213 protein-coding genes, 1 tRNA gene, 1 pseudogene and 1 riboswitch (2 of these 216 only partly in view) are annotated in these 228,626 nt (G+C 69.6%); of the genes and pseudogenes, 96 read left to right on the forward strand and 119 right to left on the reverse strand.

Annotation, left to right across the window (positions count from 1 at the left end; genetic code table 11):
• The 3 genes in view from OG568_RS18185 to OG568_RS18195 are tightly spaced (at most 1 nt apart) and all read left to right on the forward strand, a layout consistent with a single transcriptional unit that may run on beyond the window.
• Positions 1-799, forward strand: partial view of an extracellular solute-binding protein gene (locus OG568_RS18185; RefSeq protein ID WP_329532341.1) — the 3' portion only. 572 nt of this gene lie to the left of the window's left edge; only the last 799 of its 1,371 coding nucleotides appear in the window; its start codon lies beyond the left edge, outside the window; the stop codon is at positions 797-799.
• The gene (locus OG568_RS18190) at positions 796-1,659 is read left to right on the forward strand and encodes a carbohydrate ABC transporter permease (protein WP_329532342.1); all 864 of its coding nucleotides are present in this window, start codon (positions 796-798) and stop codon (positions 1,657-1,659) included. Before OG568_RS18185 ends, OG568_RS18190 begins: the two co-directional genes overlap by 4 nt.
• Before the next feature lies 1 nt (position 1,660).
• Complete coding sequence (locus OG568_RS18195) at positions 1,661-2,500, forward strand: carbohydrate ABC transporter permease (RefSeq protein ID WP_266585882.1); 840 nt, start codon at positions 1,661-1,663, stop codon at positions 2,498-2,500.
• A 67-nt stretch (positions 2,501-2,567) separates the two neighbouring features.
• On the opposite strand, the gene OG568_RS18200 is transcribed toward OG568_RS18195, so the two are convergent.
• Positions 2,568-3,050, reverse strand: coding sequence for a GNAT family N-acetyltransferase (locus OG568_RS18200; protein ID WP_329532343.1), 483 nt, complete (start codon positions 3,048-3,050; stop codon positions 2,568-2,570).
• A 253-nt stretch (positions 3,051-3,303) separates the two neighbouring features.
• Here OG568_RS18200 and OG568_RS18205 point away from each other — a divergent pair, with 253 nt between their 5' ends.
• A complete protein-coding gene (locus OG568_RS18205) occupies positions 3,304-3,933 on the forward strand; it encodes an XRE family transcriptional regulator (RefSeq protein ID WP_443077870.1) in 630 nt (209 codons plus the stop codon).
• Positions 3,934-3,959: 26 nt separating this feature from the next.
• Here OG568_RS18205 and OG568_RS18210 read toward each other — a convergent pair whose 3' ends face one another.
• Positions 3,960-4,985 (reverse strand): ATP-dependent 6-phosphofructokinase, encoded by a 1,026-nt coding sequence (locus tag OG568_RS18210; protein ID WP_266431298.1) that lies wholly within the window; start codon positions 4,983-4,985, stop codon positions 3,960-3,962.
• Positions 4,986-5,203: 218 nt separating this feature from the next.
• Here OG568_RS18210 and pta point away from each other — a divergent pair, with 218 nt between their 5' ends.
• From pta to pyk, 3 genes are all read left to right on the forward strand, one after another.
• On the forward strand, positions 5,204-7,282 hold the full coding sequence (pta, locus tag OG568_RS18215) for a phosphate acetyltransferase (RefSeq protein WP_329532344.1): 2,079 nt from the start codon (positions 5,204-5,206) through the stop codon (positions 7,280-7,282).
• Between the two features lie 35 nt (positions 7,283-7,317).
• Positions 7,318-8,535: an acetate kinase gene (locus OG568_RS18220; protein WP_329536378.1), complete on the forward strand. Its 1,218-nt coding sequence runs from the start codon at positions 7,318-7,320 to the stop codon at positions 8,533-8,535.
• 121 nt (positions 8,536-8,656) lie between these two features.
• The gene (gene pyk, locus OG568_RS18225; protein WP_329532345.1) at positions 8,657-10,090 is read left to right on the forward strand and encodes a pyruvate kinase; all 1,434 of its coding nucleotides are present in this window, start codon (positions 8,657-8,659) and stop codon (positions 10,088-10,090) included.
• Between the two features lie 171 nt (positions 10,091-10,261).
• Here pyk and OG568_RS18230 read toward each other — a convergent pair whose 3' ends face one another.
• The 4 genes from OG568_RS18230 to OG568_RS18245 form a co-directional block, all read right to left on the reverse strand.
• The gene (locus OG568_RS18230; protein ID WP_329532346.1) at positions 10,262-11,569 is read right to left on the reverse strand and encodes a hypothetical protein; all 1,308 of its coding nucleotides are present in this window, start codon (positions 11,567-11,569) and stop codon (positions 10,262-10,264) included.
• Positions 11,559-12,182, reverse strand: a complete 624-nt coding sequence (locus OG568_RS18235) for a DUF6114 domain-containing protein (protein WP_329532347.1) — start codon at positions 12,180-12,182, stop codon at positions 11,559-11,561. The genes OG568_RS18230 and OG568_RS18235 overlap by 11 nt, the downstream gene beginning before the upstream one ends.
• Before the next feature lie 120 nt (positions 12,183-12,302).
• Entirely contained in the window at positions 12,303-12,932 is a 630-nt protein-coding gene (locus OG568_RS18240) for a DUF6230 family protein (RefSeq protein ID WP_329532348.1), read from the reverse strand.
• Positions 12,933-13,591: 659 nt separating this feature from the next.
• Positions 13,592-14,569 (reverse strand): tetratricopeptide repeat protein, encoded by a 978-nt coding sequence (locus OG568_RS18245; protein ID WP_329532349.1) that lies wholly within the window; start codon positions 14,567-14,569, stop codon positions 13,592-13,594.
• A gap of 278 nt (positions 14,570-14,847) precedes the next feature.
• Here OG568_RS18245 and OG568_RS18250 point away from each other — a divergent pair, with 278 nt between their 5' ends.
• A complete protein-coding gene (locus OG568_RS18250) occupies positions 14,848-15,474 on the forward strand; it encodes a TetR/AcrR family transcriptional regulator (protein WP_329532350.1) in 627 nt (208 codons plus the stop codon).
• 124 nt (positions 15,475-15,598) lie between these two features.
• On the opposite strand, the gene OG568_RS18255 is transcribed toward OG568_RS18250, so the two are convergent.
• The 4 genes from OG568_RS18255 to OG568_RS18270 all read right to left on the reverse strand — a co-directional run bounded on the left by OG568_RS18255 (position 15,599) and on the right by OG568_RS18270 (position 19,666).
• Positions 15,599-17,299: an acyl-CoA mutase large subunit family protein gene (locus tag OG568_RS18255; RefSeq protein WP_266431321.1), complete on the reverse strand. Its 1,701-nt coding sequence runs from the start codon at positions 17,297-17,299 to the stop codon at positions 15,599-15,601.
• A 74-nt stretch (positions 17,300-17,373) separates the two neighbouring features.
• Positions 17,374-17,712 carry a DUF3817 domain-containing protein gene (locus OG568_RS18260; RefSeq protein WP_266431323.1) on the reverse strand — a complete coding sequence of 113 codons (339 nt, stop codon included), beginning with the start codon at positions 17,710-17,712 and terminating at the stop codon, positions 17,374-17,376.
• Between the two features lie 89 nt (positions 17,713-17,801).
• A complete protein-coding gene (locus OG568_RS18265; RefSeq protein WP_266431326.1) occupies positions 17,802-18,311 on the reverse strand; it encodes a MarR family winged helix-turn-helix transcriptional regulator in 510 nt (169 codons plus the stop codon).
• Between the two features lie 11 nt (positions 18,312-18,322).
• Complete coding sequence (locus tag OG568_RS18270; protein ID WP_329532351.1) at positions 18,323-19,666, reverse strand: MFS transporter; 1,344 nt, start codon at positions 19,664-19,666, stop codon at positions 18,323-18,325.
• 84 nt (positions 19,667-19,750) lie between these two features.
• Between OG568_RS18270 and OG568_RS18275 the strand changes: the two genes are divergently transcribed.
• Positions 19,751-20,737: an ArsR/SmtB family transcription factor gene (locus OG568_RS18275; protein WP_329532352.1), complete on the forward strand. Its 987-nt coding sequence runs from the start codon at positions 19,751-19,753 to the stop codon at positions 20,735-20,737.
• 20 nt (positions 20,738-20,757) lie between these two features.
• Here OG568_RS18275 and OG568_RS18280 read toward each other — a convergent pair whose 3' ends face one another.
• From OG568_RS18280 to OG568_RS18300, 5 genes are all read right to left on the reverse strand, one after another.
• On the reverse strand, positions 20,758-21,390 hold the full coding sequence (locus tag OG568_RS18280) for a TetR/AcrR family transcriptional regulator (RefSeq protein WP_329532353.1): 633 nt from the start codon (positions 21,388-21,390) through the stop codon (positions 20,758-20,760).
• The gene (locus OG568_RS18285) at positions 21,387-22,043 is read right to left on the reverse strand and encodes a DUF4166 domain-containing protein (RefSeq protein WP_329536379.1); all 657 of its coding nucleotides are present in this window, start codon (positions 22,041-22,043) and stop codon (positions 21,387-21,389) included. The genes OG568_RS18280 and OG568_RS18285 overlap by 4 nt, the downstream gene beginning before the upstream one ends.
• A gap of 23 nt (positions 22,044-22,066) precedes the next feature.
• Positions 22,067-22,816 carry a hypothetical protein gene (locus OG568_RS18290; protein WP_329532354.1) on the reverse strand — a complete coding sequence of 250 codons (750 nt, stop codon included), beginning with the start codon at positions 22,814-22,816 and terminating at the stop codon, positions 22,067-22,069.
• Between the two features lie 149 nt (positions 22,817-22,965).
• Positions 22,966-23,259 (reverse strand): MTH1187 family thiamine-binding protein, encoded by a 294-nt coding sequence (locus OG568_RS18295; protein WP_014176340.1) that lies wholly within the window; start codon positions 23,257-23,259, stop codon positions 22,966-22,968.
• Complete coding sequence (locus tag OG568_RS18300; protein ID WP_266585855.1) at positions 23,256-23,603, reverse strand: DUF3817 domain-containing protein; 348 nt, start codon at positions 23,601-23,603, stop codon at positions 23,256-23,258. Before OG568_RS18300 ends, OG568_RS18295 begins: the two co-directional genes overlap by 4 nt.
• A gap of 213 nt (positions 23,604-23,816) precedes the next feature.
• On the opposite strand from OG568_RS18300, the gene OG568_RS18305 reads away from it, so the two are divergent.
• The 4 genes from OG568_RS18305 to OG568_RS18320 all read left to right on the forward strand — a co-directional run bounded on the left by OG568_RS18305 (position 23,817) and on the right by OG568_RS18320 (position 26,476).
• Entirely contained in the window at positions 23,817-24,449 is a 633-nt protein-coding gene (locus OG568_RS18305) for an AIM24 family protein (protein ID WP_329532355.1), read from the forward strand.
• 1 nt (position 24,450) lies between these two features.
• Positions 24,451-25,101, forward strand: a complete 651-nt coding sequence (locus tag OG568_RS18310; RefSeq protein WP_329532356.1) for an AIM24 family protein — start codon at positions 24,451-24,453, stop codon at positions 25,099-25,101.
• Positions 25,098-25,907 carry an AIM24 family protein gene (locus tag OG568_RS18315; protein WP_443077688.1) on the forward strand — a complete coding sequence of 270 codons (810 nt, stop codon included), beginning with the start codon at positions 25,098-25,100 and terminating at the stop codon, positions 25,905-25,907. Before OG568_RS18310 ends, OG568_RS18315 begins: the two co-directional genes overlap by 4 nt.
• Positions 25,908-25,999: 92 nt before the next feature.
• Positions 26,000-26,476 (forward strand): MarR family winged helix-turn-helix transcriptional regulator, encoded by a 477-nt coding sequence (locus OG568_RS18320; RefSeq protein ID WP_054233196.1) that lies wholly within the window; start codon positions 26,000-26,002, stop codon positions 26,474-26,476.
• Here OG568_RS18320 and OG568_RS18325 read toward each other — a convergent pair.
• From OG568_RS18325 to OG568_RS18335, 3 genes are all read right to left on the reverse strand, one after another.
• Entirely contained in the window at positions 26,382-27,707 is a 1,326-nt protein-coding gene (locus tag OG568_RS18325; RefSeq protein WP_329532357.1) for an MFS transporter, read from the reverse strand. The two genes, OG568_RS18320 and OG568_RS18325, sit on opposite strands and share 95 nt — an antisense overlap.
• Before the next feature lie 369 nt (positions 27,708-28,076).
• Positions 28,077-29,033 carry a methylmalonyl Co-A mutase-associated GTPase MeaB gene (gene meaB, locus OG568_RS18330; RefSeq protein WP_329532358.1) on the reverse strand — a complete coding sequence of 319 codons (957 nt, stop codon included), beginning with the start codon at positions 29,031-29,033 and terminating at the stop codon, positions 28,077-28,079.
• Between the two features lie 65 nt (positions 29,034-29,098).
• Positions 29,099-30,301 (reverse strand): acetyl-CoA C-acetyltransferase, encoded by a 1,203-nt coding sequence (locus OG568_RS18335; protein WP_329532359.1) that lies wholly within the window; start codon positions 30,299-30,301, stop codon positions 29,099-29,101.
• A gap of 146 nt (positions 30,302-30,447) precedes the next feature.
• On the opposite strand from OG568_RS18335, the gene mce reads away from it, so the two are divergent.
• From mce to OG568_RS18365, 6 genes are all read left to right on the forward strand, one after another.
• Entirely contained in the window at positions 30,448-30,888 is a 441-nt protein-coding gene (gene mce, locus OG568_RS18340; RefSeq protein ID WP_054233200.1) for a methylmalonyl-CoA epimerase, read from the forward strand.
• 265 nt (positions 30,889-31,153) lie between these two features.
• A complete protein-coding gene (scy, locus tag OG568_RS18345; RefSeq protein WP_329532360.1) occupies positions 31,154-35,005 on the forward strand; it encodes a polarized growth protein Scy in 3,852 nt (1,283 codons plus the stop codon).
• 183 nt (positions 35,006-35,188) lie between these two features.
• Positions 35,189-36,124 carry a cellulose-binding protein gene (locus tag OG568_RS18350; RefSeq protein ID WP_099920630.1) on the forward strand — a complete coding sequence of 312 codons (936 nt, stop codon included), beginning with the start codon at positions 35,189-35,191 and terminating at the stop codon, positions 36,122-36,124.
• 218 nt (positions 36,125-36,342) lie between these two features.
• Positions 36,343-37,293, forward strand: a complete 951-nt coding sequence (locus OG568_RS18355; RefSeq protein ID WP_266431362.1) for an ABC transporter ATP-binding protein — start codon at positions 36,343-36,345, stop codon at positions 37,291-37,293.
• A gap of 2 nt (positions 37,294-37,295) precedes the next feature.
• A complete protein-coding gene (locus OG568_RS18360; protein WP_329532361.1) occupies positions 37,296-38,066 on the forward strand; it encodes an ABC transporter permease in 771 nt (256 codons plus the stop codon).
• 64 nt (positions 38,067-38,130) lie between these two features.
• Complete coding sequence (locus OG568_RS18365) at positions 38,131-39,024, forward strand: IS982 family transposase (protein ID WP_329530528.1); 894 nt, start codon at positions 38,131-38,133, stop codon at positions 39,022-39,024.
• A gap of 67 nt (positions 39,025-39,091) precedes the next feature.
• Here the strand turns inward: OG568_RS18365 and OG568_RS18370 are convergent, their stop codons facing one another.
• On the reverse strand, positions 39,092-39,964 hold the full coding sequence (locus tag OG568_RS18370; RefSeq protein ID WP_329364270.1) for a hypothetical protein: 873 nt from the start codon (positions 39,962-39,964) through the stop codon (positions 39,092-39,094).
• A 294-nt stretch (positions 39,965-40,258) separates the two neighbouring features.
• Here OG568_RS18370 and OG568_RS18375 point away from each other — a divergent pair, with 294 nt between their 5' ends.
• The 3 genes from OG568_RS18375 (at position 40,259) to OG568_RS18385 (ending at position 43,440) form a co-directional block, all read left to right on the forward strand.
• Positions 40,259-41,149 (forward strand): hypothetical protein, encoded by an 891-nt coding sequence (locus tag OG568_RS18375; RefSeq protein ID WP_329532362.1) that lies wholly within the window; start codon positions 40,259-40,261, stop codon positions 41,147-41,149.
• Positions 41,150-41,362: 213 nt separating this feature from the next.
• Entirely contained in the window at positions 41,363-42,598 is a 1,236-nt protein-coding gene (locus tag OG568_RS18380; protein WP_329532363.1) for an ABC transporter ATP-binding protein, read from the forward strand.
• Positions 42,595-43,440, forward strand: a complete 846-nt coding sequence (locus tag OG568_RS18385; protein WP_329532364.1) for an ABC transporter permease — start codon at positions 42,595-42,597, stop codon at positions 43,438-43,440. Before OG568_RS18380 ends, OG568_RS18385 begins: the two co-directional genes overlap by 4 nt.
• A gap of 22 nt (positions 43,441-43,462) precedes the next feature.
• Here the strand turns inward: OG568_RS18385 and OG568_RS18390 are convergent, their stop codons facing one another.
• The gene (locus OG568_RS18390; protein WP_266431374.1) at positions 43,463-43,795 is read right to left on the reverse strand and encodes an ATP/GTP-binding protein; all 333 of its coding nucleotides are present in this window, start codon (positions 43,793-43,795) and stop codon (positions 43,463-43,465) included.
• Positions 43,796-44,015: 220 nt separating this feature from the next.
• Here OG568_RS18390 and OG568_RS18395 point away from each other — a divergent pair, with 220 nt between their 5' ends.
• Positions 44,016-45,044, forward strand: a complete 1,029-nt coding sequence (locus OG568_RS18395) for an LLM class flavin-dependent oxidoreductase (RefSeq protein ID WP_329532365.1) — start codon at positions 44,016-44,018, stop codon at positions 45,042-45,044.
• 278 nt (positions 45,045-45,322) lie between these two features.
• Here the strand turns inward: OG568_RS18395 and OG568_RS18400 are convergent, their stop codons facing one another.
• Positions 45,323-45,715: an SCO5389 family protein gene (locus OG568_RS18400; protein WP_101400700.1), complete on the reverse strand. Its 393-nt coding sequence runs from the start codon at positions 45,713-45,715 to the stop codon at positions 45,323-45,325.
• A 244-nt stretch (positions 45,716-45,959) separates the two neighbouring features.
• On the opposite strand from OG568_RS18400, the gene nucS reads away from it, so the two are divergent.
• Positions 45,960-46,631, forward strand: coding sequence for an endonuclease NucS (gene nucS / locus OG568_RS18405; RefSeq protein WP_329532366.1), 672 nt, complete (start codon positions 45,960-45,962; stop codon positions 46,629-46,631).
• A 96-nt stretch (positions 46,632-46,727) separates the two neighbouring features.
• Here nucS and OG568_RS18410 read toward each other — a convergent pair whose 3' ends face one another.
• The 3 genes from OG568_RS18410 to OG568_RS18420 all read right to left on the reverse strand — a co-directional run bounded on the left by OG568_RS18410 (position 46,728) and on the right by OG568_RS18420 (position 50,926).
• On the reverse strand, positions 46,728-49,292 hold the full coding sequence (locus OG568_RS18410; RefSeq protein WP_329532367.1) for an ATP-binding protein: 2,565 nt from the start codon (positions 49,290-49,292) through the stop codon (positions 46,728-46,730).
• 268 nt (positions 49,293-49,560) lie between these two features.
• Complete coding sequence (locus OG568_RS18415; protein WP_261707178.1) at positions 49,561-49,884, reverse strand: STAS domain-containing protein; 324 nt, start codon at positions 49,882-49,884, stop codon at positions 49,561-49,563.
• 193 nt (positions 49,885-50,077) lie between these two features.
• Positions 50,078-50,926, reverse strand: coding sequence for a 3-hydroxyacyl-CoA dehydrogenase family protein (locus OG568_RS18420; RefSeq protein WP_329532368.1), 849 nt, complete (start codon positions 50,924-50,926; stop codon positions 50,078-50,080).
• Positions 50,927-51,780: 854 nt separating this feature from the next.
• Here OG568_RS18420 and OG568_RS18425 point away from each other — a divergent pair.
• From OG568_RS18425 to OG568_RS18435, 3 genes are all read left to right on the forward strand, one after another.
• On the forward strand, positions 51,781-52,353 hold the full coding sequence (locus OG568_RS18425) for a cob(I)yrinic acid a,c-diamide adenosyltransferase (RefSeq protein WP_329532369.1): 573 nt from the start codon (positions 51,781-51,783) through the stop codon (positions 52,351-52,353).
• A 249-nt stretch (positions 52,354-52,602) separates the two neighbouring features.
• Positions 52,603-53,187 (forward strand): LuxR C-terminal-related transcriptional regulator, encoded by a 585-nt coding sequence (locus tag OG568_RS18430; protein ID WP_443077871.1) that lies wholly within the window; start codon positions 52,603-52,605, stop codon positions 53,185-53,187.
• Between the two features lie 109 nt (positions 53,188-53,296).
• Positions 53,297-55,135: a glycoside hydrolase family 18 chitinase gene (locus OG568_RS18435; protein WP_329532370.1), complete on the forward strand. Its 1,839-nt coding sequence runs from the start codon at positions 53,297-53,299 to the stop codon at positions 55,133-55,135.
• Positions 55,136-55,206: 71 nt separating this feature from the next.
• Here OG568_RS18435 and OG568_RS18440 read toward each other — a convergent pair whose 3' ends face one another.
• The 25 genes from OG568_RS18440 to OG568_RS18560 form a co-directional block, all read right to left on the reverse strand.
• A complete protein-coding gene (locus OG568_RS18440) occupies positions 55,207-55,653 on the reverse strand; it encodes a DUF2550 domain-containing protein (RefSeq protein WP_054233219.1) in 447 nt (148 codons plus the stop codon).
• A 129-nt stretch (positions 55,654-55,782) separates the two neighbouring features.
• Entirely contained in the window at positions 55,783-56,157 is a 375-nt protein-coding gene (locus tag OG568_RS18445; protein ID WP_266431395.1) for a F0F1 ATP synthase subunit epsilon, read from the reverse strand.
• A 163-nt stretch (positions 56,158-56,320) separates the two neighbouring features.
• Entirely contained in the window at positions 56,321-57,757 is a 1,437-nt protein-coding gene (gene atpD / locus OG568_RS18450) for a F0F1 ATP synthase subunit beta (RefSeq protein ID WP_266585823.1), read from the reverse strand.
• Positions 57,757-58,671 (reverse strand): F0F1 ATP synthase subunit gamma, encoded by a 915-nt coding sequence (locus OG568_RS18455; protein ID WP_329532371.1) that lies wholly within the window; start codon positions 58,669-58,671, stop codon positions 57,757-57,759. Before OG568_RS18455 ends, atpD begins: the two co-directional genes overlap by 1 nt.
• Positions 58,672-58,692: 21 nt before the next feature.
• Positions 58,693-60,282 carry a F0F1 ATP synthase subunit alpha gene (gene atpA / locus OG568_RS18460; RefSeq protein WP_329532372.1) on the reverse strand — a complete coding sequence of 530 codons (1,590 nt, stop codon included), beginning with the start codon at positions 60,280-60,282 and terminating at the stop codon, positions 58,693-58,695.
• A gap of 124 nt (positions 60,283-60,406) precedes the next feature.
• Entirely contained in the window at positions 60,407-61,231 is an 825-nt protein-coding gene (locus tag OG568_RS18465; RefSeq protein ID WP_329532373.1) for a F0F1 ATP synthase subunit delta, read from the reverse strand.
• The gene (locus OG568_RS18470) at positions 61,228-61,776 is read right to left on the reverse strand and encodes a F0F1 ATP synthase subunit B (RefSeq protein ID WP_329532374.1); all 549 of its coding nucleotides are present in this window, start codon (positions 61,774-61,776) and stop codon (positions 61,228-61,230) included. The genes OG568_RS18465 and OG568_RS18470 overlap by 4 nt, the downstream gene beginning before the upstream one ends.
• 38 nt (positions 61,777-61,814) lie before the next feature.
• Entirely contained in the window at positions 61,815-62,051 is a 237-nt protein-coding gene (locus OG568_RS18475) for a hypothetical protein (RefSeq protein WP_015657805.1), read from the reverse strand.
• 76 nt (positions 62,052-62,127) lie between these two features.
• Positions 62,128-62,898: a F0F1 ATP synthase subunit A gene (gene atpB / locus OG568_RS18480; RefSeq protein WP_329536382.1), complete on the reverse strand. Its 771-nt coding sequence runs from the start codon at positions 62,896-62,898 to the stop codon at positions 62,128-62,130.
• Between the two features lie 273 nt (positions 62,899-63,171).
• A complete protein-coding gene (locus OG568_RS18485; protein ID WP_329532375.1) occupies positions 63,172-63,609 on the reverse strand; it encodes a hypothetical protein in 438 nt (145 codons plus the stop codon).
• A 284-nt stretch (positions 63,610-63,893) separates the two neighbouring features.
• Positions 63,894-65,276, reverse strand: a complete 1,383-nt coding sequence (locus OG568_RS18490; protein WP_329532376.1) for an MraY family glycosyltransferase — start codon at positions 65,274-65,276, stop codon at positions 63,894-63,896.
• A gap of 126 nt (positions 65,277-65,402) precedes the next feature.
• Positions 65,403-66,644, reverse strand: coding sequence for a serine hydroxymethyltransferase (gene glyA, locus OG568_RS18495; protein WP_329532377.1), 1,242 nt, complete (start codon positions 66,642-66,644; stop codon positions 65,403-65,405).
• A 111-nt stretch (positions 66,645-66,755) separates the two neighbouring features.
• Positions 66,756-67,421 carry an arsenate reductase/protein-tyrosine-phosphatase family protein gene (locus OG568_RS18500; RefSeq protein ID WP_266431415.1) on the reverse strand — a complete coding sequence of 222 codons (666 nt, stop codon included), beginning with the start codon at positions 67,419-67,421 and terminating at the stop codon, positions 66,756-66,758.
• Positions 67,418-68,065 (reverse strand): L-threonylcarbamoyladenylate synthase, encoded by a 648-nt coding sequence (locus OG568_RS18505; protein WP_054233231.1) that lies wholly within the window; start codon positions 68,063-68,065, stop codon positions 67,418-67,420. Before OG568_RS18505 ends, OG568_RS18500 begins: the two co-directional genes overlap by 4 nt.
• A 53-nt stretch (positions 68,066-68,118) precedes the next feature.
• Positions 68,119-68,964: a peptide chain release factor N(5)-glutamine methyltransferase gene (gene prmC / locus OG568_RS18510; RefSeq protein ID WP_266431418.1), complete on the reverse strand. Its 846-nt coding sequence runs from the start codon at positions 68,962-68,964 to the stop codon at positions 68,119-68,121.
• 142 nt (positions 68,965-69,106) lie between these two features.
• A complete protein-coding gene (prfA, locus tag OG568_RS18515) occupies positions 69,107-70,183 on the reverse strand; it encodes a peptide chain release factor 1 (protein WP_054233261.1) in 1,077 nt (358 codons plus the stop codon).
• A 135-nt stretch (positions 70,184-70,318) separates the two neighbouring features.
• Positions 70,319-70,540, reverse strand: a complete 222-nt coding sequence (rpmE, locus tag OG568_RS18520) for a 50S ribosomal protein L31 (RefSeq protein ID WP_033323852.1) — start codon at positions 70,538-70,540, stop codon at positions 70,319-70,321.
• A 225-nt stretch (positions 70,541-70,765) separates the two neighbouring features.
• On the reverse strand, positions 70,766-71,905 hold the full coding sequence (locus OG568_RS18525; protein WP_329532378.1) for an LCP family protein: 1,140 nt from the start codon (positions 71,903-71,905) through the stop codon (positions 70,766-70,768).
• A 485-nt stretch (positions 71,906-72,390) separates the two neighbouring features.
• The gene (gene rho / locus OG568_RS18530) at positions 72,391-74,433 is read right to left on the reverse strand and encodes a transcription termination factor Rho (RefSeq protein WP_329532379.1); all 2,043 of its coding nucleotides are present in this window, start codon (positions 74,431-74,433) and stop codon (positions 72,391-72,393) included.
• A 388-nt stretch (positions 74,434-74,821) separates the two neighbouring features.
• Complete coding sequence (gene thrB / locus OG568_RS18535) at positions 74,822-75,751, reverse strand: homoserine kinase (RefSeq protein WP_329532380.1); 930 nt, start codon at positions 75,749-75,751, stop codon at positions 74,822-74,824.
• Between the two features lie 453 nt (positions 75,752-76,204).
• Positions 76,205-77,263 (reverse strand): threonine synthase, encoded by a 1,059-nt coding sequence (gene thrC / locus OG568_RS18540; protein ID WP_217567841.1) that lies wholly within the window; start codon positions 77,261-77,263, stop codon positions 76,205-76,207.
• A gap of 6 nt (positions 77,264-77,269) precedes the next feature.
• Positions 77,270-78,568, reverse strand: a complete 1,299-nt coding sequence (locus tag OG568_RS18545; RefSeq protein ID WP_266591420.1) for a homoserine dehydrogenase — start codon at positions 78,566-78,568, stop codon at positions 77,270-77,272.
• A 238-nt stretch (positions 78,569-78,806) separates the two neighbouring features.
• Entirely contained in the window at positions 78,807-80,198 is a 1,392-nt protein-coding gene (gene lysA / locus OG568_RS18550; RefSeq protein ID WP_329532381.1) for a diaminopimelate decarboxylase, read from the reverse strand.
• Positions 80,199-80,215: 17 nt separating this feature from the next.
• Positions 80,216-81,316, reverse strand: coding sequence for an ArgS-related anticodon-binding protein NrtL (gene nrtL / locus OG568_RS18555; protein ID WP_329532382.1), 1,101 nt, complete (start codon positions 81,314-81,316; stop codon positions 80,216-80,218).
• 514 nt (positions 81,317-81,830) lie between these two features.
• Positions 81,831-82,226, reverse strand: coding sequence for a response regulator (locus OG568_RS18560; protein ID WP_443077690.1), 396 nt, complete (start codon positions 82,224-82,226; stop codon positions 81,831-81,833).
• A gap of 242 nt (positions 82,227-82,468) precedes the next feature.
• On the opposite strand from OG568_RS18560, the gene OG568_RS18565 reads away from it, so the two are divergent.
• Both OG568_RS18565 and OG568_RS18570 read left to right on the forward strand, forming a co-directional pair.
• Positions 82,469-82,540 (forward strand) — tRNA-Arg (locus OG568_RS18565).
• A 190-nt stretch (positions 82,541-82,730) separates the two neighbouring features.
• Positions 82,731-83,390 carry a DUF4145 domain-containing protein gene (locus OG568_RS18570; protein ID WP_329532384.1) on the forward strand — a complete coding sequence of 220 codons (660 nt, stop codon included), beginning with the start codon at positions 82,731-82,733 and terminating at the stop codon, positions 83,388-83,390.
• Positions 83,391-83,444: 54 nt separating this feature from the next.
• On the opposite strand, the gene OG568_RS18575 is transcribed toward OG568_RS18570, so the two are convergent.
• The 17 genes from OG568_RS18575 to OG568_RS18655 form a co-directional block, all read right to left on the reverse strand.
• Positions 83,445-84,887, reverse strand: a complete 1,443-nt coding sequence (locus OG568_RS18575) for a tyrosine-type recombinase/integrase (protein WP_329532385.1) — start codon at positions 84,885-84,887, stop codon at positions 83,445-83,447.
• The gene (locus OG568_RS18580; RefSeq protein ID WP_101400676.1) at positions 84,884-85,075 is read right to left on the reverse strand and encodes a helix-turn-helix transcriptional regulator; all 192 of its coding nucleotides are present in this window, start codon (positions 85,073-85,075) and stop codon (positions 84,884-84,886) included. Before OG568_RS18580 ends, OG568_RS18575 begins: the two co-directional genes overlap by 4 nt.
• A 314-nt stretch (positions 85,076-85,389) precedes the next feature.
• Positions 85,390-86,934 (reverse strand): YfjI family protein, encoded by a 1,545-nt coding sequence (locus tag OG568_RS18585; protein WP_329532386.1) that lies wholly within the window; start codon positions 86,932-86,934, stop codon positions 85,390-85,392.
• Positions 86,931-87,266, reverse strand: coding sequence for a hypothetical protein (locus OG568_RS18590; RefSeq protein WP_329532387.1), 336 nt, complete (start codon positions 87,264-87,266; stop codon positions 86,931-86,933). The genes OG568_RS18585 and OG568_RS18590 overlap by 4 nt, the downstream gene beginning before the upstream one ends.
• Positions 87,263-88,177: a DNA primase gene (locus OG568_RS18595; protein WP_443077691.1), complete on the reverse strand. Its 915-nt coding sequence runs from the start codon at positions 88,175-88,177 to the stop codon at positions 87,263-87,265. The genes OG568_RS18590 and OG568_RS18595 overlap by 4 nt, the downstream gene beginning before the upstream one ends.
• An 84-nt stretch (positions 88,178-88,261) precedes the next feature.
• Positions 88,262-88,633, reverse strand: coding sequence for a hypothetical protein (locus OG568_RS18600; protein ID WP_329532388.1), 372 nt, complete (start codon positions 88,631-88,633; stop codon positions 88,262-88,264).
• 2 nt (positions 88,634-88,635) lie between these two features.
• Entirely contained in the window at positions 88,636-89,241 is a 606-nt protein-coding gene (locus tag OG568_RS18605; protein WP_329532389.1) for a hypothetical protein, read from the reverse strand.
• Positions 89,242-89,251: 10 nt separating this feature from the next.
• A complete protein-coding gene (locus tag OG568_RS18610) occupies positions 89,252-89,440 on the reverse strand; it encodes a hypothetical protein (RefSeq protein ID WP_329532390.1) in 189 nt (62 codons plus the stop codon).
• Positions 89,441-89,476: 36 nt separating this feature from the next.
• Positions 89,477-90,088, reverse strand: a complete 612-nt coding sequence (locus OG568_RS18615; RefSeq protein WP_329532391.1) for an XF1762 family protein — start codon at positions 90,086-90,088, stop codon at positions 89,477-89,479.
• 38 nt (positions 90,089-90,126) lie between these two features.
• Positions 90,127-90,378, reverse strand: a complete 252-nt coding sequence (locus OG568_RS18620; protein WP_329532392.1) for a hypothetical protein — start codon at positions 90,376-90,378, stop codon at positions 90,127-90,129.
• Positions 90,379-90,518: 140 nt separating this feature from the next.
• On the reverse strand, positions 90,519-92,759 hold the full coding sequence (locus OG568_RS18625) for a cell division protein FtsK (protein WP_329532393.1): 2,241 nt from the start codon (positions 92,757-92,759) through the stop codon (positions 90,519-90,521).
• Between the two features lie 93 nt (positions 92,760-92,852).
• Positions 92,853-93,059, reverse strand: coding sequence for a hypothetical protein (locus tag OG568_RS18630; protein ID WP_329532394.1), 207 nt, complete (start codon positions 93,057-93,059; stop codon positions 92,853-92,855).
• A 29-nt stretch (positions 93,060-93,088) separates the two neighbouring features.
• Entirely contained in the window at positions 93,089-93,472 is a 384-nt protein-coding gene (locus OG568_RS18635; protein WP_267062470.1) for an RRQRL motif-containing zinc-binding protein, read from the reverse strand.
• Complete coding sequence (locus tag OG568_RS18640) at positions 93,472-94,437, reverse strand: DUF2637 domain-containing protein (RefSeq protein WP_329532395.1); 966 nt, start codon at positions 94,435-94,437, stop codon at positions 93,472-93,474. Before OG568_RS18640 ends, OG568_RS18635 begins: the two co-directional genes overlap by 1 nt.
• The gene (locus OG568_RS18645) at positions 94,434-95,087 is read right to left on the reverse strand and encodes a GGDEF domain-containing protein (RefSeq protein WP_329532396.1); all 654 of its coding nucleotides are present in this window, start codon (positions 95,085-95,087) and stop codon (positions 94,434-94,436) included. Before OG568_RS18645 ends, OG568_RS18640 begins: the two co-directional genes overlap by 4 nt.
• Positions 95,084-95,374: a hypothetical protein gene (locus OG568_RS18650; protein WP_329532397.1), complete on the reverse strand. Its 291-nt coding sequence runs from the start codon at positions 95,372-95,374 to the stop codon at positions 95,084-95,086. Before OG568_RS18650 ends, OG568_RS18645 begins: the two co-directional genes overlap by 4 nt.
• 168 nt (positions 95,375-95,542) lie before the next feature.
• Complete coding sequence (locus tag OG568_RS18655; protein WP_329532398.1) at positions 95,543-95,707, reverse strand: hypothetical protein; 165 nt, start codon at positions 95,705-95,707, stop codon at positions 95,543-95,545.
• 463 nt (positions 95,708-96,170) lie between these two features.
• On the opposite strand from OG568_RS18655, the gene OG568_RS18660 reads away from it, so the two are divergent.
• Positions 96,171-96,938, forward strand: coding sequence for a helix-turn-helix domain-containing protein (locus tag OG568_RS18660; protein ID WP_329536384.1), 768 nt, complete (start codon positions 96,171-96,173; stop codon positions 96,936-96,938).
• Positions 96,938-97,411 carry an NUDIX domain-containing protein gene (locus OG568_RS18665; RefSeq protein ID WP_329532399.1) on the forward strand — a complete coding sequence of 158 codons (474 nt, stop codon included), beginning with the start codon at positions 96,938-96,940 and terminating at the stop codon, positions 97,409-97,411. The genes OG568_RS18660 and OG568_RS18665 overlap by 1 nt, the downstream gene beginning before the upstream one ends.
• Here OG568_RS18665 and OG568_RS18670 read toward each other — a convergent pair.
• Positions 97,399-97,968 (reverse strand): HD domain-containing protein, encoded by a 570-nt coding sequence (locus OG568_RS18670; RefSeq protein WP_329532400.1) that lies wholly within the window; start codon positions 97,966-97,968, stop codon positions 97,399-97,401. The two genes, OG568_RS18665 and OG568_RS18670, sit on opposite strands and share 13 nt — an antisense overlap.
• Before the next feature lie 11 nt (positions 97,969-97,979).
• Entirely contained in the window at positions 97,980-98,426 is a 447-nt protein-coding gene (locus tag OG568_RS18675) for a GntR family transcriptional regulator (protein ID WP_329532401.1), read from the reverse strand.
• Positions 98,427-98,614: 188 nt separating this feature from the next.
• Here OG568_RS18675 and OG568_RS18680 point away from each other — a divergent pair, with 188 nt between their 5' ends.
• Positions 98,615-99,364 carry a hypothetical protein gene (locus OG568_RS18680; RefSeq protein ID WP_329532402.1) on the forward strand — a complete coding sequence of 250 codons (750 nt, stop codon included), beginning with the start codon at positions 98,615-98,617 and terminating at the stop codon, positions 99,362-99,364.
• Positions 99,361-100,965 (forward strand): ORC-CDC6 family AAA ATPase, encoded by a 1,605-nt coding sequence (locus OG568_RS18685; RefSeq protein ID WP_329532403.1) that lies wholly within the window; start codon positions 99,361-99,363, stop codon positions 100,963-100,965. The genes OG568_RS18680 and OG568_RS18685 overlap by 4 nt, the downstream gene beginning before the upstream one ends.
• 126 nt (positions 100,966-101,091) lie before the next feature.
• Here OG568_RS18685 and OG568_RS18690 read toward each other — a convergent pair whose 3' ends face one another.
• A complete protein-coding gene (locus OG568_RS18690) occupies positions 101,092-102,762 on the reverse strand; it encodes an HNH endonuclease signature motif containing protein (RefSeq protein WP_329532404.1) in 1,671 nt (556 codons plus the stop codon).
• A 436-nt stretch (positions 102,763-103,198) separates the two neighbouring features.
• Between OG568_RS18690 and OG568_RS18695 the strand changes: the two genes are divergently transcribed.
• Complete coding sequence (locus OG568_RS18695; protein WP_329532405.1) at positions 103,199-104,209, forward strand: DUF6215 domain-containing protein; 1,011 nt, start codon at positions 103,199-103,201, stop codon at positions 104,207-104,209.
• Between the two features lie 616 nt (positions 104,210-104,825).
• Here OG568_RS18695 and OG568_RS18700 read toward each other — a convergent pair.
• The gene (locus OG568_RS18700) at positions 104,826-106,028 is read right to left on the reverse strand and encodes an MFS transporter (RefSeq protein ID WP_329532406.1); all 1,203 of its coding nucleotides are present in this window, start codon (positions 106,026-106,028) and stop codon (positions 104,826-104,828) included.
• A 38-nt stretch (positions 106,029-106,066) separates the two neighbouring features.
• On the opposite strand from OG568_RS18700, the gene OG568_RS18705 reads away from it, so the two are divergent.
• Together OG568_RS18705 and OG568_RS18710 are read left to right on the forward strand one after the other, a co-directional pair.
• Positions 106,067-106,663 carry a CGNR zinc finger domain-containing protein gene (locus tag OG568_RS18705; protein WP_329532407.1) on the forward strand — a complete coding sequence of 199 codons (597 nt, stop codon included), beginning with the start codon at positions 106,067-106,069 and terminating at the stop codon, positions 106,661-106,663.
• A 382-nt stretch (positions 106,664-107,045) separates the two neighbouring features.
• Positions 107,046-107,879, forward strand: coding sequence for a hypothetical protein (locus OG568_RS18710; protein WP_329532408.1), 834 nt, complete (start codon positions 107,046-107,048; stop codon positions 107,877-107,879).
• A 71-nt stretch (positions 107,880-107,950) separates the two neighbouring features.
• Here the strand turns inward: OG568_RS18710 and OG568_RS18715 are convergent, their stop codons facing one another.
• From OG568_RS18715 to OG568_RS18725, 4 genes are all read right to left on the reverse strand, one after another.
• A complete protein-coding gene (locus OG568_RS18715) occupies positions 107,951-108,748 on the reverse strand; it encodes a bestrophin-like domain (protein ID WP_329532409.1) in 798 nt (265 codons plus the stop codon).
• Positions 108,749-109,186: 438 nt separating this feature from the next.
• On the reverse strand, positions 109,187-109,633 hold the full coding sequence (locus OG568_RS18720; protein ID WP_329532410.1) for a hypothetical protein: 447 nt from the start codon (positions 109,631-109,633) through the stop codon (positions 109,187-109,189).
• A 78-nt stretch (positions 109,634-109,711) separates the two neighbouring features.
• Positions 109,712-109,930, reverse strand: coding sequence for a hypothetical protein (locus OG568_RS61470; RefSeq protein WP_443077872.1), 219 nt, complete (start codon positions 109,928-109,930; stop codon positions 109,712-109,714).
• Between the two features lie 276 nt (positions 109,931-110,206).
• The gene (locus OG568_RS18725) at positions 110,207-111,046 is read right to left on the reverse strand and encodes a patatin-like phospholipase family protein (protein ID WP_329532411.1); all 840 of its coding nucleotides are present in this window, start codon (positions 111,044-111,046) and stop codon (positions 110,207-110,209) included.
• A gap of 192 nt (positions 111,047-111,238) precedes the next feature.
• On the opposite strand from OG568_RS18725, the gene OG568_RS18730 reads away from it, so the two are divergent.
• The 7 genes from OG568_RS18730 to sbnA all read left to right on the forward strand — a co-directional run bounded on the left by OG568_RS18730 (position 111,239) and on the right by sbnA (position 125,271).
• The gene (locus tag OG568_RS18730) at positions 111,239-112,873 is read left to right on the forward strand and encodes a M1 family metallopeptidase (protein ID WP_329532412.1); all 1,635 of its coding nucleotides are present in this window, start codon (positions 111,239-111,241) and stop codon (positions 112,871-112,873) included.
• 398 nt (positions 112,874-113,271) lie between these two features.
• The gene (locus OG568_RS18735) at positions 113,272-115,236 is read left to right on the forward strand and encodes an N-acetylmuramoyl-L-alanine amidase (RefSeq protein WP_329532413.1); all 1,965 of its coding nucleotides are present in this window, start codon (positions 113,272-113,274) and stop codon (positions 115,234-115,236) included.
• A gap of 677 nt (positions 115,237-115,913) precedes the next feature.
• On the forward strand, positions 115,914-118,574 hold the full coding sequence (locus OG568_RS18740; RefSeq protein WP_443077696.1) for a Pls/PosA family non-ribosomal peptide synthetase: 2,661 nt from the start codon (positions 115,914-115,916) through the stop codon (positions 118,572-118,574).
• Positions 118,575-118,591: 17 nt separating this feature from the next.
• Complete coding sequence (locus tag OG568_RS18745) at positions 118,592-121,840, forward strand: non-ribosomal peptide synthetase (protein ID WP_329532414.1); 3,249 nt, start codon at positions 118,592-118,594, stop codon at positions 121,838-121,840.
• Between the two features lie 119 nt (positions 121,841-121,959).
• Positions 121,960-122,964, forward strand: a complete 1,005-nt coding sequence (locus OG568_RS18750) for a TauD/TfdA family dioxygenase (RefSeq protein WP_266585778.1) — start codon at positions 121,960-121,962, stop codon at positions 122,962-122,964.
• Entirely contained in the window at positions 122,961-124,031 is a 1,071-nt protein-coding gene (gene sbnB / locus OG568_RS18755; protein WP_329532415.1) for a 2,3-diaminopropionate biosynthesis protein SbnB, read from the forward strand. The genes OG568_RS18750 and sbnB overlap by 4 nt, the downstream gene beginning before the upstream one ends.
• A 157-nt stretch (positions 124,032-124,188) precedes the next feature.
• On the forward strand, positions 124,189-125,271 hold the full coding sequence (gene sbnA, locus OG568_RS18760; RefSeq protein WP_329532416.1) for a 2,3-diaminopropionate biosynthesis protein SbnA: 1,083 nt from the start codon (positions 124,189-124,191) through the stop codon (positions 125,269-125,271).
• A gap of 205 nt (positions 125,272-125,476) precedes the next feature.
• Here sbnA and ku read toward each other — a convergent pair whose 3' ends face one another.
• Positions 125,477-126,574 (reverse strand): non-homologous end joining protein Ku, encoded by a 1,098-nt coding sequence (gene ku, locus OG568_RS18765; RefSeq protein ID WP_443077697.1) that lies wholly within the window; start codon positions 126,572-126,574, stop codon positions 125,477-125,479.
• A gap of 174 nt (positions 126,575-126,748) precedes the next feature.
• Here ku and ligD point away from each other — a divergent pair, with 174 nt between their 5' ends.
• Positions 126,749-127,630, forward strand: a complete 882-nt coding sequence (ligD, locus tag OG568_RS18770) for a non-homologous end-joining DNA ligase (protein ID WP_329532418.1) — start codon at positions 126,749-126,751, stop codon at positions 127,628-127,630.
• A 534-nt stretch (positions 127,631-128,164) separates the two neighbouring features.
• Here the strand turns inward: ligD and OG568_RS18775 are convergent.
• Positions 128,165-128,968 (reverse strand): nuclease-related domain-containing protein, encoded by an 804-nt coding sequence (locus OG568_RS18775; protein WP_329532419.1) that lies wholly within the window; start codon positions 128,966-128,968, stop codon positions 128,165-128,167.
• Positions 128,969-129,065: 97 nt separating this feature from the next.
• Between OG568_RS18775 and OG568_RS18780 the strand changes: the two genes are divergently transcribed.
• The 8 genes from OG568_RS18780 (at position 129,066) to OG568_RS18815 (ending at position 137,605) form a co-directional block, all read left to right on the forward strand.
• Positions 129,066-129,572 (forward strand): protein-tyrosine phosphatase family protein, encoded by a 507-nt coding sequence (locus tag OG568_RS18780; protein WP_329532420.1) that lies wholly within the window; start codon positions 129,066-129,068, stop codon positions 129,570-129,572.
• A 257-nt stretch (positions 129,573-129,829) separates the two neighbouring features.
• Positions 129,830-130,642, forward strand: a complete 813-nt coding sequence (locus OG568_RS18785) for a hypothetical protein (protein ID WP_329532421.1) — start codon at positions 129,830-129,832, stop codon at positions 130,640-130,642.
• On the forward strand, positions 130,639-131,973 hold the full coding sequence (locus OG568_RS18790; protein ID WP_329532422.1) for a HAMP domain-containing sensor histidine kinase: 1,335 nt from the start codon (positions 130,639-130,641) through the stop codon (positions 131,971-131,973). Before OG568_RS18785 ends, OG568_RS18790 begins: the two co-directional genes overlap by 4 nt.
• A 101-nt stretch (positions 131,974-132,074) precedes the next feature.
• Positions 132,075-132,593, forward strand: a complete 519-nt coding sequence (locus OG568_RS18795) for an SH3 domain-containing protein (protein ID WP_329532423.1) — start codon at positions 132,075-132,077, stop codon at positions 132,591-132,593.
• A gap of 79 nt (positions 132,594-132,672) precedes the next feature.
• Positions 132,673-134,067 carry an FtsW/RodA/SpoVE family cell cycle protein gene (locus OG568_RS18800; RefSeq protein WP_329532424.1) on the forward strand — a complete coding sequence of 465 codons (1,395 nt, stop codon included), beginning with the start codon at positions 132,673-132,675 and terminating at the stop codon, positions 134,065-134,067.
• Positions 134,064-135,665: a peptidoglycan D,D-transpeptidase FtsI family protein gene (locus OG568_RS18805; protein ID WP_329532425.1), complete on the forward strand. Its 1,602-nt coding sequence runs from the start codon at positions 134,064-134,066 to the stop codon at positions 135,663-135,665. Before OG568_RS18800 ends, OG568_RS18805 begins: the two co-directional genes overlap by 4 nt.
• Positions 135,666-135,782: 117 nt before the next feature.
• Positions 135,783-136,823: a permease gene (locus tag OG568_RS18810; protein ID WP_329532426.1), complete on the forward strand. Its 1,041-nt coding sequence runs from the start codon at positions 135,783-135,785 to the stop codon at positions 136,821-136,823.
• Complete coding sequence (locus OG568_RS18815) at positions 136,820-137,605, forward strand: TIGR03943 family putative permease subunit (RefSeq protein WP_329532427.1); 786 nt, start codon at positions 136,820-136,822, stop codon at positions 137,603-137,605. The genes OG568_RS18810 and OG568_RS18815 overlap by 4 nt, the downstream gene beginning before the upstream one ends.
• 237 nt (positions 137,606-137,842) lie before the next feature.
• Here OG568_RS18815 and OG568_RS18820 read toward each other — a convergent pair whose 3' ends face one another.
• Both OG568_RS18820 and OG568_RS18825 read right to left on the reverse strand, forming a co-directional pair.
• Positions 137,843-138,751, reverse strand: coding sequence for an ADP-ribosylglycohydrolase family protein (locus OG568_RS18820; protein ID WP_329532428.1), 909 nt, complete (start codon positions 138,749-138,751; stop codon positions 137,843-137,845).
• Positions 138,752-138,820: 69 nt separating this feature from the next.
• Entirely contained in the window at positions 138,821-139,927 is a 1,107-nt protein-coding gene (locus OG568_RS18825) for a ferritin-like domain-containing protein (RefSeq protein WP_329532429.1), read from the reverse strand.
• Positions 139,928-140,067: 140 nt separating this feature from the next.
• Here OG568_RS18825 and OG568_RS18830 point away from each other — a divergent pair, with 140 nt between their 5' ends.
• The 4 genes from OG568_RS18830 (at position 140,068) to OG568_RS18845 (ending at position 143,458) form a co-directional block, all read left to right on the forward strand.
• Positions 140,068-140,997 carry an AurF N-oxygenase family protein gene (locus OG568_RS18830; RefSeq protein ID WP_329532430.1) on the forward strand — a complete coding sequence of 310 codons (930 nt, stop codon included), beginning with the start codon at positions 140,068-140,070 and terminating at the stop codon, positions 140,995-140,997.
• Between the two features lie 201 nt (positions 140,998-141,198).
• Positions 141,199-141,924, forward strand: a complete 726-nt coding sequence (locus OG568_RS18835) for a TetR/AcrR family transcriptional regulator (protein WP_329532431.1) — start codon at positions 141,199-141,201, stop codon at positions 141,922-141,924.
• A gap of 25 nt (positions 141,925-141,949) precedes the next feature.
• Positions 141,950-142,258, forward strand: coding sequence for a hypothetical protein (locus tag OG568_RS18840; protein ID WP_329532432.1), 309 nt, complete (start codon positions 141,950-141,952; stop codon positions 142,256-142,258).
• Positions 142,259-142,360: 102 nt separating this feature from the next.
• Positions 142,361-143,458, forward strand: coding sequence for a C40 family peptidase (locus tag OG568_RS18845; protein WP_329532433.1), 1,098 nt, complete (start codon positions 142,361-142,363; stop codon positions 143,456-143,458).
• A gap of 208 nt (positions 143,459-143,666) precedes the next feature.
• Here the strand turns inward: OG568_RS18845 and OG568_RS18850 are convergent, their stop codons facing one another.
• The 6 genes from OG568_RS18850 to OG568_RS18875 form a co-directional block, all read right to left on the reverse strand.
• Positions 143,667-144,473 carry a CAP domain-containing protein gene (locus OG568_RS18850; RefSeq protein ID WP_329532434.1) on the reverse strand — a complete coding sequence of 269 codons (807 nt, stop codon included), beginning with the start codon at positions 144,471-144,473 and terminating at the stop codon, positions 143,667-143,669.
• Positions 144,474-144,701: 228 nt separating this feature from the next.
• Entirely contained in the window at positions 144,702-145,955 is a 1,254-nt protein-coding gene (locus OG568_RS18855; protein WP_329532435.1) for a styrene monooxygenase/indole monooxygenase family protein, read from the reverse strand.
• 24 nt (positions 145,956-145,979) lie between these two features.
• Positions 145,980-146,654 carry a GTP-binding protein gene (locus OG568_RS18860; protein WP_434481861.1) on the reverse strand — a complete coding sequence of 225 codons (675 nt, stop codon included), beginning with the start codon at positions 146,652-146,654 and terminating at the stop codon, positions 145,980-145,982.
• Positions 146,635-147,042 carry a DUF742 domain-containing protein gene (locus OG568_RS18865; RefSeq protein WP_054236698.1) on the reverse strand — a complete coding sequence of 136 codons (408 nt, stop codon included), beginning with the start codon at positions 147,040-147,042 and terminating at the stop codon, positions 146,635-146,637. Before OG568_RS18865 ends, OG568_RS18860 begins: the two co-directional genes overlap by 20 nt.
• A complete protein-coding gene (locus OG568_RS18870; protein ID WP_266585757.1) occupies positions 147,039-147,542 on the reverse strand; it encodes a roadblock/LC7 domain-containing protein in 504 nt (167 codons plus the stop codon). The genes OG568_RS18865 and OG568_RS18870 overlap by 4 nt, the downstream gene beginning before the upstream one ends.
• Complete coding sequence (locus OG568_RS18875; protein WP_329532436.1) at positions 147,539-150,427, reverse strand: sensor histidine kinase; 2,889 nt, start codon at positions 150,425-150,427, stop codon at positions 147,539-147,541. The genes OG568_RS18870 and OG568_RS18875 overlap by 4 nt, the downstream gene beginning before the upstream one ends.
• Before the next feature lie 413 nt (positions 150,428-150,840).
• Between OG568_RS18875 and OG568_RS18880 the strand changes: the two genes are divergently transcribed.
• A complete protein-coding gene (locus OG568_RS18880; RefSeq protein WP_266585753.1) occupies positions 150,841-151,629 on the forward strand; it encodes a hypothetical protein in 789 nt (262 codons plus the stop codon).
• Between the two features lie 18 nt (positions 151,630-151,647).
• Here the strand turns inward: OG568_RS18880 and OG568_RS18885 are convergent, their stop codons facing one another.
• The 3 genes from OG568_RS18885 to lon form a co-directional block, all read right to left on the reverse strand.
• The gene (locus tag OG568_RS18885) at positions 151,648-152,079 is read right to left on the reverse strand and encodes a MarR family winged helix-turn-helix transcriptional regulator (RefSeq protein WP_329532437.1); all 432 of its coding nucleotides are present in this window, start codon (positions 152,077-152,079) and stop codon (positions 151,648-151,650) included.
• 30 nt (positions 152,080-152,109) lie between these two features.
• Positions 152,110-152,628 carry a MarR family winged helix-turn-helix transcriptional regulator gene (locus OG568_RS18890; protein WP_329532438.1) on the reverse strand — a complete coding sequence of 173 codons (519 nt, stop codon included), beginning with the start codon at positions 152,626-152,628 and terminating at the stop codon, positions 152,110-152,112.
• A 223-nt stretch (positions 152,629-152,851) separates the two neighbouring features.
• Positions 152,852-155,269, reverse strand: coding sequence for an endopeptidase La (lon, locus tag OG568_RS18895; protein ID WP_329532439.1), 2,418 nt, complete (start codon positions 155,267-155,269; stop codon positions 152,852-152,854).
• 388 nt (positions 155,270-155,657) lie between these two features.
• On the opposite strand from lon, the gene OG568_RS18900 reads away from it, so the two are divergent.
• Entirely contained in the window at positions 155,658-157,172 is a 1,515-nt protein-coding gene (locus tag OG568_RS18900; protein ID WP_329532440.1) for a sulfatase family protein, read from the forward strand.
• Between the two features lie 11 nt (positions 157,173-157,183).
• Here OG568_RS18900 and OG568_RS18905 read toward each other — a convergent pair whose 3' ends face one another.
• On the reverse strand, positions 157,184-158,110 hold the full coding sequence (locus OG568_RS18905; protein ID WP_443077699.1) for a rhomboid-like protein: 927 nt from the start codon (positions 158,108-158,110) through the stop codon (positions 157,184-157,186).
• A gap of 286 nt (positions 158,111-158,396) precedes the next feature.
• Here OG568_RS18905 and OG568_RS18910 point away from each other — a divergent pair, with 286 nt between their 5' ends.
• The 5 genes from OG568_RS18910 (at position 158,397) to OG568_RS18930 (ending at position 165,609) form a co-directional block, all read left to right on the forward strand.
• Positions 158,397-159,074 (forward strand): spermidine synthase, encoded by a 678-nt coding sequence (locus tag OG568_RS18910; protein WP_329536387.1) that lies wholly within the window; start codon positions 158,397-158,399, stop codon positions 159,072-159,074.
• A 113-nt stretch (positions 159,075-159,187) separates the two neighbouring features.
• Positions 159,188-159,925, forward strand: a complete 738-nt coding sequence (locus tag OG568_RS18915; RefSeq protein ID WP_329532441.1) for a response regulator transcription factor — start codon at positions 159,188-159,190, stop codon at positions 159,923-159,925.
• Between the two features lie 47 nt (positions 159,926-159,972).
• Complete coding sequence (locus OG568_RS18920; RefSeq protein WP_443077700.1) at positions 159,973-161,115, forward strand: HAMP domain-containing sensor histidine kinase; 1,143 nt, start codon at positions 159,973-159,975, stop codon at positions 161,113-161,115.
• A 282-nt stretch (positions 161,116-161,397) separates the two neighbouring features.
• Positions 161,398-165,201 (forward strand): multifunctional oxoglutarate decarboxylase/oxoglutarate dehydrogenase thiamine pyrophosphate-binding subunit/dihydrolipoyllysine-residue succinyltransferase subunit, encoded by a 3,804-nt coding sequence (locus OG568_RS18925; protein WP_329532443.1) that lies wholly within the window; start codon positions 161,398-161,400, stop codon positions 165,199-165,201.
• Positions 165,202-165,426: 225 nt separating this feature from the next.
• Positions 165,427-165,609 (forward strand): DUF6104 family protein, encoded by a 183-nt coding sequence (locus OG568_RS18930; protein ID WP_005312030.1) that lies wholly within the window; start codon positions 165,427-165,429, stop codon positions 165,607-165,609.
• 27 nt (positions 165,610-165,636) lie between these two features.
• Here OG568_RS18930 and OG568_RS18935 read toward each other — a convergent pair whose 3' ends face one another.
• Entirely contained in the window at positions 165,637-166,464 is an 828-nt protein-coding gene (locus OG568_RS18935) for a hypothetical protein (RefSeq protein ID WP_329532444.1), read from the reverse strand.
• 233 nt (positions 166,465-166,697) lie between these two features.
• On the opposite strand from OG568_RS18935, the gene OG568_RS18940 reads away from it, so the two are divergent.
• A complete protein-coding gene (locus OG568_RS18940; protein WP_266585746.1) occupies positions 166,698-167,573 on the forward strand; it encodes a DUF4097 family beta strand repeat-containing protein in 876 nt (291 codons plus the stop codon).
• Position 167,574: 1 nt separating this feature from the next.
• A complete protein-coding gene (locus OG568_RS18945; RefSeq protein WP_329532445.1) occupies positions 167,575-168,624 on the forward strand; it encodes a PadR family transcriptional regulator in 1,050 nt (349 codons plus the stop codon).
• A 96-nt stretch (positions 168,625-168,720) separates the two neighbouring features.
• Here the strand turns inward: OG568_RS18945 and OG568_RS18950 are convergent, their stop codons facing one another.
• The 4 genes from OG568_RS18950 to OG568_RS18965 form a co-directional block, all read right to left on the reverse strand.
• Complete coding sequence (locus tag OG568_RS18950) at positions 168,721-169,287, reverse strand: Clp protease N-terminal domain-containing protein (RefSeq protein ID WP_329532446.1); 567 nt, start codon at positions 169,285-169,287, stop codon at positions 168,721-168,723.
• Positions 169,287-169,496, reverse strand: a complete 210-nt coding sequence (locus OG568_RS18955) for a helix-turn-helix domain-containing protein (protein WP_010984411.1) — start codon at positions 169,494-169,496, stop codon at positions 169,287-169,289. The genes OG568_RS18950 and OG568_RS18955 overlap by 1 nt, the downstream gene beginning before the upstream one ends.
• Before the next feature lie 116 nt (positions 169,497-169,612).
• The gene (locus tag OG568_RS18960) at positions 169,613-170,578 is read right to left on the reverse strand and encodes a zinc-binding dehydrogenase (protein ID WP_329532447.1); all 966 of its coding nucleotides are present in this window, start codon (positions 170,576-170,578) and stop codon (positions 169,613-169,615) included.
• Between the two features lie 965 nt (positions 170,579-171,543).
• On the reverse strand, positions 171,544-172,815 hold the full coding sequence (locus OG568_RS18965; protein ID WP_329532448.1) for an NAD(P)-dependent malic enzyme: 1,272 nt from the start codon (positions 172,813-172,815) through the stop codon (positions 171,544-171,546).
• A gap of 540 nt (positions 172,816-173,355) precedes the next feature.
• Here OG568_RS18965 and OG568_RS18970 point away from each other — a divergent pair.
• Genes OG568_RS18970 through OG568_RS18980 form a run of 3 tightly spaced genes read left to right on the forward strand, consistent with a single transcriptional unit; the run spans position 173,356 to position 176,078 of the window.
• On the forward strand, positions 173,356-174,318 hold the full coding sequence (locus tag OG568_RS18970) for an ABC transporter substrate-binding protein (RefSeq protein WP_329532449.1): 963 nt from the start codon (positions 173,356-173,358) through the stop codon (positions 174,316-174,318).
• A gap of 33 nt (positions 174,319-174,351) precedes the next feature.
• Positions 174,352-175,281, forward strand: coding sequence for an amino acid ABC transporter permease (locus OG568_RS18975; RefSeq protein ID WP_266431582.1), 930 nt, complete (start codon positions 174,352-174,354; stop codon positions 175,279-175,281).
• Positions 175,278-176,078 (forward strand): amino acid ABC transporter ATP-binding protein, encoded by an 801-nt coding sequence (locus OG568_RS18980; protein WP_323138168.1) that lies wholly within the window; start codon positions 175,278-175,280, stop codon positions 176,076-176,078. Before OG568_RS18975 ends, OG568_RS18980 begins: the two co-directional genes overlap by 4 nt.
• 83 nt (positions 176,079-176,161) lie before the next feature.
• Here OG568_RS18980 and OG568_RS18985 read toward each other — a convergent pair whose 3' ends face one another.
• The gene (locus OG568_RS18985) at positions 176,162-176,950 is read right to left on the reverse strand and encodes a class I SAM-dependent methyltransferase (RefSeq protein WP_329532450.1); all 789 of its coding nucleotides are present in this window, start codon (positions 176,948-176,950) and stop codon (positions 176,162-176,164) included.
• A 110-nt stretch (positions 176,951-177,060) separates the two neighbouring features.
• Between OG568_RS18985 and OG568_RS18990 the strand changes: the two genes are divergently transcribed.
• The gene (locus OG568_RS18990; RefSeq protein WP_329364468.1) at positions 177,061-177,690 is read left to right on the forward strand and encodes a CGNR zinc finger domain-containing protein; all 630 of its coding nucleotides are present in this window, start codon (positions 177,061-177,063) and stop codon (positions 177,688-177,690) included.
• Here the strand turns inward: OG568_RS18990 and sodX are convergent.
• Positions 177,594-178,028, reverse strand: a complete 435-nt coding sequence (sodX, locus tag OG568_RS18995) for a nickel-type superoxide dismutase maturation protease (protein WP_266431588.1) — start codon at positions 178,026-178,028, stop codon at positions 177,594-177,596. The genes OG568_RS18990 and sodX overlap by 97 nt on opposite strands.
• 144 nt (positions 178,029-178,172) lie before the next feature.
• On the opposite strand from sodX, the gene sodN reads away from it, so the two are divergent.
• From sodN to OG568_RS19020, 5 genes are all read left to right on the forward strand, one after another.
• Positions 178,173-178,568, forward strand: coding sequence for a superoxide dismutase, Ni (gene sodN, locus OG568_RS19000; RefSeq protein WP_037937753.1), 396 nt, complete (start codon positions 178,173-178,175; stop codon positions 178,566-178,568).
• A gap of 180 nt (positions 178,569-178,748) precedes the next feature.
• A complete protein-coding gene (locus OG568_RS19005) occupies positions 178,749-179,174 on the forward strand; it encodes a helix-turn-helix transcriptional regulator (protein ID WP_266431591.1) in 426 nt (141 codons plus the stop codon).
• Positions 179,175-179,183: 9 nt separating this feature from the next.
• On the forward strand, positions 179,184-179,600 hold the full coding sequence (locus tag OG568_RS19010) for a VOC family protein (protein WP_054228118.1): 417 nt from the start codon (positions 179,184-179,186) through the stop codon (positions 179,598-179,600).
• 113 nt (positions 179,601-179,713) lie between these two features.
• Complete coding sequence (locus OG568_RS19015) at positions 179,714-180,568, forward strand: hypothetical protein (RefSeq protein WP_329532451.1); 855 nt, start codon at positions 179,714-179,716, stop codon at positions 180,566-180,568.
• An 18-nt stretch (positions 180,569-180,586) separates the two neighbouring features.
• A complete protein-coding gene (locus OG568_RS19020) occupies positions 180,587-181,345 on the forward strand; it encodes a VOC family protein (RefSeq protein WP_329532452.1) in 759 nt (252 codons plus the stop codon).
• A gap of 31 nt (positions 181,346-181,376) precedes the next feature.
• On the opposite strand, the gene OG568_RS19025 is transcribed toward OG568_RS19020, so the two are convergent.
• The 6 genes from OG568_RS19025 to OG568_RS19050 form a co-directional block, all read right to left on the reverse strand.
• Entirely contained in the window at positions 181,377-181,712 is a 336-nt protein-coding gene (locus OG568_RS19025) for a DUF952 domain-containing protein (RefSeq protein ID WP_266585724.1), read from the reverse strand.
• Between the two features lie 9 nt (positions 181,713-181,721).
• Positions 181,722-181,859 carry a hypothetical protein gene (locus OG568_RS19030; RefSeq protein ID WP_266591814.1) on the reverse strand — a complete coding sequence of 46 codons (138 nt, stop codon included), beginning with the start codon at positions 181,857-181,859 and terminating at the stop codon, positions 181,722-181,724.
• Positions 181,859-182,155, reverse strand: coding sequence for a hypothetical protein (locus OG568_RS19035; protein WP_329532453.1), 297 nt, complete (start codon positions 182,153-182,155; stop codon positions 181,859-181,861). The genes OG568_RS19030 and OG568_RS19035 overlap by 1 nt, the downstream gene beginning before the upstream one ends.
• 77 nt (positions 182,156-182,232) lie before the next feature.
• The gene (locus tag OG568_RS19040; protein ID WP_329532454.1) at positions 182,233-182,835 is read right to left on the reverse strand and encodes a GNAT family N-acetyltransferase; all 603 of its coding nucleotides are present in this window, start codon (positions 182,833-182,835) and stop codon (positions 182,233-182,235) included.
• A gap of 222 nt (positions 182,836-183,057) precedes the next feature.
• Positions 183,058-184,104 carry a family 2 encapsulin nanocompartment cargo protein polyprenyl transferase gene (locus OG568_RS19045; RefSeq protein WP_329536388.1) on the reverse strand — a complete coding sequence of 349 codons (1,047 nt, stop codon included), beginning with the start codon at positions 184,102-184,104 and terminating at the stop codon, positions 183,058-183,060.
• 182 nt (positions 184,105-184,286) lie between these two features.
• Positions 184,287-185,693: a family 2B encapsulin nanocompartment shell protein gene (locus OG568_RS19050; RefSeq protein WP_329532455.1), complete on the reverse strand. Its 1,407-nt coding sequence runs from the start codon at positions 185,691-185,693 to the stop codon at positions 184,287-184,289.
• Positions 185,694-185,935: 242 nt separating this feature from the next.
• Between OG568_RS19050 and OG568_RS19055 the strand changes: the two genes are divergently transcribed.
• The 3 genes from OG568_RS19055 (at position 185,936) to OG568_RS19065 (ending at position 187,945) form a co-directional block, all read left to right on the forward strand.
• On the forward strand, positions 185,936-186,169 hold the full coding sequence (locus OG568_RS19055) for a hypothetical protein (RefSeq protein WP_266431601.1): 234 nt from the start codon (positions 185,936-185,938) through the stop codon (positions 186,167-186,169).
• Positions 186,170-186,339: 170 nt separating this feature from the next.
• Positions 186,340-186,930 (forward strand): N-acetylmuramoyl-L-alanine amidase, encoded by a 591-nt coding sequence (locus OG568_RS19060; RefSeq protein WP_329532456.1) that lies wholly within the window; start codon positions 186,340-186,342, stop codon positions 186,928-186,930.
• A 133-nt stretch (positions 186,931-187,063) separates the two neighbouring features.
• A complete protein-coding gene (locus tag OG568_RS19065) occupies positions 187,064-187,945 on the forward strand; it encodes a 1-aminocyclopropane-1-carboxylate deaminase/D-cysteine desulfhydrase (protein WP_329536389.1) in 882 nt (293 codons plus the stop codon).
• 6 nt (positions 187,946-187,951) lie between these two features.
• Here OG568_RS19065 and OG568_RS19070 read toward each other — a convergent pair whose 3' ends face one another.
• Positions 187,952-189,547: a Na+/H+ antiporter gene (locus tag OG568_RS19070; RefSeq protein ID WP_329532457.1), complete on the reverse strand. Its 1,596-nt coding sequence runs from the start codon at positions 189,545-189,547 to the stop codon at positions 187,952-187,954.
• 62 nt (positions 189,548-189,609) lie between these two features.
• Between OG568_RS19070 and OG568_RS19075 the strand changes: the two genes are divergently transcribed.
• The 3 genes from OG568_RS19075 to OG568_RS19085 all read left to right on the forward strand — a co-directional run bounded on the left by OG568_RS19075 (position 189,610) and on the right by OG568_RS19085 (position 191,634).
• Positions 189,610-189,870, forward strand: coding sequence for a UBP-type zinc finger domain-containing protein (locus tag OG568_RS19075; RefSeq protein ID WP_266431604.1), 261 nt, complete (start codon positions 189,610-189,612; stop codon positions 189,868-189,870).
• 259 nt (positions 189,871-190,129) lie between these two features.
• Positions 190,130-190,543 (forward strand): anti-sigma regulatory factor, encoded by a 414-nt coding sequence (locus OG568_RS19080; RefSeq protein WP_054228129.1) that lies wholly within the window; start codon positions 190,130-190,132, stop codon positions 190,541-190,543.
• Positions 190,540-191,634 carry an RNA polymerase sigma factor SigF gene (locus OG568_RS19085; RefSeq protein WP_329532458.1) on the forward strand — a complete coding sequence of 365 codons (1,095 nt, stop codon included), beginning with the start codon at positions 190,540-190,542 and terminating at the stop codon, positions 191,632-191,634. Before OG568_RS19080 ends, OG568_RS19085 begins: the two co-directional genes overlap by 4 nt.
• 42 nt (positions 191,635-191,676) lie before the next feature.
• Here OG568_RS19085 and OG568_RS19090 read toward each other — a convergent pair whose 3' ends face one another.
• Entirely contained in the window at positions 191,677-192,126 is a 450-nt protein-coding gene (locus tag OG568_RS19090) for a hypothetical protein (protein WP_329532459.1), read from the reverse strand.
• Between the two features lie 159 nt (positions 192,127-192,285).
• Between OG568_RS19090 and OG568_RS19095 the strand changes: the two genes are divergently transcribed.
• Complete coding sequence (locus tag OG568_RS19095) at positions 192,286-193,254, forward strand: diacylglycerol/lipid kinase family protein (RefSeq protein WP_266431607.1); 969 nt, start codon at positions 192,286-192,288, stop codon at positions 193,252-193,254.
• Between the two features lie 319 nt (positions 193,255-193,573).
• Positions 193,574-193,831 (forward strand): WhiB family transcriptional regulator, encoded by a 258-nt coding sequence (locus OG568_RS19100; RefSeq protein WP_006380970.1) that lies wholly within the window; start codon positions 193,574-193,576, stop codon positions 193,829-193,831.
• A gap of 269 nt (positions 193,832-194,100) precedes the next feature.
• Here the strand turns inward: OG568_RS19100 and OG568_RS19105 are convergent, their stop codons facing one another.
• Together OG568_RS19105 and OG568_RS19110 are read right to left on the reverse strand one after the other, a co-directional pair.
• Positions 194,101-195,567: a sensor histidine kinase gene (locus tag OG568_RS19105; RefSeq protein WP_266431924.1), complete on the reverse strand. Its 1,467-nt coding sequence runs from the start codon at positions 195,565-195,567 to the stop codon at positions 194,101-194,103.
• Between the two features lie 435 nt (positions 195,568-196,002).
• Positions 196,003-197,079: an SIS domain-containing protein gene (locus OG568_RS19110; RefSeq protein WP_329532460.1), complete on the reverse strand. Its 1,077-nt coding sequence runs from the start codon at positions 197,077-197,079 to the stop codon at positions 196,003-196,005.
• A gap of 333 nt (positions 197,080-197,412) precedes the next feature.
• On the opposite strand from OG568_RS19110, the gene nagB reads away from it, so the two are divergent.
• Entirely contained in the window at positions 197,413-198,198 is a 786-nt protein-coding gene (gene nagB / locus OG568_RS19115) for a glucosamine-6-phosphate deaminase (protein WP_329532461.1), read from the forward strand.
• 105 nt (positions 198,199-198,303) lie between these two features.
• Here nagB and OG568_RS19120 read toward each other — a convergent pair whose 3' ends face one another.
• The 4 genes from OG568_RS19120 to OG568_RS19135 form a co-directional block, all read right to left on the reverse strand.
• Positions 198,304-199,815, reverse strand: coding sequence for a glycoside hydrolase family 3 protein (locus tag OG568_RS19120; protein WP_329532462.1), 1,512 nt, complete (start codon positions 199,813-199,815; stop codon positions 198,304-198,306).
• Between the two features lie 9 nt (positions 199,816-199,824).
• On the reverse strand, positions 199,825-200,673 hold the full coding sequence (locus tag OG568_RS19125; RefSeq protein WP_329532463.1) for a carbohydrate ABC transporter permease: 849 nt from the start codon (positions 200,671-200,673) through the stop codon (positions 199,825-199,827).
• Entirely contained in the window at positions 200,670-201,656 is a 987-nt protein-coding gene (locus OG568_RS19130) for a carbohydrate ABC transporter permease (RefSeq protein ID WP_329532464.1), read from the reverse strand. The genes OG568_RS19125 and OG568_RS19130 overlap by 4 nt, the downstream gene beginning before the upstream one ends.
• 558 nt (positions 201,657-202,214) lie before the next feature.
• Entirely contained in the window at positions 202,215-203,501 is a 1,287-nt protein-coding gene (locus OG568_RS19135) for an extracellular solute-binding protein (protein ID WP_329532465.1), read from the reverse strand.
• A 425-nt stretch (positions 203,502-203,926) separates the two neighbouring features.
• Here OG568_RS19135 and OG568_RS19140 point away from each other — a divergent pair, with 425 nt between their 5' ends.
• The 9 genes and pseudogenes from OG568_RS19140 to OG568_RS19180 all read left to right on the forward strand — a co-directional run.
• Complete coding sequence (locus OG568_RS19140) at positions 203,927-204,691, forward strand: GntR family transcriptional regulator (protein WP_054228140.1); 765 nt, start codon at positions 203,927-203,929, stop codon at positions 204,689-204,691.
• Between the two features lie 208 nt (positions 204,692-204,899).
• The gene (locus OG568_RS19145; RefSeq protein ID WP_443075189.1) at positions 204,900-205,172 is read left to right on the forward strand and encodes a DUF3311 domain-containing protein; all 273 of its coding nucleotides are present in this window, start codon (positions 204,900-204,902) and stop codon (positions 205,170-205,172) included.
• A complete protein-coding gene (gene mctP / locus OG568_RS19150; RefSeq protein WP_266628454.1) occupies positions 205,169-206,779 on the forward strand; it encodes a monocarboxylate uptake permease MctP in 1,611 nt (536 codons plus the stop codon). Before OG568_RS19145 ends, mctP begins: the two co-directional genes overlap by 4 nt.
• Before the next feature lie 249 nt (positions 206,780-207,028).
• Positions 207,029-207,535, forward strand: a complete 507-nt coding sequence (locus OG568_RS19155) for a GNAT family N-acetyltransferase (RefSeq protein ID WP_329532466.1) — start codon at positions 207,029-207,031, stop codon at positions 207,533-207,535.
• A gap of 52 nt (positions 207,536-207,587) precedes the next feature.
• A riboswitch (cobalamin riboswitch) is annotated at positions 207,588-207,726 on the forward strand.
• Between the two features lie 120 nt (positions 207,727-207,846).
• Positions 207,847-210,264: a ribonucleoside-diphosphate reductase subunit alpha gene (locus OG568_RS19160; RefSeq protein ID WP_329532467.1), complete on the forward strand. Its 2,418-nt coding sequence runs from the start codon at positions 207,847-207,849 to the stop codon at positions 210,262-210,264.
• Positions 210,264-211,277: a ribonucleotide-diphosphate reductase subunit beta gene (locus OG568_RS19165; RefSeq protein WP_266585693.1), complete on the forward strand. Its 1,014-nt coding sequence runs from the start codon at positions 210,264-210,266 to the stop codon at positions 211,275-211,277. The genes OG568_RS19160 and OG568_RS19165 overlap by 1 nt, the downstream gene beginning before the upstream one ends.
• Positions 211,278-211,728: 451 nt before the next feature.
• On the forward strand, positions 211,729-213,810 hold the full coding sequence (locus tag OG568_RS19170) for a putative Ig domain-containing protein (protein ID WP_329532468.1): 2,082 nt from the start codon (positions 211,729-211,731) through the stop codon (positions 213,808-213,810).
• Between the two features lie 99 nt (positions 213,811-213,909).
• Positions 213,910-214,368: a hypothetical protein gene (locus OG568_RS19175; RefSeq protein WP_329532469.1), complete on the forward strand. Its 459-nt coding sequence runs from the start codon at positions 213,910-213,912 to the stop codon at positions 214,366-214,368.
• 18 nt (positions 214,369-214,386) lie between these two features.
• Positions 214,387-214,650: pseudogene (locus tag OG568_RS19180) on the forward strand (helix-turn-helix domain-containing protein); the annotation flags it as partial.
• 47 nt (positions 214,651-214,697) lie between these two features.
• Here OG568_RS19180 and OG568_RS19185 read toward each other — a convergent pair.
• From OG568_RS19185 to OG568_RS19230, 10 genes are all read right to left on the reverse strand, one after another.
• Complete coding sequence (locus OG568_RS19185) at positions 214,698-216,068, reverse strand: bifunctional albaflavenone monooxygenase/terpene synthase (RefSeq protein ID WP_329532470.1); 1,371 nt, start codon at positions 216,066-216,068, stop codon at positions 214,698-214,700.
• A complete protein-coding gene (gene cyc1 / locus OG568_RS19190; protein ID WP_329532471.1) occupies positions 216,065-217,150 on the reverse strand; it encodes an epi-isozizaene synthase in 1,086 nt (361 codons plus the stop codon). The genes OG568_RS19185 and cyc1 overlap by 4 nt, the downstream gene beginning before the upstream one ends.
• Before the next feature lie 334 nt (positions 217,151-217,484).
• Positions 217,485-218,138, reverse strand: coding sequence for a peptide deformylase (def, locus tag OG568_RS19195; protein WP_266431624.1), 654 nt, complete (start codon positions 218,136-218,138; stop codon positions 217,485-217,487).
• A 146-nt stretch (positions 218,139-218,284) separates the two neighbouring features.
• Positions 218,285-219,265 (reverse strand): tetratricopeptide repeat protein, encoded by a 981-nt coding sequence (locus tag OG568_RS19200; RefSeq protein WP_266628437.1) that lies wholly within the window; start codon positions 219,263-219,265, stop codon positions 218,285-218,287.
• Positions 219,266-219,418: 153 nt separating this feature from the next.
• Positions 219,419-220,699, reverse strand: a complete 1,281-nt coding sequence (locus OG568_RS19205; protein ID WP_329532472.1) for an HD-GYP domain-containing protein — start codon at positions 220,697-220,699, stop codon at positions 219,419-219,421.
• Positions 220,696-222,213, reverse strand: coding sequence for an HD-GYP domain-containing protein (locus OG568_RS19210; RefSeq protein WP_329532473.1), 1,518 nt, complete (start codon positions 222,211-222,213; stop codon positions 220,696-220,698). Before OG568_RS19210 ends, OG568_RS19205 begins: the two co-directional genes overlap by 4 nt.
• A 155-nt stretch (positions 222,214-222,368) precedes the next feature.
• On the reverse strand, positions 222,369-222,671 hold the full coding sequence (gene rsrA / locus OG568_RS19215) for a mycothiol system anti-sigma-R factor (protein WP_266431628.1): 303 nt from the start codon (positions 222,669-222,671) through the stop codon (positions 222,369-222,371).
• Positions 222,668-223,351: an RNA polymerase sigma factor SigR gene (sigR, locus tag OG568_RS19220; RefSeq protein WP_261685564.1), complete on the reverse strand. Its 684-nt coding sequence runs from the start codon at positions 223,349-223,351 to the stop codon at positions 222,668-222,670. The genes rsrA and sigR overlap by 4 nt, the downstream gene beginning before the upstream one ends.
• A 255-nt stretch (positions 223,352-223,606) precedes the next feature.
• Positions 223,607-224,248, reverse strand: a complete 642-nt coding sequence (locus tag OG568_RS19225; RefSeq protein ID WP_329532474.1) for an alpha/beta hydrolase family protein — start codon at positions 224,246-224,248, stop codon at positions 223,607-223,609.
• Between the two features lie 138 nt (positions 224,249-224,386).
• The gene (locus OG568_RS19230; RefSeq protein WP_329532475.1) at positions 224,387-225,202 is read right to left on the reverse strand and encodes an SOS response-associated peptidase; all 816 of its coding nucleotides are present in this window, start codon (positions 225,200-225,202) and stop codon (positions 224,387-224,389) included.
• 50 nt (positions 225,203-225,252) lie between these two features.
• Between OG568_RS19230 and OG568_RS19235 the strand changes: the two genes are divergently transcribed.
• The 4 genes from OG568_RS19235 to OG568_RS19250 form a co-directional block, all read left to right on the forward strand.
• Complete coding sequence (locus OG568_RS19235) at positions 225,253-225,975, forward strand: M50 family metallopeptidase (RefSeq protein WP_329532476.1); 723 nt, start codon at positions 225,253-225,255, stop codon at positions 225,973-225,975.
• A gap of 79 nt (positions 225,976-226,054) precedes the next feature.
• A complete protein-coding gene (gene aroA, locus OG568_RS19240) occupies positions 226,055-227,395 on the forward strand; it encodes a 3-phosphoshikimate 1-carboxyvinyltransferase (RefSeq protein WP_329532477.1) in 1,341 nt (446 codons plus the stop codon).
• A 16-nt stretch (positions 227,396-227,411) separates the two neighbouring features.
• On the forward strand, positions 227,412-228,422 hold the full coding sequence (rsgA, locus tag OG568_RS19245; protein WP_329532478.1) for a ribosome small subunit-dependent GTPase A: 1,011 nt from the start codon (positions 227,412-227,414) through the stop codon (positions 228,420-228,422).
• A 145-nt stretch (positions 228,423-228,567) separates the two neighbouring features.
• Positions 228,568-228,626, forward strand: the start of a protein-coding gene (locus tag OG568_RS19250; RefSeq protein WP_266431638.1) for a DMT family transporter. The gene runs 265 nt beyond the window's last position; 59 of the gene's 324 nt are visible here — the first part of the coding sequence; its start codon is at positions 228,568-228,570; the stop codon falls past the right edge of the window.

A 228,626-nucleotide genomic window follows, 5' to 3' on the forward strand; every position in this document is an offset into this window, starting at 1 on the left:
GGCGAAGGTCCCCGGCGTCACCCCGCTCAACGTCTACACGGGCAAGCCGGCGGGCGAGGCGGCCACCATGCAGGGCTTCGAGATGCTGCTGTACGGGACGGGCGACGGAACGTCGGACCCCCTGTACGACACGGCGTCGAAGAAGTGGATCGCGGGCAGCCAGGCCTTCAAGGACGCGCTCACCTTCGTGCACACGGTCTACAAGGAGAAGCTGGGCCCCGACGTCTCGGACGCCCTCGACCCGAACTTCCCCACGACCGTCCGAGGCGAGCTGATGCCCGAGGGCAAGCTCGGCATCAACCTGGACGGCAGCTGGCTGCCGCAGGACTGGCTGAAGGGCGCGGGACACGAGTGGCCCGAGTGGTCGCAGAAACTCGGCCTCGCGTACATGCCGACGCAATCCGGCCAGGCCCCCGGCAAGGTGAGCATGTCCGGCGGCTGGACCTGGTCGATCCCCGCCAAGGCGTCCAACCCCGACCTCGCCTTCAAGTTCATCGAGACGATGCAGACCAAGGCGAACGCGCAGAAGTGGTACATCGCCAACTCCGGCATCGCGGTACGCAAGGACGTGGCCTCCGACCCCGGGTACGTGAAGGCGCAGCCCGGCATCAAGTTCTTCACGGACCTGGTCGCCAGCACGCACTACCGCCCCGCCTACCCGGCCTATCCCAAGGTCTCGACGGCCATCCAGGAGGCGATGGAGGGCGTGACGACGGGTGACAGCTCGGTGGACAAAGCGGCCGGCGGCTATGACGAGGAGCTGAAGACGGTCACCGACAACCAGGTGATCAGGAAGTGAGACTGCGCCGCACCCTGGTCCGCGCCCTCCCCGTCACCCCCGCCGTGGCCCTCCTGCTCCTGTTCCTGGCGGGCCCGATCGCATACTGCGCGTACATCGCCTTCACCGACCTCCAGCTCACCGGCCAGGCCCACTCGTCGTTCGTCGGCTTCGAGAACTTCCGGGCGGCGTTCAAGGACGACGCGTTCCTGAACGCGGTCTGGCTGACGCTGGTGTTCACGGTCCTGTCGTCACTCGTCGGCCAGAACACACTCGGCCTGGCGCTGGCCGCACTGATGCAGCGGGCGTCGAAGCCGGTGCGGACGGTCGTGGGCGGGATCGTGATCACGGCGTGGGTGCTGCCGGAGGTGGTGGCGGGGTTCCTGCTGTACGCGTTCTTCCGGCGGGAGGGCACCCTGAACGCGATCCTGGAACAGCTCCACCTCCCCACCCAGAACTGGCTGTTCACGCTGCCGATCCTGGCGGTGTCGTTCGCGAACGTCTGGCGGGGGACGGCCTTCTCCATGCTGGTGTACTCGGCGGCCCTGAACGAGATACCGAAGGAGATCACCGAGGCGGCGGAGGTGGACGGAGCGGGTGGCTGGCGCCGCATGTGGCACATCACGCTGCCGATGATCCGCCGCTCGATCGGCACGAACCTGATGCTCAACACCCTGCAGACACTGTCGGTGTTCGGGCTGATCTGGGTGATGACGAGGGGCGGCCCGGGAAACAGGAGCCAGACGCTCCCGCTCTTCATGTACGAGCAGGCCTTCCAGAAGAGCATGATCGGATACGGCACGGCGGTGGCGCTGCTCCTGCTGGTGGTCGGCTCGCTGTTCTCGTTGGTGTACATGCGGCTGCTGCGGACGGAGGTCTGAGATGCCACGCACGCTCGGCTCCCGCCGCACCGCCCACCGCCTCGCCGCCGACGCGGGCCTGCTGGTGGTGGCCGCCGCCTTCGCCCTCCCCCTGGCCTGGGTGGTCCTGTCGGCCCTCGACCCGCACGCGGGCCTCAAGGTGAAGGTCCCGGACGGCCTCACGCTGGACAACTTCGACGCGGTCCTGACACCGGACATCACCTACACACCGCTGCTCAACAGCCTGATCCTGTGCGGGGGCGGCACACTGCTCACGGTGGTGTGCGCGGCGCTGGCCGCGTATCCGCTGTCGCGGTTCCGCTCGCGACTGAACCGCCCCTTCCTGCTGACGATCCTCTTCGCGACGTGCCTGCCGATCACGGCGATCATGGTCCCGGTGTACGCGTTGTTCGTACGCGTGAACCTCATCGACACCACGCAGGGCACGATCTTCTTCTTCGCCGCGTCCCAACTCCCCTTCGCCATCTGGCTGATGAAGAACTTCATGGACGGCGTACCGAAGGAACTGGAGGAGGCGGCGTGGACGGACGGGGCGTCGTCGCTCCAGTCCCTGCTACGGATCGTGCTGCCCCTGATGGGGCCGGGGGTGGCGGTGGTGACGGTCTTCTCGTTCGTGATGATGTGGGGGAACTTCTTCGTCCCGTTCATGCTGCTGCTGACACCGGACCAGATGCCGGCGTCCGTGAGCATCAACGACTTCTTCGGAAACCGGGGAACGGTGGTCTACGGGCAGCTGGCGGCGTTCTCGGTCATCTACTCGACGCCGGTGATCCTGCTGTACGTGCTGGTGGCCAGGCGGCTGGGCGGGGGGTTCGCGCTGGGCGGGGCGGTCAAGGGGTGAGAGCCGGGCGGGCGCTCAACGGGTGGGGGCCGGGCCCGGACGTCGCACCAACGCCTGGACCCGGACGTCACACCAACGCCTGGACGAGCTCCAACACCCCTACCGTCTGTCCCCCGCTCGTCTCTCCGGTCAGCTTGAATCCCAGCCCGAGGTAGAAGCCCTCCGGGCCGGTCTCGCCGGGGTGCCAGGTGACCGTGAGACGGGTGCCGCCCCGGCGCCGGATCTCGGCGGCCACCGACTCGACCGCGAAGCGGCCGTATCCCCTGCCCTGTTCCCCGGCCGCGATGTTCAGACGCCACAGGCCGGAGCGGCGGTCGGTGCCCGTCTCGGTTCCGTCCCAGCTGATGTCGAAGAAGGCCATGAGGAAGCCGACGGTCCGGTCACCGTCGACGATGAGGCGGGGCCAGGCGACGCCGGGATGCAGATACGCCTCGGCCAGCGACTTCACGACCGGCGCGACCAAGTGCTCCTGATCGGCGCGGACCTTCAGTCCGATCGCGGTGTCGAAGTTGCCGGGGGTGATCTTCTCGAGGCGTGGCGTGATCGTCATACCTTCACCCTAGGAGACCGGATCAAGCGATTTTCGACGCGCCGCACCCCGCCCCGGAACCCTGGGAGGCTCCGACGGGAAGGGGCGGCGAGGGCAGAACCGTATGTTCGTACGATCCGTAATTGTGGCCGAACAGACCGTAGTCACCATCGCCCCGGCCCCATATTTTGTGCGCGTGCAGCGACCGCAGCCCCATCAGCCCACCCCGCCCTTCAACGCTCCGGCCGCCCGCAGACTGCGGGCTGCCCTCGACATGGGGCCCGAGCACGTCGCCTACGGAATGAGGGTCTCGTACGGGCTGCCGTACGTCACTCCCGACCTCGTCGTCGCCTGGGAGAGAGGGACGACCACCCCCAATGGACCCGAACTCACGGCACTCGCGAGTGTGTTGTGGTGTTCACCGGATGAACTCATCGGCGCGCCGCGGACGTTGCGCGAGCACCGCGTGTCACGCGGGCTGGCCCAGGAGGACATCGCACGGGCCGTCGGCCTCGAACTCCTCGCCTACCAGCGGATGGAGGAGGCCGACGAGTGGCGCGGCAACGAGCGCCAGTCGGTCGTCCTCGCCGACACCCTCGAACTGTCGTTGCGGGACTTCGTCACCGTCACCGGACGCGACGACAAACTCGCCGAGCTGCTGCGCAGCGCGGTGACGACGCGCTGGCAGGCGTACGTCCGTCCGCTCGGGAAGATGATCCCGCTGGACCGGCGCCTCCTGGAGGACGCCCTCCAGGAGATGCACACGGAGTACCAGGGGCGGATGGTCGCCACGCTCAGCTGGGGCGACGGATCGGCCGCCGCCGACGCCGACGACTCCGGCCGCGACTTCCTCGACCGGATCGTCGATCAGTTCTGGGCCATGCTCCAGAGAAGTACGTACTGAGCCCGTACCCACCGGGTCCATGCGACCTAGAACACCGACTCCGCCTCGTCCATACGGTCCTTCGGCACCGTCTTCAGCTCCGTGACCGCCTCCGCCAGCGGCACCATCAGCACGTCCGTGCCCCGCAGCGCCGTCATGCGCCCGAAGTCGCCGCGGTGCGCCGCCTCCACCGCGTGCCAGCCGAAGCGGGTGGCGAGCACCCGGTCGTACGCGGTCGGAGTGCCGCCCCTCTGCACATGGCCGAGAATGACCGGCTTGGCCTCCTTGCCGAGGCGCCGCTCCAGCTCGTACGCCAGCGCCGTGCCGATGCCCTGGAAGCGCTCGTGGCCGAACTGGTCGATGGCTCCGTGCCCGTAGTCCATGGTGCCCTCGACGGGGTGGGCCCCCTCGGCGACACAGATGACCGCGAACTTCTTGCCGCGGGCGAAACGCTCCTCGACCATCGCCATCACGTCGGACGGGTCGAAGGGGCGCTCGGGCAGGCAGATGCCGTGGGCGCCGGCCGCCATGCCGGACTCCAGGGCGATCCAGCCCGCGTGCCGGCCCATGACCTCGACGACCATCACGCGCTGGTGCGACTCGGCCGTGGTCTTCAGGCGGTCCATGGCCTCCGTGGCCACGCCCACCGCCGTGTCGAAACCGAAGGTCCGGTCCGTCGACGAGATGTCGTTGTCGATCGTCTTCGGGACGCCGACCACCGGCAGCCCCGCGTCCGACAGCATACGGGCGGCCGTCAGCGTGCCCTCGCCGCCGATCGGGATCAGCACGTCGATGCCGAACTCGCGGGCCATGTCCTGCGCGTTGTCGCAGGCCTCGCGGAGCCGGTCGCGCTGCAGTCGCGAGGAGCCGAGAATCGTGCCGCCGAGGGCGAGGATGCCGCTGACCGCGTTGAGGTCGAGGGTGCGGTAGCGGCCGTCGAGCAAGCCCGCGTAGCCGTCCTCGAAGCCGATGACCTCGTCCCCGAAATTGGTGACCGCTCGGTGCACGACCGACCGGATCACGGCGTTCAGGCCCGGGCAGTCGCCGCCTGCGGTGAGAACTCCGATACGCATCGTGCTGTGTCTCCTGCTCGCTGCTGGTACGTGTGAGCCGGTTCGATTGTTTCATGAGCCGGAGGGCACCGACGATTCCCTCCTCCCCACCAGGACGTTTGTCCTGGCGGGCGCCCTAGCTACCCTCAGAGGTATTGTCAAGAGGGTTCCGCTCACCCCAGTGGGCCATTTTTCCGAGCCCCGAAACCACCCAGCGCCACAACGGATGGAGAGCACGCGTGACCCGCAGCGTCTACGTGACCGGGATCGACCGCGGCGACGGCCGCCAGGTCGTCGAGCTGGGGGTCATGGAACTCCTGACTCGCCAGGTCGACCGGGTGGGCGTCTTCCGTCCGCTCGTCCACGACGGCCCGGACCGGCTCTTCGAGCTGTTGCGCGCCCGCTACCGGCTGGCCCAGGACCCGGCGAGCGTGTACGGCATGGACTACCACGAGGCGTCCACGCTCCAGGCCGAGCAGGGCGCGGACGAGCTGGTCTCCACCCTCGTCGACCGGTTCCACCGCGTCGCCCGCGACTACGACGTCGTCCTCGTCCTCGGCACCGACTTCGCCGACACCCAGTTCCCGGACGAGCTGTCGCTGAACGCCCGGCTCGCGAACGAGTTCGGCGCCTCCGTGATCCCCGTCGTCGGCGGCCGCGGGCAGACCGCCGAGTCCGTGCGCGCCGAGGCCCGCAACGCCTACCGGGCGTACGACGGTCTCGGCTGCGACGTCCTGGCCATGGTCGTGAACCGGGTGGCCCCGGCCGACCGCGCCGCGATCAGCGAGCGGATCGACCACCGTCTACCCGTCCCCTGCTACGTCCTGCCCGACGAACCCGCCCTCTCCGCGCCCACCGTCGCGCAGATCACCCAGGCCCTCGGCGGCACGGTGCTCCTCGGCGACGACGCGGGCCTCGCCCGGGACGCGCTCGACTTCGTCTTCGGCGGCGCGATGCTGCCCAACTTCCTGAACGCCCTGACCCCGGGATGTCTCGTGGTCACCCCGGGCGACCGCGCCGACCTGGTCGTCGGCGCGCTCGCCGCGCACAGCGCGGGCACCCCGCCCATAGCCGGCCTGGTGCTCACCCTGAACGAGCGACCCAGCGACGAGGTCCTCACCCTCGCCGCGCGCCTCGCCCCCGGCACCCCGGTGATCTCGGTGGCCGGGACCTCCTTCCCCACCGCGGCCGAACTCTTCTCCCTGGAGGGGAAGTTGAACGCCGCCACCCCCCGCAAGGCGGAGACCGCCCTCGGCCTCTTCGAACGCCACGTCGACACCAACGACCTCCTCAGGCGCGTCTCCGCGCCGAGCACCGACCGCCTCACCCCGATGATGTTCGAGCACAAGCTCCTCGAACAGGCCCGCTCCGACAAGCGCCGCGTCGTGCTCCCGGAGGGCACCGAGGCGCGCGTCCTGCACGCCGCGGAGGTGCTGCTGCGCCGGGGTGTGTGCGACCTGACGCTCCTCGGCCCGGTCGACCAGATCCGCAAGAAGGCCGCCGACCTCGGCATCGACCTGGGCGGCTGCCAGTTGATCGACCCGGCCACCTCGGAGCTGCGCGAACGCTTCGCCGAGAAGTACGCCGTCCTGCGCGCCCACAAGGGCGTCACCGTCGAGCTGGCGTACGACGTCGTCGCCGACGTGAACTACTTCGGGACGCTGATGGTGCAGGAGGGACTCGCCGACGGCATGGTCTCCGGCTCCGTGCACTCCACCGCCGCGACCATCCGGCCCGCCTTCGAGATCATCAAGACCAAGCCGGACACCAAGATCGTCTCGTCCGTCTTCTTCATGTGCCTCGCCGACAAGGTCCTGGTGTACGGCGACTGCGCCGTGAACCCCGACCCGAACGCCGAGCAGCTCTGCGACATCGCCATCCAGTCGGCCGCCACCGCCGAACAGTTCGGCGTCGAGCCCCGGATCGCGATGCTGTCGTACTCGACGGGTACGTCAGGGTCCGGCGCCGACGTCGACAAGGTGCGCGAGGCCACCGACCTGGTGCGGCTGCGCCGCGACGACCTGAAGATCGAGGGGCCGATCCAGTACGACGCCGCGGTCGAGCCGACCGTCGCGGCGACCAAGCTGCCGGACTCCGAGGTCGCCGGGCAGGCCTCCGTGCTGATCTTCCCCGACCTCAACACCGGCAACAACACCTACAAGGCCGTACAGCGCTCGGCCGGCGCGATCGCCGTCGGGCCGGTCCTGCAGGGCCTGCGCAAGCCCGTCAACGACCTGTCCCGCGGGGCGCTGGTACAGGACATTGTCAACACGGTCGCGATCACGGCGATCCAGGCCCAGACTCCGAGCAGGGCATGACCACCACCATCCGCTACCCAGAAGGCACCCCCGCAGTGACCGCCACCCGCGTCCTCGTCCTCAACTCCGGCTCCTCGTCGGTGAAGTACCAGCTGCTCGACATGCGCGACAGCAGCCGCCTCGCCATGGGCCTCGTCGAGCGCATCGGCGAGGGCACCTCCCGGCTGAAGCACACGGCGCTCACCACGGGCGAGACCCGCGAGACGATCGGTCCCGTCGCCGACCACTCCGCCGCCCTGAAGGCCGTCGCCGAGGAACTGTCCAAGGACGGCCTCGGCCTGGACTCCCCCGAACTGGCCGCGATCGGCCACCGGGTGGTGCACGGCGGACAGCACTTCACCGAGCCCACGGTCGTCGACGAGACCGTGCTCACCGAGATCGAGCGGCTGATCCCGGTCGCCCCCCTGCACAACCCGGCGAACCTGGCCGGTATCCGCACCGCCCAGGCACTGCGCCCCGACCTCCCCCAGGTCGCCGTCTTCGACACCGCATTCCACACGACGATGCCGGAGTCGGCGGCGCGCTACGCGATCGACGTGAAGACCGCCGACGAGCACCGCATCCGGCGGTACGGGTTCCACGGCACCTCGCACGCGTTTGTGTCCCGGGCGACGGCGAAGCTCCTGGGCAAGGCGCCGCAGGACGTGAACGTCATCGTGCTGCACCTCGGCAACGGCGCCTCCGCCTCCGCCGTACGGGGCGGCCGCTGTGTGGACACCTCCATGGGGCTCACGCCCCTGGAGGGACTGGTCATGGGCACGCGGTCGGGCGACGTGGATCCCGCGGTCATCTTCCATTTGACGCGTGTTGGCGGGATGTCCACGGACGAGATCGACACTTTGCTCAACAAGAAGAGCGGCCTGATCGGCCTGTGCGGCGACAACGACATGCGGGAGATCCGTCGCCGTGTCGACGAGGGTGACGAGCAGGCGCGGCTCGCCTTCGACATCTACATCCACCGCCTGAAGAAGTACATCGGCGCCTACTACGCGGTACTGGGCCGGGTGGACGCGATCGCCTTCACCGCCGGAGTCGGCGAGAACGCCGCCCCGGTGCGCGAGGCCGCGGTGGCCGGCCTGGAGGAACTCGGCCTGGCGGTCGACGCCGACCTGAACGCGGCTCGAGGGGACGGGCCCCGACTCGTCTCCCCCGAGGGCGCACGGGTCGCGGTCGCCGTGGTGCCGACCGACGAGGAACTGGAGATCGCCACGCAGACCTACGCACTCGTGGGCGCGTCCCACGACCTCATCTGAGCGGCACCACGCCACCTCGAACGGGCGGCATCGTGCCATCTCACCTGAGCGGCAGCGCGCCCCTTTGTATCTTCCGCCAGACGGAATATTCCGTAGCGAAACAAACCGATAGGATCGCCCTATGCGCCGTTCGAAAATCGTCTGTACTCTCGGCCCCGCGGTCGACTCCCACGAGCAGCTCGTCGCGCTGATCGAAGCCGGCATGAACGTGGCCCGCTTCAACTTCAGCCACGGCACGCAGGCCGAGCACCAGGGCCGCTACGACCGGGTCCGGGCCGCCGCGGCCGAGACCGGCAAGGCCGTCGGTGTCCTCGCCGACCTGCAGGGCCCGAAGATCCGTCTGGAGACCTTCGCCGAGGGACCCGTCGAGCTGGTGCGCGGTGACGAGTTCACCATCACCGTCGAGGACGTCCCCGGCGACAAGCACATCTGCGGCACGACCTACAAGGGCCTGCCCGGTGACGTCTCCAAGGGCGACCCGATCCTCATCAACGACGGCAACGTCGAGCTGAAGGTCGTCGAGGTCGACGGTGCCCGGGTCAAGACGGTCGTCATCGAGGGCGGTGTGATCTCGGACCACAAGGGCATCAACCTGCCCGGCACGGCGGTGAACGTGCCGGCGCTGTCCGAGAAGGACGTCGAGGACCTGCGCTTCGCCCTGCGGATGGGCTGCGACATGGTCGCCCTGTCCTTCGTGCGGGACGCCCACGACGTGAACGACGTGCACAAGGTGATGGACGAGGAGGGCCGCCGGGTCCCCGTCATCGCCAAGGTGGAGAAGCCGCAGGCGGTCGAGAACATGGAGGCTGTCGTCGCGGCGTTCGACGCCGTCATGGTGGCCCGCGGTGACCTGGCCGTCGAGTACCCGCTCGAGAAGGTCCCGATGGTGCAGAAGCGCCTCGTGGAACTGTGCCGCCGCAACGCCAAGCCGGTGATCGTCGCGACCCAGATGATGGAGTCGATGATCACCAACTCCCGTCCGACCCGCGCCGAGGCGTCCGACGTCGCCAACGCGATCCTCGACGGCGCCGACGCGGTCATGCTCTCCGCCGAGTCGAGCGTGGGCGCGTACCCGATCGAGACGGTCAAGACGATGTCGAAGATCGTCGTGGCGGCGGAGGAGGAGCTCCTCTCCAAGGGGCTGCAGCCGCTGGTCCCCGGCAAGAAGCCGCGCACGCAGGGTGGTTCGGTCGCCCGCGCCGCCTGCGAGATCGCCGACTTCCTCGGCGGCAAGGGCCTGGTCGCCTTCACCAAGTCCGGTGACACCGCCCGCCGGCTCTCCCGCTACCGCGCGGCCCAGCCGATCCTGGCCTTCACCACGGACGAGGGCACCCGCAACCAGCTCGCGCTGAGCTGGGGCGTCGAGTCGCACGTCGTGCCGTTCGTGAAGAGCACCGACGAGATGGTCGACCTCGTCGACCACGAGCTCCAGAAGCTCCGGCGCTTCGACGACGGCGACATCGTCGTGATGACCGCCGGCTCGCCCCCCGGCGTCCCCGGCACCACCAACATGGTCCGGATCCACCACCTGGGCGAGAGCGGCCGCACCGCCTGACCCGCGGTTCCCGTACGCCACTGAGGGCGCCCCTGCCTGGCAGGGACGCCCTCAGTGTGTAAAGGGTCTTGTACGGCACTGAGGGCGCCCCCTGTGGCCAGAGGGCGCCCTCAGCGTGTGCGGCTCCCGGAGCGGTCTGTGCGCGGGCCTGCGAGGGCCCGCGGGCGACGGTCAGCTGATGTACTGGTGCAGCCCGGGTATGGTCAGCGTGCCGCCGAACTGGCCGGCCTGCACGACCTTCACCTTGGTGAAGTAGATCAGCGGTATGTTCAGCGGCGGCGGGTTGTCCGGGCTGAACGTGATCGGGATCAGGCCGAGCAGGTTGCCGGAGATGCTCTCCGTGTACATCACCGTCTTGCCGTCACGGATGGTGGACGTCGTGCCGCTGCCGGCCTGCACGTGGTACGTCTTGCCGGACTGTTCGTCGTTCACCGTCTGGTGCAGGTCGCCGATGTCGGTCCCGTCGGAGATGACGTACTTCAGGACCTTCTTGACGGTGCCGTTGGCGGTCTTCACCTTCACGATGCCCTGGTAGTCCGCGCCCTTGAGGAGCAGCGAACTGGCGTTCAGGTACCAGGGGTCGTCCGGCAGCGCCATCGTGTTGTCGATGCCGCCCTCGTCGTCCGTGGCGATCGGGCAGTCCGACGTGTCCGTGGTGGAACTCGCCGAAGGGCTCGGGGACGAGGTGGCCGCGTCTTTGACCGCCTTGGTGGTGTCCTCGGCCGCCTTGGTCGCGGTGGAGGTCGTGTCCTTCACGGTGTCCTTGACCGTGTCGGTGACCTTGTCGGTGGTGTCCTTGACCGTGCCCGCGACCGTGCCGGACGTGCTCTTGTCGCCGGTGTCCTTGGTCGCGCTCGCCGAGGCGGAGGCCGACGGCGTGGGGCTGGCGGTGGCACTCGCGGTGGAGTCGCTGCCGCCGGTGAAGACGCCCGTGATCGCGTCGCCGATGGCGCCCAGCAGGTCGCCCCCGCTGCTCGCGGACGCCGACGGGGTCGCCGTCGCCGTGCTGCCACCGCCGCCGCTCTGCGCCGACTTGCTCGCGGACGGCGTCGGCGTGGACCCGCCCTTGTCGTCGGAACCTGAATCCGACGAAGAGGTCTTGTCCGGCGACGAGGACGCACTGGCCGAGGGGGTCGACTCCGGCTTGTCGGCGGACGCGGAGGCGCTCGCCGAGGAGGAGGCGGACGCGGAGGGGGTCGGGCTGGCCGACGTGTCCTTGTCGGCCAGGGCTTCGACGCACTTCTTGTACTCGTCGGCCGTCAGGCTCTTGGCGGACGAGTGGTCGTCGGCCTGCGCGAGTGTCGGCGTGAACCCCATCCCCATGAGAACCGCGGTCGGCATCGCCGCGAGGGCGACGGCCTTGCCCGCGGGCACGTGGAACCTGGTGAACAGCGGCTTCCTCGGGGCCGCGTGGCGCGGCCCGGTTCTCACCCGGGACTCGTCCACCTCGGTCCCGCGGATCACCTCGTCAGCCGGCACTGTGCCTCCCGTTCGCCCCGTAGGCGGAGCTCATTCCTGACAGGTCCTTCGGCTCGCCCGGCCCGTCGCCGACCGCGGGACCCGCGCTGTCCGCACCGTGCTGGGTGCCCGTGAACTCCGGGCCCTGGGGCAGGTGCGGGGTGTTCGGGGTGGTGTCGGGGGCGCCCGGGGCGCCACCTTCGCTCTTGTGCGCCGTCTTGCCCTGCTCCTCGCCGGGCTCGCCCGGGACCCAGGCGACCGCCATCGCGCCGCCGATCATGGCGAGCAGGAAGCCGACGAGGAAGCCGCCGAGGTTGGCCACCGGAACGGACACCAGCCCCAGCAGGATCGCCGCGACTCCGGCGAAGGTCCGTACATGCTTCTGGAACCAGAGGCTGAAGCCCAGCACGAAGAGCAGTACGCCGATGATCAGGGAACCGGCGCCGCCAGGGGTGCCCATGGCCATCGTCAGATGGCCGATCTGAAGGTGCGCGTACGGGAAGTACACGATGGGGAAACCCGCGAGCAGGACGTACAGGCCCGCCCAGAACGGGCGATCGCCCCTCCAGGAGCGGAAGTTCCGCCGGAAGACTTGGAGATAGTGCTCGCTCTGCCCGGGTGACTCGGCGCTCATGGAAACGGCTCCCTGGAACGGCTTTACTGTGAGACGTACGCGCTTGAGAAGTTCACGTACTGCGGGAAAAGGTGGGGCGGGCGGGACAGCTGCCGGCTCCCCCGCCCGCCCCCGGAGTGCCTAGTAGCACTCCTTGACGCCCGTGGACAGCGACATCTTCAGGCCGCTGAGCTTGAACGTACCGGCGGTGGTCGCCCACGCCGTCTGCTTCACGCCGGTCAGCGTGGCCTTGTCGGCGTCCTGTCCGAACCCGAACGGGTTCGCGGCGTCGCCGCTCTTGATACCGGCACCCTTGAGGTCCTTGCCGGCCACACCGATCCGGATGCCCTCGAACACCGCGTCGGCGCTGAGGTCCTCGACATCGATGTAGAGGTTGTCGGCCTGGACCGGCGTACCCTCGCCACCCGCCTTCAGCGTCAGACTCACCGAGCCGAGCAGCGGGATGTTCGGGGTGACCACGGACTGGCACATGTTCGTGATCTCGGCGCTGCTGAACGCCGACACCGCGACCGGGTGAGCCGTCTTCTTGCCGTCGAGGGTGTACCCCGAGTCAATGGCCCCGTACTGCGAGAAGCCCGTACCCACGAGCTTGTCGGCCGTGACCTTGAACGACTGGCCGGACACACTGAACGACGCGGCGAGAGCGCCCTGCGCGAGGGCGACACCTATCGCTGCCGTGGCGGCCACGCTGGGCACCATCACGACCGCGAACCGCTTCCATCTGGTCCCGCCACGCACCTGGGACTCCATATTTCCTCCTTCTCGGACGTACATCTCCTGGCCCTGACTGACCCATGTCGGCGGCTCAGCCGGGCAGGGATGGGAGAAGTGCTACGTCCTCGGGAAGGAGAGCGCCCGTACTCATCGAGCGCCAACCGCGCCCGAAATCACCGGCGATCACCCCCGAGCGACAACCACTGGTCGCGCCTGACACACATCACGCACAACCTGCTGGACAGGCTCCGCCGAACGGCAAAGACCCCCCTGCCCAAGGGCCGGCGCCACTGCCGCCGCCCCTACCCGGTGGGGACCCAGAAAACCCCTTGACCCGATTGGCTGTCGGAGTAGGGGGGAATGGACCGAGCGTCGCCGATCGTGGTGCATTCTGGCCGCCCGCACAAGGGGGTTCGTTACTGGCTAGTAACGGCCGGATAACCGAACAACGACCCGCCGGTATCGGTCGACAACTCTGGGTGGTGTCGAGGGTGACACCAAAACAGTTGATCCACGGACAGAAACCGACAGATCAACGCCTCTGACTTACTCCCAGTAACAGCGGCCGCGTTTACCAAGATTTGATAAAGCGCGGCCACCTGCCGCTCTCTCGGCAAATCTTTCACCTGGGCATCACACGCCCCGGCGTTTAGGAACAGGTCAGCACACCGGTCGGGACCCGGTCCGGGAGCCGATCAGAACAGCGCCCTGGCGAGCGCCCGGCGCGCCCCGATCACCCGCGGATCGTCGGCTCCCACGACCTCGAAGAGCTCCAACAGCCGCAGCCGTACGGCATCGCGGTCGTCGCCCGCCGTGCGCTGCACCGTGTCGATGAGCCGCCCCAACGCGTCCTCGACGTGCCCGCCCACCAGGTCGAGGTCCGCGGCCGCGATCTGCGCCTGTACGTCCTTGGGCTTCTCGGCGGCGTCCTTGCGCACCTGGAGCGGGTCGGCACCCTGCACGCGCTGCAGCAACTCGGCCTGGGCGAGGCCGAGCTTGGCCTCCGTGTTGCCCGGGTCGTCGCTCAGCACGTTCTTGTACGCCTGCACGGCACCGCCCAAGTCACCGGCGTCCAGGGCCTGTACAGCGGCCTCCAGGAGCACGTCGTAGGGCCCCGCCGGCATCTCGTGCGCCACGGGGGCGCTGTCGGGCTGGGCGTCGGGGTCGACGGTCACGCCGGTCAGGCCGAAGCGCTGCTCGGCGACCTCGACGAGCTGGTCGAGGGTCCCGCGGATCTGCGCCTCCGGGGCCGCCCCCTGGAAGAGCGGCAGCGCCTGCCCCGCCACGACGGCGAACACGGCCGGGATCCCCTGGATCCCGAACTGCTGCATCAACATCTGGTTGGCATCGACGTCGATCTTGGCAAGGACGAACCGTCCGTTGTACTCGACGGCCAGCCGTTCGAGCACCGGGCTCAGTTGCTTGCAGGGCTCGCACCACTCGGCCCAGAAGTCGATGACGACCGGAACCTCGGTGGACCGCTGCAGGACATCGCTCTCGAATCCCGCCTCGTCGACATCGATGACGAGACTGGCGGGAGACACGGCCCCGCCTCCGCCGCCCTGCCTGGCCGCTTCGGCGCGCGCCTGCTCCGCCTTCGCCTTGGCCTCCTGGGCCGCCTTCACCGCGGCGAGGTCGACGACTCCGCTCATGGACATGTTCCGTGGCTGCATGAGTACATCCTCCCCCTTCCTCGCGCACGTGTGAAAAGCGCTGTGAAAGCCCGGCCGCTTTACGACGCGACCCGACTCGATCCGCACTGCCGGGCGCCGGGTCCCCACCCGGCGCCAGTGGTTGTCGCCCGTCCACGAGTCACCATGTACGAGCTTTCGCTACGACTCGTAGCGTAACTGTCCCGGGGCTCCCCTGTCCGCAACCCCCCGGTGATCTCCCTCACGGCTTCACACAACCGCCTGATTTGCTCGCCGGGAGCGGCGGATAGGGTCCTGACATGCAGAGTCGCACTACCGCTCCCCGTACGGGGCGCCCGCGCAGCGCTGCCGCGGATGCCGCGATCCTGGAGGCGACGCGGGCGGCGCTGGTCGAACTGGGCTGGTCCAAGCTGACGTTGGGGGACGTGGCGACCCGGGCCGGGGTCGCCAAGACGACCCTCTACCGGCGCTGGGCGGGCAAGAGCGAGCTCGTGGTCGACGCGGTGGCCGTCCTCTTCGACGAACTGGAACTCCCCGACCGCGGCAGCCTCGCCGCCGACATCGAGGGCGTGGTGCTCCAGTTCGCGGCGCTCCTGAACCGTCCCGAGACCGCGACGGCCCTGATGGCGGTGGTGGCCGAGTCGACCCGTGACGAGCCGCTGCGCGAACGCATCCGCACGTCCATCGTCGACCGCCAGAAGCGGCTCGTCGTGGAGGGCCGGGCCCGGGCCACCGCCCGCGGCGAGCTCCCTCCGGAGTCCGACCCCGAAGTCGCCGCGCGCACCGCGGATCTCATCTTCGACGTGGTCGCGGGGGCGGTGGTGCACCGCACTCTCGTCAGTGCGGAGCCGGCCGACGAGGAGTGGGTGCGCGCGTTCACCCAGCTGCTCCTCCTGGGCCTGACCGGCGCGACACCCACCACCTGACCCGGCCCTCCTCCAACACCGGACGGGCTGAGGCTTTCAGGGGCGCGGGGAACTGCGCGACCAGCCCCCACCGGCCCGCGGTCGAAAAAGACGACACGGGGGCCGGGGCGGAGCCCCAGGGGGGTCAGAAGCCCGCCGGCTCCGTGTACACACCCCACTCGTCCCGGAGCACGTCACAGATCTCGCCGAGCGTGGCCTCGGCCCGCACCGCGTCCAGCATGGGCGCGATCATGTTCGACCCGTCCCGCGCGGCGGCGAGCATCGCGTCCAGACAGGCCCGTACGCGCGCGTCGTCGCGCCCGCCCCGCCGCACGCCCAGCTCCCGTACCTGCTCCCGCTCCACCTCGTGGCTGACCCGCAGGATCTCCAGATCCCCGGTCACGGACCCGTGATGGACGTTCACGCCCACCACCCGCTTGTCGCCCTTCTCCAACGCCCGCTGGTACTGGAACGCCGACTCGGCGATCTCCCCGGTGAACCAGCCGTCCTCGATGCCCCGGAGGATGCCCGAGGTGATGGGACCGATGGGGTGCTGTCCGTCGGGATGCGCCCGCAGGCCCCGCTCCTTGATCTGCTCGAAGATCTTCTCCGCGTCGGCCTCGATCCGGTCGGTGAGCTGCTCGACGTACCAGGAACCGCCCAGCGGGTCGGCGACGTTGGCGACGCCGGTCTCCTCCATCAGCACCTGCTGCGTCCGCAGGGCGATCTCGGCGGCCTGCTCGGACGGCAGCGCGAGCGTCTCGTCCAGCGCGTTGGTGTGGAGCGAGTTCGTGCCGCCCAGAACGGCCGCGAGCGCCTCCACCGCCGTACGCACGACGTTGTTGTACGGCTGCTGCGCCGTCAGCGAGACACCCGCGGTCTGGGTGTGGAAGCGCAGCCACTGCGCCTTCTCCGACTTCGCCCCGTACACGTCCCGCATCCACCGCGCCCAGATCCGCCGCGCCGCCCGGAACTTGGCGATCTCCTCGAAGAAGTCGAGGTGCGCGTCGAAGAAGAAGGAGAGACCGGGGGCGAAGACATCCACGTCCAGGCCGCGCGAGAGCCCCAGTTCGACGTAGCCGAATCCGTCCGCCAGCGTGTACGCCAGCTCCTGCGCGGCCGTGGAGCCGGCCTCCCGGATGTGGTATCCGGAGACGGACAGCGGCTTGTACGCGGGGATCTTCGCGGCGCAGTGCTCCATCAGGTCGCCGATGAGGCGCAGGTGCGGCTCGGGCTGGAAGAGCCACTCCTTCTGGGCGATGTACTCCTTGAAGATGTCGGTCTGGAGGGTGCCGTTCAGGACCGACGGGTCGATGCCCTGCCGTTCCGCCGCGACCAGGTACATGCAGAAGACGGGTACGGCCGGTCCGCTGATCGTCATCGACGTCGTGACGTCGCCCAGCGGGATGTCCTTGAACAGGACCTCCATGTCGGCCGCCGAGTCGATCGCGACCCCGCAGTGCCCGACCTCGCCGAGGGAGCGCGGGTCGTCGGAGTCGCGCCCCATGAGCGTCGGCATGTCGAAGGCGACCGACAGTCCGCCGCCGCCCGCGGCGAGGATCATCTTGTAGCGCTCGTTCGTCTGCTCCGCGTTCCCGAACCCGGCGAACTGGCGGATCGTCCACGTACGCCCTCGGTAGCCGGTCGGGTACAGCCCGCGGGTGAAGGGGTACTCACCGGGCCAGCCGATCCGCTCGAAGCCGTCGTACCTGTCCCCCGGCCGCGGCCCGTACACCGGCTCCACCGGATCACCGGAGAGCGTGGTGAAGTCGGCCTCACGCTTGCGCGAGGTGTCGTACCGGGCCTGCCAGCGGCGGCGGCCCTCTTCGATGGCGTCAGCGTCCATGCTTCGAATTTACTAGGACGTCCTAGTAAATGTCGATGGCGAACCGCCACGGACCACTCCCGTGGCGGTAGGGGTTACGCCTTGACGACCGCGGGAGAGTCCTCCGCGACCTTCGAGTCCAGCTCCTGGGTGACCTTGCGCTCCACGAAGAACGCGGCCGTCGGAATGGTCCCCGCGAGCAGCACCCACAGCTGCTTGCCCACCGGCCACTTCGCCTTGGCGCCCAGGTCGAAGGCGAAGACCAGGTAGACGACGTACAGCCAGCCGTGCGCGATGGCGACGACGCGGGTGAAGTCCACGGCACCGTCCATCTGGAACACGTACTTGGCGATCACACCGAGGGTCAGCAGGACCAGCAGCACACCGGTGACGTAGGCCATCACGCGGTAGCGGGTCAGCACGCTCTTCTTCATGGGGATGAGCGTAACGACCCCATTTGCGCGATCTACGTGCACCCCCGCTCCGACGCGCCTCTTTTCTCTGTTCCTCGTCTATTGCTCGTCTATTGCTCGTCGAAGTCGCTCGCGGCGATGCGCAGGGGCCGCAGCATCGCGAAGATCTCCGCGCACTCCTCGGAGTCGTAGGCCCCGAGCCCGAAGTCCATCGCCATCAGGTCGCGGGTCGCCGCGTCGCAGACCTCGCGGCCCTTCTCGGTGATGGAGGCGAGCGTGCCGCGCCCGTCGTTGGGGTTGGGCCGCTTGTCGACGAGCCCCGACTTCACCAGCCGGTCCACGGTGTTCGTGACGGAGGTCGGGTGCACCATGAGGCGCTCGCCGATCTTGGACATCGGGAGCTCGCCGGCCTTGGAGAAGGTGAGCAGGACCAGTGCCTCATAGCGCGCGAAGGTCAGTCCGTACGGCTTGACGACCGCGTCGACCTCGGCGAGCAGGATCTGGTGCGCGCGCATGATCGAGGTGATCGCGGCCATGGACGGCACGGACCCCCAGCGCTGCTTCCAGAGTTCGTCGGCGCGGGCGATGGGATCGAAGGCAAGACTGAGCGGCTTCGGCACGGCATAAGACCTTACCCGCCGGTCATATGCTGGTCAGCCCCGTCTCGCCTTTCGGTCCCGGCCCCCTGGACGGCGGGGGTCGCGGCCCCCTCCGTACGCCGCGCCTCCACCGCCAGCAGGACACAGCAGACGGTGCCGAGCACCCCCGCGCCCGCGACCGTCGCCCGCACCCCGGCGAACTCCGCCACCACCCCCGACAGCGCCATCCCCACCCCCTGGACGGTCATCAGCCCCGCGGTGTTCAGGGTCATCGCGCGCCCTCGCAGTTCCTCGGGCACGGCCCGCACGAACCACTGGTCCAGGCCCAGCGAGTACGCGGATCCGGTGCCCGCGAGCAGCAGCAGGGCCAGCGACCAGCCGAGGTCCGGCCGCAGGACGTAGCCGACGTACGGCAGCAGGGTGACGCAGACGAGCGGGAGGGCGAGGCGGGTGCGGGTCGCGGGCCGCAGCCTCGATCCCGCGTACAGCTCCCCCGCGATCGTGCCGACCGGCAGGGCGCACATCAGCAGGCCGAGCCCGGCCGATCCGACGCCGAGCCCGTCGGCGTAGGGCGCGGCCAGCGCCTCCGGCGCGACGGCGAACATCGGTGGCACCCAGAACAGCAGGAGCAGGGCCCGTACCCGCCGGTCGGCGAGGACGCGGCGGGTACCGCGGAGCGAGTCCTTCACCAGCGCACCACCCTGACGGGCCCGCGCGGGCCGCCGCCGGGTGCCGAACCGCAGCACCGCGGCGGAGGTCAGGAAGGTGCACACCGTGATGAACAGCGCACCCCGCGGTGACACGACGGTGAGCAGCACGCCGCCGAGCCCGAACCCGGCGAGCAGCGCGCCCTGCGAGACGATCCGCAGCAGGGAGCGGCCCAGCACGAACAGATCGCCCTCGCCGAGAACATCGGTCAGCGTCGCCGTCCGCGCCCCCTGGAAGAGCGGTGAGACCACGGCGAGGGCGCAGCGCATGGCCAGCAGTACGGCGATGGGCGCGCCCGGCACCACCATGACGGCCACGCAGCCCGCGCACACCAGGTCGCACACGACGAGAATCCGGCGGGCCGGGAAGCGGTCCGCCGCGCCGGCGAGGAGGGTTCCACCGATGAGGTAGGGGAGGAAGCCGAGCGCGAACGTCAGGGCGCTCATCAGCGGTGAGCCCGTCAGGTCGTAGACCAGGACGGACAGGGCGAGCTCGCTGACGATGAGCCCGACCAGCGAGAACGCGTGGGCGGCGAAGACGGCGCGGAACTCCCGTACGGCGAAGACGGGGCCGTAGCCCGTGGCTTCGGGCGCGTTCGACGGGACTTCCGGTGGGGCGTTCGGTGGATCGGGCAGCGACGTCGTGCCCTTCATCTCTGCTTCCGGCATGGGCAACAGCGTGCTCACCCGTCGGGCCGGGCCGTAGAGTTTCGGCTCCAGCCGAATCTTCAGTTCTTCAGGAGGTGTCCTTCCTTGCCTTCCCTTCTGCACTTCGGGGAGGACGACCTCCTCAACTGCCGTTTCGCGGTGTCACCCCTGTGGGAGACGCAGGAGGCGGTCCGCACGCTCAACCGTCCCGCGCGGCACGGCTACCACGCGCACTGGCTGCGCCGTATCCGCGCGGCGGCCGACGGACTCGACCTCACACCGCTGTGGCTGCTGATGCCGCAGCGCGGCTACTGCCCCGACTGGCTCTGCCCGCCTCCGATCGGTCCTGCCGCCACCTTCGAGGAGGAGATCGCGGCGGTCCGCGCGGCCGACCCCGAGGCGGCCCGCGAGGAGACCGCGAGGTCACTCGCGGACACTCCAGGTGCCCTCGAATCGTTTCGCGGCCGGTCGCTGTTGAAGGACCCGATACGCATGGTCCAGGAGCTGGCCGACCTGATGGAGACGGCCTGGCACGCGCTCGTCGAGCCGGACTGGCCGCGGCTGCGCGCCCTGCTGGAGGCGGACGTCGCGTTCCACTCGCGGCGGCTCGCGGAGGTCGGTCTGGGCGGGCTGCTGCCGGAGATCGACCGTCGGTTCGGCTGGCGCTCCCACACGCTGACCATCGAGTGGAAGGGCCGGCACGAGCGGGACCTCGCGGGCCAGGGCCTGATCCTGGTGCCCAGCGTCTTCATCTGGCCGGAGGTGGTCAGTTCCTTCGATCCTCCCTGGCAGCCCACGCTCGCCTACCCCGCCCGGGGCATCGGCGGTCTGTGGGCCGAACCGACGGACCACACCCCCGACGCCCTCGTACGACTCCTGGGACGGGGCAGGGCCACCGTCCTCACGGCCCTGGACGAACCCACCACCACGACAGCCCTCGCCCACCGCCTCCGCCTCGCCCCGTCGTCCGTCTCCGCCCACCTCACGGTCCTGCGCGCCGGAGGCCTGCTCACCTCACGCCGCTACGGCCACCAGGTGCTGTACGAACGCACCCCGCTGGGGATGGCGCTGGCGTCGGGTCCGGAGCGATAGCCCGCCCCGCGTCGCCCCGGTCAGCCGCGCGTGGTGCGGCGCAGGTGGTGGCGGATGGCCCGTTGGGCGACCGGGCCGAGGGTGTCGAGGGCCGTGACCAGGGCGGCCAGTTGCTCCAGGGCGTCGAGAGCGGCCCGGGAGCCCCCGGGGTCGACCCCCTCGTACAGCTCGATGCCGACGAAGGACGCGGCGACGGCACGGGCCAGCCCGGCCGGATCCGCGAACTCGCCGAGCGGGGTCGGTGCGAGGACCCGGACCAGGACCCGCTCGATCTCCGTGATCCACAGGTCCAGCCCCGCCGAGGTGGCCGGCGCCAGACGTGCGTCCGTCTGCGCCCCCGCGAGGAGTTGCCCGAGGACGGCGACATGCCCCTCGGCCCGCTCCACCTCGTGCATCTCCCGCCCGAACGCGAGGAGTTCGGCCAGTGACCCGACCTCGGCGAGCCGTTCCCGGTAGAGCGCGACCCGCTGCTCGGCCCCGTACCGGACCGCGGCCGACAGCAACTCGTCGACGGACCCGAAGTGGTAGAAGACGAGGGCCTGGTTGACCCCGGCGGTCGCCGCGATCGTACGGGCCGAGGTCTTCGCGATCCCCTGCTCGGTGAGCGTTCTCAGGGCGCCCTCCAGCAGCTTCGTCCGGGTCGCCTCGCTCATGCGCGCGCCTCCTCGCGGACGGGCCGCAGCCCGGGCCGTACCCCGCGGGTACGGACGTCGGTGTACGTCGCCCGGAAGGTGCCCTCGTAGCCGAAGAGCGGGCCGAAGCGCCGGTTTTCGACCCGGACCCGGATGCGGAAGCGGCCGGTGGAGTCGTCGTAGGACTCGCGCACCTCGGCGTCGGCGCCGATGAGTTCGGGGACGCGCACGTCCACCGGGCCCTCCCGGAAGCGGTGTTCGCCGGAGCGGATCAGCAGGGATCCGTCGGGCTCGGCGCTCAGGTGCAGGTCGCTGGCGAGGTGCTGGTGGGTGCCTAGGTAGTCGAGGACGCGGTCACCCTTGGGGCTCAGCACCATCTGGGCGTCGAAGCGGCGAGGGCGGCCGGGCAGGTCGAAGGTGCGCACGAAGCTCACCGTCTCACGGCCGAAGGTGTCGGCGTAGGGCACGTTCTCGATCATGAAGGGGACATTGCGTCCGGCGCGCGGGACGAGGATGTTGCGGGTGCCGCCGAGGGCCAGGAACGGCTTCACGAAGCTCCTCCCGTGCCAGATGCGCTCCATGACGCCGTGGCCGGTGCAGGCCTCCCCGCCGGCCAGGCCCACGGAGAAGCGCCGCCGCAGCTCGGGGTGGAGGCGGTCGAAGTCGGCGCCCATCGCGGTGCGGAAGATGGAGGGTGTCACCGCTGCTCCAGGGTGGCGAGGACGCGCGGGGCACGGGCCTGCGCGATCGGGGTGCGCACGCAGCGGCGGGCGGCCGGGGTGCCGGGCAGCGGGGGCGTGAAGAGGGCCAGGAGGGCGGCGAGGACAGCCACTACGGGGGTCGAGTAGAGGGCGAGCGGCGCCAGCGGGCCCGCCGCGTCCACGAGCGCGCCGTACACCGTGCCCGAGCAGGCGGCCAGGAGGACGAGGCCGCGCACCGCGCACTCGGCGAGCCAGTGGCGCAGCGCTCTCTCCGGCGTGATGCCCCGCTCCAGCCAGATCCGCAGCCGGTCGAAGGACCAGGCCGTGGCCCAGCCGATGAGGGGACGGAAGACGAGCCGGTCGGCCACGGCTCCGAAGCGGCCCCAGCGCGGGCGGTAGTCGTAGCCGGTGAGGAAGCGGACGCCGTCGGCGTCGGGGACGTAGCGCCAGTAGCCGCTGCCCTCGGCGAGGAGGGAGAGCGGGTGCGGGGAGGCGAAGCGCAGGGCGGAGGTGCGGGTGCCGTCCGGGCGCTCCTTCTCCCCGGCGCAGGCGCCCGTCCCGGCGACGGTCAGGAAGGGCAGCAGCCGGGTGGCGTACCGGAAGCCCTGGGGCTCACCCTCGGTGCGCGGGAGGTAGTCGATGGAGGTGAACCTCAGGTCCCAGCGCTGATGCTGCGCGGGGTCCTGCGTCCGTGCCCACAGGTCGTCGAGATCGCCTCGTACATGTGTCTCTACGTAGAGCCCCATTTACCGAACCCCCAGATCAGTGACCACTCTTGAGCGTTCGCTCAATCGATCGCGCCTGAGATTACCGGGGTTTGAGCGATCGCTCAAACGGTCGGACGCGAAAAACCCCGGCCCACAGGACCGGGGTTTCGGGTGTTCTCGGCGAAGGCCTACGCGGACAGGTGCCGCTCCACCGTCTCCACCTTGGAGGTCAGACCGTCCGTCACACCGGGCCGGATGTCCGCCTTCAGGACGACGGAGACGCGCGGCGCCCGTGCCTCGACGGCGGCGACGGCGCGCTTGACCACGTCCATCACCTCGTCCCACTCCCCCTCGATGGAGGTGAACATGGCGTCGGTGCGGTTCGGCAGCCCCGATTCACGGACGACCCGGACGGCGTCGGCGACGTACTCCCCCACGTCCTCGCCGACACCCAGAGGCGTCACGGAGAAAGCGACGATCATGAGGACTCCACGACTCCCTCACGGCGGGCACGGGAGGCGATGACCGCGTCCTCGGTCTCGCGCCGGAGCTTGCGCTCGGCGAAGAAACCGCCGGTGGGCAGCACGGAGAGGACGAAGTAGAGGGCCGCCGTCTTCTTGGCCCACTTGGCACGGCTCCAGGCGTCCGCCCAGAAGATCACGTACAGGATGAAGAGGATCCCGTGGATGGAGCCCATGACGGGCACCCCGTTGAAGTCCGTGGTCCGCTTCAGCACCGAGCAGAGGAGCAGCAGCAGGAAGGAGACGGCCTCGGGGGCCGAGACCAGGCGGAGGCGGCGGAGGGCGGTGGCGGTCTTAATGTCCACGGGTCACCTTCGGTGGGAGATTCGCTTTCGGCGGGGAGCCGCTTTGTGAACGCAAGCACAAGCGTCCACCATTGTGGCATCCGAGCCCGAGTACTCCCGCTCCGGGGTACGGGGCGATGTGTCCGCTTGGCCCCTAAGGGTCCGCTCAGGGGTGAGATCAACCTCTGGGCCCTGTCCGCGCCCCCGCCCTGCCGCTACCTTCACCACGTGGCGATGTTCCGACTTCAAGGCAGCAAGGTGCTGGCCGTCGACATGACCGGGGACGCCGTGAAGGCGAAGAACGGCTCGATGGTCGCGTACGACGGTCAGATGGCGTTCAAGAAGCTGAGCGGCGGTGGGGAGGGGATCCGCGGGATGGTGACCCGGCGCATCACCGGTGAGCAGATGACGGTGATGGAGGTGAAGGGGCACGGGACCTGCTGGTTCGCGGACCGGGCCTCCGAGATCAACCTGGTGAGTCTCCAGGGGGACAAGCTGTACGTCGAGTCGAGCAACCTGCTCGCGACCGACGCGGGTCTGAGGACGGGCACGTCCTTCACGGGCCTCAGGGGCGCCTCCCAGGGCAACGGGCTGTTCACGACCACCGTCGAGGGCCACGGCCAGGCGGCGATCACGTCCGACGGCCCGGCGGTGGTGCTGCGCGTCAGCTCCCAGTACCCGCTGACGGTCGACCCGGGGGCGTACATCGCGCACCAGGGCAATGTGCGGCAGTCCTTCCAGGTCGGCGTGACCTTCCGCACATTCATGGGCGAGGGCGGCGGCGAGGCCTTCCAGATCCGTTTCGAGGGCGACGGACTGGTCTACGTGCAGCCCAGCGAGCGCAACACGATCGCGGGGGACCTGTGACATGCCGTTCCGCGAAGTGAACTCCAAGATGATCGAGGCGACGGTCCTGCCCGGCCAGCGCCTGTTCAGTCAGCGCGGCGCGATGCTCGCCTACAAGGGCGACGTCTCCTTCACGCCCAACGTCCAGGGCGGCCAGGGCGGGGTCATGTCGATGATCGGCCGCCGGGTCGCCAATGAGGCCACCCCGTTGATGACCGTCGAGGGCAGCGGCACGGTCTTCTTCGGGCACGGGGGCCATCACATCCAGGTGATCAACCTGACGGGCGACACCCTGTACGTCGAGGCGGACCGGCTGCTGGCCTTCGACGGCACCCTCCAGCAGGGCACGATGTTCCTCGGCTCGCAGGGCGGGGTCATGGGCATGGTCCGCGGCCAGGTGACGGGCCAGGGGCTCTTCACGACCACTCTCAAGGGGCACGGCGCGGTGGCCGTGATGGCCCACGGGGGCGTGATCGAGGTCCCCATCTCCCCCCAGCGCCCCATCCATGTGGACCCCCAGGCGTACGTAGCGCACCACGGTGACGTACGCAACAAGCTGTCCACGGCGCTCGGCTGGCGCGACATGGTGGGCCGCGGCTCGGGCGAGGCGTTCCAGCTGGAGCTGAGCGGCAGTGGTGCGGTGTACGTCCAGGCCTCGGAGGAGAAGCTGTGAGCGCGTACGGGACCCCGGACGGCCCGGTGATCTACGACCCGATGACCCTGCCGGTCGACGACAACGTCAACAAGTACACCTTCTGCGTGGAGCTCAAGGGGAGCCAGTGGTTCCTGCAGAAGGGCAAGATGATCGCCTACTACGGGTCGATGGACTTCAACGGCATCGGGCACGGCCGGCTGGACCGTCTCGTGCGCACTTCCTTCCATTCGCCTCTGCACGCGAGCGACTGGGTGGTGGCGGAGGGCTCGGGCAAGATGCTCCTCGCCGACCGGGCCTTCGACGTGAATTCGTACGACTTGGACGAGGGCAACCTGACCATTCGCACTGGCAACCTGCTCGCTTTTCAGCCAAGTCTGGCGCTCAAGCAGTCGATCGTGCCGGGCTTTCTGACGCTGATCGGAACCGGCAAGTTCGTGGCGGCCTCTAACGGTCCGGTGGTGTTCATGGAGCCTCCCATCCGGGTGGATCCGCAAGCGCTTGTCGGCTGGGCCGACTGCCCGTCCCCGTGCCATCACTACGACCACGGGTACATGACAGGCCTCATGGGCGGTCTACGTGCACTGACAGGCCTCGGCGGGGCCTCCGGAGAGGAGCATCAGTTCGAGTTCGTAGGGGCCGGCACGGTGCTGCTGCAGTCCACGGAGGTCCTCATGGCCGAGCAGGCCACGGGGGCGGTTCCGCACGAGCCGGGCGTGCCCGGCGGCGGCGGGGCACCCGGCCACCAGGGACAGTACGGTCAGCAAGCCGGCACACCGCGCCTTCCCGGACAGCTCGGAGACCTCCAGCGTCGCTTCGGTCTGTGAGCGGTAGTCTGCGGAGTGTGACGTCGAACGCGTGCGCGTAGTCACACCACCCTCACTAGTTCGCATTTCAACATTTTAGGTAGACTTCACTTATGGAGACCGAGACGGCCACGCGCTGGCTGACCGATGCGGAGCAGTGCGCCTGGCGCACCCACCTGGAGGTCAACAGGCTGTTGACGTACCAGCTCGAAAGGGATCTGCAGCCGTTCGGGCTGACGATGAACGACTACGAGATCCTGGTGAACCTCTCCGAGTCGGAAGGCTTCCGGCTGCGGATGAGCGACCTCGCGGCCGCCACCCTTCAGTCCAAGAGCCGGCTCTCGCACCAGATCACCCGCATGGAGAACGCGGACCTGGTCCGGCGCGAGAACTGCGAGTCCGACCGCCGAGGACTGTTCGCCGTCCTCACCGAGCATGGCATGGAGACGATGAAGAAGGTCGCCCCGCACCACGTGGCGTCCGTACGCAGGCACTTCATGGACCTGCTGTCCCCGGAGGCCCTGGAGGAGCTGCACAAGTCGCTGCGGCCGATCGCGGAGCATCTGCGGGGGCAGCGGGGTAAGCCGTAACGCTCCGCCGGGTTCCCCGCGCCCTTCTGGGGCGCGGGCCCGCCTGGCGCACGGAGAGGAGTCCCGCCGCCACCGCCACCGCCCCCGACAGGGCGAAGCAGAGGCCCAGAGGCAGGTGGCCCACCAGAAGGCCCACTCCCGCGGTGCCGCCCGCGCTTCCGGCGTTCACCGCTGCGTTGACCCAGGCACCGGCCTGGGTACGGCGGCCGGGCGGGGCCGCCTCGTCGGCGATCAGGTAGGACGTGGTGAGAGCCGGGGCGACGAAGAAACCGGCACAGGCCACCGCGACGGTCAGGGTGCCGAGGCCGGGAGCGAGGCCCGCGCCCAGCAGGGCGAGGCCCAGGCCGCCGGCCAGCAGCGGCAGGCGTACCCGTGCGGGTGTGCGCCAGTCCACGGCTCCGTTCAGGACGCCGCCCAGGGCGCTGCCCAGCGACAGTGCGGCGAGCACCCAGGCCACCACGTCGTTCCCGTGATGGCTCTGTGCGGCGAAGGCCATCACCAGAAGTTCGACGGCTCCCACGGACAGGCCGACACCCGCCGCGACGGCGACGGGCTGCAGGAGCGCGCGCCCGCCGCGGAAGCGGTGTCCCGGGCGCGGGGTCGGCTTCGTGACAGCCGGACGTACGCCCGCCACGGCCGGCGACAGGACGAAGGCGAGGGTTCCGGCCCACACCAGCAGGGCGCAGAGCGCGAGCGCGGCGGCCGGCGGTGCGAACCGGACGACCGCGCCCACCAGCAGCGGACCCGAGACGAAGAGGATCTCCTCGGCGATCCCGTCCAGGCTGTACGCCCGCTGCAGGACCCGCTTGTCCTCGATGACCTCGCCCCACAGGGCGCGCACCGTGGGGCCGAGGGGCGGCGTACAGGCGCCCGCGGCGACCGCGAGGGCGCCGAGCGCGGGTACCGGTGTTCCGGGCCGCCAGGCCGCGGTCGCGAGGGCCGCGAGCAGGACGGCGTAGAACGAGGCCATCGGGATGAGGGCGCGGCGGGGGCCATGGCGGTCGATCAGGGCCGCCCTCGCCGGCGACAGGAGCACGCTCGTCGCGCCGAACAGCGCCATGACCGTGCCTGCGGCGGCGTACGAGCCGGTGGCCTCGGTCACGCTGAGCATCATGGCCAGCGAGACCATGCCGTACGAGAGTCTGCCGATGAGGGCGGCGGTGAAGGTGTGGCGGGTGTGGGGAATGCGGAAGAACGCGGCGTACGAGGGCCGCGGCGAGGGCGCAGACATGTTCGGGGTTCCTCAACAACGAGGCGGAAAGGGGTCGCCTGAGTGCCGCGACGACACACCCACCGGTGTTCGTCGCGGGCCTGGGCGGGCCCTATGCCAAGAGGAGGAACATGCGCCTTAACGTAACAGCAGGCACGGGAAGTCGACACCATGCGTGTCCTGCACCCCCGCATCGGCCTGAACGGCCTCGTCCTCACACGCCGGACGGGCTGAAGACCCGGGCCAGGTGGAGGCTTTCAGGGGTGCGAGGAACTGCGCGACCAGCCCCCACCCGCCCGGAGCCGACGAACCCACCCGGGGGTCTGGGGGCGGAGCCCCCAGGTTCGGGATGGGTCGGGTAGGGGCGGCGGGGGCGAGGGAACCCCTGTCTCAGGCCTCTGTCAGGCCCTCGACCAACGAGTCCGCCGCCCGGTAGGGATCCAGCTCCCCCGCCACGATCCGCTCCGCGAGCGCGCTGAGGCGGCGATCACCATGAAGGTCGCCGATACGCTGCCGCAGCGCCGTGACGGCGATCGTCTCGACCTCCTGGGAGGCCCGGGCGAGGCGCCGCTCGGCCAGTACGCCGTGCTCCTCCATCCAGGCGTGGTGCTTCTCCAGGGCCTCGACGACCTCGTCGATGCCCTCACCCCGTGCCGCGACCGTCTTGACGATCGGCGGCCGCCAGTCGCCGGGCCCCCGGGACTCGCCCAGCCCGAGCATGTGGTTCAGCTCGCGCGCGGTCGCGTCGGCACCGTCCCGGTCGGCCTTGTTCACCACGTACACGTCGCCGATCTCCAGGATTCCGGCCTTCGCCGCCTGGATGCCGTCGCCCATGCCGGGGGCCAGCAGGACCACCGAGGTGTCCGCCTGGGAGGCGATCTCCACCTCCGACTGGCCCACGCCGACCGTCTCCACCAGGATCACGTCACAGCCCGCCCCGTCCAGGACGCGGATGGCCTGGGGGGCCGACCAGGCGAGACCGCCCAGGTGGCCCCGGGTGGCCATCGAGCGGATGTAGACGCCGGGGTCGGAGGCGTGCTCGGACATGCGGACGCGGTCGCCGAGCAGCGCGCCTCCGGAGAACGGCGAGGACGGGTCGACGGCCAGGACGCCGACCCGCTTGCCCTGCCGCCGGTACGCCGTCACCAGGGCCGAGGTCGAGGTCGACTTGCCGACCCCCGGGGAGCCGGTGAGCCCGACGACGTACGCGTTGCCGGTCAGCGGGGCCAGCGCCGCCATGACCTCGCGCAACTGCGGGGACGCCCCCTCCACCAGGGAGATCAGCCGGGCCACGGCCCGGGGCCTGCCTTCCCTGGCCTGGGCCACCAGCGAGGAGACGTCCTGCATCACAGCTCCGTTCAGCTCCGTTCAGATCCGTACGCACCGGGGTCGTACGGAAAGGGACAACGGCTTCAGGCCTTGGGTACCCGCACGATCAGCGCGTCACCCTGCCCACCGCCACCGCACAGCGCCGCCGCGCCGACCCCGCCGCCGCGCCGCTTGAGCTCGAGGGCGAGGTGCAGGACGAGGCGGGCGCCGGACATCCCGATCGGGTGACCGAGGGCGATGGCGCCACCGTTGACGTTCACCTTTTCCGTGGATACGCCGAGGTCCTTCATTGACTGCACGGCGACCGCGGCGAACGCCTCGTTGATCTCGATCAGATCGAGGTCGGAGACGTCGAGGCCCTCCTTCTTCAGGGCGTGCAGGATCGCGTTCGAGGGCTGGGACTGGAGGGAGTTGTCCGGACCCGCGACGTTCCCGTGCGCGCCGATCTCGGCGATCCACTGGAGACCGAGCTCCTGCGCCTTGGTCTTGCTCATCACGACCACGGCCGCGGCGCCGTCGGAGATCTGCGAGGAGGTGCCCGCCGTGATCGTGCCGTCCCGGGTGAAGGCGGGGCGCAGCTTGGCCAGCGACTCCGCCGTGGTCTCGGCGCGGATGCCCTCGTCCTTGCTGAAGACGACGGGCTCGCCCTTGCGCTGCGGAATCTCCACGGGCGTGATCTCCGCCTCGAAGATGCCGTTCTTCTGGGCGGTGGCCGCGCGCTGGTGCGAGAGGGCCGCGATCTCGTCCTGCTCCGGTCGGGCGATGCCCAGGCGCGTGTTGTGCTTCTCCGTCGACTCGCCCATGGCGATGTTCTCGAAGGCGTCGGTGAGACCGTCGTGGGCCATGGCGTCGAGCATCTCGATCGCGCCGTACTTGTAGCCCTCACGGGACTTGGGGAGCAGGTGGGGCGCGTTCGTCATGGACTCCTGGCCGCCCGCGACCACGATGTCGAATTCACCCGCGCGGATCAGCTGGTCCGCGAGTGCGATGGCGTCGAGGCCGGACAGACACACCTTGTTGATCGTGAGCGCCGGGACGCTCATCGGGATGCCCGCCTTGACCGCGGCCTGGCGTGCCGGGATCTGCCCCGCCCCGGCCTGCAGCACCTGGCCCATGATCACGTACTGCACCTGGTCGCCGCCGATCCCCGCACGGTCGAGGGCGGCCTTGATCGCGAAGCCTCCGAGGTCGGCCCCGGAGAAGGACTTCAGCGAGCCCAGCAACCGTCCCATGGGCGTTCGGGCGCCCGCGACGATCACCGAGGTACTGCTGTTCGTTCCAGACATGAGGTGCGATCCCCTTACCGGCTGCACAGCCGAGGAGTGAACGAGGGTTTACTTGAATGTACTGAGCGGTAGGCCACCCGTCATCCGGCAGTCAGTGTGATCGCGCGCACGTTGCGTAACCGCCGTATGAGCGCTGCACTGACTCCATGCTGACGCGAATCGACCACATCGGTATCGCCTGCTTCGACCTCGACGCGACTGTCGAGTTCTACCGGGCGACGTACGGCTTCGAGGTCTTCCACTCCGAGGTCAACGAGGAGCAGGGCGTGCGCGAGGCCATGCTCAAGATCAATGAGACGTCCGACGGCGGCGCCTCCTACCTCCAGCTCCTGGAGCCGACCCGCGAGGACTCGGCCGTCGGGAAGTGGCTGGCGAAGAACGGGGAAGGTGTCCATCACATCGCGTTCGGTACGGCGGACGTCGATGCCGATGCCGCCGATATCAGGGAAAAAGGCGTACGAGTCCTCTATGACGAGCCCCGGCGCGGCTCCATGGGCTCCCGAATCACGTTCCTTCACCCCAAGGATTGCCACGGTGTCCTGACAGAACTGGTCACTTCGGCGGCTGTTGAGTCACCTGAGCACTGACCTCCGTATATCTGGGCCGGTAGGGTTGGGGGCGGCCGCTGCCTTTTCGGGGCGGCCCAGGGCCTGTCCGGCGACGGGCCCTGAGGTCATGCCGTCCTGGGGGCGGCGTGGTCAAGGGCCGGGGTCCAGGTTTCGGGGGACGAGCGTCGGGGCGACAGCCCGTGCTCCGCTGTTGATCTGACACCATTCCCCGGGGGCCCCGTTCGGCGGATGGACGGGGTTCGTTTGGAGAGACTTGCGACCAGGGGACGGATGGGACCGCGCAGTGCGGGGCTACGAACGCCAGGAGCGAGAGCCGGCGGCTGACGTCGACCACCTCTCTCGGTTCGAGGCCGAGATGGAACGGCTGAAGACCGAGCGGGAGAAGGCCGTCCAGCACGCCGAGGACCTCGGCTATCAGGTCGAGGTGCTGCGCGCCAAGCTGCACGAGGCGCGCCGCAGTCTGGCGACCCGGCCTGCCTACGAGAGCGGTGGCGACCTCGGCTATCAGGCCGAGCAATTGCTCCGTAATGCCCAGATCCAGGCCGATCAGCTGCGCGCCGACGCCGAGCGCGAGATGAGTCAGGCCCGGGCGCAGACGCAGCGCATCCTCCAGGAGCACGCCGAGCAGGCCGCCCGGCTGCAGGCCGAGCTGCACCAGGAGGCGGTCGCGCGCCGCCAGCAGCTCGACCAGGAGCTGGCCGAGCGCCGTCAGACCGTCGAGTCGCACGTCAACGAGAACGTGGCGTGGGCCGAGCAGCTGCGCGCCCGCAGCGAGCAGCAGGCCCGCCGGCTCCTGGAGGAGTCGCGCACGGAGGCGGACCAGGCGCTGAGTGCCGCCCGTGCGGAGGCCGAGCGGGTCGCCGCCGAGGCCCGCCAGCGACTGACGAACGACGCCGAGTCGGCCCGCTCGGAGGCCGAGGCGCTGCTGCGCCGGGCCCGCACGGACGCCGAGCGGCTGCTGAACGCCGCGTCGACGCAGGCCCAGGAGGCCACCGACCACGCCGAGCAGCTGCGCAGCTCCTCGGCGAACGAGTCGGACAGCGCCCGCCGCCAGGCCACCGAGCTGAGCCGGGCCGCCGAGCAGCGCATGACGGAGGCCGAGTCGGCGCTGCGCGAGGCGCGCAGCGAGGCGGACAAGGTCGTCGCCGAGGCGAAGGAGGCCGCGGCCAAGGCTCTGGCGAGCGCCGAGTCGGCGAACGAGCAGCGCACGCGGACGGCGAAGGAGCAGGTCGCCCGGCTGGTCAGCGAGGCCACCAAGGAGGCCGAGACCACCAAGTCCGACGCCGAGCAGGCCGTCGCGGACGCCAAGGCCAAGGCCGAGAAGATCGTCGCGGACGCCGAGGAGACCGCGCGCAGCCTCACCGCCGAGGAGACCGCCTCCCAGCTCTCCAAGGCGGCCCGTACGGCCGAGGACGTCCTGAACAAGGCGTCCGAGGACGCCAAGGCGACCAGGAAGGCCGCGGCCGAGGAGGCCGAGCGGATCCGCACCGAGGCGGAGACCGAGGCGGACCGGCTGCGTGCCGAGGCGCACGACATCGCCGAGCAGCTCAAGGGCACGGCGAAGGACGACACCAAGGAGTACCGCGCCAAGACCGTCGAGCTGCAGGAGGAGGCGCGCCGGCTGCGCGGCGAGGCCGAGCAGCTGCGCTCCGACGCGAACGCCGAGGGCGAGCGGATCCGCTCCGAGGCCCGGCGCGAGGCCGTCCAGCAGATCGAGGAGGCGGCCAAGACCGCCGAAGAGCTGCTCGCGAAGGCCAAGGCGGACGCGGACGAGTTCCGGAACACGGCCACCACCGACAGCGAGCGGGTACGCACCGAGGCCATCGAGCGTGCCACGACGCTGCGCCGCCAGGCCGAGGAGACCCTGGAGCGCACGCGCAAGGAGGCCGAGCGCAACCGCGAAGAGGCCGTCGAGCTCTCCGAGACGATCAAGGCGGAGGCCGAGCGGGCCGCCGAGGCGCTGCGCGAGGAGACCGAACGCGCCATAGCGGCCCGTCGCACGGAGGCCTCCGAGGAGCTGACCCGGCTGCACACCGAGGCCGAGCATCGGCTCACCTCGGCGGAGCAGGCACTGAGCGACGCTCGGGCGGACGCCGAGCGGATCCGCCGCGAGGCCGCCGAGGAGAGCGACCGGCTGCGTTCCGAGGCCGCCGAGCGGATCCGTACGCTGCAGGCGCAGGCCGAGGCGGAGGCGGAGCGGCTGCGCAACGAGGCCGCCGCGGACGCCTCCGCGTCGCGCGCCGAGGGCGAGAACATCGCCGTACGACTGCGGTCGGAGGCCGCGGCGGAGGCCGAGCGGCTGAAGTCGGAGGCCCAGGACAGCGCCGACCGGGTACGGGCGGAGGCCCAGGCCGCGGCCGAGCGGCTGGCGACCGAGGGCGCGGAGACGCTGGCCGCAGCCCAGGAGGAGGCCGCCCGGCGCCGCCGCGAGGCCGAGGAACTCCTCGGTTCCGCGCGCCAGGAGGCCGACCAGGAGCGCGAGCGGGCCCGCGAGCAGAGCGAGGAGCTCCTCGCCTCCGCGCGCAACCGTGTCGACGAGGCCCAGGCCGAGGCCGTACGGCTGGTCGAGGAGGCCGACCGGCGCGCGACCGAGATGGTCTCCAGCGCCGAACAGACCGCGCAGCAGGTGCGCGACTCCGTGACGGGGCTGCACGAGCAGGCCCAGGAGGAGATCACCGGTCTGCGCAGCGCCGCCGAGCACGCGGCGGACCGCACCAGGACCGAGGCGCAGGAGGAGGCGGACCGGGTCCGCGCCGACGCCTACGCGGAGCGGGAGCGGGCCGCCGAGGACGCGAGCCGTATCCGGCGCGAGGCGGCCGAGGAGACGGACGCCGCCAAGTCCCTCGCGGAGCGCACGGTCTCGGAGGCGATCGCCGAGTCCGAGCGGCTGCGTTCGGAAGCCTCCGAGCACGCCCAGCGGGTGCGCACCGAGGCCTCCGACGCCATCGCCAACGCCGAGCAGGACGCTTCGCGCAGCCGCGCCGAGGCCCGGGAGGACGCGAACCGGATCCGTTCGGACGCGGCCACGCAGGCGGACACGCTCATCAACGAGGCGCGCTCCGAGGCGGAGCGGCTGACGAACGAGACGAACGCCGAGGCCGAGCGCGTACGCGCGGAGTCCGTGGCCAAGGCCGAGCGGCGCATCTCGGATGCGACCGGGGACGCGGAGCGGCTGCGCGCCGAGGCCGCGGAGACGGTCGGTTCGGCGCAGCAGCACGCCGAGCGGATCCGCAGCGAGTCCGAGCGCCTCAAGGCCGAGGCGGAGGCGGAGGCGGAGCGGCTCACGTCCGGCGCCCGCGAGGAGGCGGACCGGACGCTGGACGCGGCACGCCAGGAGGCCAACAAGCGGCGCTCCGAGGCGGCCGAGCAGGTCGACACCCTCATCTCGGAGACGGCGTCCGAGGCGGACAAGCTGCTCGCCGAGGCGCAGCAGAGCGCGCAGAAGACCACGGCGGACGCCGAGTCCCAGGCCGACACGATGGTGGGCGCGGCGCGCAACGAGGCCGAGCGGCTGGTCTCCGAGGCGACCGTCGAGGGCAACACCCTGGTGGAGCGGTCCCGTACGGACGCGGACGAGCTGCTGATCGGCGCGCGCCGGGACGCGACCGCCATAAGGGAGCGGGCGGAGGAGCTGCGCGACCGCATCACCACTGAGATCGAGGCACTCCACGAGCGGGCCCGGCGTGAGTCGGCCGAGACGATGAAGACGGCCGGCGAGCGCTGCGACGCGCTGGTGCGGGCCGCCGAGGACCAGCTCGCCGAGGCCGAGGCGAAGGCGAAGGACCTGGTCTCGGAGGCCAATTCCGAGGCGAGCAAGGTCCGTATCGCCGCGGTCAAGAAGGCCGAGGGGCTCCTCAAGGAGGCAGAGCAGAAGAAGAGCTCGCTCATCGCCGAGGCGACGGAGATCAAGGCCGAGGCCATCCGCGAGGCGCGGGCCGCGGTCGAGGAGGGCAAGCGCGAGCTCGAGGTGCTGATCCGCCGGCGCGAGGACATCAACGCCGAGATCTCCCGTGTCCAGGACGTCCTGGAGGCGTTGGAGTCCTTTGAGGCCCCGTCCGCAGGCAAGGACGGTGGGGTCAAAGCGGGCGCTGCCGCCGGCGCGACTCGTTCGGGTGGCAAGTCATCAGAGGGATAGCCAGAACCACCCATTCCGTGCTTTGTGCGGATCTTTGCCACAGGTTCTGGCAAGCCCTCTGACAGTTAGCCACCCAAAAGGAGTCTCATTCTCCAGATCAAACACGTATCCGCTCGATGACACACCGCTTTGGCCCCTAGGATTCCCCTTATCACCTCACCGGTCTCATTCGACAGGAACCCCATGAGCGACACTTCCCCCTACGGCTTCGAGCTTGTGCGGCGTGGGTACGACCGCGCTCAGGTGGACGAACGCATTTCGAAGCTCGTCTCCGACCGTGACAGCGCTCTGGCCCGTATCACTGCTCTCGAGAAGCGCATCGAGGAGCTCCACCTCGAGACGCAGAACGCCCAGGCCCAGGTCAGCGACGCGGAGCCGTCGTACGCGGGTCTCGGCGCGCGCGTCGAGAAGATCCTCCGCCTCGCCGAGGAGGAGGCGAAGGATCTGCGCGAGGAGGCCCGTCGCGCGTCCGAGCAGCACCGTGAGCTCGCCGAATCGGCCGCCCAGCAGGTCCGCAACGACGCGGAATCGTTCGCCGCGGACCGCAAGTCCAAGGCGGAGGACGAGGGCGTCCGGATCGTCGAGAAGGCCAAGAGCGACGCCTCGCAGCTGCGCCAGGAGGCGCAGAAGGACGCGCAGTCCAAGCGCGAGGAGGCGGACGCCCTCTTCGAGGAGACCCGTGCCAAGGCCGCGCAGGCCGCCGCCGACTTCGAGACGAACCTCGCCAAGCGCCGCGAGCAGTCCGAGCGTGACCTGGCGTCGCGTCAGGCCAAGGCCGAGAAGCGCCTCGCGGAGATCGAGCACCGCGCGGAGCAGCTGCGCCTGGAGGCGGAGAAGCTGCGCACGGACGCCGAGCGCCGCGCCCGCCAGACGGTGGAGACGGCCCAGCGCCAGGCCGAGGACATCGTGGCCGACGCGAACGCCAAGGCCGACCGCATCCGCTCGGAATCCGAGCGCGAGCTGGCGGCGCTGACGAACCGTCGCGACTCGATCAACGCGCAGCTCACGAACGTCCGCGAGATGCTCGCGACGCTCACGGGCGCCGCGGTGGCCGCCGCGAGCACGCCGGCCGAGGACGAGCCGATCTCCCGCGGGGTTCCGGCCCAGCAGACCCGGTAGTTCCGGTCCAGTTCCTGGTATCGGCTCCGGCCCGCACCCCTCCTCGGGATGCGGGCCGTTGTCGTGCCCCGAAAGGGTCGCGGGGCTGTGGCATTTCGCGGCTGGGCCGTGTGGGCGCGACAAGCCCTGATGGCGCAGCGGTCGGAGACCGGTGAACAGGCGGCGAACACACTCCCGCCCAAGTGGCACAGCCCCGGACCCCGTCCTACCGTGGCCGCATGATCGAGCTCGAGGGGCTGACCAAGCGGTACGGCGAGAAGGTGGCGGTCAACCATCTGACCTTCACCGTCAGACCCGGCATCGTGACGGGGTTCCTCGGTCCGAACGGCGCGGGCAAGTCCACGACGATGCGGATGATGCTCGGCCTCGACCGCCCCACCGCGGGCGACGTACGCATCGACGGGAAGCACTACGACCATCTCAAGGACCCGTTGAAGTACATCGGCGCCCTGCTGGACGCCAAGGCCATGCACGGTGGCCGCAGTGCCTTCAACCACCTCCTCTGTCTCGCCCAGAGCAACGGCATCCCCAGGGCACGGGTGGACGAGGTCCTGGACACCGTGGGTCTCACCTCGGTGGCCAGGAAGAAGGCCAAGGGCTTCTCGCTCGGCATGGGTCAACGACTCGGCATCGCGGGCGCGCTCCTCGGCGACCCGCGGATCCTGATGTTCGACGAGCCGGTCAACGGCCTCGACCCCGAAGGCATCCACTGGATCCGCAACCTGATGAAGTCGCTGGCCGGCCAGGGCCGTACGGTCTTCGTGTCGAGTCATCTGATGAGCGAGATGGCGCTGACCGCGGACCACCTCGTCGTCATCGGCCAGGGACGTCTCCTCGCCGACACCTCCATGGCCGACTTCATCGCGCAGAACTCGCGGTCGTACGTCCGTATCCGCTCCCCCCAGCGCGAGCGGCTGCTCGACGTCCTGCACGGGGCGGGGATCACGGTCGTCGAGGCCGGCAGCGGGACGCTGGAGGTGGACGGCCCGAAGTCCGAGCACATCGGTGAGCTGGCCGCGCAGCACCAGCTCGTGCTGCACGAGCTGAGCCCTCAGCAGGCCTCCCTGGAGGAGGCCTTCATGCAGCTCACCGCGGAGTCGGTGGAGTACCACGCGCACACCGAGGCCCCGTCCCAGCAGTGGGGCGGCGGCTGGAACAAGGAGACCTGAGCATGGCGGCGACCCAGGTCCTCAAGTCCGAGTGGACCAAGATCCGGTCCGTCGCGTCCACCGTGTGGACGCTCAGCCTCGCCGCGGTGGTCACCATCGCGCTCGGCATCCTGATCTCCCTGCTGTCGAAGAACGAGTTCGACAAGATGGGCGACAGGGACCGGCTCTCCTTCGACCCGACGTTCATCAGCTTCGCGGGGATGACCCTCGGTCAGCTCGCGATGATCGTGTTCGGGGTGCTCGTGGTCGGCAACGAGTACAGCACTGGCATGATCCGCACCTCGCTGGCCGCGGTCCCGCAGCGCGGCACGTTCCTCTTCAGCAAGGTCGCGGTGGCGGCGGGGCTCGCCCTCGCCGTCGGCATGATCACCAGCTTCATCACCTTCTTCCTGGGACAGGCGGCGCTCGGCACGCACAGCGCGTCGATCGGCGACCCCGGAGTGCTGCGCGCGGTGCTCGGCGGCGGCCTCTACATGACGTTGATCGCGGTCTTCTCGATGGGCGTCGCGACGATGCTGCGCAGCCCGATGCTCTCGCTCGGCATCCTGATGCCGTTCTTCTTCCTGATCTCCAACATCCTCGGCGCGGTGTCCGCGACCAAGAAGATCGGCCGCTATCTGCCCGACCAGGCCGGCAGCAAGATCATGCGAGTGGTGACCCCGATCGGCGACGACACCCCGTACGGACCCTGGGGCGGCCTCGCGATCATGGTGCTGTGGGTGGTCGCGGCGCTCCTCGGAGGCTATCTGCTGCTGAAGAGGCGGGACGCCTAGACGAGTCATTCCGAATGCTGACGGTGTGTCTGGGAACGCAGACAGGGCGTCCAAGATTCGTTGTGTGACGAACAACCTAGACGCCCTGCTGACCGCACTGTACGTGAAGATCGACGACGAGATCGGAGGTAGCCGATGGCTTGGCCGACCGCCGCAGCTGACGGATTCTGAGCTGGTCACCCTTGCCGTCGCCCAGGCGCTGCTGGGCTTCACCTCGGAGTCGCGCTGGCTGCGGTTCGTGGACTCCCGACTGGGAGCGATGTTCCCGTACGTGCCCAGGCAGCCGGGCTGGAACAAGCGGCTGCGGGCAGCGTTGCCACTGGTCAAGAGGGCAATACGACTGCTGGCCGTCGATACGGACTTCTGGTTCGACAACCACTGGATCATCGACTCCACACCGGTGGAGTGCGGCCGCTCGCGTCCGACGGTGAAGCGGTCGGACATGGCCGGCTGGGCCGGATACGGGTACTGCGCCTCGCACTCCCGGTTCTTCTGGGGCCTGCGCCTGTTCCTGGTATGCACCCCGACCGGGATGCCCATCCTGTGGGCACTGGCGAACCCGAAACTGGATGAGCGGGAGGTGCTGTCGGCGATGCTGGACCGCGAACCGCACCTGTCCACGGACCGGCCGAGCCTGCTGGTGATCGCAGACAAAGGCTTCGCCTCCAAGGAGTTCGAGGCCGATCTGGCCTTCCGGGGCGCGGAGTTGCTGCGTCCTTCTTTCAAGCGCGAGAAGAAGCGCAGGGGCGAGAGCCTCCTGAAGTCGGTGCGACAGCTGATCGAGTCGGTCAACGACACCCTCAAAGGCCAGCTCGACCTGGAACGGCACGGTGGACGGACCTTCGAAGGTGTCGCCGTCCGCGTCGCCCAACGCATCCTCGCGATGGCCGCCGCGATCTGGCACAACCACAAGACCGGCCAGCCCGTCATACGATCCTTGATCGCTTATGACCACTGACCACATCGGAATGACTCGTCTAGAACTCTGGACGTCCAGTCCTCCGGACGCCCAGTCCTCCGGACACCTAGGTCTGCCCGGGGTTCTCGCCGTTCGGGTGGGGTTCCAGGGCGTCGAAGTCCGTCCAGCCCTCCCAGCGCCATACGTCCTTGTCCAGGTCGGGCTGGAGCGACACGAAGCGGCCGAGTTCGAAGTCGCCCGCCTCCAGGTCGAACCAGCGCTCGTCGGCGACCTCGGTGCCCAGGCCCACGGTCCGCGCCGTCAGCCGGACGAGGAGCTTGACGCCGTACGAGCCGGACAGGTCCTTGCCCTGGATGCGCCGGAAGGGCAGTTCGGCCACCGGTGCGTCGACCGGTATCCACACGGTGAACGGTGCCCCGCGCTCGACCGCGAGCCAGTACCGCTCGTCGGCCGGTTCGCCCTGCGCGTCCAGGACCTTCAGCCACTGCTTGTAGATGACCAGGCTGCCGTCGTGCGGGGAGCGTTCCAGGTAGCGCAGATGGACGCGGGCGCGCAGATCCACGACCGACAGGTTGTCGAAGCGGTTGTAGAAGCGGACGGCGATGATCGCGTTCTCGCTGTCGGCGTGGCGCCGTGAGTAGCCGGGGAAGTCCGCGGTCCAGGCGTGCGAGATGCTGGCCCGCTGCCGCCAGACGAACGGCCGCAGCGCGAACATCTTGATCAGGACGATGCCCAGCAGCACCGCGGGCACCAGGGAGCCGGTGACGGAGGCGACCGTGGCGAGCAGTTGGTGCGCGGTGCTGTCCGGCTCGGGGTTGAGACTGTCCGTACCGACGCTCGCCCGCAGTACCGCGAGGCTGAGGTCGAAGAGCCGCTCCCCGTTCGAGAACCGCTGCGCCATCGACCGCGGCGAGTGCTCGGTGAGCGTCCACGCGGTCGCGATGACGACGGACAGCGCGGCCAGCGCGCCCAGTGTCATCAGGAGCAGGGCGTGGACGGTGCGTCCGGCGATCCACCAGCGAACTGACGTACGGAAGCGCGGATGCGCCCGGCCCCGCCCCGAGGACCCCACCCGACCCCGCCCACGTCTCATTAACCTCAACTCACGTCCCCCGTAACCCACTTCGCCCCCACTCGTACAATGGGACGGCATGATTCCCGGTGTCCGTTCCGGCCAACCCCGCTCAAGCGGGGAGACCAGGCCCCGCCCCGGGTACACCTCGCGTGGAAGTCTGTTGCCCGTATCGCGCGACCACCCCCGAAGGGCGTCACCGTGACGACGAAGGACCGAAGCCTGCAGGCGCTGGGCCTGGACGACGTGCCCGCCAAGCAGCCGCTCACCTATCCCGGCCGTCCCACCACCGAACCCTCGCTGCTGACCGGCGGTGAACTGCTCCAGCTCGACGTACGGCCGCTGCGGCTCGGCGAGTGGTACGTGGAGGAGCGCCAGGAGCAGCAACGGCTCGACGAGGCGCTCGCCGACCTCGGCCAGGTCGGCACCGGGCACCGCCACCCGGTGATCGCCGTCGGCTCCAACGCCTCCCCCGGCCAGGTCGCCCACAAGCTGACCCGGCTCGGTATCCCGGCGACGGTGCCGATGGTGCCGGTGCGGGTGCGCGGCATCGGGGTGGGCTGCTCGGGGCACATCAGTCCGGCGGGGTACGTGGCGGGGACGCCGTACGTCGACCCGCGTGCCGAGACCACGCTCGTCGTCACCTGGCTGGACTCGACGCAGTTGAAGGCGGTCGACGACACCGAGTTCCCCGACTACCGGCGGGCGATACTCCCGGGCGACGCCTTCGCGATGACGATGCCCTCGGGGGAGCGGCTCGGCGGCGCGTACATCTACTTCAGCGCGCACGGGGTGCTCGCCGACCCGGCCACCGAGCAGCCGCGTCCGGGCGGCGGCGACCAGGCGGAGCTGCTCGCCGCGCTGCTGGCCGGCTCCGCGCGGCTGCGTGAGCTGCTCGGCCCCGACCCTGCCACCTGGGTCCGGCGCGCGGGAGCCGACCGCGCGCTGCGCGAGCGGGGCACGCTCGTCTTCGGCGAGGAGGGCTGGGTACTGCCGCAGACGGACTTCCTGCCGTACGTCGACGACACGGCCGAGCTGCGGCTGTACGACGACCTGCCGCCGTTGGACGGCTCGCTCCCCCGTCGGGCGTGAAGGTTGTGTTTCCGGCCTGACCAGGCACGACGGGTACCTGACAAAGGCTAGGGGCGCGAGTAAGGCTCAGGTGAGACCTTTACCTCACCCGTCCCTCGCGTGACCTGCACATTTTTACTTTCTCTTGAGTGGAACCGTCAGCGCCCCGATATTCTCCTAACCCTTACGGGGGCGTGCGCCCCGACGTCCTGAACCTTTCGATGGGTGCGGAGAATGATCGAGGCAGTCGGCCTGACGAAGCGCTACGGCGCCAAGACAGCCGTGTACAACCTTTCCTTCCAGGTGCGGCCGGGTGCCGTCACCGGCTTCCTCGGGCCCAACGGCTCGGGCAAGTCGACGACGATGCGGATGATCCTCGGCCTCGACAACCCCACCTCGGGGCAGGTCACCATCGGCGGCTTCCCCTACCGCAAGCTGCCCAACGCGCCCCGCCAGGTCGGCGCGCTCCTCGACGCCAAGGCCGTGCACGGCGGCCGGCACGCCCGCAACCACCTGCTCTGCCTCGCCCAGCTGTCGGGCATCCCGGCCCGCCGGGTCGACGAGGTACTCGGCGTGGTCGGGCTCCAGGACGTGGCCAAGAAGCGCTCCAAAGGCTTCTCGCTCGGCATGGGACAGCGGCTCGGCATCGCGGCCGCGCTCCTCGGCGACCCTCAGGTGCTGCTCTTCGACGAGCCGGTCAACGGCCTCGACCCCGAGGGCATCCTCTGGGTCCGCAACCTGATGAAGGCGCTCGCGGCGGAGGGCCGCACGGTCTTCGTCTCCTCGCACCTGATGAGCGAGATGGCGCTGACCGCCGACCACCTGATCGTGATCGGCCGCGGTCAGCTGCTCGCCGACCAGAACATCAAGGAATTCATCTCGCACAACTCGGCCGACTTCGCCCGGGTCCGCACCCCGGAGACCGAGCCGCAGCAGCGCGAGAAGCTGACCGCCGCGCTCACCGAGGCGGGCGGCCAGGTGCTGCCCGAGCAGGACGGCGCGCTGCGCGTGATGGGCCTGCCGCTGCCCCGTATCAGCGACCTCGCGCACTCCGCCGACGTACGCCTGTGGGAGCTCTCTCCGCATCAGGCCTCGCTGGAGGAGGCGTACATGCGGATGACGCAGGGCGCCGTCGACTACCGCTCGACCATCGACCAGAAGGCCGGGCTCCAGCAGGAGCTGCCGCCGGGTGCCATGCCGCCGCCGCAGCTGCCGGTCGCGGGCCAGGGCCAGCCGGGCTGGTACGCACCGCCGCCGCCCCAGCAGGGCGGGCAGCCGTTCGCGATGCCGCAGGGCGCCCCACAGGCGGGTCCCTACGGCGCTCCGGGCATCCCGGGTGCGCCGGGTGCCGCGGACGTCAACCCGTACGCCCAGCCCGCGCCCCAGACCCCCGCGCAGCCGCCCGCCGCACCCCCGGCGCCCGCCGCGCCCGCCGCCGCCGACCTGACCAAGCCCGAGGACGCCCGATGAGCACGCCCCCGCCCCCGATGCCGCAGCAGACCGCCGGGGCCCCCGTCTGGCAGGCGGCGCCCGGCACGGCGTACAGCTCGCCGATCCCGGTCACCCGCACCCACCTCGGCCACGCGCTCACCTCCGAGTGGACGAAGATCAAGTCGGTGCGCTCCACGCTCTGGACGCTCGGCATCTTCGTGCTCCTGGTGGTCGGCATCGGCTTCCTGGTCGCCGCGCAGACCCAGGACTCCGACTTCGGCGACGTGCCGTACACGGTCCCGGCCTTCTTCGGGCTGATCCTGGGCCAGATCTGCCTGATCACGCTGGGCGTCCTCGTCGTCTCCTCCGAGTACGGCACGGGCATGATCCGGACGACGTTCACGGCCTCGCCGCAGCGCCACCGGGTGCTCACCGCCAAGCTGATCATCTTCTTCGCGGTGGCGTTCATCGTCTCCGCGCTCTCCATAGGCCTGGTCGGCCTCATGACCTCGGCCATGCACGGCGGTTCCTCGAACGTCTCGTGGGGCGGCACGGTCATCAAGGGCGCGCTGTACGTCTCGCTGCTCGGCGTCCTGTCGCTCGCGGTGGGCTCGATGCTGCGGCACTCGGCGGGCGCGATCACCACGATGCTCGGCCTCGTGCTGGTGCCCGCGATCATGCCCGCGTTCCTGATGATGTCCCAGAGCATGCGCACGATCGGCGAGAAAATGCAGGAGTACGCCGCTCCCAACGCCCTTGCCAAGGTGTTCGAGCTGGACAGCGAGAACGGAGGCGGCGGCGCACAGCTCGGCCTGCTCGCCGGAGTGACGGCGGCGGCGATCGCCGGCGCGTACGTACTGCTGGAGCGCCGGGACGTGTGAGGCCGCTCCCACCTGAAGTCGCCTAGAACTTCGGCGCGTTACGGGGCCGCTGCACCCTCGAGGTGCGGCGGTCCTTCGCGTTCCAGCAGGCCTTGTGCCAGTGGCGGCGGTCGTCGACGCCCGAGTGCTCCGGCCAGGCCACCACGTGCGGAACGCCGGAGGGGATCATCTGGTCGCAGCCCGGGCAGCGATAGGTCTTGCCCTCGGCGCTGGCGCCCGCCACATGACGCACGCTCCACTCCTCGCCCTGCCAGCTCTCCGTGGACTGCCAGCCGCCGTACCGCCCGGAGCGGTCGTCCTCCGCGCTCCGGCCGGAGGAGTCGGAACCCTTGGGACGGTTGCGACGCGGGGACACAGGACACCTCACGGAGCTATACAGGGAGCAGGGGCTTCTCCAGCCTACGCGGCGCGCACAGGGGTAGTCGTACTCCACCAACCCCCTCAGATCGCCCTCCCGTCGGCTCATTCTGCAGACAATCCGCAAATCCCTCCGACAGGCCGTGTCCTAGGCACGTGTCGGGCGGTTATGCCGGTGGGGGAGCTCCGCGTCGGAGCCGAGGAAGCAGGAAAGCACCATGCACGTTGGAAGTTTTGTACTGGCGGCCCAGTTCCCGGGCCAGGGCCAGGGGGAGGCCCTGCACCGGGCGGTGCGCACGGCCGAGGTCGCCGAGGAGTCCGGGCTCGACGCGGTGTGGCTGGCCGAACACCACTTCGTACCGTACGGGACGTGCCCGTCGGCGGTCACCCTCGCCGCCCTGCTGCTGGGCCGCACCAGCCGCATCCGCGTCGGTACGGCGGTGAGCGTACTGCCCACCGTCCACCCCGTCGCCCTCGGCGAGCAGGCCGCGCTGCTGCATGTGACGACCGGCGGCCGTTTCACGCTGGGCGTGGGGCGGGGCGGACCCTGGGTGGACCTGGAGGTCTTCGGCTCGGGACTCGAGGCGTACGAGAAGGGGTTCCCGGAATCACTCGATCTGCTGGTGCGCTGGCTGCGCGAGCCGTCCGTGGAAGGGCGGGGCGAGCGGTTCAGGTTCCGTGAAGTGCCCGTCGTGCCCCGGCCGTCGGAGGCGCTGAGCTGCTCCCCCGGCCCCGAGGTCGTCGTCGCCTGCACCTCGCCGGCGAGCGTACGGCTCGCCGCCGAGCGGGGGCTGCCGATGCTCCTCGGCATGCATGTCGGTGACGAGGAGAAGGCCGAAATGGTGTCCCTGTGGCGACAGTTGGCGCGTGTGGCGGGCCGTTCGACGGACGAGATTCTCGGCGCGGCCCATGTCTCCGCCGGCGTCTGCCAGATCGCGGACCGTCGCACCGACGCCGTCGAGACGCTCCTCAAGGCGATGCCGGGCTGGCTGAGGCAGGGGCTGGAGGCGCATGTGACGGTCGACGGCCGCGCCCGCGCGATGCGGGACCCGCTGGCGTACACGGAACTTCTCTGCGGGCTGCACCCGGTGGGCACGCCGCGCCTGTGCGCCGACCGTCTCGCCGCCACCTCGGAGCGCACCGGTATCTCCCGCTTCGCCCTCCTCGTCGAGGGCTCCGGCGATCTGGCGGCGACAGAGGAGAACGTCCACCGGCTCGGCACCGAGGTACTCCCCCACCTCGGCTGAGACGGTTCACCGCGGACGACGTGGGCCCTGGAGAGGGTGCGGGCGCCCTGGGCCCACCGACGCTCTCCAGGGCCCCACAACCGGCTTGTCCCGCCCCGCGGCCCGGACAACTCGGTCTCCCCGACCCGACGCACACACCCACCTACCCACCCACCCACTCACGATCCGCGTCCCGCCGTCGGCCAGGGGACCCGGCGACCCGGGGGGGAGCCTGCCGCCCCGTACAAATGCACCTCCCGCGTACGGAGCGGCAAGCAATGCGGCATCAAGGCGTCACGTCAGCAGTCTCGGAACTCCGGCGACTGGTTCAGCAGCTGACTGCGCACCGAGGTGAAGCGTGCCAGCGTGTCGTCCACTGAGGCGTCCAGTGGGAACACCGCCACCCGATGGCAGTTCTGGAAGGCCAGCCGCACACCGAAGTGCCGCTGCAGCGCGCCGCGTATCGCGTCACTCGCGAGCGCACGCAGCAGCTGGCCACGCGCCTGCTCGTCCGGCGGAGGCGTCTGGTTGTCGGCGAAGTTGCCGCCGTCCACCTTCAGCTGAGCCACCAGGGAGCTGATCATCTCCCATGCGTAGGGCAGGGAGGTCCGGACGCAGTCGACGAATTCTGCTTCGTCGACCTCGCCTCGCTCGGCCTTCTCGAGTAGGGCCGGTGAGACGTCGAGCGACATGGGTTCTCCTCTCGCACCCCCAGACCTCGGGGGTTGCCGGACAGGTAAGGGACATTCGCGATGTCCAACACTCTGAGTACACGCATCGCGACCTCCCGTTTATACGGTAAGCAACGTACGGTGACGGCACCAGGAGAATGCGCACATAGCGAACTCCCACTAGGCACACAATCAGCCACGACCGAACAGGCGTCTTCCAGGGCGAATCGCGTGGACCTCTGCCCGTCGAGTAGCGTTGCGGACCATGCGTCTCGTCATTGCCCGCTGCTCCGTTGACTACGCGGGCCGGCTCACCGCCCATCTCCCGTCGGCCCCCCGTCTCATCCTCGTGAAGGCGGACGGCAGCGTCTCGATCCACGCTGACGACCGGGCCTACAAGCCCCTCAACTGGATGTCGCCGCCCTGCACCCTGAAGGAGGGCTCCGGCGACGAGGAGGGCGTCTGGACCGTCATCAACAAGGCGGGCGAGAAGCTCATCATCACGATGGAGGAAGTCCTCCACGACTCCTCGCACGAACTCGGCGTGGACCCCGGTCTGATCAAGGACGGCGTGGAAGCGCACCTCCAGGAGCTCCTCGCCGACCGCATCGAAACCCTCGGCGAGGGCTATACGCTCATCCGCCGCGAGTACATGACGGCCATCGGGCCGGTCGACATCCTGTGCCGCGACGGCGAGGGCCGGACCGTCGCCATCGAGATCAAGCGACGCGGCGAGATCGACGGCGTGGAGCAGCTCACCCGCTACCTGGAGTTGCTCAACCGCGACCCGCACCTCGCGCCGGTCCGCGGCATCTTCGCCGCCCAGGAGATCAAGCCGCAGGCCCGCGTCCTCGCCACGGACCGCGGCATCGGCTGCACGGTCCTGGACTACAACGCGCTGCGCGGCATCGAGGACGACAAGCTGCGGTTGTTCTGATTCGAACGACTTTGACTCAATCGGCCATGTAGTTCACCGGTCACGAGTGAGGGCCGGGTCCGATGTCGGACCCGGCCCTCACTCGTGTCGCGGTGCTCAGATCACCGAGCCACCGGGCGAACCGTCGGCACCGCCGCTCGCCGGAACACTCGCGGAACTGCTTTGCGGAGCGCTGGCAGTGGTGCTCGCGGGGACGCTGGAGGCGGGACCGCTGGCGGTGTCGGTGGTGGTCGGCGTCGTCGTCGGAGTGGGCGTCGACGTGGGCGTCGGAGTGCCCGACGGGGTGTCCGACGGCGTCTGGGTCGGCGTCTTGGACGGAGTCTGCGAGGGCGTCTTGGTCGGCGTCTTCGACGGGGTCTTGGAGGGCGACGTGGACGGCGACGTCGACGTACCGCCTCCGCCTCCCCCCTTCGTCCCACTCGGACTGTCCGAAGGCTGCCGGCTCGTGCTCGTCGGCGGCGTCGGGTCGTCCGAGGTCCCGTACGTGCCGTCGGGGCCCGGATCGGTCGGCGCGGTCACCACGGCCGCGTCGCCGTCGTCCCCGCTGCCCTTCTTCGCCTTGTCGGCGCCGAGGCTGCCGTCCTGGCTGCCCTGGCTGGCCGAGGGGTTGACGCCGACCTTCTCGGACGGGTTGTCGGTGTTGTTGTTCGAGGTCGCGCCGAGCGTCACCACGGTGCCGAGCACGGCGACGAGGAGCGCGCCCGCGCCCGCGGCCACCAGGTTGCGCCGGGTGCCGGTCACCAGACGGCTGCCGACCCCCACGCGCTTCGACGCCGGGCCCGGTTCGACCCGGTTGGTGACCAGCGTCGAGGGCTCCCCGGCCGGGGCGGACAGTACGAACGCGGCAGGTACGCCACCGGGCGGCGACGCCGACTCCTCGTGCCGCGCGTCGGGCACCTCCTCGCCCGCCGCCGTACGCCCGCCGGGCAGTACGGCCCCGGAGCGGTCGGCGACCAGTGCGAGGGCGCGACGGCCCGCGACGGTGCCGCGCTTGTCGGCGAGGGCGCCGCGCAGCCCGATGGCGGCCTCCAGCTCGGCACGGGCTCGGTCCAACTCGCCGCCACAGAGCGCGAGGATCCCCAACTCGTGGTGGAAGTAAGCCTGTTCGCCGACCTCACCAGTGAGCCCGGAGGCCTCGGCACCGAAGTGCAGCGCGCGTTCCCAGGCGTTCCAGTTCAGTCCCGCGGCGAACGCGGGCGCGGCCGTGCGGGCCAGCTGTACGGCTACGCTCTCGTCCTGCTCGTCGGCCGGGGGCGCGGTGAGCGGCACCAGGACGGTGAGAGCGGCGAGCACGGCGTCGGCCTCGGCACAGACCCGTTCCGGGGTGACCGAGGGGTGCCCGGCCCACCAGGTGTAGTGCTGGGCCGCGGCGCGGGCCTGCTCCTCCACCCCGCCGGCGTACCCGGCGGCCTCCAGCTGCGCCTGCACACCGGCGGCGAGCCGGTAGCGGGAGCCGACCGGGGAGACCAGCGCGCAGTCCGCCAGTTCGGCGAGCGCGGCGTCGGCGTGGGTGTCGTCCACGAGGGCGGGCAGATGCGTCTGGTGCGGCACCTCACCGCCGAGCGCGATGGCGAAGCGCAGGGTGGCACGGGCCGACCCGCTCAACCGGGAGGCGAGCAGTGCGGCGGGCGCGGCCCCCTCGGCGAGCGAGGGCAGCGGGACGTCGTGGCCGTCGGCGGCCTCGAAGGGCGCGTCGACCGGCAGGTCGACCGGGGCGTCCTGGAAGACGCCGAAGTCGTCGAAGGCGGTCTCCTTGGCCTGTAGCTGGTCGCGCTGTCGCAGCAGGGCGCCGGCCTGCATGAAGCGCAGCGGCAGGCCCTCGGACTCGAACCAGAGGTCACCCGCCCAGTTCGCCTCATCCTCGGTCAGCACGCGTCCGACGGTCCGCTCCAGGAGCTCCAGGCCGCCGCTGCGGTCGAGTCCGCTGAGGAAGATCTCTTCGAGGAGGGAGTCGGTGGACGGCGCGGGGACGTCGGGGGTCGCGGCGATGACGAAGGCGCACTCGGGTGTGGCGTCGAGGAGTTCGTCGAGCGCGGTGCCGCCGATCTCCACGTCGTCGAGGACGACGACCGCGCCGATCCCGTGGACGAATTCGAGCAGTTCGTCCCGTTCGGGGCGGTACAGGGGCGCGTGGTGAACCGCGGCGAACAGGTCGTACAGGAGGTCGGTCGCCGTGCGCCGGTATCCGGAGAGGCGGACGACGCCGTCGGGGGCGAGGTCCGCGCAGTCGTCGGCGACGGCGTCGAGCAGGCTGGTGCGGCCGGAGCCCGCGGGGCCGGTGAGACGTACGGAACGCCCGCGCGCCAGCAGGCGGACGAGCCGCTCGCGCTCCTCCTGGCGCTCCAGGAGCGGCAGTCGGGGCCGGGCGGGTCCCGGCGGTACGGGCGGCAGGGCGGCGCGGGCCAGTTCGGCGCGCTCGGCCGCGCTGAACTTCGTGGGCCGCTGCGGTCGCTCTCCCGGCGGGCAGACCTCTATCTCACTGCCGTCGACAGGGTTGACGGTGAGCAGGAAGTCGCCCGAGACGAGTTGGACGGTACGGGCGAGTGCGGGCGAGTGCTGGCCCAGGTCGGCGGTGAGCGCATCACGTGGCGGGCGCGAGCGAGGCGCCTGGCCGTCGTTGTCATGGCCGTACTCTTCGGGTCCCCGGTTGTTCGGGTCCATGTTCCAAGCCCCCCAAAAGCGTCGTGTGCGGATCTTGTCGCCGGGAGTCCGGTGACACCCAGGCCCCTCCCGGCCTTGCTGCACACCGCGCTGTCGCTTCTGGTCCGGTGCCCGCTCGTAGGGTTTCGGGTGGCGGGCAGCCGAACCCTAAACCTTCGCACAGTATCTCCGACAGGTCGGGGTACCGCGCCGCCCGAGACGTCACAGTCTCGTGAGGATTGTGCGCGAGGTGCGTTTTCGTACGCCGTTTCAGGACGCGTGCGCCGGGTCACACCCGGGGCAGTGACTCGACTCCGATGCCGCCCTCGATCGCGAGGATCCGGTGCAGTCGGGTGGCCACCAGCAGACGCTGCATCTGTGGTGGTACGCCGCGCAGCACGAGCCGTCGGCCGCACCGCCCGGCCCTTCGGTGGGCCCCCATGATGACACCGAGGCCGGTGGCGTCCCAGGAGTCCAGCTCGGACAGGTCCAGCACCAGGTCGCCGGCTCCGTCGTCGACGGCCGAGTGCAGGACCGTACGGGCGTCCGCCGCGCTGCGTACGTCGAGGCGGCCCCCGACGACCAGCTCGGCGTGGTCGCCCCTGATGTACATATGCGCTCCCCGAGAGTGCGTCTCGTAGTCTGCGTCAGCGTCAGTCTGCGTTTTGCGTGTGCACCGTCTGACTGCCTTGAGGCCGCAGAGGTTGCCGTCTGTGAGCGAACCGATACCGAATTCACCTCATGGGGTGAAACCCCAGAGGCACGTGCGGTTTCCGTGACGGGTGATGCTTGATGACTCGCGTGATTCAGTGCTTGTAGAAGCCCTGCCCGCTCTTGCGCCCGATGTCACCGGCGTCAACCATCCGGCGCATCAGCTCCGGCGGGGCGAACTTCTCGTCCTGGGTCTCGGTGTAGATGTTGCCGGTGGCGTGCAGGAGGATGTCGACGCCTGTGAGGTCGGCCGTGGCGAGCGGGCCCATGGCGTGACCGAAGCCCAGTTTGCAGGCGAGGTCGATGTCCTCGGCGGTGGCCACGCCGGACTCGTACAGCTTGGTGGCCTCGACGACCAGCGCCGAGATGAGGCGGGTCGTCACGAAGCCGGCCACGTCACGGTTGACGACGATGCAGGTCTTGCCGACGGACTCGGCGAACTCCCGTGCGGTGGCGAGGGTTTCGTCGCTCGTCTTGTAGCCGCGCACCAGTTCGCACAGCTGCATCATCGGCACGGGCGAGAAGAAGTGGACGCCGACGACCCGCTCCGGGCGCTCGGTGGCCGCGGCGATCTTGGTGATCGGGATGGCGGAGGTGTTCGAGGCGAGCACGGTGTCGTCCCGCACGATCTTGTCGAGCGCGCGGAAGATGTCGTGCTTGACCTCGAGCTTCTCGAAGACGGCCTCGACGACGATGTCCGCGTCCGCGGCGGCGTCGAGATCGGTGGTCGCGGTGATCCGGCCGAGCGCGGCGTCGGCGTCGTGCGCCTCGAGCCTGCCCTTGCTCACGAACTTGTCGTACGAGGCCTTGATGCCGTCGATGCCGCGCGTGAGCGTCTCGTCGGTGACATCGCGCAGAACGACGTCCCAGCCCGCCTGCGCGGACACCTGAGCGATACCGGACCCCATGAGTCCGGCTCCGATGACGGCGAGCTTCCCTGCCACTGTGCGACTCCCCTGACGCGCTGCTTATGTCTGCCTCTCGGGCGGACACTAGCGCTCGTGAGGGCCTGTGTGAGGAGTAAGTAATGCGTGTCACGGTCTCACGCCGTGAGACGGTCGTCACGTCTCAGCTGACGGACTTGGCGATCCTCCCCCGCCCGAAGCCAGGGGGATTCCGACCTCAGCGGTCGGTGCGTTAATTCCTTGCGGTTTCACGCTGGTTGGCGCTTCACGGACCGGCTGACGCCGAGGTCTCCACGCCCTGTGACCGCATGCCCGCGGGCCAGTGTGTTCTTCGCGCCGACTGTGTCGGCGTGCTCCTTGCGACCGCAGGCGGTGTACACGAACCTCGCTCGGCTCGAAGGAATGCCAGCCTTTGTCCAGGAGTCCACAATCTGACGGGCGCTCTGCGCAGGGAAGTCCTGGCGCCGGCACGGACCCTGCGCATGATGACCCTCATCTTCGCCCGGCATGCTCTTCGCCTCTCGGATCCCTTCCGAGTGCGGGCAAGCCGTTGCTGGAGCGGGAGTACCGTGCGGCCTCACCAGGAGAGACAAAGCTACGGCCGAGGAATTGGCCGTCACTGGTGGCGGCCGGAGTGACAACTCCACGGTCTACAGCCCTCCGGCCGCGCTCCAGCGACACGGCGGGCGCCTCACGCGCCTGCCTCCGCCATCTCGACCTGCCCCGGCGTGAACGCGAGGCGGTGCTTCCTGCCCACCAGCATGGTTCACCACCTTTCATTCCGAGCGCAGCATGCGCACGGAATCGAACGCCTGAGAGGAACGGTGCAGAGGCGCCGAAGCAGTGCTCAGTCATACGTCGGCACCCCTCGCGAGACCGTCTAAATTGGCCCCATGGTCAATCTGACGCGCATCTACACCAGGACCGGCGACCAGGGCACCACCGCTCTCGGGGACATGAGCCGGGTCGCCAAGACCGATCCCCGGATCTCGGCCTACGCGGATGCCAACGAGGCGAACGCGGTGATCGGGACGGCGATCGCCCTCGGCGGCCTCGACGCGGAGGTCGTCGCGGTCCTCACCCGGGTGCAGAACGACCTCTTCGATGTCGGCGCGGACCTGTCGACCCCGGTGGTCGAGGACCCGAAGTTCCCGCCGCTGCGCGTCGAGCAGTTCTACATCGACAAGCTGGAGGCGGACTGCGACCGCTTCAACGACGAGCTGGAGAAGCTGCGCTCCTTCATCCTGCCCGGCGGCACCCCGGGCGCGGCGCTGCTGCACCAGGCGTGCACGGTCGTACGCCGCGCGGAGCGGTCGACGTGGGCGGCGCTGGAGGTCCACGGGGACACCATGAACCCGCTGACCGCCACCTATCTGAACCGGCTCTCCGACCTGCTCTTCATCCTCGCCCGCACGGCGAACAAGGAGACCGGGGATGTGCTGTGGGTCCCGGGCGGCGAGCGCTGACCCGCCCCCGACGACGCGAGCGGGCCCGTCGACCTCACCCGGTCGGCGGGCCCGCTCCTTTTCATCAGGACTTCTCCGGCTCCCCCAGTACGCCGTCGGCCGTGAGGCGCAGCGCCCCGGTCAGGGCCTGGTCACATCGGGCTGCTCGGGGGGCTGTTGCTGTGGCTGGTCGGCCTCGGGCCGCGGGAGGCCTCGGACTCGCTCGTGCTGTGGCCGCAGCACTGGGCGTCACTGGTACCGCTGCTCGTGATGGCCTGCTGCGAGCCGCTCCGCCGCTCCCGGCCCCGGGCAGGGCTGGCCATCGGCACGGTCGCGCTCGCCCGTGAACTGCGGCCGGACCTGGTCCTGATGGACGTGCAGATGCCCCGGCTCGACGGGGTGTCCGCCACCCGTCAGGTCGTCGCCGATCGGCTCGCCGACGTGCTCGTACTCACCACCTTCGACCTCGACGAGTACGTCTTCGGGGCGCTGCGCGCGGGCGCCTGCGGGTTTCTGCTGAAGGAGACGGAGGCGCGGGATCTGCTGGTGGCGGTGCGGACGGTGGCCGGCGGCGAGGGGCTGATCGCCCCGTCCGTGACGCGTCGGCTGATCGCCGAGTTCGCGGCGAAGCCGGTACGGGAGCCGAGCGCCGACCCGGCCGTCCTCGACGTGCTGACGCGGCGGGAGCGGGAGGTGCTCTCCTGCCTGGGTGAGGGGCTCTCCAACGCGGAGATCGCGGGCCGGCTGGACATGGCGGAGGCGACGGTGAAGACCCACGTCAGCCGACTGCCGGGGAAGCTGGAGCTGCGGAGCAGGGTCCAAGCGGCCGTGCTGGCACAGGAGTTGGGGGTCTGACCCAACTCGGGGTCGCACTGGTCCAGACCTATTGACCTATGGTCCAGACCTTTCTATTCTCGCCGCACTGCGCTTAGCCATGCCCACGACATCCCCGAGGAGAGGCATCATGCGCTTCAGAACCAGAGTCCGACAGCGAACCGTGGCAGGCCTCACCACCCTGCTGCTTCCGCTCGCCGCCCTCGTCGGGCTCGCGAGCCCCGCCTCGGCAGCCACCTCCGCCACCGCCACGTACACCAAGACCCAGGACTGGGGTACGGGCTTCGAAGGCAAGTGGACGGTCACCAACACCGGTACCACCAGCATCAGTTCCTGGACGATCGCGTGGGACTTCCCCTCCGGTACGTCCGTCACCTCGGCCTGGGACGCGGACGTCACGTCCTCCGGCACCCACTGGACCGCCAAGAACAAGTCCTACAACGGCACCCTCGCCGCGGGCGCCTCCGTCTCCTTCGGCTTCAACGGCGCCGGCACCGGATCCCCGTCCAACTGCACTCTCAACGGCGGAAGCTGTGACGGCGGCACCACCGTCCCCGGCGACAACCCGCCGAGCACGCCCGGCACCCCCACCGCCTCCGCGATCACCGACACCTCGGTGAAGCTCTCCTGGAGCGCGGCCACCGACGACAAGGGCGTCAAGAACTACGACGTCCTGCGCGGCGGCACCAAGGTCGCGACCGTGACCACGACCTCATACACGGACACCGGTCTGACCGCCGGCACCGACTACTCGTACACCGTCCAGGCCCGTGACACCGCCGACCAGACCGGTCCGGTGAGCGGCGCGGTCGCCGTGCACACCACCGGCGACGGTACGACCCCGCCCCCGACCGGCAACGCGGTCAAGCTCGGCTACTTCACCGAGTGGGGCATCTACGGCCGCAACTACAACGTCAAGAACCTGGTGACCTCGGGCTCGGCGGCCAAGATCACGCACATCAACTACGCCTTCGGCAACGTCACCAACGGCCAGTGCGCCATCGGTGACTCCTACGCGGACTACGACAAGGCCTTCACCGCCGACCAGTCCGTCAGCGGCGTCGCCGACACCTGGGACCAGCCGCTGCGCGGCAACTTCAACCAGCTGCGCGAGCTGAAGGCCAAGTACCCGAACATCAAGATCCTCTGGTCCTTCGGCGGCTGGACCTGGTCCGGCGGCTTCGCCCAGGCCGCCGCCAACCCGGCCGCCTTCGCGCAGTCCTGCTACAACCTGGTCGAGGACCCGCGCTGGGCCGACGTCTTCGACGGCATCGACATCGACTGGGAGTACCCGAACGCCTGTGGCCTGTCCTGCGACACCAGCGGCGCCGCGGCCTACAAGAACCTGATGCAGGCCCTGCGCGCCAAGTTCGGCACGGGCAACCTGGTCACCGCGGCCACCACGGCCGACGGCACCTCCGGCGGCAAGATCGACGCCGCCGACTACGCGGGCGCCTCGCAGTACGTCGACTGGTACAACGTGATGACGTACGACTTCTTCGGAGCGTTCAACGCGCAGGGCCCGACCGCCCCGCACTCCCCGCTCACCTCGTACAGCGGCATCCCGACGCCCGGCTTCACCACGGCCGACGCGATCGCCAAGTTCAAGTCGAAGGGCGTACCCGCGAGCAAGCTGCTGGTCGGCATCGGCTTCTACGGCCGCGGCTGGACGGGCGTCACCCAGGACGCGCCGGGCGGCACGGCCACGGGTCCGGCGGCAGGCACGTACGAGCAGGGCATCGAGGACTACAAGGTGCTGAAGACGTCCTGCCCGGCCACCGGCACCATCGCCGGGACGGCGTACGCGCACTGCGGCAGCAACTGGTGGTCCTACGACACCCCGGCGACCATCGGCACGAAGATGGCGTGGGCCAAGAGCCAGGGCCTGGGCGGCGCGTTCTTCTGGGAGTTCAGCGGAGACACCAGCAACGGCGAACTGGTGAGCGCGATCAACAGCGGGCTCGGATAGCCCTCAGGTCACATTGACGCTCCCCCAGACTTCGTCCGGGGGACCCCCACCCAGCGAGTAAATGTGGCCTTTCAGGCCACATTTACTCGCTGTCCGGGCGGGGCTGCCTCAAGCCACGCGAGGAAACCGGTCAGCGCGTCCTCGCTCATCGCCAGTTCCAGACGGGTGCCCCGGTGGACGCAGGCCAGGATGATCGCGTCGGAGAGCAAGGCGAGTTCCTCCTCGCCGTCCGGGGTGCGGCGGCCGGCCACCTCGATCGCCGAACGTTCCAGGACGCGGCGCGGGCGGGGGGAGTACGAGAAGACGCGGTACCACTCGATGCGGTCGCCGTTGTACCGGGCGACGCCATAACCCCAGCCTTTGCCGTTGGGGTCGCTCTTCTCCGGGACGTCCCAGCGCAGGCTGCAGTCGAAGGTGCCGCCGGAACGCTGGATCAGCCGGCGGCGGAGGCCGAAGACGAACAGCCCCACCACCACAAGCGCCACTACCAATCCGCACACAGTCAGAGCGAGGACCATCGACACCGACCTCCTCGTCTCCTAGGTAACGGAAAAGAAAAAACCTCCGCATTTGCCTCAGCCGCGGCTGGGGCCGGAGTGATCCGGTCCCAGCCGCGGCTGAGTCAAAGCATCACACGGCGCGCCGCCTCAGCGCGCCGACACCGCCCGCAGGCGGACGTCCGCACGGCGCTCGGCAGAGGCATCGCCCTCCGCCTTGGCACGCTCGAGCTCCCGCTCCACACGCTGGACATCGATCTCGTCCGACAGCTCGGCGATCTCGGCCAGCAGGGACAGCTTGTTGTCGGCGAACGAGATGAAACCGCCGTGCACCGCGGCGACGACCGTTCCACCATCACTCGTACGGATGGTCACCGGGCCCGACTCCAGCACACCGAGCAGCGGCTGGTGACCGGGCATGACGCCGATGTCGCCGGACGCGGTACGCGCGACGACCAGGGTGGCCTCGCCGGACCAGACACTGCGGTCCGCGGCGACGAGCTCGACGTGCAGCTCAGTAGCCAAGGTGGGCTCCTCGGGTCACCACCCGGCATGGCCGCCGGGTGTTGGGTCAAAGTCTAATGGGCGTACGGAGGGGGACGGGACGCGCCCCGCGAGGTGCGGTCCCGTCCCCCTCCTTCACGAACACGAGTTCCTCAGGAACCGGAGTCCCTCAGGTACACGAGGTTCAGGAGACGCCGAGCTCCTTGGCGTTGGCCTTGAGGTCCTCAATGCCACCGCACAGGAAGAACGCCTGCTCCGGGAAGTGGTCGTACTCACCGTCGATGATCGCGTTGAAGGCCGCGATCGACTCGTCCAGCGGGACGTCCGACCCGTCGACGCCGGTGAACTGCTTGGCGACGTGGGTGTTCTGGGACAGGAAGCGCTCCACGCGACGGGCGCGGTGGACAGTGAGCTTGTCCTCCTCGCCGAGCTCGTCGATACCGAGGATCGCGATGATGTCCTGGAGGTCCTTGTACTTCTGCAGGACCGACTTGACCCGCATCGCGGCGGCGTAGTGATCCGCCGCGATGTAGCGCGGGTCCAGGATGCGGGACGTGGAGTCCAGCGGGTCCACGGCCGGGTAGATGCCCTTCTCGGAGATCGGACGGGACAGAACCGTCGTCGCGTCGAGGTGGGCGAACGTGGTGGCCGGGGCCGGGTCGGTCAGGTCGTCCGCGGGGACGTAGATCGCCTGCATCGAGGTGATCGAGTGACCACGGGTCGAGGTGATGCGCTCCTGGAGGAGACCCATCTCGTCGGCCAGGTTCGGCTGGTAGCCCACCGCGGAGGGCATACGGCCGAGCAGGGTCGAGACCTCGGAACCGGCCTGCGTGAAGCGGAAGATGTTGTCGATGAAGAAGAGCACGTCCTGGTTCTGGACGTCACGGAAGTACTCCGCCATCGTCAGACCCGCGAGGGCCACGCGCAGACGGGTGCCCGGGGGCTCGTCCATCTGACCGAAGACAAGCGCGGTCTTGTCGATGACGCCCGAGTCGGACATCTCCTCGATGAGGTCGTTGCCCTCACGGGTGCGCTCACCGACGCCGGCGAACACGGAGACACCGTCGTGGTTGTTGGCGACGCGGTAGATCATCTCCTGGATGAGCACCGTCTTGCCGACACCGGCACCACCGAACAGACCGATCTTTCCACCCTTGACGTACGGGGTGAGAAGGTCGATGACCTTGACGCCGGTCTCGAACATCTCGGTCTTCGACTCGAGCTCGTCGAAGCGCGGGGCCTTGCGGTGGATGGACCAGCGCTCGCCCTCGTACTTCTCGTCGGAGTTCAGCACGTCACCGAGGGTGTTGAACACCTTGCCCTTGGTGAAGTCACCGACCGGAACGGTGATGCCCGTGCCGGTGTCGGTGACCACGGCCTGGCGGACCAGACCGTCGGTGGGCTGCATGGAGATCGTGCGGACCAGGCCGTCACCCAGGTGCTGGGCGACCTCCAGGGTCAGGATCTTCTTCTCGCCGGCGTTGGCCGGGTCGGCCACCTCGACGTGAAGGGCGTTGTAGATGTCCGGCATCGCGTCGACGGGGAACTCCACGTCGACGACCGGGCCGATGACCCGGGCGACGCGGCCCGTGGCAACGGCCGTCTCAGAAGTCGTCGTCATTACTTGTCACTCCCCGCGGTCGCGTCGGCAAGGGCTGCGGAGCCACCGACGATCTCGCTGATTTCCTGGGTGATTTCGGCCTGGCGGGCCGCATTGGCAAGGCGGGAGAGCGTGGTGATCAGGTCTCCCGCGTTGTCGGTCGCCGACTTCATCGCGCGGCGCGTGGCGGCGTGCTTGGAGGCAGCCGACTGGAGCAGCGCGTTGTAGATACGGCTCTCGACGTACCGAGGCAGCAGGGCGTCGAGGACGTCCTCCGCCGACGGCTCGAACTCGTACAGCGGAAGGATCTCGCCCTTGGGCGCCTCCTCCGCGACCTCTTCGAGGCGCAGTGGCAGCAGGCGGCCGTCGACCGCCGTCTGCGTCATCATCGAGACGAACTCGGTGTAGACGATGTGGAGTTCATCCACGCCGCCGGTCGCCGTCTCCTTCTCGATGGCCTCGATCAGCGGCGCCGCGACCTTCTTGGCGTCCGCGTAGGTGGGCTCGTCGGTGAAGCCCGACCACGACTGCACGACCGCGCGCTCGCGGAAGTTGTAGTGGGCCAGACCCCGGCGGCCGACGATGTACGTGTCGACCTCCTTGCCCTCCGCCTCGAGACGGGCGGTCAGCAGCTCCGCCGCCTTGATGGCGTTGGAGTTGAAGGCGCCGGCCAGTCCACGGTCGCTCGTGAGGAGCAGCACCGCGGAACGGGTCGCCGTCTCCGCCTCCGTGGTCAGCGGGTGCTTGGTGTTCGAGCCGGTGCCGACCGCCGTGACCGCGCGGGTGAGCTCGGTCGCGTACGGCGCGGAGGCCCTCACCTTGCGATGCGCCTTGACGACGCGCGAGGCGGCGATCATCTCCATCGCCTTGGTGATCTTCTTGGTCGCGGTGACGGATCGGATGCGACGCTTGTAGACCCGGAGCTGGGCTCCCATGAGTCAGGTCCCTTCCTTACGTCACTTGGCCGCGGCCGGAACGTCTTCGCCGAGCAGCTTGCCGTCCGAGGTCTCGAACTGCTTCTTGAACTCCGCGATCGCCTCGGCGATGGCCTGCAGGGTGTCGTCCGACATCTTGCCGCCCTCCTTGATGGAGGTCATGAGTCCCTGGTGCTTGCGGTGCAGGAACTCCAGCAGCTCCTTCTCGAAGCGCCGGATGTCGACGACCGGAACGTCGTCCATCTTGCCGGTGGTACCGGCCCACACGGAGACGACCTGCTCCTCGGTCGGCATCGGCTGGTACTGAGCCTGCTTGAGCAGCTCGACCAGTCGCTGACCGCGCTCCAGCTGGGACTTCGACGCGGCGTCCAGGTCGGAACCGAAGGCGGCGAACGCCTCCAGCTCGCGGTACTGGGCGAGGTCCAGGCGCAGTCGGCCGGAAACCTGCTTCATCGCCTTGTGCTGGGCGGAGCCACCGACGCGGGAGACCGAGATACCGACGTTCAGGGCCGGACGCTGGCCGGCGTTGAACAGGTCGGACTCCAGGAAGCACTGGCCGTCGGTGATGGAGATGACGTTGGTCGGGATGAACGCCGACACGTCGTTCGCCTTGGTCTCGACGATCGGCAGACCCGTCATCGAACCGGCGCCCAGGTCGTCGGAGAGCTTCGCGCAGCGCTCCAGCAGACGGGAGTGCAGGTAGAAGACGTCACCGGGGTAGGCCTCGCGCCCCGGCGGACGACGGAGCAGCAGGGACACGGCGCGGTAGGCGTCGGCCTGCTTCGAGAGGTCGTCGAAGATGATGAGGACGTGCTTGCCCTCGTACATCCACTGCTGACCGATGGCCGAACCGGTGTACGGCGCAAGGTACTTGAAGCCGGCCGGGTCGGACGCCGGGGCGGCGACGATGGTCGTGTACTCCAGCGCGCCGGCCTCTTCGAGGGCACCACGCACGGAGGCGATGGTCGAACCCTTCTGACCGATGGCGACGTAGATGCAGCGGACCTGCTTCTTGGTGTCGCCCGAGCGCCAGTTGTCGCGCTGGTTGATGATCGTGTCGACGGCCAGCGCGGTCTTGCCGGTCTGACGGTCGCCGATGACCAGCTGACGCTGGCCACGGCCGATCGGGGTCATCGCGTCGACGGCCTTGTAGCCGGTCTCCATCGGCTCGTGCACCGACTTGCGGACCATGACGCCCGGGGCCTGCAGCTCGAGGGCGCGGCGGCCGGTGGTCTCGATCTCGCCGAGGCCGTCGATCGGGTTGCCGAGCGGGTCGACGACGCGGCCGAGGTAGCCCTCGCCCACGGCGACGGACAGCACCTCACCGGTGCGCTGCACCGGCTGGCCCTCCTCGATACCGCTGAACTCTCCGAGGACGACCGCACCGATCTCGCGCTCTTCCAGGTTCAGCGCGAGACCGAGGGTTCCGTCCTCGAACTTCAGCAGCTCGTTCGCCATCGCCGAGGGAAGGCCCTCGATCTTGGCGATACCGTCGCCGGCGACGGTGACCGTACCGACCTCCTCGCGCGAGGCCGCGTCCGGCTTGTACGACTGGACAAAGTTCTCCAGCGCGTCCCGGATCTCCTCCGGCCGGATCGTGAGCTCCGCCATCTGGGTTCCCTGCTCTCCTTGTTGGGCCCGAAGTTTTCTTGGGGGGTCTGGGGTCAGCCCCCAGGAATCCTCTGCACGGCCCAACCAGGGCCGTAAGTACTACGTGGTTACGCGTATTGAGTTGCTACTGGCCGACGATGCGGCGGCGCGCGTCCTCGAGTCGGTCCGCGACGGCACCGTCGATGATCTCGTCGCCGACCTGCACCCGGATCCCGCCGACGACCTCGGGGTCCACGTCGAGGTTGAGGTGCATCGGACGGCCGTAGAGCTTCGCCAGGGCGGCGCCGAGGCGTCGCTTCTGTCCGTCACTCAGCGGGACCGCCGAGGTGACGACGGCGACCATGCGGCTGCGGCGCTCGGCGGCGAGCTTGGACAGGGACTCGAGTCCCGATTCCAGGCTACGTCCCCGGGGCGCGGTCACAAGGCGCGTCACCAGGCGTTCGGTGGTCACGTTGGCCCGGCCGCCGAGCAGGCTGCGCAGCAGCTCGCTCTTGGCCGCCTTCGAGGCGGTGCGGTCGGTCAGCGCGGCACGCAGCTCGGTGTTCGAAGAGACGATCCGGCCGAACCGGAACAGCTCGTCCTCGACGTCGTCGAGCGCGTTCGCCCGCTGGGCGGCCGTGAGGTCGGCGATGCTCGCCAGCTCCTCCAGCGTGTCCACCAGGTCACGCGGCTGCGACCAGCGCGCGCGCACCAGCCCGGCCACCAGGTCCGCGGTCGACCCGCCGACCTGGCCGCCGAGCAGGCGCTGGGCCAGCTCGGCCTTGGCCTCGCCGTGCTGCGCCGGGTCGGTCAGGACCCGACGCAGCGACACCTCGCGGTTGAGCAGCGCGGTGACGCCGGCCAGCTCGTCGGCGAGCTGGACCGCGTCCACGGACGTCGAGTCCGTCAGCGCGTCGAGACGCTCACGGGCTGCAGCGAGGGCCTCGCGGCTTGCTCCGTGTGCGGTCATCGAGTCGCCTCGGCCTTCTCCTCGAGATCCTCGAGGAAGCGGTCGATGACGCGGCTCTGCCGGGCGTGGTCCTCAAGGGACTCACCGACGAGCTTGCCGGCCAGGTCGGTGGCGAGCTTGCCCACGTCCTGACGCAGCGCCTGCGAGGCGGCCTTGCGGTCGGCCTCGATCTGGGTGTGCCCGGCGACGACGATCTCCTCGCGCTGCCGCTGGCCTTCCGCCCGCATGTCGGCGATGAGCTGGGCACCCTGCTCCTGCGCCTCCTGGCGCAGACGCGCGGCCTCGTGCCGTGCCTCGGCGAGCTGGGCCTTGTACTGCTCCAGCACGCTCTGGGCTTCGACCTTCATGGCGTCGGCCTCTTCGATACCGCCTTCGATCGCCGCGCGGCGCTCTTCCAGAACCTTGTTGATGTTCGGGAGGAGCTTCTTCCAGAAGAAGAAGAACACGATGGCGAAGGCGATGGCGCCGACAAGCAGCTCGGGGCCGGCCGGGATGAGCGGGTTCTGCTCTTCCTCGGCTGCGAGCGCAACCAGGTTGGCGATCACATCAGTGCCTTTCGTCGTTTCGTGTCAGTAAGGGGTGATTACTTACCGAACACGAACGGCATAACGATGCCGATGAGGGCGAGCGCCTCACAGAAGGCGAAGCCGAGGATCTGGTTGGCGCGGATCAGGCCGGCAGCTTCGGGCTGACGGGCCAGGGCCTGGGTGCCGTTACCGAAGATGATGCCGACGCCGACGCCGGGGCCGATGGCGGCGAGGCCGTAGCCGATGGAACCGAGCGAACCGGAGACAGCGGCGAGGGTCTCAGTGGCAGCCATGCTGAATCTTCCTTCTCTTTCTTGGACCGGCGGGGGTTGGCCACCGGACGTTCTGGGGCTTGCGGGGGGCGGTGGCTCAGTGGTGCTCGGCGAGCGCGCCCTGAAGGTACGAGCAGGCCAGCAGCACGAAGACGTACGCCTGGACGACCTGCACGAAAAGCTCGAAGAGGATCATGATGATGGTCATCACGAACGACACACCGGCCGCCGGAATCATCCAGCTGTTCAGCAGGTACCAGGAGGCGACCGTGAACATGACCAGCATCAGGTGGCCGGCGAACATGTTGGCGAAGAGTCGCACCGCGTGGGTGAAGGGGCGCACGATCAGGTTCGAGATGAGCTCGATGAACATGACGAGCGGCAGCACCGCGCCGAGCGACTTGTCGTAGCCGGTGACGTTCTTGAAGAAGCCGACGAAGCCGTGGCGCTTGAACGTGACCGAGACCCAGAGGATGTAGACGATCGCGGCGAGCACCAACGGGAAGGCGAAGACCGACGACACCGGGAACTGCGCCAGCGGGATCACGGACCAGATGTTCATGATCCAGATGAAGAAGAACAGCGAGACCATCAGCGGGACGTACTTCTCGCCCTCGCGCTTGCCGAGCGTCTCGTAGACGATGCCGCGGCGCACGAAGTCGTAACCGGCCTCGCCGACCATCTGCAGCTTGCCCGGGATCACCTTGGCCTTGCCGAAGGCCGCCCAGAAGAAGCCGACGACGACGATCGTGGCGAGCAGGGCGAGCAACATCACTTTGTTGAACTCGAACCCTCCCACCGTGGCGATCGGCTTGAAGAGGAACGAGTGCAGGCCCGGAGCCGGAAAGCCACACCCGTTGTCGGACATGATCCGACAGCTCCAGTCAAAGGCGAGCTGGGTCTGGTCAGCACTCACCACGGGCTCCTTCGGCGTGACGCATAGGTACGGCAACCTCGTTGTGTCGGCGCGGCGCGCAGCCGCGGTTCGGCACTGGACTGGTGTAACGGATGTGAGGGCGGCTGTGGGGCATCAAGCCTCGCGATTGAGCAGGCGTCAGCTCAGATGCCCGCGCCCGCGATGCCGCAGTTGGCACCGGACGATAGCAGGATCTCCCACATGGCTTTATCCCGCCCCTACCCCTCACGACGAGGACCCTGATTTCTCGGGCTTCTCGCTCTTCTCGGGTTCGGGGTCGACATAGAAGATCTTGGCCTTCATGTGCGCCCGCGCCTGCGCCGCCATCCACACGACGGTCGCGAGGACGAGGCCGACCGCGAACGCCTTGGGATTGAACAGTGACGTGTTCTTGAAGAGAGCCACGAAGATCAGGAGCAGCAGGAGCTGGGCCACGTACAGCATCAGGCCCATGGCCTGGAACAGCTGAGGAAGCGTTTTCGCCGTCCACTGCAGGACGTAGAGGCCGATCCCCATGAAGAGGATGGCCAGCAGCGTGCCGATGCCTGCGCCGAGCGCGCCTTCGCCACCCGCGACCACGCCACTGACGGCGACGGCGATCACGCCGACAGCCGCTGTGGGGACAGCGGTGTGCAGTAGGTTCCGGGCGTCATTGGACGGCATGGCGGCAACTCCGCTTGCTTCGGGGGCAGGGTGTCGTCATGGACGAGCGTAGTCCCGGGCTGAGAGAGAACCTCACGCCAAGGGGCCGTCTCACTGCGGCCCTTCGGCTCTATCCCGGGTTCTCGTGAACCGTATCACAAACTATTTGATGCGGTCTTTACCTAGAAGGTGTGCTCGCTGTCACACATGAGAGTGAACCTGCGCGTCTGTGCAATATCGGGGGCAACTTGTCTGGTATTGACGCGGTTTGCCGATGATCGCTCTTGCAGAATTCTTACTTTGCGTCAGCGTGAAGATTCGGCTTTGCGCCCTTCCAGGAAGCGCCCACGGGGGCCAATTGCCGTCGCCCCATTGACTCCTGAGACACCTGTGACGACCGGGGAACGGTGTTCACGGACGCCCTCTTCCCGCTCCTGGGCCGCCTTCTCGTGGGAGGCCGGCTCCTCGTACGCGAGGGAGGCCATGGCCGCCTCCGCCTCGGCCGCCAGGGCGCCCCTGCGACGGCGGCGGTAGCGCGGCGGCACCAGGTTCTCGGCCCAGCGCGGGGCACGGGGCGTGAAGCGCGGCAACAGGAGCAGTACGAGACCCACCGCGCTGAGCGCCGCGATGCCGAGCACGATCCACATGGACGCCGAGTTCACCGAGTAGGCGAGCGCTCCGAAGGCGATCAGTGCCGACCAGAAGTACATGATCAGGACGGCCCGGCTGTGCGAGTGCCCGACCTCCAGGAGCCGGTGGTGCAGGTGCCCGCGGTCGGCCGCGAAGGGCGACTGACCGCGCCAGGTGCGCCGCACGATGGCGAGCACCAGGTCGGCGGCCGGGACCGCGATGATCGTCAGCGGCAGCAGCAGCGGGATGTAGACGGGCACCATCTGGTGCACGGTGTTGCGCTCCGAACCGGAGAACAGGTTCATCGCGTCCGGGTCGATCTGCCCGGTGATGGAGATCGCGCCGGCGGCCAGCACCAGGCCGATCAGCATCGAGCCGGAGTCGCCCATGAAGATCCGCGCGGGGTGCATGTTGTGCGGCAGGAAGCCCAGACACATGCCCATGAGGATCGCCGCGAAGAGCGTCGCCGGGGCGGCGGCCTCGATGCCGTACGAGTACCAGATGCGGTACGCGTACAGGAAGGACGCGGCGGAGGCGATGCACACCATGCCGGAGGCGAGACCGTCGAGGCCGTCGACGAAGTTCACCGCGTTGATCGTGATGACGACCAGCGCCACGGTGAGCAGGGTGCCCTGCCACTGGGTCAGCGCGACCAGGCCGACGCCCGGGATGGGCAGCCACAGGATCGTCAGACCCTGCATGACCATCACGCCCGCGGCGATCATCTGACCGCCCAGCTTGATCAGGGCGTCGATCTCGAACTTGTCGTCCAGGACACCGATCAGCCAGATCAGGGCGGCGCCGGAGAGCAGCGCGCGGGGCTCGTTGGAGTCCGAGAACACCGCGTTGAGGTTCCGCAGGTGGTCGGCGACCAGCAGGCCCGCGCACAGGCCGAAGAACATAGCGATGCCGCCGAGCCGCGGCGTGGGTTCCCGGTGCACGTCACGTGCCCGGATCTGCGGCATGGCTCCGGCCACGATCGCGAACTTCCGTACCGGCCCTGTCAGCAGATACGTCACCGCGGCCGTGATGCAGAGCGTCAGCAGATATTCACGCACGGGCTTCCCCACAGGTCTCGCTGGCCATCTCAGCCCCACACCCTAGCGATGCGCGCATATGGTTGGGGACTTCCGGGTAGCGACGATGGTTGCACGAGTGGCTGTGCACACGAGTGCGCGTACCCCTCACTCGTCCGGATAGGGCGGAAATCTCCCGGTCAGATCCCGCACTTCTTCACGCGCCCGCTTGCTGTCGGTCTCGTCCCGCAGCACCGCCGCGAACAACTTCGCGACCTGCGTCATCTCCGCCTCGCCCATCCCCTGCGTGGTCAGCGCGGCCGTGCCGAGGCGCAGGCCGCGGTCGTCGCCGTGGGGCAGCGCGCAGGTGTCGAGGACCATACCGGCGGCGGCGAGACGGCCTCGCGCGCTGCGGCCGTCGACACCGAGCGGAGCGGTGTCCGCGGTCAGCATGTGGGTGTCGGTCCCTCCGGTGGTGAGGGCGAGTCCTTCCGCGGCCAGCCCCTCGGCCAGCACCTTCGCGTTGGCGACCACCTGGTGCGCGTACACCGCGAAGGCGGGCGTCGCGGCCTCGCCGAACGCGATGGCCTTGGCGGCGATGGTGTGCATCTGGGCGCCGCCCTGGGTGAAGGGGAAGACGGCCCGGTCGACCCGCTCGGCCAGCTCGCTTCCGCACAGGATCATGCCGCCGCGGGGGCCGCGCAGCACCTTGTGCGTGGTGGCGCAGACCACATCTGCGTACGGCACCGGGCTGGGCGCCGCTCCGCCGGCGACCAGGCCGATGGGGTGGGCGGCGTCGGCGATGAGATAGGCGCCGACCTCGTCGGCGATCGCCCGGAAGAGCGCGTAGTCGATGTGCCGGGGGTAGGAGATCGACCCGCAGACGATGGCCTTCGGGCGGTGCGTACGGGCCAGCGTGCGCACCTGCTCGTAGTCGATGAGCCCGCTCTCCGCCTCCACCCGGTACCCGACGAAGTCGAACCAGCGGCCGGAGAAGTTCGCGGGCGACCCGTGCGTGAGGTGGCCGCCGAACGGCAGCCCCATGGCCAGGACGGTGTCCCCGGGCCGCAGCAGGGCGGCGTACGCGGCGAGGACGGCCGAAGATCCGGAGTGGGACTGCACGTTGGCGTGCTGGGCGCCGAAGAGGGCCTTGGCGCGCTCCACGGCCAGGCGCTCGGCGACGTCGACGATCTCGCAGCCGCCGTGGTGGCGGGCGCCGGGATACCCCTCGGCGTACTTGTTCGCCAGCGGCGACCCGAGAGCGGTCAGCACGGCCCTCGAGGTGAAGTTCTCGGCCGCGATCAGCTGCAGCGTCGTCGACTGTCGCGCGAGCTCCCCCATCAGGATCTCGGCGAGCTCCGGGTCCTGCCGACGCAGAACATCCGCTTCCAGCGTTTGTGTGACCGGCATGGTGGACTCCGGACCTCGGCGGGGTGCGCTATGTCCAATGTAGAACCGGGGCCGGTGGGACGCCCGGTGTTACGCCCTATCGGGCGCCCACGAGAAAACGCCCACACCGGCCTACGCGCGCGCCCGCACCCCCGTCAACGCCGTCACCACCGGATCCAGCGCCTCGTTGATCTCATCGCCGATCGAACGGAAGAACGGCAGCGGCGCGCCGTACGGATCGAAGACCTCGTCCGCCTCCGCCGTGGGGGCCAGCAGCCACCCGCGTAGAGCGGCCGCCGCACGGACCAGCGCACGGGCCCGCTCGACCACACCGTCCTCCAGGGGAGGCAGCGTGGCGGGATCTATGGCGCGGACCAGCCTGGTGAACTCCTTCAGGGTGAAGGTGCGCAGGCCCGCGGAGTGGCCCATGGAGATGACCTGGGCGCGATGGTCGCGGGTCGCGGTGAGGACCAGGTCGGCTCTGATGACGTGGTCGTCGAGGAGCTCGCGGCCGACGAAGCCGGAGGCGTCCGCGCCGAAGTCCGCGAGGACCGTCTCGGCGTTGGCCTCCATGGGGGCGCCCTCGTGGCCCCAGGTGCCGGCGCTCTCGACGATGAGGCCGCCCCACAGGGGGTCGCCCAGCCGGTCCGCGAGGGCATGGCGGGTCAGCCGCTCGGTGATCGGCGAGCGGCACACGTTGCCGGTGCTGACGTGGAGGATGCGGAAGGACCCCCTGGGGGACCCGTTGGCCCCCGTGATCCCCGTGCCTATGCCACGCCCCGCGTCAGGGGCTGTCAATTCGCCACCTCGAGGTCGGGTACGACCTTCCGGAGCTCCTCCGCCGACAGGGCACCTGCGCGCAGCAGGACCGGCACCTTGCCGGTGACGTCGACGATCGAGGAGGGAACGTTGCCGGGGGTCGGACCGCCGTCCAGATAGACGGAGACGGAGTCGCCGAGCATCTCCTGCGCGGCGTCACAGTCCTCGGGAGCCGGGTGTCCCGTGAGGTTCGCGGAGGATACGGCCATCGGGCCGACCTCCGTCAGCAGTTCGATGGCGACCGGGTGCAGCGGCATACGGATGGCCACCGTGCCCCGGGTGTCCCCCAAGTCCCACTGCAGGGACGGCTGGTGCTTGGCGACGAGGGTGAGCGCACCCGGCCAGAACGCGTCGACGAGCTCCCAGGCCATCTCGGAGAAGTCCGTGACGAGGCCGTGCAGGGTGTTCGGGGAGCCGATGAGGACAGGGGTGGGCATGTTGCGGCCCCGGCCCTTGGCCTCGAGGAGATCGGCGACGGCTTCCGAGGTGAACGCGTCGGCGCCGATGCCGTACACCGTGTCCGTCGGGAGGACCACCAGCTCGCCACGGCGGACGGCGGACGCGGCCTCACGCAGACCGGTGATGCGGTCGGTCGCGTCGTTGGTGTCGTATCGCCGTGCCATTTAGGGAGCCTCCTCGTACACGTACTGCTGGCTGGGGATCACGATGCGCGCGCTCACGGCATCGCCTTGCGGGCGGTCGCGAACCGCGGCCGGTTGTTGAGGTCCGGGTGGTCGGCCGCGTCGGCCCAGCCCCGCTCCTCGGTGAAGATCCACGGCACCTGCCCGCCCTGGGTGTCGGCGTGCTCGATCACGACGACGCCGCCCGGGCGCAGCAGCCGGTGCGCGGTGCGTTCGATGCCGCGGATGAGGTCGAGTCCGTCCTCGCCGGAGAACAGGGCGAGTTCGGGATCGTAGTCCCGGGCCTCCGGCGCCACGTACTCCCATTCCGTGAGCGGGATGTACGGCGGGTTGGAGATCACCAGGTCCACCTGGCCGTCGAGGTCCCTGAAGGCCTCCAGGGCGTCTCCCTGGCGCAGGTCGACCCTGGACCCCTCGACGTTCTTGCGCGTCCACTGGAGGGCGTCCTCGGACAGCTCCACGGCGTGTACGCGGGAGCGCGGGACCTCCTGCGCGAGCGCGAGCGCGATGGCGCCCGAGCCGGTGCACAGGTCGACGATCAGCGGCTCGACGACATCCATCGCGCGGACGGCGTCTATGGCCCAGCCGACGACCGACTCCGTCTCCGGGCGCGGGACGAACACCCCGGGGCCCACCTGGAGTTCCAGATAGCGGAAGTAGGCGTGTCCGGTGATGTGCTGGAGCGGCTCGCGGGCCTCGCGGCGCGCGGTCACCTCCCAGTAGCGGGCGTCGAAGTCCGCGTCCTTGACGGTGTGCAGCTCGCCCCGCTTCACGCCGTGCACGAAGGCGGCGAGCTCCTCCGCGTCGTTGCGCGGCGAGGGCACGCCGGCGTCGGCCAGCCGCTGGGTGGCCTGGGCCACTTCCGCGAGCAGCAGGTTCACGCTGGTCCTCCGGGGCTGAGCTGTTGTCGTACGACTTGACGAGCGGGGCTTGCCTTGACGAGCGGGACTTACAAGTACGGCCTTACGCAGCCGCGTTCGGCCGTTCGGCCGTTCGGCCGTTCAGCCGTTCAGCCGTTCGGCCTTACGCGGCCGCGAGCTTCGCGGCCGAGTCGGCGTCGACGCAGGCCTGGATCATCGCGTCGAGGTCGCCGTCGAGCACCTGGTCCAAGTTGTACGCCTTGAATCCGACGCGGTGGTCCGAGATGCGGTTCTCCGGGAAGTTGTACGTGCGGATCTTCTCGGAGCGGTCGACGGTGCGGACCTGGCTGCGGCGGGCGTCCGCGGCCTCACGCTCCGCTTCCTCCTGCGCCGCGGCGAGGAGCCTGGAGCGCAGGATACGCATCGCCTGCTCCTTGTTCTGCAGCTGGCTCTTCTCGTTCTGGCAGCTCGCGACGACTCCGGTCGGAATGTGCGTGATGCGCACCGCGGAGTCGGTCGTGTTGACGGACTGACCGCCGGGGCCCGACGAACGGTAGACGTCGATGCGCAGATCGTTCGCGTGGATCTCGACGTCGACCTCCTCGGCCTCGGGCGTGACCAGCACACCGGCCGCGGAGGTGTGGATACGGCCCTGCGACTCGGTCGAGGGCACCCGCTGCACGCGGTGCACGCCGCCCTCGTACTTCAGGCGCGCCCAGACACCCTGACCGGGTTCGGTGGCGCCCTGGCCGCCCTTGGTCTTCACGGCGACCTGGACGTCCTTGTAGCCGCCGAGCTCGGACTCGGTGGAGTCGATGATCTCGGTCTTCCAGCCGACGCGCTCGGCGTAGCGCAGGTACATGCGCAGCAGGTCGCCGGCGAACAGGGCCGACTCGTCGCCGCCCGCGCCCGCCTTGATCTCGAGGATGACGTCCTTGTCGTCGCTGGGGTCACGCGGGACCAGCAGCAGCCGGAGCTTCTCGGTGAGCTCCTCGCGCTGCTTCTCCAGCTCCTTGACCTCGGCCGCGAAGTCCGGGTCGTCGGCGGCGAACTCCTTCGCCGTGCCGATGTCGTCCCCGGTCTGCTTCCAGGAGCGGTACGTCGCGACGATCGGGGTCAGCTCGGCGTAGCGCTTGTTGAGCTTGCGCGCGTTGGCCTGGTCGGCGTGGACCGACGGGTCAGCGAGCTTCTTCTCCAGATCGGCGTGCTCGCCGATGAGTTCCTCGACCGCCTCGAACATCTCCGGCTCCAATGGACTGTCCCCAGCTCCATGATGGGCTCGGGGACGTAGGTAAGACGAATGGGGGCTGCACCGCAAAGCGCCGGTCCCGGCGTCCCCGTGCCGGGGACACCGAAGACCGGCGCTGTGGGCTCGCTACTTCTTGGCAGCGGCAGCCTTGCCGAAGCGGGCCTCGAAGCGGGCCACACGGCCACCGGTGTCGAGGATCTTCTGCTTGCCCGTGTAGAACGGGTGGCACTCGGAGCAGACCTCGGCGCGGATGGAACCGCTGGAGATCGTGCTACGGGTGGTGAACGACGCGCCACAGGTGCAGCTGACCTGCGTCTCGACGTACTCGGGGTGGATGTCGCGCTTCAAGGTGTCTCCTAGTTTCGGGAGGGCGCCGGGTCGCCGCCGCGGGATGCGGGTGCGTGAACCGGAGCCGACGTACCAGTCTGCCAGCACTGTCGCCATCCCCCAAAACCGGGGGCAAGGATGATCTATTCCCGAGCCCGCGTACGGGGCTCGGACAGGGCTCGTACGAGGCTCGCGCCGGGGCTCGTACGAGCCTCGTACGGGCCTCGGCGCGGCTCCGTACCGGCTTCAGCCCGAGCTGACGACGCCCTTGGCGGTGCCCGTGGCCGTCCCCTTCGTGGCCGCCTTCGGGATCGTCCGGTCGTTCTTCAGGGCGTTCCACACCAGCCGCGCCTTGGCCTTGTCGACGAGGACGCGGTTGACGTCCGCGCTGTCGTACTGGACCGGCATCGTCACCATGTTCATGTTCGACGAGCTGATGCCCTTGAGACCGTTGGCGAAGGACGCGAGGCTCTTGACCGTGCCGAGGTCGGAGTCGGTGGTGACGGTCTTGGTCGCGGTGTCGGCGAGGTCGTACAGCTTCGTGGGGCTGGACAGCACGCCGATGTGCTTGACCTGGTTGACCAGGGCCTTGATGAACGCCTGCTGGAGCTGGATGCGGCCGAGGTCGGAGCCGTCGCCGACGCCGTGCCGGGTGCGGACGAGACCGAGCGCCTGCTGTCCGTCGAGGGTGTGCGTGCCGGCGGTCAGGTTCAGATGGCTGTCGGGGTCCTTGATGTTCTTGGTGGTGGTCACCCGAACACCGTCGAGGTCGTCGATGAGCTTCTGGAAGCCGCTGAAGTCGACCTCGATGTAGTGGTCCATGCGGATACCGGACATGGATTCGACGGTCTTCACCGCGCAGGCGGCCCCGCCGGTGGAGTACGCGGAGTTGAACATCACGCTGGTCGCGGCGGCGTGGGTGACGCCCTTGGCGTCGGTGCAGGAGGGGCGCGGGACGAGGGTGTCGCGGGGTATGGAGACCACGCTGGCCTTCTTGTGGCCCTCGTATATGTGCACGATCATCGCCGTGTCCGAGCGGGCACTGCCGTCGTCGGTGCCGCCGCCCAGCTTCTTGTTGCTGCCGGAGCGGGTGTCGGAGCCCAGGACCAGGATGTTCTCGGAGCCGTTGTCGACCTTCAGCGGCCGGTCGGTACCGAGGGCCTGATCGATGTCGACGGTCTTGATGTTGCCGTTGAGCTTGAAGTACAGGTAACCGGCGCCGGTGCCCCCCAGCACCACGATGCCCGCCGCGGTCCAGGCCGTGATGAGCAGGGCCTTGCTTCGCGTGCCGCGCGGCTTGCGGCGGCTGCCCTTCGCGCGGCGACGCGGGACGCTCGTGCCGGGCTCGCCCGGTGTGCCGGGTTCCGGCATGCTCTCGGCAGGCATGTGCTCCTCTTGTCCTCGTTGCGGTCGGTTACCCCCTGCTTCCAGGGCCAAGCCCATTCCGTCGGCGTGACACGTATTGCCCCATGTTCACTCCGCACGGTCAGACCGCGAAACTGGGGAAAGGGTTGCACAAGGCAGCGCGCCCACCGCGTGGCGCTATGGGCACAGTGTGTGACGAGTGGGCTCGGGAAAACCCCGCTCACCTGCGATTTCAGCCGAAGATGTCGTATCGCTCGAAATCGGCACCGATCATGACGACTGTGGCAAAGATCTCGTCGGCCTTGCCGTCGCCGGCACCGCGATCTCGCGACTCGTCGCGCACCGGACCGCACGCCGAACAGGTCCTGCCCGACAGCAAGAACCGGTCGGCCGCGCCCAGTTGGCGCCCGTGCGGGAAGTGCGGCGCGGGTTCCGCCCAGGCGAAACGCCGAGGGCCGCTCCCGTCACGCGTGTGACGGGAGCGGCCCTCGGCGGTGCGGATGTCGTCAGTCGTTGCCCGGCATCGGCGTCGTCTTCTGGATCTGCAGCAGGAACTCGGCGTTCGACTTCGTCTGCTTCATCTTGTCGAGCAGCAGCTCGATCGCCTGCTGCTGGTCGAGCGCGTGCAGCACGCGGCGCAGCTTCCAGGTGATGGCGAGCTCGTCGCTGCCGAGCAGGATCTCTTCCTTACGCGTACCGGACGCGTCGACGTCCACCGCCGGGAAGATGCGCTTGTCGGCGAGCTTCCGGTCGAGCTTGAGCTCCGCGTTGCCGGTGCCCTTGAACTCCTCGAAGATCACCTCGTCCATGCGGGACCCGGTGTCGACGAGCGCGGTGGCGAGGATGGTCAGCGAACCGCCGTCCTCGATGTTGCGCGCGGCACCGAAGAAGCGCTTCGGCGGGTAGAGGGCCGTCGAGTCGACACCACCGGACAGGATGCGGCCGGAGGCCGGGGCGGCGAGGTTGTACGCACGGCCCAGACGCGTGATCGAGTCGAGCAGGACGACGACGTCGTGGCCCAGCTCCACCAGACGCTTGGCACGCTCGATGGCGAGCTCGGCGACCGTGGTGTGGTCCTCGGCCGGGCGGTCGAAGGTCGAGGAGATGACCTCGCCCTTGACCGACCGCTGCATGTCGGTGACCTCTTCCGGACGCTCGTCGACCAGGACGACCATCAGGTGGCACTCGGGGTTGTTGACGGTGATCGCGTTGGCGATCGCCTGCAGGATCATGGTCTTGCCGGTCTTCGGCGGGGCCACGATCAGACCACGCTGGCCCTTGCCGATCGGCGCGACGAGGTCGATGATGCGGGTCGTCAGCACACCCGGGTCGGTCTCCAGACGGAGCCGGTCCTGCGGGTAGAGCGGCGTCAGCTTGTTGAACTCCGGCCGCCCGCGCCCGGATTCGGCCGCCATGCCGTTCGCCGAGTCGAGGCGTACCAGCGCGTTGAACTTCTCGCGGCGCTCGCCGTCCTTGGGCTGACGGACCGCGCCGGTGACGTGGTCACCCTTGCGCAGACCGTTCTTGCGGACCTGGGCGAGCGAGACGTACACGTCGTTCGGACCCGGCAGGTAGCCGGACGTACGGATGAACGCGTAGTTGTCGAGGATGTCCAGGATGCCCGCGACGGGGATCAGGACGTCGTCGTCGGCGAGCTGCGGCTCGTTGGCGGCGAACTCGTCGCGGCCGCGACGGCCCCGACGGTCGCGGTAACGCCCGCGACGGCCGCGGCGTCCGCCCTCGAAGTCGTCGTCGTCCTGCGGGCCGTTGTCGCGCTGCTGACGGTCCTGACGGTCCTGCCGGCCGCCGCCCTGCTGCTGCTGACGGTCCTGACGCTCCTGGCGCTGCTGGCCGGCACCGCCCTGGCCCTGCTGCTGCTCGTCGGCCTTGCCTCCACGGCGGTCACGGTCACGGCTGCCCCGCTCGCGGTCGCCACGCTCACCGCGGTCACGACGGTCCCGGCGGCCCTGCCGGCCGTCGACACCTTCACCGGCGTCGGCCTTGGTCTCGGCGGAGGCCTCGACAGCGGCGGCCTTCGGCTCGCTCTTCGCCTCGGCGGTGACCGACTCGGGGCTGCCGGCCTCGGCCACGGCACGACGACGGCGACGCTCACTCGCGGGAGCGTCGTCACTGGCCGGCTGGCCGGGGATCTCGATCTGCTGCTGGGCCACGGCCTTCTCGGCGGCCTTCTTCTCGGCGGCCGGAGCGGCGTCATCGCCCGTACGGGCCTTGGAGGTAGCCCGGCGCTTCGGCTTGGTCTCGGCGGCGTCCTCGGCGGAGGAGGACGCGGCGGCCTTGGCCGAGGCACCCCCGCCCGACTGCGCCTCCTTGATGACCTCGATCAGCTGGCTCTTGCGCATCCGCGCGGTGCCCCTGATACCGAGGCCGGACGCGACCTGCTGCAGCTCGGCCAGCACCATGCCATCGAGGCCGGTACCGCGGCGCCGCCGGGAGCCGGCACCGGAGGCAGGCGCGGCAGAGGCGTCCGTGGCGGGCGCGGCAGCGGTCTCCTCGACACGTGCGCCCATCAGATCGGTGGTGTCGCTCACGAAGGGTCCTTCCCTGGAGCGGACGTCGGCCTGTCTGGCTCGGCGACCGGTTGTGCTGTCCGGCTTAGGTCCTTGCTGTGTGGACCGTGCCGGGGCGGTGGTCCGCCAAAGAGGCGGAAGGCATATCTGGTGATGACGATTCCGGAGCCGTGGCACTGAATTGCGGTGTCATCGGCACGGTCACGCCGGTTCCGGAGCGTGCTCAGCACTGCTCAGCGCATAGCACCCAATGCATGGCACAAAGCAGTTTGGGAGGCTCCCGGAAGAATGGTTGTCCCGGACGGGGACACGAAGCACCTCGCCATGGTGGGGTCGGGTGCAGACTTGAGGTTAACACTACCGGATCCAACAAACATTCCCCCTCTCCAAATCCGGCAACCGCGCGCTTTTAATGGACACCCGCCGGGGCGAGCGGCAGGACGCACGCCCCCGCGTCGTCGAGGTCCAGCCGATTGGCGGCCCACCCCTGACCCGCGAGATGAGCGACCTTGTCGGCGGATTCCTCGTCGGCCAGCGCGAGGACGGTGGGGCCCGCGCCGGAGATCACCGCGGGGACGCCGTCGGCCCGCAGCCGCTCCACCAGCGCCGCGCTCTCCGGCATGGCCGGGGCGCGGTACTCCTGGTGCAGCCGGTCCTCGGTGGCGGGCAGCAGCAGCTCGGGGCGCCGGCTGAGGGCCTCGACGAGCAGTGCGGCCCGGCCCGCGTTGGCGGCGGCGTCGACATGCGGAACGGTGCGCGGCAGCAGACCGCGCGCGGTCTCGGTGAGAACCGGCTTTCCGGGAACGAAAACCACCGGAACGATGGAATCCGCAGGGTCCATCCTGATCGCCCGCGCGGCTCCGGCCTCCATCCAGGAGAGCGTGAAACCGCCGAGCAGACAGGCCGCGACATTGTCGGGATGGCCCTCGATCTCGGTGGCGAGCTCAAGAAGCGCCGTGTCGTCGAGTTTGCTGTCGCCGCCTATGGTCACGGCACGCGCTGCGACGATTCCGGCGCAGATGGCGGCCGAGGAGGAGCCGAGGCCCCGCCCGTGCGGGATGCGGTTGGCGCAGACGATCTCGAGGCCGCGCGGCTGTCCGCCCAGCAGATCGAAGGCGGTGCGCAGGGATCGTACGAGGAGGTGACTCTCGTCACGCGGCAGCGTCTCGCTGCCCTCACCTGCGATGTCGATGTGCAGCCCGGAGTCGGCCACCCGGACGACCACGTCGTCGTACAGCCCCAGTGACAGGCCGAAGGCGTCGAAGCCCGGCCCGAGGTTGGCGCTGGTGGCGGGGACGCGCACCCGGACGGCGGCGGCGCGGAACGCTGGACCGGCCATCGCTCGATGACTCTCCTTGAGCTGCGTGATGTACGAGATTTCCGATGTGCTTCGAGGTGCTGAGAGAGGAACTGCGTACTTCGGATGAACTGCGAGAGGGACTGCGATACGTACGGAAGACCCGGAGACCTCAGTGACTGTCCTGACTGCACTGACGGCGCGGCACCGCGGCATATGCGGCGGGCGGGTTCGGTACAGCTTATCGAAGGAAGGTTCTGTGGCGACATAGGGCGCACAGGAGGCGCACGATGCGTGTCGTAAGCCCCCCGTGCACCCCCTGTCGGGTTGCGCTAGGGATAGCCGGGACAGCGGCCGGATTTCGCCAACTTCTGGCGAATTCCGCCCGCCACTGAAGGCCCCTGACAAGCTCCGACGGCTTCTGGCGGATGTGCGCCAGGCGGCTTTACGCCACACCTGCCCACCCCGTCGTTCGCCGGTCCGAGCCCTCCCGCCCTACGCCAGTCCGAGCCGCTCCGCCGCCGCGGCCGCGTCCACAGGAACGGTGACCGGCTGCGGGGCGCCCGCAACGGCCCAGTCCGGGTCCTTGAGCCCGTTTCCAGTGACCGTGCAGACGATCCGCTGGCCGGGGTCGACCTTGCCCTGCTCGGCGGCCTTCAGCAGACCGGCGACGGACGCGGCGGACGCGGGCTCGACGAAAACGCCCTCCTGCGCGGCCAACAGCCGGTAGGCGCGCAGAATCTCACGGTCCGTCACCTCGTCGATGAAACCGCCGGACTCGTCCCGCGCGGCCAGCGCGAACTTCCACGAGGCCGGGTTGCCGATGCGGATCGCGGTGGCGATCGTCGACGGGTCCTTGACGACCTCGCCACGCACGATGGGCGCGGAGCCGGAGGCCTGGAAGCCCCACATGCGCGGGGTCCGCTTGGCGATGCCGTCGGCGGCGTACTCCGTGTAGCCCTTCCAGTACGCGGTGATGTTGCCCGCGTTGCCCACCGGCAGGACGTGGATGTCGGGCGCGTCGCCGAGCATGTCCACGATCTCGAAGGCGGCGGTCTTCTGCCCCTCGATGCGCACCGGGTTGACCGAATTGACCAGCGCCACCGGGTAGTTGTCCGACAGCGAGCGCGCGAGCGTCAGGCAGTCGTCGAAGTTGCCGTCGACCTGGAGGATCTTCGCGCCGTGCACGAGGGCCTGGCCCATCTTGCCGATGGCGATCTTTCCCTGCGGGACGAGCACGGCACACACCATGCCCGCGCGCACGGCGTACGCGGCCGCGGAGGCGGACGTGTTGCCGGTGGAGGCGCAGATGACCGCCTTCGCGCCCTCCTCCTTGGCCCGGGTGATGGCCATGGTCATACCGCGGTCCTTGAAGGACCCGGTCGGGTTGGCGCCCTCCACCTTCAGGTGGACCTCGCAGCCCGTGCGCTCGGAGAGCACCTGCGCGGGCACGAGCGGCGTACCGCCCTCACGGAGCGTCACGACCGGCGTGCTGTCGGACACCGGAAGCCGGTCCCGGTACTCCTCGATGATTCCGCGCCACTGGTGGGTCATTGCTGGTTACTCTCCTTCAACCCGCATGATGCTGGCGACACCCCGCACGGTGTCGAGGCTGCGCAGCGCCTCCACGGTCCCGTTCAGGGACGCGTCGGACGCTCGGTGGGTGACGACGACGAGAGATGCCTCGCCGCCTCCGTCTTGTCGTCCTTGCTGACGCACCGTATCGATCGATACGCCGTGCTCGGCGAAAACGGTGGCCACCTGGGCGAGAACACCAGGTTTGTCGGCCACGTCGAGGCTGATGTGGTAGCGCGTCACGACCTCGCCCATGGGCGAGACGGGCAGCTGGGTGTACGCGGAGTCGCCGGGCCCGGTCGCGCCGCCGAGCTTGTTGCGACAGACGGCGACGAGGTCGCCGAGCACGGCGGACGCGGTCGGGGCGCCGCCGGCACCCGGCCCGTAGAACATGAGCTGCCCGGCGGCATCCGACTCGACGAACACCGCGTTGTACGCGCCGCGCACGGAGGCGAGGGGGTGGCTCAGCGGAATCATCGCCGGATGCACGCGCGCCGTCACCGATCCCCCGTCCGCCGCCCGCTCACAGATGGCGAGCAGCTTGATGGTGCAGCCCATCTCCTTCGCCGAGGCGAAGTCGGCGGCGGTGACCTCGATCATGCCCTCGCGGTAGACGTCGTCGAGGCGCACCCGCGTGTGGAAGGAGATTCCGGCGAGGATGGCGGCCTTGGCGGCCGCGTCGAACCCCTCGACGTCGGCGGTCGGGTCGGCTTCGGCGTACCCGAGCGCGGTGGCCTCGTCGAGGGCCTCCTGATAGCCGGCCCCGGTGGAGTCCATCTTGTCCAGGATGAAGTTCGTCGTCCCGTTGACGATCCCCATCACACGGTTGATCTTGTCACCGGCGAGGGACTCGCGCAGCGGCCGGATCAGCGGGATGGCACCGGCGACGGCGGCCTCGTAGTAGAGGTCCCTGCCGTTCTCCTCCGCCGCCGCGTGCAGGGCGGCACCGTCCTGGGCGAGGAGCGCCTTGTTGGCGGAGACGACGGAGGCGCCGTGCTCGAAGGCGGTGGTGATGAGGGAGCGGGCGGGCTCGATACCGCCGATGACCTCGACGACGACGTCGATGTCCCCGCGTTTGACGAGGGCGGTGGCGTCGGTGGTGACGAGCTCGGGGTCGATGCCCTCGCGCACCTTGGACGGCCGGCGGACGGCCACACCCGCCAGCTCGACGGGGGCTCCGATCCTGGCCGCGAGGTCGTCGGCGTGCGTCGTCATGATGCGCGCCACCTCTGAGCCGACAACCCCACAGCCCAGCAGCGCCACCTTCAGCGGACGCGTACGCATCATCCGACCTCGTTTCCTCATACCGTCTACGGTTGGACCAGTCTCACTCACCGGACGGGAGTTTCTATCCATGGTCCGGATCGTGAGACATCTATTTCATTTTTCTGACCGTTGGTGGCAGGAGATCTTCCACCTGGGCCGACTGCGCATTCCGACAACGATCGCCCGGTCGTTCTCGCATCGACCGGCCGGTCATTCGGACACCCATCGGCCGGTCATTCCCGCACCGATCGGCCGGTCACCCGACGTCGAGACGCAAGAGGTCCTCCTCCGTCTCCCGGCGGACGATCACCCGGGCCTCGCCGTCGCGCACGGCGACGACCGGCGGGCGCAGGGCGTGGTTGTAGTTGCTGGCCATGGACCGGCAGTAGGCACCCGTGGCGGGTACGGCGATGAGGTCGCCGGGGGCCAGGTCGGAGGGCAGGAAAGCGTCCTTGACCACGATGTCCCCACTCTCACAGTGCTTGCCGACGACGCGGACGAGCATGGGCTCGGCGTCGGAGGTGCGCGAGACGAGAGCGACGCTGTACTCGGCGTCGTACAAGGCGGTCCGGATGTTGTCGGACATGCCCCCGTCCACGGAGACGTACGTCCGCAGCCCGTCGAGCGGCTTGATGGTGCCGACCTCGTAGAGCGTGAAGGCGGTGGGCCCGACGATGGCCCGCCCCGGCTCGACCGAGATCCGAGGCGTCCGCAGCTTCGCGGCCTCGCACTCCCGCGTGACGATCTCGCCCAGCGCCTTCGCGATCTCGTGCGGCTCACGGGGATCGTCGTCACTCGTGTACGCGATACCGAGACCGCCACCGAGGTCGATCTCGGGCAGCTCCACCCCGTGCTCGTCACGAACGGCGGCGAGCAGCGACACCACCCGCCGCGCGGCCACCTCGAACCCGGCCATGTCGAAGATCTGCGACCCGATGTGCGAGTGAATCCCCACGAGCTCGAGCCCGTCGAGCGAGAGCGCCCGCCGCACCGCCTCCGCGGCCTGTCCGTCGGCCAGCGCGATCCCGAACTTCTGGTCCTCGTGGGCGGTGGCGATGAACTCGTGGGTGTGCGCCTCGACCCCCACGGTCACGCGGATCTGCACCCGCTGCCGCTTGCCGAGGGACTGCGCGATGTGGGCGACGCGAACGATCTCCTGGAAGGAGTCGAGCACGATCCGCCCGACCCCGCTCTCGATGGCGGCGGTGATCTCCACCGCGGACTTGTTGTTTCCGTGGAAGGCGATGCGGTCGGCGGGCATCCCGGCGGAGAGGGCGGTGGCGAGCTCACCGCCGGAGCACACGTCGAGGTTGAGCCCCTCCTCGTGCAGCCACCGCACGATGGCCCGCGAGAGGAAGGCCTTCCCGGCGTAGAAGACGTCGGCGTCGTGCCCGAAGGCGGTCCGCCAGGCGCGGGCGCGCTCGCGGAAGTCGGCCTCGTCCATGAAGTACGCAGGGGTACCGAACTCCTCGGCGAGCCTGGTGACTTCGATCCCACCCACACGGACGACGCCGTCGTCCGTACGGCTGACCGTGTGCGCCCACACCTTGGGGTCGAGGGCGTTGAGGTCGGCGGGCGGAGCGCTGTAGTGGCCCTCGGTGAGGACATCGGCGTGACGGGGCCCGGCGGGGTGTGCGGAACGGCTCATTTTTCTCTCACAGACAGTCACAGATAGTCAGGGGCGCTGATGCCGAGCAGGGACAGGCCGCCGGCCAGCACCGTCCCGGCGGCTTCGGCGAGCGCGAGCCGGGCACGGTGGGCGGCCGAGGGTTTCTCGTCGCCGAGCGGCAGCACGGTGTGCTGGAAGGCGAGGAGGGCGTCGGCGGTGGTGACGAGGTGCCGGGCGAGCCGGTCGGGCGCGCGGTGCAGGGCCGCCTGTGTCAGCACGGCCGGATACCCGGCGAGGGCCCCGACGAGCTCGTCGACGCCGGGTACGTCACCGGGTACGTCACCGGGGTCGCCGGTGCAGCCGAGCGCGGCGGCGTTACGGATGAGGGCCCGGGCGCGGGCGTGCGCGTACCGGACCCGGAAGAGAGGGTTGCTCTCCCGCTGAAGCAGATGATCGACGCTGATCCGCGGCCGGTCGTGGGACGCGGGATACAGCAGGGCCCAGCGGCCGGCATCGGCACCGAGCGGGGTGGGGTCTTCGGGCGCGGGGGTGGGGCGCAGGGGGGTGGGCGTGGGGCGCGAGGGGTGGGCGTGGGGCGCCTCGGGGTGCGTGAGCTCGGTGCGCGGGGTTTCGGTGCGCGGGGGATGGATGCGCGAGGAATGGATACGAGGGGGTTGGATGCGCGGGGCATGCAGGTGCTGCACCTCCGCGCGGCCACCCTGGGCGGCCACGATCCGTACGAGCGCGTTGGCGACGACCTCGGCCCGGATGTCGTACGGGATCAGGAGCGGGACGATCTGCCCCGCGAGGACGTCGCCGTGTCCGTAGACATCACCCTGGAGCTGGATCTCACGTACGAGAGCGGCGCCCGCGCCACCCCCCAGGCGAAAGTTGAGAAACCCCGGCCCGGTGATCGCGACGTCGGCGACACCGTCGCTGCGGGTGAGGTGGGCTCGCAGGATCTCGGCGACCTGCCGTGCCGACCGCCCGGCGGGCCGCGCCAACTGCAACGCGATGTTCGTGGCGTAGTCCCCACACCCACCCGGCCCCGGCGACGTCACCACCGCCCGTACCGGCACGACCACGTTCAGCTCCCCCTCGTCCACGGCACAGCGCACCGCGCGCAGCACGGTACGGGAGAGCTCGACGGGGGTCACGGGACAAGCCTAGGGGAGGAGGGGGGTGGGTAGGCGAGTCGGTTTAACAAGGGTCCGGGATGTGGACGGGCAGAGGGAACGGCCCCACTGACTGACTCACGGCAACGGCCCGATCACCCGGCCGACGCGCCAGACGCCCCTCCATGCCACGGACGGAGCAAGGCGACGCGACACGGACGATCTGCGGCGACAGGGACGAGGCGCGCTGACACGAACGGAGTGCGACGACAGGGTCAATGTGCGGCGAGGCGATAGGAAGCAAGTGCGGCGACGTCGCCGAAGCACGGCGGAGTCACACGACTGCCACCTCCCACGTAGGGCTCCGGACGGCCGACTGACCACGGAGCCGGGCGCCGCCGCCCCCTCAGCTCACCGGTCGGTGGCGCGGCACCCACTCAATGACCGGCGCGCTCAATGACCAGCGCGCTGAGCCTCCTCGGCACCAAGCTCCTCGGGACCGAACGCATCCCCGTCGAAGGCACCGCCGCCGCCCTCTCCAAACGGCACGCCGCCCTCACCACCCCCCCCGGCGTCCCCCGCCACCCCCGGCCCCACTCCAACTCCCCCGTCGCTCCATCAACTCCCGCACGAGCCGCACGAGTTCGGCAGGCTCGAAAGGCTTGGCGAGAAAGGCATCGACACCGACGTCGAGCCCGCTCTCGACCTCGTGCTGCGTACAGGCACTGACGATGGCGAGGGGAAGATTCCGGGTCCGGGGATCGGCACGCAGCCGGGCGGCGGTGCGCAACCCGTCGAGCCGAGGCATGACCACGTCCAGGGTCACCACATCGGGCTGCACGTGATGCACGACGTCCAGGCATTCGGCACCGTCGGCCGCGGTCACGACCTCGATGCCCTCCAGCTCGAGGTTGACCCTGATCAGCTGCCGGATGACCTTGTTGTCGTCCACAACAAGCACCCGACCGGACGCGCCTGACACAACTCGAGAGTAGGTCCGCGCCCACCGCGCCGTCCGGGTTTTCCCCACTTCCACCCCCGTGCGGGGGTCCCGACCATCCCAAGGACGCCCACTCCGGACGCCTCCCCTCCCCCTCCCCGCAACACCGCCCCGCCCCCGCATAAACCCATGCCGGTCCCCCACGAAAGAGCTGGTAGGGTTCTACCCGTCGCCGCGAACACCGCGCCCGACACGCCCCCGTAGCTCAGGGGATAGAGCAACGGCCTCCGGAGCCGTGTGCGCAGGTTCGAATCCTGCCGGGGGCACTCGCCGAGGATCAGCAGAAAGCAAGCGCTGACCAGGGCGGATGCCGACATAAAAGAGCGGGAACCAGTCTCACTGGGTCCCGCTCTTTGTCGTTGTTGCGCACTGATCGCGATAGACCTGCGATAGAGCTGCTCCCGATACGACCGATGGCACATCGCGTCGGGCGCGACACCGCTAGCGTGCAGCCCTATGAGCCACGAGACCCGGGTTGGCACCACTTTTCCACTGATGTGCCCGCATTGCGAGAAGCCGACGCTCGCCACAGTCACCAGCGAGGCCAACGGGGGCGGTGAGATAGATCCGCCGTACCTGCTGGAGCTGGCTCGGTGCGGAACTTGCCGCGACCCGTTCGTGATGATCGAAGAGGATTGGGGCGACGGGTGGGACGGAGAGCCCCTAGTCGTCTGGCCTAAGCAGCAGAGACCTCTGAGTTTCAACGTGCCCGAGGCTCTGCGTCGCGAACACGAAGAGGCACGGCAGTGCTTCTCATCCAAGGCCTATACAGCCACGGCAGTCATGGTGCGCAGAACCCTTGAGGGCGTCTGCCTCGACCAAGGCATGGCCAGCTCCGGAGGCCGCGCCAAGCCCTTGTTCAAAATGCTTGAGCAGATGAAAGACGAAGGGAAGATCGACGGGCAACTCTTCGAATGGGCTCAAGAGCTGCGAGTCCTCGGCAACCAGGGCGCCCACTTCACCGGGACCTCCGTGAGCCGTGAGGACGCCGCGGATGGTCTGGCGCTAGCTGAGGCTCTTCTCGACTACCTGTACGTGCTCTCCGCTCAGTTCATTGCTTTCAAGGCTCGGCGAGCCAAGGCCAAGGAGGGTGGTCAGGACAGTCCGTCTGAATAGACCGGTGAATGCCGGGACACCGTGCCGTACCCCAGCATTCACCGGGCCAACGTGTCACACAGGCCAGTTAAGTTCCCTTTCGATCTTCTCGTTCATAATCTCGTCCTGGCCGTAGATACACCCCTCGTACACGCGGTGGATCACCTCAGGCGAGTTGCCGACCCTCCGGGCAACCTCGGCCACGGGCACGCCAGCATTTAGCCATGTCGTGATGCAGGTGTGCCGCAGGTCGTACGGCCGCCCCCCGAGGATGGACGCCTGAAGGTCCGGCGAAAGCGCGTACTCCCGAGCGTCCCGCCACACGCGCCAGTAGGTACTGCTGCCCACGAGACCGCCCCGCTCGTTCGTGAAGAGCCGCCCATCCTTGGCCGTGCCGAACTCCTTCACGTGGGCGCGGAGCATGGCCACGAGCGGCGGGGGGATCGGGACCGGCCGGTCTTCCTTGGCCTCCCTCGACTTCAGGCCGCGCTTGTCGTGGCGCTCTCCGCTGTCTGTCCACTGCTTGCCCGACACGGGGTGCGTGTCGTGAAGCGTCAGAACGCCCCACCCCTTCTCTGGGAGGAAACAATCAGCCTTCCTGAGCCCCACAGCCTCACTCGGGCGGAGCCCCGCGAAGTACATGACCGCATAGAAGCCCACCAGGCGCCGGCCCTTCTTGCGGTCCCATGTCCCGACGTACGACACCGAGGCGAGGAGTTGAGCAGCCTGCGTCTTGTTCACGAGAACGCGGGGATCCACACGGTCCGATGAGGCACTCTTCACCTTCTTGATAGCGGTGAGTGGGTTCTCTGTCAGAAGCTTGCGCTCGATGGCGTATTCAACTGCGGTGTTGAGCGCGCGCCGACGGCGACGAGAGGTCTCCCCCGCCGCGGGGGTGCCGTCCAGTTTGAAGGAGATCCGATACTGAACATCGCGCAGAATCTTCGGGTCTTCCAGCGAGGAGACGAGAAGCGATTTCTTGGATATCCACCCGTAGGCGTCTTCAAGTTCCTCCGGTGGGTCAAGTTCGGCGTTCTTGGGAATGACCGCCCACCGGAAGGCAAGACGCAGCTCCTCCGGTGACGGCATTTTCTGTTCCTGCTCTACCAGCGCCAGCGTCACCGCGGCGAGCCCATCGGCGATGCCCTCGCGGGTCTTGGCCGCGGCGGTCGGCCAGCGCATCGCCATGTACTCGCGACAGAACGCGAGCCAGGGCAGTTCCTCACGGGCTTGCTCCGCACTGACCTCGGCCCGTACCTCGGATTCAGGCAGACCGTCCGTGATGCGGAATGCCTCGCCACGGCGCATTGCCTGCCACAGATCAGATCTACGGCTCTCTGCGAGAGCCACCGTGGCGAAGGTGGCGCTACTGACCTTTCCTCCGACTTTCCAACGGAGTTGGTAGGGGCGGGTCTTGCTCTGCGCCTTGGACACTTTCCACAGGCGGACATCGAGCGAAAACCCGTCCGGGGCCGAGCGGTTGCTCTGCTCGGCCCCGCTGTCGGTGTCCTTCGTCACGCGCTCTCCTCCAGCGTCTGGAGCCACCGGCTCAGTTCGGAGCGCCGGATTCGCACCGCGCCGTTCGGGAGCTTGATGGACTTCGGGCCCTTCTTGTACTGCCGCCAGCGGTAGAACGTCGCTCGCGGTACGCCTATCTCTTCGATCACTTCGGGGATGGTGAGCATCTCGTCGCGGGGCTTGGCCACGACTCCTCCTTGGGCGAGAGAGCAAGGGAAGGTGGTGGGACCAGCCGAGAGCCGCCACAGAAACCACGGAATACACAGAAACCCTGGATTGCAGGTCTGACCTGCGGCGATGCCGCATGGTGCGGGCCGCCACAGAAATCGCGGAAAGCTCCACAGAAATAAGCGGCCGGACCGGTGCGACCGGTGCCCGGTTATTTCTGTGGCTTCTCGGTTCGTTTCTGTGGCAGCGCACCACGGGCCTCTGACAGGGCCGTCTGTACTGGTCAGGGGCTTGCCGGGGGTATTTCTGTGATTCTGTGGTTTCTGTGGCGGGGTCAGGCGGTCTGGTCGGTCAGGCGGGGGTGGACCAGGTAGCGGGGGGAGGGCGGCCGTCCGCGTCCTCCGGTGCGATGGACGGCTTGGGCGCGCACGTAACCGTGGTCTTCCAACAGGGCCAACACGGGGTCTAAGTCGTTGGCGGTGCGGAACTCGGAGCGGGAGAGCTTCACCATCAGGTCGCGCTTGCTGACCTCGCGCCACCCGTGGGTGCGCAGGGCTTCCAGCACGGTGCGGGCCCGCTCGACGATGCGGTCGGCGCCCATAGAGTCGAACGCGGCAAGGCTGTGGCTGATGAAGTACTCGGCCAGCGCGATTGCATCCCGCACGATCGCTTCCGCCACGGGCACGGTGTGCCCTTTGGTGAGGTGCTCGGCGAGGTGCAGCAGGGCGGCCATGCGGGCAGTAGCGCCGACCAGCTTTCCGCCCCAATCGCCGATCTGCCCCATGATGCCGCCGCGAGCTTCCAACATAGGTTCCACCCGCGCCTGAAAGGCGGTGAGGGTGGCGACCGCCTCGGGGGTGAGCTGGATGACGGCGGGGTCGGTCCACTCAGCGAGGAACAGCGTCAGGTCGAGGACGTGACGCCGGTAGGTCTCCATGACCTGATCGGGGATGGGGTCGGGTTCAATCTTGCGGCGGCCGACCAACGACTCAGGAACCGAGTAGAGGAACCTGCCGAGCAGACCGCGACCTTTGAACCCGTCCTGCCGCCCGATGTCGTCCAACACTTGCGGCTGGACGCACAGGCCCATGGTGAGGGCGGGGTGTTCGATGTATTCCTCGCGGGTCTGCCGGTCGACCTTGAGCCGGTCTCCGGCGTGGCCTTTGAGGAAGACGCCCATGTTGGGCTTGCCGGAGTAGCGTCCGGCGATGATGTCGAAGATGTCGCCTTCCGCGGACATGACGGCGATCCGGCCGCCCTGCTCCGCCATCCGCGAGGTGACCGTCTCGGCGGTGGTGTCGTCGGCGAGCAACTGCGGTTTGGCCGGCACGGTGACGCCGTCCGCGGTCTGCGCCAGCGCGATTGCGGTGGAGACCATCTCGTCCCTCTCGTCCGCGCTCGCAGAGGCCGCCTTCGCGGTGGCCTTATCGGCCGCTTCCTTGGCGAGGCGGGCAGTCATCTCGGCTTCCACGATGGCCGGTTGGATCAGCGTGCGTAGTTGCTGTTCGGCCTCGTACAAGGGGTCGGTGAGCAAGCCGAACACGGCGGACTTCCGGTTGGCGGGCGGCAGTGAGACGACGACGTAGAGGTTGGTGGGCTCGCGCCAGTGCCCGCGCACCTGCACCACCGACCGGCCGCCGGCCGCCGTGGCAAGCACGGACAGGGCGATGCATCCGGCCAGGTCGACGGGGGTCTGAGTCTCCTCGGCGACCGCGGCCACGAACTCCCGCAGCCAGCCCGGCAGCGAGCCCACGGGGAACGCGGTGAGCTTGCGCGGTCCGGCGAGGGGAACGGGGTCCTCCCACACGGGCGCGGGCGGCTCTTCCAGGGCGGACAGTCCGGCCCACAGGTCGGGACTGTCCACAGGCTGTGTGGTCATGAGACTGCCCTCCCTTCGAGGGGGCTCAACAGCGTGCACAAGGTGCGGTGTTGTTCGTGGATCTTCACGAGCACGGTGACGGCGGCGCGGCCGGTGGCACTCTGGTCGTGGCCGCAGGCGCACCACGAGCGGCCGGAGGGCGTGACCGTCCAGTCCGGGGGTGCGGTGATACGCAGCCATGCCACCGGGCGGCGGCCGTCACCTTGCTGCGGGTCAGAGCCAAGGGCAGTGCGGACGCCTTCGGCGACGTCCTTTCGGTCGCCTACGGCCGCCCGTGACGGGCGTTGTATGGCGTTCTCAGGATCCTTGGGGGAATTGGCGGTAACGGTCATGCGGCGCCCCTCTCGACTGCGTGGAGGCCGTTGGTGACCGCGCGTTGGGCGTAGGGCTCGGGGACGCCGACGGAGACGGCCGCGGCGATGATCTGCCACCCGATGGCGTCCAGCCCGCACGGTCCGGGGCACTGCGTGTGCTGGCCTCCGAGGAACCGGGCGACGCCGAACGCCTGTGAGGCGGCGCCGGATTCGGTGCGCGAGCGCACCAGGGCCAGTCCCCGTTCCAGGCCGGTGCGGATGTACTGCTCGGTGTGACGGCAGCCGGTGGCCACCGCCCGCTCCCACGTGACGCCCGCGGGAAGGGAAAAGACCACCTCCCCCGGGGGAGGGGTGGTCTCTTCCTTCACGACCAGGGCGAGGACGGCGGGCGGCAGACCGGTCATGGTGCCGGTGCCGGGACCGAGCCACCGGGCGTACTGCATCCGGGACTTGATGTCCACGCCCGGCCGCACCGCGTTGGCCGACTGCATGACCCCGCGGTAGATCCAGTGCTCACCGCGGGTCGTCGGAACGATCCGCGTGGCGGGCAGCGTCTCCCGCGCCCATACGACCGCCTGCGTGTTGTCGAGGTCCACGACGGTCAGCCCGGCGCCTGCGGGGTGGTAAGCGACGGCCGCAGCCTGCCGCCATGCCGGCGCCCATGCACGGGAGGCGATCATGCTGAGGTCGGCGGTCGCCGCGGCCCAGGCGTGGCACACGGCCGGGCAGCGGCAGGTGCCCGCGCTCTTCATGTGGGGGCGTCCGCCGCAGGCGCCGCCCTCGCACGCGCGGCAGTTGCCGAACGGGACCTTCCCCAAGCGCAGGGGCAGGACCGGCACGCCCGCTGCGCCGAGGTCCAGGGCGGTCCGCAGGTGGTGCCCGGCCGGATTCACGCTGCGAGGCATCGTGGTCTTGCGGTCATGGGTCATGCTGGAGGTCTCCTGTTTCTGTCGAAGGGACGGAGAACCGGGGCGGTCGCGGTCTTTGGCGAGAGGCGGCCGCCCCGGGCGTATTCAGGCTTCGGTGGTGCTGTCGTAGCCGAGCGGCGCCAGGGCGCTGTGGCCCCGGTCCAGGTACTCGGCGAGGGTCTGCGCGGTGATCGCGGCGGAGGCGAGGGCGGAGCGGGCCTCGGCGAGGTGGTCGTCCGGTGCGCCGTAGTCCGCGGTGACGGCACCGGTCTTGGCGAGCCTTCCCAGGAAGTCGGAGAGCTGGTCGAAGCTCTGCGGCAGGCGCTGGGTGAGGAGCTTGAGGGACGCGACGGTCTTGTACGCGTCGCCGGGGTAGACCAGATCACCCTTGGCGCTCTGCGTGGCGTGGTTGAGGTCGCGGACGGCTTCCGCGGCTGCGTCGGAGAGTTCAACGGCGGTCCGGGGCTTGCCGGGCATGCTCACTCCTGGAAGGTGTCAGCGGCGGGCAGTTGAGGCAGGCCTGCGGTTTCCAGAGCCTTGGGGTTGAATCCGGGGAGCGCGGCGCGGGCGGTGAGTGCGGCGGCGAGGGATTCGGCGTAGGCGGCGCCGGTGCGGGCGACCTCGATCTGTGTCGTGCCGCGGATGGTCTCCACGCGTTCGACGTGGGCGCGTTCCTCGCGGCGGTCGCTCACGTGCCGTTCGTGGGCGACGCGTTCGCGGCGGTCGGTGCGCCAGTAGCGGGCGGCGAGTCCGTAGGCGCCCGCGGTGGCCACCGACCACAGCAGCAGGGGCAGCGGGAGCCCGTCGGCGTATCCGGCGACGCCCGCGAAGGCGAGCGCCCCGGATGCGGCGAACGCAGTCCCGGCGATCACGGGGTCTCCGGCGCGGCCGATGCTCGCGCACGCTCCGGCCGCGGCGGCACCGAGGGAGAGCGCGGTCATGAGTACGGCGTTGCCGATGCTGTGTTCGGCGCCGTTAGCGTTCCAGATCCGGGCGAGCGCGAGCACGGTGGTGGTAGCGAGCGCGGGCGCGGCCTTGGGGGTGGCGTGGGCGAGCCAGTGGCGCGCCACGATCGGTTCGTTCACGGCCTGCTCCTCACAGGTTGGGGAGCGCGTTGATGACGGCGCTCATGAGGGCGTTGACGGTGTGGGCGGCGCCGGTGGAGGCGAGGTAGAAGCCGAACATCACGGCGACGAACGCGCTGCCCGCGCCGAGGGTCTTGGAGCGCAGGAGCAGGGCGAGAAGGAAGCCGAAGAGCAGGACCAGGGAGAGGGTCACGGCCATGCTGGGTTGTCTCCTTTCGGTACGTGAGGGGTGGGGTCAGCGGGCGCGGCTCCGGTAGGCGCGCTGTCGGCATGCCGGTGAGCAGTAGCGGGCGGGCCGTCCGGTGGCGGCCTTCGTGATCGGGCTCTTGCACTCCGGGCAGCGCTTGCGACGCCCGCGAGTGCCGCGTGTTTCGTCACGTGTTTCGTCACTCAGTTCCGGCAGCGGCGGCGCGTCATGGGTCGTGATCTCCCACAGGGCGCGGGCCACGTTTTCGGTTCCGAGGCTGCGGCGGGGACGGCCGGGAGCGTCCCAGCCAGGGCGGGCGGCGAGGTCAGCGACCTTGCGCCAGCCTGCGGCGCGCAGGCTGGCGCCGCTTTCGCCGTCTTGGGTGTAGGTGATGGCGCGGCGGTAGCCCGCGCTGCGGGCGGTGCGCCATGCAGCTGCGTACAGGGCGGAGCATGCGTTCGTGGTGCCGTCCGTCGCTACGCGGGTGACCTCGATGGTCAGCCCGTTGTCGAGGTTGCGGTTGACGGGACGGCCCACGATGGCCACGCCGACCAGGTGGCCGTCCTGGGTGAGGACCCCCAGGGAGAACTGATGCCCCTGCGGTGGGTCGTGGTGGCGGTGGTGTTCCTCGACGTAGGCGCACGCGGCCTTCCATTTCATCGGCCGGATGTGCAGTTGTTGCGCGTGCGGTGGGGCGGTCACTGGGTGCCGGCGCGGTGGATGCGGGCGGCGCGGTTGTAGAGCCAGCGGCCGATGCGTATGCGCTTGCCGGTGGCTTGGCAGCGGCGGCAGTCCTTGCCGCGCTTCATGCGGCCCTTGCGGTCGGTCCGCATCTGGAAGCCCCAGCCGGAGCACTTGCGGCAGTTGCCGAACGGCGAGACGGCACACACCGCGATGTAACACAGCGTGACACCGAGTAGGAGGGTGATAGCGAGCAGGGCAGGGGTCATGACGGGCCCTTCCAGGCGGTTTCCAGGGTTTCCGCAGGTGGGCCGCTATCCGCTAGCGGCCTGATCACAGCAGGTTTGGGGCGCTAGCGGGGCCGCTAACGTTAGCGGGGTGTGCCGCTATCGTTAGCGGCCCCGGAGCCTCAGCCCGCGTCTCGCTTTCCGTCACGCTCCGCAATCACAGCCGTGATGTGGGCGCGCTCGACACCGCGCCGGTTGACGACCTTGCCGTCCACCCGGCGCCCCACCTGGATGGTGGCCACGCCGTGCGGCTTGAGCGCCGCGGCGAGCGCGTCGGGGTCCCACCCCGCGTACACGTCCGGCCGCAGATCGGCGAGCCGGGCAACCACCGTCTCGGACCACACCTTGGCCTCCGACGCCGGAACGACCGCGAGGACGTCGGCGAGCAGGTCGTACGCGGGTCCCGTGACAACCTCGGGGGCCTCCCCGAGCGCGTAGCCGGACAGCAGTCCGGCCTCCTCACGCACCTTGCGGGCGCGGGCGGCGATGACGTCCGCGCCGGGGCCGTCGACGTACACGGCACCGACGATCCGGGCGTCCGAGCCTTCACCGATGAAGTAGTGAATGCCCTTGTCACCCCAGGCGAACATGGTCGCCCGCACGCCCCGCTTGTAGGCGGACGTGCCGAGCACCATGTCGTTCTCGGTCTGGCCCATGACCTTCAGGCACCAGCGGGCCGACGCGTTCGCGGAGATGCCCGTGGGCAGCGACTTCGCGTCCGGGCGCTGCGTGGCCGCCAAGAACACGATGCCGGTGGCAGGACCGCGCTTGACCAGGTCGGTTGCGATCTCCTCGAACTCCTTGCCGTGCTCGGCATGCTCGAACAGCACCTGGCACTCGTCCACCGCGATCACGATCGGATGCAGCCCCAGGGAGCGCTTGTCGGCAAGAGCACTGGTCACCTTGTTCTCGGGGCAGATGTCCCGCGGCAACGAGCGGATCACCTTCACCCGGCGGCGCAGTTCCTCCCGCACCGCCCGCCAGTCGGCGAGCACGTACGCGATGCTCTCGTCGTCGTCCCCCGCGGCGTGGCGGTGGGAGACGGCGTTGCCGACCGGGTCGAGGTCGCCGGTCCCCTTCATGTCGTAGGTGTGCAGCTCCGCCCGCGGGTCCAGCGCCGCAATGAGCAGGAGGAGACGCAGCAGGAACGTCTTGCCCATCCGCGGGATGGCACCGATCACCCCGGCGATGTACATGAGGGTGACGTCGACCCAGCGTCCGCGCTGGTCGGTGCCGTAGGCGACGGGCTTGAACAGGTCCACCGTGCCTGTCTTGGCCAGCGGCCATGCGGGCTTCTTGGCCTGGTTCATGTCCTGGTCGCCGACCCACAGCACGAGGTGCCCGGTGTGCTGGTCCGGCACGGCTTCGGGCCACACGCAGCCCAGCGGGCGGCGCAGACCCGACGCGAGCCGCTCCCGCCGCTCGATGATGTCCGTCACCGTGACGCCGTAGGGGAGGTTCCCCTCGGCCCGCCAGCCGGGGCCGTCGCGGGTGATGGGGGCGGTGAACTCGAACCCGTCCCGCCCCTTGCCCTGGGCCTGGTTGATGGCGGGGATGCCGAGCGAGCCGAGCGCCCGCAGCACGATGTCACTGGTGAGCTTGACCGCCTTCGGGAGCTCCACCGCGCGGTGGATGACCGGGGCGTCCGCCTTGCGGCCAGCGACCCCGAGCGCCATCACCACGGCGCTCACCGAGACGGCTTGCAGCCAGTCGGGGGCGAGGACGTAGAGGGCGACTGCGGTAGCGAGCCCGATGAACATGGCGAGCACGCTCACGAGGGTGCGGAGTCGGACGCGTCCGTCGCGCTGCCGCGACAGCTTCAGGTACTCGGCCGCGTCCTCGCGGCGGACGGCCGCGAGTCGGACCGGTTCGCCCTCACGGTCGGCCACCCACCGCATAGTGCCACCCAGGAACTTCGCGGCCCCGGAGGGGGCTTGGAGGGTGAGGCGGGCGGCGTAGACCGGGGAGCGCAACGCGTGATAGCCAACCGAGTGCGCGTAGTGACGGGCCACCCACCCGGTGGCTGTCTTGAGCTCCGCCACGGACTTGAGCCAGAGCGGGACGACCGGGCGGCGCTGTGCGGCGAGCAGCCGACCCAGGTAGCCCGGACCGGCCGCCTTCACCGACGGCTGGTCGACCATCACCCGGACTGTCGGGTCGCCCGACTCGGTGCCCGACTGGTCGGGGCCGGAGTTGGCCGACGGGTCGGCGTCGGGTCGGGTGGTCGGGTCGGCCGACTCGGCGCGGGCGGTCCGTGCCTTGTCGAGGTCGACTACCTCGCCCCCGGAGTCGGCTCCGGAGGTGGTGCTGAGTTCGGCTTCGAGTCGGTTGAAGAGTTCGTTCTCGTCGTCGGGGTGCTTCACTGAAACGGTCCTTCCAATGGGAGGAAAGGGCGGGGTCCGGCCGTCGCTGTAGGAGGTGGGCGGACGGACCCCGCGGAAATGGCGGACGGGCGGTCAGAGCTGGTCGGGCTCCAGCGCGAAGTACAGGACCACGAAGCTGCGGGTGCCGATCTGCTCGGCGACGTGGTCCCGCAAATCGCGGTAGACCTGGGTACGGGAGACGGTGGCGTCGACCTCCGCCGTGTTGCTGAGCGTCGAGGTCTCGGGGCCGTACTGGACGGTCATGATCCAGTGCAGGCGAAGGGTCGTCGGGGCGGTCATGGCGGAACTCCTCGGAGTGGTCGGGGTGTTCAGGCGGCGCACTGTTCGTCGTCGGGGTAAGCGCAGGGCACGCACATGCCGAGCGAGCCGGGGATCACGTATCCGGCATCCGCCCGGCAGACCGGGCAGGTGCGGCGAGCGAGCATCGCCTTCGCGAGCGCGCGCCACTTGGCCGCGGTCATGGGCCGGACGGGCTTGGCGCGGTCGATGCGGTAGAGGTAGGCGGTCAGCGGGCCGCGCCGGTACCGCGGGCGCAGGACCTGCGCCGCGATCGGCTGGCCGCCCGGGCGTAAGCCCCGGGCGCGCAGTTGGCGGCGGGTGGCGAGTCCCTTGGGGGCGTAGCGCCACGGGTAGGTGGGGATGCCGAACTGACTGCCTGAGGGGTCGTAGCACTTGCCGAACGACCCCGGCATCACGGAACGACGTGCAGCGCGGGGGCTTGGGCACGCTCGGCTTTCAGCGCGTCCCGCAGGCTGCGGGCGTTGGTGGCCGAGCAGTGCACCGCGGCACGGATGGCCTCGGCGTTCAGCTCCCCGTCCAACCACTGAGCGGTGGCCGCGCGAGCCTCGATGAGCAACTCGTCGAAGGTGCGCTGCGCCTTGCCCACAGCCTTCGCGTTGGGACGGCGGCGCGAGCGCGGCTTGGGCGCGGGCGGTTGTGCCGGCGCATTGTGCTCGGGGGGCGGTGCGGAGGTGTCCTGCTCGGTGGCGGGGGCGAGGTCGCCCATGCGCAGCATCACGCGCTCACGCCGCGGTGTCTTCGACCGCCATCGCCAACCGTGCTGCTCGCGGAGCTCCGCGCGAGCCAACTGGCGTTCCTTCTCCAGCACCAGGGCCGCGCTGTAGGAGGTGACTTCCCACAGCGTCATGCGGCGCCACAGCGCGAACGTGGAGGGGAAGGCGAGCAGCCAGCGGGAGAACCGGATCTTCTCCATACGGCGGCCGGTGGCCGCGCCGATCCGCACGGCGTAGACGTGCGCGCCGATCTCGGAGAACACCACCCACAGCAGCGGCATCGTGCCGTGCGCGAGTTTCGCCGACAGGGAGTGTCCGGCCGCGATGTTCAGCCCGCACGTGATGAGCGTGAGCACCCAGGGCACGAACCGCACCCAGGCGAGCGCCATATCCATCCGGATCAGCAGCAGGTTGGCGACGGTGAACACCGGGATGGACACGTCGATACCCACCGGCAGCATCCACGGGGAGCGGAAGCCCCAGCTCGCCGCGGCAGCGGACACGGCGTCGAAGGAGGAGATCAGGCCCAGCGCGCCGACCGCGGCGGCGGCGAGCGCGCCGACTCCGGCGAGCCCCAGCTCCGGACGCGTCAACGGCGGAACCCCGGGCGCGGGCGCCTCGGAGGCGGGAGTCGTGATGGTCATGCTGCGACCTCCGTCCCGCCGTGCGTACCGGAACGACCGGCCCGACGACCGTGGATGGTCGGGCACTCGGGCTCCAGGCTCAGCGCGTTCGACCAGGGCGCCTCACAGCGCTTGGCCCGGTACATCTGCTCATCCGCGAGCCGCAGCAGCTCCGACAACGCCACCAGGTCGGTACGCGGATCGGCGCCGACGGCACCGATGGAGGCACTGACGTCCAGGACCCGATCCGCCGTCTCCACGGGCTGTTCCAGCGTCTCGGAGAGCCGGTTGAGGGTGTTGGTCAGATGTGCGTGGCTGGAGACCGGGGCGAGGGCGGCGAACTCATCCCCGCCGAGGCGTCCCACCACCGCGGAGTGGTCGACCGCCCACGCTGCGAGCCGCTCGCCGGTCACACGGATGACCGCATCCCCGGCAGCATGGCCGTGGGTGTCGTTGATCTCCTTGAACCTGTTGAGGTCGACCAGGCAGACCGCGACCGGCCGCAAACGCAGACGGCGCTCCGCACGCTCGGTGAAAGCATCCCGCGTCCACAGACCGGTCAGCGGGTCACGACGCGCGCTCTCGATACGGCGGGTCAGCCGCAGCACGTGCAGGGACCATCCGGCCGCAATCGGCACACCGGCCGCGGCGGCGAGTAGCAGCTCGCTCATGCCGCCACCCCCTTGCGTGCCGGGCGACGGCGGCGGGCGGGGCGGGACAGCGGGACCACGTCGAACAGGTCCGGGTTCTCCTCGATGACCACCGCGGCCATGCGGATCAGGTCGTCGGGGAGGTTCGGACTCTCGGCGAGGATGTCGCGCGCCGCGTCCTCGCGGGCCGCGCGCTCTTCGTCCGTCTCGCCCTCGACCCCAAGCCATAGCTCAACCGGGGTGCCGAGCGCCAGCTCCGCGAAGTCTTCGGGGGAAACGGCCTGCTGGCGGCCGATGTACGTACGCATAGGGATCTCCTGACACCGAAGGGATGCCGGGACGGTCGCGGTCTTTTGGCGAGAGGCGACCGCCCCGGATGTGAACCCCAGGCCGCGAGCGCGGCGGGGGTGAGTGCCCCGGGGCGGATTCGATCCGCCACCGTCGCGGCGGGGCCGAGGCGATGTTCGTGCGGCGATCTACTCGTCGTCGGCGTTCTCGGTGCTGGCACCGGCGCCCATGACCACGTCGCCGTGGACGATGCCACCGGACACGGCCACCTGGTCCCCCAGGACCACGGAGCCGCCGAACGTGATGTTGCTGTCGCCGAAGTTGAAGACGGCGCCGCTCTTGCTGTCGCTCATGTGCTTCTCCTTTGTGCCTTGCGGACTTCCGCAGCAAGCTGCGGTGGATGAGTGGTCTCTTTCGGGGACGCGGCTGCCGGTTCAAGGAACAGCTCGCTAGGGCCCCGTTGTAGGCAGAGACCTGACCTTTCGGTCTGCCATCCGGACTGCCAAGGGATCGCCTGAAACAGACGACTGTCCGGTGCCCTCCCCCCGTCCAACGCGGGGCTCCTGGTCGTGCGCTCGCTCGGTTCACTGACGCGACCCGAGCAAGAGGAACATGTATTACGTGTTCCTCATCTTGCAGAGAGAGGTTCGCCCCGTCAAGCCCTTCGGCTGTTTGAGGTCTGCGGGCCTCTCGCGCTCGATGTACCTACAGACTGGCGTCGGCAGCGACGACGATCGACTTCGCGGATGTACGGCTCAGGTCGTTCTTAGCTACCGTGAAGTCGAACCAAGTCGTCCCAAGAAGTCGGAGGTTGACGTGGCAAACGAGCGACTGCGCGGCGCGATAGTGGACTTGGGCCTGACGCTCGATGAGGTCGCCGAACGGCTCGGGGTCGCGGCCAAGACGGTCGAGCGATGGATCAACGAACCTGAGCGCAAGCCATATCGCCGCTTCCAGTTCGCAACGGCATCGCTGTTGAGGTGCGAGGTGTCGTACCTGTGGCCGGACGAGCGCACCTCAGCTGAGGTCGCGGCCGCCGGCAACGCGGAGTTGGTCAGGCTCTATCCACACCGGTCCGTCGTGATGCAAACCCTCTGGACGAACCTCTACTCCAAGGCGACCCGTCAGTTTGACCTGTTGGTGTACTCCGGGTTCTGGCTCACGGAAGACGCGTCGTTCCACCGCATCGTGAAAGAGAAGTCAGCCGACGGAGTGCCCATCCGCTTCACCCTGGGAGATCCCACGTCGCCAGCCGTGGCAGTGCGGGGCGAGGACGAAGGGATCGGCGCGGCGATGGCAGGCAAGATCCGGAACGCCCTCATCAACTACGGCCCGCTCTTCGGTCTCCCCGGAGTGGAGTTCCGGCTGCACAGTACGACCCTCTACAACTCGATCTACCGGGCCGATGACGAGATGCTGGCGAACGGACACCTCTACGGCGTCGGCGCCTACATGGCGCCTGTGCTGCACCTGCAACGCGTGCCCGGCGGTGAACTCTTCGACGCCTACGCTGAGAGCGTTGAGAAGGTCTGGGAATCCGCCCGCCCGATCTCTTCACCTGCCGATTGGGAAGGCACTGTCTGATGAGCCGTATCGACTACTTCCGCGACCCGAACGCCCCTCAGGCCAACTCGGTGGTGCCCTCGGTCACCGCGGTCGTCCGAGACGACGGGGGGCGGTTGCTGCTCATCCACAAGACGGACAACGATCTGTGGGCACTGCCGGGCGGTGGCCACGACATCGGCGAGCGCATCGGTGACACCGTCGTCCGTGAGGTCGCGGAAGAGACCGGCATTGACGTTGAGGTAGACAGCATCGTGGGGCTCTACACCGACCCCGAACACGTGCTGGCGTACGACGACGGAGAGGTCCGGCAACAGTTCTCCATCTGCTTCCGAGCCCACCCCATCGGGGGTTCCTTGCGTACGAGCAGCGAGTCAAAAGAGGTCCGCTGGGTTAACCCAGCGGACCTTGACGGATTGGACATCCACCCGTCGATGATGCTGCGCATCCGCCACGGTCTCGACGACTCGCAGCGAGAGCCCTACATCGGCTGATCGTCGGCAGAGACCTCCGCCAAGCGGCCCTCAACACGCTTCGCCGCTGCATGGATCTCGGGGGCCGCGCGCTGAATGAACCGCCCGACGACCGTGTCCGGACCGTACCGCTGCACGATCTCGTCCAGCCGCTCAGCCGACGTGGTCTGCGTCCCGTCGGGTGTCGTCGTCATGTCGCAGTACAGCAGGGCGTCAACCAGGTCCGGCCGCTCAAGCTCGAACTCCCCCTCAAGCTCCTGCCTCAGTCCGCGCTCCTCGGCTTCCAGCAGGGCGCAAGAGTGGTGAGCCACGAGACGAACGACCCGCTCGTCTGCCTTTTCCTGGTCTCGGAGGAACCGCGCGCCGTCCAGCGGGTGAAAGCCGGTGGTCGCGATCGCCGGCGAGTACCCGATGTCATGCAGCACCGCGGCGGCTTCCAGCAACACGGCATCGTCGCCCACGATCGGGCCCAAGGAGCGAGCGCGCTTGGCGACCCCCAGCGAATGCGCCCACCGGCGCGGGAGCGGATCGGACAGCAGCGATTCGGAGAGCGAGTACGCCCACTCAGTCAGTCCCATGGCGGCCAAGACTACGGCCGGACGGTGGGCGTCGGGAGAGCGCGCACGGTTCGCCCCTTGCCGTGAACGGTGGCGAGCAGGCCGTTTCCCTCCATCTGGCCAAGGACACGGCGCACGGCCGTACGGGAGGCCCCGAACCTTTCACACAGCTTCGATTCGGATGGGTAGGTGTCGCCCACTGAGAGCGCGTCCTCTGCGATCACATCAGTCATCCGCTCGACAAGAGACCGACGATCGCCACCCCGAACGACGCGCCACCCGATCCCGGGAGCCGACTCAACAAGACCCTCGGCTTCGAGAATCTTGAGAGCGCGACGGATCGTGTTCCGGCCGACGCTGTGCGAGCGCATCAGGTCAGCCTCCGAGGGCAACGTGTCGACGCCCTCTCCCTCTTCGATCTCGTTTCGCAGCGCCTCCGCAATGACCAGGTAGGTTCCGCGCGGACTGGCCTCTGGCACTTCCGCTCCTCTCGCGTCGCTCTATCGCTTGATGCCAAGGGTCGCACGGTCGCGGAACGACAGGGAGAGGTCTCTGCGTCAGCCGGTCTGGTCCTCGATCGGACCGGCCTCGCCCGCACTTCGTGTAGAGCTCGATCTACGACTCCAATAGCGACGACAGACAGTGATTGCAGTGCTACATTAAGACTATGTCGCAGCGAAGCGCCGAAAATGCTTCGAGTGTTGAAAAAATGATGCTCAAGCTACACAAGTCCTGCATGGACCATATCGAGCAATCAACGGGATCCAATGAACTCGAAATAAATCGAGTCTTGCACCTTGAGGCCGATCTGGCCGCTTGGCTCGAAGCCTTGAAATCAAAGCCAGAGGCCCAACAGTTTCAATCGGCTCATCGCGACTTCGGACTTGCCTTCTACGCCGCGATGAGCGGCCTCTATCGGCAGGCTTTCTCCACTCTAAGGTCATTCCTTGAAGTGACGATAGGCGCTACCTACCTGAGTTCCCATGAATTCAAACGCCGCCAATGGGTAAGCGGAAAGCTCGACATAAGCTGGAAGGCAATTACCTCAACCGAGAGTGGACTCTACTCCAGCCCGTTCCTCGAGGAATTTTGCCCGGAAGCGATAGGCGAGCAAAACGAGATGCTTGACAATCTCAAACAGGCATATCGACGATGCTCTGAGTACATCCACGGTAACGTCTCAACTTCCCAGATGCTCCCCTCCGAAATCTCTTACCGAGAAGACATCACGAAGGAATGGCTATCGGTTGCTGAATCTGCTCTCAGCGCGACGATGCATTGCTTTGTCGTCAGGTACTACAAGGATCTCTCTCAATCTTCAAAAAGCATCGTCGAAGGTTCCCTTGAGGATCACTTCTCTCATCTTGTATCCGTCAGGCAACTGCTAGGTCTTCCGTTGGAGGAGACGCGCTCGTGAGTAAGAACGAACTGCACTTTCGGACGGAAGACCTCACTCTGGAGGACGTCGGCAAGTTCTTTGTCGAAACGGAGTTTGATCGCCAGACGATCGACGTCTTGAAGAGCAAAAAGACCGTCGTACTACAAGGTGCGCGCGGTGTCGGCAAGTCCTTCTTGCTGAAAGTAGCACAGAAGGAGATGGACGAGGAGTTCTCTAAATCAAAGACGCTCGCCGTTTACGTTACATTCAATAAGGCCGGGCTGCTTCAGACGTCAGACCCAGAACGGTTCAAGCATTGGATGCTTGCCAAGATCTGTAACAGGATCATTCGCGAGGCGCGCAAGAAGGGAGCTTTGCAGAACAAGAGCAGTGTATTCGCAACACTCTCCAATGGGGCAGATGACGAAGCTATTGCTTCAAGACTTGAGACCCTTTGGACCAGCCTGGAGGACGCTTGGAAGAACGACTCGGCACCTCTTGAGGCAGACTCCGGTATCGACCCGGAGATGATTAAAGATGCCGTCGAAGACCTGTGCGATCAGGCCAGCGTGGGAAGGATCGTGCTACTCATCGACGAAGCAGCACATGTGTTCATCCCTGAGCAGCAACGACAGTTCTTCACGGTAATGCGCGATCTGCGCAGCCCATACCTTTCGGTAAAAGCTGCGGTTTACCCCGGCGTCACCTACTTCGGCGACTCATTCCAAATGAGTCATGACGCCGAATTGATCAACGTTAATCGCAACATCCTCGATCCCGGCTACCTCGCCTCGATGCGCGAGATTGTGATTCGCCAGGATCCGGAACTAGAAAAGGCTATCAGTCGCCATGGGGCAGTATTCGACGCACTGGCGTTTGCCTCCAGCGGAAACCCGCGGACTCTACTGAAGACCGTATCTGCCGCTTCGCCCCTGAACACGAATAACGCCCAGCGTGTCATGAAAGAGTACTACCGAGACACCATTTGGGGTGAGCACTCGGCTCTGGCCGATCGCTACGTTGGCCACCGCGCGGTGATCTATTGGGGGCGCGAATTCCTTCAGCAAGAAGTCATTTCAAAGCTACACAAAGGGTCACGGCAGGCCGGAGATGCCGACAAGCGTGTATTCTTGTGGATCCATCGTGACGCCCCCGCTGCAGTGAAAGAGGCTCTGCGCCTTCTTTGCTACAGCGGAATTCTGCACGAAGGCGGGACCTGGGTGGTCGCAACGCGTGGCCTAACCGGGACTCGATACATGCTGAATATCGGGACACGGACCGCGCCCGACGCTGACCCCGTCTCCGCCACAAATCGACTGAGGGGCTCCATTTCAATTAGGCGCTTTGTCGAATTTGGGGCCAACCACGAAGTCTACGAGAGCATCGCAAAACTCGACGTCGAAAAGATGGACGAGGTACAGCAGGAGTTCATCAAGTCACAGCTTGATCGAAGCGTTGATCTGTTGGATCTGACTGCTTTCGCACGGAGAAAATGCAAAGAGCTCGGGTTCGACACTGTCGGGAAGATCCTGGCAGCGTCTGAGACTGATCTCCAGGAAGCCAAATACGTCGGTAGCGTGAGATCACGTCGAGTTATGAATATCGCCACCGCAGCGGTGATGGAATACCTCTCCGGTTGACGTGGGACATTGCCGGCTCTGCGTGATCAAGCCACGGCCCCTGTCCACTGAGAGGAGCCGTGGCTTGGCCACATGGGCCCGTAGGTCGCGCAGTTCAAAGCCCGGGCGATGTGTCCGCCCGCGTCGCTAACCGAGAGCTTCCGCATGTAGCCGGCGGGCAGTAACTGCGAGTACCCGTCGAAGCTTGTCCCTATTGGCACCGTAGGTCTTCAGCGCGTGGCAGTTGGGACACAGCGCGATCATGTTCGAAGGTAGGTCAGCCCCACCCTTGGCAAGGTCTTGTACGTGGTCCACCTGCAAGATCGGCTCTCCCGCGGTGGTGCGTTCTTTGGGGTGGCCGGCGCATTGGGGACTTTCGCAGTTGCCTCCGCTACGTCGTACGACTGCTGCTCTGGCGCTTGGGTCACGGAAGAAGCGGTCCACGAGGGAAGGCTTCTTGGCCTGCTCCCGCCGCTCGGCGTTGGCTTCTGCGGTTTTTGCCAAACGCTTGTAGGCGTCCTCGTCGGTCTCCGTGGTGTCGCGCGCCTCGGGATCCAGGTCGCCCGGACGGTAGTTATCTGTGTCGTCGCGAAGCGCGCCGGTGTCGGCCTCGAGTGCCTCGAGCACATCCGGAGTCCAGCTCTCGCGCTCTGGGGAGGGCACAGGGACCAGAATCCAGAGAAACTCGCGGCGCCACTGGCCATCGTCTCCTACGCCCCAGCGCAACCGACGCTGAACGATGACGGCCCAGGTTTCGAAGCTGAACCGCTTCTGGAATGGCTTGTGCCAGTAGCGCAAGGGGCGACCAGCGGACTGGTACTCCGCCATGAGTTCGTTGCCATCCGTGATCCGCTGATCCCCCGAGAGGCCGTCGCCCACGTAGGCTATCCAGCCTGTGTCAGGCAGACGGCCGTCGGCATAGGGGCCCTTGTCGTCCGAGAAGGTGCTCAGAATGCCGTCGGCGAGGCAGCCAATGCCTGCCATCTTCTGTCCGCCGTAGGTGCGCCAGATGGCATCCCGGTCCTTGAAGCTCTCCCCAAGTTGTGGGCGCAGGGCATCGGCCCACCTGCCAGCGAGCAGGTCGTGAAGGCCAAAGTCTTCCAACAGGTCTGCCGGCAAGGGGTAGAAGTAGCGCAGGATGACTCCTGCTGCGGCTTCGGCGGCAACTTGGGGTTGCGAACGCAGCAGCTCGTAGTCGTCCTCGTGTAGCCCGCCCGAACGGTCGACGCGATTCAGCGAATCGAGAGTTGGGCGGCGGCCCCGACTGGTCAGGGTGAGGTCTTGGACGGGATCCACGATCCACAGGTCATCGTTCGCGAGCGCCCAAAACGGGTACATGGCGCCCTCTTTGCCGTCCTCGGCCTTGGCGTATTTCTCGAGGAGGGGTGCCAATGCATCGCGCGTGGTCGACCACGACTGCATGCGGGGTGCACCAGCTACGGCCTGACCGATCGCCCACAGAAGCAGCGCGGGACGGTGCACTGCTCGGCCACCTGCCCGACGCGCCGGCCGCACGTCCCCTACCCGCCTGAGAAACGTCTTCGGCGGCTCTACGACAGTGAAGCCCTCCCGTTTCAGCCAGGCCACTGCATGCTTGAGTCCACCGCTGAACTGCGAGGGCTTGAGGGCCTCGCCGAAGTCATACAGGTGCGCAACGCCAGCTATGGCCTTGGAGTCGTACTCCCGCCCCTCGTGAACGAGTAGGTAGGAAGCAGCCGCACGGAACCCGTAGGTGTCGAGGAACGCGTCCCGTCCGATCCGATCGTGCTCTGCAATCGCTTGGAGAATCCCCGCGCGCGTGATCTCAGCAGGTGCCATGACCGACACGGTAGATCAGGGCACTGACAGAGCCTCGCTGGTCCCTGCGCACGGTATGCGATAGAGATCAGCGCGGCACGGCGGCCCCAGGCGAAACTTCGCAGGTCAAACCTCCTTCGCTGACCTGTAGCGGCATGCCCTCCGGAGCCGTGTGCGCAGGTTCGAATCCTGCCGGGGGCACAGAAGCCGGACCAGCGTGATCAAGTCGCTGACCAGCCAAAGTGCCAGACATTGAGAGCCGGACCCAGTGCTACTGGGTCCGGCTCTCTGTCATTGCTACGCACTGGCCTTGGCTCAGCCCTTGCACCCGCTGTCGTTCCGATAGCCGATCTCGGGATCGTCGGCTTGGCGTCTCTTGCTTCGGCAGGCCCTGCACGTACCCGGAACTGTGGCTTCCATCATGGCGAATGTGATCTTGTCCTGGTGAGATCGCCGGATGCTCGGTTTCCTCCTGCGCCTCCTGCCGTTCTGGGTCCGCGAGCCCCTGCTCATCGCGGTCGGGTCTGTTCTCGGCGTACGCATCATGTATCTCGCCGTCCGCGATCACGATCGGGTCGCGGCCGGTCTCGGCGTGGTGTTCCTCGTGTTCACCGCAATACGCGTCTACGCGGTGATCCGGGCCCTGCGCGCACGCCGGAACCCGAGTCCGACAGCCTCCGCAGACGGGGCGGCGGTCGATGCTGCCCCCCAGCCCCAGCCCCAGCCCCAGGCCGGAACTGGGCCGCGTCCCAGCCCGGACACTCCGGAGAAGGAGCACAACGCATGGGGCCAGGCCGTCGCGGCCGTGGCCGTGTTCGGGGCACTCGCGGCCGCGCTGTGGGCGGCCCCACGCTTCATGCCGTCCGACGACAACGCCCCGCAGGCCGCCTCGTGTTCGGGCGGGGCACACGAGGAGCTTCCGAAGGCCTACAAGGACACGCCCCAGCCCGTGACCGGTGAAGAGCTGTGCAAGGCGCTCAACCGGCCAGACCTGGCCAAGCTCCTTGGAACGCCTGGAGAGACCGCGACCACTGCTTCCAGTACCAACAACACCGCTCCTCTGACTGATGGGAAGGTCGCCCAACCGGAGACCGAGGTCACGTTCGACACGTACACCGTGAATGTCTCGGCCACTTACAACGAGCTGACGACCGACCAGTACGTGAAGCTGATGAAGTTCGGGGATGAGAAGGACATCAAGACGCTTACGGTTCTCGGTCGGCCCGCGGTCCTCTCCTCGGATCACACCATGAAGCTCGAGATCAATCTCGGAAGTGGTGGATCCGGCGGACCGGTCGAACAAGGCCCCCTGGCCAGGACGCTGTCCGTGGCCCTGGACCGTAATGACCGAGGCGGCTACTGCGAAATCACCGTGTGGAGCACGTCCGGAGCCCTCCCGAACGACAGCGCTCTCCTCAACATCGCCGAGAAGGTTCTTCCGAGGATCCCCGAACGACCTGTCCGATGAGACGCCGAAAACATCTCGGCGAAAAGTTCGGTCCAGTCGCGCCGCCGGCGACGGCATCAGTCTTGTGCAACTTTATTACTGAGACGGCATGGCACCCGGGATGCCGACCGCGCTACTCGAAGCCACCCCGGAGGGGCGGGCGAGGTCACCGCGCTACCTCGACCGCGTGCTGCGCCACCAGAACACGTTGTACGACGCCACGGTTCCGGCAGCACTGTACGTAGCCGTGATTCTCCCAGACCCACAAACCGCGACCACGGACTCCCGCTTCGCGACTACGCTCCAGCAGTCCACATCCAGGAGATTCGCCCACTCCTGTTCCAAGCGGCCCACGCGCACACGCATGCCCCCGACTTACGTGTTCGTGAAGCCGCCGTCTCGGCCTGCATGCCGCTCCTGGACGGCCTACGACTCCGCCACCACCGCACCGCCCTGGCCCCACTCATGCGCGATGTTCTGGGCACCAGCGCACGTTGGCGGTACCGCGAACGAGCGTACCGATCCCTCGCGGTGAAGGTTGAGCGTTGTCATCGAAGGTTGGTGACCTCCAGGTTTTCTCACCGAGGGTTGAGTGATCGTTTAGGGTCGGCTGTCCGGGGTCAAGGTTCGGTCCTGGTCAACTCGACATCGCGCGGTCCTCTGACGAGTTGACGGTTGCTGACGGGATCGCGAAGAAAGTCAGTGTTGCGAGGAACGCCGCACTCGCTGCGAGTGCCAAAGCACCTGGAAGGGACCGGGTCACGACCGGTCCGGCAATCACTGCCCCCAGGGCGAATCCGGTGATTTTCAAGCTGGCGCCGGTGGTGAAGATCTGGGCGCGGAGGTGTTCTGGGGTCTCCCGGTGGCGGATGGCGAACAAGGCGGCCAGTTGGGGTCCTTCACCGATCCCCGCGATGAGTACGGCCACGATGAGCACGACGGGCTGAGGCCACGTGGCCAAGACCAACGCGGCGGCCTGGACGAGAGCACCGGCCCAGATGATCGTGTCGGGGGCGACCGAACGCGGAAACCGGGTGAGTACGGCGTTGGCGACCAGGGCGGAGATCGCCGCGCAGGAGAGCAGCGCCGCGCCGCGGCCGGCTCCGCCCAGGACGCGCTCGCCCAGGAGTGGGATGCACGCCGTCAGCATGCCCCGGGCGATGCAGGAGACGACCGAGGTGAGGGTCGCTCGGGCCAGAGGCGGCCTTCCGACGATGACCCGTATTCCGGCAGCCAGGTCGCTGACCACCGAGGTTGTCCGAGCGCCCCGCGCCCGGCCAGGACGGGCGGGCAGCATCCACGCGGCGGGCAGCGCCAAGGCGATGAGCCCCGCGGAGACCACCACGGCCGTCGGGGCTCCCATCGCCTCTGCCACGCCGCCGGCGAGAGCCGGACCGACCAGACTCGCCACGCTGAACGTCATGGCATCGAGGGTGTTCGCCCGGGGCAGGTGGTCGCCCAGCACCACACGGGGCAGTTGGGCCGTCCATCCGCCCGACAGGGCAGGTCCCAGCAGCCCTGTCACCACTGCGATCAGGATGGTGACAGCGAACGGCAGACGGCCGAGTGCCAGGAGAATCATCCCCAGCCCCGCCGCATACAGGACGAGGGCCACAGCCAGCAGGCGTCCCGGCCGTCCTGTTCTGTCGAGGAGCGTACCGAGCACCGGCCCTCCTACCGCGGCGGAGATCGTGATGCCCGCGAGCAGCGACGACGCGTCGGTAGTCGATCCGGCCAGGGCGAATCCTGTCAGCATCAGCGCCGGTCCCGACATCTCGTCCCCGGCACGAGCTGCCACTGCCCCGGCCAGATAGAGGCGGAGTGAGTAACGCTTTTTCATCGTCGAGACGTTACGGAGGTAACTCAAAACTCAGCAAGATGCGTTACATTCCACGGGTGTCCCCCAACAGCGACGACTGGTCCACCCGGCACTCCGTGCTGACGACGGCTCGGCGGACCGCCGCCCTGATCAACGCTCTCGCTGACGACTGCCCCGACCCGGCCGACGTCGCCGACGTGCTCCGCGCATACGGTGAGACAGACCCCATCGACCTCACCACCCGCGACGTCGCCGGGATGCGCGCAGCCGCCGCCCTGCTGCGGCAAGTCTTCGCCGCCGAGCACGCCGATGACGCCGCAGCCACCCTCAACCGCCTCCTGCGGGAACACACCGGACCGCTCCGTCTGACCTCGCACGGCGGCAGCACCCCCTGGCATCCCCACCTCGACCGCGACGACAACGCCCCCTGGGACGAGTGGCTCCTCGCCTCGTCCTGCATGGCCTTGACCGTCCTCGTCTGGGACCGTCAACGCCCGCCCGGCAGGATCTGCGCATCACCCACCTGCCAGAACGCCTTCATCACCCAGGGCAGCGGTCCCGAACGCCGCTACTGCTCCCGCCGATGCGCCACCCGCGAACGAGTCGCGGCCCATCGGCGCTCCCACTCCGGCGAGCAGTCGGGCGACATCAAGTAAGGCGCCCAGGATCCAACGCGTCATCGCTCAACCTGCGATGAGAATCGCTCGACATTCGCTGCGACAGATCACGTACGTACGTGGCAGTAGTCAGCGACACCGCGGTGTTCGACTTCGACCACTGACTCGCACCAGCCCGCAAGAGCGGCCACCGGTCAGGCCACGTCTCCGGTGGGGGCGCTCAGGCTCCAGGATGGACAGGGCGTCGTTGGCGAGTGCCGGCCAGGGGTGGCGCGTGCACGGGGAGCTGCCATCCCGTCCGCCATCGCCCCAGGCGAAGCCGAGCAGACGGGATGGGAGCTGGGGTACACGGTGGGTTGATGTAGCAGGCAAGGGGTGCTAGATCTGCTTCGCTCATGAAAAGCGCGTGGAGAGGTCAACGATGACAGAGCGGGCGTCGGCCACGGCGGGCAAGAAGGACGGTCCCGACCGGAAGTCGCCGGGCCGGGCGCGGCTCATGGGCGTGGCGCTGATCGTGCTGTCTTTGACAGGGGCGGTGTTGAGCTACCTGGCGTTCACGGTGTGGGTGCCGGGCCAACAGGAGCGCTACGAGCACTACCGGGCAGCCGAGTCGTGCCCCGCGCGGGCGACCGCGCAGGAGGTGGCGGCGAAGGACTGCCTCACCACCTGGCACTTCACCGTCACGAAGGCCGAGTCCACGTTCACAGGAAAGGTCACGGCCTACGAGGCGACCCTCAAGGACGAGGGCGACGACTCCTGGCAGAGGGTCGTGCGGTTCAGCGACTCCGGACCGCTCTTCGACAAGCTGCATCGGGGCGACGAGGTCACCGCGACCGGCTGGCGCCGCGACATCGTCGTCCTCAGCAAGGACGGCGTCCGCCAGAACACCTCCGACGCACCCCGCGACGAGCACCAGGGGAACGCCGCCCTGGGCGTCCTCGTCGTACTCCTCGCGGCCCAGTCGCTGCTGTTCGGCGCGGTCCGCCTGGCCAGGCCGACCGCCTACGCGCCCTTCGTCTGGGAGCCGTACGGCAGGTGGTTGGCCTTCACCGACATCTGCGTCGGCGTGGGCGTGGGAGCGGCGTCGATGTGGCTCGGCATCCCCTGGTGGACTGTGCTCGTGAGCGTGCCGGTCGTGGTGTGCGCAGTGATGGTGCGACTCCTGCGCCGGCAGCGGCGCGCGGTGGCGTCCTCGGCGAAGGTGCTCGGCCGCGATACGCTCCATCGGCACATCCAATCCGACATCGCCGACTGACATCAACGACGGTGAACGCGGGCGGCCTTGAGCGACCGTCCACGATCCGCTGGTGGTCCTGCGAGGGCGGCCTACGGCCCGCCGTCGAAGAAGCCGGACTTCAGGTCCCCGATGACGGCGTCGAGTGGATGCCCACTGACGATGAACGGTCCGCTCCAGGGCGCGCTGAGTGCGAAGAGCAACGCCAGGCTCAGCCCGACCACACACGCAACTCCTACGATCAGCAGTGACGTTCGCAGACTGCTGCGGAAGACCAGTGCGCCGGAGTTCACGATCAAGGCCAGTCCGCTGACCACGAGCGTGACGACGTAGAGCGCGGGAACGTCGCGTGAGGCGGCCGCGACGCGGGCGCGACGACTACTGGTGACACTGTCCAGGGAAGCCACCAGCTCCGTACCTGTCGGGGTTCCCACATCGGCTCGGCCCGCTTCGGCGCGCACACTCCGCTCCAGCCGTGCGATCGCGCGAGCGGTGGCCGGGTCGTCACCGGACGCCGCTGCCGCGCCCTCCCACTCCCTGGCACGCGTGGTCCGCAGGTAGTCCAGCAGGGCCGCTTGGATCGGCTCCGACTGGACTCGCGGACTTGTCGCCGCCCATGCCAGGCGGGAGGCCGCGGCGGCCTCGTCGCTCACCAACCCCTCGGCCGCACGCAGGTAGCCGGACTCGCTGGCCAGTGAGAGTGCCGCAAAGATCGCGAAGGCAGCGCCGAGTGTCGGCATCAGGGGCGTGGCAATCTGCGGCACCCGATCCCGTTCCGCGAGCGGTACGAGCACCCGGACGCCGACCCGCGCCACGGCCGCGACCAGTAAGGCAAGTAAGAGTCCGCCCACAACCAGCACCACCGCCGGCAGCGAGGTCAACCAGTTCACCACATCACCTACAGCGCGTTTCCGCGAGCGTCCCACGACGGCGGCACATCGGGCCCCGCGACCCGGAGCTCCTCGTCGATCACTTTTGATGAGCGCTCCATGATCACAGGTCGAAGACCTTTGACGCTCGCGACGCCCGGCACAGCATCTCTTTTCGTTGGCCAAACAGCCGAATACGGCCCGGCACGAGGCTGTAAAGGTCATCGTCTATTTGGAAGATCGAAGAGTCCTGACGATGCCCCGCGCGATCACTCACACGCACTGTCGGGGACCTCGGTCACTGTGTCGCTTCCGTATTCCAGATCCGGGAGGCCCTGACAACTGTTTGCAGCCACTTGCCTGGAGCCAGGCGAACGGCCGGCGGGCGCCGCGCGCGTCGCCAGCCTTTTCGGCTACGAGCACGCGCATGGATTGCGACATGGGTATGAGATCTCGCCCTTAGTCGCGCTCGGCAGCGGCCGACGGGGCAGCGAAATACTGTGCGTACCGTGTCCCGGAAAAGTGCTCGCCCAACAACCGAGAGAAAAGCAGGACCGACGGCAGCGGACGGTGGTTCACCACAAGGTGTTGCGTCTGCCCCTCTGGGTTCCGGTAGACGACGGCGATGTTCGCGATCGGCTCACCGCGCACCTTCGACGTGTAGTCCTCGACGAATCCATTCTCTCCATACTCACCGATGTAGATGAAGTCCTGGTACTCGTACAGAGTGCGCGCATAGGCCAGCACCGTGCGAACGTCCTCGGCCCCGCGCACGATCCCGTTCAGAACCGAGCCCTCCATCGTCACATCGTCGGCAAGGTTGTCCAGCCAAGAGGGGTAGTAGTCCGTGCGCTGCCGCGCCGGGTCGCCGCTGCCCAGATACGTCGGCGTCGTCTTGTCGGTCATTTTCCAGCCGTTCCAGTAGGGAACCAACTCCTGCGAGCAGCTCTAACGAATCCAATGAAATAACCGTAACACCTTTACCTATTTCCCCTCGGTTCCGCAATCGTTATCGTACAGTTGTTCGACTCGATGCCTCTCGAGAGGACAGGAAGGCGGGGGTGGCCCGTCCGGCGTCCGTGGTGCGACCGGGCTCACATCAATCGCGGCCGCGATCTTGTCACAGGCCAGCGATCTATCAGGGACGAAGCCGCAGAGCGCGCGCGGCGCGTCTTCGCCCAGCTCCAGGGGGTGGAAGGGCAGTGGGTACGGCTCTTCGTCCTCGTCCGGCCAGGGGCCCCGTTGGGGCGCCCGGCGGGCGCATCAAGGCTCCCGCGGCGGGTGGTCCCCGGCTGGGGGGGAGTGCGGCTCTCCTTGTGATGTCGCCGGCCGAGGCACTGAGGGCCCATCGGAGAACCGCGTGGACCTGGGACAACGACTACGTTCCAGGTCACCAGTCCGCCGGCCCGCCGACGCACCGGACCGCCCGCCGGCCACCGTGCTCGGCGGGCCCTCTCGGGTCTCGAACTCGGTCGCCGCTCAGCCGTGCCAGACGGCTCGGATCTGTTCGGCGTACTCGGCCGCCTGTCGTAGTCCCGCCTGGGCCGCACCCGGGATGCGGGACGCGTCCAATGGGTTGCGGCCGAACGCGCGGCGGGCCGCTCGGTCCGGGACCAGCAGGGCGGCCCGGGTACCGCCTGCCACGAGGGAGGCCACCTGCTCGGAGGCGCTCGGAGTCGCCCCCGGCACGTTGGGGATCGGGGCCAGCACGACGACCCGCCGGCAGTCGCTCGTCAAGTCCGCGTTGGTCGTGGAGCGTACGCCCCCGTCCATCCAGCGCCCCGCCCCGATCGTGATCGGCGGGAACAGCGGCGGCAGCGCGCACGTGGCCGACATCGCCGTCACCAGGTCGATCCCGCTGTCGGCGCTGAAGCCGGTCGGCTCGCCGGTGAGCGCATCCACCGCGAATAGCCGCACGGGCCTCTCCGGCCAGTCCTGGAGCGGCAGTTGGGGACGGATCGCGTCGATGACCTCGGCCTCCGTCACGTCGCGCACGTTCAGCGCAAGCCGGGCCAGTCGTTTGACCACGGTCTTCGGATCGCGCGAACCAAGCGCGGCCCACAGGTACTTGACCGTCATGGCGAAGGTGAAGTCCACCTCCATCATGGCTCGCTTCCGGGCGATCTGTACCTCGTACAGATCGGACGGCGCTGCTCCTGCGGCCAGTTCCACGGCCAGCAGTGAGCCGGCGGACGTGCCCGCGAGCACGTCCGCGCCGCCCAGGTCCACCCCCGCGTCGGCCAGCCCCGCCAGCATGCCGACCTGCCATGCGTACGCGGTCAGTCCGCCCCCGCCCAACACCAGCGCCGTATCCGCCACGTCCGCCCTCCCCACTAACGGGGACCACTCCCCGTTTCCCGCATTGACGCTAGCATGCAAGCGGATCAACCGGGGACCTATCCCCGGTTCTTGCCGAGCGGACCCGCGCGAGGTGACCGACCGCGAGACGATCGACAGGCGTGTGCGCCGAAATAGGCCGTTATGAGCCGATCCTGCTGACATAGTGCGGCCATGGAGATCCACGACCCCCGGCAGCCGAACCAGTTCCGCGGCCCGCGCGACCGCCACGGTCTCCGTGGTCTCCCGGGCCTCCGTGGCCTCCGTGGTCTCCCGGGCCTGCGCACCCGCCGCACGCCCCTCCTCCTCGCCCTCACCGGCGTCATCGGGATCGGCGGTGCCGTCGTCCTCGTCGGCGTCCTCCCTCACAAAGACCACCCCTCCCCCGCCCACCCAGGCACCCTCGCCACCACCACCCCCTCCAAGACCACCTCCTCCGCCGGCTCCCCCGGCGCCCCAGGCATCGGCGACCCGCTCCTGCCGCTCGACGGCAACGGGGGGTACACGGTCCGCCGCTACACGCTCGCCTTCGACTGGCGGGCGCCCAGGACGCGCTTCGATGCCAGCACCACCATCAGCGCGAGCGCCACGCAGGCCCTGTCCCGTTTCGACCTCGACTTCGCGGGCAACACGCTGGGCTCGGTCACCGTCGACGACCTGCCGGCGAGGGCCGTACGCGACGGTGACGAGCTCGTCGTGACTCCCGCGAAACCGATTCCCCAGGGCGGCACCTTCACCGTGCGGGTCGCCTACACCGCCGACCCGACGCAGCAACGGCACCGCGGCGACGCGATCGGAGACTACGGCTGGGTGCCCACGCCCGACGGAACCGTGCTCTATCCACAGCCCGACGGGGCCAAGATGGTCTTCCCGACGAACGACCATCCGAGTCTGCGGGCGCCGGTCACCTTCCTCATCACCACTCCACCGGGCGTCAGCGCGGTGGCCAACGGGCGGCTCGTCGAGCGCGTCCCGCAGCCCGACGGACGGGTCCGGTGGACGTACGACTCCGAGCAGCCGGTCGCCGCGCAGCTGGTGCAGATGGCGATCGGGAAGTTCACGTTCGTCGAGAGCACCGGTCCGCACGGGCTGCCCGTCCGGGACGTGGTCCCCAGTGACCTGGTCACCAAGACCGCGGCCTACCGCTCGCTCACGCCCGCGCACCTGACCTGGCTGGAACAGCGGCTCGGCCCGTACCCCTTTCCCCGTTATGGCGTACTGGTGGGAGACACCGACCTGCCGGTGGCGCTGGAGACGCAGTCACTGTCGCTCGTACCGAAGGGCGACCTGCAGGGTGACCGGGTCGAGGCCGAACGCGACCTCGTGCACGAGCTGACCCATCAGTGGACCGGCGACAGCGTGGCCATCCGGCGGTGGTCCGACCTGTGGCTGAGCGAGGGGCACGCCCGTTTCTACGATCGTCTCTACTCCGACGCGCACGACGGTGAAAGCCTCGAGTCCGTGATGCGGGCGGCGTACGAGCACCACGACCAGTGGCGTCACGACGACGGAGCGCCCGCCGAACCCCGCACCGAGGCGGCCCTGTTCAAGAAGGTGCGCTACGACGGTTCGGCGCTGGTGCTCTACGCCCTTCGGGAGAAGGTCGGCGAGGGGACCTTCGAGAAGATCGAGCGGTCCTGGGTGACGAAGTACCAGGGACGGGTGGCCGGCACCGGAGACTTCGTCGCGCTCGCGTCCGAGGTCGCCGGCGAGGACCTGAAGCCGTTCCTGACCCCGTGGCTGTACGGGGACCGCACCCCGCCCATGCCGGGGCACCCCGACTGGCAGGTGGACCCGGTCCAGGACTGAGCCGGACCCGCACACCGAACCCCGACGCCGAACCCTCACACCGAGCCCCCGTACCGCCCCGCGAGGTACGGGGGCTCGCGCTGCGCTACGACGGGACGGACTGCCGCACGGACTGCGGTGCGGACTGCCGTGCGGACTGCGGTGCGAAGGGCTCGCGCCGACTCGCCGCCGTGGCCGACGTTCTGCCGCCGACCGGGTGGCCTCTGCCGGGTGGCTGGGCCACACCAGTGACGCTTGGCGCGACGGGGCGTGTCGAGCACGGAAACGTACGGGGGGTGATGCAGAGGGCAACTCCTTTGTCCTGATTGCGACGAGCATGATTGGAGACCCTTGCGATGAGAAGACGTGTCGCCCCCCGTGTCCCCAACTCCCCACGCGAGCACCGCCGTACAGTCCGCATGACCGCCTCCGCGGCGCTCCTGATGCCGCTGCTGGCCGGCCCGGCGGCGTGCACCGGCGGGACGGCGGCCGACCGCCAGCTGCAGAACGTCTTCACGGACGCCGCGGACGAGTACCACGTACCGCGCAGTGTGCTCCTGGGCGTGTCCTACCTGCAGTCGAGATGGGACGCCCGGCCGGGCACCCCGAGCGTCCTCGGCGGCTACGGGCCGATGCACCTGGTGGACACCCGCCAGGCCAAGGCCAAGGACAAGTCCCCGACACCGGCTCCGTCGGATGCGCACCGCGGAGGTACCCAGCCGCCCGCGGCCGCGGCGGGGCCCTCGGCCTCGCCCGGGGCGAGCTCCTCGGTCGGACGCTCCGCGCAGCCCGCGGACCTGCGCCGGGCCGCCGGCCTGATCGGAGCCCCGGTGGCGCGACTGCGGACCGACGCCAAGGCCAATGTACGCGGAGGTGCGGCGCTCCTCGCGGAGACACAACGTCAGCTCGGCAAGCCGCTCAGCACCAACCCCGCGGACTGGTGGGAGGCGGTGGCGCGCTTCCCGGGGACGGGAGACACCGCGTCGGCGGCGGAGTACGCGAACAACGTGTTCGCGCTGATCCGCAAGGGCGCGCGACGCACCACCGATTCCGGACAGCAGGTCACCCTCCCCGCCAGCCCGGGCGTGCGCCCCCGCACCCCCCACCCCGAGACCGCACGGCGGCCCAAGGAGGTCGAGTGCCCCGCGGAGCTGACCTGCGACTGGCTCGCCGCGCCGTACGTCGAGTACGACGACAACGGCGACTACGGCAACCACGATCTGGCCGACCGGCCCAGGGACCAGAAGATCGAGTACATCGTCATCCACGACACGGAGGCGGACCTGCCGTCCATGCGTCAGACCGTGCAGGACCCGACGGAGGCGTCCTGGCACTACTCGATCCGCTCCAAGGACGGCCATGTCACCCAGCACATCAGGACCAAGGACGTGGCCTGGCACTCCGGGAACCAGTTCGTGAACGCCCGCTCGATCGGCATCGAGCACGAGGGATTCCTCAGGCAGCCCGACGCCTGGTACACGGAGCAGATGTACCAGACCTCGGCCAAACTGGTGCGTTACCTGGCGAAGAAGTACGACATCCCGCTCGACCGGCAGCACATCTTCGGCCATGACAACGTGGCGTCGCCGACCGCCTCGAGCATCCCCGGCATGCACGACGACCCCGGCCCCTTCTGGGACTGGCGGCACTACTTCGACCTCCTCGGCGCGCCCCTGCGTGCCACGGCCGGGCCCGACAGCGACCTGGTGACCGTGCTGCCGGACTTCGCCACCCACAAGCCGCCGTTCACGGGGTGCGTCAAGAGCGGTGTGAAGTGCGCGCCGCACGGCTCCAGCGCCGTCCGCCTGTACACCGAGCCGAACGAGCACGCGGCACTGATCCAGGACCCGGGCCGGCGCCCCGACGGCGAGGACTCCACGGACGACGTCAACGACCTGGGGTCACGGGTCTCCGCGGGCCAGAGCTACGCGGTCGCCGGACGCAGTGGCGACTGGACGGCGATCTGGTACCTGGGCCGCAAGGCGTGGTTCAAGAACCCGAAGAACCATCCGACGGCCGTCGGCGCGAGCGGCCGGTTCGTGACTCCGAAGGAGGGCTTGAGCGAGATCCCGGTGTTCGGGCGTGCCCTCCCGGAGGAGGAGGCCTACCCGGAGGGAGTGGAGCAGCAGTCCGAGTCCCCACTCCCGTACAACCTCCTCGCGGGGCAGCGGTACGTGGCGCAGTCCCGGCCCGTCGGCTCCTACATCGACCGGTCGACCTTCAGCGACACACCGAGCCTGGTGGTGACGGGCCGGGAGGAGTACTACGAGATCCAGTTCGGCCACCGGATCGCCTACGTCCGGGCGCGCGACGTGGACCTGGTCCGCGTACCCGGCACAAAGAAGGCGCCCTCGGGACACGCGGCGCCCCCTGCCCAGCGGTAACAGGATCCCGGTCCGAGCCGGAGGCGCCCACGCGACCGCGTGGGCGCCTCCGGCTCGTGGTGGTGGTGGGATGCGGCGGCGATCTCCTGCGTGGACGCCCCCGCGCCATCGGGAGGGGCCCGGTCGACGCGGAACGGACGATCCCGAACCTCCGGCAACACCCCCGCGCCCCACAGCACGCTCCACGCGTCCCCACAGCGCTCCGCATCCCCACAGTCCTCCGCATCCCCGTGGCTCTCCATCTCCCCACAGTCCTCCACCGCCTCGCAGTCCTTCGCGTCCGCGACCCCGTCGGCGGTCGCCGCCCGCTCTTCCGCATCAGGTACGCGCCACCCATACGCAGTAAGGCGAATCCCGTGCGCAACGCATCGCCTCGCCGTCGGGCGGAGTCGTGGACAAGGCGCGAAAACGGGTGGAGAGCGCTCTGTGCCGCCGACGTCGGGGGCGTCAGCAGCGAGAACCCTTGACGCCGTCGAAGGACAGTGCCATGCCGACACGATCCGGTTCGAGTGGCAGCCCCACGGGTGGGCGGATAAGACTGAGTCAACGGTTTTGTGACCGGACAACAGATCCGATCTCATGACTTCCGGATTACTCGCTCCGGCCATCGAAAAGCGCGAGTGCAGAGCGCCGACCGTCATGGCAGGCGGCATTCGAAAGGTCCTCAAGGAGCTCGTATGGAGGAGAAGTCCGTCGAAGTCCTGATGCATGGTCCGGGTGAATACGAACTCGACAAGCACGGGAACACCGGACCGAAGAGCGGCATCGAGAGAGACCTCGCCGAGGTGTTGGCCGACGTCATCAGCGTCGAGCGAGTATCGGTCGAGAGCCACTTCTTCGACGATCTCGGCGCCAACTCACTGGTGATGGCCCAATTCTGCGCACGGGTCAGGAAGCGGGCGGACCTTCCCTCCGCCTCGATGAAGGACATCTACCGGTACCCGACGATCCGAAGTCTGGCGGCGGGGCTCGCGGAAGCCGAGCCCGTTCCCGGCGAGTCGTCGGTCCCGGTACCGGCCACGGTGGTGACGAAGGCCGGCTCGGCGCGGTACATCCTCTGCGGAACACTGCAGTTCCTGTTCTTCGCGGGATATTCCTACCTCGCCGGACTCGTCACGGACCGAGGCTATTCATGGGTCTCCGCCGGGACGGACGCGATCCACATCTACCTGCGATCGCTCATCTTCGGCGGCATCGGCTTCGTCGCTCTGTGCACCTTCCCGATCCTGGCCAAATGGCTTCTGATCGGCCGGTGGAAACCGCGCGAGTTCCCGATCTGGGGACTGACGTATCTGCGCTTCTGGATCGTCAAGGTGATGATCCACGCCAACCCGATGATCTTCTTCGTCGGCAACCCCCTCTACGTGCTGTACCTGCGCGCCCTGGGCGCCCGGATCGGCAAGGGGGTCACGATCCTCTCCCACAACGTTCCGGCCTGTCCCGACCTGCTCACGATCGGCGCCGGCGCCGTGATCCGCAAGGACTCGTTCTTCCCCTGCTACCGGGCGCACGCCGGCCGTATCCAGACCGGCCGGGTCACCCTCGGACGGGACGTGCTCATCGGCGAGAAGACCGTGCTCGACATCGACACGTCGATGGGCGACGGCGCTCAACTCGGCCACACGTCCACGCTGTACAGCGGCCAGGCGATCCCGGCCGGCCTGCGCTGGCACGGATCCCCGGCACAGCCCACGGAGCACGACTACCTGAGGATCGAACCGGTCAAGTGCGGCACACTGCGCCGGGCCGGCTTCGGCTTCCTCACCATCCTTCAGGTGTTCTTCCTCTACGTGCCACTGACCGTCGGAGGTGCGTACCTGCTGCTCGACCTGATTCCGGCGCTGCACAGCCGACTGGGCCCGGGCTCAGGGGGATTCACCTCGTCGGGTCTCTACATCGACGCGCTGGTCCTGTCGTTCGTGCTGTTCTTCGGATTCGTCGTCTTCGGCCTGGCCGTGCTGTGCACCGTTCCGCGCCTGCTGAACCTGTTCATCCAGCCGGACAAGGTCTATCCGCTGTACGGCTTTCACTACTCGACGCACCGAGCGATCGCGCGCATGACCAACCTGAAGTTCTTCAAATGGCTGTTCGGTGACAGCTCCTACGTCGTCCCTTATCTGCGCGGCCTGGGATACGACTTGTCCAAGGTCGAGCAGACCGGGTCGAACTTCGGCACGGAAGTGCAGCACGAGACCCCGTATATGGTTTCCGTCGGCAGCGGAACGATGATCGCCGACGGACTCTCCATCGTCAACGCGGACTACTCGAGCACCTCCTTTCGGGTGTCCCGGGCCTCGATCGGGCCACGCAACTTCATCGGGAACAACATCGCCTATCCCTCCGGAGCCAGGACGGGCGAGAACTGCCTCCTCGCGACGAAGGTGATGATTCCGCTCGACGGCGAGGTACGCGAGGGAGTGGGCCTGCTGGGCTCGCCGTGTTTCGAGATTCCCCGGTCGGTCGAGCGCGACTCCCGGTTCGACCATCTCCGCAACGGCGAAGAGTTTCGTCGCAGTCTCGCCGCGAAGAACCGCTACAACCTCAGCTCGATGGGTCTCTTCCTGATTCTCCGGTGGATCTACTTCTTCGTTCTCACCGTGGTCGCTCTCGCGGACGTCGATGTGTACGATTCCTACGGGCATGTACTGATCGCCGCGTTCCTGGTATTCAGCCTTGCTTTCACACCTGTCTACTTCGTGCTGGTGGAGCGCTGCATCGCGGGATTCCGCGGACTGCGACCGCAGTTGTGTTCCATCTACGAACCGTACTTCTGGTGGCACGAGCGCCTCTGGAAGGTGCCTGACCACTACCTCAACGTCTTCAACGGCACCCCTTTCAAGAACGTGATCTGGCGGATGCTGGGTGTCCGGATCGGTAGCAGGGTCTTCGATGACGGCTGCTATCTGACGGAGCGGACGCTCACCACCATCGGGAACGACTGCACGCTCAACGCGGGAAGCAAGATCCAGTGCCACTCGCAGGAGGACGGCACCTTCAAGTCCGACCGCAGCACGCTCGGCGACGGCTGCACCCTCGGTGTCGGCGCGCACGTCCACTACGGCGTGACGATGGGCGACGGCGCCGAACTCGCCTCCGACTCCTTCCTCATGAAGGGCGAGGAAGTCCCGGAGAGCGCTCGATGGGGCGGAAATCCCGCCGTGGAAACCCGCGATGCCCCCTATCAGCCCGCCGCACTGGCATACGAGGCACAGCGTGGCCGCCTCGGCCGGCCCGCCCAGCCGGCCGAACAGGATGGCCGCCCCGCTGAACTGCCGAGCAAACAACGACGACTGCGACGCCGCCCCGACCAGCGGCCGGCGGAACCGGAGCGACCGTGAGCGGACGGGAAGATTCGATGGGAGTGCACGTGGAAGCCGATCGGGAGTTCTGGCGCGGTCAGCTCGCAGCCGGTGGATTCACCGCGCTGCCGCGATGGACGCTCCATCCGGTCACGGGCGTCGCCGACCATGAGGCGACGGTCCCGGAGGACGTCGTAGGACCGTTGCGCGGGCTGGCGCAGGATCTGGGAGTGCCGCTCGACTCGGTGCTGCTGGCCGCGCACGCCAAGGTGCTCGCCGCGCTGTCCGGTGAGCGCGAGATCGTGTCCGGCTATGTCCCCGCCGACGGCGGCCGGCCGTTGCCCTGCCGAATGACGACCGAGACCGCGACGTGGCGGACGTTGCTGCTGAACGCCCGTCGGGCCGAGTCCGAGCTCCTGGCCCACCAGGGCTTTCCGGTTGACGACCTCAGGCGTGAACTCGGCCTGACGGAACCGCCGTTCGAGGCCGTGTTCGATCCGGGCGGCATCGGTGGCGACCTGGCCGAGGACACCGTGTTGTGGGTCGGGTTCTCCGGGCAGGGCAGCCGGCTCGTGCTGCGGCTGCGGTATCGCACCGACGTACTCGACGCGGACTGCGCCGCCAGGATCGCCGGTTACCACGTCACCGCACTTGCGCTGATCGCCGCCGGTCCGGATGCCGAGCACGGGCGGCAGAGTCTGCTCTCCCCCGAGGAACTCCACTTCCAGCTCGATGGGCTCGGCGGACCGCGCCGGGAACTGCCGGACCGCCGGATGCACGAGCTGTTCGAACAGCGGGTGCGGGAACACCCGGACGCCGTCGCGGCCGTACACGGTGAACGGCAATGGACCTACCGCGAGCTCAACGCCCGGGCCAACCGGCTGGCACGAGCGCTGCTGGCACGGGGGCTGCGCCAGGAGGGCGTGGTCGCGGTGGTGACCGAGCGCACCCTGGACTGGCCGGCCGCGGTCCTGGCGGTCTTCAAGGCCGGGGGCGTGTATCTGCCCATCGAGCCGCACTTCCCGGCCGGTCGCATCGCGACCACGCTCTCGCGCGCCGAGTGCGCCCTCGTGCTCGCCGAACACGGCAGCACCACCACCCTCGACCAGGCCCTCGACTCCCTGCCCGGGATCCGGAAGGTCTTCATCGACGCGGCCTACGCCGAGGACCATGCCGACGACGATCTGGGCCTGCCCGTCGCACCGGACCAACTCGCCTACATCTACTTCACTTCCGGCTCCACGGGCGAGCCCAAGGGCGCGATGTGCGAGCACGCGGGCATGCTCAACCACCTGTACGCCAAGATCGACGACCTGGAGATCGGCGAGGGACAGGTGGTCGCGCAGACCGCGCCCCAGTGCTTCGACATCTCGCTGTGGCAGCTGGTGTCCGGGCTTCTGGTCGGCGGGCGGACACTGCTGGTGGAGCAGGAGGTGATCCTCGACGTACAGCGGTTCGTCGACAAGGTCGTCGACGGCCGGGTCGCCGTCCTCCAGCTCGTACCTTCCTATCTGGACGTCGTCGAGTCCTGCCTGCGGCAGCACCCCCGCGAACTGCCGGACCTGCGGTGCGTGTCGGTCACCGGCGAGGCGTTGAAGAAGGAGCTCACGGAGCGCTGGTTCGCCGTCCAGCCCGGGATCAAGCTGGTCAACGCCTACGGGCTGACCGAGACCTCGGACGACACCAACCACGAGGTCATGGACCGGGCGCCGGACCGCATCCTGCTCGGCCGCGCGGTCAACAACGTGCACGTCTACGTCGTCGACGAGCACCTCACACCGGTGCCGCTCGGCGCCCCCGGTCTGATCGTCTTCTCCGGCGTCTGCGTCGGCCGCGGATACATCAACGACCCCGAGCGCACCCAACAGGCCTATCTGGCCGATCCGCACCGTTACGGCGCCCGGCTCTACCGGGGCGGCGACTACGGCCGCTGGCAGCCCGGAGGCAAGCTGGAGTTCCTCGGCCGCCGGGACACCCAGGTGAAGATCCGTGGCTTCCGGATCGAGATCGGCGAGATCGAGAACACCCTGTTGCGGGTGCCGGGGGTGCGCGACGGCGCGGTGGTGGTCGCCGAGCGGGCCGATCAGAGCAAGCACCTGGTGGCGTTCTACTCCGGCCCGCGGGCCCTCGACGGCGACGTGCTGCCCGCCCGGCTCGGGGAGTCGCTGCCCGAGTACATGGTCCCGTCGGCCTTCCACTGGCGCGAAAGCCTGCCGCTGACCGCCAACAGCAAGATCGACCGGAAGATGCTGCAGACGCTCGCCGGAGAACTCGGCGTCGTCCAGGACGACTACCAGGCGCCGAACACACCGACCGAGCATCGGCTGGCGGCCGCGTGGTCGAAGGTGCTCGGCATCCCGCAGGACCAGATCGGACGGCTGGACCACTTCTTCGACCGGGGCGGCACCTCGCTGTCGGCGGTGAAGCTGGCGATCACCCTGGACCGTGCGGTGTCCCTCAAGGACGTCACGCGTCACCCGGTCCTCGCCGACCTCGCCGGGCTGGTCGACGGCGGGTCCGAGCGACGCCCGGGGCTGCTGCACCGGCTGTCGGGATCGGACGGGGCGCAGGCCGGGGCCCTGGTGTGCTTCCCCTACGCCGGCGGCAACGCGGTCAACTTCCAGCCGCTGGCCAGGGCCCTGCCGGATGGTGAGCCCGCGGTCTACGCCGTCGAGCTGCCCGGTCACGACATGGCCGCCGAGAGCGAGCCGTTCGCTCCGATGACACGGGTGGTCGAACAGGTCGTCGACGAGATCGTCCGGCGTGGCCTGACCAGGATCCTGCTGTGGGGCCACTCCTCGGGCGCCGCGCCGGCCGTGGAGACGGCCAGAAGGCTGCAGGAGCGCGGGGTGGACGTCCAGCGGGTGTTCCTCGGCGCGCAACTGCTCGGCAACGCCGCCGAGCGGCGCGCCACCATCGCCGAGCTGACCGAACTGAGCGACGCCGCGATCGCCGCGAAGCTGAGCGCGGACGGCGGGTACACCGAACTCGACGAGCTGGATGCGCGGCACGCCGAACACGTGGGTGCCGCCTACCGGCACGACTGCGTATCCGCACACCGCTACTTCGCCGACCTCCTGGACAGCCCGCCGACACCGAAGCTGTCCGCGCCGGTCACCGTGGTCGTCGCCGCCGACGACCCGAGCACGGCGGACCACCACCACCGCCACCACGACTGGCAGCTCCTGGCCGAACAGGTCGACCTGCACGAGCTCTCCGACGGTGGCCACTACTTCCCGCGCACCCGTCCGGCCGAAGCGGCACAGGCCGTTCTGCGCGTCGCCGAACTGTTCGCTCCTTCCTGAGTGACAACTGACCAGTGACAACCGACGAGTGACCCACGGACAAGTGGCTCACCGACAAGTGACCCATCGACAAGTGACTGAGTGACAACCGACTGAGTGGCTGAGGAAAGGAAATCGAGATGTCGTCCACTTCCACGGCGTCGCTGCTCGACGTGGAACTGCAGCCCGGCAGACCTCCGCTCCTGCGGGCCGAGGCCACCGGTGGCGCGGCGAGCTGGGCAGCCGGGCACCGCGACGCGCTGCGCGCCGTCGTCGCCGAGCACGGCTGCGTCATGGTCCGCGGCCTCGGGCTGCGCGACGCGGCCGAGACCGGTGCCGTCTTCTCGAAGCTCGCCACCGGTCTGATGACCGAGAAGGAGGTCTTCGCGCCCCGACGGACCTACTCCGACGGCGTGTACTCCTCGACGAAGTGGCCGCCGAACCAGCCCATGTGCATGCACCACGAACTGAGCTACACGCTCGAGTTCCCCGGCCTGATGATGTTCGCCTGTCTCAGCGCGCCCACCGAGGGCGGGGCGACCGCGGTCGCCGACGCACCGACCGTGCTCGACGCGCTGCCCGCCGAGTTGACCGAGCGGTTCGAGCGCGAGGGCTGGCTGCTCACCCGCAGCTACAACGACGAGATCGGGGCGTCCGTGGCCGAGGCCTTCGGCACCGAGGACCGTGATGCCGTCGAGAGCTACTGCCGCGCCAACGCCATCACCTTCGAGTGGCAGCCCGACGGTGGGCTGCGCACCCGGCAGCGCCGCAGCGCCGTGGTGCGTCACCCCGTCACCGGCCGGCGCTGCTGGTTCAACCAGATCGCCTTCCTCAACGAGTGGACGATGGCCCCCGAGGTGCGTGAGTACCTGATGGACGTCTACGGGGCCGACGGACTGCCGTTCAACACCCGCTTCGGCAACGGCGACCCGATCGGCGAGGACGTCGTGGAGGCGCTCAACAGCGTCTACGAGGCCCACACCGCGCGCGAGCCGTGGCAGGCCGGGGACCTGATGCTCGTCGACAACATCCGCACCGCGCACAGCAGGGAGCCCTTCGAGGGACCACGCGAAGTGCTCGTCGCCCTGGCCGACCCGGTGCGTCTGACCGACTGCTCTCCGACCGTCGAGGTGACCGCGCCATGACCACCATCCATTCCACCGCAACGGAGTCCGCGCCCGCCGCGCCGGTCACCGTGCCGCCGTTCGCGGTGATCCCCGGCGCCCAGGTCCAGCGCGCGCTGCGCGGACGCGAGAAGCAGATCGTGGAGTTGGTCGAGGAGACCTACCGGGTGCACGGCGCCGGTGACTCGGTGAACCCGCCGTCGTACTTCCTGCGGTTCCCCGACCGCCCCTCCTCCCGGATCATCGCGCTGCCCGCCTCGATCGGCGGGGAGGTGCGGGTGGACGGTCTGAAGTGGATCTCCAGCTTCCCGGAGAACGTGAAGGCCGGTATCCCGAGGGCCTCGGCCGTGCTGATCCTCAACGACCACGACACCGGCTACCCGTTCGCCTGCCTGGAGAGCTCGATCATCAGCGCCACCAGGACGGCCGCGTCGGCCGCCGCGGCCGCCAACCGGCTCAGCCGCGACCGGTCGCGACCGACGCGGGTCGGCTTCTTCGGGGTGGGCCTGATCGCCCGGTACATCCACACGTTCCTGGCCGGCAGCGGCTGGTCGTTCGACGAGATCGGCGTGCACGACCTGTCCGCCGACAGCGCGGCGGGCTTCCGGTGCTACCTGGAACAGTCGGGCGCCACCGGCCGGATCACCGTGCACGACAGCGCCGAGCAGCTGATCCGTAACAGCGACCTGCTGGTCTTCGCCACCGTCGCCGGGCAGCCCCATGTCAGCGATGTGTCGTGGTTCGACCACAACCCGGTGGTGCTCCATGTGTCGCTGCGCGACCTCGCCCCGGAGATCCTGCTCGCCTCGACCAACATCCTCGACGACATCGAGCACTGCCTGAAGGCCGACACCTCGCCCCATTTGGCCGAGCAGCTCACGGGCAACCGGGAGTTCGTGCACGGCACGCTGGACGACGTGATGGCCGGGCGGGTGACCGTGCCGGCGGACCGGCCGGTGGTGTTCTCGCCCTTCGGCCTCGGGGTGCTCGACCTCGCGGTCGGCAAGTACGTCTACGACGAAGTGGCCCGCTGCGGAGAACTGCACGTCGTCGACGACTTCTTCCACGAACTGAGCCGGTACGGATGAGCCGGCCGCGAACACGGGCCGCAGCAGACAGCGGCCCCTGACGCAGAGCCCTGTCCGACCCGGATGGACACGGGCTCCCGCCCACGGAAGCGAGAAGGCCCGCCCACGGTCGGACGGACATTCCGAAAGTGCTCTGCTCCAGATAGAGGAGACCGTCGTGCCCGTCATTTCCGTTCCCCACGCCTTCAACGAAGACGATCTCTATGTAGACCTCCGGTCGATCATCGGGCACTCGCTCTTCCTGAAGTGCGAAGGCTTCAACTTCGCCGGCTCGATCAAGTTGAAGGCCGCCGTCGAGATGGTGGAGGCCGCCGAGCGGGACGGAGCCCTGACCCCGGAGTCGATCCTGGTCGAGTCCTCGTCCGGAAACCTCGGCGTGGCCCTGAGCATGATCGCGGCGAGCAAGGGCTACCGGTTCCTGTGCGTGACGGACTCCCGCGGCAACCTGTCGACCAGGATGATGATGGAGGCCCTGGGCAGCCAGGTGCACATGATCGCCGGTCAGGAGGCCAACGGTGGCTATCTCGGCGCGCGGATCGAGTACGTGCGTGCGCTGTGCGCCTCCGACAGCCGGTACGTGTGGCTCAGCCAGTACACCAATCCGAGCAACTGGAAGGCGCACTACCGCAGGACGGCGCCGGAGATCGCCCGTCAGTTCCCGCAGCTGGACGTGCTGTTCGTCGGGGCCGGCACCACCGGAACCCTGATGGGCTGCGCGCGCTACTTCCGGGAATGGCACCGGCCGGTGCGCGTCGTCGCGGTGGACAGTGTGGGCTCGGTGTCCTTCGGCGGTCCGCCCGGCCGCCGGATGATTCCGGGCCTGGGGATGAGCATGCGCCCGCCGCTGCTCGACGAGTCCTACGTCGACGAAGTGATACGAGTCGAGGAGGCTGACACCGTCCGTACCTGCCACCGACTGGCCCGGCGCGGATTCGTGTTCGGCGGCTCCACGGGCACGGTGGTCAGCGGCGCGACGGACTGGCTGGACCGGCACGACGCACGCGACCTCACCGCGGTGGCCATCGGTCCGGACCTCGGCGAGCGCTACCTCGACACCATCTACCGGGCCAGCTGGCTGCGGGATCTCTACGGGGACGACGTACTCAGCTCCGAGGGGATCATGGCCGATTCCTGGGCGCCCTCCCCCGCGCCACCGCCACGGTGGGACAGGGAGCTCGAGCTCCAGAACGGGGAGCGCGAGAGCAAGCAGCACCCCCAGCTCGAGGACCGTAAGACGTAGGTCCGTCCTACCGATCAGGTCGCCTCACGGTGCGGCGCCCGATCGGCGTCGGCGAGCGGGGTCCGGCGTGTGCCGGACCCCGCTCGCCCTGTGCTGGGCAACTCGTTTCGGTTCGGCGGGCACGAGAGCGCGGCTCCTCAGCCGCGCTCTCGCACTCCGTACGAGGTGACGGGCCCCGGATGCCGCGGGTGTCCCAGGGGATCGGTCAGGCCGAGGCGCGCCCCCGCGCGGTGGCCTTCTTCGCGGCCGTCTTCTTCGCCGTGGCCTTCTTGGCGGACGTCTTCTTGGCCGCCGTCTTCTTGGCCGTGGACTTGGTGGCCGCCCCCGCCTTGCCGGCCGCGTGGTCCGTCGACTTCGCCGTCGACTTCGCGGCCGTCTTCTTCGCCGCCGTCTTCTTCGCGGTCGACGTGGACTTCTTCCCGCCGACCTCCTTGGGCGCCGTACGGGCCGACCTGCGGGAGGGCAACGGGGTGACCTCGGCGGGCTCACCGGGCTCCGTGCCGGTCGCCTCGCCGATCTCCTCGCCCCGGGACTTCTTGGCCGCGCGTACGCTCTTCTCCAGGGCCGCCATCAGGTCGAGCACCTTGCCGCCGGGCCGCTCCGCGGCGGGGGGCGCGGCAGGGATTTCGCCGGAGGCCTTGGCGGCGATGAGTTCCTCGAGGGCCTCGCGGTAGTCGTCGTGGAGTTCGCTGAGGTCGACCTCGCCGAGGGTGTCCATGAGGGCGTCGGCCAGGTCGAGTTCCTTGTCGCGGACGGTCACGCTCGCGTCCGGGGCGACCTCCTGGGTGGACCGGATCTCGTCCGGCCACAGCAGCCCGTGCATGGCGATCACGTCGTCCACCACTCGCAGCATGCCGAGCCGCTCCCGTCCGCGCAGTGCGAACTTCGCGACGGCGACCTTCCGGCTGCGCTTGAGGGCCTCACGCAGCAGGACGTACGGCTTGGTGGCGGGAACGCCGCTCGCGGCCAGGTAGTACGCCGTGTCCAGCTGGAGCGGGTCGATCCGCTCGGCCGGCACGAACGCCACGATCTCGATCGTCCTCGCGGTGGGGATCGGCAGCGAGGCCAGGTCCTCGTCCGTGATGGGGATCAGCGTGCCGTCCGCGTCCTCGTACGCCTTGCCGATCTCACCGGTGGTGACCTCGCGGTCCTCCACCTCGCAGACCTTGCGGTACCGGATGCGGCCGCCGTCGTCGAGGTGGATCTGGCGGAAGGAGACCGAGTGGCTCTCCGTCGCGTTCACGAGCTTGATCGGGATGCTGACCAGGCCGAAGGAGATGGCGCCGTTCCAGATGGATCGCACGTGCGGCACCTTCCTGGTGGTTCCTGCTGACACGGGTTCTTGTCGGCACGGGTTCGCGGGATGCCGTTGAAAGCCAGGCTAGACGGGTGTTCGCGACCTCACATCCGCAAGAGAGCGGTCGAGCGGTGGTGCGATATCGGCCATTTGATCACGGTTTCATGCGACTCTCGTCGTATGACGCCGATCACGGAAGTGGAGGGACGGCGGCTCGCGCTCACCCGTCTGGACAAGGTGCTGTACCCGGCGACCGGCTTCACCAAGGGTGAGGTGCTGCACTACTACGCGACCGTCTCGGAGCCCGTGCTGGCGCACCTCCATGACCGGCCGGTCTCCTTCCTCCGCTACCCCGACGGGCCGGACGGACAGGTCTTCTTCACCAAGAACGTGCCGCCCGGCACCCCTGACTGGGTCCGGACCGCCGAGGTCCCCCGGACGGAGGGCCCCGCACGGATGGTCCTGGTCCAGGACCTCCCCTCGCTGATGTGGGCGGCGAACCTCGTCACCGAGTTCCACACGCCCCAGTGGCAGGTGGACGCGCCCGGTCTGGCCGACCGGCTCGTGTTCGACCTCGACCCGGGGGCGCCGGCGACGGTCGTCGAGTGCTGCGAGGTCGCGTTGTGGCTGCGGGAGCGGCTGGCGGTGGACGGGATCGAGGCGTACGCGAAGACGTCCGGGTCCAAGGGGCTGCATCTGCTGGCGGCGCTGGTGCGGACGGCGTCCTCGGACGTCAGTGCGTATGCGAAGGAGCTGGCCGTCGAGGCGGAGCGGGCGTTGCCGGCGCTCGTCACGCACCGGATGACCAAGAGTCTGCGGCCCGGGAAGGTGTTCGTGGACCACAGTCAGAATGCCGCGCGGAAGACGACGGCCACGCCGTACACGCTGCGTGCGCGGCTCGCGCCCACCGTGTCCGCCCCCGTCACCTGGGACGAGATCGCGGCCTGTGCCGATCCGTGCCGGCTCGTCTTCCACGCGGACGACATCGCTGCGCGGCTGCACCGGCATGGCGACCTGCTCTCGCCCCTCCTCTCCCCGTCCCACGCCCACGCTCTCCCGTAGCCCCGGCGGTGCCTCGCCCCCGCCGCCCCTACCCGACCCATCCCCAGGGGCTCCGCCCCTTCAACCCCACTGGGGGCTGCGCCCCCAGACCCCCACATCGGCCTGAACGGCCTCGTCCTCAAGCGCCGGACGGGCTGAAAACGCGGGCCGGCCGGGGTGGGTGGGGCATCGGCCCCCAGCCTCGTCCTCACACGCCGGACGGACTGAAGACCCGGGCCAGGCGGAGGCTTTCAGGGGCGCGGGGAACTGCGCGACCGGCCCCACCCACCCGCAGCCGAACAACCACCGGGCGCACGGGGAATCCGGGGCGGAGCCCCGGTGCAGGGGGCGCGCGGAACTGCGCGACCGGCCCCACCCACCCGCAGCCGAACAACCACCGGGCGCACGGGGAATCCGGGGCGGAGCCCCGGTGCAGGGGGCGCGGGGAACTGCGCGACCAGCCCCCATCCGCCCGCAGCCGACGAAGCCACCAGGGGGTCTGGGGGCGGAGCCCCCAGGTTCGGAAAGGCGACCCACCGCCGGAGGTCCGGGGCGTCACGTGTGGAGCCATGTGTGACGGTCACGGGCCATCGCGTGCAGCGCCTCCACGTCCGCCGGCTTCAGAACACCCCCCAGTCGGGCCAACGAGGACAGATCGGTGTCCTTGAGGACGCGGACCTCGCGAAGGGGCGCGAGGACGTCGACGTCGGCGGGGCCAGCCAGGGCCAGGACGGCGTGGACCTCGGCGGTCAGCGCGTACGAGGCCCGGTCGGCGTCGGCCCGGACACGGCGCAGCAGCGGACTCGGCTCACGGCGGCCGACGGTGACCATGGGGTCGGTGACGAGAACCCGCTGCTTGCGGGCGTTCAGGGCGCGCACGGCGAAGATGCCGCCGGGACCGATCAGCAGGTGGTCGATGCGGTCGCCGCCGGGGAGCGGGATGGAGTGGAGGGTGTGCCAGCCCGCGCCCTCGAGGTGGTCCAGGGCGTCGCCGACGGCCTGCTCGGCGGCGAGCGCACGGCGTCGCGGGTCGGGCCGCAGGCGGCGCGCCGGTCCCGGGTCGCGGTCGAGGTCGATGATCAGCGCCTCGCCGGGCCGGTTCGGCGCGAGGTCGTCGTCCGGGTGAAGGGTCAGGCGGGCCAGCTCCGCGGGGGTCGGGACCGGTGGGGGTCCCACCGTCACCGGGCCGGTCAGGAACGGGCCGAGCGCGTCGAGCACGTCCTCGCGCCGCTCCTCGCTGAGCAGATTGACCCGGGCTGCCTCACGGTCGTACCAGGCGACGTTCCTCCCGTCGGTCAGGCACACGTACAGGCGCTCCTGCCCGTGGCGCCATGTCGGTATGACGCGCAGTCCGTTCATGCACCATCACCCCACGTCCATGGGAACAGGCGGGGTGCTCCAGGGGCAAGAACCCGGTTACCTTTGTGAGCAGTTGGGGGAGTTGTGGGAGGCGCTGTTGCGGACTCGCAGAAAGCAACCCGAGGTACCCGCTCCGGGCAGCCCGTGGAGCGAGATCGTGCCTGGCCTGTGGATGGGCGGGCACGCGTTCGCGGGGCGAACCGGCGAGCCGGAATTCGCGGTCGTGAGGGATGAGTTCGACCTGGTCCTGACGCTGCTGCGGCTGCCGGGGCACGGCCCCGACCCGGGTGTCGAGCACCATGTGTGGCCGATTCCGGACGGTCCCCTGGACGGGACGCAGCTCGCGGGGGTGATCCGGCTCGCGCGGGCCGCTGACGACGCGCTGGAGGACGGGCGGCGGGTCCTGGTGCGCTGTTATCACGGTTACAACCGTTCGGGGCTCGTGGTCGCGCACGCGCTGGTCCTCGCGGGGCACACCTCCGACGAGGCGATCCGGCTGATACGGAGTCGCCGCTCGCCGTGGGCCCTGCACAACGAGCTGTTCGTGGAGTACCTGCGTGCCGGCCTGCCCACGGCCCGCCTCCTGGAGGAGCTGGCGGAGTAGCCCTTCTCCTCCGCCCGCACGTCCGGCACCTCCGCACCTCCAGCATGTCCAGCTCCTCCGCCACCGTCGGGCATCCCACGACCTCACGCCCTCGCATCCTCACCAGCCACATCAGCCGCACCAGCCACATCGGCGAACAAAAAGGACTTCCCTACGAATATGGTGTACGGCGTCGGTTTCGTCGATTTCACGCCGCCCTCGCGCACCGAGCCGTCCCCCTGGCCCCGGCTCGAGGCCGGCCCGGACGCAGGAGAGCAGTGACCCCCACCCGGCCCCGCGGTCTCGTGCTCGCCGCCCTCGTCGCCGCGCTGGCGGCGGCCGTGGCGGGCTGTGGCGACTCCGGTGCCCTGCGGGGCGCGGGAGCGACGCCCACCGCCGTCGGCCCGTCCCGGCTCTGGCCCGATCTGCCGCCCGCGTCGATGGCCGCCCTCGACTACGGCGAGGCGGACACCGAGACGGTCACGGGCATCACGGCGCCGGGCGACGACATCCACAAGGTGGACCCGATCGCCGTGTTCCGCGCCGAGGTGGGCCGCCACCCGGACGAGTACACGGCCGTCCACGCCCCGTACCGTGAGACGGCCCAGCAGCTCCGGTACTGCACCGGCAAGGACACACTCGGCGGGAAGTGTCCGATCCTCCAGGCGTACTACGGTGATCTCACCGGCGACCGGAAGGACGACCTGGTGCTCGGCATCCGCTTTCCGCAGAATCAGCTGGCGGTGCGCGTGTACACCTTCGAGCACCACAAGCTGGTCCAGATCATGGGCACCACGGACAGCACGATCAGCGTCGAGGTCGCGGGCCGTGACGTGATCATCCGCTCGCCCTCGACCCTGCCGGGATACGAGTACCGCACGGTGTGGACCTGGGACCCGCACCAGCACGCGATGCTGGCGACCCGCGACGAGATCCTCCGCGTGGGCACGCCCGGCCCCACCAGGCGCGGCACCGCCTCGCCCGTCCCCTCGGCACCCCCCGCCCCGCCGGTCTCACCCTCGGCCTCTCCGTCTGCCTCGACGTCTTCATCGGCCTCCCCCACGCTGTCGCCCGCCGCGAGCGCCTCGTGAGACAGGGCCCGCGCCGCCTCCGGCTGCCCCGCCGCCTCCCCCGCTGGGCCGCCACCCTCACCTGGAAGGCCGCCGCCTTCATCACGGTGATGTGCTGCGGCCTCGCCGCCCTGCTCGGCGTCCTCGTGCATGTCTCGGTGACCAACCAGACCGTCGGCGAGGCCCGCGGCCGGGCGCTCGACCGGCTGGCGGAGGTGACCGCGGACTACCAGGCGGGCGACCGGCTGCCGCCGGGCGCGGGGGTGGATCTCCCGGGGCTGCCCGCGGCGCTGCGCGAGCTGGCGACGGACGGGCGCCGCGGCACGATGGTCGGGGACAACGACCCGCACCCCACCATGTGGGCGGCCGGACCCGCGAGCGGCGGGCGGGCGCTCGCCGTGCAGTTCGACTACTCGCAGGGCGCGCACGCCATCGACGCCCTGGACCGGTCGATCGTCTGGTCCTCGGCGCTGGCGATCGGCGCGACACTGCTGGTCGGGGTGTTCGCGGTGACGCGGGTGACCCGGCGGCTGCACGCGACGGCGCAGGTGGCCCGGCGGATCAGCGCGGGCGACCTGGACGCGCGCGTCAATGATCCCCGTACGGCCGTGGATCCCCGTACACAGTGCCCGACGCGCCCCCAGGACGAGGTGGCCGCGGTCGCCGGGGCCCTCGACACGATGGCGTCCTCGCTGCAGAGCAAGCTGACGAGCGAGCAGCGCTTCACCGCGGATGTGGCACATGAGCTGCGCACCCCGCTGACCGGGCTGCACGCGGCCGCGGAGCTGCTGCCGCCGGGCCGGCCGACGGAGCTGGTCCGCGACCGGGTGGCCGCGCTGCGCACGCTCACCGAGGACCTGCTGGAGATCTCCCGGCTGGACGCCGGGCGGGAGCTGCTGGAGCTGGACTCGGAGCCGCTGGCTCCGCTGGCCGAGCGGGTGGTGCGGGCGTCGGGCACCGAGACCGAGGTGCGGGTCGTGCGTGACGCCCGGGTGGAGACCGACCGGCGCCGCCTGGAGCGGGTGCTCGGCAATCTGGTGGCCAACGCGCACAAGCACGGGGCGGACCCGGTGGTGCTGACCGTCGACGGCCCGGTGGTGACGGTGCGGGATCACGGCGGCGGCTATCCGGACTATCTGCTGGAGCACGGGCCGCAGCGGTTCCGTACGGAGGGCGGTTCGAAGGGCCATGGGCTGGGGTTGACGATCGCGCTCGGCCAGGCGGAGGTGCTGGGCGCGCGGCTGTTGTTCGCCAACGCTCCCGGGGGCGGTGCGATCGCGATGCTGACGCTTCCTCAGGACGGGCGGGACGCCTCCGGCACCGGCGGGGAAGGGCCGACCGGGGCACGCTGAGCGCTCTCGCGTCCCCGATGGCGCAGTGCGGCCTGCGCGTATCCGAGCCCGCTCCTAATGTGGCGATCAGTCAGAGAAGTCATATTTTCGGAGGAGTCTCCATGTCCCTGCGTCACACTCTCGCCCGCACCGGGATGGTGCTCGCCGCCGGCACGCTCATCGCGGCGGCGAGCGCCGGCCCCGCCCTCGCCGCCGGCACGCTCATCGTGCCCGCGGGCACCGGACCCGGCATCATCGACGACACCCGCGACTGGGACGGCCTCGACTGGGACAACGGTGGCGACCCCTACTTCGGTGACCCCTACTTCGACGACGACGGTCTGGGCGGCGTCCGCTTCGACTACGACCCACGCGATGACGGACTGTTCGACTTCAACGACAACCGGCGCTTCCAGGGCCACATCACCGCCCGTAACGGCCTCGCGCTGCACAACCGACCCGACCGCGACAGCCGGATCACCCGTATCGCACCGTACCGCGAGCACGTCAACATCTACTGCAAGACCTGGGGCGAGCGCGTCGGCGGCAACCCGATCTGGTACCTGATCACCGACGGCGTCTGGTCCTGGGGCCCGGCGCAAGGCATCGCCAACGACGGCGCGTCCCCGCGTTGGTGCTGACGCCGGGCGCGCCCACCGGATCGGCCTGTCCGTCACCACATAACGGGACATCAGGTCAGCCACTTGCTACGTTCCGGACATGATTCAGCCCGGAATGCCAGGAATTCCCGGAACACGGGGACCGACCGTGGCAGCGGACCCGCCCACCCCCGCAGTCCGCCTGCCCCGGCGCCGTGGCATCGAGTTCACCCTGATCGTCATGGCCGTACTGCTGTCCGTGTTCGGCTACTGCGCGGTCGGATACGCCCGGCACGGCACCGTCCCGCCCGGCGCCGCGGTCTACGGCGCCGGGCTCGGTGTGCTCGCACTCCTCGCGCATCTCGCGGTGCGACTGCGGGCGCCGTACGCCGATCCGCTGCTGCTGCCCATCGCCGTCCTGCTCAACGGCCTGGGCCTGGTGCTGATCTACCGCCTGGACCTGGAGACCCCGGGCGACCGGGCCGCCCCCGTCCAGCTCATCTGGTCGACGCTCGGCGTCGCGCTCTTCATCGCGGCCGTCCTCTTCCTGCGCGACCACCGCGTCCTGCAGCGCTACACCTATGTCTCGGTCGTCACGGCGCTCGGCCTGCTGGTCCTGCCCATCCTCTTCCCCGCCGTGAACGGCGCCCGGATCTGGATCCGGATCGCCGGGTTCTCCATCCAGCCGGGCGAGTTCGCGAAGGTGCTGCTCGCGGTCTTCTTCGCCGGCTACCTCGCGGCCAACCGCAACGCGCTCGCCTACGCGGGCCGCCCCGTCTGGCGGTTCAAGCGGCTCCAGCTGCCCACCGGCCGGGTCCTCGGCCCGATCGTCGCGATCTGGCTGCTGAGCGTGGTGGTCCTCGTCCTGGAGCGGGACCTCGGCACCTCGTTGCTGTTCTTCGGCCTCTTCGTGATGATGCTGTACGTCGCCACCGGCCGCACCGGCTGGATCGCGGTGGGCCTGCTGCTCGCCTGTGTGGGCGCGATGGCCGTCGGCCGGCTGGAACCGCACGTCCACAGCCGGGTGCAGGACTGGCTGCACCCCTTCGCCACGATCGACGCGGGCCAGGGCCCGAACCAGCTCGCCCAGTCCCTGTTCGCGTTCGCCGCGGGCGGGATGATGGGCACCGGCCTCGGGCTCGGCCACTCCATCCTCATCGGATTCGCCGCCAAGTCGGACTTCATCCTGGCCACCGCGGGCGAGGAACTGGGCCTCTTCGGACTCTGCGCGATCTTCCTGCTCTACGGCCTCCTCGTGGAACGCGGCTACCGCGCCGGCCTCGCCCTGCGCGACCCCTTCGGACGGCTCCTCGCCATCGGCCTCGCCTCGATCCTGGCGCTCCAGGTCTTCGTGATCGCGGGCGGTGTGACCGGTCTGATCCCGCTGACCGGGATGGCGATGCCGTTCCTCGCCCAGGGCGGCTCCTCGGTCGTCACCAACTGGATCATGGTGGCACTGCTGATCCGCGTCAGCGACTCGGCGCGCAGCCAGTACGACGGGACGGCGGCGCCATGACCAAGTACATCCGCCGGGCCGCCGCCCTCTGCGCGGTGCTGCTGCTGGCCCTCCTCCTCAACGCCACCCGCGTCCAGGTCTTCCAGGCCGGGACGTACGACGGCAACCCGGCCAACCGCCGTCAGACGATCGCCCGTTACGGCCAGCCGCGCGGTGACATCCTCGTCGCCGGCCGGCCGGTCACCGGCTCCAGGGACAGCGGCCAGCAGCTCCGCTACGAACGGACCTACAAGGACGGCCCGTTGTACGCGCCGGTGACCGGCTTCGCCTCGCAGGTGTACGGGACGACGTTCCTGGAGAACGCCGAGGACGGCATTCTCTCCGGCAGCGACCCGCTGCTCTCGCCGTTCCCCCTGTGGAAGGAGGCCACGCACGCCCAGAACCCCGCCGGCAAGGTGGTCACGACGATCGACCCCGCCGCACAGCGCGCGGCGTACAGGGGTCTCGGTTCGCGACGCGGGGCGGTGGCCGCCGTCGAGCCGGCCACCGGCAGGATCCTCGCGCTGGTCTCCGCACCGTCGTACGACCCCGGGGAACTGTCCGGGACGGGCGCGGCGGTGGCGCACGCGTGGGACAGGCTGAACGGGGCGGCGGACAAGCCGATGCTCAACCGGGCGATCCGGCAGACCTATCCGCCCGGTTCGACGTTCAAGGTGGTGACGGCCGCGGCGGCCCTCGACTCGGGGGTGGTGACGGACCCCGACACGTCCACCACCTCCCCCGACCCGTACCGGCTGCCCGGCACCACGACCCGGCTGACGAACGAGACCGAGGGCTGCGAGGACGCCTCGCTGCGGTACGCCTTCGAGTGGTCCTGCAACACGGTCTTCGCCAAGCTGGGCGTGGACGTGGGGCTGAGCGACATGACCCGCACGGCGGCGGACTTCGGTTTCAACGACCGGGGCCTGCGGATCCCCTTCTCCGTCGCCCCCAGCAACTTCGACACGACGCTCGACAAGGCACAGCTCGCGCTCTCCTCCATCGGTCAGTTCAACACCCGAGCCACTCCCCTCCAGATGGCGATGATCTCGGCGGCCGTCGCGGGCGGCGGGGCCGTGAAAACGCCCTATCTGGTGGAGAAGACGACCACCCGGAGCGACAACACGGTGTCGACGACCGGTCCGAGCACGCTCCACCAGGCGATGAACCCGGCGACCGCGGCACGGATGCGCGAGCTCATGACGGACGTGGTGACGGAGGGCACCGGCACCAACGCCGCGATTCCCGGAGCGACGGTCGGCGGCAAGACCGGGACCGCCCAGCACGGCATCGACAACCTGGGGACGCCGTACGCCTGGTTCATCTCCTGGGCCCAGGCGGACGGCGCGATGGAGCCCGCGGTGGCGGTCGCGGTCGTCGTCGAGGACGCGGCGGCCGACCGTGGGGACATCAGCGGGGGCGGGGACGCGGCGCCGATCGCGAAGGCGGTGATGGAGGCGGTGCTCGGGTTCCGGGACGGGGACCGGGACACGCGTCGGGCCGACCTGCCGCTCGGTCAGGACCTCTACCGCAGCGGCGTACGAACTCGCCCGGATCAGCATCGCCCGCCTCACGGCCCCCCTGGCCCCACCGCGGCTGGCGGGACTCCGACACACTGACGGTCTTCGTGGAATGAGCGGCCCCGCCTGAACGGCCGTACCGATACGGGCGTATTTATGGGGAGGGGAACCCACCCACGAGATTCCAGCCCGTGCCCTGCCGGAGGTACCTCGCCCGTGAGCATCACCAAAGCGGCCCCGCCCGGGGCCGACCACCGCGACGAGGACGCGCCGGACGGTCCACGGGAACAGGCGGCCGGATCCCAGGGCTGGCAGTTCAACTCGCCGCTCGTGCTGGTCATGGTGCTGCTCGTCCTGGTGGTGGCCCAGGGGCCCGTCCGCCGGGCGCTGTCGGCGCCGGTGATGCAGAGCTGGATGACCGTGTTCGTCGCGGTGGTCGTCCAGGCACTGCCCTTCCTCGTCCTCGGCGTGCTGCTGTCGGCGGTCATCGCGGTGTTCGTGCCACCGACGTTCTTCGCCCGGGCGCTGCCGAAGCGGCCCGCGCTGGCCGTGCCCGTCGCGGGGTTGGCCGGGGCAGTGCTGCCCGGCTGCGAGTGCGCGTCGGTGCCGGTGGCGGGCGCGCTGGTACGACGGGGGGTCACGCCCGCGGCGGCGCTGGCGTTCCTGCTGTCGGCGCCCGCGATCAACCCGATCGTGCTGACGGCCACCGCCGTCGCGTTCCCCCGCAACCCCGAGATGGTCCTCGCCCGGTTCGTGGCGAGTCTGCTCGTGGCCTGTGTGATGGGGTGGCTGTGGCAGCGACTCGGGCGGGCGGACTGGCTGCGACCGCCGGCCCGGCCCTCGCACGAGGGGCTCGGCAAGGGGGCCGCGTTCTGGGATTCCGTGCGGCACGACGTGATGCACGCCGGCGGGTTCCTCGTCATCGGGGCGATGGCGGCGGCCACGCTCAAGGCCGTCGTACCGGCGACCTGGCTGCACGCCGCGGCCGCGAACCCCGTGGTGGCGATCCTCGCCCTCGCGGTCCTCGCCGTGCTGCTCTCCATCTGCTCCGAGGCCGACGCGTTCGTCGTCTCCTCGCTGACCCAGTTCTCGCTGACCGCGCGGCTGGCCTTCCTCGTGGTGGGACCCATGATCGACCTGAAACTCTTCGCCATGCAGGCGGGCACCTTCGGCCGCGGCTTCGCCCTGCGGTTCGCGCCCGCCACCTTCGCCCTGGCCATCCTCGGCTCGGTCCTCGTCGGGACGGTACTGCTGTGAACCGGCAGGCACAGGCGGCGGTCCTGTTCCTCGTCGGCGCGGCGGTCCTGCACGCCGGGCTCACCGACCTCTACCTGCGCTACGTCAAGGCGGGCTTGCGGCCGCTGCTGCTGGCCGCCGGGGTCGTACTGATCGTGGCGGCGCTGGCGACGGTCTGGTACGAGCGGCGGCCGGCGAAGACCTCGAAGGCCGAACTCCACACCGGGCACGGGAACGGCGACGGGGACGGAGACGGGCATGAGGACGGAGACGGTCACGGGCACGGGCACGTCCACCGCGAACCCCGTGTCGCCTGGCTCCTGGTCCTCCCCCTCTTCGCCCTGATCCTGGTCTCCCCGCCCGCGCTCGGCTCCTACAGCGCCATGCACGCCGGTACGGCCCTGCAGGCGCCCCTCGCCTACCCGTCCCTGCCGGCCACCGACCCGCTCCCGCTCGGCGTCGTCGACTACGCGGGCCGCGCCGCCTACGACCACGGGCGCACCCTGGCCCACCGGCGGGTCGCGGTCACCGGCTTCGTCGCCCTCGCCAAGGACGGCACCCCGTACCTGGTCCGGATGGCCCTCAACTGCTGTGCCGCCGACGCCCAACCGGTCAAGATCGGCCTGACCGGCCACGTCCCGCCCGTCCTGCAGCCCGACACCTGGCTCCAGGTCACCGGCACCTACACCGCCAGGCAGACCAAGGACCCCGTCAACGACGGCCGCATCCCGTTCCTCGACGTCATCGCGGCCAAACCGGTCCCGACCCCGCACGACCCGTACGACGAGAGCTGGAACAACTGAGGACGGGAGTGGCCTAGGGGCTGTCCGGCGGATCAAGTCGCAGGAAAGCAGCGGTGACTGATCAGCCGAGGTGAGCGGGGTCTGGTGCGTCCAACTGCAACGCGGAGGAGGGAGTCCACGCGATGGGGGGTCCCCCCGCTCGAGCGAAGTCGAGAGTGGGGGAGTCGGCGACCGACGACAACGCCGCAGGTGGGCGTGCCAGACCCCGCGTCTGCGGCATGATCCGCCGGACAGCCCCTAGGAAGCGCCGGGTACGGCCTCGCGGCGGCTCAGCCAGTCCTCGGGCACGTGCCGCACTCCCGTACGGGCGCCCACGATGCCGCCCGTGATGGCGCACGTCGTGTCGACGTCGCCGAAGCCCTCCGCCGTGGTCCACAGGGCCGAGGTCAGGTCGTCGGGGTGGCGGGCGGCACACCAGACCGCGAACGGGACGGTGTCGTCGGCGCGGACCCGTTGGCCGTTGCCGAGGATGTCCGCGGCCTTCCAGGGTTCGGTGGTGAAGGGGAGGCTCGCGGCGCGGCGCAGCCCCTCGCGGACGGCGCTGTCGGGCGTGGCCTCGACGACCGTGCCGATGTTCAGGTCCCGCCGAGTGGACAGCGCCGCCGCGACGGCCACCGCCACCGCGCCCGCGATGCCCTCCGGGTGGGCATGGGTCACCTCCGCCGACAGCGTCGCCTGTGCGATCACCAGGCGCAGGTCGCGCCGGAACCAGGCGCCCAGCGGAGCCACCCGCATCGCCGCGCCGTTTCCGAGACTGCCCTCGCCGTCGAAGAGGCCGCGCGCCAACTCCGCCCAGCGGTCCGGCTCCTGGAGGAGACGCGGGAGCAGTTGGCGCATGCCGTAGCCGTAGCCCCGGGCCGGGTCGGCGTCGTAGCCGAGGGCGAACGCCTGGGCCAGTTCCGGTTGGCGGATCTCGCCGTGCTCGTCGAGGACACGGACGATTCCGAGTGCCATCGCCGTGTCGTCCGTCCAGTGCCACTCCGGTTCCTCGGGGGTGCGCCGGGCGCGGATCTCCTCGTACGCCTGGGGGCGGTCCCGGAAGAGGGGGAACCAGCGTTCGCCGAAGGCGTCGCCCAGGGCCAGGCCCTCCAGGCTGCGGCGGGCCAGGGCGTGGGGGGAGAACTCGGGGTTCGGGGTGGCTGTCATGGTGTGAGCATGCCGGTCGGGGTGGGCCCGCGCACGCGTGTTTGAGCGGGCCGTTTCTGGTGGTTCGCCTTACGAGTCCTCACCCTTCTCGATCATCTCCTCCACCTCCGCCACCCGTTCCTTCTCCTCCGCCGCGAACCTCTCCGCGTCCAGCCGCTCCGCGACCTCCTCGTCCTGGGCCATCAGCAGGTCGAGGTTGGAGTCGCCCATCTCGAAGACGCCCATGTCGACGTACGCCTGCTGGAGGCGTTCGCCCCACAGGCCGATGTCCTTGACGCACGGGACGATGCGACTGAAGAGCAACTGGCGGAACAGGCGCAGGAATTCGGACTGTTCGCTGTATTCCTCGGCCTCGGCTTTCGGAATGCCGAAGTTCTCCAGGACCTCGACGCCGCGCAGCCGGTCCCGCATCAAGTAGCAGCCCTCGATGACGAATTCCTCGCGCTCGCGGAGTTCGGCGTCGGAGAGCTGTGTGTAGTAGTCGCGCAGCGCCATGCGGCCGAAGGCGACGTGCCGGGCCTCGTCCTGCATCACGTAGGCGAGGATCTGCTTGGGGAGGGGCTTGTCGGTGGTGTCCCTGATCATGCCGAAGGCCGCCAGGGCCAGGCCCTCTATGAGGACCTGCATCCCGAGGTACGGCATGTCCCAGCGGGAGTCACGGAGGGTGTCGCCGAGGAGCGACTGCAGGTTGTCGTTGATCGGGTAGAGCATGCCGATCTTCTCCTGCAGGAAGCGGGCGTAGATCTCGGCGTGGCGGGCCTCGTCCATGGTCTGGGTGGCCGAGTAGAACTTGGCGTCGAGGTCGGGCACCGACTCGACGATGCGCGCCGCGCAGACCATGGCCCCCTGCTCACCGTGCAGGAACTGGCTGAACTGCCAGGACGCGTAGTGCTTGCGCAGCTCGCCCTTGTCCCGGTCGGTCATCTTCGCCCAGTGCGGGGTCCCGTAGAGGGTCATCGCCTCGTCGGGGGTGCCGAGGGCGTCGTGGGGATCGACCTCCAGGTCCCAGTCGATCCGTTTCTGGCCGTCCCACTGTTTGTCCTTGCCCTTCTGGTACAGGGCGAGGAGTCGGTCGCGGCCGTCGTCGTACTCCCAGCTGAAGCGTGCCGCCCCTGAGGCCGGTATCTGCCAGAGGGGGTCTCCCGGGTCCTTGGCGTACAGCTCGTGCGTCGGCATACAACGCAGGCTCACATGAGGTAGACGCGGCGTCAACAAGTCGTGCGCAAGGGATTGACGAGCTTGCTGACAAGCAGTCTCATAAGTCGTGACCGTCGGTAACCCCTGGAGTAATCCCGTACGACGAGGTGGGAACAGCCATGACGACCGTGACGGAAGTGGATGCGCTGCGCGATGCGCTCGGTCTGCTCAAGGACCGGGAGCAGGTCGCCGAGCGGCTGCTCGACTCCTCCGCCAAGCACTCCTTCGACCCGGACAAGGAGCTGGACTGGGACGCGCCCTTCGAGGAGGGCAAGTGGTTCTGGCCGCCGGAGCTGGTGTCGCTGTACGGCACCCCGCTGTGGAAGCGGATGGGCGAGGAGCAGCGGGTACTGCTCTCGCGGCACGAGGCCGCGGCGCTGGCTTCGCTGGGGATCTGGTTCGAGATCATTTTGATGCAGTTGCTGGTGCGGCACATTTACGACAAGGCCGCGACCAGTGCGCATGTGCGCTACGCGCTGACCGAGATCGAGGACGAGTGCCGGCACTCGAAGATGTTCGCCCGGCTGATCTCGCACGGTGGAACGCCGTACTACCCGGTGAGCCGGACGCATCTGAATCTCGGGCGGGTCTTCAAGACCATCTCGACCACGCCCGGATCCTTCACGGCGACTCTGCTCGGCGAGGAGATCCTGGACTGGATGCAGCGGCTGACCTTTCCGGACGAGCGGGTGCAGAGCCTGATACGGGGAGTCACGCGCATCCACGTGGTGGAGGAGGCGCGGCATGTGCGGTACGCGCGGGAGGAGCTGCGGCGGCAGATGGTGACGGCGCCGCGGTGGTCGCAGGAGTTCACGAGGGTGACGTCCGGGGAGTTCGCGCGGGTCTTCTCCGTCGCCTTCATCAACCCGGAGGTCTACACGAACGTGGGACTCGACCAGCGGGAGGCCGTGGCGCAGGTGCGGGCGAGCGGGCATCGGCGGGAGGTCATGCAGACCGGGGCCAAGCGGCTGACCGACTTCCTGGACGACATCGGGGTGCTGCGGGGGGTCGGGCGACGGCTGTGGAAGGCGTCGGGGCTGCTGGCCTGAACGCGGCGCCTGCGGTGCGTGGGTCGGGGCCGTGACGGTACGTCGAGCCCGTCGCCGCCGGATCAGACGTGGGCCGGGCAAGGGAGCCGCTGCTCGATCCGAACGTAAGCGACGGGCTTGCGACATACCGCCACGACCCCTTGCGTCGCATCGAGGCCGCGGGTGGATGGGGGCTCGTGTCCTGGCCGTTACGCTGCCGATATGACCTCGCAGGCTCCTCCCCCCGCATACCGCCGGCTGAGTGTCGAGGAGCGGCGCTCGCAGCTCCTCGAAGCGGCGCTGTCCCTCTTCGCGCACCGGGCGCCCGAGGAGGTCTCGCTCGATGACGTGGCCGAGGCGGCGGGCGTGTCACGGCCCCTTGTGTACCGGTACTTCCCGGGCGGCAAGCAGCAGCTGTACGAGGCCGCCCTGCGGTCCGCCGCGGAGGTTCTGGAGCACTGTTTCGCGGAGCCCCCCGAGGGGCCGCTGAGCGAGCGGCTGGCCAGGGCTCTGGATCGGTATCTGGCGTTCGTGGACCAGCACGACGCCGGGTTCAGCGCCTTGCTGCAGGGTGGGAGCGTCGTCGAGACGTCCCGGACGACGGCCATAGTGGACGGCGTACGGCGGGCCGCGGCGGAGCACATTCTGGATCATCTGGGGGTGCGGGAGCCGGGGCGACTGCTGCGGATGACCGTGCGGATGTGGATCACGGCGGTGGAGGGTGCCTCGTTGAGCTGGCTGGACGGGGGCAAGGAGCCGCCGTTGGACGAACTGCGGGACTGGCTCGTGGAGCAGTTCGTGGCGATGGTCGTGGTCAGTGCCGGGCGGGATGCGCAGACCGCCGCGGTGGTGCGGGCCGCGCTCGCCCTGGAGCGGCCGGAAGGGGCCGTGGGCGGGCTGGCCCGGGCGGTTCTTCCGGTGATCGGTGACGCCGCGCGACTGCTGTGACGGGTGCGTTTGTGACACTGGTGGCGTGAAGAGCGAAGACACCCCCTTCGAGGGCGGCCCGCTGGACGGGCGTGTGCTGCCCGTCCTGCTCGGTCTGACCGGACACCCGCCGAAGGTGTACCGGGTTCCGGTTCCGGCTGCCGACGGCGGGCCGCCGACCGTGCTCGTCTACCGGCGGGTCCAGGCGCGGGTGAGCAAGCGGCTGGGGCTGCATCAGAGGTGGAAGTACGAGTACGACCCCTCGGGCGGCACGGGGAGCGGGCGGAAGTGGCCCTGGTCCAAGCCCGGCGCCGAGAGCGGGGGAGCCACGCCGGAGTCCCACGCCGACGAGTGAGGTTCTTGGTCCGAACCGGTCAGTCGGCGCGCACTCGGGATGCGCCTGCTTGATCCTGCCGGTGCGAGGTGGAGGTACCACCTCGGCACCGGAGGTGATGGCGTGTCAGGAAGGCTTGTGCGTCTGGCTTGTACGGCCGCGATGACGTCGGGAGCGTTGTTCGCGTCCGCGTCCGCGGTGGCGGCCGTGCCGGATCCAGGGTCCGAAGGGCGTTCCGTGAGCCGACTGCTGACGGATCTTCAGCGGCTGTACCGGGACACCGAACGCGCCACCGAGACGTACGACGCCACGGCGGAGAAGCTGAAGAAGCAGAAGGCCGAGGTCGCCCGGCTCGACGGGAACCTCGCCAAGGCCCGCCTCTCACTGCACGACAGCCGCGCGGCGGCGGGGCGGCTCGCCCGGCAGCAGTACCAGAACAGCGGCGAGATCTCGTCGTACGTACGGCTGCTGCTCGCCCGTGATCCGCAGCACGCCCTGGACCAGGGGCACGTGATCGGGCAGCTGGCACAGGAACGGATCCAGACCGTGGGCCGGCTGGAGGGGACGGAGAAGAGGACCGACGGGCTGGCGCGGGAGGCGCGCAAGGCGCTCGACGGTCAACTCGCGCTCGCCGAGCGGCAGAAGAGGGAGCGCGACGAGGTACAGGGGCGGCTGAAGGACGTCGAGAAACTGCTCGCCTCGCTCAGCGTCGGCCAGCTCGCCGAGCTCACCCGGCTGGAGACGTCGGGAGCCACCGAGGCGCAGCAGAAGCTCGTGGCCTCGGGGGCGGCGCTCAGCAGTACGCGGCCGCCGACCCCGGAGGGCGAGAAGGCGGTGCGGTACGCGGTCGAGCAGGTCGGGAAGCCGTACGTGTGGGGGGCCACGGGACCGGGGTCGTACGACTGCTCGGGACTCACCTCACAGGCCTGGGAGCACGCCGGGCGGCCCATCCCCCGCACCAGCCAGGAGCAATGGGCCCGGTTGCCGCACATTCCGCTGAGCGGGCTGCGCCCCGGGGACCTGGTGCTCTACTTCCCCGGGGCCACGCATGTCGCCCTGTACGTGGGCAACGGCCTGGTGGTGCAGGCCCCGAGACCGGGTACCGACGTCAAGGTCTCCCCCATCGCCGCCAACCCGTTGCTGGGAGCGGTCCGCCCGGATCCGGACGGAGAGCCCCTGGCGCGGTACACCCCGCCGAAGCCGGCGACAGCGCCCCGTTAGGGGCGCGGGGAACCGCGTGGCCGGCCACCGGCTCCCCGGTCACGGAGGCCAGGTACGCCTCCGTCTTCTCGGGCTCAGAGAAGTCATCCCACGGCCTCGCGGGCTCACTACCTGCTGGTTCTCCCCAACCAGCTTGCCCGAAAGGAGCCATGGGCCGTCCCTGGGATCTGGCGCGGTTCTGCACATGCGAGAGACCTCGACGGGGGATTCACCGCTGGCAGCGTCCGAACGTCACGACGTAGGTGCCGGCGCTGGGCGACGAGGCCCCGGCCCGGTCCGCCGAGCCGGGCTGGGCCCACGGGCCTATCTCGCGCAGCGACGGCTTGAGGATGATGGCGCGGTGGCCGGGGCTGTTCATCCACCAGTTGACGGCGGCCTGCGGAGTTCCCGATCCGCCCCACCCGGTGTACGTGATCTCGTTGAACTCCCACGAGCGGGGGTTGGGACAGTATCCGGCCGCCTGGATGCGGCTCTGCGGTGTCGAGCCGGTTTGGGGGTTGCGGTGCGGGTCCTTGCCCGGTCCCCACCACTTCAGCTGGACGGCCGCGACAGCATGCTGCTGGGCCGCGTTCGTCAGGGCCTGGCTGATGGTGAGGGCAGGCAGCCCGCGCTGTGTGCGCTGCGCGTTGATCAGGCACATCACGGCAGTCCTCGCCTGAGTGACCGTCCCGGCAGTCGGAGCCCGGTTGGCGGCGGCCGGGTCGCAGGTCACGGCGGCCGCGGGCGGGGCCGCCACGACAGGGAGGAGCGTGGCCGACAGGGTGACAGCCGCGGCGGTGCTCAGCAGTTTTCCGGTGCGCGACATATGGCTTTGCACGGATACTCCACCTCCTGCGAACACGAACGGTGTTGTCATCCAGGCTGCCACCGGCCCTGACCCGTCGCCATCCGGGGCCGCGGGCCGGGCGTGCCGCTCGCGGGTGCGCTTGTCCTTCTCCCTGCCCTCGGCCCGCAGCCGCTCCAGCTCCGCGCGCACGCTCTCCCGCAAACAACCGCCGGGCGAGGGCTCTGCCACCGGCCGGACCGACGACGGCGACCCGTTGCGCCTCGCTCGCGACACCCAGGCACGTACGGCGGCTGGATCATCAGCCGATGAGACATCGTGGTGGGCATCCCCACTGGGCTGCGGATGCCCACCACGTGCGGTGCGACAAATGCTGGGCCGTCCGTGGGCCGTCCGAGGACGGCCCACACCGACCGACAACAACCAATGACGCCCGCCGAACCGCTGGTCAGAAACCCATCAGGCTCCTGCGACCGAGGCCAGGTACGCCTCCGTCTTCTCGGGCTCATAGAAGAAGTTCTCGAAGTCCGCCGGGTCGTTGAAGCCGTTGGCGAAACGATGCGCCACCGCCGGGATCTGCCCGCCGGCCCCGATCAGGTTGAGGACGTGCTCCGGCGGCACGCCCAGCATGGCGTTCGTCCACTTCGTCACGTGCTGAGCCGTGTCCCAGTACCGGTCGAACGTGGACCGCATCCACGTCTCGTCGAACTCCTTGTCCTCGTGCTCGAGGATCGAGGCGAGGTACGCCGCCGCGCACTTGGAGGCGGAGTTGGAGCCCTGGCCGGTGATCGGGTCGTTGGCGACGACCACGTCGGCGACGCCCAGGACCAGGCCGCCACCGGGGAGGCGGCCGATCGGGCCCCGGACGGTGGGCGCGTAGCGTCCGGACAGCGTCGCGTTGGCGTCGGTCAGTTCGACCTTGGTGGCCCGGGCGTACTCCCACGGCACGAACTTCTCCATGAGTTCCAGGGTCAGGGAGAGGTGCTCGGCGGGGTCCTTGATGCCGTTGAAGGCGTCGACCGGGCCGCCGGGTACGCCCTCCCAGAAGAGGATGTCCGCGCGGCCGGAGGTGGTGAGGGTCGGCATGACGAAGAGCTCGCCGACGCCGGGGACCAGGTTGCAGCGGACCGCGTCGTAGTCGGGGTGCTCGGGGCGCGGGCCCAGACCGTGGACATAGGCGACGGCGAGGGCGCGCTGCGGCTCCGTGTACGGGGAACGGGCGGCGTCCCGGCCGAACATGGAGACCAGTTCGCCCTTGCCGGCCGACACCAGGACCAGGTCGTACGTACGGGCGAAGTAGTCGAGGTCGGAGACCGCGGCGCCGTGGATGACCAGCTGGCCGCCGCGCTGGGCGAAGGTCTCCATCCAGCCGGCCATCTTCACCCGCTGGTCGACCGACTGCGCGTAGCCGTCGAGCCGGCCCACCCAGTCGATCGCGCGCTGGGTCGGGCCGGGGTCGTGCGAGCCGGGGGCGGCGACCGAGACGCCGAGGCCTTCGATCTTCGGGGCCTGGGACTCCCAGAAGTTCAGCTGGAGATCGCGCTCGTGCTGAAGTGCCGTGTGGAACATGCACTGCGTCGACATGACGCGCCCGGTGCGGATCTCGTCCGCCGTCCGGTTCGACATCAGGGTGACCTCGTACCCGTGCGACTGGAGGCCGAGGGCAAGCTGGAGTCCGGACTGACCGGCTCCGACGACGAGTATCTTCCGCATGCGCGTCCTAACTCCGTGTACGTCCTATTCGGGGCTCACGTCGAGCGCGTGCCCCACCAATGCGAGCAGGGTCTCGACGACCGAGATCCGGCGCCTGGCATCCATGATCATGACAGGTATGTGTGAGGGCACCGTGAGGGCCTCGCGCACATCGTCGGCGTCGAAGTGCTCGCTGCCGTCGAAGTGGTTGACCGCGACGACATACGGCAGTCCGCAGCTCTCGAAGTAGTCGAGCGCCGGGAAGCAGTCCTTGAGACGGCGGGTGTCGGCGAGGACCACCGCGCCGATCGCGCCGCGCACCAGGTCGTCCCACATGAACCAGAACCGCTGCTGGCCCGGCGTGCCGAAGAGGTACAGGACCAGGTCGTCGTCGAGGGTGATGCGGCCGAAGTCCATGGCCACGGTCGTGGTCACTTTGTCGGGGGTGCCGGTGAGGTCGTCCGTCTCCTCGCTGGCCTGGGTCATCAGCGCCTCCGTCTGGAGGGGCGTGATCTCGGAGACCGCGGTCACCAGCGTGGTCTTGCCCACGCCGAAGCCGCCCGCCACCACGATCTTCGTCGCGATCGGGGCGCGGGTGCGGTCGGTCTGCCAGGCCTGGAGGTTGTCGTCGGACTCGGGCAGCGGCACCGGGGCCAGCGGCATCGGAACCGAGGCGGGGGAGGCCGTTCTCGGCGCACCCTCAGAGACGACGGAGTCCATTCAGCACCCTTTCCAGCAGAGCGCGGTCCGGCTGTCCCGGGCCGTGACCTGTTCCGTACACACGGATCTTTCCCTGGTCCGCCAGGTCGCTCAGGAGGACGCGGACCACACCCAGCGGCATCCTGAGGAGGGCGGCGATCTCGGCCACCGTACGCATCCGGCGGCAGAGTTCGACGATGGCCCGCATCTCGGGCATCACCCGGGTCGCGAGCGAGCCGTTGGTCAGCTCCTTGCGCTCCTCGGGGGCCTCGAGCGCCGCCACGAACGTCTCGACCAGCAGCACGTGCCCGAAACGGGTACGGCCGCCGGTGAGCGAGTACGGGCGCACGCGGGCCGGTTTGCGGTCCCCGCCACGTATGGGGAGCTTGGGCGCGGAGGAAGAACTCACTGGGCACTCCCCGTCGGCTTGGCTTCTAGTGACTGGCGTAGCTCGCTGCGGAGTTCGGGCGTCAGGACGTGTCCGGCGCGGCCGACGAAGAGCGCCATGTGGTACGCCACCACGCTCATGTCGCAGTCCGGGGCGCCGTGCACGCCGAGCAGCGAGCCGTCGCTGATCGACATGACGAAGACACTGCCCTCGTCCATCGCGACCATCGTCTGTTTCACCCCGCCCCCGTCCATCAGCTTGGCGGCGCCGATGGTGAGGCTGCCGATGCCGGAGACGATGGTGGCGAGGTCGGCGGAGGAGCCCTTGGGGCCGGTGGGGCGTGCCTCCGCCCCGGTGCGGGCCTCCGCGTTCCTCCCGGGGTCGGAGGAGAGCAGCAGCAGACCGTCGGAGGAGACGACCGCGACCGACTGGAGGCCCGGCACCTCCTCGACGAGGTTCGTCAGCAGCCAGTGCAGATTGCGGGCTTCACTGCTCAGGCCGAAGGTACTGGGCGCGGTCAACTGCTTGCCTCCTCGACTGTGCCCCCCGATGCGTCTACTGCGTCCTGCTGTCGCACCGCGCCCTGTGCTTGGTCCGACGCGGTGTTCCGTGCGGTGTCGTGCGGGGTGGGCGTCTGGCCCGTCTGTTCGGCGATCTCCGCCTCCACGTCGCGGCGGCCGTCCGTCGCGCCCCGGTGGAAGCCGCCGAGCCTGCGCCGCAGCGCCTCGGCGTCCACCCCGCCGACGCGCGGCCGGGGGACCGGCGCGGGCGCCGAGATCTTCGGCGTCCGCTTGGGCAGACCCTTGTCGGTGACCCGCTCCGGCTCCTCGTCCGACACCCGTTCATGCGAGTCGGGGCCGATGGCGTAGGGGTCGGGAGTGCCGGCGTAGGGGTCGGTGGTGGTGGTGTACGGGTCGGTGGTGGCCTGGGCGGGGAGGGCGACGTCCGGGGCGGGGGCCGTCCCGGACGCGGTGGGCTCGTCCGGCAGGGCCACCGGCTCGTCCGCCGAGACCACCGGTGCCATGAGCTCCATGGTGGTCTCGGAGAGTGTCGGCTCGGGGGCGCGTACCGCCTCCTGTGCGGCGGTGTCCGCCTGTACGGCCTGCTCCGCGGCGGCGATCAGAGGGTCCTCGTCACCGGCGGGAGCGGCGGGAGCGGCGGGGCTCGCCTGGTTCCGTGCCGTGAGGGCCGAACGGCCGCGCAGGACGTTGGAGTTGGCCTCCGCGTCGGCACCCGGGAGGGCGACCGAGGGGGCGGCTCCGGCGACCGGGGCGGCCGTGGGGACCGTGACGGCGGGCGCGGTCGCGAGCAGCGTCCCGGGGAGGACCACCACGGCCGCGGTGCCGCCCTGCTTCTGCTCCCGCAGCTGTACGCGCACACCGTGCCGGTGGGCGAGGCGCGCCACCACGTACAGGCCGAGCCCGAGTCCCTCGCCGCTCTCCTGGTCGTAGGCGTCCTCCGGATCGAACTCGGAGAGACGGGCGTTGAGCTGGGCCATCCGGTCGGCGGCCATGCCGATGCCCTCGTCCTGCACGGAGAGCATCACCTCGCCGCTCTCCAGCAGCCAGCCGGAGACCTCGACGGGCAGGTCGGGCGGCGAGAACGACGAGGCGTTCTCCAGGAGTTCGGCCACCAGGTGCGAGAGGTCGTCCGCGGCGAACCCGGCGAGGTGCGCGTGCGGCGGCAGGACGGCGATACGGACGCGCTCGTACCGCTCGATCTCGCTGACCGCGGCACGTACGACGTCGACGAGCGGGACGGGGCCCGCGTGGTGCTGGACGTGTTCGTGACCGGCGAGGACGAGCAGGTTCTCGCTGTGGCGCCGCATGACGGTGGCGAAGTGGTCCAGCTTGAAGAGCGTGCCGAGGCGGTCCGGGTCCTGCTCGCGCTCCTCCAGGCCCTCGATGACCCCGAGCTGCCGCTCGACCAGACCGAGGGTGCGCAGCGCGAGGTTGACGAAGGTGCCGTGGATGGTGCCGCGCACCTGCTCCAGATGGGCGGCCGCGTCGGCGAGTTCCGCGCGCAGCTTGTCGCGCTCGTCGGCCATCATCTGGCGCTGCCCGATGAGGTGCTTGCGGTCCGACTCGAGGGTGGTGAGCCGCTCGTGGAGCGCGGCGGCGTGCGCGTGCAGCGCGTTGACGGACCGGACCACCTGGGCGAACTCGTCGTTGCGGCCGGTGAACTTCACCGGCTCCTGCGCTCCCGGGTCCGCGGCGAGGCGGGCCGAGCCCCGGCGCAGTACGGACAGCGGGCGGGTGAGCGTACGGGCCATCGCCATCGAGACGCCGACCGCGACCAGCAGCAGGGTGCCGATGAGGGCGATCCGGACCTCCAGCGCGGTGACGTCGTCGTCCCGCAGCCGCTCCAGGTCCTTGGTGCGGTGGTCGTTGAGCGAGGCCTCGGCGCCGCGCATCAGCTCGACGCGGGCGGAGAGCGCCGCGTCCACCTTGTTCGTACTGGAGTCGAGCTCGGAGTCGGAGAGCGTCGGCTGGTCGGTGAGTTTGGTGAGGTACTTGTCCGCGGTCGTGACGTCCGGTCCGGTGACCGTGGAGTCGTAGGAGTCCTTGGCGTCCTTGGGGGCCGTCTCGCGGAAGTCCGCGAGGGCCGCGTCCGAGCGGAGCCGGGCCTGCTGGGCGGCGGCGCTGAGCGCGTCGCGCCGCTTGGTGTCGGCGGGGGACGAGCCGCTGGTGGTGGTCGCCAGGCCGGTGAGCGGGCTGATGACCGTCTGGGTGGTGCGCGGGACGTTGAGGGCCGCGAGGAGCAGTCCGCGGGCGGCGGCGGACTGCTGGACCGCGGAGTCCAGCTCGGCGAGGGCGTGCGAGCCGGAGCCCGCGCGGGGCGGCAGCTGCTCGGCCAGGTCCTCGGCGAGCGCGTGGAGTTCGGTGATGACTTCGGAATACGCCTCATGCGCTTCGAGAGCGGTGCTCTTGCCGGTGAGCGCCGCTCTGCGGGCGGTGCCGATGCCGTCCAGGTCCTTCAGGAGGACGGCGGGCGCGTCCTCGTCCGCCCGCACCTCGTCGACCTGCCGGTCGACCCGGGCGCTGCGCTGCTCGGAGGGCGCCTTGGACTTCGGCCGGCCCGCGGCGATGTACGAGGTGACCTCGTCGCGCTCGTCGGCCAGCGAGTGGGCGAGCGTCAGCGCCTGCTGGGTCCGTCCGGCGAGCGTCACCAGGTTCTGGGAGTCGTTCAGCTGCTCGGAGGCCGCCAGGACCGTGGGGGCTCCGGCGCCGGCGATGGCGGCCGCGACGACCGCCACGGCGACGATCAGCCGATTACGCACATGGGCGGAGCGGCCCTTGCCCGCGGGGGTCTGCCCCGCGGCACCCGGCGTGCGCTCCGCACCCCCGTCGGAGGCCGACCGCCCGGCTCCGGAGGCCGACTGCTTGCCTGCGCGCCGAGACCGCATCTTCTGCACCGGTGCTCGCATTCCTGACTCGTGTACCCAAGGGCCCGGGTGACTTTCCGTCAACTGGGCGTCCACCCTCCCCGAGCTCTCGACTTCGCTCGAGCAGGGGCGTCCGCATCGGCTCCCGACCCTCCCAGTGCCGGTGGGCAGTGGTCCCACATCGTCCGGCCCGCCACCCGAAGGAGTGAACCCCGGACGGGAGTTGGCGGGCAAGTTCCTCTGGCGTGTGCGCCCCCCTTGCGCGGCGGGCCGGTTGGACGTCGGCGGCGCGCTTTGGCAGTATTCGCCGCCACGCCCTGCCGGAGTCGATCATTCCATGCCAAACCTGGCGGCTGAGCTGCTGGTCCGCACCAATCCCGCGACCGTTGCCAGCCTTTCGTGGACCTTGTGAAGGGCTCGTGCAGACTGGCCGAATGCGCACCGAACTCGTCTCCGAGCCGGGTGACCCGGCCCGCCCCAATGAGGACTTCGTATCGGTCGGCCTTCCGGCGTCAGGGCAAGGAGGATCACTGGTCGTCCTCGATGGCGTGACACCCCCGCCGGGCGACGACGGCTGTCTGCATTCCGTCCCCTGGTTCTCCACACGCCTCGGCGGAGCCCTGATCGAACTGTCCGTTTCCCGCCGGGATCTACCCCTGTCGGAGATCCTCTCCCGGTCCATCCGGCGCACTTCCGAGGTTCACTCCGACACCTGTGACCTTTCTCACCCGCGTACGCCCCAGGCGACCGTGGTCCTCGCCCGCTGGTCCGCCGACCTCGTCGAGTACCTGGTCCTCTCGGATTCGGCCCTCTTGCTGGAGTCCCCCGCGGGCGTGGTGACGCCGGTCCTGGACGACCGCCTCGCCCGTGTCCCCCGCGCCTCCCTCGCCTCGGACGCGATCGCCGACGCGACCGTCCGCAACAAGGAGGGTGGCTTCTTCACGGCCGCCGCCGATCCGTCGGTCGCGGCCCGGGCGGTGACGGGGACCGTGCCCCGGGCCGAGGTCCGCGCCCTGGCCGCCCTGACGGACGGCGCGACCCGCTGGGTGGAGAAGTTCGGGGAGGGCGACTGGAGCGGCCTGTTCACCGTCGTCCGCAAGGAGGGCGCCCAGGCCCTCGTGGACCGCGTACGGACGCTGGAGCGGGCCGACGCCGAGGCGCGGACGTGGCTGAGGCGGAGCAAGACGCATGACGACGCGACGGTGGCGTTCCTGGAGTGGTGAGTGGGACGGAATGGAGTGTTACTTCTCCATGACCCGGTTCAGCTGGTGCAGCAGCCGGGCCAACTCCGCGACCTCGCGCGGGTCCCAGCCCGCGAGTTCGCGGACGTACCGCGCCCGGCGCGCCTCCCGCACCGTACGGAAGCGGCGGCGCCCCTCGTCCGTGAGATGGACGTGCCAGGCACGCCCGTCGGCGGGGTCGGGCTCACGGGCGACCAGACCGAGCTCCTCCAGGGCATGGAGCTGACGGGACATCGTGGCCTTGCCGACGCCGATGTAGGCGGCCAGCTCGGTGGCGCGCTGCCCGCCGCACTCGTCGAGGCGGTAGAGCAGCCCGTACGCGGAGGACTCCAGGTCCGGATGAACCTCGCGGGCCATCTCACCGGAATTGGCCCGGGCACGCCGCAGCAGCACGGTCAGTTCCCGCTCCAGCGCGGGGAATTCCTGGTCCACGCCCGCCTCCTCCTGCTTCTCCGTGCCGAGCTACTTCTCCATGCCGAGGTTCAGCCGGTGCAGCAGCCGCGCCAGCTCCGCGACCTCGCGAGGATCCCAGTGGGCGAGCTCGCTCACGTACCGGGCGCGCCGTGCCTCACGCACTTGGCCGACCCGGCCGTGGCCCTCCTCGGTGAGGTGGACGAGCCAGGCGCGGCCGTCGGCGGGGTCCGGCTCGCGCGCGACCAGACCGAGCTCCTCCAGTGCGCGCAGCTGGCGGGACATGGTGGCCTTGCCGACGCCGATGTAGGCGGCGAGCGACGTCGCACGCTGGCGACCGCACTCGTCGAGGCGTACGAGGAGCCCGTACGCGGCGGACTCCAGGTCCGGATGGACCTCGCGGGCCATCTCGCCCTGGTTGGCACGGGCACGGCGCAGGAACACGGTCAACTCGCGCTCCAGGGAGAGGAACTCCGGGTCCGCGCCGCCGTGCGCGGCGGGCCGGTCCACACCCGTGCCCGACCCGTCGGATCCGGCCGGACGCCGGCCTCCGTTCCCGTCCTCGCGCACGTCTGCCCCTCACCCGGTTTCCCGACTCCGAAAGTTTTTGCCGAAGGCGGCCATGGCCCCAGCTCCGTAAGTATTTCTCAGGCGTAGACCAACGGCTGCCCACGGCCCCTCTTTCCCGTGCGATCTCGCCGTGCGTGGCTTCGTGAGACGGAAACGGCTGACGGTACGGCGAAGGCCCGGGCCTCCCTCACGGGACCCGGGCCTTCCCTTCCGGCAGCGTCCGTCACGCCGCTACCGGAACCTCCGGCGTCGCGCCGTTCATCGCCGGCGACAGCGCCAGTTCCAGGACCTGGCGGACGTCCGTGACGGCGTGGACGTCCAGCTTCTCCAGCACCTCGGCCGGGACGTCGTCCAGGTCGGCCTCGTTGCGCTTCGGGATGATGACCGTGGTGACACCCGCCCGGTGCGCGGCGAGCAGCTTCTGCTTCACCCCGCCGATGGGCAGGACACGGCCGGTCAGCGAGACCTCACCCGTCATCGCCACGTCCGTGCGGACCAGGCGGCCGGACAGGAGCGAGGCCAGCGCCGTCGTCATGGTGACGCCCGCGCTCGGACCGTCCTTGGGGACCGCGCCCGCCGGGAAGTGGATGTGCACGCCCCGGTCCTTCAGGTCGCCGACCGGCAGTTCCAGCTCGGCGCCGTGCGAGCGGAGGAAGGAGAGCGCGATCTGCGCCGACTCCTTCATCACGTCACCCAGCTGACCGGTCAGGGTCAGACCGGCCGCGCCCGTCTCCGGGTCGGCCAGCGACGCCTCCACGAAGAGGACGTCACCGCCCGCGCCCGTCACGGCCAGACCGGTGGCGACACCGGGCACCGCGGTGCGGCGCTCGGCCGGGTCCTGGGCGGACTCGGGCACGTGGTGCGGCCGTCCGACGAGTCCGCGCAGATCGGCGTCGGTCACCGTGAAGGGCAGCTTCCGCTCGCCGAGTTCGTGCTGCGCCGCGACCTTGCGGAGCAGTCGTGCGACGGCCCGCTCCAGGTTGCGTACGCCCGCTTCCCGGGTGTACTCCCCGGCGAGCTTGCGCAGCGCGCTCTCGTCGAGCGCGACCTCGTCCTTCTCCAGACCGGCCCGCTCCAGCTGACGCGGCAGCAGGTGGTCACGTGCGATGACGACCTTCTCGTCCTCGGTGTAGCCGTCGAGCCGGACCAGTTCCATACGGTCGAGCAGCGCCTCCGGGATGGCTTCGAGCACGTTGGCCGTCGCCAGGAACACCACGTCGCTGAGGTCGAGTTCGACCTCCAGGTAGTGGTCCCGGAAGGTGTGGTTCTGGGCGGGGTCGAGGACCTCGAGCAGCGCCGCGGCGGGGTCGCCGCGGAAGTCGGAGCCGACCTTGTCGATCTCGTCCAGCAGGACCACCGGGTTCATGGACCCGGCCTCCTTGATGGCGCGGACGATACGACCCGGCAGCGCCCCGACGTACGTACGCCGGTGGCCACGGATCTCGGCCTCGTCCCGTACGCCGCCGAGCGCGACGCGGACGAACTTGCGGCCCATGGCGTGCGCGACGGACTCACCGAGCGAGGTCTTGCCGACACCGGGCGGTCCGACGAGGGCGAGCACTGCGCCGCCGCGCCGCCCGCCGACGACGCCGAGACCGCGCTCGGAACGCCGCTTGCGCACGGCCAGGTACTCGGTGATGCGCTCCTTCACGTCCTCCAGACCGGCGTGCTCGGCGTCCAGGATGCTCTTGGCGCCCTGGATGTCGTACTCGTCCTCGGTCCGCTCGTTCCACGGCAGTTCCAGGACGGTGTCGAGCCAGGTCCGGATCCAGGAGCCCTCGGGCGACTGGTCGCTGGACCGCTCCAGCTTGTCGACCTCCTTGAGCGCGGCCTCGCGGACCTTCTCGGGGAGGTCGGCGGCCTCGACGCGGGCCCGGTAGTCGTCGGACTCCTCACCCTCCTTGGCGTCGCCGTTCAGCTCGCGCAGCTCCTTGCGGACGGCCTCGAGCTGGCGCCGCAGCAGGAACTCGCGCTGCTGCTTGTCGACGCCCTCCTGGACGTCCTTCGCGATGGACTCGGCGACATCCTGCTCGGCGAGGTGCTCACGCAGCTGCTCGGTGGCGAGCTTCAGCCGTGCGATGGGGTCGGCGGTCTCCAGCAGCGCGACCTTCTGCTCGGTGCTCAGGAACGGGGAGTAACCGGAATTGTCGGCGAGGGCGGACACGTCGTCGATGGCCTGTACGCGGTCCACGACCTGCCAGGCGGCGCGCTTGCGCAGCCAGCTGGTGGCGAGGGCCTTGTACTCCTTGACCAGTTCGGTCACATGGCCGGGCAGCGGGTCGGGCACGGTCTCGTCGACCTGGGTGCCCTCGACCCACAGGGCGGCACCAGGACCGGTCGTCCCGGCGCCGATCTTCACGCGCCCACGGCCGCGGATCAGCGCGCCCGGGTCGCCGTCGGCCAGTCGGCCGACCTGCTCGACGGTGCCGAGCACGCCCGTGCTCGGGTACGCCCCGTCGATGCGTGGCACCAGCAGCACCCTCGGTTTGCCGGGCTCCGACCGCGCGGCGGCCTGGGCGGCCTCCACCGCGGCGCGTACATCGGCATCGTTCAGGTCCAGCGGAACCACCATCCCGGGCAGCACGACCTCGTCGTCGAGCGGCAACACGGGCAGGGTGAGCGGTGTGGACGTCGAAGCCATTATCTCTCCCTAGGCAGTCAAGTTGAGCTATGCCGACTCAATGCATGTGAGCCCTGGATTGTTCCCCGAGGCCTGTTCGCTCTGAGCGATCGCTCTCCACGGAGAGATCCGTGCAGGTCAGCGGGGTTTGCGTCACGCTTCCCTCTTGGTCGGCGCCACTGCGCCGTAGACCCGCGGCGAACACCTGTGGTGTGGTCAACGCCGTCGGCCCGCCGTCCCTTCCCGTGCGAGCGCGCCCGGTCGACGTGGTCGACGCCTTCGCGAGAGTGCAAAAGCACCGCCACACCACCGCAACCGCATTCACAGCCGGCTCCTTCACACTGCAGGCCCATTCACAGGCTGCTCATTCACAGGCTGTGGATCCACACACGGGGAAGCGGGGCACGACGTGGGCGAGGGGCAGGAACAGGGACGCGGGTCGACTCGGCGCCGGGTGGTCGTGGGCGCCGGGGCGGCGGCCGTGGCGGCGCTCGGGGCCGCGGCGGTGCGGGCGGCGACGGACGAGGACGGGTCCGCGAAGGCGGCCACGCGGCGGGCACCGGCGGCACCGGCCGTCGGGCGGGCCCCCGCCGCCACCGCGACCGCCGCCCCCGGCGGCAATCGTTCCGGACGGCCCAACATCCTGGTCGTCGTCACCGACGACCAGCCCAAGGAGACGGAGTGGGCGACGCCCGAGACCGTCGACTGGCTCGGCGGCCACGGTGTGACCTTCGAGCGGGCGCACGCCAACACTCCCCTGTGCGCCCCGTCCCGCGCCTCGATCATGTCGGGCCGGTACGCCCACCACCACGGCGTCCTCGACACCCGGCATCCCTACCGCCTCGACCAGCACACCACCGTGCAGCGCCGGTTCCATGACGCCGGCTACCGGACGGGGCTGTTCGGCAAGTACCTCAACTACTGGCACACCGGTGACAACCCGCCGCACTTCGACGAGTGGCTGCTTCAGGAACCGGTCAGCTACTACAACGGCCACTACAACGACCAGGGGACCGTCCGGAACATCCCTGGCTACAACACCACCGTCATCAAGAACCACGCCCTCGACTTCATGGAACGGTCCCGGACCGACGACCGGCCGTGGTTCGCGTACGTCGCCACCCGGGCCGCGCACGAACTGAACATCCCGGAGAAGAAGTACGCGCACACCCAGGTCCCGGAGTGGAACGGACGGCCGTCGGTCTTCGAGAGCGACAAGTCCGACAAGCCGCCGTTCCTGCACGGTTCCTCGGCCCACCACACGCTCGCCGAGGGACAGGCGCTGCGCACCCGGCAGCTGCGCACGCTGCTCTCCGTGGACGACGCGATGCGGGACTTCCGCGACAAGCTGCGCTCACTCGGGCAGCTCGACAACACCCTGGTGCTGTACACGAGCGACCACGGCCTGCTCTGGGCGGACCACGGCTGGCTGCGCAAGTCGGTGCCGTACCGGCCGAGCCTGGAGGTGCCGTTCTACCTGTCGTGGCCGGGCGGCGGACTCGGCACGGCCAGGACCGACGACCGGCTCACCGCGCACGTCGACATCGCGCCCACCCTTCTCGACGCGGCCGGCATCGCCCCGGACACCCCGCACGACGACCACTCGCTGCTCGGCACCGGGGACCGCGACCATGTGCTCGCCGAGTGGTGGTGGAACCGTCAGGACAAGCAGCCGATCCACAGCTGGGCGACATACATCGGCAGGACCGAGCAGTACACGGAGTACTACGACCTCCGCCTCGACCGGCAGGGCCGGCTGCCCGGCGGGGTGAACGGCGGCGAGGTCCTCTTCCGCGAGTACTACGACCTGCGCGCCGACCCGTACCAGCTCACCAACAAGCTCCACGGGGCGAGTGCGGAACAGGAGCGCCGCCTCGGCGTCCCGGAGCTGGCCCGGCGACTGACGGCGGCCCGCGCGACCTGACCCGACGGGTACTAGGCGGCGACCTTGTCAGGCGTCTGAGCCGTGGGTACGGCGGCGGGGGCGATGGGGCCGGTGGCCGCCGCCGTACGGGCGCGGCGCCAGCCGCGGACCAGCGGCCAGGTCGACACCCCGATCGCCAGGGACATCAGGTGCCCCCAGTCCGTCATCGGGTCGGCGAATTCGATCAGGCCCCCGACGACCGTCGAGCCGAAGGCGCCCAGCAGCGGCCAGCGCAGCCAGGGCCTCAGCAGCCCGGCGAGCGCGCCGACGCTCGTGGCGACGCCGAAGCTGATGCCGTAGTCGAGGCGGTGCAGGGAGCTGTCGGGAAGGCCTCCCGCCAGCACGGAAAGACCGACGGGCACCTCGGTGGCCAGCGTGGCCACGACGTGCCCGAGCAGGAAGACACCGGCGGCCCGCAGCCCGCCTATCCGCCGCTCCAGCGCGGTCAGCACCACCACGAATCCGATGGCGTACGGCGAGATGATCCCACCCGCCATCCACAGCGCGCTGGCCAGCAGCACCAGCACCGGCTCGCGTACGAGGTGCGCGACGTCGGTGCTGGAACCCTGGTGCAGGGCGTGGACGAGGGCGGGGTCCGCGTAGTCGGTGACCATCGCGGTGACGGTGAGCACGGCCGCGTAGCCGAAGGTGAACGGCGTTCCGGTGGGGGTGGGCAGCAACCGCCAGGGACGGAGCACCCGAAGCCGGGCGAGAGCACGGGAAACCGGTGGAGCGGGAGGAGTGAGAGGGGCGACCACGGGGGGTGCCGTCGCCGGGCGGGCGGCGGGCGGCGCGGCCGTCGCGCCGCGCTGTCGCGGCACTCCGTCCAGTAGAAGCGTGCCCGTCTGTGGGTCCTTGAGCGCGGTATCGGCCGAGGAGGCCGCCGGGTCCGTGGTCGTCGCCACTGCCGTCGCCGTCGCGGTGGTGCTCCGGTCCAAGGTGAGGGGCTCCTTCCGTCCCGCCCCACCCTTGGGGGCTCGCGGCGCCGCTGTCTATGACGGACGCCACGCGAGAGGCGATTCACAGCAACCCGACAAGCGCGTACGGCGTCCGCGGTCGCCGTGTCCGCACACGAGTCCGAGCCGGCCCGTACGGGCGTCCGACGGCAACCCCGTGAAGGCGGACCTCGGCCGCCCGAACCCGTACGTGCGGGCGTGGGCCGAACTTCAGCCCCCGAGGGTTAATTCGGCTGCCCATCCTGGTGAAAGTGCCAGGATGGACGCCATGACTGCCTCGTACGACATCCCTGTGGTCATCGATCGCCGGGAAGGCCCTTACGGCGAGGTCGTGTTGCGGCGACATGGCGCGCTGCTGCAGATCATCGCCAACGGGTGCTTCCTGATGGACACCTCCGACGGTCGCTCGGAGCGGCTGCTCGTCGACGCCGCGCTGGACGCCCTGGACGGGCGGGCGGAGCCACGTGTGCTGATCGGGGGGCTCGGTGTCGGGTTCTCACTGGCGCACGCCGCCGCGAACCCGCGCTGGGGTCACATCACCGTCGTCGAACGCGAAGGGGCCATCATCGACTGGCACCGCGACGGACCGCTGTCACAACTCTCCGCGGCGGCGCTCGCCGACCCCAGGACCGAGGTCGTGAAAGCCGACCTGCTCACTCACGTCAATGAGATTTCCGCCACGTACGACGCACTGTGCCTCGACATCGACAACGGGCCCGACTGGACCGTCACCGAGGACAACAACGGGCTGTACGGACCGGCCGGACTGACAAGCTGCGCAAGGGCGTTGAAGCCGGGCGGGGTACTGGCCGTGTGGTCGGCGCAGCCCTCTCCGGAATTTGAAGGAACGCTGCGGAATGCCGGATTCCGACAGGTGCGTACCGAAGAGATCCCCGTTGCCCGGGGCGTTCCGGACGTCGTCCATCTCGCGGTCGGGCCTGGATAGCCGAGCGAAGGTGACTGCCCGTACCCTGCTTCCCTGGCGCAGATCATTCAAGCGTCAAGCGCAGTCATGGGATCACCCCACGGATTCCGGAAAGCACACTTCAGGGGCGGGCGATGGAGCAGACACACACCTCGCACAACGGCACGGCGGCCACGCCAGGCGCTCAGCGCCGGGTGCTGGTGGTCGAGGACGACCCGACGATCGTCGACGCCATCGCGGCCCGCCTGCGAGCCGAGGGATTCCTCGTGCAAACCGCGGGCGACGGACCGGCCGCCGTCGACACAGCACAGGCCTGGCAGCCCGACCTGCTGATCCTCGACATCATGCTGCCCGGCTTCGACGGCCTGGAGGTCTGCCGACGTGTGCAGGCCCAGCGCCCGGTGCCGGTGCTGATGCTCACCGCGCGCGACGACGAGACCGACATGCTGGTCGGGCTCGGCGTCGGCGCCGACGACTACATGACCAAGCCGTTCTCGATGCGCGAGCTCGCCGCACGCGTGCACGTCCTGCTGCGCCGGGTCGAGCGGGCCGTGGTGGCCGCCTCGACGCCGCGCACCGGGATCCTGCGCCTCGGCGAGCTCGAGATCGACCACGCGCAGCGCCGGGTACGGGTGCGCTCGGAGGACGTGCACCTCACGCCCACCGAATTCGACCTCCTGGTGTGTCTCGCCAACACTCCGCGCGCGGTACTCTCCCGCGAGCAGTTGCTGGCCGAGGTCTGGGACTGGGCGGACGCCTCGGGCACGCGGACCGTGGACAGCCACATCAAGGCGCTGCGCCGGAAGATCGGCGCCGAGCGGATCCGTACCGTCCACGGCGTGGGCTACGCGCTGGAGACCCCGACTCCCTGAGCCGGCTCTCCGCGGGGACCAGGGACCTCATGTAGGGGGCTGATGTCATGAGCGGGCTCGGTGAAGCGGGCAGGACCACAGGTGTCGTGAGCGGTACCGGCGAGCCGGGCCGCGGCGAGGGGTTCTGGGGCTCCGTACGCCCCTTCTCGATCAAGACCAAGCTGGGCGCGCTGGTCGTCATCTCCGTGCTCATCACCACGGGTCTGTCGATGATCGCGGTGCACACCAAGACGGAGCTGCGCTTCATCACGGTCTTCTCGATGATCGCCACACTGCTGATAACGCAGTTCGTGGCCCATTCGCTCACCGCGCCGCTGGACGAGATGAACACGGTCGCCCGGTCCATCTCGCACGGCGACTACACCCGCCGGGTGCGCGACGACCGGCGGGACGAGCTGGGCGACCTGGCCCAGACGATCAACCTCATGGCCGACGAGCTGGAGGCCCAGGACCGCCAGCGCAAGGAACTCGTGGCGAATGTCTCGCACGAGCTGCGCACCCCCATCGCGGGCCTGCGCGCGGTCCTGGAGAACGTGGTGGACGGCGTCTCCGCCGCCGACCCCGAGACGATGCGCACGGCTCTGCAGCAGACGGAGCGGCTGGGCCGGCTGGTCGAGACGCTGTTGGACCTCTCCCGGCTGGACAACGGCGTCGTACCCCTGCGCAAGCGCCGTTTCGAGGTGTGGCCGTACCTGTCCGGCGTGCTCAAGGAGGCCAACATGGTCGCCTCGGCACGCGCGGGCATCGCCTCGGGCTCCGGCAGCCACACCCGTACCGACGTCCATCTGCACCTCGACGTGTCCCCGCCGGAGCTGACCGCGCACGCGGACCCGGAGCGGATCCACCAGGTCGTGGCGAATCTCATCGACAACGCCGTCAAGCACAGCCCGCCGCACGGCCGGGTGACGGTCAAGGCACGACGCGGCGACTGCCCGGAGTCACTGGCCCTGGAGATCCTGGACGAGGGTCCCGGAATTCCGCAGTCGGAGTGGCACCGGGTCTTCGAGCGCTTCAACCGCGGCGGGGTTCCTTCGCCGCACGGCCCGGGCAGCGACGGCGGTACGGGCCTCGGGCTCGCCATCGCCCGCTGGGCGGTCGATCTGCACGGCGGGCGGATCGGCGTGGCCGAATCCCAGCGGGGCTGCCGGATCCAGGTCACCCTTCCAGGGCTTCCTTCTCTGCCAAGTTGACGTAAAGTTCGAACCGGAGCCACAAGATCCACCGTCGTCCCGTGCTCGTGGACACGTGTGATCAGGCAGAGGGCCGCGTGAGTCGTACCGCGACCCAGGATCGACGTACCCCTTCCGGGCCGAAACCCCGCTTGTTTCCCGCCATTTCCGTCCCCGAAACACGCTTTCCGATGTGACTTACACGACGTTGGACCGGTCCGGCCTGACCTTCTCGGCCATAGGGGCGTAGCCTTAATTCCCGCTGTCCATCACCTTGTGAAGCGGAAGAGGGCGGTTGCCGCCGTGTCGCCACAGTCCCCCAGTAACTCGAGCATCTCGACCGATGACCAAGCCGCCGGGAAGAATCCCGCGGCCGCGTTCGGTGCGAACGAATGGCTCGTCGACGAGATCTATCAGCAGTACCTCCAGGACCCGAATTCGGTAGACCGAGCCTGGTGGGACTTCTTCGCCGATTACAAGCCGGGGGCGCCAGCCGCCTCGGCTCCGGCGGGTACTGCGGCCGCGGGGGCCGCAGGGACCACCACGGCGGTTCCCGCCACGCCTGCCGCTCCGGCAGCCCCTGCCGCGCCCGCGGCGCCCGCCGCCCCGGTCCAGGCCGCTCCCGCGGCTCCTGTGCCCGCTCCGGCCGCGCCGAAGCCCGCTGCCGTCGCCCCGGCCCCCGCGAAGGCCGCCCCGGCCGCCGCCAAGCCCAAGGCCGAGCCCGCGACCGAGGCCCCCGAGGGTCCCGAGTACGTGACGCTGCGTGGCCCCGCCGGTGCCGTCGCGAAGAACATGAACGCCTCCCTCGAGCTGCCCACGGCCACCTCCGTGCGCGCGGTCCCGGTGAAGCTGCTCTTCGACAACCGCATCGTCATCAACAACCACCTGAAGCGCGCCCGGGGCGGGAAGATCTCCTTCACCCACCTCATCGGCTACGCGATGGTGCAGGCCATCAAGGCCATGCCGTCGATGAACTGGCACTACGCGGAGAAGGACGGGAAGCCCACCCTCGTCAAGCCGCCGCACGTCAACTTCGGCCTCGCCATCGACCTGGTGAAGCCCAACGGTGACCGCCAGCTCGTCGTCGCCGGCATCAAGAAGGCCGAGACGCTGAACTTCTTCGAGTTCTGGCAGGCCTACGAGGACATCGTCCGCCGCGCCCGTGACGGCAAGCTGACGATGGACGACTTCACCGGTGTCACGGTCTCCCTGACCAACCCCGGCGGCCTCGGCACCGTCCACTCCGTCCCGCGTCTGATGCCCGGACAGTCGGTCATCATGGGCGTCGGCTCCATGGACTACCCGGCGGAGTTCCAGGGCACCTCCCAGGACACCCTGAACAAGCTCGGCATCTCGAAGGTCATGACGCTCACGTCGACCTACGACCACCGGGTGATCCAGGGCGCCGCCTCGGGCGAGTTCCTCCGGATCGTCGCGAACCTGCTGCTCGGCGAGAACGGCTTCTTCGACGAGATCTTCGAGGCGCTGCGCATCCCCTACGAGCCGGTCCGCTGGCTCAAGGACATCGACGCCAGCCACGACGACGACGTCACGAAGGCCGCCCGCGTCTTCGAGCTGATCCACTCCTACCGGGTCCGCGGCCACGTCATGGCCGACACCGACCCGCTGGAGTACCGCCAGCGCAAGCACCCCGACCTCGACATCACCGAGCACGGGCTCACCCTGTGGGACCTGGAGCGCGAGTTCGCGGTCGGCGGTTTCGCCGGCAAGTCCCTGATGAAGCTGCGCGACATCCTCGGCGTGCTGCGCGACTCCTACTGCCGCACCACCGGCGTGGAGTTCATGCACATCCAGGACCCGAAGCAGCGCAAGTGGATCCAGGACCGCATCGAGCGCCCGCACACCAAGCCGGAGCGCGAGGAGCAGCTGCGCATCCTGCGTCGGCTGAACGCGGCGGAGGCCTTCGAGACCTTCCTGCAGACGAAGTACGTCGGCCAGAAGCGCTTCTCCCTGGAGGGTGGCGAGTCCGTCATCCCGCTGCTCGACGCGGTGATCGACTCGGCCGCCGAGTCCCGCCTCGACGAGGTCGTCATCGGCATGGCCCACCGCGGCCGCCTGAACGTCCTCGCCAACATCGTCGGCAAGTCGTACGCGCAGATCTTCCGCGAGTTCGAGGGCAACCTCGACCCGAAGTCGATGCACGGCTCCGGCGACGTGAAGTACCACCTGGGCGCCGACGGCACCTTCACCGGCCTGGACGGCGAGCAGATCAAGGTCTCGCTGGCCGCGAACCCCTCCCACCTGGAGACGGTCGACCCGGTCATCGAGGGCATCGCCCGCGCCAAGCAGGACATCATCAACAAGGGCGGCACCGACTTCACCGTCCTGCCGGTCGCCCTGCACGGTGACGCGGCCTTCGCGGGCCAGGGCGTGGTCGCCGAGACGCTGAACATGTCGCAGCTGCGCGGCTACCGCACGGGCGGCACCGTCCACATCGTCATCAACAACCAGGTCGGCTTCACGGCGGCGCCCGAGTCCGCGCGTTCTTCGATGTACGCGACCGACGTGGCCCGCATGATCGAGGCGCCGATCTTCCACGTGAACGGCGACGACCCCGAGGCCGTCGTCCGCGTCGCTCGCCTGGCCTTCGAGTTCCGCCAGGCGTTCAACAAGGACGTCGTCATCGACCTCATCTGCTACCGCCGCCGCGGACACAACGAGTCCGACAACCCGGCGTTCACGCAGCCGCTGATGTACGACCTGATCGACAAGAAGCGCTCGGTGCGCAAGCTCTACACCGAGTCCCTGATCGGCCGCGGCGACATCACCCTCGAAGAGGCCGAGCAGGCGCTGCAGGACTTCCAGGGCCAGCTGGAGAAGGTCTTCACCGAGGTCCGCGAGGCCGTCTCGCAGGCCGCCCAGGTGCAGGTCCCGGACCCGCAGGCGCAGTTCCCGGTGGCCGTGCAGACCGCGGTCTCCCAGGAGGTCGTGAAGCGGATCGCCGAGTCCCAGGTCAACATCCCCGACCACGTCACCGTGCACCCGCGACTGCTCCCGCAGCTGCAGCGCCGGGCGACGATGATCGAGGACGACACGATCGACTGGGGCATGGGCGAGACCCTCGCCATCGGCTCGCTCCTCCTGGAGGGCACCCCGGTCCGGCTGTCGGGCCAGGACTCCCGCCGCGGCACGTTCGGCCAGCGCCACGCGGTCCTGATCGACCGGGTCACGGGCGAGGACTTCACCCCGCTCCAGTACCTCTCCGACGACCAGGCCCGCTACAACGTCTACGACTCGCTGCTCTCCGAGTACGCGGTCATGGGCTTCGAGTACGGCTACTCGCTGGCCCGCCCCGACGCCCTCGTGATGTGGGAGGCGCAGTTCGGCGACTTCGTCAACGGCGCGCAGTCGGTCGTCGACGAGTACATCTCGGCGGCGGAGCAGAAGTGGGGCCAGACGTCCGGCGTCACGCTCCTGCTTCCGCACGGCCTGGAGGGCCAGGGCCCGGACCACTCCTCGGCCCGCATCGAGCGCTTCCTCCAGCTGTGCGCGCAGAACAACATGACGGTCGCCCAGCCGACGCTCCCGTCGAACTACTTCCACCTCCTGCGGTGGCAGGTGCACAACCCGCACCACAAGCCGCTGGTGGTCTTCACCCCGAAGTCGATGCTGCGCCTCAAGGCCGCCGCGTCGAAGACGGAGGAGTTCACCACGGGCGCCTTCCGTCCCGTCATCGGCGACGACTCGGTCGACGCCGCGGCGGTCCGCAAGGTCGTCTTCTGCGCCGGCAAGCTGTACTACGACCTCGATGCCGAGCGGCAGAAGCGCGGCGTCACGGACACGGCGATCATCCGCATCGAGCGCCTGTACCCGCTCGCGGGTGCCGAGCTCCAGGCGGAGATCGCCAAGTACCCGAACGCCGAGAAGTACCTGTGGGCCCAGGAGGAGGCGGCGAACCAGGGCGCGTGGCCGTTCATCGCCCTCAACCTGATCGACCACCTGGACCTGGCCGTCGGCGCCGACGTCCCGCACGGCGAGCGTCTGCGCCGTATCTCCCGCCCGGCGTCCTCGTCGCCGGCCGTGGGCTCGGCGAAGCGGCACCAGGCCGAGCAGGAGCAGCTGGTGCGTGAGGTGTTCGAGGCGTAGCCCTCGACGAACGCGACTCCGGCGAAGGGCCCGGCCTCCGAAACCGCTTCGGAGACCGGGCCCTTCCCTGTGGCCTTGCCGTGGTGCGCCACGTCGAGGTGGCACGGGGCCGGAGCGGCGGGCGTGCGGCCGGGGCGATCCGGCCGGAGGCCCTCCAGCCGGATCGCGGTCCCACTTATCCTTTTCTCAGCGTTCCCCTTCACTTTCACCGACGGAGCACCATCCATGTACTTCACCGACCGTGGCATCGAGGAACTGGAGAAGCGGCGCGGCGAGGAGGAGGTCACCTTCGAGTGGCTCGCCGAGCAGCTGCGTACGTTCGTCGACCTCAATCCGGACTTCGAGGTGCCGGTGGAGCGGCTGGCGACGTGGCTGGCGCGGCTGGACGACGAGGACGACGAGGAGTAGGCCCCGACGGTCGCGAGCGGGGGGGCGTCAGTCGAAGGCGTGCAGATGGTCGTACGCGAGTCCGAGCGCCCCGTGGAGCATCAGGAGCGTCCCCGCGACGATCCAGCCGGCACTGTGGCGGCGTACGCCCCATAGGGTCAGCGGCAGCCCGGCGGCCAGCTGCCCGGTCGCGAGGACCCGGGCTCTGCGCCCGCGCCGCCGGGAACCCGTACCGGCACCTTCGGCCGCCTCCAGCTCCGCCCGGACGGCCGCACGCCACCCGCTCCACTCGATCTGCTCCGCACCGGGCTGGACACGGGCCACCTCGATGAGCCGGTCGGCGCGCTCTCCGGGGCCCAGCCCGGCCGGAAGCAGCACCCCCGCGCGCGTGAGGACCGAGAGCAGCCGCCGCATGCGCGCGCGGGCGTCCGCCCCGGAGTCCGGCCTGGTCAGTGGGTCGAGTGCCGGCATGTCGAGGACCGGGTCGAGGCCGAGCCGCGCGGCGAAGGTGCTCATCGCCTCGTCCTCACCGACCGGGGTGCCGTTCTCCAGCCATTCGTAGCCCACACAGCGCCTGAAGCCCGCCGCGAGGGTGAGCCCGCTGCGGTCCGCGTCCCACCACAGGGCCAGCACGGGCCAGGGGGCGCTGACGGCGAGGGCGGTGGCCCACCCCGTGACCACCCGGTCGACGGGCTCGACGCCGTGCAGCCAGGGCTTCCCCTCGGGAACGAGCACGCTCCACTCGGGGCCCGCCCCGGTGAGCAGCATCCGCTCGCGCAACAGCTGGGCCGCCAGGCCGACGGACTCGTGCCCTGCCCGGCAGAGCAGCAGGGCGCCGGTGGCCTTGGCCGGGGACGAGTCGGGCGTCGTGGACATGGACACACGGTAGATCGACCAGGGGTCGAATTACGCGCTTTGCCCGTCAAGCCCCCACCGCTCACCCTCGAACCCCGACCGCGGGGGCCCCGCTTCCCCCGAATGAGCGCCTTGACTTTCCGCAACCGCGATATATCGTGAATGAGGGAAGACGCGATATGGCGCGTCGAGTCCAGATTACGTCGAGTCCAGACGCGCGCCCGGTCTGGTCGGCTCGTTGGGAGGTCTGCACCATGTCCGAGTGGTCCGTCGCAGAGCCGAGGAAGCTCACCTTCGACGACCCGGTGACGGCACTTCATGTGCGCGTCGTCAATGGAACGGTGAACGTCGTGGGGACCGACGAGGGTTCCGCCCGGCTCGAGGTTTCCGAGCTGGAGGGCCCGCCGCTGCTCGTGACCCTGCAGGACGGCACGCTCACCGTGGCGTACGAGGACCTGCCCTGGAAGGGCTTCCTCAAGTGGCTGGACCGCAAGGGCTGGCGCCGCAGCGCCGTCGTCACGCTGGCCGTCCCGGCCGGCACCCCCGTCGAGGTGGGCGTGGTCGGCGCCGCCGCCGTGGTCTCCGGGATGGAGGACCGCGTGGAGGTCAAAGGCGTCACGGGCGACACGGCCCTCGTACGGATCGCCGGCCCCGTCCGCGTGGACACCGTCTCCGGGAGCCTGGAGGCCCAGGCCGTCACCGGCGACCTCCGCTTCAACTCCGTCTCCGGCGACCTGACCGTGATCGAGGCCTCGGGCTGCTCCGTGCGCGCCGAGTCGGTGACCGGCTCGATGATCGTGGACATCGACCCCACGGGCACCCCCACCGACGTCCAACTGTCGAACGTCTCGGGGGAGATCGCCATCCGCCTCCCGCACCCCGCGGACGCCGAGGTGGAGGCCAACACCACGAGCGGCACGGTCTCCAGTGCCTTCGAGGACCTCCGGGTCAGCGGCCAGTGGGGCGCCAAGAAGATCACCGGCCGACTGGGTGCGGGCAACGGCAAGTTGAAGGCAGTGACCGTCTCCGGTTCCATCGCCATGCTCCGCAGGCCGACAACGGAGGACGAGCCGTACGAGGACGGGTCGTCCGCTTCTCCGGGGACCCCGACCGACAAGAAGGTGCTCTGACATGCCTCCCGTCTTCGCCCACGGCCGCCTGCGTCTCTACCTGCTGAAGCTGCTGGACGAGGCCCCGCGCCACGGGTACGAGGTGATCCGGCTCCTGGAGGAGCGCTTCCAGGGGCTGTACGCACCGTCGGCAGGCACCGTCTACCCCCGGCTGTCGAAGCTGGAGGCGGAAGGGCTGGTCACCCACACCACCGAGGGCGGCCGCAAGGTGTACGCGATCACGGACGCGGGCCGCGCCGAGCTGGCCGACCGCAGCGGTGAACTGGCCGATCTGGAGCTGGAGATCCGCGAGTCGGTCGCGGAGCTCGCCGCGGAGATCCGTTCCGATGTACGGGGCGCGGCGGGCGATCTGCGCCGGGAGATGCGGGCGGCGGCCACCGAGGCGCGGCGCGGCGGCAAGGGCGGCGCCGGCGCCGGCGAACACGAAGGGCCCGCGGGTGATTTCGGGGACTTCGGGGACAAGGAGTCCTGGCGGGCCGCGAAGGAGGAGATGCGGCGGGTCAAGCAGGAGTGGAAGGAGCAGAACCGGCGCGCGAAGGACGAGAGCCGGCGGGCCCGCGACGAGGCGCAGCGCGCACGGCGCCAGGCCAGGGAGGCGCAGGAGGAGATGCAGCGCATGGCCAAGCGGGTCCAGGAGCAGGTCCAGGACCGCTTCGCGCGCGGCGACTGGCCGAACGGGGTCCGTGAGGGGCTGAGTGAACTGGCCAAGGAATTCGGCGACTTCGGGAAGACCTTCGGCAAGGACTTCGGCAGGGACTTCGGCTTCGGCCGCGCGGGTACGGCGGCCACCGGGACGACGAAGCCCGAGTACGCCGAGTACACGGACACTCCGGAGGACTTCCCGGCCGACTACGCACCCTCCTGGGCCCACGAGGACTCCACCGGCGACCCCGCCCGTGACCTCGACCGCCTCCTGGACCGCTTCCGCGACGACATCCGTGACGCGGCCCGCGATCACGGAGTGACGGAGGACCAACTCCGTGCGGCTCGCCGTCACTTGTCGACGGCGGCGGCACACATCGGGGCCGCGTTGCGCACGCCGAAGAGCTGACACTCTGCGCGGCCCAGGGCTCTTCGAGGTCCGAGGAGAGCCCTGGGCTCCGGCCGGAGGATCCCGGGGAAACCCCCGGCCTCCAAGGCCTGTCGCTCACCCCGCCTCGGCCTCCCCGCCGCCGTACAGCACACGCGTCAGGGCCTCATAGGTGACCCCGTGGTCGGCGAGCACCTCCGCCGGCACACCGGGCCGGGCGGTCAGGGCCATCAGCAGATGCTCGTCGCCGATGTGCCGGTCATGACGGGCGAGCGCCACACGAAGGGACTGCGTCAGCACCTCCTTGGCCCCCGGTGCGAACGGCCGACGCCTGGACAGCCGCCCGCCACCACCCCCCTTCCCGGGCCCCAGCGCCCCGACCCCGTGCGCCTCCTCCACCCGGGAGACGATCTCCGAGACGTCGATCCCGAGCCCGGAGAGCGCCTCCGCCTCGGCGCGGGACAGCCCGCCCCGTCGGCGCGCCTCGGCAAGCGCCCGTTCCATCGAGCCACGCCTGCCGGCCGCCCCGAGCGAGGCCAGGGCGAACGAGCCACGGCTGCCCTCCCGATCGAGGAGCGCGAGGAGCATGTGCTCCTCGTCCACCGCCCCGGCACCCGCTCGTTCGGCGTGCCCGACCGCTCCCTCGACCACGGCCCGGGCGTCTTTCGTGAACCGCTCGAACATCACTGCCTCCCGTACTTCTTGTGCACGGCCTGCCTGCTCACTCCGAGTTCCGCGGCGATCTCCTGCCACGACCAGCCCTGATTGCGCGCGCTGCGCACCTGCACCGCCTCCAACTGCTCCAGCAGCCTCCGCAGCGCGGAGACCGCCCGCAGTCCGATGCGCGGATCGCGATCACCCGCGCGCTCGGCGAGATCCGTTGCTTCGGTCATGGTGTCAATCTACGTTGACAGCAGGGTCGGCGTCAACCGGAGTTGACAGCGGCACACGAAACGGCGGGCCCGGAAACTCCCGAGCCCGCCGCGACCACCCCGAACTGCTACACCCCTCATCCCACCGTAAGAACGATCTTCCCGAACTGGTCACCCGACTCCAGTCGCTCGAACCCCTCCCGGGCCCGATCCAGCGGAAGCACCTCATCGATGACGGGTCGCACACCCGTGGCGGCGCAGAAGGACAGCAGATCCTCCAGCTCGTCCTTGGTGCCCATCGTGGAGCCGACGATCTTGAGTTCCAGGAAGAAGACGCGGGTGAGCTCGGCGTGCGAGGGGCGGTCTCCGCTCGTCGCGCCCGAGATGACCAGCGTGCCGCCGGGCCGCAGCGACTTGATGCTGTGCGACCAGGTGGCCGCACCGACCGTCTCGATGACCGCGTCCACCCGCTGCGGCAGCCGTGCGCCGGACTCCAGGGCCTCCACGGCCCCGAGTTCGACCGCCCGCTTGCGCTTGGCCTCGTCGCGGCTGGTGGCGAAGACCCGAAGACCGGCGGCCTTGCCGAGCACGATCGCGGCGGTCGCCACGCCGCCGCCGGCGCCCTGGACGAGAACGGAGTCGCCGGGCCGTACCCCGGCGTTGGTGAACAGCATGCGGTACGCCGTCAGCCATGCGGTCGGCAGACAGGCGGCCTCCTCGAAGGAGAGCTCCTTGGGCTTGGGGATGACGTTCCACGTCGGAACGGAGACCTGTTCGGCGAACGTGCCCTGGTAGCGCTCGGTGAGGATGGAACGGGGCTCCTTCGGACCCACCCCGTACCCCGTCTGTCCGATGACCGAGTGCAGCACGACTTCGTTGCCGTCCTCGTCGACGCCGGCCGCGTCGCATCCGAGGATCATCGGCAGCTTGTCCTCGGAGAGACCGACGCCGCGCAGGGACCAGAGGTCATGGTGGTTCAGGGACGCGGCCCTGACGTTCACGGTGGTCCAGCCCGGCCTCTGCTCGGGGGCCGGGCGCTCCCCCAACTCCAGGCCACTGAGCGGCTGGTCACGGTCAATGCGGGTGGCGTAGGCAGCGAACATGACCTTGACGATAGGCTCCGCCCCCGCCCGACGGAACCACGTCCCCCTGTGACACACGTCCCGCCACCCCCACGCCCTACGTCACACCGGCTTCCTTTCCGTCCGGGGTGGATGGTGGGTGGGGTGGATCGCGAGTGGGGTGGGGCGGACGGTGGGTGGGGCGCGGACGGTTGGGTGGGGCGGATGCGTTCGGCTGCGGGCGAGTAGGGGCCGGTCGCGCAGTTCCCCGCGCCCCTTGGGCGAGGCTTCGCCCCGCATCCCTGCCCCTCGCACTCGTTCGGCCGCGGGCCAGTGGGGGCTGATCGCGCAGTTCCCCGCGCCCCCAAAGACTCCAGCCCGCCCGGTGTTCGAGGACGAGGCGGATAAAGCCGACGCGGCGGTCGCCGGCAGTCCCCGGCCGAGTTCGGAGGGGCGGCCCCGGCCGGATCCAGAGAACGCCAACCCACGGCCAGGTCCGGGGGCAGCAGCCCCCAGCCGGATCCAGACGACGCCAACCCCCAGCCGGATCCAGGCGACGCCAACCCCCAGCCGGATCCAGGGGACACCAACCCTCAGCGGTGTCCAGGGAGCGCCAGCCCCCGGCCAGGTCCAGGGGACGCCAGCCCCCAGCGGAGTCCAGGGGACGCCAGCCCCCAGCGGAGTCCAGGGGACGCCAGCCCCCAGCGGGGTCCAGGGGGCGCCAGCCCCCAGCGGGGTCCAGGGGGCGCCAGCCCCCAGCGGGGTCCAGGGGGCGCCAGCCCCCGGCGGGGTGCAGGGGCGGAGCCCCGCGGAGGGCCGGGCGCCCAGCCTCTGGCGGGGGGCGCCCCCACGGGGGCGGCGCGAGTCGTGGGGTTGAAGGGGCGGAGCCCCTGGGGATGGGACGGGTAGGGGCGGCGGGGGCGAGGAAAGGTACCCGGACGGGCCAATCCGGGACAAAAAACAGGGCCCCGCCGGGAGCAACCCGGCGAGGCCCTGGGGGCGCCGCGTCAGCGGCGGGCAACCCCCTCAGCCCGAGCAGCCGCGGCCACCGCCGCGGTAACCGCAGGAGCCACCCGCTCATCGAACGGCGACGGAATCACGTAATCCGCGGCAAGGTCGTCCCCGACCACCGCAGCCAACGCCTCCGCCGCCGCGATCTTCATCCCCTCGGTGATCCGAGACGCCCGCACCTGCAGCGCCCCCGCGAAGATCCCGGGAAACGCCAGCACGTTGTTGATCTGGTTCGGGAAGTCCGAGCGCCCGGTGGCGACCACGGCCGCGTACTTGTGGGCGATCTCGGGGTGCACCTCGGGGTTCGGGTTGGCCATGGCGAAGACGAAGGCCCCCTCGGCCATCGACGCCACCGCCGGCTCCGGCACCGTACCGCCGGACACGCCGATGAAGACGTCCGCACCCGCGAGCGCGGACTCCAGCGACCCCGTGAGCCCCGCCTTGTTGGTGATCCCGGCGAGCTCCCGCTTGACGTCGGTCAGGTCCTCCCGGTCCGCGGAGACGATGCCCTTGCGGTCCGCGACCGCGACGTCACCGATCCCCGCCTCCAGCAGGAACTTGGCGATGGCGACCCCGGCCGCCCCCGCCCCCGAGATCACCGCACGCAGATCACCCAGCGTCCGCCCGGTCAGCTTCGCCGCGTTCCGCAGCGCCGCCAGGGTGACGATCGCGGTCCCGTGCTGGTCGTCGTGGAAGACCGGAATGTCCAGCCGCTCCTGGAGCTTGCGCTCGATCTCGAAGCACCGCGGCGCCGAGATGTCCTCCAGGTTGACGCCCCCGAACGAGGGAGCGAGCCGGACCACGGTCTCCACGATCTCGTCGACGCCCGTGCAGTCCAGCGCGATCGGCACGGCATCGACCCCGCCGAACTGCTTGAACAGAATGGCCTTGCCCTCCATCACGGGAAGGGAGGCCTCCGGGCCGATGTCACCGAGTCCGAGGACCGCCGTGCCGTCCGTCACCACAGCGACGACGGACGACTTCCACGTGTAGTCGTGGACGAGCTCGGGCTGCTCGGCGATGGCGCTGCACACCTTCGCCACGCCTGGCGTGTACGCCAGGGACAGGTCGTCCTTGTCACGGACGGGCACGGTGGCCTGCACGGCCATCTTGCCGCCACGGTGCAGCGCAAAGGCAGGGTCGAAGTCGAGGGAGTCGACACTGTCGGAACCGACGGTGCCGACGGAGCCGGCGGAATTGACCGGCTCCACGTCGCCTTCAAGACCCGTACTGCTGTCGCTGCGAGGATTGACGATCTCCGCTGCCACTGTGTTTTACCCCTTAAGTCTTCATTGTCTGAGGGTGACCACTCCTGGTTGAGGGGTGGGCGGGCACCGCGTGACCCTGCCGCCGTGGTTGCGTACGGGCGGACACGCGACGGACGCGCCGCACACGCGCCCTGGGCCCCGGATGAGGGGTGTAAAGAACCTTCTTACCGGACGGACCAGGTCGGGGACGAGTCCATACCGCGAAGCTCACACGCCGGTGACATGACTCATACCTGGATATGTGGACAAGTCCAAGACTTGACCTCAAGACACCACGAGTGCGGAGTAGTGCCGGCCCGCATCCTGAGATGCTCCGAAGATCTTCCGGCCGGAAGGAGGGATTCCCGCACAAGATCCGGCTCTGATGGAGCCGTCCGTGGCGGTTCGGGGGTCACCCGTTATCCGATTTTGACATAGCGAGTCCCTCGAAGCGCGCAGTCCGAATGGCAAGATGCCGTCATCACACGAGGTCGCGACACCCAAAGGTGTGTGTTCTCGTCGACCCATCGGCAACTCCCTCATCCGCCGGAGGAACCCACCATGACCGCAAGCTCCACCCGTCGTACGACCGCCGCCCAGTCCCGGATAGCAGCGGTCGGTGCGATCGCGGTCGCCGGGGCCCTGGTCCTCACCGGCTGCGGTGACCAGACGGACAAGAGCGGCAGCTCGGACACGTCGTCGCCCTCCTCCTCGGCCCCGCTCGCCGACAAGCTCCCCAAGGACATCAAGGACGCGGGCGTCGTCAAGGTGGGCTCCGACATCGCCTACCCGCCGGTCGAGTACATGCAGAGCGGCAAGGCTGTCGGTATCGACCCGGACATCGCGGACGCCCTCGGCAAGCAGCTGGGTGTGAAGTTCGAGTTCCAGAACGGCAAGTTCGACCAGCTCATTGTCGGCCTGCAGTCCAAGCGCTTCAACGCGATCATGTCGGCGATGAACGACACCAAGGACCGCCAGAACGGCATCGACTCGGACACCGGCAAGAAGGCCGGCAACGGCATCGACTTCGTCGACTACTTCACCGCCGGCACCTCGATCCTCGTCCAGAAGGGCAACCCCAAGGGCATCAAGACCCTGGACGACCTGTGCGGCAAGGTGGTCGCCCTGCAGAAGGGCACGACGTCCGAGGGCATCGCCAAGACGCAGAGCACGAAGTGCAAGACGGACGGCAAGAAGGCCATCACGCTGCAGACCTTCGACACCGACCCCGAGGCGCTGCTCCGCCTGAAGCAGGGCGCGTCCGTCGCCGACCTGAACGACTTCCCGGTCGCGGCCTACAACGCCAAGACCTCGGGCGGCGGCAAGGACTTCGAGGTCGTCGGCGACCAGATCGAGGCCGGCCCGTACGGCATCGGTGTCAGCAAGGAGAGCACCCAGCTGCGGGACGCCCTCCAGGCGGCCATGGACGCGATCATCAAGAACGGCGAGTACACCAAGATCCTGCAGAAGTGGAACGTCACGGACGGCGCGGTGACCGAGGCCAAGATCAACGGCGGCTCCTGACCCTGCCTGACGCAACACTGAAGGGCAGTCACTGTGACTGACACTGTCGACAAGACTCCGGCGCCCGCCGTGCCGCCGGAGCAGATCAAGGCCATCCCGGTGCGCCACTACGGCCGCTGGGTGGCCGGCGCGGTGATCGTAGCGCTGCTGGTGCTGATCGGGATCGCGTTCTCCAACGCGAAGATCAACTACAGCATCATCCCGGACTACCTCACGGACAGCACGATCCTGTCCGGCGTCTGGCACACGCTGTACATCTCCGTGCTCGCCATGCTGCTCGGACTCGTCCTCGGCGTGATCCTCGCGGTGATGCGGATGTCGTCGAACCCGGTCACCAGCACCGTGGCCTGGTTCTACGTCTGGTTCTTCCGCGGCACTCCGGTGCTGGTGCAGCTGCTTCTCTGGTACAACATCGCGCTCGTGTTCCCCATCCTCAACCTGGGGTTCTACAAGGACGAGATGAACCAGGTGATGACGCCGTTCCTGGCGGCCCTGCTGGGTCTCGGCCTGAACGAGGCCGCCTACATGTCCGAGATCGTCCGGGCCGGCATCCAGTCCGTGGACGAGGGACAGACCGAGGCCTCGCACGCGCTGGGCATGACCCAGGGCAAGACGCTGCGTCGCGTGATCCTCCCGCAGGCCATGCGGGTGATCGTGCCGCCGACCGGCAACGAGTTCATCAACATGCTGAAGACCTCGTCGCTCGCCTACGCGGTCCAGTTCAACGAACTCATCAAGCGGGCCCAGGACATCTCCAGCACCTCGCTCGCGGTCGTCGAGCTCTACTTCGTGGCGTCGATCTGGTACCTGATCCTGACCAGCATCTTCAGCGTCTTCCAGTACTACTTGGAGCGCCGCTACGCCCGCGGATCGTCGCGCAACCTGCCGCCGACCCCGTTGCAGCGCCTGAAGAAGAACCTCCGTCTGTTCGGTTCCTTCCGCCGCCCGGAGGTGGCCCGATGAGCAGTCTCAGCAAGGACGTCGCCAAGAGCACCGGTGGCGGCCCGATGGTCAAGGCCGAGGGCGTGCACAAGTCCTTCGGGCTCGCGCACATCCTCAAGGGCATCGACCTGGAGGTGAACCCGCGCGAGGTGTTCTGCCTGATCGGCCCGTCCGGTTCGGGCAAGTCCACCTTCCTGCGGTGCATCAACCACCTGGAGAAGATCAGCGCCGGCCGGCTGTACGTCGACGGCGACCTGGTCGGCTACCAGCAGAAGGGCGACAAGCTCTACGAGCTGAAGGAGCGCGAAGTAGCCGCCCAGCGGCGGGACATCGGCATGGTGTTCCAGCGCTTCAACCTCTTCCCGCACATGACGGCGCTGGAGAACGTCATGGAGGCGCCGGTCCAGGTCAAGGGCGAGTCCAAGGCCGTTGCCCGGGAGCGGGCGCAGCGCCTGCTGGACCGGGTCGGGCTCGGCGACCGGGTCGGGCACTACCCCTCCCAGCTGTCCGGCGGCCAGCAGCAGCGCGTCGCCATCGCCCGCGCGCTGGCGATGGAACCGAAGCTGATGCTCTTCGACGAGCCGACCTCGGCACTCGACCCGGAGCTCGTCGGCGAGGTGCTCGACGTCATGCGGGACCTCGCGGAGGACGGCATGACGATGATCGTCGTCACGCACGAGATGGGCTTCGCCCGTGAGGTCGGCGACTCGCTGGTCTTCATGGACGACGGTGTGGTGGTCGAATCCGGCCACCCCAGGGACGTCCTGACGAACCCGCAGCACGAGCGGACGCAGTCGTTCCTGTCCAAGGTGCTCTGAGCCACGGACAACGATGAAGGGGCGGTACGGGATCCCCGTACCGCCCCTTCATCGTTCGATCCCGCCGGACGGGGCCTAGGGGCCTACTTCACCGCCAGCACCAGCGAGTCGGACGGCGAGCGCCACACCGGTCGGGCCTCCGCGAAGCCCTTCTCCCTCAGCACGCGCGCGTGCCACTCGACGGACGGCATGTCGCCGTCGGCGTGCTCCCCGTAGATCTCGAAGCGGCGGGCGGTCGGAGCGGCGAGCACGGGGTCCTGGGCCGCCAGTTCCCACCACGCGGCCCAGTCGAGCACCCCGCTCGCCCTGGCCTGGTCCATACGGGCGTGCCGCTGGGCGCGCTCGGCCGCGTTGATCCGGGGCGTGGACTCGTCGATCATGTGGTCGGCGTTCATGAAGACACCGCCGTCGCGGACGAGTTCCGCGATCTGACCGTAGAGGACCGCGAGGGGTTCGCTGTGGAGCCAGTGCAGGGCGGTGGCGGTCAGGACGGCGTCGTACGACTCGTACGGCAGCCGGGTCACCCACTGCGGATCCTTGAGGTCGGCCGCGACGAAGGAGACCCTCTCGTCGCCCGCGAAGGTGCCCTCGGCGATGGTGAGCAGCGCCGGGTCGAGGTCGACGCCGGTGCTGGTGGCCTTCGGGAAGCGGCCGAACAGCCGGGCCGTGACGGTGCCGGTGCCGCAGGCGAGGTCGAGGACGCGCGGCTCCGGGCCGACCAGGGCCTCGACCATGTCGAGCATCACCCGGAAGCGCTCCTCGCGGTCCGGCATGTACCACTCCTGTTGCCGGTCCCAGCTCCGCTGCCAGGCGTGCCAGTCGGCTCCGTTGCCGTGGGTCTCGTCGCTGTCGATTCCGGTGCCGACGGTCATGGAAGCCCCTTCTGCGTTCGTCTTCACTCGCCCGCGTAATACCCTGGAAGTGCAATCAGCCGTTACCTGACCGCACGCACGACGATAGAGCGCCACCGTAAGGACTACAAGTGGAACTGGCCTATTACTCGGATTACGCGGTACGCCTCGTCAACACCGAGGAGCCGACCCGGGGCAAGGACTCGCTCACCTCGGTCGAGGCGGTCCGGGACCTCTTCGGAGGGAACTCCTCGGCGGCCCGCCGCGCCACGGACGCGGACGTCACCCGCTTCCGGTCGGTCCGCGGCCGGCTGCGCGCGGTCTTCGAGGCGGCCGACGGCGGCGACGAGACCCTGGCCGTGGACCTGCTGAACTCACTCCTCCTGGAGTTCCCCGTCAGTCCGCAGATCTCCGGGCACGACCACCGGGACGACGACGGGCGCCCGCTGTGGCACATGCACCTGGCGGACCACCCGTCGAACGCGACGGCGGGCTACGCGGCGATCGCCGCCATGGGACTCGCCTTCCATCTCACGTCGTACGGCGTGGACCGCCTCGGTCTCTGTGAGGCGACCCCCTGCCGCAACGCGTACCTGGACACGTCGACGAACCGCTCCCGGCGCTACTGCTCGGACCGCTGCGCGACCCGCGCCAACGTGGCCGCCTACCGGGCCCGCAAACGCCTGGAGGCCGACCGGTCGGAGAGCACCGGCCTGGCGGCGCCGAGCACCCAGCGGACGAGTGCGAACGGCGAGCGCTGACCCGGCAGGTGGGGCCGGTAACGGAATCGCACCTTCCCGAGGACGAGGTCCTCGGGAACCGTCCCGTAGTCGGTGCTGTCCCCACCCGCGTAGGCGTTGTCCCCGAGTACCCACCAACCCCCCTCCCGCCGTTCCGCGATCCGCTTCACGACCAGCAGGTCCTGCTGGAACGGATGGCGCAGAACGACCACGTCGCCGGGCCTGACCCGGGCCCCGTACTGCACGACGAGCCGATCTCCGTGCTGGAGCGTGGGCACCATGGAGGGCCCCCTCACCTCGGCCGCCCCGAACGGCAGCACGGCCCTCCCACGCTCGGTCTCCTGCGACAGCTCCGGCATCACCGGCACCTCCCCGGTCCATCCTCCACCAGTCCCAGTTTCACCCTGGACTTTTGTCCTAAGCCCATGGGGGCACTCGAGAAAAGACGTCTCCCACGGAGTAATGTCCCACCTGAGAAGACGATCACGAGGAAGGACAGCTCAATGCTCTCCCGCCTGTTTGCCCCCAAGGTCAAGGTCAGCGCGCACTGCGACCTGCCCTGCGGTGTGTACGACCCGGCCCAGGCCCGCATCGAGGCGGAGTCGGTGAAGGCCGTCCAGGAAAAGATGGCCGGCAACGACGACCCGCACTACCAGGCCCGCGCCACCGTCATCAAGGAGCAGCGCGCCGAGCTCGCGAAGCACCACGTGTCGGTGCTCTGGAGCGACTACTTCAAGCCCCCGCACTTCGAGAAGTACCCGGAGCTGCACCAGCTGGTCAACGACACCCTGAAGGCCCTCTCGGCCGCCAAGGCGTCCACGGACCCGGCCACGGGCCAGAAGGCGCTGGACTACATCGCCCAGATCGACAAGATCTTCTGGGAGACCAAGAAGGCTTGATCCTTGGCCAGGCCGTCTGACCTGTGGTTTCGCGGGTCGCATCGCCTACCTGTCCGCACCCGGTCCGCAGGCCGCCGAGCACGGCGTCCATGACGGAGCGGGTGCGGTCTTCTTTTCTCGATGCGGCCCGGCGCCCCGAGTCACCGGTGCCCTGTCAGTGGCGCGTGCCATTCTGGACGAATGACTCTGGAGGATCTGGTCCGGCTGCGCCGGGCACGCGACCGGATGGACCGCGAGTACGCGGAGCCGCTGGACGTCGCCGCGCTCGCGCGCACCGCGCTGATGTCGCCCGGGCACTTCCAGCGGAGCTTTCGGGCGGCGTACGGGGAGACGCCGTACACCTATCTGATGACCCGCCGAATAGAGCGGGCCAAGGCCCTGCTGCGGCGGGGTGACCTGACGGTCACGGAGGTCTGTCTCGCGGTGGGCTGTACCTCGCTCGGTTCGTTCAGCTCCCGCTTCACGGAGCTGGTCGGCGAGACCCCGAGCGCGTACCGGGCCCGGCCGCACGACCACGGCGCCCCGATCCCGCCGTGCGTGGCCCAGCGCCTCACCCGCCCGACCCGCCACCGCAATCCTGAAGCGGAACCGGGTACACGCCTCTAGCGTGGGGCCATGGACCTGAAACTCTCACAGTGCTTCATCGCCGTGGACGACCATGACAAGGCACTCGCCTTCTACCGGGACGTCCTGGGTCTGGAGGTCCGGGGCGACGTCGCCTTCGAGGGGATGCGCTGGGTGACGGTCGGCTCCCCGCTCCAGCCGGACGTCCAGATCGTCCTGGAACCCCCCGCCGCGAGCCCGGACATCTCCCCCGCCGACAAACAGGCCATGGCCGAACTCCTCGCCAAGGGCATCCTGCGCGGCGTCATCTTCTCGACCGCCGACTGCGACGCCCTCTACGAACGCGTCCGTGCCTCCGGCGCCGACGTCCTCCAGGAACCGATGGACCAGCCCTACGGCGTCCGCGACTGCGCCTTCCGCGACCCGGCGGGCAACCTCCTCCGCTTCACCGAACGCCCCGACGCCTGACCCCGGCCACCCCCGCCTCGGCCGGCGGGAGGCAGACTACGTCCGTGTGTTCCGTGGGAGCGCGTCGCCCATGGAACGGAACGTCTGAAGTCCCGTAGTCCGAGGAGTCATCGATGCCGTCCGCGCGCCCCCGCGTCCTCTACGTCAGTGACCTGGCCTACCCGGCCAAGGGGCGGCGGTACTGCGACGAGGACATCTTCCTCACCTCCCGGCTGCGCGAGGAGTTCGACCTCGCCGTATGCCACCCCCTGGACGCGACCGCGCTGATGACCGGCTTCGACGCCGTGGTCGTGCGGAACAGCGGGCCGGTGCTGCACTACCAGGCGGAGTACGACGCGTTCCGCAAGCAGGCGGTCCTGGAAGGCGTCCGCGTGTACAACCAGCTGTCCGGCAGGGGGGACATGGCGGGGAAGGGGTACCTGCTGGAGCTCACCGCGGCGGGGTTCCCCGTCATCCCGACCATCGACCGCGCCGACGACCTCGGCCGACTGCCGGACGTCGACACCTACGTCGTGAAGCCCAAGCTGGGAGCGGACTCCATCGGCCTGGAGTTCGTACCGCGCGACCGGCTGCCCCAACTGTCGTACGGCGACATCCTCGTCCAGCCGCGCATCGACTTCCGCTACGAGGTGTCCTTCTACTTCGTCGACCGCACCTTCCAGTACGCCCTGTACGCCCCTCGCCCGGACGAGCGCTGGGCCCTGGAGCCGTACGAGCCGACCGGGCCCGACCGGGAGTTCGCCCAGCGGTTCGTCGACTGGAACGACATCGCGTACGGCATCCAGCGCGTCGACGCCTGCCGGGCCCCCGACGGCGAGCTGCTCCTCGTGGAGCTGGAGGACCTGAACCCGTATCTGTCCCTGGACGTCCTCTCCCCCGACGCGCGGGACGCCTTCGTCTCACGGATGAAAACCTCGTTGCGCGGACTGATCGGGCAGGAGACGGTACGAGCCGCACACGGCGTCTGAGGGAGCGGGAGACGACCCATGGCTCAACCCATTCGATGGACCTACGTCTTCATCGACCGCCCCATGAAGGACTTCGCCCGCGCCTGCGGCTTCTGGACCGCCGTCACGGCGACGACACTGTCCGAACCGCGCGGTGAGCAGGGCGAGTTCGTGACCCTGCTGCCGTCCGGCACCGATGCCGGTGTCAAAGCGCAGGGCGTCGGCGCGGGCGACGGCGGCGCCCATCTCGACCTCGCTGTCGAGGACGTACGGGCGCTGGCGGAGTCGGCCCGACAGCTCGGCGCCGAGATCGTCGCCGCCGAAGAGGGCCTGGTCGTTCTGCGGTCCCCGGGCGGCCAACTGTTCTGCGCGGTCCGGTGGCACGGCGAGTCGGCGCGGCCGCCGGTCGTCCCGGGACCCACCGGCGCCACCAGCCGCCTCGACCAGGTGTGCCTCGACGTGGCGCCCACCCGCTTCGAGGCCGAAGTCGCCTTCTGGAGCGCCCTGACCGGATGGGAGTCGCACGCCGGCGCGTTCCCCGAATTCCACCTGCTCCGGCCGCCCGCGGGGCTCCCCTTCCGCATCCTCCTGCAACGCCTCGACACGGCCCGTCCCGCCTCCGCCCACCTCGACATCGCCTGCTCGGACATCGAGGCGGTGCGCGCCCACCACGAGCGGCTCGGTGCCGTGCTCGTCGGCCATGGCGCCCGCTGGACCGTCATGCGGGACCCGGTCGGCGGCACCTACTGCCTGACCGGCCGGGACCCGGCGACGGGCGGCCTCCCGGCCCCCAGCTGATCCGACGGACAGCTCTAGGAGACGGACAGCTCTAGGAGGCGGACTCCCACACCTCGACGTCCACCACGGACGCCACCGGAATCGGCCCGTAGACGTGCGGGAACTCCTCGCCCCCGGGCTTGACCGCCTCGTAGCGCACCGGCACGTCCAGCCGCTCGGGGTCGATGACCAGGAGCACCAGCTCGTCGGGGCCGTCGTACCCGCCGTACAGGAAGGAGGCGACCCCGGGGACCTGGTGTCGCAGCGAGCAGTGGATGAAGCCCTCCTCCTGGAGGGTGCGGCCACGGGTGGACATCTCGTACGCGCCGGACGCGCGGGCCGCGTCCCACAGGGAGCGCTCGGTGAGGTGCAACAAGGGTTCGGACATGCCGCCACGCTAAGGCCTGTACCGGGCGGCGGCGTCCAGGATGGGGCGGATGACCACCGGGTGGTTCGTGGCGCCCTCGGGGCCGGGGCAGCGGGTGACGCGTTCGGCGATCTCGGTGACCCGCTCCAGGCCGGGGCGCGCACGCATCACTTTTCCGCGGCCGACTTCCCGGGCTGTTCCCCGGGCTGCTCCCCGCGTTGCTCCCGGGGCTCCTGAGGCTCCCGGCGCTCCCGGGGCTCCCCGCCGGGTGCGGATCCGGCCCGCCGTACGGGCCGGGAGGCGGCGACTCCGGGCCGGGGCTCCCCGACGTACGCCTCGCACTCGGGGTTGTGGCAGGGGCCGGGACCCCATACGGGAACGAACGCGCCCAGCGTCTTGTGGCGCCGCACGACGGTGGTGACCGGCTGCCGGCAGGCGGGGCAGACATGCTCATCGGTGCCCATGACTTCAGGGTAGAGCGGGAGACGGTTCAGCGCTTCCCGCTGTACGTCCGCACGAAGACCCCGTGGCCGGGCTCCGGTCAGGCTCCCCGCTCGGGCTGCGGCTCGCGCCACATCGGCCACATCCGCGGGCCGTCCGGGAGGTCGAGGGGGCGCCCGGTCAGGTCGAAGCCGAGACGCTCGTAGAGCCGGCGGCTGTGGGCGTTGCTCGCCTCGAGATAGGCGGGCAGGCCCTCGCGGTCGCAGCGGTCGAGGACCGACCGGACGAGCGCGGTGCCGAGGCCCTCGCCCTGGCGCTCCGGCGCCACACCGATCATCCACAGGTACTCGTGGGCGCGGCCCTCGGGGTGGATCCCGGCCGTCAGCCGGCCTATCAGCTCGACCCGCTCGTTGTCCGGATCGATGGCCTCGCGCAGCTGTACCGGACCGTCGTCGGCGTGGCCGGCGTCGGCGGGCACGGACAGCCACAGCGCGCACGCCGTGCCGTCCTCCGTGATGTCGATACGGCCCTCGGCGAACACGATCTCGGTGAACATCCCCATCAACTCGGGGTGCTTGGCGCGGCGGTGCGCCACGTCCGGAAAGACCCAGACACTCACCGGGTCGTTGTGGAACGCCTCGTCGAGCAACCGGGTGACCAGCTCCCGATCACCCTCGCCCGCCGTCCGGATCGCCACACCCATGTCCCACCCTCTCGACTCAACCGCCGTTGAACGTACGGCTGTTGCAGCCTAAGGCCTGTCCGGGCCGGAGAGGGGCGGGCCCCGCGCACCGTGGGGATGCGCGGGACCCGTTCCGACCGGAGCCCGGGGCCGTACGGAGGTCAGGTGCCGTACGGCCCCAAAGGCCCCGGGGTCTTCGACCGCCCTTCTGAAGGGTTCAACGGGTTCAACGGGTTCGACGGTTCAGTTGTTGCGCCGCGTCACGAACTCCGCGAGTGCGAGGAGGCCGCCCGCCGCCTCCGGGTCGGGGACCGCCCGGGACAGCTCGTGCATCGCCCGGGACATCCGGTCGGCCGCCTGGAGCTGCGCCCAGTCACGGCCGCCCGCCCGTTCGACGGCCAGCACCGTGCGCTCCAGCTCCCCTTCCTCGTAGGGAACTCCGTACAGCTCGGCGAGTTCCGTCGCGGCCGGGGTGCCGGAGGCGAGCGCGGCGACCACGGGCAGGGACTTCTTGCGGGCGATGAGGTCCGCCCCGGCCGGCTTGCCGGTGCGGCTCGGGTCCCCCCAGATCCCGATCACGTCGTCGATCAGCTGGAAGGCGAGCCCGGCCTCCCGGCCGAACGCGTCCAGCGCGTCGACGTCCTCCTCGTCCGCCCCCGCGTACAGCCCGCCGAGCGCGCACGCGCAGCCGAGCAGTGCGCCGGTCTTGGCCTCGGCCATGGCGAGCACCTCGTCGAGGGTGACCTCGGCGGGGCCGCGTCTCTCCATGGCCGTGTCCGCGTGCTGCCCCTCGCACAGCTCGACGACGCAGGACGAGAGCCGGGCGGCGGCGGCCTGGGACGCCGGGTGCGAGTCCTCGGCGAGCAGCCGCTGGGCGAGCGCCTGCAGGGCGTCCCCGGCGAGGATCGCGTCGGCCTCGCCGAACACGGTCCACGCGGTGGGGCGGTGTCTGCGGGTGGTGTCCCGGTCCATGATGTCGTCGTGCAGCAGCGTGAAGTTGTGGATCAACTCCACGGCGGCCGCCGCCCGCACGGCGGACGTGTGCTGACCGCCGAGCGCTCCCGCGGCGGTCAGCACCAGGGCCGGACGGATCGCCTTGCCCGCGTTGCCCACCGCCGGAGTGCCGTCCGCGTGCTCCCAGCCGAAGTGGTAGAGCGCGACCCGGCGCATGGAGCCCGGCAGCGAGTCGATGGCCCTGCGCAGCTCGGGGTCGACGGACGCCCGGGCGTGCTCCAGGATGCTCGTCGCCTCCTGCCCGTCGGGCGGACCGGGCGGGATCTGCCGTTCCATGGGCCTCCCGTCCGTGGGACCGCCGTCCTTGGGACCGCCGTCCTTGGGACCGCCGTCCACGGGCCTGCCGTCCATGGGCTTGCCGATGCGGCCCCGCCCGTCCAGGGTCTCGGCCGGACTCCGCCTCGTCCCCGGTGTTCCCGCCCGGTCGGGCGGGAACACGGCGGCCGGCGTCGGGAAGGTCACCGCCAGCGGCCGATCTCGACGTTCTCCAGGATGCCGAGGGCGTCCGGCACGAGGACCGCGGCCGAGTAGTACGCCGTCACCAGGTAGGAGATGATCGCCTGTTCGTTGATGCCCATGAAGCGCACCGACAGGCTCGGCTCGATCTCGTCCGGGATGCCCGCCTGCTGCAGGCCGATGACACCCTGCTCGGCCTCGCCGGTACGCATGGCGATGATCGAGGTCGTACGGGTGTCGCTGACGGGGATCTTGTTGCACGGGAACAGCGGCACGCCGCGCCAGGTCGGGATGCGGTTGCCCGCGACCTCGATGCTCTCGGGGACCAGTCCGCGCTTGTTGCACTCGCGGCCGAACGCGGAGATCGCGCGCGGGTGGGCGAGGAGCAGCTTGGTGCCGCGCCGGCGGCTGAGCAGCTCGTCCAGATCGTCGGGGCTGGGCACGCCGTCGTGCGGCTGGAGCCGCTGGTCGTACTCGCAGTTGTTGAGCAGTCCGAACTCCCGGTTGTTGATGAGCTCGTGCTCCTGGCGCTCCTTCAACGCCTCGACGGTGAGGCGGAGCTGCTGCTCCGTCTGGTTCATCGGCTGGTTGTAGAGATCGGCCACACGCGTGTGCAGGCGCAGCACGGTCTGGGCGATGCTCAGTTCGTACTCGCGCGGCGCGGCCTCGTAGTCCACGAAGGTGCCGGGGATGTCCTGCTCCCCGGTGTGGCCGGCCGAGAGGTCGATCTCCTTCTCGCCGTACTTGTTCGTGCGCTGCTCCGGAATCGCGCGCAGCTCCGTGAGGTGTTCGCGCAGGGAGTCGGAGCGCTCGGCGACCTGCTCCAGGTCCCGGCGGGGCAGCGCGAGCACGGTGACCGCGGTGACGGCGCGGGCCGTGTACTCCCAGATGGCGTCCGGGTCGATGAGCGCCTGCTCGCCGAAGTACGCGCCGTCGGCGAGGACACCGAGGATCGCGTCGTCGCCGTACGGGCCGGTGCCGATCTTCTCCACCTTGCCGTGCGCGAGCAGGAACACCTCGTCGGACGGACTGCCGAACGAGGCGAGCACTTCGCCCGGTGCGAACTCCCGCTGCTGGCACCGCTGGGCGAGCTCGCCGAGTACCTCCTGATCCTCGAACGAGCGGAGCACGGACAGCTCTCCGAGCTCCGCGGGGATGACCTGCACACGGTCACCGGTCTTCACGAACGTCACGCGGCCGTCACCCACGGAGTAACTGAGCCGCCGGTTCACGCGGTACGTGCCACCCTGCACGTTCACCCACGGAAGCATGCGCAGCAGCCATCGTGAGCTGATCTCCTGCATCTGGGGTGCGGACTTGGTGGTGGTGGCCAGGTTCCGCGCGGCCGATGTGCCGAGACTCTGCTGCGGCTTGCCCTGACCCGCGCGAACCTCTTCGCCTACCGACATGAAAATTGCCCTCCCGGTCGTGCACTGATCTGCGCCGACCAGCCTTCCATCACGGAGCGTGCCGGTGCTATTACACGAATGAGCGGGAATGGATCACAGGGGATTGGGCAGAGGGTCCACTTTTGTCGATCGCTCGAACAGCTGGAGCCGTCGCCGTCGAACAGCCCGGAGCCGTTGCGCGCGGGAACTCCGAGATCCGGCCAACCGTTTGACGCGGTGACGGACGATGACAGGAGACGGCGATGGCAGGCTTCCTGGACCGCGCGAAGGAACAGGCGCAGCGAGGGCTCACGCAGGGCAAGCAGAAGATCGACGAGGTGCAGGCGCAGCGTGCGGGCGGTGACCTCCTGAAGAGACTGGGCGCGGCGTACTACGCGGAGCGGCGCGGCAGCGGCTCCCCCGAGGCGACCCAGCAGGCACTCCAGGCGCTGGAGAGCCACATCGCCGCGCACGGGGACGCGTTCCTGCACTCCTGACGGGCCTCGCGAAAGCGCCCTGAACGCGCTGGTCGAACGCGCCCGCACCTCTGACCGGATCGACTCGCACGCCGTACGAACGGCTGGGCCGGAGCCTCCGGTTCCGGGTACAGGCCGCGGTACGAGACGGCCGCGACCGGTGGCCGGCGCGCAGTGCGAAGGAGGCGGTCATGGCCCCACCCATGTCCGCGGGCGGTTTCCTGAACCGGCTCAGGGAGGAAGGCGTCACCGTCGTCGAGGTCGGCGACTGGGAACATCACAACCGCAATCACAAGGGGCCATGGGGTCCGGTGTACGGCGTGATGATCCACCACACGGTGACCTCGGGCAGCGAGCACACCGTCGCGATGTGCCGAGAGGGCCGCTCGGACCTGCCCGGTCCGCTGTGTCACGGCGTCATCACCAAGGACGGTGTCGTGCATCTCGTGGGCTACGGCCGGGCCAATCACGCGGGTTCGGGTGACGACGACGTGCTGCGTGCCGTGATCGCGGAGAAGGCGCTCCCGCCGGAGAACGAGGCGAACACCGACGGCAACCGTCACTTCTACGGCTTCGAGTGCGAGAACCTCGGCGACGGAAGGGATCCGTGGCCCGAGGCGCAGCTGGAGGCCGTCGAGAAGGTCGCGGCCGCGATCTGCCGCCACCACGGCTGGACGGAGCGCTCGGTCATCGGCCACCTGGAGTGGCAGCCGGGCAAGGTCGACCCGCGTGGCTTCACGATGGCCTCGATGAGAGAGCGCGTCCGCGACCGCCTCAAGTGACGGGCGGGTGCGGGGCCGCTGCCCGCATACCGGACAGGTGTCCGACAATGGTGGGGTGCCCAGCCCCGCAACCCCGGACGGCCCGAACACCCCGGCCGCCCCGGACGTCCCCGAAGCGCTCGACCCGACCGGTCTGCGGCCGCGACTGCCCTCGCCGCTGTGTGAGGTCGCGGACGAGCGTTTCGCGCGCCATGGCGTGCGGCTGCTGCTCAAGCGGGACGATCTGATCCACCCGGAGCTGATCGGCAACAAGTGGCGCAAGCTCGCCCCGAACCTCCGCGCGGCGGCGGGCCGCACGGTTGTCACCTTCGGCGGCGCGTACTCGAACCATCTGCGCGCCACCGCCGCCGCGGGCCGCCTCCTCGGGCTGACGACCGTGGGGGTGGTCCGCGGTCAGGAGCTGGCCGACCGTCCCCGCAACCCCTCGCTGGCCCGCTGCGCGGTCGACGGCATGCGACTGCACTTCGTCGACAGATCGACGTACCGCCGCAAGGGCCGGCCGGAGACGCTGGCCGCCCTGCTGCGCTCGGTGGACGCCGAGGACGCGTACGTCGTCCCCGAGGGCGGCAGCAACGCCCTTGCCGTACGTGGCTGTCAGGAGCTCGGCGCGGAGCTGCGGGGCCACGGCGGTGTCGACGTGGCCGCCCTCGCCTGCGGCACCGGCGGCACCCTCGCCGGCCTGGCCGCCGGCCTCGCCCCCGGCCAGCGGGCGCTGGGCATCCCCGTCCTCAAGGGCGGCTTCCTGGGCGCCGACATAAGCGCCCTCCAGGAGTCCGCCTTCGGCGGCCGGCGCGGCGCCTGGTCCCTCGACGACCGCTTCCACTTCGGCGGCTACGCCCGCACCACACCCGAACTCGACACCTTCGCCGAGGACTTCGAACAACGCCACGGCCTGCCCGTGGAACGTCTCTATGTCGCCAAGATGCTGTACGGACTTGTCGTCTTGGTGCAGGAGGGGGCGTTCGCGCCGGGGACGACGGTGGCTGCGGTGATCACCGGGACGCCGTTCTCCTGAACGCCGTCACGCCGCCTCCCGGTAGGCCGCCGCCTCCTCCAGGTCCAGTCTGCGCAGGAGCGTGCGGAGCATTTCGTCGTCGATGTAGCGGTGGTCGCGGAGTTTCACGAAGACCTCGCGTTCGGTGCTGATCATCTCGCGGGAGAGGCGACGGTAGGTGTCGTCGGCGGTCTCCCCGGTCACCGGGTTGACGGCGCCGAGCCGTTCCCAGACGGCGTTGCGGCGGCGTTCCAGGACTGAGCGGAGCCGGTCGGCGAGCGGCGGGGGCAGGGCGTTGCGCTTGTCCTCGAGGAGTTCGCCGAGGCGCCGTTCGGCGGCCCGGGACGCCTGAGCCTGGGCGTTCGCCTCGGCGAGCGTCTCGGCCTGGGCGTCGCGCCCCGGCAGCTTCAGGAGGCGGATGAGAGGGGGCAGGGTCAGCCCCTGCACGACCAGGGTCCCGATGACGGTCGTGAAGGTGAGGAAGAGGATGAGGTTGCGATCCGGGAACGGGATGCGGTCGTCCATGGAGAGCGGGATGGAGAAGGCGATGGCGAGCGAGACCACCCCGCGCATTCCGGCCCAGCCGATGATGAACGGCCCCTTCCAGGTCAGGGCCCCCTCCCGCTCCCGGATACGTGCCGACAGGATCCGGGGCAGGAAACTGGCGGGATAGATCCAGACGAACCGGGCGGCGACCACGGCCAGGAAGACGGCCACCGCGTACCAGACGACGGTGGCGCCGTCGTAGTCGCCGAGGCCCTTGAGGACGACCGGCAGCTGCAGTCCGATCAGCGCGAACACCGCCGACTCCAGGACGAACGCGACCATCTTCCACACCGCCTCCTCCTGGAGCCGGGTCGCGAAGTCCACCTCCCACGCACGGTGCCCGAGGTAGAGCGCGACGACGACCACGGCGAGCACTCCGGAGGCGTGCAGCTGCTCGGCGATCCCGTACGCGACGAAGGGGATCAGCAGGGAGAGCGTGTTCTGGAGAAGCGCCTCCTTCAGGTGGGTGCGCAGCCAGTGGATCGGCACCATCAGGACGAGGCCGACGGCCACGCCGCCGACCGCCGCGAGCAGGAACTCGCGGATGCCGCCCGCCCAGGTCGCGCCCTCGCCGACCGCGGCGGCCAGGGCCACCTTGTAGGCGGTGATCGCGGTCGCGTCGTTCACCAGGGACTCGCCCTGCAGGATCGTGGTGATCTGCGAGGGCAGTCCCACCCGGCGCGCCACCGCCGTGGCCGCGACGGCGTCCGGCGGCGCCACCACCGCCCCGAGCACCAGTGCCGCGGGCAGCGGCAGGCTGGGCACGATCAGGTAGGCGGCCCAGCCGACGGCGAGCGTCGCGAAGAGCACGTACCCGACCGACAGCAGCGCGATGGGCCGCAGATGCGCCCGCAGATCGAGATACGAGCTGTCGGTGGCCGCCGTGTACAGCAGCGGAGGCAGCACCAGCGGGAGCACGATCCCCGGGTCGAGTTCGTACCCGGGCACTCCAGGAACGTACGAGACGACCAGGCCCGCCGCGACGAGCAACAGCGGCGCCGGCACCGGGGTACGACGGGCGTACCCGGCGACCGCGGCGCTTCCCGCGACCAGCAACAGCAGTGGCAAAACGTGCATCGTCTTCCGCCCGCCCCTCGTTTTCGCGCGGCATCCCGCACACCCGACGTAACCTGGCAATCATGAAACAGTGCACGCACGCCGACGAGCTGCAGCACCCAGAACCCGGGCCCCTGAGCGAGACCTGCCTGGAGTGCCAGGCCGCCGGTACACATCCGGTGCAGTTGCGGCTGTGCCTGACATGCGGGCACCTCGGCTGCTGCGACTCCTCGCCGCTGCGGCACGCGACGGAGCATTTCAAGGAGACCGGACATCCCGTGATGCGTACCTTCGAGCCCGGTGAGAGCTGGCGCTGGTGCTTCGTCGACCACGTACTGGTGTGACCCACGGCCCGGACGGTTCGACCGTCTGACGCCTGGGTACGTCAACCCGGCGCGCGCTCTTCCTATTTGGGGCCGCAGACCCCTAGCCACTGTCCGTGCTCATGGGCTTACTATGAGTGACAGCAAGGGGCGGGGTCCCCAGGACAGGAAACTTGGGAGCGCGGTAGCGTCACCGCTGAACCACCTAGCGCGTTACCCCGGGGGGCGACCCTCGGCCCCGAAAGAGCTCGAAAGAGCTTGTACCACCTTGGAGGTGAGGGTGTCCCAGATCGCAGGCGAGCCCGCGACGAAGGACTTCGTGGAAGTCCGGCTGCCGGCCGCGGGTGCCTACCTGTCGGTGCTGCGTACGGCTACGGCCGGTCTCGCAGCCCGTTTGGACTTCACCCTCGACGAGATCGAGGACCTCCGCATCGCGGTGGACGAGGCCTGCGCGATTCTGTTGCAGCAGGCCGTCCCCGGATCGGTGCTCAGCTGTGTCTTCCGGCTCATCGACGACTCGCTCGAGGTGACGGTCTCCGCTCCGACCACCGACGGTCACGCTCCGTCACGGGACACGTTCGCGTGGACCGTCCTGTCGGCGCTCGCGGGCAAGGTCGACTCCACCGTCGCCGAGGACAAGACCGTTTCGATCAGCCTCTACAAACAGCGCGGCGCGGGACCCGGGCCGGCGTGAGGAACGGGGACGGGCCGGTGCGGGACGAAGAGCGCGGCACACGGGAGCTTCCCGCCGGACGTGTCGACGGCCTCGACGGGCCGCAGCGCGCGGTGGAAGACGTCGACGGCATCCCCGAACAGGCCCGGCCGCACCCGGAGGACGAGCAGGAGAGTCCCTCCGGCCAGGACGACGGGCAACGGGATCCGGAGGCTGCCGCGCGGAGCACGTCCTCGGAAGGACGGCGGCTGGTGACGGGCGGGACTATGAGCGAGCACGAGCGACACGACAAGCCAGAGGTGCAGAGCGTGCAGGGCACGCAGCACGGGCCGAGCGCCCAGCACATCCAGCACGACCCGCAGGACCGCAGCGGAGCGCGGGCGATGTTCATCGAGCTGCGCAAGCTGCAGGACGGCAGCGCGGAGTACGCGGAGCTGCGCAATCAGCTGGTCCGCATGCACCTCCCGCTCGTCGAGCACCTCGCGCGCCGCTTCCGCAATCGCGGTGAGCCGCTGGACGACCTCACCCAGGTCGCGACCATCGGTCTGATCAAGTCGGTCGACCGCTTCGACCCGGAGCGCGGCGTCGAGTTCTCGACGTACGCGACTCCGACGGTCGTCGGCGAGATCAAGCGACACTTCCGCGACAAGGGCTGGGCGGTGCGGGTACCGCGGCGCCTGCAGGAACTGCGCCTGGCCCTGACGACGGCCACGGCCGAGCTGTCGCAACAGCACGGGCGCTCCCCGACGGTCCACGAGCTGGCCGAGAAACTGGCCATCTCGGAGGAGGAGGTCCTGGAGGGCCTGGAGTCCGCCAACGCGTACTCCACGCTGTCCCTGGACGTTCCCGACACGGACGACGAGTCACCGGCGGTCGCGGACACCCTGGGTGCGGAGGACGAGGCCCTGGAGGGCGTCGAGTACCGGGAGTCGCTGAAGCCCCTGCTCGAGGACCTCCCCCCACGAGAGAAGCGGATCCTTCTCCTCCGCTTCTTCGGCAACATGACCCAGTCGCAGATCGCACAGGAGGTCGGCATCTCCCAGATGCACGTCTCCCGCCTACTGGCCCGCACCCTCGCCCAGCTCCGCGAAAAGCTCCTGGTCGAGGAGTAGCCGACCCCTCGGCTCCTTACGCGCCGCCGAGAACCGCCGGAACTACTTGGATTCCTCGGTGGCGCCGGGGCCGCGGATGCCCAGGGCCCGGGTCGTTTCGGAGTTGACGAGCAGGACCAGCGCCGTGAGCGCGACCGCCGCGAGGGCGATTCCGGCCGGGATCGCCACGCTGTCCGCCTGGAGCAGGCTGTAGGCGACGGGCAGCGCCATGATCTGGGTGATGATCGCGGGGCCCCTGCTCCAGCTGCGGCGCAGCAACAGGCCTCGGGCGGCCAGCAGGGGCAGCAGCGCGAGCACGATCAGCGTCACGCCCAGGGTCACACCCTGCTGCCGGTCCCCCGAGTCACCCGTGAACCCTCGGACGACCATCCACACGCCCCCCACGGCGAGGACCAGCCCCTCCAGCGCGGCCAGCGCGGCCGCGACGGTCAGCCGTCCGGGACGGGGCTCGGCGGCGGGGGCGTCAGGGGTGGGGATCTGCTCAGCGCTCACCCCTGAAGGGTAGCCCTCGGGTACCCGCGCACCGCCGGACCCCCGGCCGCTTCCCCGCTGCCTCCCGCACCTCACCGTGTCGAGACTCACGCCCCTATCTCTTACCGGATCCCTAACTCGGTCTGGGACCGGTACCCCTCGGTAGGTACGCTGCATCGCATGCGTGCACTTCTCGTGGTCAATCCGGCAGCTACCACCACAAGTGCGCGCACGCGCGATGTCTTGATCCACGCGTTGGCGAGCGAGATGAAGCTCGAGGTGGTCACCACCGAGTACCGCGGGCACGCCCGGGACCTCGGCCGGCAGGCGGCGGAGAGCGACGACATAGAACTGGTGGTCGCGCTCGGCGGCGACGGCACCGTCAACGAGGTCGTGAACGGCCTGCTGCACAACGGCCCCGACCTGGACCGTCTGCCCCGTCTCGCCGTGGTCCCCGGCGGCTCCACCAATGTCTTCGCCCGCGCCCTGGGCCTGCCCAACGACGCCGTGGAGGCCACCGGCGCCCTGCTGGACGCGCTCAGAGAGGACCGTGAGCGCGCGATCGGCCTCGGTCTCGCCGCGGGCACGCCGGGCACCGAGGACGAAGCCGTCCCTTCCCGCTGGTTCACGTTCTGCGCGGGGCTCGGCTTCGACGCGGGGGTGATCGGCCGGGTCGAGCAGCAGCGCGAGCGCGGCAAGCGTTCCACCCATGCCCTCTATTTGCGCCAAGTGGTACGTCAGTTTTTGGACGAACCTCACCGCAGGCACGGAATGATCACACTGGAGCGGCCCGGCCAGGACCCGGTCACCGATCTTGTGCTGTCCATAATCTGCAACACCTCGCCCTGGACGTTTCTCGGCAATCGTCCGGTGTACGCGTCACCTAAGGCTTCGTTCGATACCGGGCTCGACGTACTCGGCCTCAACCGCATGTCGACGGGCGCGGTTGCCCGGTATGCCACCCAGTTGCTCACTTCGTCCCCCGAGCGCGGCCCCCATGGCAAGCACGCCCTGTCCCTGCACGACCTGACCGACTTCACCTTGCATTCGAAGGTGCCGCTCCCCCTCCAGATGGACGGCGACCACCTCGGACTGCGCACAAGCGTGACGTTCACAGGCGTACGCCGTGCACTGCGTGTGATTGTGTGAGTGGAAGACCCCAAAGTCCTTTCACTCGAACGTTTAGACCAGGGTCCACCCCATGGAAGTACGGCTGTGACCTAGTCGACACCGAGGAATCAAAAAAAACTTTCCGGTAGGGGTTGTATCCGCCGCTGAGGTTTGCGAGTCTCTACGTGGCGATCGGGACGGCCCGCAACATCGGCCCCACAGAGAGCCAGAACCCCTCCTCAAATCACAGGACGACGTCAGGGAGACCTGAAAGTCGGCCCTTCACTTGTTGGGGGATTCGTGAAAGCGTTCACATTCACAAGCAACGTGCATGTAATACCAAGGAGAGGTAGCAGCCATGGACTGGCGTCACAACGCCGTTTGCCGCGAGGAAGACCCCGAGCTCTTCTTCCCCATCGGCAACACCGGTCCTGCGCTGCTGCAGATCGAGGAAGCCAAGGCCGTCTGCCGCCGCTGCCCCGTCATGGAGCAGTGCCTGCAGTGGGCGCTCGAGTCCGGCCAGGACTCCGGCGTCTGGGGTGGCCTCAGCGAGGATGAGCGCCGTGCCATGAAGCGTCGCGCCGCCCGCAACCGGGCCCGTCAGGCCACCGCCTGACACCCCACCCCGTAACGAGCCTGAGCCCGGCGGCGCGTACAGCGAGTACGCATCTCCCGCCCCCGAGCCGCAGCGCGCAGTACCCCCGATGCGCATAGCAGCGTAAGCAGTGGCCCCGGACCTTCTGGTCCGGGGCCACTGTCATGCGCCACTTGCCACCGTCATGCACCGCATACGGGTGAACGCACGACTTGGGCTTGGATGCCCGACTTGTAAGCGGGCGCCTGACTTATAGACAGATTCCCGACTTGTCGGTGCGTCAGATGCTCCTACTTGTGCGCCTGCACAGGAATGTCCAGGATGACCTGCGTACCCCGCTCCGGGGCCGCCACCATGTCGAACGTGCCCCCCAACTCGCCCTCCACCAGGGTTCGTACGATCTGCAGACCGAGGTTGCCGGAGCGGTGCGGGTCGAAGCCCTCCGGGAGGCCGACCCCGTCGTCCTGGACGGTGACCAGCAGGCGGGTCTCCTTGCTGGTGCCGCCGCGGACCGCCGAGACCTCGACCGTGCCCCGGTCGCCCTCGCGGAAGCCGTGCTCCAGCGCGTTCTGCAGGATCTCGGTGAGGACCATGGAGAGCGGGGTGGCGACCTCGGCGTCGAGTATGCCGAAGCGGCCGGTGCGGCGGCCGGTGACCTTGCCCGGCGAGATCTCGGCGACCATGGCGAGCACCCGGTCGGCGATCTCGTCGAACTCCACCCGCTCGTCCAGGTTCTGAGACAGCGTCTCATGCACGATGGCGATCGAGCCGACCCGCCGTACGGCCTCCTCCAGGGCCTCACGACCACGCTCCGACTCGATGCGCCGGGCCTGCAGCCGCAGCAGCGCCGCCACCGTCTGGAGGTTGTTCTTGACCCGGTGGTGGATCTCCCGGATGGTCGCGTCCTTGGTGATCAACTCGCGTTCGCGACGGCGCAGTTCGGTGACGTCGCGCAGCAGGACGAGCGAACCGACCCGGGTGCCCTTGGGCTTGAGCGGGATCGCGCGCAGCTGGATAACCCCGTCACCGCTCTCGATCTCGAACTCGCGGGGCGCCCAGCCGCTGGCGACCTTGGACAGCGCCTCGTCCACCGGGCCGCGGGACGGGGCGAGTTCGGCGGTGGTCACACCGAGGTGGTGGCCCACCAGGTCGGAGGCGAGGCCGAGGCGGTGGTACGCCGACAGCGCGTTCGGGGACGCGTACTGGACGATGCCGTCCGCGTCGAGGCGGATCAGCCCGTCGCCCACCCGCGGCGAGGCGTCCATGTCGACCTGCTGGCCGGAGAACGGGAAGGAGCCGGCGGCGATCATCTGGGCGAGGTCGGACGCGCTCTGGAGGTAGGTCAGCTCCAGCCGGCTCGGGGTGCGCACGGTGAGGAGGTTGGTGTTGCGCGCGATGACACCGAGGACGCGCCCCTCCCGCCGTACCGGAATGGACTCGACCCGTACCGGCACCTCCTCGCGCCACTCGGGATCGCCTTCGCGCACGATCCGGCCCTCGTCCAGCGCGGCGTCCAGCAGGGGGCGGCGGCCGCGTGGGACGAGGTGGCCGACCATGTCGTCCTGGTACGAGGTCGGGCCCGTGTTGGGCCGCATCTGCGCCACGGAGACATAACGGGTGCCGTCGCGGGTGGGAACCCACAGCACGAGGTCGGCGAAGGAGAGGTCGGAGAGCAGCTGCCACTCCGAGACCAGCAGATGCAACCACTCGAGATCGGAGTCACCGAGAGCGGTGTGCTGGCGGACGAGGTCGTTCATGGAGGGCACATGTGCGAGCGTACCCGGGGGTTCGGCCCGGCTCCGAAAACACCCGCGGGCCGCGGCGCCTGGGAGGGACCCTCAACCCTCCCGGCACCGCAGCCCGGAGCAGCAACGGCCACGGGCTGTGCGGTCCCGGTCGGCCGAAGGAGAGGACCCGGAGCAGTCAGGGCAGAGAGCGCCGGTTCCTCGGTCCGCCTTCCTGTGCGGGGAAGACGGAGGTCTGCGTGAATCAACGCCTCGTCGTAAGCAACGCTTCGTCGATCCATGGCTTACCAGCACATTGTGGACTAGACCACGTGCGGCGTCCATGCGTCGGCGGATGTTTGTTGTTGTCTCTTTATCCAACTTCCAACAGCATCCACCACGCAGAGTAGCCCGGTTCGGCCCCGGTGGGGGCCGGATCGGCTCATCAATGAGGCCGGACGGCCATGGTCAGCGGGTCTCCGTCACCTTCGCCAGGGCGCGCGGCGCGTCCGGGTCCTGGCCGCGGGCGATGGTGACCTCGTAGGCCAGGAGCTGGAGCGGAAGGATCTCCAGGAGCGGCTGGAGCTCCTCGGCCACGCCCTCGGTGGGCAGGACGAACCCGGCCGAGGCCTGTTCCACCTGGGCCCAGGGGCCGATGACCACCAGGTCGGCGCCGCGCCCGCGCAGCCGGTCGAGCACGGGCTGGAGCGCCTCGCCGCCCTTCCCGTCGGTGACGACCGCGATGACCGGGGAGATGTTGTCGACCATGGCGAGCGGGCCGTGCAGCAGATCGGCGCCGGAGTACGAGAGGGCGGGGATGTAGCTGGTCTCCATCAGCTTCAGGGCGGCTTCCTTGGCCGTGGGGTAGCCGTAGCCGCGCGAGGTGATCACCATGCGCTCGGCGAAGCGGTAGCGGGAGGCGAGCGTGCGGATCTCGTCCTGCCGGGTGAGGAGGTGCGCGGCGAGATCGGGCAGCACCTTGGCCGCGGCGCCGTCGCCGCCGCGCAGGCCTTCGACGAAGAGATAGAGGGTGAGCAGGGAGGCCGTGTAGGTCTTGGTGGCGGGCAGGGCCTTCTCGGGTCCGGCCATGATGTCGAGGTGGTACTCGGAGACGGCCGCCAGCGGTGAGTCCGGGTTGTTGGTCACCGCGAGCGTGATGGCGCCGGCCTCACGGGCGGCCCGGGTCGAGGCGACCAGGTCCGGGGAGCCGCCGGACTGGCTGACGGTGATGACCAGGACGTCGGTGAGATCGGGCCGCGCGCCGTACGCCGTGGTCGTCGACATCGAGGTGAGCCCGCACGGCAGGCCCAGCTGGATCTCCAGCAGGTACTTCGCGTACAGGGCGGCGTTGTCGGAGGTGCCGCGGGCGGTGAGCAGCACGAAGCGGGGCTCCCGGGCCGCGACCTGCCGGGCCACTTCCTGGATCCGCGGCGCGCCCTCCTCCAGGATCCGGCGCAGCACGTCGGGCTGCTCGGCCATCTCCCGGGCCATGATCCGACCCGGGCGGTCGTCGTCGGTCCGGGGGGCCGGGGTGGGCGCGGTCATGGGGGCCTCCTGGGGACGTTCCGGTCGTACGCGTCGACCGTGGCCGATACGGGGTGGTGCGTGCGGTGCGGATCTCGGGGATCGGTATCAGCATCTCATCGCCCGTGGGCAGGGCTTTACTGGGTGTGCCGCTACGTTCGGCCGCCTCGGCGGCGGCCCCGGCCCGTTCGGCCCAGGCGTCGGCGGCGTCGTGGTCGCCCGATGCGACGACCGCCGTCAGTCAGGGGGGACCCGCGGCGGACCACGGGTGGGCCACCTTTGCTAGATTGGTCTACACCACATGTGCTCTCTCACGGTTCCCGGCGAGCCCCTCTCCAGATCGGCAGGCCCAGCGTGGAAGTTGTCATCGTTCCCGATGCCAAGGCGGGCGGCGAGCTGATCGCCGAGGCCATGGCGGAGCTGCTCCGGCGCAAGCCCGACGCTCTGCTCGGCGTGGCCACCGGCTCGACGCCGCTGCCCATCTATCAGGCGCTGACGGCGAAGGTGGGCTCCGGTGCCGTGGACACCTCGCGGGCACGCGTCGCGCAGCTCGACGAGTACGTGGGGCTGCCCGCCGAGCACCCCGAGTCGTACCGGTCGGTGCTGCGGCGTGAGGTGCTCGAACCGCTGGGGTTGGACGTGGACGCGTTCATGGGGCCGGACGGCACCGCCGAGGACGTGCGGGCCGCGTGCGAGGCGTACGACAAGGCGCTGGCCGAGGCCGGTGGCGTCGACCTCCAGCTGCTCGGGATCGGCACCGACGGGCACATCGGGTTCAACGAGCCCTGCTCCTCACTCGCCTCGCGGACCCGGATCAAGACGCTGACCGAGCAGACCCGAGTCGACAACGCGCGGTTCTTCGGGGGCGACATCGAGCAGGTGCCGCACCACGTCATCACCCAGGGCATCGGCACGATCCTGGAGGCGCGGCATCTCGTCCTGCTCGCCACGGGTGAGGGCAAGGCCGACGGGGTCGCGGCGACCGTGGAGGGGCCGGTGGCCGCGGTGTGCCCCGCCTCGGCGCTCCAGCTCCATCCGCACGCCACCGTCGTCGTGGACGAGGCCGCCGCGTCCAAGCTGAAGCTGGCGGACTACTTCCGGCACACGTTCGCGAACAAGCCGGACTGGCAGGGGATCTGACCCGGCGGGTGCGATAAGACCACGAGGCGAAAGGCCACGAGGCGAAAAAGAGAGGGTGCCGGGCCGCTGGGGCTCGGCACCCTCCTCTTTGCTTCTCGCCGGCCTTCACTCCCCCGCGATGACCTCCGCCGCGGCCCGGCCGCACACCCTCGCCGCGCCGTGCGTGGCGATGTGGAGAGCGCCCCGGGGCGGGGCCTGGGGGATGCCCATCTCGACCACGATCGTCTCGGGGCGTTCCCGCAGCAGTGTGTCCAGGGCGGTCGCCATCCAGGGGTGCCGGTGTTCGTCGCGGACGACAGCGACGACGCGGCGGGGGCCCGCGGCGGCCAGGGCCTCCGTCGCCGCCCCCTCCCCCGCGAAGCTGCCCGTCTGCGTGCCGGGCAGCAACCGGGCCAGTTCCGCGGCCACGCCCCAGGGGGTCTCGTCACCGACGGCGATGTTCGCCACGGGGGTGAAGGCGGCGACGAACGGCGGTGCGCCCACCGACTCGTACGACGGCGCGCAGGTCACTGTCAGCGCACGTCGGGCGGCGACGAGCCCCACGTCGGCCGGCTCCCGCTCGGCCTCCTGTGGGGCCGCGGAGGCCGCCACCGTCCAACGGGCCAGCGCCCGTACCCGCTCGGCCGCGTCCGCGAGGCGCTCCTCGGGGAGTTCCCCGGTGCGCACCGCCGTGACGAGGGCGTCGCGCAGACGCCGTACCGTCTCGTCGTCCGCGAGCCCGCCGCCCACGCAGATCGCGTCCGCGCCGGCCGCGATGGCGAGGACGCTGCCCCGCTCGATGCCGTACGTCCCGGCGATGGCCCGCATCTCCATGCCGTCGGTGACGATGAGGCCCTCGTAGCCGAGTTCCTCGCGGAGCAGGCCGGTGAGAATGCGGCGGGAGAGAGTGGCCGGGCGGTCCGGGTCCAGCGCCGGGACCAGGATGTGCGCGCTCATCACGGCACGCGTGCCCGCGGCGATCGCGGCCCGGAACGGGGCGAGTTCGCGGGCCTCGATGACCGACAGGTCGGCGTCGATGCGCGGCAGCGCGTGGTGCGAGTCCACCGCCGTGTCGCCGTGGCCGGGGAAGTGCTTGGTGCAGGCCGCGACGCCCGCGGACTGGAGCCCGGTGACGTAGGCGGCCGTGTGCCGGGACACCAGGTCGGTGTCGGCGCCGAAGGACCGTACGCCGATGACCGGGTTGTCGGGGTTGGAGTTGACGTCGGCGGAGGGGGCCCAGTTCAGGTTCACCCCGCAGGCGGCGAGGCGGTGGCCGAGTGCCGAGGCCACCGCCCGTGTCAGCTCCACGTCGTCGACCGCGCCCAACGCGTGGTTGCCGGGGTAGGAGGAGCCGGCGCGGACCTCCAGGCGGGTGACGTCGCCGCCCTCCTCGTCGATGGCGACCAGGACGTCGTCGCGCTCCGCGCGCAACTGGGCGGTCAGGGACGCGAGTTGTTCGGGGGAGGCGATGTTCCGGCCGAACAGGCCGACGGCGGCGAGCCCTTCGCCGAGGCGGCGCAGCAGCCAGTCGGGGGCGGTGGTTCCGGTGAAACCGGGCTGAAGGACGGTGAGCGCGTCGCGCGCCAAGCCGTTCCTGTCGGAAGAGGACGCGGTCGTACCACTGGCGAGTGTCGTCATCGGGGGGCGTTATCCCTTCACGGCGCCCGCGGTCAGCCCCGCGGCCATCTTGCGCTGGACGATGAGGAAGAGCACGACGATCGGCACGGCCATCATCGTGGCGCCGGCCATCATCGGGGCGTACTCGGTGCCGTGCTTGGTGGTGAAGTTGCCGAGCCAGACGGTGGCGGTCTGATGGTCCTGGCTCATGAGCATCAGGGCGTAGATGTACTCGTTCCAGGCCTGGATGAACGCGTACACGGACGTGGCGACCATGCCGGGCGCGAGCAGCGGGAAGACCACCCGTATGAAGGCTCCCGTGCGCGAGCAGCCGTCGACCATGGCCGCCTCTTCCAGCTCCTTCGGGATGTTGACGATGAAGCCGCGCAGCGTCCACACCGTGAAGGGAAGGACGAAGGTCAGGTACGTGATGATCAGGCCGGAGAGCTTGTCGTACTGGTCCAGGTCGTTGAGCAGCAGGAAGACCGGGATGATCATGGCGACCAGCGGGACCATCTGGACCGCGAGGATGCCGACGATCACGATCTTGCGGCCGCGGAAGGCGAAGCGGGAGATGGCCAGCGCGGCCAGCATCCCCACCACGACGCCGATCACGACGACCGACAGGGAGACGATCAGGCTCCGGCCGACGGGGCCCCAGAAGTCCGCGATGTCGAGCGCGCGACGGAAGTTGTCGAGCGTGAGCCCCGTGGGGAACAGGCTCGGGTCGGAGTCGATGGCGTCCTTCGCCGGCTTGAACGCCGTGTTCAGCATCCAGTAGACGGGGAAGCCCACGGTGACGAAGACGAGGAGGCCGAGGAGGTTCCAGCCGAGTCTGGACTTCCCCCGGCGCCGGCCCGCCGTGGCGAGGGTACTCATTCGACCTCTCCGATCTTCAGCATCTGACGCATGTACACGGCGACCACGCCCAGCAGCAACACCACGGTGAGCAGGGCGATCGCCGACCCCTGCGCGTAGTCGTTGACGACGAACGCGCGGTCGTACGAGTAGGTGGTGAGGAGTTGGAACTCCGCCTCCGGGTGGCCTCCCCGCATCACGAAGACCTGTGGGAAGACGCCCATGTCCCAGATGACGGAGAGCGTCGTGAGCATCACGACGATGGGCTTGAGGATCGGGAGCGTGACGTAGCGGAAGACGCCCCACGCGCCGGCGCCGTCCAGCCGGGCCGCCTCCTCCAGTTCGCTCGGCACCTGGGTCAGCCCCGCGCTGAGTGTGATGACGACGAACGGCACCGCGCCCCACACCACCAGGAGCATGATCACGGCCAGGCCCTGGGGGCCGCTGGCGAACCAGTTGTGGCCGACCATGTCGACGCCCGGCAGCTTGCTCAGCAGCGCGTTGAGGATGCCGTAGTCGGAGTCGAAGAGCCATTTGAAGACGGTGGTGGCCACGATGATGGGCATGCCCCAGGTGGCCACGAGCGCGATGTTGATCAGCGTCTTCACCCAGCCCGAGACGCGCTGGAGGAGCAGCGCGATCAGCATGCCGAGGACCATCGTGAAGACGACGGACCCGGCGGCGAAGACGATCGTGCGGACGACGACCGTCCAGAACTCGCTGTCGCCCAGCACCTTGCTGAAGTTGTCGAAGCCGACCGACTCGGCCGGCTGGAAGCCCCAGAGCTGGGACTGCCCGAACTTCTGGAAGGAGAGGGTGACCAGGCGGACCAGGGGATAGCCCATGACCAGCGCGAGGATCAGCAGACAAGGCGCGAGCAGGGCCCAGGGGACAGCCGCCTCGCCCGAGGTCCGCCGTCTGCGAGGCGCCTTGGGGACGGCCGGTGGCGGTGCCTGCCGCGGCGGCGGCACCTTGGCGGGGGTGGTCGTGTCTGCGGCACTCATCGCGCGCTCCTCAGCGGTCCCTCAGGTCGTACGTGGTCGAAGCCCCGCACGGGGTCGTACGCGGGGCAAGCCCCACACGGTCGAACACAGGCAAAACACACCCGGGCCGCACGCGGCAGGCGCCTCGCCCGGTCGTACGTGGCCCGCCCGGCGCACGGTCCGCGCGGGGGGCGAACCCCGCGGCCGCGCACGGCCCGAACCCTCGCGGCCGTGCGGGGCCCGAACCCGACGCGGTCACGCCCAGCCCGAACCCCACACGGGTCGTACACGGGAGCGGCCCCCCGCGGTCACACGGCCCGAACCCCGCACGGCCGCACCCCGGCGAAAGCCGCCCAGGTCGTACGCGGTCCGGACCTCGCACGGTGGTGCACGGTTCGAAGCCCGCGCGGCCGTGCGGGGAGCGGCGGGAACCCGGGCCCGGCTGGCCCGGCAAGGCCCCGGCAGGCGTACCCGAGGAGACCCCCAGGACCGCCCCGGACGTGCCCGGACGTACCCCGGGGCCCGCCCCGGGTGAAGCCCCGGAGGTGCCCCGGGGTCCCACCGGGCCCCGTGCTCAGGTCACTTGGTGTTGATGACCTTGTCGATCGCGGCGTCCGCTTCCTTCGCGGCGTCCTCCACCGACTTCTTGCCGGTGCCGATGTTCTGCAGCATGGTCTGCAGGACCTGGGCCTTCTCGACCTGGCCCCAGCCCGGCGCCATCGGCACGAACCAGCTGGACTCGGCCGCGGTGGCCGGGACCGCCGTCGCCGGGTCGTTCTTGAGGGTGGCGAGGTCGGTCTTGTTGTTGGGCAGGTTGCCCTTGGCCATCAGGCCCTTCTGGCCCGTGGAGCCCGTGAAGGCGTTGATCCACTCGGCGGCGAGGGCCTGCGCCTTGGACTTCACCGGGATGGCGAGGTCGGAGCCGCCGAGGAAGACGGGGAGGTTCTTCCCGGACGGGCCGGGCATCACGAAGTTCTCGAGGTTGCCCTTGAGCTTGCCGGTCTTGTCGCTCTTCGGGTCCTCGGAGGTCGCGCCCTCCCAGGCCGCGCCGAAGATCATGGCGGACTTGCCCTGCCCGTAGACGATGTAACGGTCGGACTCGTCCTTGGTCTTGTCGCCGTGCATGTACTTGTCGACGATCGTCTTGAACTCGTTCAGCCCCTTCAGGGACTCGGGCGACGACAGGCTCGCCTTCCACTGGCCGCCCTCGTCCTTGGCGATGGCGCCGCCGGCGTCGTAGACGAAGGACATCGCGGCGTACCAGTCACGGGTCGGCTGGTACCAGGCGCTGAACTTGCTTCCCTCCTTCTTCTGGATCTTGTCCAGGTCGGAGAGGAGCTCCTGGTACGTCTTCGGGGTCGTCTTCACGCCGACCGAAGCCGCCACGTCCTTGCGCCAGTTACCGACGCGACCACCGGCGTAGTACGGCACACCGTAGGTCTTGCCCTCGTAGGTGACGGACGTCTTGAGGCCGTCCAGCCACCCGGACGCGTTGTCGAACTTCGAGGCGTCGACGGGAGCGAAGGCGCCCTTGACCATGTAGCCGAGCATCTCGGAGTTGCCCATCTCGACCACGTCGGGGACCTTGTCCGTGGCGAGGACCGCGTCGAGCTTGGTGTTCTTGTCCGGCCAGCCGTAGTACTCGTGGTTGATCTTGACGCCCGGGTGCGCCTTCTGCACCGCGGCGTCGGCGGCCTTCACCAGATCGGGCCAGTTGTTCTGCGCGTCCACCGTGAGCCAGACGGTCAGTACTTTCGCGTCCGCGCCCTTGTCCGACCCCCCGGAGTTGTTGTCGCTGCTCCCGCACGCCGCGATGGAGACCATCATGCCCGCGATACCGATCGCGGCTGCCAGCTTCCGCTTCACGCCACCCTCCTCAGGGATGCCATAAACCCCCCTGCCCACCGCGGTGACACATGCCGAAGCGCTGCCGAGTACTGCCCGTGGGACTGGGACTGGACCAATGGTGTAGACCAGTACGGGGAGCTTGGCCTAGACCTAGAGGGGTGTCAAGGGTGTGTAAGCCCGACTGGTCGTCCGTTATGGGACCTACATATGCAAGGACCTTTAAGTAGGTAAGTGACATAAAAGCCGGGGCCGTTCACCGGCCTCGCACGCCGCTCGGCCGCCCCGAGTCCACGCTATGGACTAGACCAACGGGTGCGCCGACGGTATATAGAGGGGATCACGGAGCGTGCGGGGGGACACTCGCATACGAAGCCGTGCCACGATGTGAGCCGTGACCGGCGGAATGTCGGTCGCTTCGGCACCCGGAGCCGGGAAGGCAGAGCATGAGCACCGACGTCAGCAGTGCGGAGAACGAGGGTGGGGCCCCCATCCGTACCGCGCGCGTGCCCAAGTACTACCGCCTCAAGAAGCACCTGCTGGACATGACGGAGACACTGCCGCCCGGCACGCCGGTACCGCCCGAGCGCACTCTCGCCGCCGAGTTCGACACCTCGCGCACGACCGTGCGCCAGGCCCTCCAGGAACTCGTCGTCGAGGGCCGCCTCGAACGCATCCAGGGCAAGGGCACGTTCGTCGCGAAGCCCAAGGTCTCCCAGGCGCTTCAGCTCACCTCGTACACCGAGGACATGCGCGCCCAGGGTCTTGAACCCACCTCGCAGCTCCTGGACATCGGCTACATCACCGCCGACGACACCCTCGCCGAGCTGCTCGACATCTCGGCCGGCGGCCGGGTGCTGCGCATCGAGCGGCTGCGCCTCGCGAGCGGCGAGCCGATGGCCATCGAGACGACCCACCTCTCCGCGAAGCGCTTCCCGGCCCTGCGCCGCAGCCTGGTGAAGTACACGTCCCTCTACACCGCGCTCGCCGAGGTGTACGACGTCCATCTCGCCGAGGCCGAGGAGACCATCGAGACCTCGCTGGCCACCCCGCGCGAGGCCGGCCTGCTCGGCACCGACGTCGGTCTGCCCATGCTGATGCTCTCCCGGCACTCGCTGGACCGGCAGGGCGAGCCGGTGGAGTGGGTGCGGTCGGTGTACCGGGGCGACCGGTACAAGTTCGTGGCGCGGCTCAAGCGCCCGCAGGAGTAGCGGGCCTCGGCACCCCGCGGGAGTGGCCCCTCCCAGGCACCCCGCGGGAGTGGCGTGACTCTCGGACACCCCGGGAACAGGCCGCGGGGCGGCGCACCTGGCGCGTTGCCCGGACCGAGATACGGACGAGGGGTTCCGTTTGGCTGACACCGTCGCCTAGATTGCCTGCGCATTGCACGGGTGAACTGCGAAAAAACGGAGCCGCCTCATGTCAGACGTGTCAGAAGCGCCGAAGACCGAACCGCCGGTGGTGACGCCGATCCGGGTGGTCATCGCCTTGTGCCTGATCGCCCCGTTCGTGGCGATGCTGTGGGTCGGGTCCTACGCCAAGACCGACCCCACGTTCATCGGCATCCCGTTCTTCTACTGGTACCAGATGCTGTGGGTGCTCATCTCCACGGCACTCACCGTGAGCGCGTACAAGCTGTGGCAGCGTGACCAGCGCGCCCGTGCTTCCCAGGGCGGGGGTGCGGCGAAGTGAAGGACGGCGTGAACGGCGTCGCGCTCGGCGTCTTCATCTTCTTCTTCCTGGCCGTCACGGTCATGGGCTTCCTGGCCGCGCGCTGGCGCAGGCCGGACAACGAGCACAGCCTCGACGAATGGGGCCTGGGCGGACGTTCGTTCGGCACCTGGGTCACCTGGTTCCTGCTCGGCGGCGACCTCTACACGGCGTACACCTTCGTCGCCGTACCGGCGGCGATCTACGCGGCGGGCGCGGCCGGTTTCTTCGCCGTTCCGTACACGATCCTCGTCTACCCGCTGATCTTCACGTTCCTGCCCCGCCTGTGGTCGGTCTCCCACAAGCACGGCTACGTGACGACCTCGGACTTCGTGCGCGGCCGCTTCGGTTCGAAGGGCCTGTCCCTCGCCGTGGCCGTGACCGGCATCCTCGCCACCATGCCGTACATCGCGCTCCAGCTGGTCGGCATCCAGGCCGTCCTGGACGTGATGGGCGTGGGCGGCGGCGAGAACACGAACTGGTTCGTGAAGGACCTTCCGCTCCTCATCGCGTTCGGTGTGCTGGCCGCGTACACCTACTCCTCGGGGCTGCGGGCCCCCGCCCTGATCGCGTTCGTGAAGGACACCCTGATCTACATAGTGATCGCGGTGGCCATCATCTACATCCCGATCAAGCTGGGCGGGTTCGACGAGATATTCAAGGCCGCGGGCGACAAGTACACGGCGGCGGGGGCCGGCGGGCTCGTGCCCGCCCAGGCGGGCCAGTGGACGTACGCCACCCTCGCGCTCGGCTCGGCGCTCGCGCTGTTCATGTACCCGCACTCGATCACGGCGACGCTCTCCAGCCGCAGCCGTGAGGTGATCCGCCGCAACACCACGATCCTTCCTCTCTACTCCCTGATGCTGGGCCTGCTGGCCCTGCTCGGGTTCATGGCGATCGCGGCCGGGGTCAAGGTCACCAACGGCCAGCTCGCCATCCCCCAGCTCTTCGAGAACATGTTCCCGGACTGGTTCGCCGGGGTGGCCTTCGCGGCGATCGGCATCGGGGCGCTCGTTCCGGCGGCCATCATGTCCATCGCGGCCGCGAACCTCTTCACCCGCAACATCTACAAGGACTTCATCAAGCCCGACGCGACCCCGGAACAGGAGACCAGGGTTTCGAAACTGGTCTCGCTCCTGGTGAAGGTGGGCGCGCTGGTCTTCGTCCTGACGATGGACAAGACGGTCGCGATCAACTTCCAGCTCCTGGGCGGCATCTGGATCCTCCAGACCTTCCCGGCGCTGGTCGGCGGCCTGTTCACCCGGTGGTTCCACCGCTGGGCGCTGCTCGGGGGCTGGGCCGTGGGCATGCTGTACGGCACGCTCGCCGCGTACGGGGTCGCCTCTCCCACCCAGAAGCACTTCGGCGGCAGTTCCAAGGAGATCCCGGGCATCGGGGAGATCGGCTACATCGGTCTGACGGCCTTCGTCCTGAACGTCGTGGTCACCGTCGTCCTCACCTTCGCCCTCCGCGCCTTCAAGGCGCCCGACGGCATCGACGAGACGTCTCCGGAGGACTACACGGCGGACGCGGGCGACCCGGGCGTCGAGGCGGAGCTTCCCCCGGCCACGGCCGGTTCCGCCCACTGAGCCGGGGGCTCCGCCCCCAGGCCCCCGGGTACGTGTGTTGACTGCGGGTGGGTGGGGGCTTGGCGCGCAGTTCCCCGCGCCCCTGGGGCACGGGGCTGCGCCCCGGCGCCCCAGGCTTTCAGGGGCGCGGGGAACTGCGCGACCAGCCCCCACCGGGCCCGCAGCCGAAGAACCGCACCAACAACCCCCACGGGCCGTCGGACGAAAATCCGGCGGCCCGTTCCCGCGCCCTGTTGCACACTCACCGGCATGGACATCCGCATCAGACACGCCCGCCCCCACGAATACGCCCGCATCGGCGAGATCACCGCGCAGGCCTACCTCGGCGACGGTCTGCTCGACTTCGGGGAGAGCGACGAGTACCTCGGCGAGTTGCGGGACGTGGCGAAGCGGGCCGCCGCCGCGGAGGTCCTCGTCGCCGTGGACCACGGCCACCTCCTCGGCGCCGTGACCTTCGTACCGCACGGCGGCCCCATGGCCGACATAGCCCTCCCCGGCGAAGCCGAGATCCGTATGCTCGCCGTCGCGCGTGAGTCCCGCGGCCGCGGCGCCGGCGAGACCCTCGTCCGCGCCTGCGTCGACCACGCACGCGCCACCGCCGGCTGCGTACGCGTCGTGCTCTCCACCCAGCGCACCATGCACGCCGCCCACCGCATCTACGAACGCCTCGGCTTCACCCGTACCCCCGACCGCGACTGGAACCCGATCCCCGACCTCGACGACATCACTCTCCTCACCTATGAGTTGACACTCTGACACCAGCGCGACACAACATGTGGGGGTGTCACCGCGGCCCGGCACAAGATGTATGCTCATGCTCGCTGTCGCCGCAGGGGAATCCGGTGCGAATCCGGAACTGTCCCGCAACGGTGTACTTGTACGTGTTCGCGCATCCGCGCCCACGCACTCGCGTCAGTCCGAGGACCTGCCGACAGCGCGCCCGGCCATCCGGCCCGGGTGCATGACGTCCGGGCCTCGCGGAATGGGTCGGTGGACGCGACGCCGTGTGCGCTCGTGAGCTGCCCTGCCCTCCGCCAGGCCCCGTGCCGAGCGAGGGAGAGCCCCAAGTGACCATCGCGCCAGCCGACCCGGCTTCAGCTACCGCTTTCGCACAGCAGGAGCGGAAGCAGGTCCCGGTGGAGACGGACGGTCCCGGTACCACGCTGCTGCGTACCCTGACCGACCTCACCGCCGACCTCCCCGACGCCGACCCCAGCCGGGTCGCCGCCGCCACGCTGCGCGGCCGGTCCGCGCGCGCGGACGACACGGAGCTGCGCGAGCTGGCCACCGAGGCGGCCGCGGGCCTCATCTCGGAGGACCCCGTCTACTCCCGGCTGGCGGCCAGGCTGCTGACGATCAGCATCGCGGCGGAGGCCGCCTCGCAGGGCGTCACGTCCTTCTCCGAGTCGATCGCCACCGGCCACCGCGAGGGCCTGATCGCCGACCGCACGGCGGAGTTCGTCCAGTTGCACACGGCCCGGCTGGACGCCCTGATCGACACCGACGGCGACGACCGCTTCGGCTACTTCGGCCTGCGGACCCTGCACAGCCGCTATCTGCTCCGGCACCCGATCACCCGCAAGGTCATCGAGACGCCCCAGCACTTCATGCTGCGCGTGGCGTCGGGCCTGGCCGAGGACACTGCGCTCGATTCAAAAGCGGGGCACCGGGCCCTGGACGAGGTCGCGGCGCTCTACGGGCTCATGAGCCGCCTCGACTACCTCCCCTCCTCCCCCACGCTGTTCAACTCCGGTACGCGGCACCCGCAGATGTCGTCCTGCTACCTCCTCGACTCCCCGCTGGACGAGCTGGACTCCATCTACGACCGCTACCACCAGGTGGCCCGCCTCTCGAAGCACGCGGGCGGCATCGGACTGTCGTACTCCCGGATCCGTTCGCGCGGTTCGCTGATCCGCGGTACGAACGGGCACTCCAACGGCATCGTGCCGTTCCTGAAGACCCTCGACGCCTCCGTCGCCGCCGTGAACCAGGGCGGCCGGCGCAAGGGCGCGGCCGCGGTCTACCTGGAGACCTGGCACTCCGACATCGAGGAGTTCCTCGAGCTGCGCGACAACACCGGTGAGGACGCCCGCCGTACGCACAACCTGAACCTCGCGCACTGGATCCCGGACGAGTTCATGCGCCGGGTCGACACCGACGGGCAGTGGTCCCTCTTCTCCCCCTCCGATGTGCCCGAGCTGGTCGACCTGTGGGGCGACGAGTTCGACGCCGCGTACCGCAGGGCGGAGGCGGCCGGTCTCGCCAAGAAGACCATCCCGGCCCGTGACCTCTACGGCCGCATGATGCGTACCCTCGCGCAGACCGGCAACGGCTGGATGACCTTCAAGGACGCCGCGAACCGCACCGCCAACCAGACGGCGGAGCCGGGCCACACCGTCCACTCCTCGAACCTCTGCACCGAGATCCTGGAGGTCACGGACGACGGGGAGACGGCGGTCTGCAACCTCGGCTCGGTCAACCTCGGCGCCTTCGTGATCGACGGGGACATCGACTGGGAGCGGCTGGACGAGACGGTCCGCACCGCCGTCACCTTCCTCGACCGTGTCGTCGACATCAACTTCTACCCGACCGAGCAGGCCGGCCGGTCGAACGCGAAGTGGCGGCCCGTCGGCCTCGGCGCGATGGGGCTCCAGGACGTCTTCTTCAAGCTGCGCGTCCCCTTCGACTCCCCGCGGGCCAAGGCCCTCTCCACCCGGATCGCCGAGCGGATCATGCTCGCCGCGTACGAGGCCTCGGCCGACCTCGCGGAGCGCAGCGGCCCGCTCCCGGCCTGGGAGAAGACCCGTACGGCCCGTGGCGTCCTGCACCCCGACCACTACGACGTGGAGCTGACCTGGCCGGAGCGCTGGGCGGCCCTGCGGGAACGTATCGCCGCCGTGGGCATGCGCAACTCCCTCCTCCTCGCCATCGCGCCCACCGCCACCATCGCGTCCATCGCGGGCGTGTACGAGTGCATCGAGCCGCAGGTGTCCAACCTGTTCAAGCGCGAGACGCTCTCCGGTGAGTTCCTCCAGGTCAACTCCTACCTGGTGGACGAGCTGAAGAAGCTCGGCGTGTGGGACGCGCAGACCAGGGAGGCGCTGCGCGAGTCCAACGGCTCGGTGCAGGGCTTCACCTGGGTGCCGCAGGACGTCCGCGACCTGTACCGCACCGCGTGGGAGATCCCGCAGCGCGGTCTGATCGACATGGCCGCCGCGCGTACCCCGTTCCTGGACCAGGCCCAGTCCCTGAACCTGTTCCTGGAGACGCCGACCATCGGCAAGCTCTCCTCGATGTACGCGTACGCCTGGAAGTCGGGTCTGAAGACGACGTACTACCTGCGCTCCCGCCCGGCGACCCGTATCGCCCGCGCCGCCCAGGCGCAGGCTCAGCCGGAGAAGATCATCCCCGTGCAGGCGATCCCCGACGAGGACGCCATCGCCTGCTCCCTTGAGAACCCCGAGTCCTGCGAGGCCTGCCAGTAATGAGCTCCACCGAAAAGAACCTGCTCGACCCGGGCTTCGAACTCACCCTCCGCCCCATGCGCTACCCGGACTTCTACGAGCGCTACCGGGACGCCATCAAGAACACCTGGACCGTGGAGGAGGTCGACCTCCACTCGGACGTGGCCGACCTCGCGAAGCTCTCGCAGGGCGAGCAGCACATGATCGGCCGGCTGGTCGCGTTCTTCGCGACGGGCGACTCGATCGTGGCGAACAACCTCGTGCTGACCCTCTACAAGCACATCAACTCCCCCGAGGCGCGCCTGTATCTCTCCAGGCAGCTGTTCGAGGAAGCGGTCCACGTCCAGTTCTATCTGACCCTGCTGGACACCTACCTCCCCGACCCGCAGGACCGCGCCGCCGCCTTCGACGCCGTCGAGAACATCCCCTCGATCCGGGAGAAGGCCGAGTTCTGCTTCAAGTGGATGGACTCGGTGGAGAAGCTGGACCGCCTGGAGACCAAGGCGGACCGGCGTCGCTTCCTGCTCAACCTCATCTGCTTCGCCGCGTGCATCGAGGGCCTGTTCTTCTACGGCGCCTTCGCGTACGTCTACTGGTTCCGCAGCCGGGGTCTGCTGCACGGTCTCGCCACCGGCACCAACTGGGTGTTCCGCGACGAGACGATGCACATGTCCTTCGCCTTCGAGGTGGTGGACACCGTGCGCAAGGAGGAGCCGGAGCTCTTCGACGACCAGCTCCAGCAGCAGGTCACCGACATGCTGAGGGAGGCCGTCGAGGCCGAGCTGCAGTTCGGGCGCGACCTGTGCGGTGAGGGTCTGCCGGGCATGAACACCGAGTCGATGCGCCAGTACCTGGAGTGCGTGGCCGACCAGCGTCTCCAGCGGCTGGGCTTCGCCCCGGTGTACGGCTCCGAGAACCCCTTCTCCTTCATGGAGCTCCAGGGCGTCCAGGAGCTGACCAACTTCTTCGAGCGCCGCCCCTCGGCGTACCAGGTGGCGGTGGAGGGCTCGGTCGGCTTCGACGAGGACTTCTGACCGTACGAGGGCTTCTGGCCGTCCGAGGGCTTCTGGCGGTACGAGAACTTCTCACCGTGCGGGGTCTTCTGACGGTACGACACCGGTGATGCCGGGCCGCGCGTGTGCGGCCCGGCATCACCGCGTCTCGTCCATGGGTGGTCCATGCACCGTCCATGGACCGCCCATGGACGGTGCATGGACCCCCTATGGAGCGGCAAAGTTCTTCGGGCGCGGCTATCCGGGCGTCATCGGCCCCGGCTAGGTTCTGGCCGTCCTGACATGTCACGTACAGCGGCACGACAGGGCGACTCCATTGGCATGCCCATGACATCCCTGCACTTCTCTCACGCTACGCGCGTCACGGGCCTGCCAAGCAACGCCGAGAAGCCCCACTTCCGGCTGTGGAGCCGTGCGCGGCCCTACCCCGGTCCGCACGGCACCGGCCTCAAACCGATGGAGGCAGCACCCCATGCGTGAGACACCCCCCAGCAGGCCCGCCCGGCGACTGCGAAGACTTCTGACCGCCGCCGCGCCCGCCCTCGCCCTCACGGTCGCCGGACTCATGGCGGCCCCGGCCGCGAACGCGCAGCCGGCGCCGACCACCGCCAAGCCCTCCCGGGTCGCCCAGAACGCGAAGGCCCTGACCGCCCCGGCCGCGCAGGCCGTGCACTCCACGGGCAAGGCGGGCCAGAAGGTGCCGACCACACACCTGTGCGGCGCCCCGACGCCCGGTCACGCGTCCTGCTTCGCCGAGCGCCGCACCGACATCACGCAGAAGCTGGCCGCCGCGATCTCCCCGAACGCCGCCGCCGCGGTGTCCGGCCTGAGCCCGGCCAACCTGCACAGCGCCTACAACCTGCCCTCCACCGGCGGCTCCGGCCTGACCGTCGCCGTGGTCGACGCGTACAACGACCCCAACGCGGAGTCGGACCTCGCGACCTACCGTTCGCAGTTCGGCCTGTCGGCCTGTACCAAGGCCAACGGCTGCTTCAAGCAGGTCAGCCAGACCGGCTCGACCACCTCCCTGCCGACCAACGACACCGGCTGGGCGGGCGAGGAAGCGCTCGACATCGACATGGTCAGCGCGGTCTGCCCGAACTGCAACATCATCCTGGTCGAGGCCACCTCCGCGACCGACGCCAACCTCGGCACCGCCGAGAACGAGGCCGTGACGCTGGGCGCGAAGTTCGTCTCCAACAGCTGGGGCGGCTCCGAGGACTCCTCCCAGACCAGCGAGGACACCTCGTACTTCAAGCACCCGGGCGTCGCGATCACCGTCTCCTCCGGTGACGAGGCCTACGGCGCCGAGTACCCGGCCACGTCCCAGTACGTGACCGCCGTCGGCGGCACCGCGTTGAGCACCTCCTCCTCCACCCGCGGCTGGACCGAGTCCGTGTGGAAGACCAGCAGCACCGAGGGCACCGGCTCCGGCTGCTCCGCCTACGACGCGAAGCCGAGCTGGCAGACCGACACCGGCTGCTCCAAGCGCATGGAGGCCGACGTCTCCGCGGTCGCCGACCCCGCCACCGGCGTGGCCGTCTACGACACCTACGGCGGCTCCGGCTGGGCGGTCTACGGCGGTACGAGTGCCTCCTCGCCGATCATCGCGGGTGTGTACGCCCTCGCGGGCACCCCGGGCTCCAGCGACTACCCGGCGAAGTACCCGTACTCCCACACCTCGAACCTGTACGACGTGACCAGCGGCAACAACGGCTCCTGCTCCCCCTCGTACTTCTGCACCGCGGCCACCGGCTACGACGGCCCGACCGGCTGGGGCACCCCCAACGGCACCGCCGCCTTCACCTCGGGCACCAGCACCGGCAACACGGTGACCGTCACCAACCCGGGCAGCCAGTCCACCACCACCGGCGGCTCGGTCAGCCTGCAGATCTCGGCCAGTGACAGCGCGGGCGCGACCCTCACCTACAGCGCGAGCGGTCTGCCGACCGGTCTGTCGATCAGCAGCTCCACCGGCCTGATCTCCGGCACCGCGAGCACCGCGGGTACGTACAGCGTCACCGTCTCCGCCTCCGACAGCACGGGCGCCTCCGGCTCGGCCTCCTTCACCTGGACCGTCAGCTCCTCCGGCGGCGGCACCTGCACCTCGGCGCAGCTGCTCGGCAACCCGGGCTTCGAGTCGGGCAACACCACCTGGACCGCCAGCAGTGGCGTCATCACCAACTCCAGCAGTGAGGCCGCGCACGCCGGTTCCTACAAGGCGTGGATGGACGGCTACGGCTCGACGCACACCGACACGCTCTCCCAGTCGGTGACGATCCCGTCCGGCTGCAAGGCCAGCTTCACCTTCTACCTGCACATCGACACCGCGGAGACCACCACCAGCAGCCAGTACGACAAGCTGACGGTCACCGCTGGATCGACCACCCTGGCGACGTACTCGAACCTCAACGCCGCCTCCGGCTACGCGCAGAAGACCTTCGACCTGTCCTCGTTCGCCGGGTCCACCGTCACCCTGAAGTTCAGCGGTGCCGAGGACTCCTCGCTCCAGACCAGCTTCGTCGTGGACGACACCGCCGTCACGACCAGCTGACCGGTGGGGCCCTGGCCGGCGTCGCGGCCAGGGCCCTGTGTCCCTGTGTGGATCCTGATGCGGGGGTGGCACGTCCAAGCGACAAGGAGGTGCCACCCCATGCGCCGTACGACCCACCATCGGATCCTCGCCCTCACGGCCCTGCCCCTGCTGCTCGCGGGCTGCGGCACACAGAGCGGCGGTGACGCGGGCGGCAGCGGCACCGTGTCGCCGTCCCCCACGACGAGCCACCAGGGCTGCGACACGGCACCCGCGGAGCTCGACGCCGCCGACACCGGACACACGTACTGCCTCACGGCCGGCGGCGTACTCCGCCTCACCCTGGACGGCACCGCCAGTCGGCCGTGGACCCCCGTCAAGGTCAGCGGCATCGGGCTAGAGGCCACCAACAGCGGCGTCGTCCTTCAGGCGGGCGACGCGAGCTCCGCCTTCAAGGCGGTCTCGGCGGGAACCGTCCACCTCACCTCGTCCCGGCCGCTCTGCGCGACCGCCCCGGGCAAGGTGTCGTGCAAGGGCATTCAGGAGTGGACGGTCACGGTGCTGGTCACGAAGCCCTAGCTGACGGTCGATACGCCGCTCGTGGGCCGCGCCCACATGTCCCCGCGCACCTTCGCGCGCCGCTTCCAGCAGGAGACCGGCACCACCCCGTACCGCTGGATGCTGCGCCAAAGGGTGCTGCTGGCACAGGAGTTGCTGGAGGCGTCGGACGAGACGATGGACGCGATCGCGGGCCGCACCGGGTTCGGCACCGCGGCCGCGCTGCGCCACCAGTTCGTCCGGAGCCTGGGGACGACCCCGCAGGCGTACCGGCGCACGTTCAGGGGCCCGCGGGCTGCCTGAACGCGCACCGGTACGGACACGGGGTCACCGCGGACGACGCCGCGCGGTCACCGCGGCAGGGCCCTCAGCAACAGCCGGTACGGACGCAGGGTGATGCCGACGCGGGTCGCGTCATTGGACTCGGAGACCTGCTCGAACCGCCACCGGGACGCCACGGTCGCCGTGATCAGGCTCAACTGCGCCATCGAGAAGTGGTCGCTCGGGCACTTCCGGTTGCCCACACTGAAGGGGCTCATGGCGTACTTCGGGACGTCCTTGGCCCGTTCCGGAAGCCAGCGGTCGGGGTCGAAATCCAGATGCCCGTCGTACGAACGCGGATCGCGCTGGATGGCGAACGGGCTGTAGACGATGTCGGCACCGGCCGGAATCCGATAGCCGCCGAGTTCGGTTTCGGTCACCGCCCGCCGGGTCAAAATCCATACGGCGGGACGCAGCCGCATCGACTCGACGACGACATTGTTGGTGTACGACAGCTTCCGGACGTCGTCGAATGCGACGGGTCGGTCCCCGACGACGGATTCGACCTCCTCGGCCACCCGTGCGGCGTGTTCCGGATGTTCGGTGAGGACTTGCAGCAGCCACATGATCGTGGACGCCACGGTTTCGCTGCCGGGCGTGAGTATCGCTACGACTTGGTCGTGGATCTCCTGTTCGCCGATCGGCTCGCCGTTCTCGTCCTTCGCTTCCAGCAATGCCGTCAGCAAATCGTCCGGCTTTTGACCGGATGCGCGGCGCTCGGCGACGATCTCGTCGACGAGGAGATGCAAATCGGCCAGTGCCCGATCGAATTTGCGGTTGGCCGGAAGCGGCAGCCGATAGAGCGGGCCCGCCGGGATCACCATGCGCCGGTACATGCCGCGGAACACGGTGGCGAGCGCGATGCTCAGCCGCTCGGCGCGCTCGTCCATGAACTCGCCGCGCAGCAGACAGCGCGCCGCGATGCGCACGGCGACACGGAACGACTCCGAGGTGCAGTCGACCGGCTCGCCCGAGCCCATGCGCTCGGCGAGTGCCCGCGCCTCCTCCTCCATGACGGGTCCGTACTCGGGGATGATGTCGAGCCGGAACGCGGGCTGGATGGTGCGGCGCTGCCGGCGGTGCCTGGGCCCGTTCGCGGTGGCGACTCCCTCCTTGCCGAGCAGGCCTTCCAGGGACTCCCAGAGGGGTCCGTCGATCTTGAAGTCGGTGCTGAGCGCCATCGCTCCGGTGAGGGCCGGCGAGGTGAGCGCGTACACCGTCTTGGGGCCCAGCTTGAGCCGTACGACGTCGCCGTGGTCGCGGAGCCGGGCGAGGAAGCCCAGCGGGTCGCGGACCAGTTTCCAGCCGTGACCCAGGACCGGCAGGCCGCCCCCGGCGAGGGGCGGGACGGGCAGCTGCGGTGCCGCGGGTTGCGCGGGCTTCACGGACTCGACGGTCATGACTCACCTGCCGCTTCGTTGTTGACGTACGGGGGTGTGGAGCGGTCGTCCCAGCTGTCGACGGTGTACCGGCCGGACTCGTGGTGGAACCAGTACACGGAGCTGAACCAGTTCCGCATATTGCCGAGGCACGCTTTCACGGCGACGCTCAATTCCTTGCCGTGCACGGTGCCGTCCGCGAGGATGTCGGCGAACCGGTTGAGGTCCTCTTCCGCGTCGAGGAATTCGGTGACGCATTCATCGACCCGCCGCCGGACGTCCTTGACCGCTTCTTCGAGCGTCAGCCCCTCGTGATGAATGAGGCTGATTCCGAGATTGTGGACCTCGTCTCCCGCTATTTCTTTCGGGAGCGAACACAGGTCGTTGTACCAGGCGGCGAATTCCTGACTCAGCAGGGCTGCCCGCCGATATGCGAAATGATTCCGCACGGCGGTGGGAAGTTCACAGCCCGCGCTCGGCTCCAGGAGGTCGGTCCAGATCCAGTGCGCGAAGGTGAGCCGCCGCAGTTCGAGATATTCGTCGACCGTGGGCACGATGCCGCCGGTACGGTTCCTGAATTCCCGGTCGTACGCCTCGATCACGGCATGGAAGTGCCGGGCGAAGCGCGCGTTCCACTTCTTGGTCAGGAACGAGTACAACCGCACCATGCTGTCCGCGAACCCCGCGACCAGGGGATCCTGGTGGTGCAGGTGCTCCCTCGGGGAGTCGAGAGCCGCATGCAGCCGGAGCCTGAGCCTCCGCCAGGCGGCGGTTCGACCGTGGATGACATCGCGGTCGTGCCGGTCGTCCCAGACGAAGAACCACGCGCTGTAGTCCGCTATCGCCTGTATGACCTCGTCGGGGGCGCCAATGTAGTAGCCCGCCATGAGGTCCGTATAGCAAAGGCCGTCGGCATATTCCTCCACCTTGTCCGCCGACATGAGCCGTTTTTCCCTCAGCCACGAACGTGTGTTCTGCTGAAGCCTCGGCCAATACGGGTGCAGTTGACGGGGAAACGCGGACTCGATCACCGGGAGAGAGAGCGCCGGTGGAACCGCGACCACGGTCGGTGTCGATGAAGTGCCGTGTGAGAATGCATGCACGAACAAACCCCTCTCAGCCGCCGGTTGACGCCGCGCCCCTCCCGCTGTGCCGGGCGTGCGCCGTTGCGTATCCCCGCACATCCCATTCAGCACCACAACTGACCGTTCTGGGAACGGATTTGCTTCACTCGCTACCCCACAGTGCTGAGAATCTCCCCTTGCGTGACTGAATATGGATCACTAGAGGAGCACAAGGGATCGAACGTGCGACGCACATGCGAACGGCGCCTTGTCAGGGACTTCCCCTGACAAGGCGCCGCTCGGGCGGGCCCGCGCGTGCGCGCGAGCCCCGACCGTCCTGCTGTGACTCAGCCGTTGATGCCGGTCGAGCCGCTCACTGGTCGTTCGCGACGATCGGGTAGCGGGGCTCGTTCTCGGCCATCTGCCGCAGGGCGTCCTTGCGTTCGCGCTTGGAGAGCCGGTCGATGTACAGGTAGCCGTACAGGTGGTCGGTCTCGTGCTGGAGGCAGCGCGCGAAGTAGCCGGTGCCGCGCACCTTGACCGGGTTGCCCTTCTCGTCCTGCCCGGTGACCTCCGCGTAGTCGGGGCGGGCCAGCGGCGCGTACGCGGTCGGCACGGAGAGGCAGCCCTCGTTGCTGTCGTCCAGGCGGCGCTGCTCGGCGGGCAGCTCGACCAGCACGGGGTTGCAGACCACACCGACGTGCCGCTTGCCCTCGTCGTCCTGGCAGTCGTAGACGAAGACCTTCAGGTCGACGCCGATCTGGTTGGCGGCCAGGCCCACGCCCTCGGCGGTGCGCTGGCTGGCGAACATGTCGGCGACCAGCTGGTCGAGCTCGGGCCCGAACTCGGTGACGTCCTTGCACTCCTTGTGCAGCACCGGGTTGCCGACGACCGTGATCGGCCGCGAGGTACCACGCTCGCGGTAGGCCGCCTCGCGCTCCTCACCGTCCTCGGTGTCGATGACGAAGCCGTCGTCGTCCACGGGGAGCACCCCGGTGTGCTGCTGATCGGTGTCCTGCTGCGCCATGACCGACGTACGCCTTCCTCAAAACAGGGGTGTGATGCTGATACAGGGTACGGGGGACGCGCCCCTTTGGGGACGCGAGGCCGTGGCGATATGCGGCTCCGCCGGGTGGGCGCGACCAGCCACGACGAGCCGGCGGGGGCAGAGCGTCAGCACACCTCTTCGAGATCCCGCCAGTCCCGGGAGTCGGGGCTGTCCGCGACCCACCCGTCCAGCAACCCCCTGACCAGCGCGGCCGGCGCAGCGAGACCGCACTCCCGCTCGGGCACCCACAGCTGCCCGTCGGTGCGGTGACCGAGCGGTCCGGGATGCCCGGGCTCGCTGTGGTCGTGCGGATCGAGGTGCTCACCGTCGCCCTCGTCGGAGGGCATCCGTGACTCGGAACACATCCGGCACAGCAGCCGCACGGACGAGGACCAGTCCTCCGCGGCGAAGCCGGCGTCGGCCGCGAGCTGCTCCAGGGCGTCCCGGTCGTCCTCGGTGGCGGCCTCCAGGAGGACCACCCAGGTGGGCACCGGGGAGGGCGCCCACAGTTCGATCTCGTCGAAGACGGGATAGGCGTGCCCGGCGGCGGTCGTCCGCTCACCGTGCGGGACACCGTCGTGCAGGACGACCTCGCCCCAGCGCCGCCCTGAGGACGGCAGCGGAATGGACAGGACCTCCACCCGGGCCGGATCGAGCCTGCGCCCCCACACGACCTCGGCCTCACCCTCCGGCGACAGCCGTACGGCCGCACTGCCGAGGTCCATGCCCATCGGCTCCCCGGACACCGCGGCCCCACCGGGCACCCGCAGCCCGTACGCCTGCCAGGCGCGGCGGGCCAGCGGCCAGTCCTGGAGGGCGGTGGCGGCGATCCCGACGTTCCACCAGTCGGGGGCACCCGCCTCCCGCTCGAGGAGTGCGACGGCCCTGAGGCCCGCGGCCCGTGCCTGCTCCCAGTCGTGCCGGAACTTGTGCAGCAGGGCCAGGTTGAACCAGGACTCGGACAGCCAGGGCTCCAGGTCCGCGGCGCGCGTCAGCAGCGCTCCCGCGTCCTCGTACCGGCCGTCGCCGATCAGCGTGAACGCGCGATCGGTGGCCTGCCGCCATGAGGCGGAGGGCCGGTGCCGTCCCTTGCCGAAGATCCTCACGATTCCCGCCTGCCAGTTCCTTGCGTTTCCCGCCTGCCGGTCCCTTGAAGAGTTTCCTGAAGACAGCGCAGCCCCGGGCTGGCCCGTGCCCCCGAACACCCTCTTCCTCGCATCCAACCACGGACCGTCGGACGGGCGCTCATTACCCATGGGTTACCCAGCCTGAGGCAGGGTAAGGCTGCCCCGCAACAGGACCCTGGCCAGCGACTCCACGACCTCGGGCTGATAGTCGCGGGCGGTGGCGAGGCGCAGCTTCTCCAGCGCGGTGAGGGGTCCTCCCGGGCCTGCTTCCCGGGCCATCTCCTCGTATGCGTTCACGGCCCGCACGATCCGTGCCGTGACCGGCTGTTCCCGGTACGGATCGGCCTGCCGCTCCACGACCACGGCGACCTCGGCGTCCACTCCGGTCTGGCGTACGACCGCGCCGCCGAGGAGGGCGATACGCCGCTGCTCGTCGGTGGAGAGCGCGGAGGTGGCTCCGGCGGGCACCGGGTCGACGAGGCTGAGCTGTCCGATGTCGTGCATGAGCGCCGCGTACTCCAGGACGGTCAGATCGGGCTCGGACAGCCCCAGCTCACGGCCGACGGCCCGGCTGAGCGCGGCGACCCGACGGGCGTGCCCGGCGGGGGTGTACCCGGCGATCTCGGTCGCCCGCGCGAGTGAGGCGATCGTCTGCCGGTAGGTCACGCGCACGGCGGCGTACCGCCGGACGGAGAGCTGGGTGAGCAGCAGGGGCAGCGAGAACACGGGCAGCGCCCACAGTCCGACGACCGCCACCGCGAGCGACATTACGGCTCCGGTCGCGCAGACCGCGGACCCGATGCCGAGCATGGCCCGCAGTTCGTCCCGCAGCAGCGGTCCGAAGGGCCAGCGGGTGCGGGCGTGCGCCATGGCCGCCGCGAGCACGGCGTCGCACAGTGCGGTGAGCACCAGCAGGGAGACCAGCAGCAGGGCGTACGAGGGGCCGCCCCACCCGCTCAACCTTCCCTGGTTGTAGAGGGGTTGGAAGCACACGGCGGCGAAGGCGACGGTGAGGACGCGCCGGGTGAGGTGGTCGGCGGTGGGTCCGCGGCCGCGGGCGACATGCGGTACGCAGCCGATGAGGGCCGCCGCCACGACGACGGCGACGATCTCGGGGGCACCGTGGTCGGTTCGGTGTCCGGCGTTCGCGCCCAGCAGCGCGTACGCGAGGGCTCCCGCGGCCGCGAGGGGCGCCGCCTCCCGCTCCTCCGCCCCGCTCCAACGGGTCAGCTCCCCCACGGCGATGAGGATCCCGAAGGCGAGCGCGACACCCCGTTCGTCGAGACCCTGCCAGAGGACGGCGGCCAGCGACCCCACCGCGAGGAGCAGGGCGACCGCGTGCACGAGGGTGAGGGTGACCGGAGCTCGCCCGCCGATCCCGTACCCGGGAATCTCCACCCCGACGGCACTCATGAACGCCCCCGCCCACCGACGCCGCCCACCGGCGGGTCACCCCCCATCGACTCCCACCCCACACCGGACGGCTGCCCCCCGGACCCCATCCGATCCCGGTCCATACCGGTCAATGACCCGTCGGCGCCCGTCGGGCAGCCGTCCGTGCTCGTCGGGGACCCGGTTTTGTTTGTCGGGTTCGTCTCTGTCCGACTGGAAACGGGCGGAGCGGGTGGGTAGACCCCCGCGGTCACCGCAGGATGCCACCCGTGTCGGTCCAGCGCGCGCACCAGGGCCCGTACCATCCCCGGATCGAACTGCGCCCCCGCACACCGCTCCAGCTCGGCCAGCGCCGCCCCCACCGGCCGGGCCCGCCGGTAGGACCGGGTCGACGTCATCGCGTCGAACGCGTCGGCGACGGCGACCACCCGCGCGAACTCCGGGATCTGCCGCCCCACCAGCCCGTACGGGTACCCGCTCCCGTCGATCCGCTCATGGTGGTGCAGGATCGCCGACCGCGCCTCCCCGAGAAAGCCGATGCCGCGCACCATCTCGTGCCCGTACTCGGGATGCAGCTCGATGATCCGCCGTTCCTCCGGCGTCAGCGGCCCGTCCTTGCGCAGGAGCCGCGTGGGGACGCCCAGCTTCCCCACGTCGTGCAGGATCCCGGCGAACCGCAGTACTTCCACACGCTCGTCGTCCATGCCCAGCTCACGGGCGATCATCATGGACGCCTGCCCGACCCGCTCGCTGTGCCCGCGCGTGTACCCGTCCTTGATGTCGACGGCCTGCACGAGGGCCCGGATGGTGGCCTGGTGGGCGGCTCGTTCCCGGTGGTACTGGGCGAACGCCCAGCAGGACACGTACATCGGCAGCAGGACGAGCAGCGCGGCGACAGGACCGTACGGACTGCGCCACAGCACCGCCATCATCAGCCCGGCGAGCCCGTGCACGGCGACGGAGGCGAGGGAGCGCGAGAACAGCCCGCGCCAGGCGCCCCGCACCGGCACCCGCTCGGCCAGCGCCAGGATCCCGCCGTCGAGGGCGGTCAGCACCACGCAGAAAGTGAGCACCGAGGCCCCGGCGGGTACGAGCGCGCTCGGGAAGTGGGGCGCGGCGATCGCGTCCTGACCGCCCAGCGCCCAGTGCACCCGGGACGCCGCCCAGATCGCGACGGCGAGCTGGGCCGCGCGCCAGACGCGGCGCAGCCACCGCGGTCGCTGCTCCACGCGCGCGAGCAGCGCGCCCGGCAGCGCCACGAGCGCGGCGGCGGGCGGCGGCAGCAGAAAGGCCCCGGCGAGCAGCACGGGGAGGAAGGTGCCCAGTCCCCTGGGGGCACTCCGCTCGGCGACGCGGGCGGCGGCGCCCTTGGGGCTGTGCGGGAAGGGGATCCGCTCACAGCCCGCGTACAGCGCGGCGAGCAGGGCGACGATCCACCAGGAGGCGTGCACGGCCGGCGGTGGAGCCAGGCAGGCGAGGGCGGCAAGAACGACACAGACCACGTAGACACGGGCCCCCGTCGGAATCGACCCCATCGCCTCGTTCCCTCCCCCGGTCGCCCCCTGCCCCGGTCAGGCTCCGGAGCCTAGGGCGGTGGGGCGGGTACGAGGGCGGCAATGGCCGAATCCGCGGGCTCGGAGCCCGCGGATTAGCACGTTCGGGTGATAACCGGACGATCTCCCCGGGGAGTTCAGGACTCCTGGGGTGTCGCGGCGACGTCGTGCTCGGGCACGGTCTGTCCGGAGCGGATCAGGTCGATGCGGCCCATGACCTTGGCCCGCAGATCCGTCGGCACGTCGTCCTGTCCGCAGCACCGCTTGACCAGCTTCTTCACGGCTTGCTCGAGTCCGTACTTCTCGAGGCACGGGGAGCACTCCTCGAAGTGCACCTCGAACTTGGTGCAGTCCGCGTCCGGCATCTCATGGTCGAGGAACTCGTACAGGTGGTCGAGTACCTCACTGCAATCCGTCTCGTGCGGCTCTCCGCAGCTCATGAGCCCGAGCCTTTCGCTTCGTTCGACTCTCCGGCGCCGGCCGGGACCAGCCCGCGGTCACGGGCGTAGTCCTCGAGCATGCCGCGCAGCTGGCGACGGCCCCGGTGCAGCCGGGACATCACCGTACCGATGGGTGTCCCCATGATGTCCGCGATCTCCTTGTACGCAAAGCCCTCTACGTCAGCGAGATAGACCGCGATGCGGAATTCCTCGGGGATCGCCTGCAGCGCCGACTTGACGTCCGAGTCGGGCAGGTGGTCGAGCGCCTGCGACTCCGCGGAGCGCAGACCGGTCGACATGTGCGACTCGGCGCGTGCGAGCTGCCAGTCCTCGATCTCCTCGGCCGCACTGCGCTGGGGTTCACGCTGCTTCTTGCGGTACGAGTTGATGAAGGTGTTGGTGAGAATGCGATACAGCCAAGCCTTGAGGTTGGTGCCCTCGCGGAACTGGTGGAAGGACGCGTACGCCTTCGCGTACGTCTCCTGCACCAGGTCCTCGGCGTCGGCCGGGTTGCGCGTCATGCGCAGGGCGGCCGAGTACATCTGGTCGAGGAATTCGAGCGCGTCCCGCTCGAAGCGCGCGGTGCGCTCGGCGGACGACTCCGTGCTCGTGCCCTGGCCCTCGGGCTGCTCCGCCTGGCCGTGATCGGTCCCTGCGTCGGTCCCAGTGACCGGACCCACCTCCTCCAGCGACGTGGCAGGACCGAAACCGGTCCCACTCGAATCGGAGGATAGACGAACATCCACACCCGCCGCCGCCCGAACGGGGGCGGTCTTCGCCGCATGCAGCACCGTCCAGTCCAGCTCAGGGCTGCTGCTGCGGTTCGGGCAGATGGTCGAACCCATGCGGCGGACTTCCTCTCGTTCGAACGGTTCAGCACACTCCGTGCTGTCTGCTCGGCACAACAGTGGCCCGCCGCTCGACATTCCCGGGCGTCACCCGAGTGACGCGATCCACCCCACGACACCGTCGGTGACGATCTCCAGAGCCGCGTCCTGGTCGATCGACGCCCGTTTCGGCACGGCGAAGCCGTGATCGCCGTACGGCACCTCGATCAGCTCGTACGAGCCCTTCGGGAACTCCTCCGGCTTGCCGAACGGGTCGTTGCCGCCCTGGACGACGAGGGTGGGCACGCCGGCGCCGAGGAGTTCGTCGGCGCGGGACTTCTCCGGCTTGCCGGGCGGGTGCAGCGGGAAACTGAGGGCGAGGACGGCGGTGGCGCCGAGTTCCGTCGCCGTACGACAGGCGACGCGGGCTCCGGCGCTGCGCCCGCCCGCGACCACCGGCAGCCCGGGCTTCGCGACCGCGGGCCACAGGCCCCGCCATCCCACGTCCAGGGTCTTCGGCGCGGGCGCCACCTTCTTCCCGCCCACCCGCCAGGGCTGCTCGACGAGCGCGACGCTCACGCCGTGCCCGGGCAGCACCGAGGCCAGCGCCTGGAGATCGCGCGCCTCGATACCGCCGCCGGCGCCGTGACTCACGGCGAGCACGAGGCGTGGCTTCTCGGCGCGGTGCCAGGTGACCCGGGCGGTACCGGCGTCCGTCTCGATCGTCTCGGTCGTCTCGATCGCTTCCATGATCTCCGTCACGTCAGACTTGCGTGAGCTCCGTCACGTCAGACTTGCGTGAGCTCCGTCACGTCGGAGTTCCATGAGCTCCGTCACGTCGGACTTCCATGAGCTCCGTCACGTCGGACTTCCATGAGCTCCGTCACGTCAGAAGAGTGTGCCCTCTTCGGGGCCCTCCAGCTCCTTCAGCAGCTCCGGCCCGTTGTTGCGGACGTTGCTGACGGCCGTGGAGACGGGGTAGGCGCGCATCAGCCCGGCGGGCGGCGGCGCGAGCAGCTCGCGCAGGCCGTCGACGTCCGTACGGGCCGGGTCGAGCCAGGCGTCCCAGCGGTCCGGGGTGAGCATCAGGGGCATCCGGGGGTGGATGTCGGCGAGGGCGTACGGCCCGTCGGCCGGCGCGACCGCGAGCGGCGAGGTCTCCGCCTCGGTCGTGATCACCGAGCATGTCACCCACCAGGCCTGGGGGTGGCCGTCGGGGAGCGTCCTGTCGCGCCAGAACTCGTACAGCCCGGCCATCGCGAACACCGAGCCGTCGGCGGGGAGCACGAAGTAGGGCTGCTTGCGCGGCCGCTTCTTCTTGCCCTCGACCTCGAGATCGCGCTCGGCGGACCCGGTGACCCACTCGTAGTAGCCGTCGGCGGGGACGATGCAGCGCCGGGCGGCGAAGGCACGGCGGTACGAGGGCTTCTCGTGCACGGTCTCCGCGCGGGCGTTGATCATCCGGGCGCCGCCCTCGGGCGTCTTGGCCCAGGACGGGACGAGCCCCCACTTGAGTCTGCGCAGCTGGCGAACCGGTTTCGGGCTCTGCGCGTCCTTAAGTGGGCGGTCGAGGACGGCATACACCTCCTTGGTCGGAGCCACGTTGTAGTCGGGGTCCAGGGTCTCCTCGGGCTCCCACTTCTCGACCTCAAAGATTCCTGCGAGATCCTCGGGCCTACGACTCGCTGCATACCGTCCGCACATACGTGTCACACTGCCAGATTCCGCGACATCAGAGGGAGCCACCGCAGACAATGGACAGCACCGCATCCACCTCGCTGGCCTCGCTCTGGGACCAGGTCTCCGGCACCCAGCCGGACCCCGATCTGTGGGTGGTGATAGCCACCCTGGTCGCCGCTCTCGCGGCGATCGTCCCGCACGGCGTATGGCGCGTCTCCCGCAACGCCATCACCATCGCGCACGAGGGCGGCCACGGGCTGGTGGCGCTGCTGACCGGGCGGAGCCTCAGCGGCATCCGGCTGCACTCCGACACCAGCGGCCTCACCGTCAGCCGCGGCAAGCCCACCGGCCTCGGCATGATCCTCACCGCGGCGGCCGGCTACACGGCTCCCCCGCTGCTCGGCCTCGGCGGCGCCGCGCTGCTGGGCCTGGAACGCATCACCCTGCTGCTGTGGCTGTCAACGGCCCTGCTCGTCGCGATGCTGGTGATGATCCGCAACGCCTACGGGGCGCTCACCGTGATCCTCACCGGCGGCATGTTCCTGCTGGTGTCCTGGCTCGCCGGACCCCAGGTGCAGGCGGCGTTCGCGTATGCCGTGGTGTGGTTCCTGCTGCTCGGCGGCGTCCGTCCGGCCTTCGAACTCCAGGCCAAGCGCAGCCGGGGCGGCGCCGGCGACTCCGACGCCGACCAGCTCTCCCGCCTCACCCACGTCCCGGCGGGCCTGTGGCTCTTCCTGTTCCACGCGGTGTCCCTGTGCTCACTGCTGGGCGGCGGCCGCTGGCTCCTGGGGTACTGAGGCACCCCAGCAACCTTCGATCACATTCCGTCACTTTTGATCAAGATCTCCCCCCACCCCCACCCACTAAAGTGGGCGCATGACCGCGAACCCCGCCCACACCGCCCTCTGGCCCGCCCCGCACGCGAGCGGAGCCGTCGACGCGACGGTCCACGTGCCGGGGTCCAAGTCGGTCACCAACCGTGCCCTGGTCCTCGCCGCGCTCGCCTCGGAGCCGGGCTGGCTGCGCCGCCCGCTGCGCTCCCGCGACACGCTGCTGATGGCGGGCGCGCTGCGCGCGATGGGCGTCGGTATCGAGGAGACGGTGGCGTCCAGCTCCACGGTCGCCGCGGGCCCGGACGCCTCCGGCGAGGCCTGGCGGGTCATCCCTTCGGGTCTTCAGGGCCCGGCCACGGTCGACGTCGGCAACGCCGGCACCGTGATGCGCTTCCTGCCCCCGGTCGCCGCCCTCGCGGACGGCCCCATCCGCTTCGACGGCGACCCCCGGTCGTACGAACGGCCCCTGAACGGGGTGATCGACGCGCTGCGCCTGCTCGGCGCCCGCATCGACGACGACGGCCGCGGCGCGCTGCCGCTGACCGTGCACGGCGGCGGCGCCCTGGACGGCGGCCCGGTGGAGATCGACGCGTCCTCGTCGTCCCAGTTCGTGAGCGCCCTCCTGTTGTCCGGGCCGCGCTTCAACCAGGGGGTGGAGGTCCGCCACATCGGCTCGACGCTGCCCTCCATGCCGCACATCCGGATGACGGTCGACATGCTGCGCGCGGTCGGCGCGCAGGTGGACACCCCGGAGTCGGGCGGCGAGCCCAACGTCTGGCGGGTCACGCCCGGCGCGCTGCTCGGCCGCGACCTGATCATCGAGCCGGACCTGTCGAACGCGCAGCCGTTCCTGGCGGCGGCCCTGGTGACCGGCGGCACGGTCGTCGTCCCCGACTGGCCCGCGCGCACCACCCAGCCCGGTGACCGGCTGCGGGAGATCTTCACCGAGATGGGCGGTTCCTGCGAACTGACCGACAGCGGTCTGGAGTTCACCGGTTCGGGTGCGATCCACGGCATCGACGTGGACCTGGGCGAGGTCGGCGAGCTGACCCCGGGCATCGCGGCGGTCGCGGCCCTCGCCGACTCCCCGTCCACCCTGCGCGGCGTGGCCCATCTGCGCCTGCACGAGACGGACCGGCTGGCCGCGCTCACCAAGGAGATCAACGAACTCGGCGGTGACGTCACCGAGACCGCCGACGGCCTGCACATCCGCCCGCGCCGACTGCACGGCGGCATCTTCCACACGTACGACGACCACCGCATGGCGACCGCCGGCGCGATCATCGGGCTGGCGGTGGAGGGCGTACAGATCGAGAACGTGGCGACGACGGCGAAGACCCTGCCGGACTTCCCCGATCTGTGGACCGGAATGCTCGGGAACTGACGGGCGGACCGGGATCATGCGCCGCTACGGCAAGCACACCGACGAGGACGACATCCGCCAGCGCCCCAACCGCAAGGGCAACCGTCCGCGTACGAACATCCGCCCCAAGCACGAGGAGGCGGTCGAGGGCATGGTCGTCACCGTCGACCGGGGCCGTCTGACCTGCCTCGTCGATGACCGCCTCGTGACGGCGATGAAGGCCCGCGAGCTGGGCCGCAAGGCCGCCGTCGTCGGTGACCGCGTCGCCATCGTCGGCGATCTGTCCGGCGAGAAGGACACCCTCGCCCGCATCGTCCGTATCGAGCCGCGCAGCTCGGTGCTGCGCCGCACGGCCGACGACGACGATCCCTACGAGCGCGTGGTCGTCGCCAACGCCGACCAACTCGCCATCGTCACCGCCCTCGCCGACCCCGAGCCGCGCCCGCGCCTGATCGACCGCTGCCTGGTCGCCGCGTACGACGCCGGCCTGGAGCCCCTGCTGGTGCTGACCAAGTCGGACCTCTCCCCGCCCGACGAACTCCTGGAGCTGTACGGGGCGTTGGGCGTCCCCTACGTCGTGACGAGCCGGGAGGAGCTGGAGAGCGGCGCGGCGGTGGACCGGGTGCGCAAGCAGTTGGACGGCAAGATCACGGCGTTCGTCGGGCACTCCGGCGTGGGCAAGACGACCCTGGTCAACGCGCTGGTCTCGCAGGAGCGGCGGCGCAGCACCGGCCACGTGAACGCCGTCACGGGCCGCGGCCGTCACACCACGACCTCGGCGCGCGCGATCCCGTTGCCGGGCAACGAGGGCTGGGTCATCGACACCCCCGGTGTGCGCTCCTTCGGCCTGCACCACGTCGACCCGTCCCGGGTCATCCACGCCTTCCCCGACCTCGAACCCGGTACCGAGGGCTGTCCGCGCGCGTGCAGCCACGACGAGCCGGACTGCGCGCTGGACCAGTGGGTGGCGGACGGCCACGCGGACCCGGCCCGGCTCTACTCCCTGCGCAGGCTCCTGGCCACGCGGGAGCGTACGGAGGGTGACTGAGTCCCTCGAGCCCCCTTGTGACCTCCGCGTTGTTTGCGTGGGCGGCCCGTCGGTAAGTGCTTAGCCGGTCGGTAAATGCATAATCGCACCAAGCCGGACCCAGGCCAGACGAAGCAGTCGACGTGCGGACACGGGAGGACGAGACATGGCGTGGCTGCTGGTCGTTGTGGCGGGACTGCTCGAGACCGGCTTCGCCGTCTGTCT

Origin of the sequence: Streptomyces sp. NBC_01450, assembly GCF_036227505.1 — a bacterium.
Lineage (GTDB): Bacteria > Actinomycetota > Actinomycetes > Streptomycetales > Streptomycetaceae > Streptomyces.

Bases quoted from the DNA above. Each gene is read 5' to 3' on its own strand.
- OG568_RS18195 (WP_266585882.1), top strand. From the start codon at position 1,661: ATGCCACGCACGCTCGGCTCCCGCCGCACCGCCCACCGCCTCGCCGCC.
- OG568_RS18200 (WP_329532343.1), bottom strand. From the start codon at position 3,050: ATGACGATCACGCCACGCCTCGAGAAGATCACCCCCGGCAACTTCGAC.
- OG568_RS18205 (WP_443077870.1), top strand. From the start codon at position 3,304: ATGGGGCCCGAGCACGTCGCCTACGGAATGAGGGTCTCGTACGGGCTG.
- OG568_RS18210 (WP_266431298.1), bottom strand. From the start codon at position 4,985: ATGCGTATCGGAGTTCTCACCGCAGGCGGCGACTGCCCGGGCCTGAAC.
- pyk (WP_329532345.1), top strand. From the start codon at position 8,657: ATGCGCCGTTCGAAAATCGTCTGTACTCTCGGCCCCGCGGTCGACTCC.
- OG568_RS18235 (WP_329532347.1), bottom strand. From the start codon at position 12,182: ATGAGCGCCGAGTCACCCGGGCAGAGCGAGCACTATCTCCAAGTCTTC.
- OG568_RS18240 (WP_329532348.1), bottom strand. From the start codon at position 12,932: ATGGAGTCCCAGGTGCGTGGCGGGACCAGATGGAAGCGGTTCGCGGTC.
- OG568_RS18245 (WP_329532349.1), bottom strand. From the start codon at position 14,569: ATGCAGCCACGGAACATGTCCATGAGCGGAGTCGTCGACCTCGCCGCG.
- OG568_RS18250 (WP_329532350.1), top strand. From the start codon at position 14,848: ATGCAGAGTCGCACTACCGCTCCCCGTACGGGGCGCCCGCGCAGCGCT.
- OG568_RS18255 (WP_266431321.1), bottom strand. From the start codon at position 17,299: ATGGACGCTGACGCCATCGAAGAGGGCCGCCGCCGCTGGCAGGCCCGG.
- OG568_RS18260 (WP_266431323.1), bottom strand. From the start codon at position 17,712: ATGAAGAAGAGCGTGCTGACCCGCTACCGCGTGATGGCCTACGTCACC.
- OG568_RS18270 (WP_329532351.1), bottom strand. From the start codon at position 19,666: ATGCCGGAAGCAGAGATGAAGGGCACGACGTCGCTGCCCGATCCACCG.
- OG568_RS18280 (WP_329532353.1), bottom strand. From the start codon at position 21,390: ATGAGCGAGGCGACCCGGACGAAGCTGCTGGAGGGCGCCCTGAGAACG.
- OG568_RS18285 (WP_329536379.1), bottom strand. From the start codon at position 22,043: ATGGGCGCCGACTTCGACCGCCTCCACCCCGAGCTGCGGCGGCGCTTC.
- OG568_RS18290 (WP_329532354.1), bottom strand. From the start codon at position 22,816: ATGGGGCTCTACGTAGAGACACATGTACGAGGCGATCTCGACGACCTG.
- OG568_RS18295 (WP_014176340.1), bottom strand. From the start codon at position 23,259: ATGATCGTCGCTTTCTCCGTGACGCCTCTGGGTGTCGGCGAGGACGTG.
- OG568_RS18305 (WP_329532355.1), top strand. From the start codon at position 23,817: ATGTTCCGACTTCAAGGCAGCAAGGTGCTGGCCGTCGACATGACCGGG.
- OG568_RS18310 (WP_329532356.1), top strand. From the start codon at position 24,451: ATGCCGTTCCGCGAAGTGAACTCCAAGATGATCGAGGCGACGGTCCTG.
- OG568_RS18320 (WP_054233196.1), top strand. From the start codon at position 26,000: ATGGAGACCGAGACGGCCACGCGCTGGCTGACCGATGCGGAGCAGTGC.
- OG568_RS18325 (WP_329532357.1), bottom strand. From the start codon at position 27,707: ATGTCTGCGCCCTCGCCGCGGCCCTCGTACGCCGCGTTCTTCCGCATT.
- meaB (WP_329532358.1), bottom strand. From the start codon at position 29,033: ATGCAGGACGTCTCCTCGCTGGTGGCCCAGGCCAGGGAAGGCAGGCCC.
- OG568_RS18335 (WP_329532359.1), bottom strand. From the start codon at position 30,301: ATGTCTGGAACGAACAGCAGTACCTCGGTGATCGTCGCGGGCGCCCGA.
- mce (WP_054233200.1), top strand. From the start codon at position 30,448: ATGCTGACGCGAATCGACCACATCGGTATCGCCTGCTTCGACCTCGAC.
- OG568_RS18350 (WP_099920630.1), top strand. From the start codon at position 35,189: ATGAGCGACACTTCCCCCTACGGCTTCGAGCTTGTGCGGCGTGGGTAC.
- OG568_RS18355 (WP_266431362.1), top strand. From the start codon at position 36,343: ATGATCGAGCTCGAGGGGCTGACCAAGCGGTACGGCGAGAAGGTGGCG.
- OG568_RS18360 (WP_329532361.1), top strand. From the start codon at position 37,296: ATGGCGGCGACCCAGGTCCTCAAGTCCGAGTGGACCAAGATCCGGTCC.
- OG568_RS18370 (WP_329364270.1), bottom strand. From the start codon at position 39,964: ATGACACTGGGCGCGCTGGCCGCGCTGTCCGTCGTCATCGCGACCGCG.
- OG568_RS18380 (WP_329532363.1), top strand. From the start codon at position 41,363: ATGATCGAGGCAGTCGGCCTGACGAAGCGCTACGGCGCCAAGACAGCC.
- OG568_RS18385 (WP_329532364.1), top strand. From the start codon at position 42,595: ATGAGCACGCCCCCGCCCCCGATGCCGCAGCAGACCGCCGGGGCCCCC.
- OG568_RS18395 (WP_329532365.1), top strand. From the start codon at position 44,016: ATGCACGTTGGAAGTTTTGTACTGGCGGCCCAGTTCCCGGGCCAGGGC.
- OG568_RS18400 (WP_101400700.1), bottom strand. From the start codon at position 45,715: ATGTCGCTCGACGTCTCACCGGCCCTACTCGAGAAGGCCGAGCGAGGC.
- nucS (WP_329532366.1), top strand. From the start codon at position 45,960: ATGCGTCTCGTCATTGCCCGCTGCTCCGTTGACTACGCGGGCCGGCTC.
- OG568_RS18410 (WP_329532367.1), bottom strand. From the start codon at position 49,292: ATGGACCCGAACAACCGGGGACCCGAAGAGTACGGCCATGACAACGAC.
- OG568_RS18415 (WP_261707178.1), bottom strand. From the start codon at position 49,884: ATGTACATCAGGGGCGACCACGCCGAGCTGGTCGTCGGGGGCCGCCTC.
- OG568_RS18425 (WP_329532369.1), top strand. From the start codon at position 51,781: ATGGTCAATCTGACGCGCATCTACACCAGGACCGGCGACCAGGGCACC.
- OG568_RS18430 (WP_443077871.1), top strand. From the start codon at position 52,603: ATGGCCTGCTGCGAGCCGCTCCGCCGCTCCCGGCCCCGGGCAGGGCTG.
- OG568_RS18435 (WP_329532370.1), top strand. From the start codon at position 53,297: ATGCGCTTCAGAACCAGAGTCCGACAGCGAACCGTGGCAGGCCTCACC.
- OG568_RS18440 (WP_054233219.1), bottom strand. From the start codon at position 55,653: ATGGTCCTCGCTCTGACTGTGTGCGGATTGGTAGTGGCGCTTGTGGTG.
- atpD (WP_266585823.1), bottom strand. From the start codon at position 57,757: ATGACGACGACTTCTGAGACGGCCGTTGCCACGGGCCGCGTCGCCCGG.
- OG568_RS18455 (WP_329532371.1), bottom strand. From the start codon at position 58,671: ATGGGAGCCCAGCTCCGGGTCTACAAGCGTCGCATCCGATCCGTCACC.
- atpA (WP_329532372.1), bottom strand. From the start codon at position 60,282: ATGGCGGAGCTCACGATCCGGCCGGAGGAGATCCGGGACGCGCTGGAG.
- OG568_RS18465 (WP_329532373.1), bottom strand. From the start codon at position 61,231: ATGACCGCACACGGAGCAAGCCGCGAGGCCCTCGCTGCAGCCCGTGAG.
- OG568_RS18475 (WP_015657805.1), bottom strand. From the start codon at position 62,051: ATGGCTGCCACTGAGACCCTCGCCGCTGTCTCCGGTTCGCTCGGTTCC.
- atpB (WP_329536382.1), bottom strand. From the start codon at position 62,898: ATGTCCGACAACGGGTGTGGCTTTCCGGCTCCGGGCCTGCACTCGTTC.
- OG568_RS18485 (WP_329532375.1), bottom strand. From the start codon at position 63,609: ATGCCGTCCAATGACGCCCGGAACCTACTGCACACCGCTGTCCCCACA.
- glyA (WP_329532377.1), bottom strand. From the start codon at position 66,644: ATGCCGGTCACACAAACGCTGGAAGCGGATGTTCTGCGTCGGCAGGAC.
- OG568_RS18505 (WP_054233231.1), bottom strand. From the start codon at position 68,065: ATGGCACGGCGATACGACACCAACGACGCGACCGACCGCATCACCGGT.
- prfA (WP_054233261.1), bottom strand. From the start codon at position 70,183: ATGTTCGAGGCGGTCGAGGAACTCATCGGCGAGCACGCCGATCTGGAG.
- OG568_RS18525 (WP_329532378.1), bottom strand. From the start codon at position 71,905: ATGCCTGCCGAGAGCATGCCGGAACCCGGCACACCGGGCGAGCCCGGC.
- thrB (WP_329532380.1), bottom strand. From the start codon at position 75,751: ATGGCCGGTCCAGCGTTCCGCGCCGCCGCCGTCCGGGTGCGCGTCCCC.
- thrC (WP_217567841.1), bottom strand. From the start codon at position 77,263: ATGACCCACCAGTGGCGCGGAATCATCGAGGAGTACCGGGACCGGCTT.
- OG568_RS18545 (WP_266591420.1), bottom strand. From the start codon at position 78,568: ATGCGTACGCGTCCGCTGAAGGTGGCGCTGCTGGGCTGTGGGGTTGTC.
- lysA (WP_329532381.1), bottom strand. From the start codon at position 80,198: ATGAGCCGTTCCGCACACCCCGCCGGGCCCCGTCACGCCGATGTCCTC.
- OG568_RS18570 (WP_329532384.1), top strand. From the start codon at position 82,731: ATGAGCCACGAGACCCGGGTTGGCACCACTTTTCCACTGATGTGCCCG.
- OG568_RS18585 (WP_329532386.1), bottom strand. From the start codon at position 86,934: ATGACCACACAGCCTGTGGACAGTCCCGACCTGTGGGCCGGACTGTCC.
- OG568_RS18590 (WP_329532387.1), bottom strand. From the start codon at position 87,266: ATGACCGTTACCGCCAATTCCCCCAAGGATCCTGAGAACGCCATACAA.
- OG568_RS18595 (WP_443077691.1), bottom strand. From the start codon at position 88,177: ATGACCCATGACCGCAAGACCACGATGCCTCGCAGCGTGAATCCGGCC.
- OG568_RS18600 (WP_329532388.1), bottom strand. From the start codon at position 88,633: ATGCCCGGCAAGCCCCGGACCGCCGTTGAACTCTCCGACGCAGCCGCG.
- OG568_RS18610 (WP_329532390.1), bottom strand. From the start codon at position 89,440: ATGGCCGTGACCCTCTCCCTGGTCCTGCTCTTCGGCTTCCTTCTCGCC.
- OG568_RS18615 (WP_329532391.1), bottom strand. From the start codon at position 90,088: ATGAAATGGAAGGCCGCGTGCGCCTACGTCGAGGAACACCACCGCCAC.
- OG568_RS18620 (WP_329532392.1), bottom strand. From the start codon at position 90,378: ATGACCCCTGCCCTGCTCGCTATCACCCTCCTACTCGGTGTCACGCTG.
- OG568_RS18630 (WP_329532394.1), bottom strand. From the start codon at position 93,059: ATGACCGCCCCGACGACCCTTCGCCTGCACTGGATCATGACCGTCCAG.
- OG568_RS18635 (WP_267062470.1), bottom strand. From the start codon at position 93,472: ATGCCGGGGTCGTTCGGCAAGTGCTACGACCCCTCAGGCAGTCAGTTC.
- OG568_RS18640 (WP_329532395.1), bottom strand. From the start codon at position 94,437: ATGACCATCACGACTCCCGCCTCCGAGGCGCCCGCGCCCGGGGTTCCG.
- OG568_RS18645 (WP_329532396.1), bottom strand. From the start codon at position 95,087: ATGAGCGAGCTGCTACTCGCCGCCGCGGCCGGTGTGCCGATTGCGGCC.
- OG568_RS18650 (WP_329532397.1), bottom strand. From the start codon at position 95,374: ATGCGTACGTACATCGGCCGCCAGCAGGCCGTTTCCCCCGAAGACTTC.
- OG568_RS18655 (WP_329532398.1), bottom strand. From the start codon at position 95,707: ATGAGCGACAGCAAGAGCGGCGCCGTCTTCAACTTCGGCGACAGCAAC.
- OG568_RS18665 (WP_329532399.1), top strand. From the start codon at position 96,938: ATGAGCCGTATCGACTACTTCCGCGACCCGAACGCCCCTCAGGCCAAC.
- OG568_RS18670 (WP_329532400.1), bottom strand. From the start codon at position 97,968: ATGGGACTGACTGAGTGGGCGTACTCGCTCTCCGAATCGCTGCTGTCC.
- OG568_RS18680 (WP_329532402.1), top strand. From the start codon at position 98,615: ATGTCGCAGCGAAGCGCCGAAAATGCTTCGAGTGTTGAAAAAATGATG.
- OG568_RS18690 (WP_329532404.1), bottom strand. From the start codon at position 102,762: ATGGCACCTGCTGAGATCACGCGCGCGGGGATTCTCCAAGCGATTGCA.
- OG568_RS18695 (WP_329532405.1), top strand. From the start codon at position 103,199: ATGCTCGGTTTCCTCCTGCGCCTCCTGCCGTTCTGGGTCCGCGAGCCC.
- OG568_RS18700 (WP_329532406.1), bottom strand. From the start codon at position 106,028: ATGAAAAAGCGTTACTCACTCCGCCTCTATCTGGCCGGGGCAGTGGCA.
- OG568_RS18705 (WP_329532407.1), top strand. From the start codon at position 106,067: ATGCGTTACATTCCACGGGTGTCCCCCAACAGCGACGACTGGTCCACC.
- OG568_RS18710 (WP_329532408.1), top strand. From the start codon at position 107,046: ATGACAGAGCGGGCGTCGGCCACGGCGGGCAAGAAGGACGGTCCCGAC.
- OG568_RS18720 (WP_329532410.1), bottom strand. From the start codon at position 109,633: ATGACCGACAAGACGACGCCGACGTATCTGGGCAGCGGCGACCCGGCG.
- OG568_RS18730 (WP_329532412.1), top strand. From the start codon at position 111,239: ATGGAGATCCACGACCCCCGGCAGCCGAACCAGTTCCGCGGCCCGCGC.
- OG568_RS18735 (WP_329532413.1), top strand. From the start codon at position 113,272: ATGACCGCCTCCGCGGCGCTCCTGATGCCGCTGCTGGCCGGCCCGGCG.
- OG568_RS18740 (WP_443077696.1), top strand. From the start codon at position 115,914: ATGGAGGAGAAGTCCGTCGAAGTCCTGATGCATGGTCCGGGTGAATAC.
- OG568_RS18745 (WP_329532414.1), top strand. From the start codon at position 118,592: ATGGGAGTGCACGTGGAAGCCGATCGGGAGTTCTGGCGCGGTCAGCTC.
- OG568_RS18750 (WP_266585778.1), top strand. From the start codon at position 121,960: ATGTCGTCCACTTCCACGGCGTCGCTGCTCGACGTGGAACTGCAGCCC.
- sbnB (WP_329532415.1), top strand. From the start codon at position 122,961: ATGACCACCATCCATTCCACCGCAACGGAGTCCGCGCCCGCCGCGCCG.
- ligD (WP_329532418.1), top strand. From the start codon at position 126,749: ATGACGCCGATCACGGAAGTGGAGGGACGGCGGCTCGCGCTCACCCGT.
- OG568_RS18775 (WP_329532419.1), bottom strand. From the start codon at position 128,968: ATGAACGGACTGCGCGTCATACCGACATGGCGCCACGGGCAGGAGCGC.
- OG568_RS18795 (WP_329532423.1), top strand. From the start codon at position 132,075: ATGTCCCTGCGTCACACTCTCGCCCGCACCGGGATGGTGCTCGCCGCC.
- OG568_RS18800 (WP_329532424.1), top strand. From the start codon at position 132,673: ATGATTCAGCCCGGAATGCCAGGAATTCCCGGAACACGGGGACCGACC.
- OG568_RS18805 (WP_329532425.1), top strand. From the start codon at position 134,064: ATGACCAAGTACATCCGCCGGGCCGCCGCCCTCTGCGCGGTGCTGCTG.
- OG568_RS18820 (WP_329532428.1), bottom strand. From the start codon at position 138,751: ATGACAGCCACCCCGAACCCCGAGTTCTCCCCCCACGCCCTGGCCCGC.
- OG568_RS18825 (WP_329532429.1), bottom strand. From the start codon at position 139,927: ATGCCGACGCACGAGCTGTACGCCAAGGACCCGGGAGACCCCCTCTGG.
- OG568_RS18830 (WP_329532430.1), top strand. From the start codon at position 140,068: ATGACGACCGTGACGGAAGTGGATGCGCTGCGCGATGCGCTCGGTCTG.
- OG568_RS18835 (WP_329532431.1), top strand. From the start codon at position 141,199: ATGACCTCGCAGGCTCCTCCCCCCGCATACCGCCGGCTGAGTGTCGAG.
- OG568_RS18855 (WP_329532435.1), bottom strand. From the start codon at position 145,955: ATGCGGAAGATACTCGTCGTCGGAGCCGGTCAGTCCGGACTCCAGCTT.
- OG568_RS18860 (WP_434481861.1), bottom strand. From the start codon at position 146,654: ATGGACTCCGTCGTCTCTGAGGGTGCGCCGAGAACGGCCTCCCCCGCC.
- OG568_RS18875 (WP_329532436.1), bottom strand. From the start codon at position 150,427: ATGCGGTCTCGGCGCGCAGGCAAGCAGTCGGCCTCCGGAGCCGGGCGG.
- OG568_RS18880 (WP_266585753.1), top strand. From the start codon at position 150,841: ATGCGCACCGAACTCGTCTCCGAGCCGGGTGACCCGGCCCGCCCCAAT.
- lon (WP_329532439.1), bottom strand. From the start codon at position 155,269: ATGGCTTCGACGTCCACACCGCTCACCCTGCCCGTGTTGCCGCTCGAC.
- OG568_RS18910 (WP_329536387.1), top strand. From the start codon at position 158,397: ATGACTGCCTCGTACGACATCCCTGTGGTCATCGATCGCCGGGAAGGC.
- OG568_RS18915 (WP_329532441.1), top strand. From the start codon at position 159,188: ATGGAGCAGACACACACCTCGCACAACGGCACGGCGGCCACGCCAGGC.
- OG568_RS18920 (WP_443077700.1), top strand. From the start codon at position 159,973: ATGAGCGGGCTCGGTGAAGCGGGCAGGACCACAGGTGTCGTGAGCGGT.
- OG568_RS18930 (WP_005312030.1), top strand. From the start codon at position 165,427: ATGTACTTCACCGACCGTGGCATCGAGGAACTGGAGAAGCGGCGCGGC.
- OG568_RS18935 (WP_329532444.1), bottom strand. From the start codon at position 166,464: ATGTCCACGACGCCCGACTCGTCCCCGGCCAAGGCCACCGGCGCCCTG.
- OG568_RS18940 (WP_266585746.1), top strand. From the start codon at position 166,698: ATGTCCGAGTGGTCCGTCGCAGAGCCGAGGAAGCTCACCTTCGACGAC.
- OG568_RS18945 (WP_329532445.1), top strand. From the start codon at position 167,575: ATGCCTCCCGTCTTCGCCCACGGCCGCCTGCGTCTCTACCTGCTGAAG.
- OG568_RS18950 (WP_329532446.1), bottom strand. From the start codon at position 169,287: ATGTTCGAGCGGTTCACGAAAGACGCCCGGGCCGTGGTCGAGGGAGCG.
- OG568_RS18955 (WP_010984411.1), bottom strand. From the start codon at position 169,496: ATGACCGAAGCAACGGATCTCGCCGAGCGCGCGGGTGATCGCGATCCG.
- OG568_RS18960 (WP_329532447.1), bottom strand. From the start codon at position 170,578: ATGTTCGCTGCCTACGCCACCCGCATTGACCGTGACCAGCCGCTCAGT.
- OG568_RS18970 (WP_329532449.1), top strand. From the start codon at position 173,356: ATGACCGCAAGCTCCACCCGTCGTACGACCGCCGCCCAGTCCCGGATA.
- OG568_RS18980 (WP_323138168.1), top strand. From the start codon at position 175,278: ATGAGCAGTCTCAGCAAGGACGTCGCCAAGAGCACCGGTGGCGGCCCG.
- OG568_RS18985 (WP_329532450.1), bottom strand. From the start codon at position 176,950: ATGACCGTCGGCACCGGAATCGACAGCGACGAGACCCACGGCAACGGA.
- sodX (WP_266431588.1), bottom strand. From the start codon at position 178,028: ATGCCGGAGCTGTCGCAGGAGACCGAGCGTGGGAGGGCCGTGCTGCCG.
- sodN (WP_037937753.1), top strand. From the start codon at position 178,173: ATGCTCTCCCGCCTGTTTGCCCCCAAGGTCAAGGTCAGCGCGCACTGC.
- OG568_RS19005 (WP_266431591.1), top strand. From the start codon at position 178,749: ATGACTCTGGAGGATCTGGTCCGGCTGCGCCGGGCACGCGACCGGATG.
- OG568_RS19010 (WP_054228118.1), top strand. From the start codon at position 179,184: ATGGACCTGAAACTCTCACAGTGCTTCATCGCCGTGGACGACCATGAC.
- OG568_RS19015 (WP_329532451.1), top strand. From the start codon at position 179,714: ATGCCGTCCGCGCGCCCCCGCGTCCTCTACGTCAGTGACCTGGCCTAC.
- OG568_RS19020 (WP_329532452.1), top strand. From the start codon at position 180,587: ATGGCTCAACCCATTCGATGGACCTACGTCTTCATCGACCGCCCCATG.
- OG568_RS19025 (WP_266585724.1), bottom strand. From the start codon at position 181,712: ATGTCCGAACCCTTGTTGCACCTCACCGAGCGCTCCCTGTGGGACGCG.
- OG568_RS19030 (WP_266591814.1), bottom strand. From the start codon at position 181,859: ATGCGTGCGCGCCCCGGCCTGGAGCGGGTCACCGAGATCGCCGAACGC.
- OG568_RS19035 (WP_329532453.1), bottom strand. From the start codon at position 182,155: ATGGGCACCGATGAGCATGTCTGCCCCGCCTGCCGGCAGCCGGTCACC.
- OG568_RS19040 (WP_329532454.1), bottom strand. From the start codon at position 182,835: ATGGGTGTGGCGATCCGGACGGCGGGCGAGGGTGATCGGGAGCTGGTC.
- OG568_RS19045 (WP_329536388.1), bottom strand. From the start codon at position 184,104: ATGGAACGGCAGATCCCGCCCGGTCCGCCCGACGGGCAGGAGGCGACG.
- OG568_RS19050 (WP_329532455.1), bottom strand. From the start codon at position 185,693: ATGTCGGTAGGCGAAGAGGTTCGCGCGGGTCAGGGCAAGCCGCAGCAG.
- OG568_RS19055 (WP_266431601.1), top strand. From the start codon at position 185,936: ATGGCAGGCTTCCTGGACCGCGCGAAGGAACAGGCGCAGCGAGGGCTC.
- OG568_RS19060 (WP_329532456.1), top strand. From the start codon at position 186,340: ATGGCCCCACCCATGTCCGCGGGCGGTTTCCTGAACCGGCTCAGGGAG.
- OG568_RS19070 (WP_329532457.1), bottom strand. From the start codon at position 189,547: ATGCACGTTTTGCCACTGCTGTTGCTGGTCGCGGGAAGCGCCGCGGTC.
- OG568_RS19075 (WP_266431604.1), top strand. From the start codon at position 189,610: ATGAAACAGTGCACGCACGCCGACGAGCTGCAGCACCCAGAACCCGGG.
- OG568_RS19095 (WP_266431607.1), top strand. From the start codon at position 192,286: ATGCGTGCACTTCTCGTGGTCAATCCGGCAGCTACCACCACAAGTGCG.
- OG568_RS19100 (WP_006380970.1), top strand. From the start codon at position 193,574: ATGGACTGGCGTCACAACGCCGTTTGCCGCGAGGAAGACCCCGAGCTC.
- OG568_RS19105 (WP_266431924.1), bottom strand. From the start codon at position 195,567: ATGAACGACCTCGTCCGCCAGCACACCGCTCTCGGTGACTCCGATCTC.
- OG568_RS19110 (WP_329532460.1), bottom strand. From the start codon at position 197,079: ATGACCGCGCCCACCCCGGCCCCCCGGACCGACGACGACCGCCCGGGT.
- OG568_RS19120 (WP_329532462.1), bottom strand. From the start codon at position 199,815: ATGACGACACTCGCCAGTGGTACGACCGCGTCCTCTTCCGACAGGAAC.
- OG568_RS19125 (WP_329532463.1), bottom strand. From the start codon at position 200,673: ATGAGTACCCTCGCCACGGCGGGCCGGCGCCGGGGGAAGTCCAGACTC.
- OG568_RS19130 (WP_329532464.1), bottom strand. From the start codon at position 201,656: ATGAGTGCCGCAGACACGACCACCCCCGCCAAGGTGCCGCCGCCGCGG.
- OG568_RS19140 (WP_054228140.1), top strand. From the start codon at position 203,927: ATGAGCACCGACGTCAGCAGTGCGGAGAACGAGGGTGGGGCCCCCATC.
- OG568_RS19145 (WP_443075189.1), top strand. From the start codon at position 204,900: ATGTCAGACGTGTCAGAAGCGCCGAAGACCGAACCGCCGGTGGTGACG.
- OG568_RS19155 (WP_329532466.1), top strand. From the start codon at position 207,029: ATGGACATCCGCATCAGACACGCCCGCCCCCACGAATACGCCCGCATC.
- OG568_RS19165 (WP_266585693.1), top strand. From the start codon at position 210,264: ATGAGCTCCACCGAAAAGAACCTGCTCGACCCGGGCTTCGAACTCACC.
- OG568_RS19170 (WP_329532468.1), top strand. From the start codon at position 211,729: ATGCGTGAGACACCCCCCAGCAGGCCCGCCCGGCGACTGCGAAGACTT.
- OG568_RS19175 (WP_329532469.1), top strand. From the start codon at position 213,910: ATGCGCCGTACGACCCACCATCGGATCCTCGCCCTCACGGCCCTGCCC.
- OG568_RS19185 (WP_329532470.1), bottom strand. From the start codon at position 216,068: ATGACCGTCGAGTCCGTGAAGCCCGCGCAACCCGCGGCACCGCAGCTG.
- def (WP_266431624.1), bottom strand. From the start codon at position 218,138: ATGGCGCAGCAGGACACCGATCAGCAGCACACCGGGGTGCTCCCCGTG.
- OG568_RS19205 (WP_329532472.1), bottom strand. From the start codon at position 220,699: ATGAGTGCCGTCGGGGTGGAGATTCCCGGGTACGGGATCGGCGGGCGA.
- OG568_RS19210 (WP_329532473.1), bottom strand. From the start codon at position 222,213: ATGGGGTCGATTCCGACGGGGGCCCGTGTCTACGTGGTCTGTGTCGTT.
- rsrA (WP_266431628.1), bottom strand. From the start codon at position 222,671: ATGAGCTGCGGAGAGCCGCACGAGACGGATTGCAGTGAGGTACTCGAC.
- OG568_RS19225 (WP_329532474.1), bottom strand. From the start codon at position 224,248: ATGGAAGCGATCGAGACGACCGAGACGATCGAGACGGACGCCGGTACC.
- OG568_RS19230 (WP_329532475.1), bottom strand. From the start codon at position 225,202: ATGTGCGGACGGTATGCAGCGAGTCGTAGGCCCGAGGATCTCGCAGGA.
- OG568_RS19235 (WP_329532476.1), top strand. From the start codon at position 225,253: ATGGACAGCACCGCATCCACCTCGCTGGCCTCGCTCTGGGACCAGGTC.
- aroA (WP_329532477.1), top strand. From the start codon at position 226,055: ATGACCGCGAACCCCGCCCACACCGCCCTCTGGCCCGCCCCGCACGCG.
- rsgA (WP_329532478.1), top strand. From the start codon at position 227,412: ATGCGCCGCTACGGCAAGCACACCGACGAGGACGACATCCGCCAGCGC.